The sequence below is a fragment of the Mesorhizobium oxytropidicola genome (assembly GCF_056174625.1).
On the sequence record NZ_JBWBWK010000002.1, the window covers coordinates 115,343 to 346,028 of the forward strand.

At 60.0% G+C, this 230,686-nt stretch carries 167 protein-coding genes and 59 pseudogenes (2 of these 226 cut by a window edge); 107 read left to right on the plus strand and 119 right to left on the minus strand.

Going from position 1 to position 230,686, the window contains the following annotated elements; genetic code table 11:
• The 3 genes from AC0V8S_RS35920 to AC0V8S_RS35930 form a co-directional block, all read left to right on the plus strand.
• A protein-coding gene (locus tag AC0V8S_RS35920) for a hypothetical protein (protein ID WP_475439044.1) crosses the window boundary here: on the plus strand, nucleotides 1-158 show its 3' portion. The gene continues 79 nt to the left of window position 1, outside the view; only the last 158 of its 237 coding nucleotides appear in the window; its start codon lies off the left edge, out of view; it ends in the stop codon at nucleotides 156-158.
• Nucleotides 159-444: 286 nt separating this feature from the next.
• On the plus strand, nucleotides 445-780 hold the full coding sequence (locus tag AC0V8S_RS35925) for a helix-turn-helix domain-containing protein (protein ID WP_475439045.1): 336 nt from the start codon (nucleotides 445-447) through the stop codon (nucleotides 778-780).
• The gene (locus AC0V8S_RS35930; protein WP_475439046.1) at nucleotides 773-2,020 is read left to right on the plus strand and encodes a type II toxin-antitoxin system HipA family toxin; all 1,248 of its coding nucleotides are present in this window, start codon (nucleotides 773-775) and stop codon (nucleotides 2,018-2,020) included. The genes AC0V8S_RS35925 and AC0V8S_RS35930 overlap by 8 nt, the downstream gene beginning before the upstream one ends.
• A gap of 313 nt (nucleotides 2,021-2,333) precedes the next feature.
• Here the strand turns inward: AC0V8S_RS35930 and AC0V8S_RS35935 are convergent, their stop codons facing one another.
• The 6 genes and pseudogenes from AC0V8S_RS35935 to AC0V8S_RS35960 form a co-directional block, all read right to left on the minus strand.
• On the minus strand, nucleotides 2,334-2,513 hold the full coding sequence (locus AC0V8S_RS35935; protein ID WP_475439047.1) for a hypothetical protein: 180 nt from the start codon (nucleotides 2,511-2,513) through the stop codon (nucleotides 2,334-2,336).
• A 775-nt stretch (nucleotides 2,514-3,288) separates the two neighbouring features.
• Entirely contained in the window at nucleotides 3,289-4,746 is a 1,458-nt protein-coding gene (locus AC0V8S_RS35940; protein ID WP_475439159.1) for an NAD-dependent succinate-semialdehyde dehydrogenase, read from the minus strand.
• Between the two features lie 477 nt (nucleotides 4,747-5,223).
• Nucleotides 5,224-6,618, minus strand: coding sequence for a M16 family metallopeptidase (locus AC0V8S_RS35945; protein ID WP_475439048.1), 1,395 nt, complete (start codon nucleotides 6,616-6,618; stop codon nucleotides 5,224-5,226).
• Between the two features lie 7 nt (nucleotides 6,619-6,625).
• The gene (locus AC0V8S_RS35950; protein WP_475439049.1) at nucleotides 6,626-7,921 is read right to left on the minus strand and encodes a M16 family metallopeptidase; all 1,296 of its coding nucleotides are present in this window, start codon (nucleotides 7,919-7,921) and stop codon (nucleotides 6,626-6,628) included.
• A 382-nt stretch (nucleotides 7,922-8,303) separates the two neighbouring features.
• Nucleotides 8,304-8,995, minus strand: a pseudogene (locus AC0V8S_RS35955) (biotin carboxylase N-terminal domain-containing protein).
• Between the two features lie 617 nt (nucleotides 8,996-9,612).
• Nucleotides 9,613-9,861, minus strand: coding sequence for a hypothetical protein (locus AC0V8S_RS35960; RefSeq protein ID WP_475439050.1), 249 nt, complete (start codon nucleotides 9,859-9,861; stop codon nucleotides 9,613-9,615).
• A 204-nt stretch (nucleotides 9,862-10,065) separates the two neighbouring features.
• Between AC0V8S_RS35960 and AC0V8S_RS35965 the strand changes: the two genes are divergently transcribed.
• A complete protein-coding gene (locus AC0V8S_RS35965) occupies nucleotides 10,066-10,278 on the plus strand; it encodes a cold-shock protein (RefSeq protein WP_120019369.1) in 213 nt (70 codons plus the stop codon).
• 250 nt (nucleotides 10,279-10,528) lie between these two features.
• Here AC0V8S_RS35965 and AC0V8S_RS35970 read toward each other — a convergent pair whose 3' ends face one another.
• Nucleotides 10,529-10,999 (minus strand): Ros/MucR family transcriptional regulator, encoded by a 471-nt coding sequence (locus AC0V8S_RS35970; protein ID WP_183455479.1) that lies wholly within the window; start codon nucleotides 10,997-10,999, stop codon nucleotides 10,529-10,531.
• A gap of 591 nt (nucleotides 11,000-11,590) precedes the next feature.
• On the opposite strand from AC0V8S_RS35970, the pseudogene AC0V8S_RS35975 reads away from it, so the two are divergent.
• The 3 genes and pseudogenes from AC0V8S_RS35975 (at nucleotide 11,591) to AC0V8S_RS35985 (ending at nucleotide 14,010) form a co-directional block, all read left to right on the plus strand.
• A pseudogene (locus AC0V8S_RS35975) lies at nucleotides 11,591-12,648 on the plus strand (cytochrome-c peroxidase).
• 452 nt (nucleotides 12,649-13,100) lie between these two features.
• Nucleotides 13,101-13,457, plus strand: coding sequence for a hypothetical protein (locus AC0V8S_RS35980; RefSeq protein WP_475439051.1), 357 nt, complete (start codon nucleotides 13,101-13,103; stop codon nucleotides 13,455-13,457).
• A 379-nt stretch (nucleotides 13,458-13,836) separates the two neighbouring features.
• Nucleotides 13,837-14,010, plus strand: coding sequence for a hypothetical protein (locus AC0V8S_RS35985; RefSeq protein WP_475439052.1), 174 nt, complete (start codon nucleotides 13,837-13,839; stop codon nucleotides 14,008-14,010).
• A gap of 9 nt (nucleotides 14,011-14,019) precedes the next feature.
• Here the strand turns inward: AC0V8S_RS35985 and AC0V8S_RS35990 are convergent, their stop codons facing one another.
• From AC0V8S_RS35990 to AC0V8S_RS36020, 7 genes and pseudogenes are all read right to left on the minus strand, one after another.
• Nucleotides 14,020-14,205: a hypothetical protein gene (locus AC0V8S_RS35990; RefSeq protein WP_475439193.1), complete on the minus strand. Its 186-nt coding sequence runs from the start codon at nucleotides 14,203-14,205 to the stop codon at nucleotides 14,020-14,022.
• Nucleotides 14,206-14,268: 63 nt separating this feature from the next.
• Nucleotides 14,269-14,454, minus strand: a pseudogene (locus AC0V8S_RS35995) (DUF234 domain-containing protein); the annotation flags it as partial.
• 418 nt (nucleotides 14,455-14,872) lie between these two features.
• Nucleotides 14,873-15,418 (minus strand): annotated as a pseudogene (locus AC0V8S_RS36000) (AAA family ATPase); the annotation flags it as partial.
• Nucleotides 15,419-15,591: 173 nt separating this feature from the next.
• Nucleotides 15,592-15,753, minus strand: coding sequence for an HWE histidine kinase domain-containing protein (locus tag AC0V8S_RS36005; RefSeq protein ID WP_475439053.1), 162 nt, complete (start codon nucleotides 15,751-15,753; stop codon nucleotides 15,592-15,594).
• Nucleotides 15,735-16,196 carry a PAS domain-containing protein gene (locus AC0V8S_RS36010; RefSeq protein ID WP_475439054.1) on the minus strand — a complete coding sequence of 154 codons (462 nt, stop codon included), beginning with the start codon at nucleotides 16,194-16,196 and terminating at the stop codon, nucleotides 15,735-15,737. Before AC0V8S_RS36010 ends, AC0V8S_RS36005 begins: the two co-directional genes overlap by 19 nt.
• An 81-nt stretch (nucleotides 16,197-16,277) precedes the next feature.
• Nucleotides 16,278-16,529, minus strand: coding sequence for a hypothetical protein (locus tag AC0V8S_RS36015; RefSeq protein WP_244662144.1), 252 nt, complete (start codon nucleotides 16,527-16,529; stop codon nucleotides 16,278-16,280).
• Between the two features lie 174 nt (nucleotides 16,530-16,703).
• Nucleotides 16,704-16,856 (minus strand): annotated as a pseudogene (locus AC0V8S_RS36020) (ATP-binding protein); the annotation flags it as partial.
• Nucleotides 16,857-17,261: 405 nt separating this feature from the next.
• Here AC0V8S_RS36020 and AC0V8S_RS36025 point away from each other — a divergent pair.
• Nucleotides 17,262-17,921: pseudogene (locus AC0V8S_RS36025) on the plus strand (hydrogenase small subunit); the annotation flags it as partial.
• A 29-nt stretch (nucleotides 17,922-17,950) separates the two neighbouring features.
• Entirely contained in the window at nucleotides 17,951-18,631 is a 681-nt protein-coding gene (locus tag AC0V8S_RS36030; protein ID WP_475439055.1) for a DUF418 domain-containing protein, read from the plus strand.
• A gap of 106 nt (nucleotides 18,632-18,737) precedes the next feature.
• Here the strand turns inward: AC0V8S_RS36030 and AC0V8S_RS36035 are convergent, their stop codons facing one another.
• Complete coding sequence (locus AC0V8S_RS36035) at nucleotides 18,738-23,531, minus strand: Ulp1 family isopeptidase (protein ID WP_475439056.1); 4,794 nt, start codon at nucleotides 23,529-23,531, stop codon at nucleotides 18,738-18,740.
• Nucleotides 23,532-23,960: 429 nt separating this feature from the next.
• Here AC0V8S_RS36035 and AC0V8S_RS36040 point away from each other — a divergent pair, with 429 nt between their 5' ends.
• Entirely contained in the window at nucleotides 23,961-25,880 is a 1,920-nt protein-coding gene (locus AC0V8S_RS36040; protein ID WP_475439057.1) for a potassium transporter Kup, read from the plus strand.
• 1,114 nt (nucleotides 25,881-26,994) lie between these two features.
• Here AC0V8S_RS36040 and AC0V8S_RS36045 read toward each other — a convergent pair.
• Nucleotides 26,995-27,255: pseudogene (locus tag AC0V8S_RS36045) on the minus strand (DDE-type integrase/transposase/recombinase); the annotation flags it as partial.
• Between AC0V8S_RS36045 and AC0V8S_RS36050 the strand changes: the two are divergent.
• Together AC0V8S_RS36050 and AC0V8S_RS36055 are read left to right on the plus strand one after the other, a co-directional pair.
• Nucleotides 27,190-27,366, plus strand: a complete 177-nt coding sequence (locus tag AC0V8S_RS36050; RefSeq protein ID WP_475439194.1) for a hypothetical protein — start codon at nucleotides 27,190-27,192, stop codon at nucleotides 27,364-27,366. The pseudogene AC0V8S_RS36045 and the gene AC0V8S_RS36050 sit on opposite strands and share 66 nt — an antisense overlap.
• A 151-nt stretch (nucleotides 27,367-27,517) precedes the next feature.
• A pseudogene (locus AC0V8S_RS36055) lies at nucleotides 27,518-27,990 on the plus strand (transposase); the annotation flags it as partial.
• On the opposite strand, the pseudogene AC0V8S_RS36060 reads toward AC0V8S_RS36055, so the two are convergent.
• Nucleotides 27,988-28,291 (minus strand): annotated as a pseudogene (locus AC0V8S_RS36060) (IS6 family transposase); the annotation flags it as partial. The pseudogenes AC0V8S_RS36055 and AC0V8S_RS36060 sit on opposite strands and share 3 nt — an antisense overlap.
• Before the next feature lie 97 nt (nucleotides 28,292-28,388).
• Here AC0V8S_RS36060 and AC0V8S_RS36065 point away from each other — a divergent pair.
• Nucleotides 28,389-28,499, plus strand: a pseudogene (locus AC0V8S_RS36065) (DDE-type integrase/transposase/recombinase); the annotation flags it as partial.
• A 23-nt stretch (nucleotides 28,500-28,522) separates the two neighbouring features.
• Here AC0V8S_RS36065 and AC0V8S_RS36070 read toward each other — a convergent pair.
• The 3 genes from AC0V8S_RS36070 to AC0V8S_RS36080 all read right to left on the minus strand — a co-directional run bounded on the left by AC0V8S_RS36070 (nucleotide 28,523) and on the right by AC0V8S_RS36080 (nucleotide 31,724).
• Nucleotides 28,523-28,726: a hypothetical protein gene (locus tag AC0V8S_RS36070; protein ID WP_475439058.1), complete on the minus strand. Its 204-nt coding sequence runs from the start codon at nucleotides 28,724-28,726 to the stop codon at nucleotides 28,523-28,525.
• 60 nt (nucleotides 28,727-28,786) lie between these two features.
• On the minus strand, nucleotides 28,787-29,821 hold the full coding sequence (locus AC0V8S_RS36075; protein WP_475439059.1) for a sensor domain-containing diguanylate cyclase: 1,035 nt from the start codon (nucleotides 29,819-29,821) through the stop codon (nucleotides 28,787-28,789).
• A gap of 112 nt (nucleotides 29,822-29,933) precedes the next feature.
• Entirely contained in the window at nucleotides 29,934-31,724 is a 1,791-nt protein-coding gene (locus AC0V8S_RS36080; RefSeq protein ID WP_475439160.1) for a sensor domain-containing phosphodiesterase, read from the minus strand.
• Between the two features lie 263 nt (nucleotides 31,725-31,987).
• Here AC0V8S_RS36080 and AC0V8S_RS36085 point away from each other — a divergent pair.
• Nucleotides 31,988-33,090, plus strand: a protein-coding gene (locus tag AC0V8S_RS36085; protein ID WP_258598730.1) for an IS3 family transposase whose coding sequence is annotated in 2 segments (ribosomal slippage) — nucleotides 31,988-32,249 and nucleotides 32,249-33,090 — 1,104 coding nt in all. Because the reading frame shifts where the segments join, the coding sequence is not laid out codon by codon here.
• Between the two features lie 182 nt (nucleotides 33,091-33,272).
• Here the strand turns inward: AC0V8S_RS36085 and AC0V8S_RS36090 are convergent.
• The 4 genes from AC0V8S_RS36090 to AC0V8S_RS36105 all read right to left on the minus strand — a co-directional run bounded on the left by AC0V8S_RS36090 (nucleotide 33,273) and on the right by AC0V8S_RS36105 (nucleotide 36,252).
• A complete protein-coding gene (locus AC0V8S_RS36090; RefSeq protein ID WP_475439060.1) occupies nucleotides 33,273-34,643 on the minus strand; it encodes a ThiF family adenylyltransferase in 1,371 nt (456 codons plus the stop codon).
• Complete coding sequence (locus AC0V8S_RS36095; RefSeq protein ID WP_475439061.1) at nucleotides 34,640-35,110, minus strand: Mov34/MPN/PAD-1 family protein; 471 nt, start codon at nucleotides 35,108-35,110, stop codon at nucleotides 34,640-34,642. The genes AC0V8S_RS36090 and AC0V8S_RS36095 overlap by 4 nt, the downstream gene beginning before the upstream one ends.
• A complete protein-coding gene (locus tag AC0V8S_RS36100) occupies nucleotides 35,107-35,244 on the minus strand; it encodes a hypothetical protein (RefSeq protein WP_475439161.1) in 138 nt (45 codons plus the stop codon). The genes AC0V8S_RS36095 and AC0V8S_RS36100 overlap by 4 nt, the downstream gene beginning before the upstream one ends.
• Nucleotides 35,245-35,535: 291 nt before the next feature.
• The gene (locus AC0V8S_RS36105; protein ID WP_475439062.1) at nucleotides 35,536-36,252 is read right to left on the minus strand and encodes a multiubiquitin domain-containing protein; all 717 of its coding nucleotides are present in this window, start codon (nucleotides 36,250-36,252) and stop codon (nucleotides 35,536-35,538) included.
• 147 nt (nucleotides 36,253-36,399) lie between these two features.
• On the opposite strand from AC0V8S_RS36105, the gene AC0V8S_RS36110 reads away from it, so the two are divergent.
• From AC0V8S_RS36110 to trxA, 10 genes and pseudogenes are all read left to right on the plus strand, one after another.
• A complete protein-coding gene (locus tag AC0V8S_RS36110; RefSeq protein ID WP_224681314.1) occupies nucleotides 36,400-36,786 on the plus strand; it encodes an MbcA/ParS/Xre antitoxin family protein in 387 nt (128 codons plus the stop codon).
• On the plus strand, nucleotides 36,767-37,456 hold the full coding sequence (locus AC0V8S_RS36115) for an RES family NAD+ phosphorylase (RefSeq protein WP_475439063.1): 690 nt from the start codon (nucleotides 36,767-36,769) through the stop codon (nucleotides 37,454-37,456). The genes AC0V8S_RS36110 and AC0V8S_RS36115 overlap by 20 nt, the downstream gene beginning before the upstream one ends.
• Before the next feature lie 770 nt (nucleotides 37,457-38,226).
• The gene (gene tnpA / locus AC0V8S_RS36120) at nucleotides 38,227-38,691 is read left to right on the plus strand and encodes an IS66-like element accessory protein TnpA (protein ID WP_475439162.1); all 465 of its coding nucleotides are present in this window, start codon (nucleotides 38,227-38,229) and stop codon (nucleotides 38,689-38,691) included.
• Nucleotides 38,657-39,025 (plus strand): IS66 family insertion sequence element accessory protein TnpB, encoded by a 369-nt coding sequence (gene tnpB, locus AC0V8S_RS36125; RefSeq protein ID WP_475439064.1) that lies wholly within the window; start codon nucleotides 38,657-38,659, stop codon nucleotides 39,023-39,025. Before tnpA ends, tnpB begins: the two co-directional genes overlap by 35 nt.
• A gap of 54 nt (nucleotides 39,026-39,079) precedes the next feature.
• Nucleotides 39,080-40,651: an IS66 family transposase gene (gene tnpC, locus AC0V8S_RS36130; RefSeq protein WP_475439065.1), complete on the plus strand. Its 1,572-nt coding sequence runs from the start codon at nucleotides 39,080-39,082 to the stop codon at nucleotides 40,649-40,651.
• A gap of 828 nt (nucleotides 40,652-41,479) precedes the next feature.
• Entirely contained in the window at nucleotides 41,480-42,319 is an 840-nt protein-coding gene (locus tag AC0V8S_RS36135; protein ID WP_475439066.1) for a hypothetical protein, read from the plus strand.
• Nucleotides 42,316-43,031 (plus strand): annotated as a pseudogene (locus AC0V8S_RS36140) (IS6 family transposase). Before AC0V8S_RS36135 ends, AC0V8S_RS36140 begins: the two are co-directional and overlap by 4 nt.
• 53 nt (nucleotides 43,032-43,084) lie before the next feature.
• A pseudogene (locus AC0V8S_RS36145) lies at nucleotides 43,085-43,612 on the plus strand (ISKra4 family transposase); the annotation flags it as partial.
• A gap of 265 nt (nucleotides 43,613-43,877) precedes the next feature.
• Nucleotides 43,878-44,824 (plus strand): IS630 family transposase gene (locus AC0V8S_RS36150; protein ID WP_464615147.1). Its coding sequence is split into 2 segments (ribosomal slippage): nucleotides 43,878-44,226 and nucleotides 44,226-44,824, totalling 948 coding nucleotides; the frame shifts between segments, so codons are not numbered across the junction.
• A 226-nt stretch (nucleotides 44,825-45,050) separates the two neighbouring features.
• On the plus strand, nucleotides 45,051-45,374 hold the full coding sequence (gene trxA, locus AC0V8S_RS36155; protein WP_258598711.1) for a thioredoxin: 324 nt from the start codon (nucleotides 45,051-45,053) through the stop codon (nucleotides 45,372-45,374).
• A 29-nt stretch (nucleotides 45,375-45,403) separates the two neighbouring features.
• Here trxA and AC0V8S_RS36160 read toward each other — a convergent pair whose 3' ends face one another.
• Nucleotides 45,404-46,636, minus strand: coding sequence for an IS66 family transposase (locus AC0V8S_RS36160; RefSeq protein WP_475439067.1), 1,233 nt, complete (start codon nucleotides 46,634-46,636; stop codon nucleotides 45,404-45,406).
• A gap of 281 nt (nucleotides 46,637-46,917) precedes the next feature.
• On the opposite strand from AC0V8S_RS36160, the gene AC0V8S_RS36165 reads away from it, so the two are divergent.
• Both AC0V8S_RS36165 and AC0V8S_RS36170 read left to right on the plus strand, forming a co-directional pair.
• On the plus strand, nucleotides 46,918-47,802 hold the full coding sequence (locus AC0V8S_RS36165; protein ID WP_475439068.1) for an aldose 1-epimerase family protein: 885 nt from the start codon (nucleotides 46,918-46,920) through the stop codon (nucleotides 47,800-47,802).
• 700 nt (nucleotides 47,803-48,502) lie between these two features.
• On the plus strand, nucleotides 48,503-48,661 hold the full coding sequence (locus tag AC0V8S_RS36170; protein WP_475439069.1) for a hypothetical protein: 159 nt from the start codon (nucleotides 48,503-48,505) through the stop codon (nucleotides 48,659-48,661).
• A gap of 627 nt (nucleotides 48,662-49,288) precedes the next feature.
• On the opposite strand, the gene AC0V8S_RS36175 is transcribed toward AC0V8S_RS36170, so the two are convergent.
• Nucleotides 49,289-50,410: a DUF418 domain-containing protein gene (locus AC0V8S_RS36175; RefSeq protein WP_475439070.1), complete on the minus strand. Its 1,122-nt coding sequence runs from the start codon at nucleotides 50,408-50,410 to the stop codon at nucleotides 49,289-49,291.
• An 806-nt stretch (nucleotides 50,411-51,216) separates the two neighbouring features.
• Between AC0V8S_RS36175 and AC0V8S_RS36180 the strand changes: the two are divergent.
• Nucleotides 51,217-51,380, plus strand: a pseudogene (locus AC0V8S_RS36180) (response regulator); the annotation flags it as partial.
• Nucleotides 51,381-51,640: 260 nt separating this feature from the next.
• Here the strand turns inward: AC0V8S_RS36180 and AC0V8S_RS36185 are convergent.
• Nucleotides 51,641-51,784 (minus strand): annotated as a pseudogene (locus tag AC0V8S_RS36185) (transposase); the annotation flags it as partial.
• Nucleotides 51,785-52,051: 267 nt separating this feature from the next.
• On the opposite strand from AC0V8S_RS36185, the pseudogene AC0V8S_RS36190 reads away from it, so the two are divergent.
• Nucleotides 52,052-52,555, plus strand: a pseudogene (locus tag AC0V8S_RS36190) (IS6 family transposase); the annotation flags it as partial.
• A 276-nt stretch (nucleotides 52,556-52,831) separates the two neighbouring features.
• Here the strand turns inward: AC0V8S_RS36190 and AC0V8S_RS36195 are convergent.
• Nucleotides 52,832-54,064: an IS110 family RNA-guided transposase gene (locus AC0V8S_RS36195; protein WP_475439163.1), complete on the minus strand. Its 1,233-nt coding sequence runs from the start codon at nucleotides 54,062-54,064 to the stop codon at nucleotides 52,832-52,834.
• Between the two features lie 251 nt (nucleotides 54,065-54,315).
• Between AC0V8S_RS36195 and AC0V8S_RS36200 the strand changes: the two are divergent.
• A pseudogene (locus tag AC0V8S_RS36200) lies at nucleotides 54,316-54,510 on the plus strand (DDE-type integrase/transposase/recombinase); the annotation flags it as partial.
• Nucleotides 54,511-54,560: 50 nt separating this feature from the next.
• Here AC0V8S_RS36200 and AC0V8S_RS36205 read toward each other — a convergent pair.
• Nucleotides 54,561-54,842, minus strand: a pseudogene (locus AC0V8S_RS36205) (IS21 family transposase); the annotation flags it as partial.
• 788 nt (nucleotides 54,843-55,630) lie between these two features.
• Between AC0V8S_RS36205 and AC0V8S_RS36210 the strand changes: the two are divergent.
• From AC0V8S_RS36210 to AC0V8S_RS36230, 5 genes and pseudogenes are all read left to right on the plus strand, one after another.
• A complete protein-coding gene (locus tag AC0V8S_RS36210) occupies nucleotides 55,631-56,773 on the plus strand; it encodes a phosphoribosyltransferase domain-containing protein (RefSeq protein WP_258598715.1) in 1,143 nt (380 codons plus the stop codon).
• Nucleotides 56,774-56,867: 94 nt separating this feature from the next.
• On the plus strand, nucleotides 56,868-57,947 hold the full coding sequence (locus AC0V8S_RS36215) for a cysteine protease StiP domain-containing protein (protein WP_258599062.1): 1,080 nt from the start codon (nucleotides 56,868-56,870) through the stop codon (nucleotides 57,945-57,947).
• 432 nt (nucleotides 57,948-58,379) lie between these two features.
• Complete coding sequence (locus AC0V8S_RS36220; RefSeq protein ID WP_475439071.1) at nucleotides 58,380-59,018, plus strand: HAD family hydrolase; 639 nt, start codon at nucleotides 58,380-58,382, stop codon at nucleotides 59,016-59,018.
• A gap of 116 nt (nucleotides 59,019-59,134) precedes the next feature.
• A pseudogene (locus AC0V8S_RS36225) lies at nucleotides 59,135-59,224 on the plus strand (IS6 family transposase); the annotation flags it as partial.
• An 85-nt stretch (nucleotides 59,225-59,309) separates the two neighbouring features.
• The gene (locus tag AC0V8S_RS36230) at nucleotides 59,310-60,299 is read left to right on the plus strand and encodes an IS5 family transposase (RefSeq protein WP_475439072.1); all 990 of its coding nucleotides are present in this window, start codon (nucleotides 59,310-59,312) and stop codon (nucleotides 60,297-60,299) included.
• A gap of 237 nt (nucleotides 60,300-60,536) precedes the next feature.
• Here the strand turns inward: AC0V8S_RS36230 and AC0V8S_RS36235 are convergent, their stop codons facing one another.
• Nucleotides 60,537-61,568 (minus strand): LacI family DNA-binding transcriptional regulator, encoded by a 1,032-nt coding sequence (locus AC0V8S_RS36235; protein WP_475439073.1) that lies wholly within the window; start codon nucleotides 61,566-61,568, stop codon nucleotides 60,537-60,539.
• Between the two features lie 232 nt (nucleotides 61,569-61,800).
• On the opposite strand from AC0V8S_RS36235, the pseudogene AC0V8S_RS36240 reads away from it, so the two are divergent.
• The 5 genes and pseudogenes from AC0V8S_RS36240 to AC0V8S_RS36260 form a co-directional block, all read left to right on the plus strand.
• Nucleotides 61,801-62,029, plus strand: a pseudogene (locus tag AC0V8S_RS36240) (fatty acid desaturase); the annotation flags it as partial.
• A gap of 113 nt (nucleotides 62,030-62,142) precedes the next feature.
• Nucleotides 62,143-62,298, plus strand: a pseudogene (locus tag AC0V8S_RS36245) (ferredoxin reductase); the annotation flags it as partial.
• A 25-nt stretch (nucleotides 62,299-62,323) separates the two neighbouring features.
• Nucleotides 62,324-62,710 carry a hypothetical protein gene (locus tag AC0V8S_RS36250; RefSeq protein WP_258598621.1) on the plus strand — a complete coding sequence of 129 codons (387 nt, stop codon included), beginning with the start codon at nucleotides 62,324-62,326 and terminating at the stop codon, nucleotides 62,708-62,710.
• An 8-nt stretch (nucleotides 62,711-62,718) separates the two neighbouring features.
• Nucleotides 62,719-63,630, plus strand: coding sequence for a LysR family transcriptional regulator (locus AC0V8S_RS36255; protein ID WP_183455323.1), 912 nt, complete (start codon nucleotides 62,719-62,721; stop codon nucleotides 63,628-63,630).
• Nucleotides 63,631-63,748: 118 nt separating this feature from the next.
• Nucleotides 63,749-63,919 (plus strand): hypothetical protein, encoded by a 171-nt coding sequence (locus AC0V8S_RS36260; protein ID WP_258580832.1) that lies wholly within the window; start codon nucleotides 63,749-63,751, stop codon nucleotides 63,917-63,919.
• A gap of 416 nt (nucleotides 63,920-64,335) precedes the next feature.
• On the opposite strand, the gene AC0V8S_RS36265 is transcribed toward AC0V8S_RS36260, so the two are convergent.
• The 5 genes and pseudogenes from AC0V8S_RS36265 to AC0V8S_RS36285 all read right to left on the minus strand — a co-directional run.
• On the minus strand, nucleotides 64,336-64,680 hold the full coding sequence (locus tag AC0V8S_RS36265) for a sensor histidine kinase (protein WP_475439074.1): 345 nt from the start codon (nucleotides 64,678-64,680) through the stop codon (nucleotides 64,336-64,338).
• A 194-nt stretch (nucleotides 64,681-64,874) separates the two neighbouring features.
• Nucleotides 64,875-65,228 (minus strand): annotated as a pseudogene (locus AC0V8S_RS36270) (HAMP domain-containing protein); the annotation flags it as partial.
• Between the two features lie 44 nt (nucleotides 65,229-65,272).
• Nucleotides 65,273-65,590, minus strand: coding sequence for a hypothetical protein (locus AC0V8S_RS36275; protein WP_475439195.1), 318 nt, complete (start codon nucleotides 65,588-65,590; stop codon nucleotides 65,273-65,275).
• Between the two features lie 3 nt (nucleotides 65,591-65,593).
• Nucleotides 65,594-66,282: pseudogene (locus AC0V8S_RS36280) on the minus strand (response regulator).
• A gap of 70 nt (nucleotides 66,283-66,352) precedes the next feature.
• Nucleotides 66,353-66,571, minus strand: a pseudogene (locus AC0V8S_RS36285) (Spy/CpxP family protein refolding chaperone); the annotation flags it as partial.
• Between the two features lie 76 nt (nucleotides 66,572-66,647).
• Between AC0V8S_RS36285 and AC0V8S_RS36290 the strand changes: the two are divergent.
• A pseudogene (locus tag AC0V8S_RS36290) lies at nucleotides 66,648-67,637 on the plus strand (IS5 family transposase).
• Here the strand turns inward: AC0V8S_RS36290 and AC0V8S_RS36295 are convergent.
• The 4 genes from AC0V8S_RS36295 to AC0V8S_RS36310 form a co-directional block, all read right to left on the minus strand.
• On the minus strand, nucleotides 67,541-68,113 hold the full coding sequence (locus AC0V8S_RS36295) for a 3'-5' exonuclease (protein ID WP_475439075.1): 573 nt from the start codon (nucleotides 68,111-68,113) through the stop codon (nucleotides 67,541-67,543). The pseudogene AC0V8S_RS36290 and the gene AC0V8S_RS36295 overlap by 97 nt on opposite strands.
• Complete coding sequence (locus tag AC0V8S_RS36300; RefSeq protein WP_475439076.1) at nucleotides 68,074-69,249, minus strand: UvrD-helicase domain-containing protein; 1,176 nt, start codon at nucleotides 69,247-69,249, stop codon at nucleotides 68,074-68,076. The genes AC0V8S_RS36295 and AC0V8S_RS36300 overlap by 40 nt, the downstream gene beginning before the upstream one ends.
• Before the next feature lie 914 nt (nucleotides 69,250-70,163).
• On the minus strand, nucleotides 70,164-70,457 hold the full coding sequence (locus AC0V8S_RS36305) for a type II toxin-antitoxin system RelE/ParE family toxin (protein ID WP_183455318.1): 294 nt from the start codon (nucleotides 70,455-70,457) through the stop codon (nucleotides 70,164-70,166).
• Nucleotides 70,454-70,699, minus strand: a complete 246-nt coding sequence (locus AC0V8S_RS36310) for a CopG family ribbon-helix-helix protein (protein WP_111545633.1) — start codon at nucleotides 70,697-70,699, stop codon at nucleotides 70,454-70,456. The genes AC0V8S_RS36305 and AC0V8S_RS36310 overlap by 4 nt, the downstream gene beginning before the upstream one ends.
• A 522-nt stretch (nucleotides 70,700-71,221) precedes the next feature.
• On the opposite strand from AC0V8S_RS36310, the gene AC0V8S_RS36315 reads away from it, so the two are divergent.
• The 5 genes and pseudogenes from AC0V8S_RS36315 to pmtA (AC0V8S_RS36335) all read left to right on the plus strand — a co-directional run bounded on the left by AC0V8S_RS36315 (nucleotide 71,222) and on the right by pmtA (AC0V8S_RS36335) (nucleotide 74,122).
• A complete protein-coding gene (locus AC0V8S_RS36315) occupies nucleotides 71,222-71,932 on the plus strand; it encodes a competence protein CoiA family protein (protein ID WP_183455317.1) in 711 nt (236 codons plus the stop codon).
• Nucleotides 71,933-72,064: 132 nt separating this feature from the next.
• A pseudogene (locus tag AC0V8S_RS36320) lies at nucleotides 72,065-72,302 on the plus strand (transposase); the annotation flags it as partial.
• 45 nt (nucleotides 72,303-72,347) lie between these two features.
• Nucleotides 72,348-72,563: pseudogene (locus tag AC0V8S_RS36325) on the plus strand (3-methyl-2-oxobutanoate hydroxymethyltransferase); the annotation flags it as partial.
• Nucleotides 72,560-73,450 carry a pantoate--beta-alanine ligase gene (gene panC / locus AC0V8S_RS36330; RefSeq protein ID WP_183455316.1) on the plus strand — a complete coding sequence of 297 codons (891 nt, stop codon included), beginning with the start codon at nucleotides 72,560-72,562 and terminating at the stop codon, nucleotides 73,448-73,450. The pseudogene AC0V8S_RS36325 and the gene panC, both read left to right, overlap by 4 nt.
• A gap of 75 nt (nucleotides 73,451-73,525) precedes the next feature.
• Nucleotides 73,526-74,122, plus strand: a pseudogene (pmtA, locus tag AC0V8S_RS36335) (phospholipid N-methyltransferase PmtA).
• Between the two features lie 631 nt (nucleotides 74,123-74,753).
• Here the strand turns inward: pmtA (AC0V8S_RS36335) and AC0V8S_RS36340 are convergent.
• The 3 genes from AC0V8S_RS36340 to AC0V8S_RS36350 form a co-directional block, all read right to left on the minus strand.
• The gene (locus tag AC0V8S_RS36340; protein ID WP_475439077.1) at nucleotides 74,754-75,083 is read right to left on the minus strand and encodes a bifunctional hydroxymethylpyrimidine kinase/phosphomethylpyrimidine kinase; all 330 of its coding nucleotides are present in this window, start codon (nucleotides 75,081-75,083) and stop codon (nucleotides 74,754-74,756) included.
• A gap of 152 nt (nucleotides 75,084-75,235) precedes the next feature.
• Nucleotides 75,236-75,484: a DUF982 domain-containing protein gene (locus AC0V8S_RS36345; protein WP_183455314.1), complete on the minus strand. Its 249-nt coding sequence runs from the start codon at nucleotides 75,482-75,484 to the stop codon at nucleotides 75,236-75,238.
• Nucleotides 75,485-75,523: 39 nt separating this feature from the next.
• Nucleotides 75,524-77,173 carry an MFS transporter gene (locus AC0V8S_RS36350; protein ID WP_183455313.1) on the minus strand — a complete coding sequence of 550 codons (1,650 nt, stop codon included), beginning with the start codon at nucleotides 77,171-77,173 and terminating at the stop codon, nucleotides 75,524-75,526.
• Nucleotides 77,174-77,705: 532 nt separating this feature from the next.
• Here AC0V8S_RS36350 and AC0V8S_RS36355 point away from each other — a divergent pair.
• The gene (locus tag AC0V8S_RS36355; protein WP_183465759.1) at nucleotides 77,706-80,126 is read left to right on the plus strand and encodes a bifunctional diguanylate cyclase/phosphodiesterase; all 2,421 of its coding nucleotides are present in this window, start codon (nucleotides 77,706-77,708) and stop codon (nucleotides 80,124-80,126) included.
• 12 nt (nucleotides 80,127-80,138) lie between these two features.
• Here the strand turns inward: AC0V8S_RS36355 and AC0V8S_RS36360 are convergent.
• Nucleotides 80,139-81,085, minus strand: a protein-coding gene (locus AC0V8S_RS36360) for an IS630 family transposase (protein WP_464615147.1) whose coding sequence is annotated in 2 segments (ribosomal slippage) — nucleotides 80,139-80,737 and nucleotides 80,737-81,085 — 948 coding nt in all. Because the reading frame shifts where the segments join, the coding sequence is not laid out codon by codon here.
• Between the two features lie 696 nt (nucleotides 81,086-81,781).
• Between AC0V8S_RS36360 and AC0V8S_RS36365 the strand changes: the two genes are divergently transcribed.
• The 5 genes from AC0V8S_RS36365 to AC0V8S_RS36385 all read left to right on the plus strand — a co-directional run bounded on the left by AC0V8S_RS36365 (nucleotide 81,782) and on the right by AC0V8S_RS36385 (nucleotide 87,633).
• Complete coding sequence (locus AC0V8S_RS36365; protein ID WP_244662175.1) at nucleotides 81,782-83,410, plus strand: putative bifunctional diguanylate cyclase/phosphodiesterase; 1,629 nt, start codon at nucleotides 81,782-81,784, stop codon at nucleotides 83,408-83,410.
• 435 nt (nucleotides 83,411-83,845) lie between these two features.
• Nucleotides 83,846-84,442: a phospholipid N-methyltransferase PmtA gene (gene pmtA, locus AC0V8S_RS36370; protein ID WP_183455309.1), complete on the plus strand. Its 597-nt coding sequence runs from the start codon at nucleotides 83,846-83,848 to the stop codon at nucleotides 84,440-84,442.
• 1,397 nt (nucleotides 84,443-85,839) lie between these two features.
• Nucleotides 85,840-86,511: a cold-shock protein gene (locus tag AC0V8S_RS36375; RefSeq protein WP_475439078.1), complete on the plus strand. Its 672-nt coding sequence runs from the start codon at nucleotides 85,840-85,842 to the stop codon at nucleotides 86,509-86,511.
• Between the two features lie 170 nt (nucleotides 86,512-86,681).
• The gene (locus AC0V8S_RS36380) at nucleotides 86,682-87,068 is read left to right on the plus strand and encodes a hypothetical protein (protein ID WP_183455455.1); all 387 of its coding nucleotides are present in this window, start codon (nucleotides 86,682-86,684) and stop codon (nucleotides 87,066-87,068) included.
• Between the two features lie 427 nt (nucleotides 87,069-87,495).
• On the plus strand, nucleotides 87,496-87,633 hold the full coding sequence (locus AC0V8S_RS36385; RefSeq protein WP_475439079.1) for a DUF309 domain-containing protein: 138 nt from the start codon (nucleotides 87,496-87,498) through the stop codon (nucleotides 87,631-87,633).
• 359 nt (nucleotides 87,634-87,992) lie between these two features.
• Here the strand turns inward: AC0V8S_RS36385 and AC0V8S_RS36390 are convergent, their stop codons facing one another.
• A complete protein-coding gene (locus AC0V8S_RS36390; RefSeq protein WP_475439080.1) occupies nucleotides 87,993-88,418 on the minus strand; it encodes a hypothetical protein in 426 nt (141 codons plus the stop codon).
• A 366-nt stretch (nucleotides 88,419-88,784) separates the two neighbouring features.
• Between AC0V8S_RS36390 and AC0V8S_RS36395 the strand changes: the two genes are divergently transcribed.
• A complete protein-coding gene (locus AC0V8S_RS36395) occupies nucleotides 88,785-90,143 on the plus strand; it encodes a dicarboxylate/amino acid:cation symporter (RefSeq protein ID WP_475439081.1) in 1,359 nt (452 codons plus the stop codon).
• A 225-nt stretch (nucleotides 90,144-90,368) separates the two neighbouring features.
• Here the strand turns inward: AC0V8S_RS36395 and AC0V8S_RS36400 are convergent, their stop codons facing one another.
• Complete coding sequence (locus tag AC0V8S_RS36400) at nucleotides 90,369-91,073, minus strand: IS6 family transposase (protein WP_475439082.1); 705 nt, start codon at nucleotides 91,071-91,073, stop codon at nucleotides 90,369-90,371.
• A gap of 498 nt (nucleotides 91,074-91,571) precedes the next feature.
• Between AC0V8S_RS36400 and AC0V8S_RS36405 the strand changes: the two genes are divergently transcribed.
• A complete protein-coding gene (locus AC0V8S_RS36405; RefSeq protein ID WP_475439083.1) occupies nucleotides 91,572-92,795 on the plus strand; it encodes an IS110 family RNA-guided transposase in 1,224 nt (407 codons plus the stop codon).
• Between the two features lie 276 nt (nucleotides 92,796-93,071).
• Here AC0V8S_RS36405 and AC0V8S_RS36410 read toward each other — a convergent pair.
• From AC0V8S_RS36410 to cysQ, 3 genes and pseudogenes are all read right to left on the minus strand, one after another.
• A pseudogene (locus AC0V8S_RS36410) lies at nucleotides 93,072-93,575 on the minus strand (IS6 family transposase); the annotation flags it as partial.
• Nucleotides 93,576-93,972: 397 nt separating this feature from the next.
• On the minus strand, nucleotides 93,973-94,857 hold the full coding sequence (locus AC0V8S_RS36415; protein WP_475439084.1) for an aldose 1-epimerase family protein: 885 nt from the start codon (nucleotides 94,855-94,857) through the stop codon (nucleotides 93,973-93,975).
• Between the two features lie 288 nt (nucleotides 94,858-95,145).
• Nucleotides 95,146-95,802 carry a 3'(2'),5'-bisphosphate nucleotidase CysQ gene (gene cysQ, locus AC0V8S_RS36420; RefSeq protein ID WP_348524815.1) on the minus strand — a complete coding sequence of 219 codons (657 nt, stop codon included), beginning with the start codon at nucleotides 95,800-95,802 and terminating at the stop codon, nucleotides 95,146-95,148.
• An 85-nt stretch (nucleotides 95,803-95,887) separates the two neighbouring features.
• Here cysQ and AC0V8S_RS36425 point away from each other — a divergent pair.
• Nucleotides 95,888-96,280 (plus strand): annotated as a pseudogene (locus tag AC0V8S_RS36425) (IS6 family transposase); the annotation flags it as partial.
• Entirely contained in the window at nucleotides 96,252-96,575 is a 324-nt protein-coding gene (locus tag AC0V8S_RS36430; protein WP_244662109.1) for a DDE-type integrase/transposase/recombinase, read from the plus strand. The pseudogene AC0V8S_RS36425 and the gene AC0V8S_RS36430, both read left to right, overlap by 29 nt.
• A 57-nt stretch (nucleotides 96,576-96,632) precedes the next feature.
• Here AC0V8S_RS36430 and AC0V8S_RS36435 read toward each other — a convergent pair.
• Nucleotides 96,633-97,614: pseudogene (locus AC0V8S_RS36435) on the minus strand (fumarate reductase/succinate dehydrogenase flavoprotein subunit); the annotation flags it as partial.
• A 35-nt stretch (nucleotides 97,615-97,649) separates the two neighbouring features.
• Here AC0V8S_RS36435 and AC0V8S_RS36440 point away from each other — a divergent pair.
• A pseudogene (locus AC0V8S_RS36440) lies at nucleotides 97,650-98,117 on the plus strand (IS6 family transposase); the annotation flags it as partial.
• A gap of 32 nt (nucleotides 98,118-98,149) precedes the next feature.
• Here AC0V8S_RS36440 and AC0V8S_RS36445 read toward each other — a convergent pair.
• Complete coding sequence (locus tag AC0V8S_RS36445; protein WP_183455496.1) at nucleotides 98,150-98,320, minus strand: hypothetical protein; 171 nt, start codon at nucleotides 98,318-98,320, stop codon at nucleotides 98,150-98,152.
• On the opposite strand from AC0V8S_RS36445, the pseudogene AC0V8S_RS36450 reads away from it, so the two are divergent.
• Both AC0V8S_RS36450 and AC0V8S_RS36455 read left to right on the plus strand, forming a co-directional pair.
• Nucleotides 98,265-98,393 (plus strand): annotated as a pseudogene (locus AC0V8S_RS36450) (transposase); the annotation flags it as partial. The gene AC0V8S_RS36445 and the pseudogene AC0V8S_RS36450 overlap by 56 nt on opposite strands.
• Before the next feature lie 122 nt (nucleotides 98,394-98,515).
• Nucleotides 98,516-98,668 carry a hypothetical protein gene (locus AC0V8S_RS36455; protein ID WP_244662219.1) on the plus strand — a complete coding sequence of 51 codons (153 nt, stop codon included), beginning with the start codon at nucleotides 98,516-98,518 and terminating at the stop codon, nucleotides 98,666-98,668.
• Nucleotides 98,669-99,069: 401 nt separating this feature from the next.
• Here AC0V8S_RS36455 and AC0V8S_RS36460 read toward each other — a convergent pair.
• Nucleotides 99,070-99,270 (minus strand): annotated as a pseudogene (locus AC0V8S_RS36460) (hypothetical protein); the annotation flags it as partial.
• 1 nt (nucleotide 99,271) lies between these two features.
• On the opposite strand from AC0V8S_RS36460, the pseudogene AC0V8S_RS36465 reads away from it, so the two are divergent.
• From AC0V8S_RS36465 to AC0V8S_RS36485, 5 genes and pseudogenes are all read left to right on the plus strand, one after another.
• A pseudogene (locus AC0V8S_RS36465) lies at nucleotides 99,272-99,822 on the plus strand (oxygen-independent coproporphyrinogen III oxidase); the annotation flags it as partial.
• Between the two features lie 105 nt (nucleotides 99,823-99,927).
• Nucleotides 99,928-100,131 (plus strand): PepSY domain-containing protein, encoded by a 204-nt coding sequence (locus AC0V8S_RS36470; RefSeq protein ID WP_183455302.1) that lies wholly within the window; start codon nucleotides 99,928-99,930, stop codon nucleotides 100,129-100,131.
• Nucleotides 100,132-100,134: 3 nt separating this feature from the next.
• A complete protein-coding gene (locus tag AC0V8S_RS36475) occupies nucleotides 100,135-101,091 on the plus strand; it encodes an omptin family outer membrane protease (RefSeq protein ID WP_475439085.1) in 957 nt (318 codons plus the stop codon).
• A 130-nt stretch (nucleotides 101,092-101,221) separates the two neighbouring features.
• The gene (locus AC0V8S_RS36480) at nucleotides 101,222-102,253 is read left to right on the plus strand and encodes a LacI family DNA-binding transcriptional regulator (protein WP_183455300.1); all 1,032 of its coding nucleotides are present in this window, start codon (nucleotides 101,222-101,224) and stop codon (nucleotides 102,251-102,253) included.
• Nucleotides 102,254-102,419: 166 nt separating this feature from the next.
• Complete coding sequence (locus AC0V8S_RS36485; RefSeq protein ID WP_183455299.1) at nucleotides 102,420-103,223, plus strand: TIM barrel protein; 804 nt, start codon at nucleotides 102,420-102,422, stop codon at nucleotides 103,221-103,223.
• On the opposite strand, the gene AC0V8S_RS36490 is transcribed toward AC0V8S_RS36485, so the two are convergent.
• Both AC0V8S_RS36490 and AC0V8S_RS36495 read right to left on the minus strand, forming a co-directional pair.
• The gene (locus AC0V8S_RS36490) at nucleotides 103,220-104,191 is read right to left on the minus strand and encodes a LysR family transcriptional regulator (RefSeq protein WP_183465748.1); all 972 of its coding nucleotides are present in this window, start codon (nucleotides 104,189-104,191) and stop codon (nucleotides 103,220-103,222) included. The two genes, AC0V8S_RS36485 and AC0V8S_RS36490, sit on opposite strands and share 4 nt — an antisense overlap.
• A 527-nt stretch (nucleotides 104,192-104,718) precedes the next feature.
• Nucleotides 104,719-105,636: a LysR family transcriptional regulator gene (locus AC0V8S_RS36495; RefSeq protein ID WP_475439086.1), complete on the minus strand. Its 918-nt coding sequence runs from the start codon at nucleotides 105,634-105,636 to the stop codon at nucleotides 104,719-104,721.
• A 651-nt stretch (nucleotides 105,637-106,287) separates the two neighbouring features.
• Here AC0V8S_RS36495 and nifA (AC0V8S_RS36500) point away from each other — a divergent pair.
• Entirely contained in the window at nucleotides 106,288-108,108 is a 1,821-nt protein-coding gene (gene nifA / locus AC0V8S_RS36500; RefSeq protein ID WP_475439087.1) for a nif-specific transcriptional activator NifA, read from the plus strand.
• Between the two features lie 141 nt (nucleotides 108,109-108,249).
• Here nifA (AC0V8S_RS36500) and AC0V8S_RS36505 read toward each other — a convergent pair whose 3' ends face one another.
• The 17 genes from AC0V8S_RS36505 to AC0V8S_RS36585 all read right to left on the minus strand — a co-directional run bounded on the left by AC0V8S_RS36505 (nucleotide 108,250) and on the right by AC0V8S_RS36585 (nucleotide 125,412).
• Complete coding sequence (locus tag AC0V8S_RS36505) at nucleotides 108,250-110,154, minus strand: ABC transporter ATP-binding protein (protein WP_475439088.1); 1,905 nt, start codon at nucleotides 110,152-110,154, stop codon at nucleotides 108,250-108,252.
• Entirely contained in the window at nucleotides 110,154-112,022 is a 1,869-nt protein-coding gene (locus AC0V8S_RS36510) for an ABC transporter ATP-binding protein (protein WP_183455294.1), read from the minus strand. Before AC0V8S_RS36510 ends, AC0V8S_RS36505 begins: the two co-directional genes overlap by 1 nt.
• Nucleotides 112,023-112,090: 68 nt before the next feature.
• Nucleotides 112,091-113,002: an SIR2 family NAD-dependent protein deacylase gene (locus tag AC0V8S_RS36515; protein WP_183455293.1), complete on the minus strand. Its 912-nt coding sequence runs from the start codon at nucleotides 113,000-113,002 to the stop codon at nucleotides 112,091-112,093.
• A 35-nt stretch (nucleotides 113,003-113,037) separates the two neighbouring features.
• Nucleotides 113,038-113,250: a putative nitrogen fixation protein NifT gene (nifT, locus tag AC0V8S_RS36520; protein ID WP_183455292.1), complete on the minus strand. Its 213-nt coding sequence runs from the start codon at nucleotides 113,248-113,250 to the stop codon at nucleotides 113,038-113,040.
• Nucleotides 113,247-113,567, minus strand: a complete 321-nt coding sequence (locus tag AC0V8S_RS36525; protein WP_183455454.1) for a nitrogen fixation protein NifZ — start codon at nucleotides 113,565-113,567, stop codon at nucleotides 113,247-113,249. The genes nifT and AC0V8S_RS36525 overlap by 4 nt, the downstream gene beginning before the upstream one ends.
• Before the next feature lie 65 nt (nucleotides 113,568-113,632).
• Nucleotides 113,633-113,827 (minus strand): 4Fe-4S binding protein, encoded by a 195-nt coding sequence (locus AC0V8S_RS36530; RefSeq protein WP_475439089.1) that lies wholly within the window; start codon nucleotides 113,825-113,827, stop codon nucleotides 113,633-113,635.
• 30 nt (nucleotides 113,828-113,857) lie between these two features.
• Nucleotides 113,858-115,339: a nitrogenase cofactor biosynthesis protein NifB gene (nifB, locus tag AC0V8S_RS36535; protein WP_258598573.1), complete on the minus strand. Its 1,482-nt coding sequence runs from the start codon at nucleotides 115,337-115,339 to the stop codon at nucleotides 113,858-113,860.
• Nucleotides 115,340-115,578: 239 nt separating this feature from the next.
• The gene (gene nifA / locus AC0V8S_RS36540; protein ID WP_183455290.1) at nucleotides 115,579-117,318 is read right to left on the minus strand and encodes a nif-specific transcriptional activator NifA; all 1,740 of its coding nucleotides are present in this window, start codon (nucleotides 117,316-117,318) and stop codon (nucleotides 115,579-115,581) included.
• 167 nt (nucleotides 117,319-117,485) lie between these two features.
• Complete coding sequence (locus tag AC0V8S_RS36545; RefSeq protein ID WP_183455289.1) at nucleotides 117,486-117,785, minus strand: ferredoxin family protein; 300 nt, start codon at nucleotides 117,783-117,785, stop codon at nucleotides 117,486-117,488.
• 11 nt (nucleotides 117,786-117,796) lie between these two features.
• On the minus strand, nucleotides 117,797-119,104 hold the full coding sequence (locus tag AC0V8S_RS36550) for an FAD-dependent oxidoreductase (protein WP_183455288.1): 1,308 nt from the start codon (nucleotides 119,102-119,104) through the stop codon (nucleotides 117,797-117,799).
• 10 nt (nucleotides 119,105-119,114) lie between these two features.
• Complete coding sequence (locus AC0V8S_RS36555) at nucleotides 119,115-120,224, minus strand: electron transfer flavoprotein subunit alpha/FixB family protein (protein ID WP_183455287.1); 1,110 nt, start codon at nucleotides 120,222-120,224, stop codon at nucleotides 119,115-119,117.
• Between the two features lie 16 nt (nucleotides 120,225-120,240).
• The gene (locus AC0V8S_RS36560; protein WP_183465743.1) at nucleotides 120,241-121,092 is read right to left on the minus strand and encodes an electron transfer flavoprotein subunit beta/FixA family protein; all 852 of its coding nucleotides are present in this window, start codon (nucleotides 121,090-121,092) and stop codon (nucleotides 120,241-120,243) included.
• Between the two features lie 184 nt (nucleotides 121,093-121,276).
• Nucleotides 121,277-121,657, minus strand: a complete 381-nt coding sequence (gene nifW / locus AC0V8S_RS36565) for a nitrogenase stabilizing/protective protein NifW (protein ID WP_475439164.1) — start codon at nucleotides 121,655-121,657, stop codon at nucleotides 121,277-121,279.
• Between the two features lie 31 nt (nucleotides 121,658-121,688).
• Nucleotides 121,689-121,964: a hypothetical protein gene (locus AC0V8S_RS36570; protein ID WP_183455284.1), complete on the minus strand. Its 276-nt coding sequence runs from the start codon at nucleotides 121,962-121,964 to the stop codon at nucleotides 121,689-121,691.
• Nucleotides 121,965-121,970: 6 nt separating this feature from the next.
• Nucleotides 121,971-123,122 carry a homocitrate synthase gene (nifV, locus tag AC0V8S_RS36575; protein ID WP_183455283.1) on the minus strand — a complete coding sequence of 384 codons (1,152 nt, stop codon included), beginning with the start codon at nucleotides 123,120-123,122 and terminating at the stop codon, nucleotides 121,971-121,973.
• Complete coding sequence (gene nifS, locus AC0V8S_RS36580; RefSeq protein ID WP_475439090.1) at nucleotides 123,119-124,336, minus strand: cysteine desulfurase NifS; 1,218 nt, start codon at nucleotides 124,334-124,336, stop codon at nucleotides 123,119-123,121. Before nifS ends, nifV begins: the two co-directional genes overlap by 4 nt.
• A gap of 755 nt (nucleotides 124,337-125,091) precedes the next feature.
• Entirely contained in the window at nucleotides 125,092-125,412 is a 321-nt protein-coding gene (locus AC0V8S_RS36585) for an iron-sulfur cluster assembly accessory protein (RefSeq protein ID WP_183455281.1), read from the minus strand.
• Nucleotides 125,413-126,113: 701 nt separating this feature from the next.
• Between AC0V8S_RS36585 and AC0V8S_RS36590 the strand changes: the two genes are divergently transcribed.
• Complete coding sequence (locus tag AC0V8S_RS36590) at nucleotides 126,114-127,181, plus strand: hemin-degrading factor (RefSeq protein ID WP_475439091.1); 1,068 nt, start codon at nucleotides 126,114-126,116, stop codon at nucleotides 127,179-127,181.
• Between the two features lie 1,056 nt (nucleotides 127,182-128,237).
• On the opposite strand, the gene AC0V8S_RS36595 is transcribed toward AC0V8S_RS36590, so the two are convergent.
• The gene (locus AC0V8S_RS36595; RefSeq protein WP_475439092.1) at nucleotides 128,238-129,455 is read right to left on the minus strand and encodes an MFS transporter; all 1,218 of its coding nucleotides are present in this window, start codon (nucleotides 129,453-129,455) and stop codon (nucleotides 128,238-128,240) included.
• On the minus strand, nucleotides 129,452-129,670 hold the full coding sequence (locus tag AC0V8S_RS36600; protein WP_475439093.1) for a hypothetical protein: 219 nt from the start codon (nucleotides 129,668-129,670) through the stop codon (nucleotides 129,452-129,454). The genes AC0V8S_RS36595 and AC0V8S_RS36600 overlap by 4 nt, the downstream gene beginning before the upstream one ends.
• 494 nt (nucleotides 129,671-130,164) lie before the next feature.
• Between AC0V8S_RS36600 and AC0V8S_RS36605 the strand changes: the two genes are divergently transcribed.
• The 9 genes and pseudogenes from AC0V8S_RS36605 (at nucleotide 130,165) to AC0V8S_RS36645 (ending at nucleotide 138,737) form a co-directional block, all read left to right on the plus strand.
• Nucleotides 130,165-130,425 carry a hypothetical protein gene (locus AC0V8S_RS36605; RefSeq protein WP_183455452.1) on the plus strand — a complete coding sequence of 87 codons (261 nt, stop codon included), beginning with the start codon at nucleotides 130,165-130,167 and terminating at the stop codon, nucleotides 130,423-130,425.
• Nucleotides 130,426-130,436: 11 nt separating this feature from the next.
• A complete protein-coding gene (locus AC0V8S_RS36610) occupies nucleotides 130,437-130,997 on the plus strand; it encodes a type II toxin-antitoxin system VapC family toxin (RefSeq protein WP_183455278.1) in 561 nt (186 codons plus the stop codon).
• Nucleotides 130,998-131,911: 914 nt separating this feature from the next.
• Nucleotides 131,912-133,129: a cytochrome P450 gene (locus tag AC0V8S_RS36615; RefSeq protein WP_475439094.1), complete on the plus strand. Its 1,218-nt coding sequence runs from the start codon at nucleotides 131,912-131,914 to the stop codon at nucleotides 133,127-133,129.
• Nucleotides 133,130-133,172: 43 nt separating this feature from the next.
• Nucleotides 133,173-133,418 carry a ferredoxin gene (locus AC0V8S_RS36620; protein ID WP_183465736.1) on the plus strand — a complete coding sequence of 82 codons (246 nt, stop codon included), beginning with the start codon at nucleotides 133,173-133,175 and terminating at the stop codon, nucleotides 133,416-133,418.
• A 167-nt stretch (nucleotides 133,419-133,585) separates the two neighbouring features.
• On the plus strand, nucleotides 133,586-134,191 hold the full coding sequence (locus tag AC0V8S_RS36625; RefSeq protein WP_183465735.1) for a nuclear transport factor 2 family protein: 606 nt from the start codon (nucleotides 133,586-133,588) through the stop codon (nucleotides 134,189-134,191).
• Nucleotides 134,192-134,526: 335 nt separating this feature from the next.
• Nucleotides 134,527-136,125 carry an SDR family oxidoreductase gene (locus tag AC0V8S_RS36630; RefSeq protein WP_475439095.1) on the plus strand — a complete coding sequence of 533 codons (1,599 nt, stop codon included), beginning with the start codon at nucleotides 134,527-134,529 and terminating at the stop codon, nucleotides 136,123-136,125.
• Between the two features lie 323 nt (nucleotides 136,126-136,448).
• Nucleotides 136,449-137,501: an LLM class flavin-dependent oxidoreductase gene (locus tag AC0V8S_RS36635; RefSeq protein ID WP_475439096.1), complete on the plus strand. Its 1,053-nt coding sequence runs from the start codon at nucleotides 136,449-136,451 to the stop codon at nucleotides 137,499-137,501.
• A gap of 297 nt (nucleotides 137,502-137,798) precedes the next feature.
• Nucleotides 137,799-138,095: pseudogene (fdxB, locus tag AC0V8S_RS36640) on the plus strand (ferredoxin III, nif-specific); the annotation flags it as partial.
• A gap of 21 nt (nucleotides 138,096-138,116) precedes the next feature.
• The gene (locus tag AC0V8S_RS36645; RefSeq protein ID WP_183455451.1) at nucleotides 138,117-138,737 is read left to right on the plus strand and encodes a nitrogen fixation protein NifQ; all 621 of its coding nucleotides are present in this window, start codon (nucleotides 138,117-138,119) and stop codon (nucleotides 138,735-138,737) included.
• 31 nt (nucleotides 138,738-138,768) lie between these two features.
• On the opposite strand, the gene AC0V8S_RS36650 is transcribed toward AC0V8S_RS36645, so the two are convergent.
• The 3 genes from AC0V8S_RS36650 to AC0V8S_RS36660 all read right to left on the minus strand — a co-directional run bounded on the left by AC0V8S_RS36650 (nucleotide 138,769) and on the right by AC0V8S_RS36660 (nucleotide 141,878).
• Nucleotides 138,769-139,717 (minus strand): IS630 family transposase gene (locus tag AC0V8S_RS36650; protein ID WP_475439165.1). Its coding sequence is split into 2 segments (ribosomal slippage): nucleotides 138,769-139,380 and nucleotides 139,382-139,717, totalling 948 coding nucleotides; the frame shifts between segments, so codons are not numbered across the junction.
• Nucleotides 139,718-139,807: 90 nt separating this feature from the next.
• Nucleotides 139,808-141,271 (minus strand): RNA polymerase factor sigma-54, encoded by a 1,464-nt coding sequence (gene rpoN / locus AC0V8S_RS36655; RefSeq protein WP_183455272.1) that lies wholly within the window; start codon nucleotides 141,269-141,271, stop codon nucleotides 139,808-139,810.
• A 73-nt stretch (nucleotides 141,272-141,344) separates the two neighbouring features.
• Nucleotides 141,345-141,878 carry a peroxiredoxin gene (locus tag AC0V8S_RS36660; protein ID WP_183455271.1) on the minus strand — a complete coding sequence of 178 codons (534 nt, stop codon included), beginning with the start codon at nucleotides 141,876-141,878 and terminating at the stop codon, nucleotides 141,345-141,347.
• 182 nt (nucleotides 141,879-142,060) lie between these two features.
• Here AC0V8S_RS36660 and AC0V8S_RS36665 point away from each other — a divergent pair, with 182 nt between their 5' ends.
• Nucleotides 142,061-142,186 (plus strand): hypothetical protein, encoded by a 126-nt coding sequence (locus AC0V8S_RS36665; RefSeq protein ID WP_258598557.1) that lies wholly within the window; start codon nucleotides 142,061-142,063, stop codon nucleotides 142,184-142,186.
• Nucleotides 142,187-144,302: 2,116 nt separating this feature from the next.
• The gene (locus AC0V8S_RS36670) at nucleotides 144,303-145,055 is read left to right on the plus strand and encodes a carbonic anhydrase (protein ID WP_475439097.1); all 753 of its coding nucleotides are present in this window, start codon (nucleotides 144,303-144,305) and stop codon (nucleotides 145,053-145,055) included.
• A gap of 230 nt (nucleotides 145,056-145,285) precedes the next feature.
• Here AC0V8S_RS36670 and AC0V8S_RS36675 read toward each other — a convergent pair whose 3' ends face one another.
• Nucleotides 145,286-145,693: a hypothetical protein gene (locus AC0V8S_RS36675; protein WP_475439098.1), complete on the minus strand. Its 408-nt coding sequence runs from the start codon at nucleotides 145,691-145,693 to the stop codon at nucleotides 145,286-145,288.
• Between the two features lie 350 nt (nucleotides 145,694-146,043).
• Between AC0V8S_RS36675 and AC0V8S_RS36680 the strand changes: the two genes are divergently transcribed.
• Complete coding sequence (locus AC0V8S_RS36680; protein WP_475439099.1) at nucleotides 146,044-147,348, plus strand: lysine N(6)-hydroxylase/L-ornithine N(5)-oxygenase family protein; 1,305 nt, start codon at nucleotides 146,044-146,046, stop codon at nucleotides 147,346-147,348.
• Nucleotides 147,349-147,508: 160 nt separating this feature from the next.
• On the opposite strand, the pseudogene AC0V8S_RS36685 reads toward AC0V8S_RS36680, so the two are convergent.
• The 3 genes and pseudogenes from AC0V8S_RS36685 to AC0V8S_RS36695 form a co-directional block, all read right to left on the minus strand.
• Nucleotides 147,509-148,320, minus strand: a pseudogene (locus AC0V8S_RS36685) (DPP IV N-terminal domain-containing protein); the annotation flags it as partial.
• Nucleotides 148,321-148,452: 132 nt separating this feature from the next.
• Nucleotides 148,453-149,148, minus strand: a complete 696-nt coding sequence (locus AC0V8S_RS36690; protein ID WP_475439166.1) for an OmpW/AlkL family protein — start codon at nucleotides 149,146-149,148, stop codon at nucleotides 148,453-148,455.
• Between the two features lie 188 nt (nucleotides 149,149-149,336).
• A complete protein-coding gene (locus tag AC0V8S_RS36695; protein ID WP_475439100.1) occupies nucleotides 149,337-151,427 on the minus strand; it encodes a prolyl oligopeptidase family serine peptidase in 2,091 nt (696 codons plus the stop codon).
• 581 nt (nucleotides 151,428-152,008) lie between these two features.
• Between AC0V8S_RS36695 and AC0V8S_RS36700 the strand changes: the two are divergent.
• Nucleotides 152,009-152,185, plus strand: a pseudogene (locus AC0V8S_RS36700) (conjugal transfer protein TraH); the annotation flags it as partial.
• Between the two features lie 661 nt (nucleotides 152,186-152,846).
• On the opposite strand, the pseudogene AC0V8S_RS36705 reads toward AC0V8S_RS36700, so the two are convergent.
• The 5 genes and pseudogenes from AC0V8S_RS36705 to AC0V8S_RS36725 form a co-directional block, all read right to left on the minus strand.
• Nucleotides 152,847-153,836 (minus strand): annotated as a pseudogene (locus AC0V8S_RS36705) (adenosine kinase); the annotation flags it as partial.
• A gap of 106 nt (nucleotides 153,837-153,942) precedes the next feature.
• The gene (gene metK / locus AC0V8S_RS36710; protein WP_475439101.1) at nucleotides 153,943-155,118 is read right to left on the minus strand and encodes a methionine adenosyltransferase; all 1,176 of its coding nucleotides are present in this window, start codon (nucleotides 155,116-155,118) and stop codon (nucleotides 153,943-153,945) included.
• Nucleotides 155,119-155,173: 55 nt separating this feature from the next.
• Nucleotides 155,174-156,513, minus strand: a pseudogene (locus AC0V8S_RS36715) (serine hydroxymethyltransferase).
• 1,148 nt (nucleotides 156,514-157,661) lie between these two features.
• Entirely contained in the window at nucleotides 157,662-159,803 is a 2,142-nt protein-coding gene (locus AC0V8S_RS36720; RefSeq protein WP_183465878.1) for a peptidase domain-containing ABC transporter, read from the minus strand.
• A 29-nt stretch (nucleotides 159,804-159,832) separates the two neighbouring features.
• The gene (locus AC0V8S_RS36725; RefSeq protein ID WP_258598551.1) at nucleotides 159,833-160,918 is read right to left on the minus strand and encodes an HlyD family secretion protein; all 1,086 of its coding nucleotides are present in this window, start codon (nucleotides 160,916-160,918) and stop codon (nucleotides 159,833-159,835) included.
• Nucleotides 160,919-162,179: 1,261 nt separating this feature from the next.
• Here AC0V8S_RS36725 and istA (AC0V8S_RS36730) point away from each other — a divergent pair.
• Together istA (AC0V8S_RS36730) and istB (AC0V8S_RS36735) are read left to right on the plus strand one after the other, a co-directional pair.
• Nucleotides 162,180-163,720: pseudogene (gene istA, locus AC0V8S_RS36730) on the plus strand (IS21 family transposase).
• A 15-nt stretch (nucleotides 163,721-163,735) separates the two neighbouring features.
• Complete coding sequence (gene istB, locus AC0V8S_RS36735; protein ID WP_475434929.1) at nucleotides 163,736-164,497, plus strand: IS21-like element helper ATPase IstB; 762 nt, start codon at nucleotides 163,736-163,738, stop codon at nucleotides 164,495-164,497.
• Nucleotides 164,498-165,325: 828 nt separating this feature from the next.
• Here istB (AC0V8S_RS36735) and AC0V8S_RS36740 read toward each other — a convergent pair.
• From AC0V8S_RS36740 to AC0V8S_RS36760, 5 genes and pseudogenes are all read right to left on the minus strand, one after another.
• Nucleotides 165,326-165,527: pseudogene (locus AC0V8S_RS36740) on the minus strand (IS6 family transposase); the annotation flags it as partial.
• A gap of 122 nt (nucleotides 165,528-165,649) precedes the next feature.
• Nucleotides 165,650-166,180 (minus strand): tetratricopeptide repeat protein, encoded by a 531-nt coding sequence (locus tag AC0V8S_RS36745; RefSeq protein WP_183465580.1) that lies wholly within the window; start codon nucleotides 166,178-166,180, stop codon nucleotides 165,650-165,652.
• A gap of 15 nt (nucleotides 166,181-166,195) precedes the next feature.
• Nucleotides 166,196-168,301 (minus strand): type III secretion system export apparatus subunit SctV, encoded by a 2,106-nt coding sequence (sctV, locus tag AC0V8S_RS36750; protein WP_475439102.1) that lies wholly within the window; start codon nucleotides 168,299-168,301, stop codon nucleotides 166,196-166,198.
• Nucleotides 168,302-168,720: 419 nt separating this feature from the next.
• A complete protein-coding gene (locus tag AC0V8S_RS36755) occupies nucleotides 168,721-169,611 on the minus strand; it encodes a SctD/MshK family protein (RefSeq protein ID WP_475439103.1) in 891 nt (296 codons plus the stop codon).
• A gap of 404 nt (nucleotides 169,612-170,015) precedes the next feature.
• The gene (locus AC0V8S_RS36760) at nucleotides 170,016-170,297 is read right to left on the minus strand and encodes a nodulation protein NopC (protein WP_475439104.1); all 282 of its coding nucleotides are present in this window, start codon (nucleotides 170,295-170,297) and stop codon (nucleotides 170,016-170,018) included.
• Between the two features lie 2,648 nt (nucleotides 170,298-172,945).
• Here AC0V8S_RS36760 and AC0V8S_RS36765 point away from each other — a divergent pair.
• Together AC0V8S_RS36765 and AC0V8S_RS36770 are read left to right on the plus strand one after the other, a co-directional pair.
• Nucleotides 172,946-174,727: a hypothetical protein gene (locus AC0V8S_RS36765; protein WP_475439105.1), complete on the plus strand. Its 1,782-nt coding sequence runs from the start codon at nucleotides 172,946-172,948 to the stop codon at nucleotides 174,725-174,727.
• A 268-nt stretch (nucleotides 174,728-174,995) separates the two neighbouring features.
• Nucleotides 174,996-178,519 (plus strand): annotated as a pseudogene (locus tag AC0V8S_RS36770) (indolepyruvate ferredoxin oxidoreductase family protein).
• 23 nt (nucleotides 178,520-178,542) lie between these two features.
• On the opposite strand, the pseudogene AC0V8S_RS36775 reads toward AC0V8S_RS36770, so the two are convergent.
• Nucleotides 178,543-178,966 (minus strand): annotated as a pseudogene (locus tag AC0V8S_RS36775) (IS66 family transposase); the annotation flags it as partial.
• Nucleotides 178,967-179,291: 325 nt separating this feature from the next.
• On the opposite strand from AC0V8S_RS36775, the pseudogene AC0V8S_RS36780 reads away from it, so the two are divergent.
• Nucleotides 179,292-179,468, plus strand: a pseudogene (locus AC0V8S_RS36780) (IS630 family transposase); the annotation flags it as partial.
• A 126-nt stretch (nucleotides 179,469-179,594) separates the two neighbouring features.
• Here the strand turns inward: AC0V8S_RS36780 and istB (AC0V8S_RS36785) are convergent.
• Together istB (AC0V8S_RS36785) and istA (AC0V8S_RS36790) are read right to left on the minus strand one after the other, a co-directional pair.
• A pseudogene (istB, locus tag AC0V8S_RS36785) lies at nucleotides 179,595-180,409 on the minus strand (IS21-like element helper ATPase IstB).
• Nucleotides 180,406-181,920 (minus strand): IS21 family transposase, encoded by a 1,515-nt coding sequence (gene istA, locus AC0V8S_RS36790; protein WP_475437506.1) that lies wholly within the window; start codon nucleotides 181,918-181,920, stop codon nucleotides 180,406-180,408. The pseudogene istB (AC0V8S_RS36785) and the gene istA (AC0V8S_RS36790) overlap by 4 nt, the downstream one beginning before the upstream one ends.
• Before the next feature lie 174 nt (nucleotides 181,921-182,094).
• On the opposite strand from istA (AC0V8S_RS36790), the pseudogene AC0V8S_RS36795 reads away from it, so the two are divergent.
• From AC0V8S_RS36795 to AC0V8S_RS36805, 3 pseudogenes are all read left to right on the plus strand, one after another.
• A pseudogene (locus AC0V8S_RS36795) lies at nucleotides 182,095-182,804 on the plus strand (IS630 family transposase); the annotation flags it as partial.
• Nucleotides 182,805-182,919: 115 nt separating this feature from the next.
• Nucleotides 182,920-184,170 (plus strand): annotated as a pseudogene (locus tag AC0V8S_RS36800) (IS256 family transposase).
• A gap of 84 nt (nucleotides 184,171-184,254) precedes the next feature.
• A pseudogene (locus AC0V8S_RS36805) lies at nucleotides 184,255-184,440 on the plus strand (IS630 family transposase); the annotation flags it as partial.
• 229 nt (nucleotides 184,441-184,669) lie between these two features.
• Here the strand turns inward: AC0V8S_RS36805 and AC0V8S_RS36810 are convergent.
• From AC0V8S_RS36810 to AC0V8S_RS36860, 11 genes are all read right to left on the minus strand, one after another.
• Nucleotides 184,670-185,707: an EscU/YscU/HrcU family type III secretion system export apparatus switch protein gene (locus AC0V8S_RS36810; RefSeq protein ID WP_183465587.1), complete on the minus strand. Its 1,038-nt coding sequence runs from the start codon at nucleotides 185,705-185,707 to the stop codon at nucleotides 184,670-184,672.
• Entirely contained in the window at nucleotides 185,704-186,522 is an 819-nt protein-coding gene (gene sctT, locus AC0V8S_RS36815) for a type III secretion system export apparatus subunit SctT (RefSeq protein ID WP_475439106.1), read from the minus strand. Before sctT ends, AC0V8S_RS36810 begins: the two co-directional genes overlap by 4 nt.
• A gap of 8 nt (nucleotides 186,523-186,530) precedes the next feature.
• On the minus strand, nucleotides 186,531-186,779 hold the full coding sequence (locus AC0V8S_RS36820) for an EscS/YscS/HrcS family type III secretion system export apparatus protein (RefSeq protein WP_413776932.1): 249 nt from the start codon (nucleotides 186,777-186,779) through the stop codon (nucleotides 186,531-186,533).
• Between the two features lie 29 nt (nucleotides 186,780-186,808).
• Nucleotides 186,809-187,474: a type III secretion system export apparatus subunit SctR gene (sctR, locus tag AC0V8S_RS36825; protein WP_475439107.1), complete on the minus strand. Its 666-nt coding sequence runs from the start codon at nucleotides 187,472-187,474 to the stop codon at nucleotides 186,809-186,811.
• Complete coding sequence (sctQ, locus tag AC0V8S_RS36830) at nucleotides 187,467-188,309, minus strand: type III secretion system cytoplasmic ring protein SctQ (RefSeq protein ID WP_475439108.1); 843 nt, start codon at nucleotides 188,307-188,309, stop codon at nucleotides 187,467-187,469. The genes sctR and sctQ overlap by 8 nt, the downstream gene beginning before the upstream one ends.
• Nucleotides 188,310-188,569: 260 nt before the next feature.
• Nucleotides 188,570-189,106, minus strand: coding sequence for a hypothetical protein (locus AC0V8S_RS36835; RefSeq protein ID WP_475439109.1), 537 nt, complete (start codon nucleotides 189,104-189,106; stop codon nucleotides 188,570-188,572).
• Entirely contained in the window at nucleotides 189,082-190,440 is a 1,359-nt protein-coding gene (sctN, locus tag AC0V8S_RS36840; protein WP_475439110.1) for a type III secretion system ATPase SctN, read from the minus strand. Before sctN ends, AC0V8S_RS36835 begins: the two co-directional genes overlap by 25 nt.
• On the minus strand, nucleotides 190,437-191,060 hold the full coding sequence (sctL, locus tag AC0V8S_RS36845) for a type III secretion system stator protein SctL (RefSeq protein WP_183455251.1): 624 nt from the start codon (nucleotides 191,058-191,060) through the stop codon (nucleotides 190,437-190,439). The genes sctN and sctL overlap by 4 nt, the downstream gene beginning before the upstream one ends.
• On the minus strand, nucleotides 191,057-191,689 hold the full coding sequence (locus tag AC0V8S_RS36850; RefSeq protein WP_475439111.1) for a nodulation protein NolU: 633 nt from the start codon (nucleotides 191,687-191,689) through the stop codon (nucleotides 191,057-191,059). The genes sctL and AC0V8S_RS36850 overlap by 4 nt, the downstream gene beginning before the upstream one ends.
• Before the next feature lie 12 nt (nucleotides 191,690-191,701).
• Nucleotides 191,702-192,568: a type III secretion system inner membrane ring lipoprotein SctJ gene (sctJ, locus tag AC0V8S_RS36855; RefSeq protein ID WP_475439112.1), complete on the minus strand. Its 867-nt coding sequence runs from the start codon at nucleotides 192,566-192,568 to the stop codon at nucleotides 191,702-191,704.
• 9 nt (nucleotides 192,569-192,577) lie between these two features.
• Nucleotides 192,578-193,123 (minus strand): nodulation protein NolB, encoded by a 546-nt coding sequence (locus AC0V8S_RS36860; RefSeq protein ID WP_475439113.1) that lies wholly within the window; start codon nucleotides 193,121-193,123, stop codon nucleotides 192,578-192,580.
• A 134-nt stretch (nucleotides 193,124-193,257) separates the two neighbouring features.
• Here AC0V8S_RS36860 and AC0V8S_RS36865 point away from each other — a divergent pair, with 134 nt between their 5' ends.
• On the plus strand, nucleotides 193,258-193,962 hold the full coding sequence (locus AC0V8S_RS36865; protein WP_475439114.1) for a secretin N-terminal domain-containing protein: 705 nt from the start codon (nucleotides 193,258-193,260) through the stop codon (nucleotides 193,960-193,962).
• 292 nt (nucleotides 193,963-194,254) lie between these two features.
• Nucleotides 194,255-196,093 carry an HrpF/NolX family T3SS translocon protein gene (locus tag AC0V8S_RS36870; RefSeq protein WP_475439115.1) on the plus strand — a complete coding sequence of 613 codons (1,839 nt, stop codon included), beginning with the start codon at nucleotides 194,255-194,257 and terminating at the stop codon, nucleotides 196,091-196,093.
• 851 nt (nucleotides 196,094-196,944) lie between these two features.
• On the opposite strand, the gene AC0V8S_RS36875 is transcribed toward AC0V8S_RS36870, so the two are convergent.
• From AC0V8S_RS36875 to AC0V8S_RS36885, 3 genes and pseudogenes are all read right to left on the minus strand, one after another.
• Nucleotides 196,945-197,508 carry a CpaD family pilus assembly lipoprotein gene (locus AC0V8S_RS36875; protein ID WP_258598530.1) on the minus strand — a complete coding sequence of 188 codons (564 nt, stop codon included), beginning with the start codon at nucleotides 197,506-197,508 and terminating at the stop codon, nucleotides 196,945-196,947.
• Nucleotides 197,509-197,518: 10 nt separating this feature from the next.
• Nucleotides 197,519-198,981: pseudogene (locus tag AC0V8S_RS36880) on the minus strand (type II and III secretion system protein family protein).
• A gap of 27 nt (nucleotides 198,982-199,008) precedes the next feature.
• Nucleotides 199,009-199,698 carry a response regulator gene (locus AC0V8S_RS36885; protein WP_183455245.1) on the minus strand — a complete coding sequence of 230 codons (690 nt, stop codon included), beginning with the start codon at nucleotides 199,696-199,698 and terminating at the stop codon, nucleotides 199,009-199,011.
• Nucleotides 199,699-200,318: 620 nt separating this feature from the next.
• On the opposite strand from AC0V8S_RS36885, the pseudogene AC0V8S_RS36890 reads away from it, so the two are divergent.
• Nucleotides 200,319-200,668, plus strand: a pseudogene (locus tag AC0V8S_RS36890) (radical SAM protein); the annotation flags it as partial.
• Nucleotides 200,669-201,572: 904 nt separating this feature from the next.
• Here the strand turns inward: AC0V8S_RS36890 and AC0V8S_RS36895 are convergent.
• A pseudogene (locus tag AC0V8S_RS36895) lies at nucleotides 201,573-202,728 on the minus strand (porin).
• Nucleotides 202,729-204,000: 1,272 nt separating this feature from the next.
• On the opposite strand from AC0V8S_RS36895, the gene hemN reads away from it, so the two are divergent.
• Complete coding sequence (gene hemN, locus AC0V8S_RS36900) at nucleotides 204,001-205,359, plus strand: oxygen-independent coproporphyrinogen III oxidase (protein ID WP_475439116.1); 1,359 nt, start codon at nucleotides 204,001-204,003, stop codon at nucleotides 205,357-205,359.
• Between the two features lie 575 nt (nucleotides 205,360-205,934).
• On the opposite strand, the pseudogene AC0V8S_RS36905 reads toward hemN, so the two are convergent.
• Nucleotides 205,935-206,230 (minus strand): annotated as a pseudogene (locus AC0V8S_RS36905) (MFS transporter); the annotation flags it as partial.
• On the opposite strand from AC0V8S_RS36905, the pseudogene AC0V8S_RS36910 reads away from it, so the two are divergent.
• A pseudogene (locus AC0V8S_RS36910) lies at nucleotides 206,118-206,348 on the plus strand (hypothetical protein); the annotation flags it as partial. The pseudogenes AC0V8S_RS36905 and AC0V8S_RS36910 sit on opposite strands and share 113 nt — an antisense overlap.
• 153 nt (nucleotides 206,349-206,501) lie before the next feature.
• Here the strand turns inward: AC0V8S_RS36910 and AC0V8S_RS36915 are convergent.
• The 9 genes and pseudogenes from AC0V8S_RS36915 to AC0V8S_RS36955 all read right to left on the minus strand — a co-directional run bounded on the left by AC0V8S_RS36915 (nucleotide 206,502) and on the right by AC0V8S_RS36955 (nucleotide 216,147).
• Nucleotides 206,502-207,485: a beta-ketoacyl-ACP synthase III gene (locus AC0V8S_RS36915; RefSeq protein ID WP_475439117.1), complete on the minus strand. Its 984-nt coding sequence runs from the start codon at nucleotides 207,483-207,485 to the stop codon at nucleotides 206,502-206,504.
• Nucleotides 207,482-208,747, minus strand: a complete 1,266-nt coding sequence (locus AC0V8S_RS36920; RefSeq protein ID WP_475439118.1) for an adenosylmethionine--8-amino-7-oxononanoate transaminase — start codon at nucleotides 208,745-208,747, stop codon at nucleotides 207,482-207,484. Before AC0V8S_RS36920 ends, AC0V8S_RS36915 begins: the two co-directional genes overlap by 4 nt.
• Nucleotides 208,747-209,382: a dethiobiotin synthase gene (gene bioD, locus AC0V8S_RS36925; RefSeq protein ID WP_475439119.1), complete on the minus strand. Its 636-nt coding sequence runs from the start codon at nucleotides 209,380-209,382 to the stop codon at nucleotides 208,747-208,749. Before bioD ends, AC0V8S_RS36920 begins: the two co-directional genes overlap by 1 nt.
• 10 nt (nucleotides 209,383-209,392) lie before the next feature.
• Nucleotides 209,393-210,532 (minus strand): 8-amino-7-oxononanoate synthase, encoded by a 1,140-nt coding sequence (locus AC0V8S_RS36930; protein ID WP_475439120.1) that lies wholly within the window; start codon nucleotides 210,530-210,532, stop codon nucleotides 209,393-209,395.
• Entirely contained in the window at nucleotides 210,529-211,539 is a 1,011-nt protein-coding gene (gene bioB / locus AC0V8S_RS36935; protein WP_475439121.1) for a biotin synthase BioB, read from the minus strand. The genes AC0V8S_RS36930 and bioB overlap by 4 nt, the downstream gene beginning before the upstream one ends.
• 190 nt (nucleotides 211,540-211,729) lie before the next feature.
• On the minus strand, nucleotides 211,730-212,611 hold the full coding sequence (gene nadC, locus AC0V8S_RS36940; RefSeq protein WP_183455240.1) for a carboxylating nicotinate-nucleotide diphosphorylase: 882 nt from the start codon (nucleotides 212,609-212,611) through the stop codon (nucleotides 211,730-211,732).
• Nucleotide 212,612: 1 nt separating this feature from the next.
• Complete coding sequence (locus tag AC0V8S_RS36945; RefSeq protein WP_475439122.1) at nucleotides 212,613-214,154, minus strand: L-aspartate oxidase; 1,542 nt, start codon at nucleotides 214,152-214,154, stop codon at nucleotides 212,613-212,615.
• Nucleotides 214,151-215,124 (minus strand): annotated as a pseudogene (gene nadA, locus AC0V8S_RS36950) (quinolinate synthase NadA). Before nadA ends, AC0V8S_RS36945 begins: the two are co-directional and overlap by 4 nt.
• 63 nt (nucleotides 215,125-215,187) lie before the next feature.
• The gene (locus tag AC0V8S_RS36955) at nucleotides 215,188-216,147 is read right to left on the minus strand and encodes an NUDIX hydrolase (protein ID WP_258598514.1); all 960 of its coding nucleotides are present in this window, start codon (nucleotides 216,145-216,147) and stop codon (nucleotides 215,188-215,190) included.
• A gap of 195 nt (nucleotides 216,148-216,342) precedes the next feature.
• Between AC0V8S_RS36955 and AC0V8S_RS36960 the strand changes: the two are divergent.
• The 6 genes and pseudogenes from AC0V8S_RS36960 to AC0V8S_RS36985 form a co-directional block, all read left to right on the plus strand.
• Nucleotides 216,343-216,801: pseudogene (locus AC0V8S_RS36960) on the plus strand (pantoate--beta-alanine ligase); the annotation flags it as partial.
• A gap of 166 nt (nucleotides 216,802-216,967) precedes the next feature.
• Complete coding sequence (locus tag AC0V8S_RS36965) at nucleotides 216,968-217,285, plus strand: autoinducer binding domain-containing protein (protein ID WP_475439167.1); 318 nt, start codon at nucleotides 216,968-216,970, stop codon at nucleotides 217,283-217,285.
• Nucleotides 217,286-217,448: 163 nt separating this feature from the next.
• On the plus strand, nucleotides 217,449-217,601 hold the full coding sequence (locus AC0V8S_RS36970; protein WP_475439123.1) for a LuxR C-terminal-related transcriptional regulator: 153 nt from the start codon (nucleotides 217,449-217,451) through the stop codon (nucleotides 217,599-217,601).
• A 483-nt stretch (nucleotides 217,602-218,084) separates the two neighbouring features.
• Nucleotides 218,085-219,956, plus strand: coding sequence for an acyltransferase family protein (locus AC0V8S_RS36975; RefSeq protein WP_475439124.1), 1,872 nt, complete (start codon nucleotides 218,085-218,087; stop codon nucleotides 219,954-219,956).
• Between the two features lie 169 nt (nucleotides 219,957-220,125).
• Nucleotides 220,126-221,298: pseudogene (locus tag AC0V8S_RS36980) on the plus strand (IS701 family transposase); the annotation flags it as partial.
• Nucleotides 221,299-221,595: 297 nt separating this feature from the next.
• Entirely contained in the window at nucleotides 221,596-221,820 is a 225-nt protein-coding gene (locus tag AC0V8S_RS36985; RefSeq protein WP_475439168.1) for a transposase, read from the plus strand.
• Here the strand turns inward: AC0V8S_RS36985 and AC0V8S_RS36990 are convergent.
• Nucleotides 221,768-222,144: pseudogene (locus AC0V8S_RS36990) on the minus strand (helix-turn-helix domain-containing protein); the annotation flags it as partial. The gene AC0V8S_RS36985 and the pseudogene AC0V8S_RS36990 sit on opposite strands and share 53 nt — an antisense overlap.
• Before the next feature lie 305 nt (nucleotides 222,145-222,449).
• On the opposite strand from AC0V8S_RS36990, the gene AC0V8S_RS36995 reads away from it, so the two are divergent.
• The 5 genes from AC0V8S_RS36995 (at nucleotide 222,450) to fabG (ending at nucleotide 225,818) form a co-directional block, all read left to right on the plus strand.
• A complete protein-coding gene (locus tag AC0V8S_RS36995; protein ID WP_183455235.1) occupies nucleotides 222,450-223,040 on the plus strand; it encodes a NodA family N-acyltransferase in 591 nt (196 codons plus the stop codon).
• Nucleotides 223,041-223,058: 18 nt separating this feature from the next.
• Nucleotides 223,059-223,217: a polysaccharide deacetylase family protein gene (locus tag AC0V8S_RS37000; protein WP_475439125.1), complete on the plus strand. Its 159-nt coding sequence runs from the start codon at nucleotides 223,059-223,061 to the stop codon at nucleotides 223,215-223,217.
• A gap of 95 nt (nucleotides 223,218-223,312) precedes the next feature.
• Nucleotides 223,313-223,594 (plus strand): acyl carrier protein, encoded by a 282-nt coding sequence (locus tag AC0V8S_RS37005; RefSeq protein ID WP_183465610.1) that lies wholly within the window; start codon nucleotides 223,313-223,315, stop codon nucleotides 223,592-223,594.
• On the plus strand, nucleotides 223,595-224,803 hold the full coding sequence (locus AC0V8S_RS37010; RefSeq protein ID WP_183465611.1) for a beta-ketoacyl-[acyl-carrier-protein] synthase family protein: 1,209 nt from the start codon (nucleotides 223,595-223,597) through the stop codon (nucleotides 224,801-224,803).
• A gap of 277 nt (nucleotides 224,804-225,080) precedes the next feature.
• The gene (fabG, locus tag AC0V8S_RS37015) at nucleotides 225,081-225,818 is read left to right on the plus strand and encodes a 3-oxoacyl-[acyl-carrier-protein] reductase (RefSeq protein WP_475439126.1); all 738 of its coding nucleotides are present in this window, start codon (nucleotides 225,081-225,083) and stop codon (nucleotides 225,816-225,818) included.
• A 485-nt stretch (nucleotides 225,819-226,303) separates the two neighbouring features.
• On the opposite strand, the pseudogene AC0V8S_RS37020 reads toward fabG, so the two are convergent.
• Nucleotides 226,304-226,493 (minus strand): annotated as a pseudogene (locus AC0V8S_RS37020) (IS630 family transposase); the annotation flags it as partial.
• Between the two features lie 196 nt (nucleotides 226,494-226,689).
• Here AC0V8S_RS37020 and AC0V8S_RS37025 point away from each other — a divergent pair.
• The 5 genes and pseudogenes from AC0V8S_RS37025 to AC0V8S_RS37045 form a co-directional block, all read left to right on the plus strand.
• Nucleotides 226,690-227,055 (plus strand): hypothetical protein, encoded by a 366-nt coding sequence (locus AC0V8S_RS37025; RefSeq protein WP_475439127.1) that lies wholly within the window; start codon nucleotides 226,690-226,692, stop codon nucleotides 227,053-227,055.
• Nucleotides 227,052-227,708 (plus strand): chitooligosaccharide deacetylase NodB, encoded by a 657-nt coding sequence (nodB, locus tag AC0V8S_RS37030; RefSeq protein ID WP_475439128.1) that lies wholly within the window; start codon nucleotides 227,052-227,054, stop codon nucleotides 227,706-227,708. Before AC0V8S_RS37025 ends, nodB begins: the two co-directional genes overlap by 4 nt.
• A gap of 14 nt (nucleotides 227,709-227,722) precedes the next feature.
• Nucleotides 227,723-229,075 carry a chitooligosaccharide synthase NodC gene (gene nodC / locus AC0V8S_RS37035; protein ID WP_258598495.1) on the plus strand — a complete coding sequence of 451 codons (1,353 nt, stop codon included), beginning with the start codon at nucleotides 227,723-227,725 and terminating at the stop codon, nucleotides 229,073-229,075.
• A 231-nt stretch (nucleotides 229,076-229,306) separates the two neighbouring features.
• Nucleotides 229,307-230,222, plus strand: a pseudogene (nodI, locus tag AC0V8S_RS37040) (nodulation factor ABC transporter ATP-binding protein NodI).
• Nucleotides 230,223-230,225: 3 nt separating this feature from the next.
• Nucleotides 230,226-230,686, plus strand: partial view of an ABC transporter permease gene (locus AC0V8S_RS37045; protein ID WP_475439129.1) — the 5' portion only. 328 nt of this gene lie beyond the right edge of the window; the window shows 461 of its 789 coding nt (coding positions 1-461); its start codon is at nucleotides 230,226-230,228; the stop codon falls past the right edge of the window.

The window sequence follows — 230,686 nt, forward strand, 5'->3', positions numbered from 1 at the left end:
AACGGAGCCGACGTCTGTTCGCCGGGATGATCGCGTCGGCGCCGTCCGTGAGCTGCCGCGAGATCTCCATGTCCATCACCGCATCAACAGATCCGCGACGACAACTCCAGCGCCCAATCAGACGCGACGCTAGGCTGCTATTTGTCCGTCGCTGCTGAGATACCCCGCTCGGATCGAAGGGGTGCCTTCATCACCGAATTCCCGACCGATCGAATCCTGAGGCAGATGGCCCCTTCACTCAAATTGATATTTGTCCCAGCGAGCACGCTGACGTGAAAAACTGCTGTCGCCGCGATCGCTGACGTTCGGAATCTCCCGGTCGATGCCGTCGCGACCGCGGTAAGATCAAACCGTCGCTTCCTGCTGGGCGGCGCCCTTGACGGGCTAGAAAATTGTAATCTTCGTGCTACATATTCGGCCGTTTTGTAGTGCGAAGGTGTCAAAATGCCAACCCCACACAACCCTCCTGCTGCCGTGCGGCGCGCGCTGCGTAACCTTGGGGCGGACATTCACGATGCGCGTCGACGGCGACGGCTGCCGATGGCGGTCGTGGCCGAGCGCGCCTTCACGTCTCGCTCGACACTCCAAAGGGTCGAAGCCGGGGACAACAACGTCAGCATCGGCATTTATGCCGGCGTCCTGCAGGCGCTCGGCCTGCTAGAGGGCCTGAGTCAAGTCGCCGACATCAGAAACGACAGCGTCGGACAGGCGCTGGCCAGCGCCGATCTGCCTAAGCACGTCCATCTCAGGCGGCCAGCCGGATCATCGCGCGATGACTGACTTCGGGGTGCATATCGATCTGAACGGTCGCATACGCCCGATCGGAATGGCGAGGAGCAAACGCGTCCGAGGCACGGAGACCATCCTTTTCGAGTATGACGGCGCATGGCTTGAGGACCCGGACCGCTTCTCGCTCGAGCCAGCTCTTGCTCTGACCCGCGGCGCCTTCGCTCCTTCCGCCGGTTTTGCGACTTTCGGATCCATCAGCGACTCGGCGCCAGATACCTGGGGTCGTCGCCTTATGCAGCGCGCCGAGCGCCGCCTGGCGGAACGCGAAGGACGCGCCGTTCGCACCCTCACGGAAAGAGACTATCTGCTTGGCGTCGCCGACGAGACCCGCCTTGGCGCACTCCGCTTCCGCTGGGTTGGCGACGAGGTTTTTCAGGCACCGATCCGCGATAGCGTTCCCGCCCTGATCGAGCTTGGCCGGCTGCTCCAAATCACCGAGCGAATTCTTCGTGACGAGGAAACGGACGAAGACATGCAGCTCATCTTTGCCCCTGGCTCCTCCCTCGGCGGTGCCCGGCCAAAGGCGTCGATCATCGATCAAAATGGGCGCCTCTCCATCGCCAAGTTTTCGAAGGAGACCGACGACTACAGCATGGAGACCTGGGAGGAGATCGCGCTGCGGCTGGCCGGTCAGGCAGGTATCGCCACGCCCTTGCACGAGCTGATCGATGTCGCCGGAAAGGCGGTCATGCTGTCGCGGCGTTTCGACCGTGATGGTGCGATCCGCATCCCGTTCCTATCGGCGATGGCGATGATGGGCGCCAAGGATGGCGAGCGTGGCAGCTATCCGGAGATCGTCGATGCCCTTGCGCAACACGGCGCACAGGGAAAGACGGACGCCCATGCCCTCTATCGGCGTGTCGTCTTCAACGTGCTGATCTCCAATGTCGACGATCACCTGCGCAATCACGGCTTCCTGTGGCTGGGAAAGGCGGGATGGTCGCTTTCACCGGCATACGACCTCAACCCCATCCCGACCGATCTCAAGGCGCGGGTGCTCTCGACCAATATTGATCTCGACGAGGGCACCTGTTCGCTCGATCTGCTGGAGGCCGCGTCGGAGTTTTTTGCGCTCACGCTGGCGCAAGCCCGGGCGATTATCAAAGGAGTCGCGGCCGTGACCGCGACATGGCGGGACGCCGCCAAGGCAGTCGGCGCCCGCTCGGCCGAGATAAACCGCATGGCCAGCGCCTTCGAGCACGACGACCTCAAGCGGGCGCGGGCGCTGTGACAAGGACATTCCTTTTTCGATCCAGCAGCGCCAGTCCCGGCGGCCCCGCGTCGCATGAAATACGACACAGATAAACGAAAGGAACATACAGACAGTGATTGCCCGAGGGGTGATCCGGATCGCTCCCAAGGGGACGATGGGCAAGGCGATCTCGTTGGCAGTCTAGATCCTGGATGGACCATCCCAAGGTCGTTCAACAGATTGAGAGGCCTCGCTCTCCTACCCCATCATGCGGCCGGCCCGGTGCAGACCGCGAAGAGAAGCGAGTGACCAACGGGGGCGACATCATTCGGAAAAGACGGGAAAGCTGACCTCACCGACGCCAATCGGAGAACTCCAGCCTCGCCAGCGCCTCCGCGTTCTCCAGCAGGGCCTGCACCGCCTGCGCCGCGCCCTTGGCATCTAGGATCTTGAGGATATCGTCCTTGCTGAGTTTCTGGCCCCCGAGCTCGAGTTTCCCCAGCGGCTCCGCATTGTCCACAAAGGCCTTCAAACTAAGCGATCCCACCTGTTGCGGTGGAAGCGATGATATCCTTGCACGACAGAGCCAAAGGTTCATCGGCCAGTATTGCTGTGGACAAACCTCCCGGAGCGGGGCACGCAACGTATCTGGGACTGCGGCCTTGGGATCGCAATCCGTTCATCATCCAGGAGTTTGCTTCGCGCCAGATGTTCCCCACATCCAACCGCGGGTCTCGACCATAATGTCCGATCGCTGCCTCCTATTCCACGCGCAGACCCCAAGGATCGCCCGATGCCGATCTGAGCTGATGTCGCGCAAGCATCGTCAAGTACCGTTCGCCCTGCCGGACGCAGGCGAGCCACGCGATGCCGTAGGCTACCGGCAAGCGTCTGCGTATCAAGATTCAGGCCGCCCGCAGAAGCTTCAGTCGATCGAGCAGTGGCTCGCTGCCATGGGCGGAACCGATGAAGCTGCTGATCTACCGGCCCACGCGGCGCGCCACTGCAACAAGCCCGATGTAGAGACCTTGTTCGGGCCACTTGCCGAACTGCAACTCGAAACATTCGAAGCCTTCTCGGCGAGAACCGCCTGGTCGCTCGCAAGCTTGTCGCCCGCCACATGCGACCCCTCTTCGCCGACAACCTGGCGCTTATCGCGTCGAGAGAATATCCCGCCAGTACTTCAGAATTGCCTCCACGGGTTGCCGAGCCCCACGCCGGCACCCATCGAGCAGCAATGATTCGATTCCCGTATTCGGAGATCGCTCGCGCGATTGCCGGATCTGCGAACCGTGCAAGCAGATGCTTCAGATCCCGCCCATGCAGAGATATTTCATTTCGAGGTAGTCCTCGAGGCCATGGCGGGAACCCTCACGCCCGATGCCGGACTGCTTGATCCCGCCGAAGGGTGCCGCTTCCGAGGACATGCGTCCAGTGTTGATACCGACCATGCCATATTCCAGGGCCTCGGCCACACGCCAGACACGCTTCAGGTTTGAGGCATAGAAGTAGGCGGCGAGGCCGTAGATCGTGTCGTTGGCCTCACGCACGACCTGATCCGCATCGTCGAAGCGAATGATCGGCGCCAGCGGCCCGAAAGTCTCTTCCTGGGCAACCGCCATCACGCTGGAAATCTCGGTGAGGACCGTTGGTTCGAAAAACGTGCCATCCTTGCCGATGCGATTGCCCCCGCATCGAATTGTACCGCCTTTTTCGACCGCATCCGCAATATGGGATTCGATCTTGGCCAGAGCATGCTTGTCTATGAGCGGTCCGATATCCACCCCGGGAGCGAAGCCGTCGCCGACCGATAAGCGGCGGACTTTCTCCACGAATTTCTCGACGAACTCATCGTGAACTTTCGATTGAACGTAAAGGCGGTTCGCCGACACGCAAGTCTGGCCGGCATTGCGGAACTTCGCCTGGATCGCACCGTCGACCGCAGCGTCGATTTCGGCATCGTCGAAGACGATGAAAGGTGCATTGCCGCCGAGCTCGAGGCTGACCTTCTTGATCTGGTCCGAGCATTGGCGCATCAGCAGCCGGCCAACCTCGGTCGATCCGGTGAAGCTGATCTTGCGGACCTTGGGATTGGCGCAGAGTTCGCGACCGACCGCGTCGCCTTCGGACGCATAGACCAGGTTGACCACGCCTTCGGGGAAGCCAGCGTGGTGCGCAAGTGCGAACATGGCACCAGCCACGAGCGGCGTCTGTTCAGCGGGCTTGAGGATGATCGTGCAGCCTGCGGCCAAGGCTGGCGAGATCTTGCGCGCGACCATCGAGGCTGGGAAATTCCAGGGTGTTATCGTGCCGACGACGCCGATCGGTTGCTTGATCACCAGCATCCGACGGTCCGTCGATGGTGCGGAGATCGTCTCGCCATAGATGCGATTGGCCTCCTCGGCGTACCATTGCAGGTACGCCGCAGCATGCGACATCTCCGATTTGGCTTCGGCAAGCGGCTTGCCCATCTCCGCTGTGAGTATAGCGGCGAGATCGTCGGCGTGGTCGATGATCAACTGATGCCAACGCCACAGAACGTCGCTGCGCTCACGTGCGGTCAATCCTGCCCATCCAGGCTGGGCGACATAGGCCTTGTCGATCGCAGCGCATGTTTCCTCGACACCCATGTCGGGAAGCTCTGCCAGCACTTCGCCGGTCGACGGGTTGAGGACCTCGAATGTTCGCTTGCTAATGCGCGTGCCAAGTGCCGGCAGGCGATCAATGGGTCCAAACAGGTCGGGGGATTTCAGGTGACGGATCATCGGCAGGCACAGGGGCAATACCGGATTCCTCCTCGACGCAGCGGGTATATTAGCAGGGTCCGGCGTGTATTGCGCGACGCCGGGGTTGCTTATAGGGCCTCGGCCGGACAGCTGGTAGTCCAATGTACGCAACTGGAAAGGGAGCTACTTTGAGAGTTTTCTAACGATGGTCGCGGTTCTCGTTCGGCGAAAAAATCGGAAGTCGGCTTCGCCATCCGCACGCAGTGCATGCAGGGGGCCTGCGCCTTTCAATCTGCGGACCATGATCGGGGTCCTCTACCACCCGAAGAGAAGCTGGCGTGAGGGGGAGCGTGCCACAATCAGGCGAGTAGGCCGCCTGAACCGGCAGATGCCTCGCAAGGGCCCCCAAAACCGCTCGGCGGGCTTTTAAAAAACCCCACTAGCCAGCCGAACCGGACCACACTCCCCGTGAAAAAGCTCACAAGGGGAGAGGGAAGTCGAAACGGGCTCCTGTATTCATCCTTTGCCCCCCAGCGGCGGGCCAACGACCATAATGGCGGGCTCGGCCGAAAGCAGCTTCTTCGCCGCAGCCTTGACCTGGTCGAGCGTCACCTGATCGATGAGGGCGGCGCGGCGCTGGATGTAGTCGGTGCCGAGATTGTCGAGCTGCAATCCGACGAGCGTGGCTGCAATCGAGCTGGAGGAATCCAGATGGTTGATGGCATAGGCGCCGATCAGATGCTTCTTGCTCGCCTCGAGCTCGGCCTCCGTCGGCCCTTGCTGTGCCATCTGCTTCACCACCTGATGCACAATGCTCAGCGTCTCGGCGGCGCGGTTCGAGCGTGTCGCCGTCCTAACCAGCAGCGCATGAGAATGCTCGTAACCGGCCAGATAAGAGCCGACGCCATAGGCAAGGCCGCGCTTTTCTCGCACCTCCTCCCACAGGCGCGACGTGGAGGGCGAGCCGCCGAGGATATCGTTCATCAGCAGTGCGGCGAAGAAATCCGGCTCACTGCGTCCGACGCCAGGAAAAGCCAATTGCAGCGAGGTCTGCGGAAGCTCGTAGTTCACCTCCACCTGCTGTCCGAGTTTCGCGGCGACATCGGCAACGGGGGAGAGCGTCTGCTTCTCGTGCAAATCGCCGAACAGCTGGTCGAGCTTTTCGCTCAGCCTCTTGCCGTCGATGTCGCCAACCACGACAACATGGAGCCCGTCGCGTGCGAAAATGGCCTTGCGGAAGGCGCCGAGATCGGCCGGCGTTATGCCGGCGAGGCTCACCTTGGTCCCTTCGTCCGGCCTCGAATACGGATGCGTGCCGTAGATCGCGCGTAGCCATTTGCGCTGAGCGATCGCATCGGGGTCGGGCTCATTGGCAATGATGCCGGAGAGCACCTGGGCGCGGATGCGGTCGACCGGCTCCTGGTCGAAGCGCGGCCTGTTGACCGCGAGCCTGAGCAGATCGAAAGCGGCTTCCTGTTGTTCCGAAAGCATGCGCATCGAGCCTTGGATGCCGTCGCGTTGCGCGTCGAAGCTCATCTCGGCGCCGGCATCATCGAGCTTCACCTGGAAGGCATCGCTGTCGAGATCGCCGGCGCCCTCGTCGAACAGGCGGGTCATCAGATGAATGAGCCCCTCCTTGCCGACCGGGTCCTGCGTGGTGCCGCCCTTGAAGACGAAGCGGACCGAGATAATCGGCACCGTATGGTCCTCGACCAGCCAGGCGTTGATTCCCTTTTCAGATTTCACCTCCTGGATGTTCATCGCCGCATGGGCCCTGAGCGCAGGCAGGATGAGGAAGAGGATGGCGAGGAGGAGGATGGCCAGCGCAGTGGCGAGGCGTGCGACGCTGTCTTCTGCCGCTGAAAGCGGAAATGGCAGGGCTTGTGCATAGGCGGCTCGGCGTTGGTTCATCGTCACATCAATTCTCCGTCTTGGGCAAGAGATAGCCGGTGGTCGAATGGTCGGACACGAGATAGCGGGCGGCGACGGCCTTCACCTGATCGGCGGTGACCTTGCGGATGCGGTCCGGCCATTCCTGTACATCTTTTACGGTACCGCCAGTGGCAAGCGTCGAGCCATACATGTTGGCGAGGTAGTCCTGCTCGTCTTGGGCGAAGATCACCGAGCGGACATAGCGGTCTTTGGCCTTTTCCAGCTCTTCATCTGTCACACCGTCCTTGGCGATGCGGGCGACTTCGGCATCGGCCGCGGCTTCCAGGTCGGCAAGCCTTGCACCGCCGCGCGGCGAGCCGTAGATGGCGAAGTTGGTGGCATCCAGCATGGTGCCGTGGAAATTGGCACTGGCCTCGGTGGCTATTCCCTGTTTCACCACCAACTGCTGGTAGAGCCGGCTGCGGGTGCCGCCGCCGAGGATCTCGGCCAGGAGGTCGAGCGCCTCGGCCTCGCCAGGTTCGGCCGTATGATAGGACGGCACCACCCATTGCGTCGAAAAGCTCGGGACCGACACGCGCGCGTCGGTGAGCGTCACCGTGCGCTTAGTGTTCTGCTCCGGCTCGACCGGCCGGACTCGCGGTAGCTGCTCCGGTCCGCGCGAGAGCTTACCATACGTCTTCTCGGCCAGCGCCTTCACCGTCTCCGGGTCGACATCGGCCGCCACCACCACAACGGCGTTGTTGGGGTTATAATATTTGTTGTAGAAGGCGACGGCGTCGACGCGGTTCAGCTGCTCCATCTCTTGCATCCAGCCGATGATCGAGATGCGGTAGGGGTGGTTCTGCCAGAGTGTGGCGTCGACCTCCTCTTCCAGAACCGCCCGCGGATTGTTGTCGATACGCCAACGGCGCTCCTCCAGGATCACGTCGCGCTCGGTCTTGATGACATCGTCGGCGAGGATGAGGTTGCGCATACGGTCGGCCTCGAAGCCCATCATCTGCTCCAACGCCGAGGGCGCCACTCTCTGGTAGAAGGCGGTATAGTCGTAAGAGGTGAAGGCATTGTGCGAGCCGCCGATCTCGGCCACCGCGCGGTTCAGCTCGCCGGCGACGTGATTGGCCGTGGCCTTGAACATCAAATGCTCGAAGAAATGCGCGATCCCGGATTTGCCCGGCGGCTCGTCGGCGCTGCCGACCTTGTACCACACCATATGGGTGACGATCGGCGCGCGGTGATCGGGGACGACCACCTCCATGCCGTTGTCGAGCATGAAATCCGTCACCTTGCCGTCGTCGGTGGCGGCCAGAACCGGAGCAGTCATCGCGAAAACCAAGGCGGTCTCAATGAATGCCCTGCGCAGCCACCGTGACGGAAGTTTGGTGGATGGCTCCCGTTGTGGTGGCCGGACGATCGGCAAGGTTCGTGGCAAAGTGATTTCCTTAATTTGAAGGCGCTGCGTCCCCGTCTCCCCGTGTGGGAGAAAGTGGACCGGTAGGCAGCGCCGATCCACCCGAGCCGTCTGCATGTTGCCAGGCCTTGCTCGAGCCTCATCTTTGGATGCGTCCGGGAGACGTGCGGCGTTATTTTTTGGTGAGGTGATCATGGGACGGCTTCTCCTTGGTCCGTGACGCGTTTGCGGATGACCGCGCACGTGCCGTGCCAAATGAGAAAACCGTTTCGGCAATGTGATAAATCGGGCTCTGCTATGTTGCGTATCCGACATTGTCGGACATCGGACGGCGCAGAACGCGAAGCGCTTGCGGCTTGGGACGATATCTTGCTCGTGCGGAAGACGATTGAGCGTGCTGCCGCGGCGAGGGATAAAATGCGCCTCGAACGGCCGCGGCACTGAGAGGGTTGGAATGGAGATGATGTGGTGGTCGACGCAGAACGCTGTTCTCGACAGGCAGGCCAGGGTCGACGCTGAACGAACAGAGGAGTCGGGAGCCTGGCCGGTTAGGAAGGAAGGTGGCCGCCAGGCTCGCAGTGGAGGTGGCGGAGAGGCGAGGGGGAGCTCGGCAGGCCGACGTCAAGGAGGCCCGCTCAAGGGCACCTGGCGAGAGCGTGGCATTGCCGGGTCTGGCCTCGGCAGCGTGCAACACCTTGCGAGCAAATTCCGCATTCTCCGACAAAAATCCATAGCCCGGGTGAATCGCCCCAGCGTTCACCTCGTGGGCGGCAGCGATGATTTGAGCGGTATCGAGATAGGCCGCGACCGGTGTGCGACCCTTATGGGAACTGCCACGTCGACCACTGAGACGGCTGGCGTCCCCGCATCGAGATCGTGGTAGACATTTGCAGAGCGCAGCTCCAGCTCGCGCAGCGTCTTGATGATTCGTATGGCGATCTCGCCTCTATTGGCGATCAGAACTGTATCAAAGGATAATTTTGGCATTATCCTATTTTCCAGGAACACGGCTGGGGTTAGTATTGTCGTTATTCGCAGTTTAGGTGGCCGACTACTTCACGGCGGGTAAATCATCCAAGATAGATTTTCCATTCGAGAGCCTAAATCGCACGTTGTTCGCATAGCCATTTTCAGCTACGGAAATGGACTTCGCTCATTACAGCCTGGCGCAGCCAGGATCGGGCGCAGCCCCGATTGGAAGGCAGAACATCTGATGCTTCGCCATCTGCGAAAGTGCCGAAACACACTTTGCAGTTTGGGCAGTTTGGATCAGAATTTTTTCTCTTCTCCGTTCAGTCGTCGGAACAATAGAAACCGTAACAATTTCCGCCGATCGGGTTCTTCGGTGCTGGGTGGTTAAGTGGGCGACAAAGAGGGGCCTTTTGCGTGGGCGCCATACCGAGTGCACTATTCACTGAAGTCCGTGTGGCATTGAACGTTTCCTTTTCCGATCGGAGCGGCAATGCTGGAAAGGTGAGCAGTTGCAGCCGCCGCTGGCTGAGGGGGCGACGGAATTTTGCACACGCCATGCAGGCAGTTTTTGCGCGCTGGTGAGCCGACGAACAGATCGATGCCTTCTAACTGGACCGGCTCTAAGCTCAAGGCTATGATGCCATCAACAGCCTGACCCTGGTCAATTTCAGATGTGCCAACCGCCGCGCCGGATAATGGAACATCTCTTGGGTGCTTTCTATAACAAACACCAGGGTCATCAGATCAAGCAGGAAGTCGTCGATCGCTTGGGCGATTGTTTGCGACTTATCATCCAACTGATCCAGCAAAACGCGCGCCCTATCGATCGCATCCGCGCTGGCCGCATCGATTAACGCCTCGATCCTTTCGAAACAATCCAATTCCGAACTCCTTCAAGCCTCGCCAGGGTTATGCACCAAGGTGGCGACGTGAACCACCGGCCGTTGACCCAATGGCGCGAGCCACCATCAGCAGATCGAGCCGGGCCCCGCAATTTTTCGTTTTTGCTTTGCCTAAAGTCTCGGCTATGTATCGGACTGGCCTAACGGCCTGCCCACGTTGCAATTGTACAAAGGAATACGCATATGGCGACCGGAACAGTGAAGTGGTTTAACAGCAGCAAGGGATTTGGATTTATCCAGCCCGACAATGGCGGTCAGGATGTTTTCGTCCACATTTCCGCTGTCGAGCGCGCGGGCCTCTCAACCCTCACTGACGGCCAGAAGATCAACTATGAGATCGAACAGGACCGCCGCACTGGCAAGTCATCCGCTGGCAGCCTCAGCAAAGCTGGCTGATTTTTCGGCTGCGTCCCGCAAGAGCCGGAAGCACGCGGCACGTCCCGGATGGGCTGCCCCGCTTGACAAGAGTGGGCGAGAACATGGCTTGACCGGAGAATCGGTCAGCAGATTGCTGCAAGCCGTCGCGAATTCCTGAAACCAGGCTGTCTGCAAAGACAAGGCGGGGTTGCTCCCCCGCCTTTTCATATTACGCGCAGATCATGCCAATGGCAGCAGCACACTCCAAAACGAATCTCGGTTGCCGGAATTAAGCCGTGACCTTCTTGCGGGTCCGCTTCGCCGGCGCCGGCGCCGGCGTTTCCGGCTCCTTCGGTTTGCGGCCGAGCCCCATCGTCTTGGCCAATGCTGAGCGCGCCGCGGCGTAATTCGGCGCGACCATGGGATAATCCGCCGGCAGGCCCCATTTGGCGCGATATTCGTCCGGCGTCAGCCCGTAGTGGGTCGACAGATGGCGCTTTAGCGATTTGAATTTCTTCCCGTCCTCAAGGGAGATCATGTAGTCCGGTGTCACCGACTTCTTGATTGGGACTGCAGGCTTAAGGACCGCCGGCTCTTCTGCGGAGACACTTCCGGCCGTGCCTTTCAGAGCCGCATGCACTTGGCCTATCAGAGCAGGGAGGTCCCCTACCGGAACCGGATTGTTGGAGACATAGGCTGAGACCACATCGGCTGTGAGCTCGATGAGGGTGTCGATGTTTTTGTCGGCTTCTTCTGTCATGTAAATCTCCGGGCGGCTTGGAACATAGTCGGCGAAGCGTCGCTTCATAGTGGGGGTTGCCGCTGAACGCAACAATTGTCTCGACAGGATCATTGCGATGCTCATCCAGCATCGAGGTCTATAGCGCCGCATCCCACCGTCATGCACGTTGATCCGCTCGGTGTTGGCTGTCCCGTAACTGGGTCGGAGTTTGCTTTGAAGCTCGATCCCCTCCGTTTGAATTTTGCAGAATGAAAAAGCCGAAGGTGTTTCGCGCCGCTGAAGGTTTCGTACGTCATCGGATACACGGCTTCGACCTTCATGGTCTTCCAATGATGCTTTCCGCCTTGGCATTGTTATGGTGATCGTCGCCACGCCCCAAGGAACCAACCAGGCAGTCAGCGCGAGCAAATTGCGATGGCGCCGGCCACGTGTTGGGATCCACGGTCGGAGCGATGGACACAGCCTGGTGGCGGCTTCCGCCATTCGATGGCAGGCCCGATCGAAGTCTGGCCGTCAGGCCCGGTCCTCTCCCGCCGTTGATCTAGCGCAGGGCTTTCACGAACCGCATATCCCACAATGGCTTCCGTGCACAACGCTCGGAGATCATTTATGAAAATGCTATTCATGACGATGGCTGTCGCCTTGCCGGCAGCCATCGCTTTTGCTGCGGAACCGATCCCCGCCGACCTCAGAGAAACGGCACTGGCCACTTTCGAGGCTTTGCCATCCACCACGCCGGCAGTCGCCAACAACCCGATCACACCGGAAAAGGTCGCGCTCGGCAAGGCATTGTTCTTCGATCCCCGTGTCTCGGCGTCAGGTGTCTTCTCGTGCAACTCGTGCCACAACTTGGCCACCGGGGGCGACGACAATCTTGAAACCTCGATCGGCCATGGTTGGCAGAAGGGACCGCGCAACGCGCCGACGGTACTGAACGCTGTCTTTAACATCGCGCAGTTCTGGGATGGTCGCGCCGAAGATCTGAAGGCTCAGGCCAAAGGACCGATCCAAGCCGATGTCGAAATGGCCAACACTCCGGGTCAAGTCATCGCGACGCTCAAGTCGATGCCGCAATATGTCGATTGGTTCAATGCAGCTTTCCCCGGTGAGGCCGATCGCGTCACCTTCGACAACTTAGCCAAGGCAGTTGAAGCCTTTGAGGCGACACTGGTCACGCCGGCGCCCTTCGATGCTTTCGTCAATGGCGATGACGCCGCCATGACTTCCGAACAGAAACAGGGGCTGGCGCTTTTCATGGACAAAGGCTGCTCGTCCTGCCATGCCGGCATCAACGTTGGCGGGGAGGCCTATTACGCATTCGGCCTTATTGAACAGCCCAGCGCCGAGGTACGGCCGGAAAACGACAAGGGCCGCTTTGCCGTCACCAATGCAGCCGACGATTCCTTTGTTTTCCGCGTGGCGCCGCTGCGCAACGTGGCACTCTCACCGCGCCCTATTTTCATTCGGGCAAGGTTTGGGATCTGAAACAGGCCGTGGCTATTATGGGCACCACCCAGCTCGGCGAAGAGTTGAAGGCCGAAGAAGTCGACCTGCTCGTTGCCTTCCTTAACTCGCTGACCGGAAAGGTACCCGAGGTCGTCTTGCCTATCTTGCCCGCCGAAACGGCGACAACGCCTCGACCTGCATCGCAGATCTTAGGGAAATAAATGGCCGGGGCTGGCTACGGAAAGTGGCAATCAAGAATGAATGCGACCATTACTGGGACGAGACGGATCGCGACCTCTTTGAGAAGGCAATGCCTGGCATGATCCCAAACTGCAGACAATGCTTCCGTCGCCAGCTCGTTGCGATGGCATCATGTTAGGTATCTGGCGCGAGTCAGACCAAGGGGGCTTCGAAAAGTTGCAGGATTGTCGCAGATACTACAACAAGGAGCGCCCATATGGGACGATAGGGCACATGGCCCCCGATCGCCGGTCTCAGTCTGTGCCAAATTCAACGGCGTTTCACCGCCCAGTTCCGCTAATTCCCCGCACAACCACCTGTTCGCTTTGCCAGAAGCTCTCTTGACTAATTGGCGGCGATGTACAGGGATTTCCCGAGAGCTTAGCCTCACACTGTGCAAAGACCTGCTACGACTGAGGGAGGGGAGGGACGTTTGGACGAGCACGATCCGAAGGAAGAGCTGATCGAGACGATTTTCCGCAATGGCACAATCACTGTCGTGGGCATCCTGCTTGCCTTTTCGCTCGGCTTCGTCACGCATTGGGCGGCAAACCCCGTGCCATGGCGGTTCTACGACCTATTCGCCGTTGTGCCGATCCTGATCGGCATCGCGTTGCAGATGCGGGCGCTGTCCAAGCTGCTCGACATGAGTTCGCTGCGCCGACCCATCTACGAACGCGCCAACCGCATCTTCATGGCCGGCCTCATCCTGACCGCGTGCGGCGTCGGGCTGGCCATCCTGCTCGATGTCTTCGAGATGTCGGCGAAGGGCACGCTGCCCGGCGCTTAACGGCCTGTCACTGCGCTTTGGCGCTGCCGCTCATCGCTGTCAGTCGATTCTTGCATCCGTCGCCGGTCCGGCATCTTGGCAGTGTCGCACCATTTGACGCCGATTCTTACCGCTGGCCTTGGTTTCGGCGGCCGCCGGCACCACGTGATCGTGGGCGCGCAGCGACACATCGCAAACCGCCGAACCCATCACGCGATTTGCGGTTGTCGATGCACGCGCCAAGCTCTGGGAACGACTTGGGTCAGCCTCAGCAGCGCCGCGGCCGGCTGCCCATGGCCGAAAGCGTCAGGCAACTCGACAAGGTCATCGGCGAGACAAACAAGCGCAAGATGACTCTCGACATTCTGCGGACCGCCAAGCGTCCGATGTCGACCGCCGAATGCGCACAGGAGTTCGCAACGAGGCACGGGTGTCCGGGGACGATCCGCGCGCCGTCACCATCATCGGCAAGCGCCAGTCTCCGATCCTTAGCACCCTCGAGAAAGCCGGACGCGTCGGACTGAACCGCGAGGGTGACTGGGCCGAGGACCGCATCGACCGTCGCCCGATTTGACTGAGGATTTCAGAGGGCGAGCATGGTGTCGGGCGTCAGCAACACAATTCGCCCGTCCTCCTTGGCACGCTCTTGGACACCTGCCTTGAAACCGGTGCGCGCGTATAGGACGAAGTGGCGATCTTCTACGCCACGACCATAGTCGGTTCTTCCGGCGCGCTCGATCAGTGTCGCGAGGACATCCGCCCCGATCATTCCGCGGCGCCACTTGCACTCGCCGTATAGCATCGATCCGTCCAGCAAGCGTCCGGCTACGTCAATGTCATATTCGGCACCCCAGATTTGACCGATCTCCTGGGCCGGAGACGGAAGAGCCTCCTGCGCATGGCGGCGGGCGTGCCCTCGGCAGATTTCCTCGAACGCGCCGCCCATATACTCGTCCAGCCGCGGCGCCACTTGGTGCCGCCAAATCTCGGGACCGAAGCCCTGCATCACACTTGACATGTTCGGCCGAACGAACCGATGCCAGAAGGCAACAAGCGGATTCGTCCACGAAGTAACGCGTGTCCCGTGACTTGGGGTTGGCGTCGAAGGAATGTACGGTCCGAACCAGCCGCATGCGCTCGAGCCGCTTCATGTAGGGGCTCAGCGAAACGGAATCCTTGATGTCCCGGAGACGGCCGCCGATTTCCCCGAGTTTGGTGCAGCCGTCCGCGATCGCCGCCAGGATCCTGGCGTAGCGTTGGGTCTCCCGAAGTTCCGATTGGAGCAGGAGGTTCGGCTCGTCTACCAGCGCCCCCGTATCGGCGAGCAGCAAATTGGTGACGTTCTCCTCGAGACTTGCGCTCGGATCGCAGAGCCTTAGGTAAAAGGGGATACCACCGAAGATGGCATAGGCAAGGATACGATCCACAGCAGGGTAATCCGGGAAGAACCCGGCCGCGTCCCGCAGCGGCAGCGCCTTGACTTCCAGGGGTAGGGTTTGGCGCCCGTAGAGTGGGCTCCTCTCGGCCAACAGATCCTCCATCTGGGCAATCATCGACCCGCAGAGCACCAAGTTCAGCTTGCCCTCGGCGGCGACGACCGCGTCCCAGAATTTTTGGATGATCGATGGCAGGGCCTCATCGCCCTCGACAAGGTAGGGGAATTCGTCCAGGACGACGATCAGCCCAAGTGTTCCCTCGGCCTTACGCGCGAGGTATGTCAGCACGCTCAGCCAATCGCCGAGGCCGTCCAACAGGGGATCGGCGCCGAGCGAGCGGGCGATTTCCGCTTTGAAGCCCTCCAGATTCAGAGTTGGGGTTACACGCGTCGCTTGATAGAGAACGTGGGGACGGTCCTTGGCAGCTTCCTTGAGCAGCGCGGACTTCCCGATCCGGCGCCGTCCATATACCACGAGCAAAGAGGGCCTAGCGAGGGAGAATTCCTTGCGGAGGCGGGAGAGCTCTTGAGCGCGACCTACGAACATTAGTGTAATCCTGATTACGGTAATCAAGGTTACACTAATGCCAAAGCAAGGGCGGTCAGGCAGCTTGGTAAGTAAAAAGCACCAAAGCCGGGACAGGCCACTGGAAAGACACCGCTTTCAAAGCACCAAAATCCCGGCCGCTGGGTCCGCCGGGCCTGGTTGGTCGAGGAGGACTACGGCCAGAAAAGCAGATCGCCTTCTGGCCGATCCAGCAGGGACTTGGCCGTTTCGCGGATCGCCCGCGGATCGGAATTGGCTCGCGATGCCTGCCAGACGATCGACTGCACCGTTGCCAGCGTGTTCTTCACCCGGTGGTTCAATTCTTCGATGAGCATTTTGGATTGCGCCTGCTCCTCCTTGTGCTTGGCAGATCGACGAAGGAGGCAAAATACTGGACGACGGCGCCGCTCTTGTCCTGGACAGGGCTGGCGAAAAGGCCGCCCCAGAATTCGCTGCCATCCTTGCGCCTGTAGAGGATTTCCGTACCCGCCTCCGCATTGGCTTCGAACTCGAGCTTGATGCGTTTCAGCGCCCCGGCGTCAGTGGCGTCCGCCATCAGGAAATTGAACGGCTGACCGAGGACCTCTTCCCTGGCGTATCCGGTCATGCCGAGGAAGGCGTCATTGGCAAAAATGATGGGATTGCCGGGTTCTTTTGCGTCGGTGAAAACCATGTGTTGTCTCGGCGGCAACGACGAACGGCCCAGGTCGTCCTGAAAGCCCTCGACTTCGGCTTCGGCGTCCTTCTGCTCTTCGGACTTGGCGACTACGCTGGACATATTGACTAGATCCCGCGCCTTGGCGCGATCCAACCGGATGGCGGACCGGCGCCCACGGCTCCCGCCACCGGATGGATCATGCTACGCCGCCTGCGACACGCGCGAGGTGAACGTTGCCCTTGTCATCGACACGCTGGTGCCGTTCTTGTCGCTGATGACCTCGATGTTGGCCTCCAGCTGCTTGACCAGCGCCTCGACAATGGCGGTTCCCAGGCCCGTACTGGCGACGATGCTGGCGGGCTTGCCGGCGCCATTGTCTTGCCGTGATGCACGTAACCCCTGGCTTCTGCCGCAGTCGCACGGGTGCCGTTCTGGTCGCGGCCTTGAATGCATCGCGGCACGGCACGTTCGACGCTGAACCGGCCGTGAGGGCGAGGGGGCCACAAACGCAAGACGGTTCGCGGCGAGATACAACGGCAGTCGGCGCGTTGTGTTGATGTTGGGCTAGCAATTGCGAGCGAAGAATTCCGGCATTCGGCAGCAAGGGTATCCGGCACCGTACCTGCTCTACCGCCAAAGTACCGAAAGCGGTGCCGCATGGAGGCGCTCTCCGAATGGGACAATCTTATCGTGGTCTTATAGCACCACTCCAGAGACAAAACGGTCTCCGCATGCGTCTGCCAGCATTCGCAAGCCCTTGAAATCTGAGCTTGTGACTGTGGTTCGGGTGCAGACAGGCCCTTCGCGCCTGCTGTCGACTTCCAATGCTTGGCCAAGGTTCCTCGAACTATCTCGCATCCAGGGCTCCTCGGAAAGGCGTGAGCCGAGGCGTATGCCCTAATTCATCTTGAGCTTTCGCCACTGGGGCTTAGGGCCGCCTGGGGTAACCCCTCAAGGGTGCAGCTATTGGCTTCCGTTTGAATCGTGACTACGCGAGCTGGCGCTGCGACCCGGTAGCGGACCCTCCAACGTCCGCAGTGGGGTCGGAAACAGCATTATCCCAGACCGGGTGATTATCCCTCTGACCCCTACTAAATTGGTCCGCTTCTTGCAGCAAGCATTTCTGGCAGAACCCGGCGTCTATCCGGGTGATGGGATGGGGGATGAAATTGCTGGAGGAGCAACATGGCAGCTGCCCAAACCTTATATGACGTCATTCGTCGCCAGGGGATCACCCGGCGCAGTTTCACCAAGTTCTGCAGCCTGACGGCCGCGAGCCTCGGTTTCGGCCCGGGTGCCGCGACAGCGATGGCTGAAGCACTTGAGACCAAGGAACGCGTTCCGGTCATCTGGATGCATGGGCTCGAATGCACCTGCTGTTCGGAGAGCTTCATCCGCTCGGCCCATCCGCTCGTCAAAGACGTCGTGCTGTCGATGATCTCGCTCGACTACGACGATACGATCATGGCGGCCGCCGGCCATCAAGCGGAGGCGATTCTCAAAGAGACGAAGGACAAGTACAAAGGCAAGTACATCCTCGCCGTCGAGGGCAATCCGCCGCTCAACGAGGACGGCATGTTCTGCATCGACGGCGGCAAACCCTTCGTTGAGAAGCTGAAGTGGATGGCCGAGGATGCCATGGCGATTATCGCCTGGGGCGCCTGCGCCTCTTGGGGCTGCGTCCAGGCGGCCAAGCCAAACCCGACCCGGGCGACAGCGATCGACAAGGTCATCCTCGACAAGCCGATCATTAAGGTACCAGGCTGTCCCCCGATCGCGGAGGTGATGACCGGGGTCGTCACCTTCATCACGACCTTCGGCGCGCTGCCGGAACTCGACCGGCAGGTCTCCCGCAAGTGGAGTTCCTCCTTCGGTTGTTTGTCCCCGAGGGCTTGAACCCGAACCCGGTGTTCGAGCTCATGGTCAGCGGCTACTATCCCGCGATGACCTGGGTTCCTTTCGTGATCGCAGGCATGGCCATCGCGCGCTTTAGCCTTAATACGCAAGCAATGCATTGGCGCCTTGGTCTAGCGGGGGTCGCGCTGGCCGTGTTGGGCTATGGGGGATCCTGGCTCGCGCTGCGTTTGCTGCCTGGCGTAAGCGCCGAATTGGCCGATTTGCGGGAACTTGGCCAGACTCCCGTCCTCTGGTGGATGAACGCGGACGCTCCCTACACAGCGAGTTGGCTATGGGTTGCCGCACCTCACAGCGAGACGACGTTCTCGATCCTGGGCAACACCGGTTGCGCAATGATTGTCATTGCGGCTTGTTGGCTCGCTATGGATGCGCTCCCGCATCTGCGAAAGCTGGTCTGGCCAATAATCGCGGTCGGCTCGATGCCTTTGACGGCCTATGTGCTGCACATTGTGGGAATAATAGCCTATTTTAAACATAAGGGGATAAATCTGGTTGGCAGAGACGGGAGCCTGTCCATACTCTTTGGCTTCGTCGTGGTTATCAGCACTTTCGCGGTGCTTTGGCGGCGCGTCTTCCAGCGAGGACCGATAGAAATGCTGATGGTTAGGATCGCAGATCTCGCGCGTCACATCCGCTGAGCACCGCAGCGCCCCGGCCTCACGATCACATTACGGACAGAAAAAGCTGGGGAGGCCAATCAAAGCCGAGCATGCGAACCAGGACGCGCATGGTCGCGGTTAATAGTTATCTTTTGCGTTCAGGGAGCCACGGCGCCTGGGTCGGCTGATGAACACCGTCCGTTCGCGCATGTGAGGTCAAACTAATTGGCGGCGAAGGGGAGGCAGGCTCATCATCCAACAGTCGCCAGATTTCCGCTGGCTCGAATGCCAACAGCGGCCGGAGCTCCGGCGGCAAGCTCAGCCGGTCTTGCAGCGCCTGCCGATCGGCGACGAGGTTGTCGAGGTGCAGCGGCTCGTGGTCCGGCCGCTGCCCGTCCACCAGTCGTTGAACCAGCGCCCGCGTGCCGTCCACCACAAAGACGCCGCAATCATAACGGTTCGGCTGTCTGGCCATGCGGGCTGGCGCCAAGGTGGCGTTCAGCAGCCCTGCGAGCTGTCTTGCAGGCGCGTCGTTGTATCCCTCTCGCTGGAGGGAGTCGTAGTGATAGGCGACCGGCCTTTCCCGGTTGCTGCGATCAACCAGCAGCAGCGACCAATGGGTGCCGAGGCTATGCTCAGTGGCATTGTTCACGGGCAGGAACAGGAAATCGGCTGTGTCGTTGCCATCCTGATCATAGACAATGCGGTGCAATGCGTATTCCCTATCGATTTCGCTGAAACCGCGCAAGCGCAGGGGACCATTGGCTATGAGAGGATCCACCAACTGCGTCTGGCCGGCGAGCCTCGGATCGATCCCCCGCAGCCGCTCCTCCAGCAAATCGTAATCCCTCTGGATATGGTCGGTGCTCAGCCACTCGTCGGCGCCAAGCACCGACCCCACGGGGACATTGGAAGAGGCTGTCGGATGCGACGCCCCGATCTGGGCATCGGAGGAGGTGGTGGTTGGCCTCGTCAGATCAACCACTGGAAGACCGCGGTAGGCTTCTGGCAGCCTAGCGGTTGCTGGCGAGGCGGGTTGGGTAGTTCTTGCCGGTGGCGCTGCCGCTGGCGCAGCTTCACTCATCGGCGAAAGTTGCCCGCGATGGATGAGCTGAACGTCATCGGGCCCTCCCGGCCTGAAGACGGCGGCGGACCCTGTCCCTTGCATCATGGGCTGCCACTCCGTCTCGCGGAGCATCTGCCGCCGCTCCAACTCCTCGCTCAACCACGCCATAGCTTCGTCGTCCGAGGAGGCCGGCAGCGGAGAAAGCGCCAGCGGCGAGCCGGGCTGTCGAGCGCCCTGGTGATGACCCGGTACTGGCCCGGGCGGATTGGGATTAACCGCTGCCTCAAAATCGCCGTAGGCGTCTGAGCGAGCCCTGACATAGTGCACTGGCGCTGCTTCCGACGCTGGCCACATACTCCAATCAATGTTGAGCGGCATCTGCAGCGACCAGGTTGACGTGGACCTGGCAGGTTCCTGCCGTCCAGCTTGGATTATGTCCTGCGCCAGCTCAGGGGGAACCCCGGACCATGGTGGGCCGTCTTCAACCATCAGATCCTGATCGTAACCTTCCGGGCGGACCAATGGCCAAGTAGCAGGTCCCTGCTGCGCAGCGGCGTCCCCGACGGCCGTCGCGACCGCATGCGGCGCCGCGGCGTCTTCGTACCCGCTCCCCTGCATCATCGGCCGTGCCTCCCATGGCGATGCACCCAGTTGATGGGTGGGGCCCGGCGTCAGCAGGCGACCGCCTGAATTAGCGATCCCGTTCAGCTGCGGCTCTGCAGCAAGGCCTTGCGGAACGTCCAGGGTCCTCTGCCTCTTCGCTGGCCTCAACCCAGCTGTGTCATGCTCATCGTCGATGAAGGCCTCCTCGCTTGGCAGGAGGTTGCTCCAGGCAGGTGCACCCATCAGCTCGTTCCGGGACCGCTGGTGATTGGACTCTCCGGGATTCGGTGCCTGGTCATGGCGCGCGGCGGGCTCTAGAAATGACGACGGGCCAGGTGCGTCCATCAGCCCCAAACGCATATCCTGATCGTGCGCTTTCGCAGGGAGCTCTTTTGCCAAACTGCCAGCCCGGTGCGACGCGCTGTGCCGCGCAGCGGCGTCGCCGACCCGCCTCCGCTCCATCGGTGCCGCGTTTTCGGAGTTGATGAGCGTCACGTTCTGGGGGGGAGGATTCAGCTTAGCGCGGCCTGCGATCGGCACGACGCCCGTCGACCGCAAGGTCCGGAGATGACCTATTGCCGCAACGAGTTTCCTGGGATCACCCTTTCCGATGAACTCGAGCACCTCACCGCCATCGCTCAGCGACTTGCTGTCGAGCCGAGCAACAAGGCTCGGTTTGTGATTTGCGAAGAGCCAGCCACCAAACCGGCGAAGAATACTTACATTATTCTTGACGGTGAGTTCGGCGACACCACCATTGATGAGAGCCTGCTCAAGGCCCAAAATAAGAGAAGCATCCTGGGGATAGAGAGGCGGCTGCGGCCGAGGCTGCTGCTTCCTGCGAAGCCGAGCTGACTGAGCCGGCTGCGGTGCCGAAGACGACAGCCCGGGTTCGTCCATCAGCTCCAAACGCACATCCTGATCGTGGGCTGCCGCAGCAACCTCCTTTGGCCAACTGAAAGCTTCCTGCGACGCGCTGCGCAGCGCAGCGGCGTCGCAAACCCGCGTCGGCTCGATCAATCCCGCGTTCTCGGGATCAGGAACGAGAGGAATGTGGCGCTCGCGCTCAATCGCTTTAGCGCCGGTGTCCGATTGTCGCAGATAATTCAGTGCGGAACCGATCCTTGGATCACCACCGGCGTCCTTCCTATAGCTCTTGACATCTCCATTCAACGCCTTGCCGGAAAGCCGACCAGCAATGCCCTTCTTATTGTTTTGACGCAGGTAGTCACTGAAGCTCCTGAGAGCAGTTGCATTCCTTTTGCCGGTCTGTATCGCTGCTTTGTCTCTGTACTCTTTGATGAGAGCGGCGATGAGAGCCGCGTCCTCCGGATGCGGAGTCAACTCAGCGCGGCCTGCGATCGGCGCGATTCCGCCCGTCGACTGCGAGGTCCGGAGATGATTTATTGCCGGAAGGAGTGTCTTGGGATTACGCTTTCCGATGAACTCGCGCGCATCCTCGGTCAGCGACCCGTGGTCGAGCCGATCCTTAATGGGATCTTTGTTGTTTGCGAAGAGCCAGCGGCCAAAGCTGAGAAGAGAACCTACATAGTCGTTGGCGGTGTGCTCGGAGGCGTTGCCCTTGATGAGGGCTTCCCTGAGGCCCGAAATAAGCGGAGCATCCTGGGGATAAAGAGGCTGGTTCCTTCGAAGCCGAGCTGACTTAGCCGGCTGCGGCCCCGAAGACGACGGGCCCTGTTCGTCCCTCAGCCCCAAACGCACATCCTCATCGTGGGCTGCCGCAGCACGCTCATTTGGCCAACTGCCAGCTTCCTGCGACGCGCTGTGCTGCGCAATCGCCTCGCCGACCCGCCTCGGCTCCATCAGTGCCGCGTCCTCGGGATCAGGAACGAGGGGAATGTGGCGCTCGCGCTCCATCGCTTTAACGCCGGCCTCCGATTTTCGGAGATGATCCAGTGCGGCATCGATGATCCGATCACCATCGGCGTCCTCCTTATAGCCCTTGACATCTCCATCCAACGCCCCGCCGAAAAGCCGACCAGCAATGCCTTTCTTGTTGTTTTGACGCAGGTAGTCACTGAAGCTCCTAAGAGCAGTCGCATTCCTTTTGCCGGTCTGTATCGCTGCTTCGTCTCTGTACTTCCTGATGAGAGCCGCGTCCTCCGGATAAGGAGTCAACTCAGCGCGGCCTGGGATCGGCACGATTCCGCCCGTCGACTGCGCGGTCCGGAGATGACCTATCGCCGTAAGGAGTCTCGCGGGATCGCCCTTTCCGATGAACTCGCGCGCATCATCGGTCAGCGACCCGTGGTCGAGCCGATCCTCAATGGGATCTTTGTTGTTTGCGAAGACCCAGCGGCCAAAGCTGAGAAGAGAACGTACAGTATTCTTGGCGGTGTGCTTGGAGGCGTTGCCCTTGAGTAGGGCGTCCTTAAGCCCAAAAACAAGCGGAGCATCCTGAGGATAAAGAGGCTGGTTCCGAAGCCGAGTTGACTGAGCCGGCCGCAGCGCTGAGGACGACGGGCCCTGTTCGTCCATCAGCTCCAAAGGCACATCCTGATCGTGGGCTGCCGCAGCAAGCCAACTGCCAGCTTCCTGCGACGCGCTGTGCTGCGCAATCGCCTCGCCGATCCGCCTCGGGTCCATCAGTGCCGCGTCCTCGGGATCAGGAACGAGGGGAATATGGCGCTCGAGATTCATCGCTTTAACGCCGGCGTCCGATTTTCGAAGATGAGCCAGTGCGGAACTGATGGTCTGATCACCGGCGTCCTCCTTATAGCCCTTGACATCTCCATCCAAGGCCCCGCCGAAAAGCCGACCAGCAATGCCCTTCTTGTTGTTTTGACGCAGGTAGTCACTGAAGCTCCTAAGAGCAGTTGCATGCCTCCTGCCGCTATGTGTCGGGGTTGGGTTTCTATACTCTTCGATGAGAGCCGCGTCCTGAAGATACGGAGTCAACTTAACGCGGCCTGGGATCGGCACGACGCCCCCCGTCGACTGCGAGGTCCGGAGATGACCTATTGCCGTAAGGAGTCTCGCGGGATCGCCCTTTCCGATGAACTCGCGCGCATCCTCGGTCAGCGACTGCTTGTCGAGCCGATCCTTAATGGGATCTTTGTTGTTTGCGAAGAGCCAGCGGCCAAAGCTGAGAAGAGAACGTACATAGACATTGACGGTGCACCCGGAGGCTTTGCTCTTGATGAGGGCTTCCCTGAGCCCCAAAATAGGCGGAGCATCCTGGGGATAAGGAGACTGGTTGCTGCCAAGCCCCGTTGACTGAGCCGGCGGCGGCGCCGAGCCGGCCGGCATTGCTCCACCACCTCCATCTGAATTGGCGATCGCGCTCAGTTGCCGCTCAAACGTCGCCGCACCTGCGGACGGAGCCGCACGTGAGCTCTCTTGCAGGCCGGCCCTGTTCGATTGTCCGCGCACCCGCTTGGTCGAGGTGAAATCCATCCGTTCTCACTTTCAGCAATACAAGCCCGTTTGAAGCTGGGCTTGGATCTGACATAGGGAAGCTGTCGAGAACCTGACGACAACGTGCCCGCCAAGACAGCATGGTGAGCGCGTCCTAGCCGCAGCTTTAGTATGGTCTCACAATGATCTCACTCTCTCTTCGAGGTTGATGAGTCTGCCGAGCGGAAGACTGGCAATGCCAGAACGGAGTCATTACGCGACGGCACTTGATATTGCAGTGCAGCAAGCGTAGAGGACCGCGCGCTTATCGGAGTGTCGTCCATGGCCCTTACCAATACTGGTAGTGAGGCAGAACCCGTCGAACAATCGAGCCATTCGGAAGTCGAGCAGCACAGCACCAAGGTTCTGATGCTGGGCGCGCTCGGTGTCGTCTATGGGGATATCGGTACCAGCCCGATCTACGCCTTTCGCGAGGCGCTGGTGGCGTCGTCGGGCGGCAATGTCGCCCAGCGCGGCGATATTCTCGGCGTTCTGTCGCTGATCATCTGGTCTCTGACGATCATCGTCACCATCAAATATATCATGTTCGTGCTGCGCGCCGACAACCGCGGCGAGGGCGGCGTGCTGTCGCTGATGGCGCTGGCGCAGGGCAGTTTTCCGAAGCGCTCGGCGCTGATGCTCGGCATCGGCATCGTCGGGGCATCGCTGTTTTTCGGTGACGCCGTCATCACGCCGGCGATTTCGGTGCTGTCGGCGGTCGAGGGCATGAATGTCGTCACGCCGACCTTCCAGCCTTATGTCGTGCCGCTGACGCTGGTCATCCTTGCCATGGTGTTTGCGGTGCAGCGCTTTGGCACCGGTGGGGTGGGCCTGGTATTCGGCCCGGTGACCGCAGTTTGGTTCCTGGCCATCGGCCTTTCCGGTCTCAACCACATCATCGCCGATCCGGAAATCCTGTGGGCGATCAGCCCGCACTACATCGTCGCCTTTCTGATCAATTCGCCCGACGTCGCTTTCGTCACCATCGGCGCTATCTTCCTCGCAGTCACCGGCGCCGAAGCGCTCTATGCCGATCTCGGCCATTTCGGCCGCAAGCCGATTGTGCTGGCCTGGCTGGCGATCGTGTTCCCTTGCCTGCTGCTCAACTATGCCGGACAGGGCGCATTCGTGCTGGCGCAAAATGGCGTGGTCGGCCACCCGTTCTTCGAGATGAACGAGGGCTGGACGCTGATCCCGATGGTCGTGCTGGCAACGGCCGCGACGGTGATCGCCAGCCAGGCGGTCATCTCTGGCGCCTTTTCGCTGACCAGGCAGGCGGTGCAGCTCAACATGCTGCCGCGCCTGGAAATCCTGCACACATCGGAAAGGCAGTCCGGCCAGATCTATATGCCGCGCGTCAACCTCTTGCTGGCGCTGGTGGTGATGATGCTGGTCGTCGGTTTCGGTGAGTCCAGCAAGCTGGCGTCGGCCTATGGTATTTCGGTGACCGGCAACATGCTGGTGACGACCGTGCTGCTCTATGTCGTCATGACGCGCATCTGGAAATGGCAGCTGTGGCTGGCAGTCTCGCTGACGGCGCTGTTCGGCTTCATCGATGTCGGCTTCTTTGCCTCCAACATCGTCAAGGTGTTCGAGGGCGGCTGGGCTTCGCTGGCCGCGGCCTTCACCATTGTGCTGGCTATGTGGACGTGGTTGAGGGGCAGCCGCTATCTGTTTGACAAGACCCGTCGCAACGAGATCCCGCTCGATTTCCTTGCCGGCAATCTCTTGAAGAAGAAGCCGCAGCTGGTGTCCGGCACCGCCGTGTTCCTGACCAGCGACCCGCTCAGTGCACCGACCGCGCTGATGCACAGCCTGAAGCACTACAAGGCGCTGCATGAGCAGAACGTCATCCTTTCGGTGGTGACGGCACCTCAGCCTGTCGTGCCCGACAGCGAGCGCGTCAAGATGGAAACGGTCAACGAGCTGTTCATGCGAGTGACGTTGACGTTCGGCTACATGGAGCAGCCCAACATCCCGCGCGCGCTGGCGATCTGCCGCAAGCAGGGCTGGAAGTTCGACATCATGACGACATCGTTCTTCCTGTCGCGGCGCTCGCTCAAGGCTTCGCCCAATTCCGGCATGCCGGTTTGGCAGGACAAGCTGTTCATCGGACTGGCGCGCACGGCGGCCGACGCAACGGAGTATTTTCAGATCCCGACCGGACGTGTCGTCGAGATCGGGTCGCAGGTGACGATTTAGGGCATGCTGCGGTTGAGCAGAATCAAATTGGAATTCACGAGGGTGTAAATGCTGGCGGGCGGAGGCCAGCATCGGATAGCGACACCTTATTCAAGATGATGGAATGGTGAGCGACTCAGACGAGGGATGGCCACCCTCCTGAACGGTCAGTGTCGGTGCCCATCATCAAGATTTTGATATCAACGTTAGCAGCACCCGAGCCGGGATTGGCCCCTGATGGTCCGAAATAGCGGAGGAGGCCTACAGCGCCAATGCCCTCTTGAGATCATCACGCATCAAGGCGCGCTCGCCTCGGGTTCATCTACCGATCGGGCGGCCACCGCCTTGGCAACATCGCGCCAGATCGCAGTCACGTGGCGACATCCTTGATGATCGTTGGCGCCTACGCGAGTGTGAGCGCGAAGAACTCGGACGCGCAAGAATTGGATCGTCACATCGCCGCACATATTCGGTCGGAGCGGGCAATGGCTTTGATATGCTCCGGTAGCTCGGCATTCCGGTCTATCAAGACTCGCCGCCAAGGGCGCAGGCTTCAAGAAGGCGAAGATCGCGGTGGCGTGCAAGCTCGCCGTTATCCTCCACGCCATGTGGAAGACGAACGAGCCGTTCCTCCACTCTGCTGCTGCAGCCTGAGGAGGAGCTTTCGATTCCCTAACAACTCCAATTCCCGAGATGCGTCCTTGCCGGGACGCTGCACGGATGAGGTCGCTCCCACGCATGCGGTCCAACGGAACCGCGAACACCACTTCGACCCACCCGTTCCAACGCAAACATGCGTCGATCCTTGCGATCGACCCCGGAGAGAACCCTGAGCCCGGCACGCGCTGCATCAACGAGGAGAAAGGAGCCCGTTGACAAAGGCGATTAGAGAACCTGATGGGACACGACCCGAGATGGAGTAGCCTGCCTGCTCATAGGGACCGGTCTGTTCAGGGTGTGTGTCGTCAGCAGGCTTGCTCGGGCGGTCGGATCCATATAGCTCGGGGCGACAGAGGTAGCGCCAGACGTTCAACCGTCGTCCGCCGCGACTTCCTGCGCAATTCGTGTCTAACAAGGAAGAAAGGCGTTGTCACGTTGTTTGAAATGTGGCCGCGTGAGGCCGATACCGCGCTTTTCAGGCAGGCCGTGCACTCACGGCTTCCCACGCGGCCATGGCTTGGCGTCGATGGATTCGAATTTGTGCTGCGGAGCGGTTGGTCTGGGATGGGACGAAGAGATTTCGGACGGCGGAGAAGATCGACACGAAATGCTGCAATGAGCCGACCGACCGGAAACCCTGTCGCGTTCGTTCCCGTTTTCGGAACGGCAGATGAGAATTCTCCGCCCGGTTGTTCAAGCCTTTATGCGAGCGGTGTTCCACGTTCGGCATGAGCTGAAGGATTTCGACGCATTGAGCGATCGATGCGGGATCCCTGGTGGCCACGAAGTGGAAGAAGCTGCGGATCGCGGCAAGCCGGCATTGGCGGGTCCTCTGTTGGTCGATTGACCCGCAGAGGTACCAAGAAAGAGGATTATCGGAATCCGGCGTTGGCCGTAGCTGCATGATTGAGGTGCAGAACGAAACAGCCTGACGTCGGTAAAGGGGGTGTGAGAAGGCGACGACCCGAATGGGCGCAACGATCGAACAGATCTGGATCTTGCCCGAGCTGGTCCGGGAAGAGTGTCGGGACCTCATCGACCAGATTGCCCAGAAGACGGAACGGATCGAGGCCAAGACGGGCCAGCTCAAGAAGCTGGCGTCACAGACCGGTACGGCGCGACGGCTGCAGACAATGCCGGGAGTCGGCCCGCTGACGGCGCTGGCGACCGAGAATTTTCGGACCCGATATGGCAAGCTTCAAACGTGGCCGTGACTTCGCAGCCTGGCTGGGCTTAGTCCCGCGGCAACATTCCTCAGGGGGCAAGGAGAGGCTCGGACGGGTTTCGAAGGAAGGACAAGCCGACATTCGCCAGTTGCTTCATCATCGGGGCGATGTCACGGCTGAACTGGCTAGGGCGCAAGTCGATCTCCAAGGGATCCTGGCTGGGGCAGATGCTGGCAAGGAAGCCACGTATGCTGGTGGCGATCGCCCTGGCGAACAAGATGGCCAGGACGATTTGGGCTATGCTCGGTGATCATACGCTTTGGCGGCAGACCCTGCTTCTTCAGAAGTCGCGTCAGCAGGCGCTTCATCCAGATGCCAGACATCATCTTTCGTTGGTGCCTTGCGGCGTATGCGGCGCGCATAATCAGGGCCGTGCTTTCGGCACCATCGGCGGATGGTCTCGTAGGAAACGACGATCCCGCGATCGAGCAGCATTTCCTCGACATCGCGCAGGCTCAGATTGAAGCGGAAGTAGAGCCAGACAGCACGGGCCACGATTTCGATCGGATAGCGGTGGTTCTTGTAGGTCGATGCACTCACGGTCATGGACGCGCTGCTACCTCAATTTCCTTACCCCTCAATCAATGTGACAGCACCCACGCGATGGATCGCCTGCAAGCCCGGCTTCTTCCTGCCGGTCCGAGTCGTGGTGCGCATCAACGGTCAGAAATGCTGGTTGTGGAGAGCGGTTGATCAGGACGGATATGTGCTCGACGAGATTGTCCAGACGCGTCGCAACACCAAGGCCGCCAGGCATCGGGATCAAGCGGCGGCTTTTTAGCACCGCGACGAAGCCGAATTCGGTCGCGGGTCGCGGGTCGCGATGTCGCTGCGCATCTGCATCCACAGACGAATCCCAAGCGCTTCGAGGAAACGGGGCCGCTGATCGTTGCGCGCGGCGAGGGCATCCGCGTGTTCGACGATGCGGGCAAGCCGCACATCGATGCCATGGCCGGCCTGTGGTGCGTTCGCTGGCTTCAACAACCGGCGGCCGCGAGAGATGGCGGGCGAACACGAACTCCCATCGATGCGCTCCTTTGATCAGGCCGCGTCGGGACCTTCCGATGCGAGGAGCAGTGCGACTTCGACGCGGTTTCGGCCTTTATGCTTGGCCTTGTAAAGGGCGGTGTCGGCGGCGAGAAGCAGGCCTTCCGGCATCCTGATCGTCCCGCCCGATCGTGACAGTGCGGTTGCTGAACCAATGCTGACGGTGACGCGTCCGCCGCCGTCCGGATTGTCGCCATGAGGCAGGCCGAGGTTTTCGATTGCGAGCCTCAGCCGTTCCGCTATTTCAAGTGCTTCCTCGCCATCGGTATCAGGCAAGATGACGGCGAGTTCTTCCCCTCCGTATCGCGACGCCAGATCCCCGGGACGATGAAGCACGTCTCTTATAGCGGCAGCGACGGCACGAAGACAATCATCGCCTACCTGATGACCGTATCTGTCGTTAAAGCCTTTGAATCGATCGATATCGAGCAACAGCAAGGACATCTGTCCAGCGCTGCCAACGGTGCGTCGCCATTCCCTGTCCAAGGTCTCGTCGAAGGCTCGGCGGTTGCCCAGACCGGTCAGTCCGTCCGTCATCGCGAGCGAGCGGAGCTGTTCTTCTAGCCGTTTGCGTTCTGTTATATCTCTCATGATCAGGACGAAGTCGCCTGGAACGCCAGTTACCGGATCACGGACGATGCGCGCCTTGCTCTCCACCCAGACAGTTTCCCCATCCTTGCGCCGGATCTCGATCGCAAGCGGCTCGCCTTCATCTGCTCCGGCAAGCAAGAGCGCGGCTGCCGCAGCGATGTTTTGAAGATGCTCGGGCGGGACGAACTCCTCCGGACCATGCCCCACCATTTCCTCCGGCAGCCATCCCAGAAGTCGGGTGCATGACGGTGAAACGTAGCGTGCCTTCGTGTCCGGTCCGAGTTGCATGATGACGTCACCGCTGTTCTCGGCGAGCATCCGGAAATTCGTTTCTTCCGGAAGAATGTCCGAACGGATTGCCAAGCCTGCCGGTGATTGCCCGGACCCGACGCGACCAAAAGCCTTGCGAATAAACTGTGACGCAGATGGCAGGCGCATATTTGTTTCCTTTCCGGACTCTTTTCGCGGGGTGCCGCAGCGTTCTTTATCGGCTGATCAAGCCACCCCCAAGGAAGGGATTTCCGTCAGGCGATCAGATCGATTGGGTTCGCTATCCCGCTCGCAATCCTAGTCTCCCCAGCAGGTGGTTGCCGAACTGCTTCAAAAGGCCTTTCGCTATCTGACGTGGTACCGCTTGCGAAAACAGATACCCCTGACCCAACTGGCACCCGATCTCTGCAAGTAAAACGGCCTGGGCTTCGTTCTCGATGCCTTCGGCGATGACCTGGATGTCGAGCTTGCGAGCGATGCCGACCAAGCCCTCGACGATGGCCAGGCTCGGATCTCCCTGGACAAGGCGATCAATGAAGGATTTGTCGATCTTGACGATATCGACCGGCACCGTCAGCAGATGCGTGAGCGAAGCGAAGCCGGTTCCGAAATCATCGAGTGCGACACGCAGGCCATGGGCTCGCAACGCCTTGATCTCCCGAGCGACGACCGGATCGCGCTGGCCGAGATAGACCGACTCCGTTACCTCCAAAATGATATGCTTCAACGGAACGTTCTCGCGGCCGAAGGCGGCTTCGAGACGCGCGTAAAGCGTGCCGCTATGAAAATCGGCTGAGGTGATGTTGATGCCGATATGCTGCAACGGGATACCTTGATCCAGCCACGAGCGCGCGTCCGCCGCGACGATCGCCATCATGCGTTCCGTCAGATGCGAGGCGACGCTGACATCGGACGTCGCCTGGTGAAAAGCAGCGGCGGAAACGACCTCGCCATCCGGCTTGCGAAGGCGGCAGAGGGCCTCCATGCCGACGATCGCGCGGGTGTCGAGCCGCAGGATCGGCTGGTAGAACGCGTCGATCCGGCCTTCGCGCAAAGCCACGTCAACATCGCGGATCACCTCAATCCGGGTCTTGATTGTGCTGCCGATCCCCGGCGAGTACAGCACGAAGCCGCCTCGGGAAGTTTCCTTGGCGTGGTAGAGCGCGAAATCGGCGTTTTGGCGCACGCTTTTCGCATCGATGTCCCCCGCCGACAGCACTGCGCCGCCGATGGTAGCCTGTGCCAGGATCATGTGCCCGTCGCAATCGGCGGGCACAGCCAGAGTGTCGAGAATATGACGCGCCGTGCTCTCGATGCCAGCGGGCGCTCCGGCTCGCTGAAGGATTACGACAAACTCGTCGCCGCCCATGCGGAACACACGGTCAGGCGCTAGGCTTTCGGCGAGACGTGACGCCACCGCCTGTAGCAAAGCGTCGCCGGCGGCATGGCCGAAGGTGTCGTTGATGGTCTTCAGGTTGTCGAGGTCGATGATCAGGACCGCCCAGGCGCTCGGTTGGCCAAAGGACAGCCGCTCCAGGGCGACGTCCAAACTCGCCCGGTTCGGCAGGTTGGTGAGGGCATCGACATAGGCGCCGTGCTCTCGCTCGACGACCCGCCGGTGACGCTCAAGCGCGATGGCGCACAGGGAGGTACACGACGCGACAACCTTCTCCTCGCGCGGGGTGGGGCCGCGTTTCTCCAGAAAGTACAGGGCAAAGGTGCCGAGCACAGCGCCCTCTGCGTCGCAGATCGGGCTCGACCAGCAGGCCTGCAGGCCCAGCGCCAGGACGGGCTCCTTGAAATTGATCCAGCGCGGGTCGGTCGCGATGTCCTTCACGGCCACGGCTTTTCCGAGATAGGCCGCACTGCCGCAGGAGGCCACCAGCGGGCCGATCATCAGGCCTTCGAGACGAGCCATAAATTCATTCGGCAAGCTGGAACCTGGGAGGGGATGCAACAAGCCATTACCGTCAACGCGCAGAACGGAACACCTGACGCCCGGCAACAGTTTCTCGATCTGGTGGCAAAGACGGTCCGTCGTCGCTTCGAGCGTTTCGCCCCTGGCGATCATTTCGAGAATATTGTTCTGGAGATGCAGCACGTTAACCGCCAATACGTGTGCCTAAATACCCTGTAGCATTCCTGGTGAAATCACCCTGATAAGGCGCAGCGCACAAGATGACAGTGTCAGGTAATTCTTTATAAGTGTTATCTTTCGCCACTAACAAACCGCCAGGAACCATTGATCAGAAGCTGCTCTGATCCCTGAAAACTGGATCGTTCGAAAGTGGAGTTTCCGCGGTAACATCCCTTGGCTGGGAGGAGCGGAAGACGATGAAGGCATCGAAGTTCTCGGACGCGCAGAAGGCGTTCATTCTGAAGCAGGGGGCGGACGGAATCCCCGTCGCGGAGATCTGTCGGCGGGCGGGGATCAGCCAGGCGACGTACTTCAACTGGAAGAAGAAATACGACGGACTGCTGCCGACCGAGATGAAGCGGCTGAAGCAGCTTGAGGACGAGAACGGCAAGCTCAGGAAGCTGGTGGCCGATCTCTCCTTGGACAAGGAGATGCTGCAGGACGTCATTCGCCGAAAACTGTGAGGCCTGGTCGCAAACGCGAGCTGGTGGCGGAGACGTGTGATGAGTGGAACGTGTCGATCCGACGGGCATGCCGGGTTCTGGAGTTCGACACGTCGACCTATCACTACAAGTCCCGCCGCCGCGATCAGGCCGGCATAGAAGCTCGGATCAAGGACATCTGCGCCACCCGTGTCCGCTACGGCTACCGGCGCGTGCACGTAATGCTCACGCGCGAGGGCTGGGACATCAACATGAAGCGAACCTATCGAATTTACAGGGACTTGGGCCTGCAGCTCAGGAACAAGACGCCGAAGCGGCGTGTGAAGGCGAAGCTGCGGGAAGGCCGGGAGGAAGCCGTCGGCCCGAACGACGTCTGGGCGATGGACTTCGTCCACGATCAGCTCGCGACGGGCAAGAAGATCCGTGTGCTGACGGTCGTCGACACGTTCTCCCGCTATGTGCCTGTGCTCGACCCGCGGTTCAGCTATCGGGCGGAGGATGTGGTCAGGGCACTGGAACAGGTCTGCCCGAAGATCGGCTATCCGAAGACGATCCGCGTCGACCAAGGCTCCGAGTTCGTCTCCCGCGACCTCGACCTATGGGCGTACGCGAAAGGCGTGACGCTCGACTTCAGCAGGCCGGGAAAGCCCACTGACAACGCCTACATTGAAGCCTTCAACGGCCGCTTCAGGGCGGAGTGCCTGAACGCCCACTGGTTCCTGACCCTTGCCGACGCCGCCGAAAAGTTGGAGGATTGGCGCAGATACTACAACGAGGTGCGCCCGCATGGGGCGATCGGGCACAAGGTCCCGATCTCGTTGCTCAATCACGATGGCGCCGCCAGCCCGCCATCGTGAGAAAGCCGGGAAACTCCACCTTCCGGCGGTCCAGAGAATGGTATCGGAGCAATGCAGCTCCGGACTCTCCGTTGAACTGGAGGGAACAACGGTCTCAGGTCACCTTCTAGGGGAGATTCTCCAGTCTCGCTCATTGGTACCTAGGCTGTGCAACGCGCAGGTAGCCACAATGGCAAAACGACCTAGCGCGCTTCAGCCCGTTCCCCCCAAAGCTTCCGAATAACCGGCTCGTACTCCGGCCTTGAACAGAATTGGCAGTCGGGGTGCCGCGGGCGCAGCGTTCGTCCCCGTGCGATTGGCAAGTTCCATGGATCGATCGACCAATAGTTTGTGGTGGCTAAGCCTGCAAACGACCTGAGCATCTCAACTGCCATCAGTACGCCGGCCCAGGCGGAGACGAACGCAAACGGTGCCAGCACCTGCCGGCCTTCGGGTGTCGCAAGCGCCTGCTCGGCACAGATCTGGCGAAACAAGCTGTCGAACGCGATGCCGACGAGTTCCGCCGCGTTGAATGAGGGATGCGTTCTCACTATCCGATGCGCGATGTCCTGGGTAATCAGACCGACACGGACATCGGCGATATCGACCCCAAGACCCTCCGCGATTGACCGTTCGCGCGCAAACTCTTCTGGGACATGCCGGTAGATGCAGGCCAGGCATGCGTGATCTGTCGGCAGGACGTTCGAGTGAACCACCACACCGCGCACATCGGTGGTAGAGGCGTCGATAATGCGGTGAGGCACTTCGAGTTGGATTGACCGACGCACGAGCCGACTGTCGACAGTCACGAAGGCCGTTTGCGGGGAACGACCAAGATGGCGGACAAGCGCCTTGAAGTCGGTCACGTGCGGGCGAAGTGCCAAGTCGGGGAAGTCGGACTGGGCACGCTCAGCCAGCGCCACGGCCTTGTCCCTCCCTACGTCCTCGTCTCGAAGGTACATGCAGCGGTTCAAAATGCCGCCCTGTACCACTTTTGGGTCGACGATCGCCAACTCGCCACGGACGTTCAGATGCCGCGCGGCGCGAAGGAAACCGTGCGCTACGGCACCAGCACCGGCCATCACAGCGTCGTTCAGTTCGATTGCCCCGAACAGCACCCCCTGTGGGATCCCGAGCTGCGCGTAGTCGAGGCGCATGGGTAGCCGTACTGAGGGTAGCGCGGTATCATCGATAACGACATACACAGCAGCCGCGGCAGCGGCGCAGGCAGCAGCTGCGGCATGGAGACCATGTGGCTTATCGAAATGCCGCCCCGTGGGCGCAAGGGAGATGGATGCATCGATTGCGCCGAGGTCCGCGTAAAGGCGCCTGGCTTCCGTGCGGGGAGCGCTAGAGCCTATGACAAACTCCAAATCGGGCGCCGTATCATCGAGATCGAACTTGGCCTCGACCGTGCGCCCAAGAAGCTGACCGACCTCGAAAGCCCAAGCCGACTTCCACCCAGGTTCGGCGGTTACGAGTACAGTACGCTTCAGGCGCTCGCTGGCTTCGGCCTCGTTGACACCTAGCTGGGCGGCCAACATCAGTGCGTTCTGCTGAGCGGCGGTGCTCATGTCGTTACCGTCAGACGAGCATCGAGGCCCGAGTTCGAGCAGTGGTCCCAACCTCCGGCCGGCGAGTACTCGTACGTCATGACTTCTGTCAGGAAGTTCTCCGGGGTGGTCGTCGCGGCAAAGTGGGGGAGCACGAGCGAAAGCGCACCCACGTGCCGGATGATCGCCCACTCGGCGTCGACTTCGGAATGGTAGGCGCGACCTGGATGGGTGTGGATCTGCGCTACGATTCGTCGCCGAGTAGACCTGAGATGATCCATGAGGGCCTGCATAGAGGCCGGCGGCAGTTTGAAGTAGTCGATCTCCGTAATCTGCTCGGGTTCATATACCTCGATGATCGAAGCCGGCGTGCGCACGGCAGCGGTCGATAGCCACAGTACAACTCGCTCATGGCGGCGTTCTCCGCCGCGCCTGAGAATGGCGATGGTCGTACGCAACATCTCGCGCGTGCATATTACGGCGGTCATCCGACGCTCCTCTTCCATGCCCGCCAGAGCTGGAGCACGATGCCGCCGAGGTCCATTCCGGACACGCCGCGGTAGTTGTCCCAGAGGTCGGTCGTGTGGCTGGAGTGCACGTGATACTCGCGCGCACCCCGCATGCAAACAAATGGCCGCCCGGTATTTGGATGTGGGCCTCCGTTGAATACGCCACCACCGTTCGGCGGTGCCGTTTCCAAGTGCCTTCCCGCGCTGTCGAGAAGCTCGATTGCGGGGGAAGCTCATCCCATTCGGTACAGTTCAGGCGGAGCCTCAGCGGCACGGCTGTGGTGTGGTCAAAAAGAACGTCCAGGATTGGGAAACTCGACTCAAGAATCGACCAGCGGTACATTTGGGCGGATCGTGGATTGATGCGTCCTATGTCGCGGTCGAACGCCGCACGGGAAAGCGCTTCAAGCACCGCCGCCTCCCTCGCGCGCACCCCATTCAAGCGCGACCTGTCCGACCAAACCAGCCTCCGCGAGGGTCTGCGTCGGGCTTACGTCGCGACCAGCGACTGTGACGATCCAACCCTCAGTGCCGGTGAGATGAAGTTTGCGCGCCGCGTCGGCGAGCACCTGGGTGATCGGGGTTGAGGCCGGGTAGCGCTTGGCTCCCTCGGCGGGGAAGGTACCCGCGGTGGTGACTACTGTGACGAGCACTTTGTCGGGATGCACGTCTTCGCGCGAGACGACATCCTCGACCCCATTTTCACCGAACGACAGCAACCCGCCGGGGCGAAGTACCGTGTCCAGCTCTTCCTCGCGCTCGAGAACCCAATGGTGCCCGTTGCGGGGGGGCCAGATCGACAGGAATTCGTCAACCTCCATATCGTCGGTGCCCCATACCTGACCAACCTCGTCGACGGTGAAGCCAAAGTTGCGGTCCGATAGGAAGGCGCGCAGGATGCCGCCCTTTTCCTTCTTAAGGTCGATGTCGTCGTCGGTGCCGATCAGATGGGTTCGGCGATCGCGGACCAAGATGAGTTGGTGCTCGCTCGCGGGCACGTTGCCCGAACGCGTCAGTGCTTCGCGACCGGTAATGACGTTGTCCGAGAACTCCACGTCGATCCCATTGACCGGGTAGCTAACGCCGCGAGTGCGGCCTTCCATTTCCACTACTTCATTCATCGCTGTTCTCCATATTGCCCGGCTCTTGCAGCCAGACTCTTGACGTCAGACCTGTTTGGACTATTCTTTGATTCGAGTCCCGATGTGGACTGGTCTATATCGGGACCGGTATGCCAGTCAAGTCCATTTTTAGACAGGAGGAGTTTGATGCATGTTGAAGCACCCGACGCCCGGCAGGGCGCCGGGCAACCTACGATTCCGGTCGAGTTAGAGGCGTTCTTCGCCGTCGCAGAGAAGTGGCACCTTTCGACCGAAGAACAGATCGTTTTACTCGGGTCGCCGGGGAGATCGACGTTCTTCAAGTGGAAGAAGGAGGGCGGAACGCCGCCCACCGACACCCGGGAGCGGGTCTCCCACATGCTCGGGATTTGGAAATCTTTGCGCATACTTTTTACGCAGGACGAGCGTGGTGAGGCTTGGGTGCGTGCAAAGAACCGGTACTTTGACGGCGCTAGCGCGCTCGACGTCATGCTGGAGGGCATGTCGGGCATCATTCGCGTAAGGAGATACCTCGATGCCCAGCGCGGCGCTTGAGAACGCTCCCTTGGTGAAGTGGTCCAGAGACGCGTTCCGGCTCATCCCGTCCCGCTTTCCTCCAGTCAACGTCTATGAGGGGTTGATCAACAGTGATCGGCAGGATGAGATCATTGCTCTTGAAAACCTCACCAACCCCAGACTCCGCTCCCTCGGCCGCCTGCAGCAGACGGCACAGGGGGACGCCAGTGCGGACCCGAGGCTCCAGAATTGGAACCTCGCGCCGTTCGCATACGGTAACCCCGATGGCACTACGTTCTTTGGGGAGGGCCGGCCGTGCCTTGAGGTCGCATTTGAGCGGCAAACGGCCTTGGCGGTATCCGTTGCAAAGCGGGAGTCCTTCCTGAAGGCGACTGAGGAGACCTCAATCGGGCTCGACATGCGGATGCTGTGCACCCCGGTTAACGGCACCTTCTGGGATCTTCGCGATATTGAAGGGTTGCCTGCGGGGCTGGACGAGAAGCGGCGTCGCGAGATCGGGGCCAAGATGCCGGAGGGCGCCCAGGGTATTCTCTTCCGTCCCGTCGAACGGCCGGCCGGCATTTGCCTCGCCATAGTGACGGGAGACGTCTTGGAGCGATCTCAGCAGACGGTGCACTTTCGCTACGTGTGGGACGGAAAGCGCATCTCGATTCTTTATGCCTTCGATAAGGAGGGAGTTCGTATCTGAGGCGTCGGCGCTGGCAGGCGAAGACGACGTTCTCGCCGCGGCCTAAGCAATCGTCACAGAGCGCCTGCCGACCAGCCTTTGAGCCGTACGAAATCGTGGAAGCTGCAACCAGGAGCCAGGCACACGACACTCGGCAACACCCTTCCATCCGCAGCAATCGAGTGTCTGCGCAGTGACACTCCATGACCGTTCGAACAGGTGAGCTCTGCTTTGAAGGTAGCGCGCGTCCGCGCGTTACATGCCTTCCACATAAGAGGGGGCGGCTGCCCAGCATTCTTCCAACACTCTAATCCGATGACCGGCCGCCACCCGCCCCGAGGTTCCATTGGTTCGGACTTCGACAGTCCGAGCATCCTGAGAAGAACATTGATCGCGCCTTTGAATGATATCACTGGCGTCTTCCTACCCGATGCGCTGCCAAACGCTCCATATTCGTGAACCGTGGCAGAGTTTCCGCTAAGACCTATTCGGCCTCCAGAATGCCGGTACGCCTCTGGCTTAGCCCACGTCAACTGCCTCAAGACCGCAGAGGCGGTTCAATGTGCTGGAGGGTTTGCCCGGCTCAGCTCGTCCAACTGCCAGCAGCGGGTGTCTTTGCCGCGTTTAGCGACTGGTTGTGCACGCTCTATCTCCTGGTCGGAGTCGCTCGGTTGAAACAGTGAATGCATCCACTCATGCACGATCAGGGTAAGCGCGAATTTCTCCGCACCTTTTTCCATTGAGCGTGTTTTGGCATGAAGTGTCCACTTAACGGAGGTGGACACCAAGTGATTGAGGACGATGAACAGAAACTGCTGGTGAGGCGGATTTTGCGCAACGGCCGCAGGCGGTACGACCCGGCGTCGAAAGAGCGGCTAGTTGCGGCCTGCCTTGAGCCTGGCGTGTCGGTATCGCGACTTGCGCTTGAACATGGGATCAATGCCAACCTTCTTCGGAAATGGATAAAGACGACCAAAGACGCCGGTGCTTTGCCGCCACCTGCACCGTCTGTGTTCATTCCAGTTCAAGTCACCGCTGCGGACCACAGCCTGCCTATGCAGAGCAATTCGGTGGACAGGCCTGCTGCGCGTGGTGAAGAGCGGCTGTCGAAGCAGGAAAGCATGGGCTCATCGCCACTCGCAGCCAAGGTGAGCGCGTCTTTACCGAACGGCGTGAAGCTGGTGCTGGAATGCGGTGATGTAGACGCGTTGACGGCGATCATTGGAGCTCTGGGCCATGTTCAGACTGGGCGCTGATCTCAACGTCTACCTGCACCGCGAGCCGATCGATTTTAGGGCCGGCATCAACAGCCTTGCGGTCCTGGTTCAGGAGGTGATGGAGCTTGACCCATTTGCGCCTGCGGTCTTTGCATTTTGCAATCGCCGTCGCGACCGGATGAAACTCTTGTTCTTTGACCGGTCCGGCTTCGTGCTGGTTCTAAAGCGGCTGACCGAGGACAAGTTCCGGTGGCCGCGCCGGGAGACGGCGGTGGTTACGCTGACGACCGAGCAGCTCCATTGGATTCTCGACGGCATCGACATCGACGCAATGGTGCGCCATCCGGTGCGGCAATATCAGGTTGCGGGCTGACGGCTCCCGAATTGTGCGGTTGACGCGTCGGTGCGGTTCAGATTCAAAACTACGATGAATCGACCTGGTGAACCGACTGTTGAGGAGTTGATGGCGCGCATTGCTGCGCTGCAGGCGCAGAACCGCCAGCTCGCAGAACGCGTGGCCAAGCTCGAGGAAGAGTTGGCGCTAGCGCGGCTGCATCGTTTTGCGCCGAAGAGCGAAAAGCACGTTGATCGCCTCTTCAATGAAGCCGAACAGATTGCCGATGAAGACGACGCCGGCAGCGAAGATGGCAATGTCGTCGACCTGCCGGACACCGGCTTTCCGTCCACCGAAAAGCCGGAGGGAAAGAAGCGTGGCCGCAAGCCTCTGCCGGAACACCTGCCGCGCGAGCGCGTCGAGTATGACCTTGCCGACGGTCAGAAGGCCTGTCCTTGCTGCCGCCACCAGATGCATCGCATGGGTGAGGCCGTCACCGAGCAGCTCCATATCGAGGTGAAGGCGAAGGTCCTGCAGAATGTGCGGTTCAAGTATGCATGCCGCCATTGCGACCGGACCGGCATCAATACGCCTGTTGTCATTGCCCCGATGCCCGCGCAGCCCTTGCCGGGCAGCATCGCCACGGCCTCGACGCTGGCCTTTGCGCTCGTCCACAAATATGTCGATGGCACGCCGCTCTACCGTCTGGCCCAGGCCTTCGAGCGTGCCGGCGTTCCCGTCAGCCGCGGCGCTCTGGGCCATTGGGTGATCGGATCGAGCGAGAGGCATCTCTCCCGCATCTATGATGCCCTGAAGCTACGGCTTCGGTCACAACCGCTCATCCATGGTGACGAGACGACGGTCCAGGTCCTGAAGGAAAAGGACAGGGAAGCCACCAGCACATCCTTCATGTGGGCGTATCGGAGTGGAGAGGACAGCGACGAACCGATCGTGCTGCTCGACTATCAGCCCGGCCGCGGCCAGATCTATCCGCAGGCCTTCCTCGGTGATTACCGCGGCATCCTGATGAGCGATGGCTATACCGCCTGGCGCACGCTGGCAGGAGCGACCCATCTGGGGTGCATGGCCCATGCCAGACGTCGCTTCGTCGATGCACTGAAGACCAGAAAGAAAGGCGGCGGCCCGCCGGAGCAGGCGCTGAAGTTCTTCGAACAGCTCTACCGGATTGAAAGCCAGACGCGCAACGAAAAGCCGGACAAGGGCGAAACGCGACATCAATGCATCCGCCGTTTCCGCCAGCAACACAGCGTTCCCATCCTCAATGCTCTCAAGGCATGGCTCGACGACATAGCCCCGAAGGTCCTGCCCGACAGCAAGATCGGCGACGCCGTGTCCTACACCCTGAACCAGTGGGAGTACCTGACGCGCTACACCGAAGACGGCAGGATGCCGATCGACAACAACCTGCTTGAGCGCGACATCAGGATTTTTGCCACTGGAAGAAAAAGTTGGCTGTTCAGCGACACTGTGGACGGAGCCAGGGCCAGTGCCGTCGTCTACAGCCTCATGCTGACATGCCGAGCTTGCGGCATCGAGCCCTTGGCCTACTTGCGCCACGTCCTCAGCGAATTGCCGCAGCGCGCCACAGACGCCGACATCACCGACCTGCTGCCCTTCAACTTCGCCAAAACCGCCGCTGCATGATCCGATGCAGCCGTCTGACAGCGACCCCGTCAAACGGGCCGCGTCAACGCGCATGGAAATGAGCGCTTACCGATCAGGTGGATGCCCAAGTGTGAAAAAAATCAAGAGTTTGCGTCTCGAGGTCCCTGATCTCGATTGAGGGCTCCTGACACGGAATTCCCGCGCAATGAAATCCGACCGCAACGCTGCCACACACTGGATTGATTGACCCTTTGCGGCGAGACTATGATGCCATGATCGCCATGATTTTCGGATCCTTCCCGAATTTCGATTTGGTGATTCGAATCGTCCAACGGCCGGAAATCCTGTTCATCACGCCAGAAGGCTGACATCTCCCCTCCCGCGCGTTCTCCATTTGTGCCTCAAAAGTCGCATAAATGGCAGTGTGGTGTGACGTCCGGAATTATTTGGCATTTCACGGGGTTTACCAGTCCGGAATTACGGGTCGCTTGTGGGTGGCCTATGCGATTGAAAACAGGAGTGTTTTCGGCTGAGGGTAGGGGTTTCCGATCCAAAGATCGGGTTTACCAATGGCCTCAATGACAGTTAATTCTGGATCGACATTAAGTGATTGGATTTGCGTAGAATAGCCGCCCTTATTGGTAAACCCGCTGACGGTCGACAACGGATTGGTCAACCTCAAGACGACAGGATTGGTAAACCGGAGCAGCCCTTTCGACCAAGGTCCAGCAGTGCGCCTTCAGGCGCGCCTTCGCAGGCTGCGTGGCGATGCAAGGCGTGATTGTCACGACAGATATAACTCCAGCTGTTACTCGGTGGTCCTGTTCTGCCGCTAGGAAATAGCGCACGATGTCGAGGAAAGAGTTCGTGCCACTCAACCTGCTCGCCAAGTTGGCAGGAATCTCTCGGCAGGCAATTTGGAAGGCCTGCCTGCGTGGCAACTGGCGAGGGCACTCCCTAGAGGTGCGCGTCATTCAGGGTAAGGGCGGCAACGCGGGCAACCAGTATCTTGTCAGTTTGACTTCCCTCCCACCGGAGTTGCGACTCCGGTTAAGGCCCATTCAAACGCCGGTCCAAAACCCTTCGAAGCAGATCGCAACCCGAGGCCGACACGGCCGAGCGGACAAAGGCAAGAAACGTGTTGTCATCAGTCGGCAGTGGGATGCTCTGGTACCGTTCGACGTTCTAACCAAGGCCAAGATTGCAGAGGATCTAAAACAGGAAATCCGAGGCCTTCTGGCGGCCGGCGCAGCTTGGGGACACGTCAAGGTCTTGGCCCGCAACTTCTTGGTAGAGACCTCCAGGTCGTGGGGATTCTGCCCCAGCGATGCAGCGAGTTTTGAGCAAGCCTGTTCGATCCCGTGGACGCTCGTTTCGGAGGAGCTTCATTATCGGAAGGTCCACCAGTTTCGAGCGAACCGCAAAGCATACGAGGACAGCCGCCCCCGGGGGAGGCGCTCCATCGAAGGCATGCGCCCGATGGAATTGGTCGTCGGAGATGTGCACCCCATCGATATCCACCTGACGCGGGCGGACGGCTCTATTTGTACTGCGAAGCTGATCGGGTTCCTTGATTGGGCGACTGGTCGCGTCTGGTGTGACTTGATCGCATTCGACACGCGGGGCGGCGTCAACAACCGCGATGTCATCGAAGGGCACCGTAACGTTAACCGGGCATCGATCAAAATGTGGGATCTGGCGGCATGACCAGATTTTCCCGTGATCCTCTTTATCGTCGCCACCGATTTCCGGCGCAGGTGATTGCCCATGCCGTTTGGCTCTATTTCCGGTTTCCGCTCAGCCTGCGGATGGTCGAGGATATGCTGGCAGCTCGTGGCGTCATCGTCTCTCACCAGACCGTGCGACTTTGGGCTGAGAAATTTGGCAGACACTTTGCCAAGATATCCGGAAGCGATCGGCCGGCAAGCTCGGCGACAAATGGTATCTCGATGAGGTTGTCATCACCATCGGTGGAAAGAAACACTGGCTTTGGCGCGCCGTTGATCAGGACGGGTTTGTTCTCGACGTGTTGGTGCAAAGCCGTCGCAATGCCAAGGCGGCAAAGCGCTTGATGCGAAAGCTTCTGAAAGGGCAAGGCCGTTCGCCGCGTGTGATGATCACCGACAAGCTTCGATCCTACGGTGCGGCGAAGCGGGAGATCATGCCAGGCGTCGAGCATCGCTCGCACAAGGGCCTGAACAATCGGGCGGAGAACTCTCATCAACCCGTCCGACGGCGGGAGAGGATCATGAAGCGCTTCAAGTCAGCGCGACATCTTCAGCGTTTCGTTTCCGTCCACGACCCGATCGCCAACCTCTTTAACGTTCCCCGCCACGATATTCCATCCACCCACCATCGAGAACTGCGAGCAACTGCCATGCAAGCATGGCGCCAAATCGCGCGACTTCACGCCGAATGAACCAAAGCCTCACTCCCAGATCTTGTTTTCACAGCGTTAAGTTTACGGTGCCCCTCGACTGGTTCCACATCACCATGCGCATCACGGTCCTGCGCCAATTCGGCCAGGGTGTCGAAAACCATAATGAGCGGGCCGGGCAGGCCATCCTTGAAACCCTCCGCAGGATCAAATGGCATCTCTGGCATGGCAATGCGTACCGTGCCCGTGAGGAAATCGACGACCTGCAATTCGATGCGGAAGCGCTCGAAACGGATTACCCGAACATGCGCAAATTCCTGACGGCCATCGGCGAGTTCCGATCTTACATCGCTTCCAACAGCGCAAGCCTGATCAACTACGGCGAACGCTACCGGTCCGGTGAGCGGATATCCTCGGCCTTCGTCGAGGCAACCGTCAATGCCGTCATCAGCAAGCGGTTCGCGAAAAAGCAGCAGATGCAGTGGAGCAGGATCGGCGCGCATCTTCTGCTGCAAACCCGCACGCAGACCCTCGACGGCTCCCTGCGCTCGACCTTCCAGCAATGGTATCCCGGTATGGCGAACGACAATCACGAACCAGACGAAACAGCTCTCGCCGCATAACCGCCCCACAGTTCCTCATGCTCCCCCTGTGGGGACGCGACCTGAGCAGCATACGAATCAGGTGTGCCGAGCTTCCAGCTCGAAGGGAAGACTCTAGCCTGGTCGACAGGAACTTACACCACGCAGGATCACCGTCGCGCAAATCGCCGGTAGCTTTCAGGCTGCTGTCAGCTAGAGCATTTTCCGTGAACGCCGAGTCAGATTTGGGATTCACGCGGTGGCGGAAGTCTGTTTCATTTTCCCTGTGATTCGCAGGGAGATGACGATGACACGCAGCTTGAGTGCGGACCTTCGCGGTCGGGTGATTTTGGCGATATCGGAGGGTGTTTCGACGCGAGAGGCAGCACGCCGGTTCCGGATCGGGATTGCTACGGCGGGGAACTGGTATCGCCGCTATCGCGAGACAGGCGAGATGGCGGCCCGCAAGCAGGGCCAACCGTCGTGCTCGAAGCTTGATCCTCACGAAGCCTTCATCCTCGGCCTGATCGAGGAGACGCCCGACATCACTCTGGCGGAGATTGCCGAGAGGCTGGCGGCCGGGCATGGCGTGGGCGTGGTTCCTTCGACGATCTGGATGTTTCTCGACAGGCGCTGCGTCACGTTTAAAAAAAGACGGCGCATGCCAGCGAACAACAGCGCCCCGACGTCAAGGCGCGCCGTCGCGCCTGGTTCGACGGCCAGCTCGATCTCGACCCCGAGAAGCTGATCTTCATTGATGAGACTGCCGCCTCCACCAAGATGGCGCGGCTGCGCGGGCGGGCCAAACGTGGCGAACGCTGCCGTGCGCCGGTTCCTCATGGTCATTGGAAGACCACGACCTTCACCGCTGGACTGCGGCTGAACGGCCTGACCGCACCGATGCTGCTCGACGGGCCGATGAACGGCGCCGCCTTCCTGGCCTATGCCGAACAGGTGCTCGCACCTGAACTTTCTCCCGGCGACATCGTCGTCATGGACAACCTGCCGGCTCACAAGATCACCGGCGTTCGCGAGGCCATCCAAAGGACCGGCGCACGGCTTCTGTTGCTGCCGCCCTATTCGCCCGACTTCAATCCGATCGAGATGGCGTTCTCGAAGCTCAAGGCCCTACTCAGAAAAGCAGCTGCCCGCTCCATCGATCAACTCTGGTCCGTCATCGCCGACTGCCTCGACGCCTTCAAACCGGCCGAATGCCGAAACTACTTCGAGGCAGCCGGATATGACCCGGTGTAAGTCGAATCTGCTCTAGGGCTGGCAGAAGGGTTGTTATTGGAACAACCAATCAGGAGACCTTATAAAATGAGAACTCGGCCCAACTCGGCCAAGCTGGCACGAGTCTTGAAACCCTTAGTGCAAGGCGGCGAGAGCTGCCTTCATGGCGCGGGCAGCCGCGAATGGAACAAGAGAAGGAAAGCTACATGTCAGGCGGTGCGACATTCCACACCGAAAGGATTTCATCATGGCTAGCGTGAAGGTCGACAAGAACAGTTTTCAGGCTGAGGTACTCGAAGCTTCCGAACCCGTTGTCGTGGATTTCTGGGCCGAGTGGTGCGGCCCCTGCAAGACGATCGGGCCGTTACTTGAGGAAATCTCGACGGAAATGGCCGGCAAGGTGAAGATCACCAAGCTCAACACCGACGAGAATCCCGAAATCGCGGCGCAGTTCGGCGTGCAGAGCATTCCAACCCTGATATTCTTCAAGGGCGGCGAAGTCGCCGACATCAAGGTCGGTGCGCTGTCCAAGACCGCGCTGTCGCACTGGATCGGCGGCAACGTCGCCTGATCGTCCAACCGGGGCAGATTACCGGGCAGTCAGGCTTGAGCGGCTTGCCTAACGAGATCCGGGAGCGGCGGAATCGACTCTTGTGTTGGTATGCCGAGGCGGTCGCCGAGATAGCGGAAGAATGAGACGTCGAGCTTGATGCAGGTCTTCATCAGGCCGAGCAGGACGTCGCGGGCGTTCTTGCCTGCCTCGCTGACGGTTCCGCCGGAGATCTTGCGCTTGGTGACGAAGGTGCGGATGTCGTTTTCCGAACCATTGGTGTGGAGTGGGATCTCGGGACGATCGAGAACGCGCAGGAGTTCATGCTTGCGGCGATGCAGCCTGGCAAGAAGCCGGTCGAGCATGACGTAGCCGGTTCGTCGTTTGAACAGGCGCTCGAAGCGGGCGCGCAGGGCCGCCGCGTGGCGCGGACAAGGAGCACGCTGGTAGCTCTTGAGGTCGCGATAGAACCACCAGATCAACTGGCGCATGATGTCGACGGCCTGACGTTGATCCGGGGTCACGGGTATCAATTTGTGGACGAGCCGCTCGGCGTGGACCCAGCACAGAGCATGGTCGCCGATGCGGAACTGGCCGGCATCATCGGACACGACCACGGTATCGCCAAGAAAGCCGTGGTGGCGGATCGCTCCCCACATCGCCCCTTCGGTGGCGATCCTGACTGGGTTGGGCTCAACCGCGAGCTGGTCGAGGCCGAGTGCGGCCAGATGCGCCTGCCATGCGGCGCTGTCGGCAAATGCCTTGTGCGGCGCAGCCGCCAGCCGCGCGATCACCGGACCGGCGAGGTTGCGGCCGCGCATATAGGCCAGGGCCTCTTCATTGATGAAGTAATCGCTGTGCCCGGCACGCAGCGTCGCCAGGAACGCCTCCCGTGACTTCGATCGCCCGGTGCGGAACGCGGTGAAGCGGCGATCGCCGATCTGGGTGGTGTAGCCGTCCTGGTGGGCGTGGCGCGCCGACGTATCATCGACGGTGATCCAGGGCGCCGTAGCCAGCCCGGCGCGCAGCACGTCACGGTCCTCCGCCGCGAAGGCCTCCAGGCCCTCCGAAATCAGCCGCACCACCTGGCGCTTCGAAATGTCGACCCCGATCCCGGTCAACAACGCCGTCAACCGCTCCGTCGTCACCTGGCCTTGAATGTGACAGGCCAGAATGAAGCGGCGCAGGTTCGCGCCCCAGCCGCCGATGATCCCCGCCGGCAAGGGCGCCACCATCGTTTCGCCGGTCGGTGTCACCCAGCGCTCGCGGCGATAGCGCACCACGTCACCGGCTGCGATTGATCAAAGTTCGCACTCTGGAGAATAACTCAACCGATTGGTCGGAGTGGAACAGACGCTCGTCACTTCATCAACATCTGCCAGTTGCTGCTGAATTTCACTGGCGAGCGTGAGCAGCGACTGTCCGTTGTGCGGCGATAGCGAGGTAACCGGAGAGATCCTCCGGCCACGATTTGTTCTCGCAAAACCCGGCCACACCTTGAGTCGCCAAGAGCTTTTGCTAGTCTGCCACAGCACCGGCCTTCAACAGCGGCCCGCGAGGATATGTGCCACAAGACAGTCAAACCCTTCATGGCGACGGCATCTCGGCTGTTATAGTCGGCCAGGGCGCCGAACTGGTGTCGCTGCAGGATGCGCAAGGATTTGAGTTTCTCTGGCAGGCCGGTCCGGCCTGGCGGCGCCATTCTCCGTTGCTGTTTCCGATTGTCGGCCGGCTGAAGGGCGATCAACTGCGTCACCGCGGCCAGACCTATACGATGAAGCAGCACGGCTTCGCGCGCGACAAGCCTTTTGTGTGGGCGGACAGGGGACCTCGATCCTGCACGCTGGTTCTTACCGACGACGCCGACAGCCGCGCGCACTACCCCTTCGCGTTTCGCCTGGCCGTGACTTACACGCTGGAACGCCACCAACTCGGGGTGACCTTCGAGGTCACCAACACAGGCGACGAGCTGTTGCCGGCCTCAATCGGCGCGCACCCGGCGTTCAATTGGCCGTTGCTGTCGGAGTTACCTAAGGAGGCCTACCACCTGACATTTGCCGATGATGAGCCGGCGCCAGTTCCTCGCCTTAGCGATGGCCTCCTGCTCGCAGCACCGCGGCCGACGCCCATCGAAGGCAGGACGCTTGCACTATCCGAACGGCTGTTCGATGACGACGCCGTCATCCTGGATCGTCCCGCAAGCACCAGCGTGCGCTACGCGGCCGAGCGTGGTCCGGCGATCGAAGTATCATGGCAGGGATTTTCAGAACTGGGCATCTGGTCAAAGCCGGGCGGCGCCCCGTTCCTGTGCATCGAACCCTGGCATGGCATAGCAAGCCCTGTGGACTTCGATGGCAACTTCATCGATAAGCCGGGCCTGATGCTGGTCGCACCGGGGGCGAAGCGGTCGCTTAATTACGGGATCAGGCTGGAGCAGGGGCCATGGTGATCCCCGGACCTTCCGGAGAAGCAACGCTCGTGGGGTACCCAATCAAACTTGGCTTCGTCGGCAGCCATGCGCTTACTTCGCCATTGTTATCGGCTGAAATCCCATCAAGGGCGATCCGGTATCGATCTTGTTGTCGCCTTCCAACGAAGAGATCGCGGCAAACGCGCTTCGCGCTATCCGAATGTGGGGGTTGCCGCAGACAACCAGGCTGTGCTCGAAGAACGCGACACTATCACGCTGGCGGTCCGGCCGCAGATTGCCCCCAGCTGTTGTCCGAATTGCGGTTTCGGCGCGACCACCACTTTATCAGCCTGATCGCCACGCTATCGCAGGCGGCGCCGATGTGACCCTCTGTCCAGCCATTCGAGATCGTCCTGCGAAAGCGCGATGCATGACCGCACCCGCGAGCCGCGTGACGCAAGCGCTTCCCATGCCGATGTTCGCGCACCGACTGGGGGAGACGATCATTCAGCCACCCGATCCGGACGTGACGGCGTTGCTGGGCGGACTTGGGGACGGTGATCGAGGTCGAGAATTCGAGCGAGTTCGACGCGCTGAGCGTCGCTACCGGAACATATGCCACTTACTTCAAATACCTCGAAACGATCCATGACTGGCTCAAAGCACATGGCATTGCAGAAAGGGGCGCGATTATATCGCCGCGTCTTCAAGGCACTTCGAACACGCTCCGGATGCCTGAGTGGACTTCACGCATCTGGCGCAGGATGGTGCGACCGTGGCAGCATCAATGATGCAGGTTCTGAACGAACTCATGCCCGCAACGTCTGATTCGCGGAAAGATGGCGGCATCGGCGCATTTCGGCGGCTGGCGCCACGTAATAGGCAAGCCTTGCGATGACGTTATGCTTACTCATCGTCGACTACTAGGCAGCCAATCGAACAGCGGAACTCAATCGTTAGGTGTCGTGGACAAATGGCAGCCATAGTTTGATTGAGGCAATCGCCACGAAGCCAAAATAGGGTTCCTTGGTCTTGTCGTAGCGTGTGGCAACACGGCGCGAGGTCTTCAGCTTGTTAAACAGGCGACGCTCGACGAGGCTACGCCAACGGTATTTCTCGCGATCATACGGGGTGGGTCGCGGGCGGCGGTTGATTTTGGCGGGATGACCGCCTCGACGCCGGCTTTGGCGATCTCTTCGCGCATGGCGTCAGAGTCATGCCTTAAGGCGGGCCACATCCGAAAGACGAAGCGAGTGCCAAGGGACCGAAATCAGCGTGTTTGATTTCCCGAAAGGGTCATGTCCCGTTGCGTGTTGTAGGAGCGCCGACCTTCGGAGCGGTCCGAGGCTGATCAGGCGGCCACTGCGGGCAACCTGATGGAGGGTTGTCGGCCGGCGCGAAGGCAGGTCGGGATGAGGAGATGGTCGCCAATCAGCCGAACAAGGAGATTAGGAATGGACCAGGTGCAGGCTCGACAATCATCGCCCCCCACAAGTGTAGATCGGAGGCCGGCGCGACTTGGTGCTTAGCGGATGTGACGCGCGAGATCTGCGATCCTACCCATCAGCGCTTCCATCGGTCCTCGCTGGAAGACACGCAGCCAAAGCACCGCGAAAGTGCTTATAACCACGACGAAGCCAAAGAGCATGGACTGGCTCCCGTCTTCTACAAGCAAATCTATTCCCATAATGTGCTTGAAATAGGCTATTCCGACAACGTGCAGGACATAGGCCGTCAAAGGCATCGAGCCGACCGCGATTATTGGCCAGACCAGCTTTCGCAGATGCGGGAGCGCATTCATAGCGAGCGAGCAAGCCGCCAAGACAATCATTGCGCAACCTGTGTTGCCCAGGATCGAGAACGTCATCTGGCTATGAGGTGAGGCAACGAATGGCGACCAGGGAAGGTCGCCAACGTCCGACCACCATCGGGCGGATTCCTGCAAAGCGGCGGGTACACCGGGCAGCAAACGTAGCGCGAGCCAGGATCCCCCATGGCCCAACACGGCCAGCGCGACCCCGGCTAGACCAAGGCGCCAATGCATTGCTTGCGTATTAAGGCTAAGGCGCGCGATGGCCATGCCTGCGATCACGAAAGGAACCCAGGTCATTGCGGGATAGGGGCCGCTGACCATGAGCTCGAACACCGGGTCGTGTGAGCTCTCGAAGTCCTCAAGGAGGAAGCGCACTTGCGGGAGAACTAATGCGGCCGCCGCAGCGAGCAAGCCGAGCTGCTGTGCGCTGAGCCTATAGAGCGGCAGGACCAACAAGAAGCAGACACCGTAGTATGCCAGGATGACCTGTACCTCCGTACCGAGGCAGGTCAGGATTGCGCCAAGCGCGAGCAAAACAAGAGCACGAATTGCGACTCTGGCAATGGCCTGTCTACCGGCTACCCCCGACTTGGGCGCCTCGCGACCGGTAATCAGGATGATCAAAAAACCGGTCAATACGGCAAACAGGGCGGACGAGCGCCCATGGGTTAGTTCCATCAGATTCCCGACTAGTCCTCCTTCGTCGGGGATGGGACCACCGACATGGACGACACACATGCCGAAGACAGCCAGGCCGCGAGCAAGGTCGATTGAGCCCAGCCGATCCACGGCCGACCCATCGCTCGCGTCCGCAATCGCCGCGTTCATCGCCATGGTAGATTCCTTCGTTGGTTGTGTCATCGCGGGGACCCGCGAGAGGAGAGCCGGTCGGCTGCTGCCGTCGTCTCACCCTGAAGGCTTCAAAGATCGTGCCAATCTGGCGGATCGAGCCGGCGACAGAAGGTTATGCTTGCTGTTCAGCTCTTTAGCCTGCGGCAAAACAAAAGATCGGCTCACCAAGCCTGTGGCGCGGACCTGACAAAAGGTGTCGCGGATCCGCCATTTGGGATGGCGGGCCAGGGAGATCCACTGAACCAGCGGCGAGAGGCTCAGCGACAGCGGATGATCCGATCAGCACTACGCGGCACCGCCGGTGACGGTCACCCCGCGGTGTCAAGGCCAGGGCTTGAACCCTGCGATAATCTGTGGTGGTGCGCCTAACCGGGATTCGGCGACGTCGGCGGCGGTATCTTTTGTGAGGTATCATCGTACGTCTGCTTCTTGATTCGTCGCGTGGTTCACCATTCGGCGATCAGGCATGTCATCTCTCTCCTGACCGGTTGTTCCAATGGCAGCCCTAGCTGACAGCAGCCTGAAAAAGCCTTCCGATATTTGCGCCGCGGCGGTTCAGCGTAGCGTCAGGTTTTGGCCGTAAGGTAAGAATCTTGCCCTCGAACCGGAGCTCGGCACACCGGATGCGAATACTGGTCATCGAAGACGACAAGGCCATTGGCAGTGCTGTTCGCGAACACGAGATGGCTGATGGCCACGCGGCCGACTGGGCCGACTGGGCCGAGACCCTGTCCACAGCGCGGGATTACGCAAGCTGGGGTGCCCTACGGGCATATCCTGCTCGAATGCGCAAACGGCTGGATTCGACACCGGTCATCATCCTGACGGCTCACGATCGGATTGAGGATCGCATGAGGGGCTCAACGCAGGAGCCGACGATTATCTGGACAAGCAGTTCGATCTCGGCGAACTTTCCGTCACCTCATCCATCGTCCGCGAGGGACAATCGTCCGACCGGCAAGTGGTGACTTATCGTCTGGCTTCCTTCCGGCTTTTAAATTTCCTCCTTCATCAATTCCCCTATCCGGTTCGACCCTGCGGCCATCTTCGCGTCCCGACCTTCTGCGGCTGGCCGCCTTGCGCAGTGGTCGTCAAGCGTGGGAGGGGGCCATCGCGTAGTGACTTGGGCCCCTTGACGAGCGCGAGCACGGCGGCAGGCTACGCTAGGTTCGGCATGAGTTCCTTCATCGCCCGGGCCTTCAGCCAGGATCATTTCGTCACACGCGTCAGCAGGGTGCGCGGCTTGGTAGAGCAAGGTTCACATCATGCCGTTGCCGCATACGATATCCCGCCCACCCGGCGGCTTTCGCCCGATTCATGGAGCGCCGGCGTCAGGCCCAAAATCGGCCCGACCGCCTAGAAGCGGGAACAACAGAGATTGAGGCCCCTACCCCAGAGAAGCCGATTGCCGTTTCCGTGCTGCATCGTTAAGGGAACAGCAACCATAGCCATCCCTCAACCTCGCTTTTGTCAGGCCCGATCAAGCAATCCCTTCCCAATGCCAGCTTTGGTCGGGCCGCACCTTCTTTCGGTTCATTGTGGCAGTTGCCGCCGTGGATGTGTCGCAAACTTTTCGGTAACTTGACTGGGGCATGACAGCTCTTCGATTTTCGGGAGCGCTCAATGTTCAAAGGCAGGCACTTCGATCGATCCGTGATCCTTCAGTGCGTGCGGTGGTATCTGGCCTACAATCTGAGCTTGCGTGATCTGGAAGAGATGATGGCCGAGCGAGGCCTGAACGTCGACCACTCCACCGTGCATCGTTGGGTCGTCCACTTCTCGCCCCAGCTTCTGGAGCGTTTCAACAAACGCAAGCGGACCGTCACCGGCAAGTGGCATATGGACGAGACCTATATCAAGGTTCGCGGCCGTTGGATGTACCTTTACCGCGCCATCGACAGCGTCGGCGACACGGTCGAATTCTTCTTCAGCGAACACCGTGATCTTCCGGCGGCCAAACGCTTCCTGCGCAAGGCGCTTGCACACCATGGACGCCCGAACCGCATCGTCGTCGACGGCAGTCAGACCAATCGTGAGGCAATCATTTCCTGCGATACTGAAAGCCGTCTGCGGGAGCGATCACACAAACCACCGATCCATATCCGCAAGAGCCAATACCTCACGGATGTATTTGACAAGGGCCGTTCTGCTCTGATGTCCTGGAAGTGTGCTCTCAGGGCGTTCTGTCCCGGCAGACGGTCGAGACCGCGGCGCGCGCAGCAAAGTCAGGGCTGGCCGGCAGGCCAGCGAGCAGTATGCACGACTTGGCCTTGACGGAGCGAGCACGTCGCTATCGTTCGCCGGCTGCGGGATGGATCGGCGAAGCTGTTTTTGTTATTCTGTCGCGGCTCGGGTGACCGGGTGGCGAAGAACAGGGTCGAGGTTGCAACCCTGTCGCGCACCCTATGATCGTCGCACCTCATGTGCGGCGCCCGAGCGCCCCTTCGGCGATTGCTGTTTCCATGTAGCGACGAAGCGACGGTAGACTTCCTCGGCGTTGCCGATCGTCTCGCGCTCGCTCTCGCGTACCGACTTGTTGCTGTAGTCGGCAGCAGATTCCTTTGCCCTGCCGCCGCGATGAGATGGATAGCCGGCGGTCAATTCCAGCTTTCGGAGCTTCCAATCCAGCAGCGCCGAGCGGCTCCAGATGTAGTTTTCGTCCTTGGTCAGCATGTGCCAGACGATGACCGCCAGCTTGCGCGCAGTCGCGACCGCGGCAACGTGCTTACCTCGCTTGTCGCGGATGCGCATGAAGAAGGCCCGCAGCGGGCCAGGCACGCCGGAAATGACCCACGCCGCCTCGACCAGCATCGACCGCGCGTGGGCTCGGCCTTGTTTGGTGATGCGGCCGTGATAGGCCGGCTTGTCGCCGGACTGCCGGACCCGCGGGTTGAGCCCAAAATAGCTGACAAGCTTTTCCGGTGATGAGAACCGTTCGACATCGCCAATGGCCGCCACGATACTCAGCGCGACCGTGACGTTCACGCCGGTGATCGTCATCAGTCGCTTGACCCGAGGCTCCTGGAGGGCCGTCTGCGCGAGACTCTTGTCTACTTGTGCAAGCTCACCACCAAGGCGATCGAGTTCACCGGCATGGCGAAGGACGACACGGCGCTGATCCTCGGCGAGCGGCTGAGCCTCCAGCCAAGCCCTGCCCCGCTTTGAGAACAGGGTGCCCTTGTAGGGCGGGATCAGGTTGGCGTGCAGAACGGAATGGATTCGGTTTTTGAGACGGGTCATCTGGGAGACGAGCTGCGTTCGTTCGGCCACCACGCGACGACGCGTCTCGGTTTCCTCGTCCGGCATCCAGACTTCAGGCAGAAAGCCACTCGCATGAAGCTTCGCCAGCACTGCCGCGTCGATCTTGTCGGTCTTGACCTTGGCCCAGGCGATGGCCCGGACCAGGATCGGATTGGCTATAACCACGCGGCCCACAAAAGGCGACAATAGTCGCACGATCGCACTTGTATTGCCTGTTGCCTCGATGACGATCTCGTCATCCGGCTTGAGCTTCATGGCGAACTGCAACAGGCGGCTGCGTTCAAGATCGATCCTCCCCGCATCCCGGATTTTGCCTTTCTCCAAGATCGCCATTTGGGCGAATGATCGGTGAACATCAAGGGCAATGATTCTCATTCCCGGCTCCTTTCCAGGGTCAGCAACCATGGGAGCCGGCGGGCTACACGACAACTACGGATCCGCGCTCGCAGCGCAACCGGGCAAGTCGAAGGGGGCGGCCAGATAACAACTCGAACTCTCAGTTCATCAGGTACTTCGGCCTGCCCGCCATGCGTGCTCCCGACACCCCAATCCCGGTAGGTGGACGGTAGTCGATCCATCCGTGCAAGAAAATACGGATTGGCGCGTCGCGCCTATTCATGCCTGATAACAATCGGATCGAGCAGGACCATCGGCGCATCAAGCGCCGGGTCCGGCCGATGCTCGGCTTCAAATCGACGGCCACCGCAGCCACCATCCTGACCGGCATCGAAATGATCCACATGATGCGCAAGCGACAGGCGAGGTACGCCTTCAATCCGAATCCGTCCTTGGCCAAGCAGTTCGAAATCCTCGCCGGCTGATGGACCTCGCATCAGGCCTCTCTGCGCCCCTATTCAGCCGTTGCAACAAAACCAGTGAAACCGCACTCGTCACGAAGCCGGTCGAACACCCGCTTGGCCGTATGGCGCTGCTTGCGCGGCACATTCACGTCCTCATCAAGCCAATGATCGATCGTCGAAACAAACACATCCAGCTTCGGACGCCGGATCGGCGACCGGCGCTGATAGCCAGGCGGCGTCGAGTAGGACAGCATCTTGGCCACGCTGTCGCGCGATATGTTGAAATGCTTTGCAGCATGACGCCGGCTCATCCCTTCCGAGCAAGCCAGTCGAACCTTCAGATATAATTCCACGGTGTAGATCCCCAGGCCCTCCTGCATTCGTCGCAGAAGGGAAATAGGTGGCCGGCTTTTACGCCGCCCGAAGCGGGACGATCCCGCCGCTACCGTGGACTATTTTTGCACCGCCGCTCTCACTTTACGGCGCCGTTTCGATCCTATGCAAACAACACTGTCGCTATTGACCCAAACTGTCGACTATCGAACAGGGCGCACCATAGCGAAACGTGTTGCATTTCGTGCGCAGCCCTCAACGCGAAAAGAAGGAAAGAAGGAAGAGCGCGACGTGAAGGTGCGCCGGCCCAACTTTAGTATCAGCGCGCAGCTACGTCCTCAGGATGGCACCTCTCTTGCACATCAACCTTGGGAAGCCGCTGTAACAGTTTTGCCCCCAACCAACGGAGATGACATGGCAATTGGCCCAGTAGTACGGAATTGCCTTTCGCAGCGACTCGTAAGAATTCTCGGCTCTGTTGTTGATGCCGTGCGCGCGGGTGCTCGACATTCGGCATGACCTGCCGTAGCCGCTCCACGGAAAACGCTGCTTGTCGGTGATGATGCTTTGGTGTCAGGCCCTCTTGCACATGGTTAGCAGGCGCCTGTCGGCATTTCGCGGCGGCTCTGGAAGATACGCCGAGAACGTGTCTATCCTGATCAACAGTATAAAGCCCTACCGCATGGGGACAATCTCGGCGGTAGAGCGCTGGCGTTTGTAGCTGGTGTGCATGAACCAGCGTCTACTCACCTCCTCACGAGAAGTTACCCGTGACAACGCCCCAAATCAAAGACCCGGGTGGGACATTTTGGACAACGCACTTAAAAAATATCTTTCTGCCGAACTCGCCCGCGGAACCATATCGGTTGAAATCGATCGCAGCCTAATGCCCCCCGATGCAACGTTCGGGTTCGCGGAGCGCATCAATCCCAAACGGTCTTTCCTGTTCGCTTCCAAGCTGCTTGGCCGTCACAGTCCCGTTCGGCCTTCGCTGATGCGAAAGACGTACAAACTTCTGGCCGACCAAATTTCACCCGATCTCGAAGGGCCAATCCTGTTCATAGGCATGGCCGAAACTGCTGTCGGGCTGGGAGCGGGCGTGCACCAGCAATATTCAGAACAATATGACCGGCACGACACCGTTTACATTTGCACCACCAGACACGCACTAGGTTTGCCCCTAATCTGTGAATTCCAGGAGGAGCACAGTCACGCCCCAGAACATCTCGTACACTGGCCGCTCGTGCCAGTCCTGGTCTCGATGGTCAAGAACGCCCGGACGCTTGTGTTAATTGACGATGAAGCGTCGACCGGAAAAACATTCGGTAATCTGTTCGCAGCTCTGCCTGCCAGCATCAGGTCGAACCTTCGAAATACGGTTCTCGTTACCCTTACGGATTGGTCAGATGGTGCTGTCGAACAGATAATCGCAGCCAACGTGAAGCGCGCGTCAATCCTTTCCGGGAGGTATCGCTGGGATGCAAACGGTTTGAACATCGACGCGCCGGAAGTGCCATCTGTTGAGAAAAACAGGGGTAAAGTCATTTCGCCTGACAGGGATATCAACTTGGCTCGGTTGGGTGTCTCCCGGCACCATCTTCAACTGGATGGTGAGGCGGCATCGTCGGGCGCTACGCTGGTCCTTGGTACAGGAGAAAACATTTGGCAGCCGTTCCTGCTTGCGGAAAAATTGGAGCTGGAAGGAGCTAACGTCCACTACTCATCGGTTACCCGATCACCGATTTCAGTGGGTCACGCGATTGTAACGAAACTCGCATTTGAAGACAATTACGGCGGGCATGTGTTTAATTATCTGTACAATGTCGTCCCGTCAGAATACGTCAAAATCCTCCTGTGCTCCGAGACGAGTGAAGCGAATATAAGTTCTAAACTCATGCACTTCTTGGAAAGGGTATCATTAGTACGGCCTAAGAGAGTACCTCCTCATTAATCATTATCATCATACCAACATTCACATCGTTCCAGCCGCACACCATAGCTTGAAGTTACGGCAAGTGGCTGCAGAAGGAATTACATTGTTGACGATGACGAGTAAAATACTTTCTGGTACGTATCGTAGTACGGACGTCACTTTTCTTTTGAAGCTCGTAACTTTGGAGCCAATCGACGACGCGTCGAAGGAAACGGCGATACAGTCCGGCCTACGCCATTATTCGGAAATGATTTCTTTCGAAAGCGCGCCCGAAGCCGGCTACATGGCGATATTCTACGAAGCGATGTCAGTTGGCGCTGCGAGAATGGGACGCGAGGTAGCAGCTCTCGCGCGGTCTATCTCAAATCAAATTAAAGGCCCGATCACGTTGGCGAGCCTCGTTCGGGCCGGGGTGCCTTTGGGTGTTCTCCTCAAGCGTGCGTTGTCGCGCATGGGAAAGGACGTGCAACACTTTGGCATTTCGGTCATACGGGACCGCGGAATTGACAGTAATGCAATGCGCCACATCATCGAGCGGCGCCCCATTGAAGGTCTACTGTTTGTTGATGGCTGGACCGGCAAAGGCGCCATCTCCACCGAGCTGGAACGGAGCTTCCATTCGTTTTCTGCACAGCCGCCCAAGCTGGTGGTTCTGTCTGACCCCTGTGGCCGGGCATGGCTTGCGGCGTCGGCCGAGGACTGGCTCATTCCATCGGGAATACTCGGGAGCACCGTGTCCGGGCTGATCAGCCGTTCGATACTGAACGAGGACGTCATAGGTCCGGAAGATTTTCACGGTACAGTCCTATGGGATCACTTGGTGTCTCATGATATCTCAGCTGCTTTCGTGGATAATGTATGGGCACATGCCGTCACCGCGTTAGACCAAACTAATGATCTCGCGCAGCGGATGGACAACGACCGCTCAAGCCATCAGAGACGATCGCGGGAGGCAATCAATCGAGTTGCTGCACAGTTCGCCGTCGAGAATATTAATCGGATCAAGCCAGGAATTGCGGAAGCCACGCGAGCAATTCTGCGCCGCAAGCCTCAAGTTGTACTCCTGTCTTCCGTTGAGGACGCTGACCTGGCAGCGCTACGGCATTTGATCCGGGAGAGGAAAGTCCCCTTCCAAGTCGTCCCGAAAAATATCCAGCCATATCGCGCCATTACTTTGATAAAAAAGGTTTAGAACTTTGATTCTATCGCATTTTGGTCAAACTTCCAAACCGCTCAACCAGGATCGAGCGTGGGCCAAGCGTTTCGATTCATCCGGCTTGCTGATAGGCGGTCGTGAGTGCAACTCTTGATTAGCGGACAGAATGTCATTTTTGCGATTATAACAGGGCTGGCCGTCGTTTCGAGGGGGGCGGTTGGCATAAATGTGAACGCAAAACCAAAGTGATCTGCCCGGGATCTTTCCGAGTCGACGAAAACGGATTCCAAACATGGATGACGGATCGAGTGCATTGCCTGATCAACCCATCAAATCCGCAGATCACGCCATGCAGCCAATCGTCTTTGCCGATCTGGATGACACATTGTTCCAAACGCGTGCAAAGTGCCGAAAGGCAGCCAGCATAAACTGGCGCTAGCTGCGATCTCCTCGAACGGACATCATTCCATGACGACGCCGCGCCAGGTTGCGATGATCGATTGGCTGCTGGGTACGTCACAAGTCATTCCCGTCACGGCACGTGGCACGACGGCCTACGGGAACGTCAAGATCGCGTTCAACAGCTATGCAATTGTTGCCAACGGCGCTGTCATCCTTAAGCCGGACGGTGCGCATCTGAAGGAATGGCACGATGTCATTTCTAAGGAACTGATTCCTCACAGGGGGGCACTGAACAAGGTACTTGAAATAGGTCGGCAAGGAGCCGCAGCTGGCAAAATGTCTGTTCGTTCGTGGATCGTTGAAGAAAGCGAGATGGCCACATACGCCGTTTTCAAAGAAAATAATGGTGATGGCAAGAGGCTGGCGGAACTGAAATTTGAGTTCGACGATGCGGGTTGGATACGGCATCACAACGGAAACAACTTCGCGCTCATTCCCCCGCCGGTTTCAAAGCGCCGGGCAGTAGAGTTCCTCTTGAAGAAACTCCGGTCGGAGTCTGAAGATAGGCCAGCGATCGGATTCGGTGACAGTGCAAGCGATCTCGGCTATCTCAATTTGTGCGACTGGTGGGGTGCGCCATCGCGCTCGCAGATTTCGGCGATGCTGAACGAGCCAACGAAGACGTTTTTTGCGGGCATTGCTTGAAGAGAAAACCATGTCCACCGCATGGCCGCGCGCCGCACGATTCGCCTTGACGCAACTGTTCTGTCGGCGTTATCAACTTAACTCGCGGTCAGGGATTTGCGGCATAACGCGACGGCATGAACGCCGCAACCGTCAGCTACAAGCGCCATCGTTTCGCGCCGCAGATCATCGCCCATGCAGTCTGGCTCTACTACAGGTTCCCCTTGAGGTGCTGTCAGGCGTTGGTGCACGGATCTTTTATTGGTGTGGGTTTAGGCAAGCGGTAACCGCAATAGGCTTTGTAGCGTAGCCATGCCTTTCAAACACAATGCCAGCCGCCGCCATCATATTGAGAAGATGAAGTTCAGGGTGACGAACTGGCCAGAATATGAGGCAGGACTTCGTCATCGCGGCAGTTTGACCCTGTGGGTGACGCCGGAAGCCCTGTCCAGGTGGCAAGCGCCAAGACGCAAGACACGTGGCGGCCAGCACCGCTATTCTGATCTGGCGATCGAGGCCACCCTGACGCTGGGCCTTGTGTTTGGCCTGCGGCTGCGCCAGGCAGAAGACTTGCTGGAATCGGTGCTGCAACTGATGGGGCTGGCGCTCGCTGTCCCCGATCATACCACCCTGAGCCGTCGGGCGCGGACATGGCAATCGCCCAACAAACGGCATGATCGCCAGGTTCCGCCGGAGGGACCAGTGCATGTTCTTGTCGACAGCACCGGCCTGCAGGTCTACGGCGCGGGTCAGTGGCTGGAGGAGAAGCACGGCGCCAGATCCCGTCGCAGTTGGCGCAAGCTGCATCTGGCACTGGATGCCGACAGCGGCGAGATCATTGCCCATACCCTGACTGATCAGGACACTGGCGATGTGTCTCAAGTTGAGCCACTACTCGACCAGATTGGCGGTCCGATCGGACAGTTTACTGCTGACGGCGCCTATGACGGAAAACCGACTTACGACGCAGTCATCGATCACAGCGCTGCCGCCGCAATCGTCATTCCGCCTCGTGCCAACGCGGTCGAATCATTCGACGATAGACCTCCCGGCCAAAGCGACCAGCATAATCGCCGCAATCGGCAGAGACGGCCGGATGAAATGGCAGGTCTCCAACGGTATGGCAAACGCTCGCTGGTCGAGACCGCCATAGGGCGATACAAGTCCACCATCGGGCGGCGTTTGCGGGCACGGTCGCTTCCCGTTCAGCAGACCGAAGTCGCCATCGGCTGCGCCGTCCTCAACCGCATGCTTGCCTGCGCACGCCCGAAATCCGCCCCCCGCAAGGCGGCCACGGCATAGTCTGCCGCTTCAAAGATCGACATCCGCTCAAGTCCGGACCCATGCACCAACGCCGTTCAGCAGACCGAAGTCGCCATCGGCTGCGCCGTCCTCAACCGCATGCTTGCCTGCGCACGCCCGAAATCCGCCCGCCGCAAGGCGGCCACGGCATAGTCTGCCGCTTCAAAGATCGACATCCGCTCAAGTCCGGACCCATGCACCAACGCCCATCTATGATAGATTTTATCGCAGAGACGCTTAGATATTCTCCGGCAGGTAGATGTCGAAGGGCAGGAAGGTCAGTCCCGGCGCGTTGGCGGCGCCGTCCTTGATGGTATGCGCCATGAGATCGACGAGATCGCTGCTCAGCCGCGCCAGCGGCGTTGCGAGCACCATGGTGACGATGTTGTTGGCGAGTGCAGCGCGCGACTCAGGCGTTATCTCGTTGCAGATCATGACCGGAGGCTGGGCAGGCATGGCCATTCTCACCGCCGTGATAGCTCCCTCCATGCCGCCCCCGGCGATGTAGCACCCGACGAGATCGGGATGCCTCTCGAGCAGGTCGAGCATTGCATCGTGAGTCAAATCGGCCGTCTCGAGATTGACCAGCGTCTCAAGTACTATGAAGTCCGGTGCGTGTTCCCGGAAGTAGGCGCGCACGCCGATCTCGCGCAACTCTTGGCCGTGAAAGCGGTGGCTGCCGACAAACACCGCGACCTTGCCGGGCCGCCTGGCGCACTTCGCGATCATCCACGCGGCGGTGCGTCCTACCTTGCGGTTGTCGAGGCCCACATAGCCCTCCCGTACGCCGGAGGCGCAATCGGACAGGAGCGAAAACACCGGAATACCGCGGGCCTTCAAGCTCTCCACGGCGACCGTGACCGTTGGATGATCGGGGCTGACCAATGCGACGGCGTTCGTCTTCGCTGCCAGTTTCTCCAGATGGACGACGATGTCCTCGGGAGCCTGGCTCGACCAGAAATCAATGACCGCAACGCCGCGGAACCGCGACGCATGGGTCGTCGCGGCCTCCAACTCGCGCGCGAACTCCTGATAGAAATGCTGCTCGGGCTTCTGCAGAAGAAAGCCGAGCCGGTATTCCGGGAGATCCTGGCGGATCCGCTGCTTGATCAGGGGCGCGGCGTGGTAGCCGATGACGGTCGCCGCCTCGTAGACCCGCTGCGCCGTCTCCTCGCGCACCGGAAGGCGGCTGTTCAAAACCCTGTCGACCGTCGCCACGCTGACCCCGGATGCCCGAGCCAAATCCGAAACCGTTGGTCGCTTGGCCAAGGCTAGCCTCCTTTTGAGGTTTCGAAGGAATGATAGTGGATGATAGAAAAATTGCAAGATCTGTTGAGGTAAATGATTGAATATGGTAGTTCTGTTGCATGACGGTTTGTCAGCCTTGGTCCTAGCCTGAAAAAGGAAGATCGTGATGAACGCAACTGCCGCAGCCGACGACTATAGGCAGACGAAACGCGACTACAGTCTGATAGGGCGCTACGCGCAGCGCGCCGTCGAGCATATCAAGCCCCACAGGTTCCCGATGGTGCCGTACCACGCGCTGCTGAAGCTGAACGGTTTGGTCAAGCACGACCAGCCGTCGCCGTCGATCGCCGGCAACCGGCGAAATGATCCCGACCTTCCTGCGCCAGTTGCGCAACGAGGACTACTTCGTCAAGCGCGAGCTGCCGCCAACGGCGCGGCCGTATCGCGAAGAGTTCCACGCCGAAACCAAGGTTGCCGCGGAACAACAGCCTCCCAAGGCTACGGAGGCGGCGGCCCGCCGCCGCCTCCGACTTCGATCAGACAAGATCCACGGAGATGAAAGTGACGGATTGGATCGAGGCCTGCGGCGCCGGCCGCGGACAGACATCTGCTTTTGGCGAGCGGCATCGGTCCCGGCAACGCCGTGGCCCGCACATTCGCCTGGCCGACATGCTGATCGCGAGGCGGCGCGGCCTGACCCTCGGAACTGATGTCGCCCGACGTGAAACTCAAGACGTTGCTGGCGTCATGATCGCGCAAAATGTGAGGTGCAGCCGATGAGCAGGAAGAGACCCACGGTAGCGGATATCCGCGCCTTGAAAGACAAGTATCAGTTCACGATGATCCGCGTGGAGACGCTGGACGAGTTGGAGGCTGCCGAGAGGGCCGGCGTCGACATGGTTTCGGTGCCGCCTGAGATCATGGTTCTTCCGCATTTCCGCGAGGTTGCGCCAAGCCTGTTTGCGGTGCCGGGCGTCAATTTCTTCGAGGTCGGCATGGCGGACGATTTTGTGCGCTGGGCTTTCGCGCTCTACAAGGCGAGCGCCGACGCCGTCTATTGCAGCGCCAGTCTGGCGACCGTGGAGCGGCTCTCCGACGAGGCCATTCCGGTGATCGGCCATGTCGGGTTGATCCCATCGCGGGCCACCTGGACGGATGGATAGCCGCAGACATGCGTTTCAAAGGGCTTGATCTGAACCTTCTCGTCGTGCTCGACGCCCTGCTGGCCGAGCGCAATCTCTCGGCGGCGGCACGCCGCATCAACCTCAGTCAGCCGGCCATGAGTGCGGCCGTCGCCCGGCTGCGCGATTTTTTCGGCGATGAACTGTTCAGCATGAGCGGCCGAGAACGTATTCTGACATCACGTGCGGCAGCACTTGGCCCCGCAGTCCGCGAGACTCTCCTAAACATCCAGTCCTCGATTATGTCGTCGGATCCGTTTGACCCTGCTCGATCCGATCGCCGCTTCAGGATCATTATTTCCGATTTCGCCGCGCTCGTGTTTTTTGAAACGGTCGTGGAGCGTGTTGCCCGGGAAGCCCCCGCCGTCAGCTTCGAATTGATGCCTCTCGACGGCAGCCCCGATGAGGTCCTCCGGCGTGGTGAGGTCGATTTTTTGATCACTCCGGATGTGTTCATGTCGAACGCGCATCCAAGAGTGGCGCTTTTCCACGAGAGGCTCGTATGCGTAGGCTGTCCCACGAACAAGCAGCTGCCACGGCACCTTACATTCGAGAGATACATGTCGATGAGGCACGTCTGCGTCAGGTTCCGACGTTTGCTGAAGCCCTCCATCGAGGAAGGGTTCTTGCTTGAGCATGGTCTTAAAAGACGTGTCGAAGTCGTCGTGCAGAGCTTCAGCATGATCCCGCCCATGGTGTCCGGCACAGCTCGTATAGCGACCGTGCCCCTCCGGCTGGTCAGGCATTTCGAAAACACGTTTCCCCTTCAGGTTGTCGAACTTCCGCTGCCGCTTCCCGGTTTCACCGAAGCCGCCCAGTGGCCGGCTCTCCACAATAGCGATCCGGCAAGCATCTGGATGCGAGAGATAATGATGCAGGAGGCATCTCGGCCAGAGCTATGACGGAATTTGGGTGACTGGGTTGATCAAGCGGCGCTTTGCGGCGTTGGTGCATGGGTCCGGACGGTGGTGTCACATTGATTGAGCCGTAAGGAAATTGAGGTAGCAGCGCGGGGCAGAAATGCTGCGGGATCAGCTCCGTCTGATCGAAGGGGGCAATCCCGCCGCGGCAGGCGGGACATCGATCCCGAAGGCCGCAACCGTGCACGAAGCAGAAAAGACGCGATGCCAGTCGCCACTGCCGACGAAAATACAGAGCCTCGTCGTCGGCGAGGCAAAAGGGGAATACTGAATCCAGGTCGAACGGTTGCGCTTGGCCCTTTCGCGCAGTGGCAGCAAGAGCGGTGGCAGAGCCCGACCAGCCATTGCCACCGCCAAGATTGTTTCCCGCGAAACGCCTGTCTGGCGGCCGAGCAGAGTTTTCGTCGAGGGCTTCGAGAGGCCTTTTGGTGAGGTGATCATTGTACGTTTTCCCTTTGGTTCCTCACGTCCTATTACTGCCCATGTGAGCTTCGACAGCTTGTTCGCGACGTGCTGGGAACGGCGGAGCGACCAGCGTTATTCAGCCGCGGTCAGCCTCGCCAAGGCCTGCTCCCGCCGACGGACGGCCGGATCGTTCATTAAATCCGTCCTCCTTCGAGGTTCGCTGCCCTCCGCGCCTGCTGATCTTTTCGCGGAACCAGTACCCGTCGGGAATTCGTGCGTTAATCATACCTCTCCTTCCGCCCTGCTTTCACAAGGATATGCGCCCGCCGTATCAAGATATTGCCGAAAACGTGACGACAAAGCAGGCGCCGCCGTCGGATGGTGATTCGTGGTGCACGGTTGCGCCGTCACGCAAGGCGATCTTGCGCACCAGCGACAGGCACCGAGGCCCCAGCCGGCGGCCGTCTCGCTGCGGCCCTGTGGCCGGAAGAAGGGCTCGAAGACGCGCTCACCGGTTCCTTCCGGCAGGCCCGGCCCGTGATCGCACACCTTGAGCACCACCGAGCCGCCTTCGATCCCCACATGCGCGCTAACTGGCGGGCAGCCATGTCTCTGCGCGTTCTGCATGAGATTGCGAACCACCGCGTGAGCAGCTTCGGGTCGCCCGACACGACGCCAGGTTCGCCTGAGACGTCGACGCCGGACCGTGCGCCTTCCTCGGCCGTGAGCGCCAGCAGATCCACCGGCTCCAGCTTCTCGATATGGTCGAGCCGGCCGGCAAGCAGGATTTCCTCCACCAGCGCATCGAGTTCGGCGAGGTTGCGCACGATCTCGTCGCGCATCGGGCCGCTTTGTTCGTTGGCGATGAGGTCGATCGCCATGCGCAGCCGCGGAAGCGGCGAGCGCAACTCGTGGCTGGCATTGGCAAGCAGCGAGCTATTCGCGGCAAGCAGCCGCTCGAACTGCTCGGCGGCGCGGTTGAAGCTCGCCGCCACCGCCGCCACCTCGTCGCTGCCGCGCACGGCGACGCGCTTGTCGAGAGCGCCTGCGCCCCAGCGATCGACGCCCTGGCGCATTGCTTCAAGGCGGTGTGTGAGATGACGCACGACTGGAAAGGCGGCAAGCCCTATCACCGCGGCGATCAGCGCGAGAAAGCCTGCCTGGCCGAGCGGCATTCTCAGCCGCGCCGCGATCACACTTCCGTCCAACTGCCGGCTGATCAGCAGGTGATGCCCGCCGGGGAGGATCCTGCGCGGGGATCCGAACTTTTGCGGGGAGATCGGCCGGCCGATCTCTGCAACCAGCCCCCCTTGCGGGCCGAAGACGGAGATGTCGGCATTGAAGGCCGCCGAACCCGCTCGGCCGTCGCCTGCAGCAGAGCGGGGTCGGAGTCCGCCGGCGGCATCGCCGCGAAGGCGTCGCACGCGGCATGGTCGCGTTCCCGGCTCATGTGCAGGAAGGTCGCGCTGGCGATCACCACTGCAGCGAAGCTGACGAGCACGGTGAGATAGATCTTGACGAAAAGGCTGTTGCGCATGGCTTATCTGTCACCGTCCTGGAAACGGGCAAAGAAATAGCCCGCGCCGCGTACCGTATTGATGCGGCGAGGATCTTTCGGATCGGTCTCGATCGCGGCGCGGATGCGCGAGACATGCACGTCGATCGACCGGTCGAACGCCAGTTCTTCGCCCTTGACCATGTCCATGAGCTGCACGCGCGACAGCGTACGCCCGGCATTTTCGGCGAGCACCACCAGCAGGTTGAACTGGTAGCTGGTCATCGGGCAGTCGCGCCCGTCGACGCGGGCCGAGCGCGACGAAGGGTCAATCTCCAGCCGTCCGAAGCGCAGGATGCGCGGGGAGCCGGCGTTGCGGCGGCGAAGGATCGCCTTCAACCGCGCCAGCAATTCGCGCGAATTGAAAGGCTTCGGCAGATAATCGTCGGCGCCTATTTCCAGCCCCACGATGCGGTCAGTCTCGTCGCCTCGCGCCGTCAGCATCAGAACCGGCACGTCGGAGTTCGCGCGGATGCGCTTGAGCGCCTCGAAGCCGTCCATGTCGGGCAGCATGACATCGAGAATCACGGCATCGGGCGACAGCCGCGCGATATCGGCAATGCCTGCGCCCGCTGTATCCGCCGTTCGCACACGAAACCGTTGCCCGTCAGATATTCCGCGAGCATGGCGGACAGGCGCCTGTCGTCGTCGACGATGAGAACCTGGTCCGCCATGCTCGTTTGTCTACTCCGATTCGAACCTGTGCCGGTACAGAGCTTACCAGCGTCGGTGCCAGCTGCGATCCTAGAAAAGTTCGACCAGCTCCGCCCGCTGCTCGGCCGTCAGCACCGCGGCGGCGTCGAGCAGCGCCGTCGTCAGCTTGCGCGAGACCTCGTCGACCGCCGCGATACGCTCGGCGCGCAGCTTCTCCACTGCCTCGCGGTCGAAGGTTGCGGCGCCGAGCAGCTTGGCGACATCGTCTCGCGTATCGCGGAAGCCGCACTTGATCGGGCGGACATCGTCGCGGCGTTGGTGCACGGATCTTTTATTGGTGTGGGTTTAGGCAAGCGGTAACCGCAATAGGCTTTGTAGCGTAGCCATGCCTTTCAAACACAATGCCAGCCGCCGCCATCATATTGAGAAGATGAAGTTCAGGGTGACGAACTGGCCAGAATATGAGGCAGGACTTCGTCATCGCGGCAGTTTGACCCTGTGGGTGACGCCGGAAGCCCTGTCCAGGTGGCAAGCGCCAAGACGCAAGACACGTGGCGGCCAGCACCGCTATTCTGATCTGGCGATCGAGACCACCTTGACGCTGGGCCTTGTGTTTGGCCTGCGGCTGCGCCAGGCAGAAGGCTTGCTGGAATCGGTGCTGCAACTGATGGGGCTGGCGCTCGCTGTCCCCGATCATACCACCCTGAGCCGTCGGGCGCGGACATGGCAATCGCCCAACAAACGGCATGATCGCCAGGTTCCGCCGGAGGGACCAGTGCATGTTCTTGTCGACAGCACCGGCCTGCAGGTCTACGGCGCGGGTCAGTGGCTGGAGGAGAAGCACGGCGCCAGATCCCGTCGCAGTTGGCGCAAGCTGCATCTGGCCCTGGATGCCGACAGCGGCGAGATCATTGCCCATACCCTGACTGATCAGGACACTGGCGATGTCTCTCAAGTTGAGCCACTGCTCGACCAGATTGGCGGTCCGATCGGACAGTTTACTGCTGACGGCGCCTATGACGGAAAACCGACTTACGACGCAGTCATCGATCACAGCGCTGCCGCCGCAATCGTCATTCCGCCTCGCGTCAACGCGGTCGAACCATTCGACGATAGACCTGCCGGCCAAAGGGACCAGCATATCGCCGCAATCGGCAGAGACGGCCGGATGAAATGGCAGGTCTCCAACGGTTATGGCAAACGCTCGCTGGTCGAGACCGCCATAGGGCGATAAAAGTCCACCATCGGGCGGCGTTTGCGGGCACGGTCGCTTCCCGTTCAGCAGACCGAAGTCGCCATCGGCTGCGCCGTCCTCAACCGCATGCTTGCCTGCGCACGCCCGAAATCCGCCCGCCGCAAGGCGGCCACGGCATAGTCTGCCGCTTCAAAGATCGACATCCCCTCAAGTCCGGACCCATGCACCAACGCCTCCTGCCAGTCAACCGGTGGCGCGACAGCGGTCTTAGCCGGCGCCTGCTCCTCATACTTTGCTAGGAGTGCCGAAGCTGGAGGCGGCTCACCCTTGCTGCCCATGATCGGTATCTCGATCGCCTCCTTCGCGCGTGTAACGGCGACGTAGAAAAGCCTTAGTTCCGCAGCGTCCTCCTGCTCTTGTTTGGCCTTTTCCGCGGGAGTCCGTGCTTCGCGGGTCTTCAGGAAGTCGTCCATCAGTCGAACATTTTTCCATTCCCGACCCTTGGCCTTGTGTGCTGTGGAGATGATGATCTCAGACTGCTCCTCGCTGACGGATTGGTTGATTGCCCACAGCAGGCGCTTCTCGCCCTTGCTCTGCACCAGGTTGACGAACATGGTCAGGTGCTCGCCCTCGGTGGTCTTGGAGAAGTCGACCACCGACTCCCAACTGGTGAAACCGAAGAAATCGGCGACATCGGTGGACGCCCCTCCTTCAAGTCCCGCACTCCCCACAGCAGCTCCTTGAGGTCCCTGTTGTCGCCAACGAGATGCGGCTTGCGACCCTCATCGAGGCACTGGATTAGCGCCGTCATGACGTTCGCATTGGTCCTGGCAAGGATGGCATTGGGGTTGCAGCTACCGACCCGGCTCCGCATAGCGGGATTGCCGGTCAGCGGAACGCTCTCACCGAGCCGCTGCAGGATGCGGGATGCTTCGCCGGCGATCTCGGGACCGAACCGGAACGACTGGGTCAGGCTAACGATGGCATCAGTCTTGATCGCATCCATCGCGTTCACCGCGCCACGCCATTCGTATATCTGCTGGTAGCGGTCGCCAACGTAGACAAGCTGGGCGTTTTGCCGCCGCAGCACCTCGAGTACGACGGGATTGGTGTCCTGCGCTTCATCTAGAAGGATGTAGTCGGCTGCGATCTGCGGCTTGGATAGCCCCCAAAGCTTCAAGAACCCGTCAAAACCCAGCGGGATCGCATCCTTTGGGTCGCACATGCGGTGCCATACGTGCCTGGCATTGTTGCACGCAAACTCTTTCACTGCCTTGAGAGTATCTTCGCTGGCCGTAAGCAGCGATCCGTGCCGAGGCACGTGCGCGTCAGAGATTTCCTCGTCGCCGCTTTGAGCGAACCGTCTAACTGTTTGCTGGATCAAATAAGCTTGTGACACTGGCTGTAGAGAATGGTCACGGTCAACTCGCCAGGTCTTCTTGAATCCAAGTATCTCAGCGAGTTGCTTCGTGCCGACCTTGCCGGCGAACTTGTCCTTGGTTTTTTTGTAGTCTGAGTGCAGCGATTTCAGCGCTAGGCTGTGGGTGGTGGAGCAATTTACCGTCGGAGGAAATTTCTCACGGGCGTCTCCGACAATCGCCTTGTTAAAGGCGATGTACTGGCCGCGGCTGCGAGTGCCGTGGGCAAGGAACTGCAGCGTCGAGGTCTTGCCGGTGCCCGCATAAGCATTGATGCGGAGCGAGCCACCGGACAGGAAAGCGTCAATTGCCTGTTGCTGCTCCGTCGTGGGTTTACGACCCACGGGCTTCGCCGCCGCTTTCTTGTGCACCACGGCGGCCGCTTCCTAGACGTCTGGGCGCTTCGGTCGAAGAGGTCCGCTTGCTTGACGTTCAATGCGGATTTGGCGCGGACCAGAAGCCTCCCGGCCCGAGCTGTGGTCCTCACTGCAGCTTCACGCGCGATGACTTTGACAGCCTTGGTATCACCACTTGCCGTGGCTTTATCCAGTATCGCCTCAAGCTGGTCGATGCTCAACGAACTATAGGGTCGCTTCATTCCATTTCCCCCCACCCGGCGTGTAGTGCGGCAGACCCGGTCGCAGAAGCTATTGGGCTAGACTAAGAGAATCAGGTCTGGCAGCAGCAGAACCCCATGCGGCGAGGGTGGCGAAGAGAACCTGAACACGCCACCACTCCGGCTGGCCGACCGGTTCGCCGCCTTGAGAGGCGGCCGCCGGAGCGGCGAAGCCGCAACGGCCGTTCGTATTACTGCCGGCCGTAACGGGGGAGGGCATATGGCATTGCCTGAATCTGCTATTTTTGGTCCCCTTTGCAAACGGCATTCCCTCGCCCATACTGAACCGGCGACATTTCCAATGTCCCGTTTCCGCTCCTTGTAGCGATCCCCCGGCACCCGCCTTCCGGCGTGACGGAGGGCCGACACAGGAGAATCCTCAATGTCTATTTCGTCTACCCCCGATAATCTCGACCTCTCCGGCCGCACGGACCTCGCCGCCATGCCGGACGGGCCGAAGGTCGGGACGACCTCTACCTCTTCGGTGGCACGGGCCTTATCGCTCTGCCCGACGGCTTGGATGTCGGCGGACAGATCGTCCGCGACTGATTACGATAAGCCCCCGGTTCACGCCAGGGGCTTATCGTTGCGTAATTCAAGAATGGCGGAAGCGCCCCAAAATCATCAATACGATTCTGGCGTGACGGCCGGAAATTTGCTGGTGCAGCGACTTTACAGGGCCTGCGGCCACTGTTGGGCGGCGTGCATGACAGTCAGGATTTCGACGGTCTCGCCATTGACGTGATAGGGGATGATATAGGGTATATCAGCCAAAACGAGCTCCCGCGTCGTCTTGATGCGTCCGATGCGACCCATGGCCGGTTGCTCGGCCAGGTGCTCGGCCGCTGACACAATGCGCGCTACGACACGGCCGGCGGCATCGGAGCTGTCTTTCTCGATGTGGGCGCCGATTTCGTCAAGCCGCCGCAACGCCCGCTGGGTCCAGCGGATTCTTTTACGGCTCATGATTGGCGGGCGGACTTGACGTATTTTCCGACCACGGCAGCTACATCATGGTCACTTGCGAATTCGCCGCGCTGGGCCTCGGCCAACCCGGCCTCTATTTCAGCCAGCTGCCACTCTTCCCGGGCCACGAAGTCCTCAATGGCCTGTGCGGCCACATAGGAGCGTGAGCGGTCAAGCTTTTCGGCGAGTTGGTCCAGCCTGTCTGCGGTTTCGTCCGGCACACGGACGGTGAAGGCGGTCATGGGGGTATAACTTTCGTTGGTTCACTATGATTATTGTTGAACCAAGCTGGTTCGTCAAGTCTGTGATTAGCTTGAATCTCGAACGATAATCAATTCCGTTGGCCTGCATCGAGCCCTTGGTATCGACGTGAAAACTGCCCGCATGTCGGTTTCCGGACCACCTCGGCGTGGGACGGCTTGTCGACTACTTAGCGAGCAGCATTTCCAAGCTGCTTGAGCCTTGAGACAAAAAAGCGCCCCTGCGCAACAAGACGATTCTCGGGGGACGAAACGCTTTCACACGGTAGGGGTCGTTCGAATCCTGTACCGCCCACCATATTTTTCAATAATTTACGCAATCCAATCTCGTTAAATTTCTTTCATGTAACTTTCATGTAGCCGAGACACGCCAGTCTACCAAAGTCGGTTGATCTACCGCGCCGCAGGGGCTTTGGTGGTGGTAGTATAAAGACTCAACGATATGATTATGTGAGAGGGTTCGGGTAATTGGGGCAGATCGCGTACAACGCGGCGATAGGGGACATGACCGAAGCGTTCTCGGCCTCGGATGCCGCTTGGCTGAGTATTTGCAATGCGCCGCTCGGGACATGGCGAATGCCGCGCACGGCCTGGCCGGCGGTGCCCAAAACGTCAATCCGGGGTCTACGATTCTTCGCGCACGCACCTGGATTTACAGGTCAGCTTCCTGGCCCGGAGAGCTACGCACACACCCGCCTGAAGATTGATGTGGTCAAGGCTGCGCGGGCAATGGGCTTTCGGGCGGAGCTTGAGGCCTGGGGGACAGACGGAGCAGGCGCCGAATGGATAGCAGACGTGCTGGTGTTTCTGGCTGACGGCAGGCGGGTCGCATTCGAGGTTCAACTCTCAAGCCAGCACTTGGACGATTTCCTAACCAGGACGGAGCGCTATCGGCGCTCTGGTGTCACGTGTTGTTGGATCATGTCTGAGAGGCCCGTCGCGTGGCGTCTGACAAAGGCCCTCAGTTACAAAAATAGCCAGTACCGCCGGGAGACTGGCGAGGTCTTATGCGATTGCGAGGAGTTAGTGCCATTTGCAATAGAACTCGCGGGAAAGGACGCTTACCCCGATGTTTTGCCACCGGTCAGATTCGGCAGAGGCCGGCACATAAAGCGGATGGCGCTGACGGAGGCCGTCGCCGGCATGCTGCACGGATTTCCTAGCTGGCAGCTGCCTGACTGGCATTGGAAAGCGTCTCAAGTATCGGTTGATTGATGCTCGGTCCATACCGAGGGACCTAGCCCGAAAAATTCAGGGTGGTTGGCGGATGTGGCGCAAGCCGTTGAAATGACGTAGGATTTGGTTGCTAAAGCCGATCCGAATCATTTCCCGGAGACGACACCCGCCATGAATGATCTACCTGCCGCTGAGCGGTTTGTCATCAGTGGGCGGCAAATCCGTCATCGCTCGTTTTGACGGCGGCATGCTGTCGTCGAACAGCGGTGTTCTGGCTCTGGCCGAGGTGGAAAAACGACTGCGGGTGGCCGACCGTCTGGCGCGTTGCATCGATGATCCGCGCTGCCCGGACCAGGTCGTCCACAGCCTGGCGGACATGATCGGCTTTCGCATGAAGATGATCGCCGCCATCACCGCAGAGGTGGCGATCCCGACGATCGGTATCGGCGCCTCGGCAGCCTGTGACGGACAGATTCTCGTCGTCGACGACATGTTGGGCACCTTCGGCGACTTCCGGCCCAAATTCGTCAAGCGCTGTGCCGAACTCGGTGAGATCGCCGGGGAGGCGATCGCGGCCTATGCGCAGGAAGTGCGCGACCGCCGCTTTCCGGGATCCGACCATGTCTTCGGCGATGCGCCAAGGTCCGTGAATGGAGAAGAAGCCGGATGATCATTCCGATCGCACGAACCGTCGCCGAGTTGCGCATGGCTGTGGCCGGATGGCGTCAGAAGGGCCTGAAGGTCGCTGTCGTGCCGACTATAGGTGCCTTGCATGAAGGCCATCTGAGCTTGGTGCGAACCGCGCTCGCCAAGGCCGACCGGGTTATCGTGACGCTCTTCGTCAACCCGAAACAGTTTAACAGCGCGGCCGATCTCGCGGCCTATCCGCGCACTGAGCATGACGATGCCGCCAAGCTTGCGCCGCTTGGCGCTCATCTGCTCTACGCGCCAAATGCAGCGGACGTGTATCCGGAAGGTTTCGCCACTACGATCTCGGTGAGTGGGGTGAGCAGGGGCCTGTGCGGCGCGTTCCGTCCCGGCCATTTCGACGGCGTGGCAACCGTCGTCGCCAAGCTCTTTCTCCAGACGCGTGCTGATCTCGCCTTCTTCGGCGAGAAGGATTTCCAGCAACTGCACGTGGTTCGCCGGCTCGTCCGCGATCTCGAGATTCCGATCGAGATTGTAGCATGTCCAACGGTACGTGAAGCCGACGGCTTGGCGATGTCGTCGCGCAATGTCAGGCTCTCGGCCGAACAGCGCTTGGCAGCGCCAAGGCTCGCCGAAGTCCTCTCCACCTCGGCCGGGCGATTGTCGGCGGGAGCGCCGGCGGAGCTTGTGCTTGCCGAGGCCAGGCAAGCGATCCGCGCTGCCGGTTACGACGAAGTCGAGTATCTCGAGCTGAGAGCAGACCAGGACCTGTCGCCGCTTTCCGCCGCGGACCGACCGGCCCGCCTGATCGTCGCCGCCTGGCTCGGCGGGACGCGGCTTATCGATAACGTCGGCGTTCTGCCCGGGCAGCGCAAAGGCGAGCTGCTCGCGGCAGCTAATGCCGCATGATTGAGCAGCCGCAAGGCTTGGACAAACGTGCGTCGTCAAAATGACCCAGACAAATAGCAGGAGCAGGGAGCAGATATGGTCTTTCGATTGAAGGAGCTCCTCGCCAGGAAGTTCGAAGAAGAAGTGCAATTCTTCAAGGGCTGGCAGAAGGACAGGAAACGAGTGGGCGCGCTGATGCCAACGTCCGTTCATGCCGCGCGTCGTATGGCAAGCGTTATCAATCCGGCATCCGGATTGCCGGTTCTTGAGCTGGGCGCAGGAACTGGCGTCATCACCAAGGCAATCCTGGAAAGGGGCATCAAGCCGCATCAGCTGGTTTCGGTCGAATAATCCAAGGATTTCTATCATCGTCTCACACGACGCTTTCCAGGGGTGGATTTTCGATTGGGCGATGCGTTCGCGCTGGAGGAAGTGCTGGCCGAGCGGCGCGGGGAGCAATTCGACTGTGTGATAAGTGCGGTGCCGTTGCTGAGTTTTCCGATGGAACAGCGCATTGCATTGCTTGAGGATTTGCTTGCCCGAATTCCTCGCGGGAGACCTGTCATTCAGATCACCTACGGACCTTTGTCGCCGGTGATCAAAATGCCCGACCGCTACGTCGTGTCTCACTATGATTTCGTCGTCCGCAACATCCCGCCCGCACAGCTCTGGACTTACCGACGAGCAGTCTGAGCCGCAGCACGCGCGGAAAGTGGCGGCATTCTGCAAAATCCTGCTGAAGGACACGACGGTGATCGTCACGAAATTAGCATCGATTGCGCTTTTGTAGCCGCCTCCGCTTGCGGAGGCGGCTATGCCTTTTAGCGCATACTCATTTGCTGCGGATTTCGCCCTGCGGACAATTGACAGCGAAGCCACCGCGGCCGCGAAAATCTCGCGACGGCGCTTCGATGCCGGGACCGGCCTGCCATTTTTGAGAGGTGATCCGTGCAGGTGCCTGACGCAAACCATGCAATCCCGTCCCTGACCATATCATAGCCATCGCCCTCTTTCAGCTGCCCAGGCCTCCTGACAGCCGGATCAATGATGACGATCCCCCTGGAGAATATTCTTCTTTGAAGAGCGGACGGTCTGCGCCGTCCTATGCCTCAGCTTGTACGATGGCCTCCTGGCCTTCCGTGCCACGCCAGTGAGGTTCGGTCACTCTACCGTGCAATGGCGTTCGGAAATACGACAGGCGAACCACAATAATCATGTTTAGGCTGAAGACTTCTCAGCGGACCGTGAAAAAAGGAAACGCGAGTTCTTCCGCTCCTTCAGAGGCCCCTCGAACTCGCTTTCTTTGGAGAAGGGAGATCGCTCGTCAGACGCTCCCATGTGGTGGTCGGCAAACCGCCGCAAAACGGTCACTCGCTGTTTTCGGCTGCATGTTTCCGGAGCTTCTCGAACACGAACAGCTTGCCAGCTTGCCTTCGCGCACGCTATCTTGAAGCGATCTCGCATTGGCCAGATGCGCCGCAATCGCGCTGGCAAGCATGCAACCCGTCCCGCGCATCGATGAGATCAGGCGCGGTGTGTCGAAGCGGATTGGTTCTTGATCGAAGCGCAACAGAACATCGGTTGATCGATGTCCCGATGCGTGGCCGCCCTTGATCAGCAGGACCTGCGGCCCGGCGGCCAGCGGCGCGTTCACCCTGGAGATCGGATACCACCTGATTTCGGGCGAAGACTTTACGCTGCTTGCCGGCGTTGCTGAAGACGTAGACCGGTGCATTCTTGTCAGCCAAAGCGGCTCTTTACATATTTTCTCGCCGCTTCGGTCAGCGTCGAACGATTTTTGACCTGTCAATCGCCGCGTAGGATATTTGCTTCGCGCGCGGCCGCGACGAAGGCTCTTCGGGCGGCGGGTGGATGAGCCTTACCCCGTAGTGCCTTCAAACAGGCGTCCATCGCTGCCCTGCGCTTCTCCGTCTGACGACCAGAAACCTGCAGCAAGATGGCGGCCGCATCATTGACATCGAATACGGCACGTTCTGGGCTGTGGCGGCCAATCTGGACCACGACTTGCCTCTCAAATCTCACCAAACCGGTCATCTCGCTGTCCCCCAAGCTCTACCAACCCAAAGCCGGCGATCACAGCCGGAAGAAAAATCGCGTCGACTGATCCCGCCTGCGGGTTGCCACGGTCGGTCGTTCAATCGAGAGCTTGGTACGAGGCGGATTTGCCATGTTCAATTCGAGCAGATGTTGGTCCAACGCTTTGTCCGCCGCCGTGAGGCGATGGTTCAGGCGCAGATAGTCCATCCAGGTCGGCGTGCGGAAGGTTTCTGTCCAAAGCGAAGGATCTTGAAGATCGCGTTGGAGATTCCAGTGCCGAGCACCGACACGGCTTTGCACTCGCCGTCGTTCCTGCATCCGGTCCAGGAAAGCTTCGACGTTCGCCTCCGGTATTGAGTACTCGATCTTGACGACGATTGGCCCGCTTCTCGGCTTCAGGTCGAGAGCGAGCTGTGGCGTTTCGAAGCCAAAAGGATCCTGATCAGAGTCTTGCCATTGACGGATAGGCATCAGGAAGCCGGTGGCCGCGACCACTACGAGCGCGCCAGCGGAAACCTCGAGGGCTAAGGTAAGCGAATAGTTCTCAGCCACTGTGCCCCACAGCCAACTGCCGGCTGCGATACCGCCCGACGAAAGGGCATAGTAGATCGAGAGCGTGCGACCAACGACCCACCTTGGGCTTGCCAATTGGACACTCACGTCAAGCCCCGTCCAGGTGACGACCCAGCCCCCTCCGCCGAGCGCCAGCGCAATAGCCGCCACCGCCACTGAAGTAGTGAGAGCAAGAGATAGACAGCACGCCGCACAGGCAATGCATGCCAGTGTTGTAAGCCGCTCCTGGGATAGCGACCGCCTCAAGACATTGTTGCAAATGCCGACGCACAAGGCGCCCGTCCCGAAGCCGGCCATCAGGATACCATAAACGATTGGTCCTCCCCCTAGTTGATCGCGGGCAACGAGAGGCAGCAGCGCGAGTATGGAGATGCTGGTCAGGCCAAAAAGCGCTCCACGCGCGATTGCCGCCTTGATCTCCGCCGACAGGGCCGTGAAGCGCGCTCCGTCATGGATGGCGGTGGTCAAAGGCTCGCGCGGGAGAGGTGAGGTGCGAACATCCCATTTGCGGCGCCCTAGGGTCCACAGCAGCGCTACATAGGTCAGTGTCGCCACAGCGAAAGCTGTCAGAGGTCCAAAGGAGGCAACGACGATGCCACCGAGCGCCGGGCCGACGCTTCGAATGGCGTTGTATCCAACCGAGATGAGCGTGACCGCGGCTGGGACTTCGCGTTTTCGTAAGATATCGCCCACCGACGCGTGCCAAGCAGGATCGGTGAAAGCGGCACCCGCTCCGGCCAAACAGCTGAATGCGAGAACCATCCATGGAATGAAAATCCCGAGGGCCGCAAGAACAGTCAGCATCGCCGAGGATAACGCTATCATGCACCAGCCAGCGAACATGAGATTGCGGCGGCTGTAATTGTCCGCCAGGGCCCCGGCGATGATCGACAGGACGAATATGGGGAGTGTCGTCGAAGCCTGAACCAAGGCGACCATCACGTCCGAAGTCGAGATGGTCGCCATCAGCCAACTGATGGCGACAGTTTGAATTAGCCAGCCAAGGCTGGCGACCTGGGTGCCAAGCCAGATCGATCGAAAGGTCGCATTCTCGAGCGGCGCAAATGTCGCCGACGAAGCTGGACTCGCATCTGCGCGCGGCACCCTGCTCATTGGGTTGAGCCCTCCCTCGGTCTATCGGTCGTTTTAGAGGTGCCCTCCCGGCGCACGTGCCCATGGAGGAATGGCACCATGAGCGCATTTTGTCGGGGCAGCGCAAGATATTTCTTTACCGCTGGCACTCTGGCGCAAGCGATTACTTCATCTGGAATTGCCACCAACGCGCTTTCATGATTGCTGGGTCTATGTCACGTCCTCGCGAAAAGAATTTCCCGGACTACGCATACCTGCCTGGCAAACATCCACATCCGGTTCGCGACCCCTTGGGTCACAGTTATCAAAGCGACCCGGTGACCGTTGTTGCGGTCGAGGAATCACTCGTAAGTCTTGGCCCTAAGCCTACAATCAGGCGTTCCCATATATGGCGCGACCGGCCCGCCCCATTCTGCAGCGAGCCAGGGCCATAGGGTTCTTTCACGACCTTCGGTAACGATGATCAAAGCGGATTTTCCGCTTAAGCGCTTTATTCAAGTTTTGGCCGTAGATTTCTCCCCAAGCGGGTGATCGTCCTGCGTGGGGGAAGAGCATGTTGAAAGTCTACACTTGCATTGCGACGCAGCATGATCTGCGTCTGGTCGCGCTAGCGGCCTTGATCTGCGCCCTGGCCTCCTTCACGGCCGTGAACCTCCTCCACCATGTCGGGCGCAGTGAAAGCGAAATGCGACGGATCTGGCTAGCCGTCGCCGCGGTCGCCACCGGCTTCGGCATCTGGGCGACGCATTTCATAGCCATGTTGGCCTTCCAGCCCGCCGTACCGAGCGGCTACAACATCGCTTTGACGATCATGTCGTTGCTGGCCGCGATCGCTTTGACCGGGACGGGTCTCACGATCAGTACCTCGCCACGCGTTCCACATGGACGCTGGATCGGCGGTGCGATCGTGGGAGGCGGCATCGCGGTGATGCACTACACTGGCATGGCCGCATTCGAGATCGCGGGCCGCGTCGTCTGGGATGTGCCGCTCGTCGCCGCCTCAATCATTCTTGGTGGGCTGTTCGGCGCGGCCGCATTGCCGGTTGCCCTTCACGCCAACACGGTCAAGTGGAAGGCGCTCGGCGCCCTCGTGCTGACGGTAGCGATTTGCAGCCACCATTTCACGGCGATGGGCGCGGCCGCAATCATGCCAGACCCGCGCATTGTCATTTCCGCAACGGCGTTGCCCGCGGACTGGATGGCCGCTGGCGTAGCCCTCGTTTCGATCGTCATCATCCTTTTGGCCATCATCGGCCTCGCCCTCGATGTGCGCGATCTCCGTCGCGCCGGCGAAGCAGCGCGCATGCAGGAGCTGGCCGACGCGGCCGTCGAGGGGCTGATCGTGTGCAACGAAACCGAGATCGTGGCAGCCAATCGCAGTTTCGCCGCGCTTGCCTGCGTCGACGGCTCTCAGCCGGCCGGCCGCCCGCTCGCGTCCTTCTTTCCCACGGTTTCCCAAGGCGAGCTCTCGGGCACTACGCAAACGCCGCTGGAGGTGGGACTATGCGCGACGGACGGCAGCACGGTCCCGGTTGAGCTGATCCGGCACAGCATCCTCTATGCCGGCAAGCAACACCAGGTTCTTGCCGTGCGCGATATCCGCGGGCGCAAGCGGGCGGAGGAAGAGATTCATTTCCTTGCCCACCACGATCCCTTGACCAAGCTTCCAAACCGCACGAGCTTTAACGAAAAGCTGGAGGCCGAGTTTACGACGCATCGCGGCGCTGAGCGGTGCCTTGCCGTCCTCTTCCTCGACCTCGACCGCTTCAAGGAGATCAACGACCTCTTCGGCCATCTCGTCGGAGACGCCGTGCTGCAGTGTGTGGCCGAGAAGATCAGGGGCGTCCTTAAGCCAGGGCAGATGGTTGCGCGCTTGGGCGGCGACGAGTTCGCTGTGATTGTTCCCGGTCTGCCGAGCGCGGGCTATGCGACGCGCACTGCTGAAGCCATCCTGGACGCACTCAACGACACAGGCGCTAACCTGCCCGCCGGTGTCACCATCGGCACCAGCATAGGCATCGCTGTATTCCCGAACGATGCACCCGATCGGGAGACCCTTCTGAGCCATGCCGACGCTGCGCTTTATGAGGCCAAGATGCAGGGCCGTGGCCTTTATTGCGTTTTCGAGCCGTCCATGGGTGAGCACCTGCGCGATCGCCGCCAGTTCGAGCACGACATCCGTCACGCGATCTCGCGCAAGGAACTCCGCCTCGTCTATCAACCGCAGGCGGAACTCCTGTCCAACAAGGTCTTCGGTTTCGAAGCGCTGCTCCGGTGGGATCATCCGGAACGCGGCGCCGTTCCGCCGGCCGTGTTCATCCCGATCGCGGAAGAGTGTGGCGCCATTCTGAAGATCGGTGAATGGGTGCTGCGGACCGCCTGCGCCGAAGCGGCAAGCTGGCAACAACCGCTAGCAATCAGCGTCAACGTTTCGGCCATGCAACTCCACGGCGGGAATTTGCCCGAGCTGGTCGGGGCAGTGCTGAAAGAAACCGGTCTCGATCCGTTCCGCCTCGAGCTGGAGATTACCGAAACTTGCCTGATCAAGGATATCGGGCGGGCGCTCTCTGCCCTGCGTCAGCTCAAAAGCCTTGGGGTTCAAATCGCCATGGATGATTTTGGCACCGGATACTCGTCGCTATCGAATCTGCGGGCATTCCCGTTTGATAAGATCAAAGTCGACCAGTCTCTAGTCCGGGCGGTGGATACCAGTGATGAGGCGGCTGCCGTCATGCGTGCGGTCTTTGGCCTCGCTCGGGGCCTCAAGCTCCCGGTCCTGGCAGAGGGCGTCGAAACGGACGCGGAGCTGACCTTCCTGCGGCAAGAAGCCTGCGATGCGATCCAGGGTTACCTACTTGGCCGACCCTGCCCGATTTCCGACTTCGCTCAGCATACGAGCGGCAAAGGCCTGACGCCCGCTTCCCGACGGCTGAGCAACCACGAACTGCGCGTGGTCAAGAACAGCGCGGCCTAGAGCAGATTCGACTTACACCGGGTCATATCCGGCTGCCTCGAAGTAGTTTCGGCATTCGGCCGGTTTGAAGGCGTCGAGGCAGTCGGCGATGACGGACCAGAGTTGATCGATGGAGCGGGCAGCTGCTTTTCTGAGTAGGGCCTTGAGCTTCGAGAACGCCATCTCGATCGGATTGAAGTCGGGCGAATAGGGCGGCAGCAACAGAAGCCGTGCGCCGGTCCTTTGGATGGCCTCGCGAACGCCGGTGATCTTGTGAGCCGGCAGGTTGTCCATGACGACGATGTCGCCGGGAGAAAGTTCAGGTGCGAGCACCTGTTCGGCATAGGCCAGGAAGGCGGCGCCGTTCATCGGCCCGTCGAGCAGCATCGGTGCGGTCAGGCCGTTCAGCCGCAGTCCAGCGGTGAAGGTCGTGGTCTTCCAATGACCATGAGGAACCGGCGCACGGCAGCGTTCGCCACGTTTGGCCCGCCCGCGCAGCCGCGCCATCTTGGTGGAGGCGGCAGTCTCATCAATGAAGATCAGCTTCTCGGGGTCGAGATCGAGCTGGCCGTCGAACCAGGCGCGACGGCGCGCCTTGACGTCGGGGCGCTGTTGTTCGCTGGCATGCGCCGTCTTTTTTTAAACGTGACGCAGCGCCTGTCGAGAAACATCCAGATCGTCGAAGGAACCACGCCCACGCCATGCCCGGCCGCCAGCCTCTCGGCAATCTCCGCCAGAGTGATGTCGGGCGTCTCCTCGATCAGGCCGAGGATGAAGGCTTCGTGAGGATCAAGCTTCGAGCACGACGGTTGGCCCTGCTTGCGGGCCGCCATCTCGCCTGTCTCGCGATAGCGGCGATACCAGTTCCCCGCCGTAGCAATCCCGATCCGGAACCGGCGTGCTGCCTCTCGCGTCGAAACACCCTCCGATATCGCCAAAATCACCCGACCGCGAAGGTCCGCACTCAAGCTGCGTGTCATCGTCATCTCCCTGCGAATCACAGGGAAAATGAAACAGACTTCCGCCACCGCGTGAATCCCAAATCTGACTCGGCGTTCACGGAAAATGCTCTAGTGCGGAAGCGGGTCGCACGTTCGTGGTAATACTCGCGAGCGTTCGTAGATGGTGCAGTGTTACGCAGGTCAACCGCTATGCCGAGATGGCGGCGCAATACGGCAGCGAGGTCCTAAGGGAGCATCGCGTTTCGCTATCTTCGAATTAGGGAGCCCTTGGCTTCCCAACTGAGCTGTCCAAATTTTGCGGTTGAAATTTACTTTTTTCCGAATTGTTCTGTGCTAGGGAACAAACACGCAGCTACTACTCTAGGGCGGGGGAGTGAAAGAGTGAGGCAGCGTCTCTCTGCCGCAAGGTTCGGTGACCTTCTGGCGGGAGACCTGCGAGTTTTTGGCGGGCCCTCGACAATCGAACCCCTTGCCAGCCGAATCAGGGCGGAGCAGGTCAGTCTCGTTCTTCGCAACACGCCTCTTGGCATGGTTGCGAACATACTCAATGCGGCCACTTTTGTTATGGCGCTTTGGGGCTCGCCCGACCAAACGAATGCCGTCCTCTGGGCGAGTGTTATCATCGTAGCCTCAGCTGTCGTAGGCTTAAGAGCGAGATCATCGTTTCAGTCAGTCAAACCAAGGTCAGTGTCTCGCCGGACAACGCAAAACCTGGTGCGCAACGCCTTCTTGTTCGGCACTTGGTGGGGAGCACTTCCCGTTCTGTTCTTCAGCGGGGCAACAAGCGCAGCCCAGGTCGTCATTACCTGCCTGAGTGCGGGGATGATCGCAGGCGGTGCCGCTTCTTTTTCCACAATTCCTATTGCGGCCGTCGCGTATACGCTACCGATCTTCGTCGGTTCGGCGGTGGCGATTGTGTGGGTGGGAGACGCCGTCAATCTGCCCGTCGCAATCCTGATAGTAAGCTACGCCATCACGCTATTTCGTGCAGTGCTTGCTCACGCGTTCGAATTTACCCAACGCTTCATTCTGCAAGCGGAAAGCGAAAATGCCATTCGCAGGGACATTCTAACGAGTTTGCCAAACCGGTTCAGCTTCAATGAGCGGCTGGACAGCGCGTTGGTGGACGCAAGGCAGTTTGACCAGCACTTTGCGCTACTTTTGTTCGATCTTAACAATTTCGACGAGGTGAACGATCGTTTTGGCCGAGCAATAGCGGATGTCCTTTTGGTCGAAGTGGCTGCGAGACTTCGGAAATCGACACGGGAGAGCGACGGCATTGCGAGATTGGAGGGCGACGAATTTGCAATAATCGCTACGCGCGATATCAGGCCAGATCAAATCGGGTCTTTAGCCAAACAGATCATAGATGCCGTGCGCGCGCCTTTCTTGATCGAAGGGCGCGAAATATATTGCAGGGCCTCTATTGGTATCGCTTTGGCGCCCACGGACGGTTTGGATGCCAACCAACTCTTGCGGTGCGTCGACACCGCGCTGTACAGGGCTAAGACGCTGGGGGCGGGCTCCATCCAGTTTTTCAGCGGAAGCGACGATGAAGCTGCTGCAAGGCGCCATGCCCTTGAACGCGATCTGGCATCTGCGCTGGCCAATGGCCAGCTTTCGCTCGCATTTCAACCCTTTCTCGACCTCAGCAGCGATCGCATCCGAGGTTTTGAAGCGCTTCTGCGGTGGCACCATCCGACCCTTGGCGCGATCCCACCGTCGGAGTTCATATCTATCGCTGAAGAAACGGGTTTGATTCACTCCATCGGACACTGGGTCGTCAAAACGGCTTGTTTGGCGGCTGCCCGTTGGCCGCACGACTTGCGGGTCTCCGTCAACTTGTCGGTAGTACAGCTTAAGAATAAAGCCTTACTGGATGGAATTGTGGTGGCCTTGGCTGAAGCCGGTTTGGAGCCCCGAAGACTGGAGGTCGAGATCACAGAAACTGTGCTGATTTCGAATTTTGAAGAAACGATTTCATTATTACAATCGTTAGGTTCTCTATCCGTAACAGTTGCTCTTGACGATTTTGGCACCGGCTATTCATCACTCACTTATCTTCGTAAATTGCCTCTTTCGCGGCTCAAGATCGACCGATCTTTCGTCCAGGATATGCTCACCGATGCGGACTGCGCCGCGATTGTAAGATCATTGGTTGAGTTGGCGCATGAGCTTCGAATTGAGGTAACGGCCGAAGGCGTAGAAACTCCCGAACAGCTCGACTATCTGCGCCGCGTCAGATGCGATGAAGCTCAAGGCTATTTAATCGGGAAACCTGTCGGGATCGGCGACATTCCTGGCATTGCTGCGAAGCAGTTTGGTCAGGAGCTAGGTGTTTGAATAGCAGAACCGGCACTTTGGGGGCGATGGTCTGGTTGTCTCGTATTCCGACGGTGACGGCCGCCTTCCTGGGGTATGCTGAAGGCTGCAAGTCCTAGTGCAAGCACTGGGAGTAGCCCTGTGACGAAGCATCTGATCGAGGTGATCACGTCGGTCGAGCAGCGCCGAAGCTGGTCTCGGGAGGAGAGGGGGGCGGCTGGTCGCAGCAACGTTGAGGCCGGGGCCAGTGTTTGGTCGCGCGATCGACCGGCATTCATATGAGCCAGCTTTTGCGGAGAGGGCAGAGCCGCGGAGTCTATGCCAACAGGCAGCTCATTAGAGAAATTGCCGCTCTCAGGAGAGGGAATCCCTCGTACCCGGGCTTGAAAATGCCGCAACGCTTGTACAAACGTGCGTCGTCACGACCCAGACAAATAGTGGTAGCAGGGAGTGGATATGGTCTTTCGATTGAAGGAGCGGCTCGGCAGGAAGTTTGAAGAGGAAGTGCAATTCTTCAAGGGCTGGCAGAAGGACAAGAAACGAGTGGGCGCGCTCATGCCAACGTCCGTGCATGCCGCGCGCCGTATGGCAAGCGTAATTAACCCAGCATCCGGATTGCCGGTTCTGGAACTTGGTGCCGGAACTGGCGTCATCACCAAGGCTATCCTGGAAAGGGGCATCAAGCCGCATCAGCTGATTTCGGTCGAATATTCGAAAGATTTCTATCATCGCTTGACGCGAGGCTTTCCAGGCGTGGACTTTCGATTGGGCGATGCGTTCGCGCTGGGGGAAGTGCTTGCCGAGCGGAGCGGGGAGCAATTCGACTGTGTCATAAGTGCGGTGCCGATGTTGAGCTTTCCGATGGAACAGCGCATTGCCTTGCTCGAGGATTTGCTAGCCCGCATTCCTGCTGGCAGACCTGTGATTCAGATCACCTACGGACCTTTGTCCCCGGTGATCAAAATGCCCGACCGCTACGTCGTGTCTCACTATGATTTCGTGGTCCGCAATATCCCGCCCGCACAGCTCTGGACATATCGACGAGCAGTCTGACGGCGCCCGACGCGCGGGAGACCGCGGGCCTTCGCAAAATCATGCCGAAGGACAGGACGGTGGTCGTCATAGCTTCGCATCAAGGGCGCCTTTGTCACTGCCACCTGTTTTGAGGAGGCCCTATGCCCTTTAGCGGGGAGGTGCTCACTCCCGAAGAAATCGCGCTCCTCGGGCGCGTATTTGATCAAACTGGCGTTTCGAACGAAACCGAGGCGGATCGCGAGCAGCATGCATCCGAAATCATCTATCACTAGGGGGTTCGGCGTCACGGATCAGGGGGAGCTCGACAAGCTCGCTCGCAAGACGGTGGTCGCCGCACTACGCTTTCGGCATCGCTGCCAAACTCGGCAACCTCAGCCGATGTCTCTTATAGAGCATGCACAGTTCGGTCGCATTGAGTCTCCGGGAGGTCCTCATCGGCTGCGCTTCGCCCTGCGGGCGACAGACAGCCACCCCGGCCGCGAAAATCCCGCGACGGTGCCCGGACCGGCCCCCATTTTTGGGAGGTGATCCGCGCAGGTACCTGGCGGAAACAATGCGATTCCGTTCCTGACCATATCATAGCCATCGCCCTCTTTCAGCCGTCCGAGCCTTCCGACAGCCGGATCAATGATGACAATCCCCTGGCGAATATTCTTGCTTGAAGAGCGTGACGGTCTACGCCGTCTTGCCATGCTTGGCATGGCATTCTGCCATTCCCTGCCCGCGCTCGCGGCGAAGCGCCGTCACTCTACCGTGCGATGGCCTTGGGAAATACGACAGGCGAACCACAATAGTCGTGTTTGAAGACTTTCCGCGGACCGCGAAAAAAGGAAACGGGAGCCCTTCCGGTTCTTGCAAAGCGCTTGAACTCGCTTTCGTTGGCGAAGGGAGGTCGCCAGCCCAGCCGTTGCGAGTGATCGGCAAACCACTGCAAAACGGTCATTCGCTGCCATATGGCTGCTTCGGGAGCTTCTCGAATACAAACAGCTTGGCTTCGCGCATGGCGCAACGCGCCGGCAACCTCTCCGAATTTGAAGGCCCTGCCAGTTCGCCCGCGCCGCCATCATCGCACGCGCACTCCAGCACAGCCTATGCGAGTCAATAAATCGACTCGCCGGCACTATTGTTTCAGGTGAAATGAATCTAGTTTCAAAGGGTTCGACCGATAGGCTGGGCACAGCTGCGGCCATCACGGCCATTTGACATAAACGCGTCGCCCGATTGAGATTGTCTTGACGGTAGCGTAGTTCGCCATCCATGCCAGTCGAGATGATCATGGGCAATTATCGAGACCATCGCGAGCCCCGCGGGCACCGCCATGACGATGACCCCGTTTCCTTTTCGGAACGGACCTCCGAGCCAAGCTACTTTCAGCGCCCGGCGACCGTGACCGTCCACCCGTCGACGCCGAGGTATTGTGGTTCACAGTCAGCAAGGGTTTTGGCTTCGTCAAACTGTCGGACGGCACGGAGGCCTATCTGCACGTCCGAGTGTTGGAGGCGGCCGGAAGCCGAGATGTTGCCGAGGGCACGCTTCTGAAGGTCACGGTCGAAAAAAGTCCAAAAGGTCATCAAGTCGCGCAGGTGCTGGAGATCGGCGATGAGATCGCGAACACTCCGTCACATACGCGCGTCGCCGGAGGGACCATGGTCGAGACGGGTGCGCAGCTAGAGAGCGGGGGCACGGTCAAGTGGTACAAACCCGAAAAGGGTTTCGGCTTCCAAGCCCCTGACAACGGTGAGAAGGACGTCTTCGTTCATGCCAGCACCCTGACCCGCTCAGGGCTCAGCGTGCTGGTGGAGGGACAAAAGGTGTTTGTCGAATGCGGGCAAGGCAAGAAAGGCTTGGAAGTCCGGAGCATTCGCCCTAGACGGCGCATTGCCACGGCCCGTACGAAGATATTGCAATACACAATTTACGGGTTGGTCTCGACGCCAGACGCCCGCGAGCTGGTCGCAAAATCGCTCGAGGATGTGTCGCGCTGTGTTTCCAGATGTCCGCGGGCACCAATCTGCCTGTTGCCGATCCGAGAGACTGAGCTTCCGCGATCGCGCGCAGTGTCGCGACGGGATTGTCGTGGGCCCTGACCCATTTCGAGCACGTCGAGCGGTTATTGCCCTCGGTCGCCGGCAAGACGGTGCTTACGCGGAGGCGCGCCTGTTGTTGACTATAAAAAAGGCCGGGTAGGCGGCTGGTGTGTGGATAATCAGCGTTGGCGTCTTGCCGATTGCGCCAGCCGGCGCGCACTCTCGCAGCCATGGTGGCGGAGCATGTTGAATTGGCCCTGTTTGAGCAGTCACTCGGGAATATCGAGGGCCTCAATCGACCCTTCTGTGATCGTGTGGCTGACGCCGCAGAAAAAACCGCAGGGTCGGTTCTGTTCGATGTTCGCGTCGACGGCGATACCTGGGTCCAGCGGATGGCTGCGATTGGCTATGGCGAAACCGGCACGGCGATAATAGTGATGGAGAAGAACGGACACCTTAGATGCGCATCGATAAACGGAGACACCGCACTTCTGGTAGCAGAATTGGCCGCCTGGAATGCGTCTCCGCTGAGTGAGCAAGCGAGGCTTGATCACTCCGGAACGGCCAGCATCCTGCTAGCGAAGCTTCGTCGCTCAGGTCACTTCGGCCGTCTCTAGCCGGCCCGGCGCTGCTCTTACCTGGCGGCCAAATTCCTGCTCGACTCCTATAGGGCGCGATGGAGGTATATCGACCAAACTGCGACTTGATCTCCACGTGCGTGCCGCAAGTTTTTCGTGCTCGCTGACCATGTCACCGCTTCGATCTCGCAGCTTAAGCGCCAGGAGGGGGCGCCGCGGGAGATACGTCCTGTGGAACGGGCGTGCGCAGCTATCCCATCAGATTCCATGTGAATTGCCATCCACGTGGCTTTCATGATTGCTGGGTCTAGGTCACGTTCTCGCTTGCTGCCCGAAAAGAATTTCCCGAGCTACGCATACCTGCCTGGCAAACATCCGCATCCTGTGCGCGACCCGTTGGGTCACAGTACGACAGCGACCCGGTGACCGTCGCCGTTGACGAAGCACTCAGCTCAAACGAGTTTCGATGGGGTATCGACCTTTTCAACGACGGTATTACTGGGAAGCTCACGAGGCTTGGGAGCCCATTTGGCACGCTGCGAAAAAAAGCGCTCAGCATCGCCTGCTCTTCAAGGGATTGATTCTGTTAGCGCGGCCGGGGTGAAAATCCGCGAGGCAAAGCGGGTCGCTGCCGCGCGCCATGCGGCAAGGGCTGCAGCGCTTTTTCGCCAGGTGATTGATTTGCCGAACCGGGACTTTGAGGCCGCACTCAGAATGAAACCTGCCGCGCTTGCAGTATATGCCGAAGCGGCCATAACTTCCCCGGCTGTTTTGCGGGAGTCGATGCCTTGGCCAGCCTGAGCCAGTTTTCGATTTCATTCTCGCACCAAAATCCCAGAGCGGCTGATAGGCAAACCCCTTCCGTACCCCTTCAAGCCCTTCCTTATTTCATTGTAGCACTCGCGGCCTGTCATAGGCAGTTCGATAAAGGCAGCTTCAATCCTGACGCAGTCGATCCTGGCGCTAACGCCGGCGCTGGCGTAGCACCCATGGTAGGCGCCGCTTCCATCGTTCACCTCGCGGCAAAGGCACATCGTCCTGCGACCGCTTCTTCCTGCGGGTCTGTCTGTCTCCACCCGGTGCATTCGATGCCTCTGGAACCGGCGCTTCCTCAACCGTTGGCGGCTCGGGAAGCGCCGCGTCGGGCGTGATCACGTGCTTAACGTCGCTTTCTGCTTCACCGATGGCGAGCATGGGCTCAGAACGAACATCTTCACCAGGGAAAATCGGCTGCGGCGTCGCTTCAGCGATCGCATCTTCCGTCTTCGCTTCCGCGACTTCGCTCGAGATGGTGGCCAGGTCGATGCCGCCCCAGATCGACTGTGGCCGCTTCACGAGCCCACGCTTCTGTTTGATCTCGACGACAAAGGGTCGCTTCTGCTGCCTCATAGTGTTCTCGCGGATTTCAGGGAGTTGCGAACGTCGTCTAGGCCGATCGCTACGCCCTTGTCCACCCGCCGCCACGCATTTTCCAACGGTTTCGGAGACGTTTCCGCCGTCCAAGCCACGACTCAAGCGGGTCACCGCCGGCGCCCGGGCCCGACTCCCGATCTCTTGACCGGCTCTCAGCAAGATCGACGACGATCACACATCCAACTGCTGGCAAAACCGCAAGCCTGAGGGGCGTCTGGCGAAGGTTTTCATTTGGCACGGCACTTGCGACCGAGATGGCAGCAGCGCTGGACCGGGGCGCCGCGTGGGAGAAGCCTGGGAAGGGAGGAAGCGCCCGCCCCGACCCGGTCAGGGAGAGAGACAGTGTTAGCTCCAGAGATCCGCAGCGCGAACGCAGGCCCTCATAAACCCCATTTTGCGCGGCTTTACGTGCAGGTGCTTGCCGCAATCGCGCTTGGCGTCGCACTTGGCTATTTCTATCCGGAGATCGGCGAAAGCGTGAAGCCGCTCGGAGATGCATTCATCAAGCTCGTCAAGATGGTCATCGCGCCTGTCATCTTCCTGACAATTGCGACCGGCATCGCCGGCATGAACGATCTTCAGAAGTTGGGCCGGGTCGCCGGGAAGGCGATGTTCTATTTCCTAACCTTCTCGACGCTGGCACTGATCGTCGGCCTCATAGTTGCCAATGTCGTTCAACCCGGGGCCGGCCTCAACATCGATCCGGCCTCGCTCGATGCCCAGGCGGTGAGCACCTATGCCGCAAAGGCGCACCAGCAGTCGGGGATCGGCTTCCTGATGAACATCATCCCGTCAACGGTCGTCGGTGCCTTCGCGGAGGGCGACATCCTGCAGGTCCTGTTCTTCTCGGTTCTGTTCGGCATCGCCCTGGCAAAGGGTGGAGAGACGGGGAAGCCTGTGCTTTCTCTGCTCCAGGCGCTCATCGCGCCGGTGTTCAAGCTGGTCGGCATTCTGATGAAGGCCGCACCGATCGGGGCTTTCGGCGCGATGGCCTTCACCATCGGCAAATATGGAATCGGTTCGATGGTCAACCTCGCCATGCTGGTGGCGACGTTCTATCTCACCGCGTTCCTATTCGTGTTCGGGGTGCTCGGCGCGGTCTGCCGTTACAACGGCTTCTCCATCTTTTCTCTCATTCGCTACATCAAGGAAGAGCTGCTGCTTGTTCTGGCAACGTCCTCTTCGGAGGCCGCGCTCCCCTCGCTCATGGAGAAGATTGAGCGGGCTGGCGCCAAACGTTCTGTCGTGGGTCTCGTCATCCCGGCAGGATATTCATTCAATTTGGACGGCACCAATATTTATATGACGCTGGCCGCCCTCTTCATAGCACAAGCGACGAACACGGATCTGTCGATCGTCGATCAGGTGCTCCTGCTGCTCGTTGCGATGCTTTCCTCAAAGGGTTCTGCAGGCGTAACAGGTGCGGGCTTCATCACGCTTGCTGCTACGCTCGCCGTAGTACCCAGTGTCCCCGTCGCTGGCCTCGCTCTTATCCTTGGCGTCGACCGCTTTATGTCGGAGTGCCGAGCGCTGACGAACTTGGTCGGCAACGCGGTGGCAGCGCTCGTCATCGCCCGCTGGGAGGGCGAATTGGACAAAGCGCAGTTGGAAGCCGCCTTCTCCGGTCATCAGCTTGCGGAGACATTAAACCGGCCGATCGATCGTGCGCCCAGCGCGCCTGCTAAGTGGCCGGGCCCGTGACTAGATCTAACGATCGCCTCGCTGGCCTGAAAAAGCGCTTGGCCGCTAAATGCCATCAGGAGCGTTAAAAGCGGTGAGTGCATATTATAAGTGGCCTAAGCAAACCGAATCGTATTCTGATACGCGCTCGCAGTGCTGTCCACGATAATGATGTCGACCACGGGCATGCCTCGGGCGTTGTCACGTTGTTTGAAATGTGGCCGCGTGAGGCCGACACCGCGCTTTTCAGGCAGGCCGTGCACTCACGGCTTCCCACGCGGCCATGGCTTGGCGTCGATGGGTTCGAATTTGTGCTGCCGAGCGGTTGGTCTGGGAGGGGACGAAGAGATTTCGGACGGCGGAGAAGATCGACACGAAATGCTGCAATGAGCCGACCGACCGGAAACCCTGTCGCGTTCGTTCCCGTTTTCGGAACGGCAGGTGAGAATTCTCCGCCCGGTTGTTCAAGCCTTTATGCGAGCGGTGTTCCACGTTCGGCATGAGCTGGCGTTTGGCCGCCCCGTAGGAGCGCAATTTGTCGGTGATCATACGCTTTGGCGGCAGACCCTGCTTCTTCAGAAGTCGCGTCAGCAGGCGCCTGGCGCCCTTGGTGTTGCGACGCGTCTGGACAATCTCGTCGAGCACATATCCGTCCTGATCAACCGCTCTCCACAACCAGCATTTCTGACCGTTGATGCGCACCACGACTTCATCCAGATGCCAGACATCGTCTTTCGTCGGCGACTTGCGGCGTATGCGGCGCGCATAATCAGGGCCGTGCTTTCGGCACCATCGGCGGATGGTCTCGTAGGAAACGACGATCCCGCGATCGAGCAGCATTTCCTCGACATCGCGCAGGCTCAGATTGAAGCGGAAGTAGAGCCAGACAGCACGGGCCACGATTTCGATCGGATAGCGGTGGTTCTTGTAGGTCGGTGCACTCACGGTCATGGGCGCGCTGCTACCTCAATTTCCTTACCCCTCAATCAATGTGACAGCACCGGGCCTCCTCAAACCCCGAAATAAGCAGAGCATCCTCGGGATGAAGAGGGCGCTTGTTGAGCCTTCTGGATCGAGTTGACTGAGCCGTCTGCGGCGCCGAGCCGGCCGGCATTGCTCCACCACCTCCACCTGAATTGGCGATCTCGCTCAGTTGCCGCTCAAATGCCGCCGCACCTGCGGACGGAGCCGCACGTGAGCTCTCTTGCAGGCCGTTCCTGTTCGATTGTCCGCGCACCCGCTTGGTCGAGGTGAAATCCATCCGTTCTCACTTTCAGCAATATAAGCCAGCTTGAAGCTGGGCTTGGATCTGACATAGGGAAGCTGTCGAGAACCTGACGACAACGTGCCCGCCAGACAGTTTGGTGGTAAGCGCGAATTTCCCCGCACCTTTTGGTGTTGAGTGCTCTGATGCATGAGGTGTCCACCAAAATAGGTGGACACCTTGTGATGGAAGAAGATGATCAGAAACTGCTGGTAAGGCTTGTTGGTCGGAACGGGCGACGCCGATACGACCCTGCATCAAAGGACCGTCTTGTCTCGGCCTGCCTTGAGCCTAGCGTGTCGGTGTCGAGGCTTGCACTCGAACATGGGGTCAATGCGAACCTTCTTCGGAAGTGGATAAAGAAGGGCACGGAGACCCAGTCCCGGTTGGTTATAGCCAATCCGATCCTGGTCCGGGCCATCGCCTGGGCCAAGGTCAAGACCGACAAGATCGACGCGGCAGTGCTGGCGAAGCTTCATGCGAGTGGCTTTCTGCCTGAAGTCTGGATGCCGGACGAGGAAACCGAGACGCGTCGTCGCGTGGTGGCCGAACGAACGCAGCTCGTCTCCCAGATGACCCGTCTCAAAAACCGAATCCATTCCGTTCTGCACGCCAACCTGATCCCGCCCTACAAGGGCACCCTGTTCTCAAAGCGGGGCAGGGCTTGGCTGGAGGCTCAGCCGCTCGCCGAGGATCAGCGCCGTGTCGTCCTTCGCCATGCCGGTGAACTCGATCGCCTTGGTGGTGAGCTTGCACAAGTAGACAAGAGTCTCGCGCAGACGGCCCTCCAGGAGCCTCGGGTCAAGCGACTGATGACGATCACCGGCGTGAACGTCACGGTCGCGCTGAGTATCGTGGCGGCCATTGGCGATGTCGAACGGTTCTCATCACCGGAAAAGCTTGTCAGCTATTTTGGGCTCAACCCGCGGGTCCGGCAGTCCGGCGACAAGCCGGCCTATCACGGCCGCATCACCAAACAAGGCCGAGCCCACGCGCGGTCGATGCTGGTCGAGGCGGCGTGGGTCATTTCCGGCGTGCCTGGCCCGCTGCGGGCCTTCTTCATGCGCATCCGCGACAAGCGAGGTAAGCACGTTGCCGCGGTCGCGACTGCGCGCAAGCTGGCGGTCATCGTCTGGCACATGCTGACCAAGGACGAAAACTACATCTGGAGCCGCTCGGCGCTGCTGGATTGGAAGCTCCGAAAGCTGGAATTGACCGCCGGCTATCCATCTCATCGCGGCGGCAGGGCAAAGGAATCTGCTGCCGACTACAGCAACAAGTCGGTACGCGAGAGCGAGCGCGAGACGATCGGCAACGCCGAGGAAGTCTACCGTCGCTTCGTCGCTACATGGAAACAGCAATCGCCGAAGGGGCGCTCGGGCGCCGCACATGAGGTGCGACGATCATAGGGTGCGCGACAGGGTTGCAACCTCGACCCTGTTCTTCGCCACCCGGTCACCCGAGCCGCGACAGAATAACAAAAACAGCTTCGCCGATCCATCCCGCAGCCGGCGAACGATAGCGACGTGCTCGCTCCGTCAAGGCCAAGTCGTGCATACTGCTCGCTGGCCTGCCGGCCAGCCCTGACTTTGCTGCGCGCGCCGCGGTCTCGACCGTCTGCCGGGACAGAACGCCCTGAGAGCACACTTCCAGGACATCAGAGCAGAACGGCCCTTGTCAAATACATCCGTGAGGTATTGGCTCTTGCGGATATGGATCGGTGGTTTGTGTGATCGCTCCCGCAGACGGCTTTCAGTATCGCAGGAAATGATTGCCTCACGATTGGTCTGACTGCCGTCGACGACGATGCGGTTCGGGCGTCCATGGTGTGCAAGCGCCTTGCGCAGGAAGCGTTTGGCCGCCGGAAGATCACGGTGTTCGCTGAAGAAGAATTCGACCGTGTCGCCGACGCTGTCGATGGCGCGGTAAAGGTACATCCAACGGCCGCGAACCTTGATATAGGTCTCGTCCATATGCCACTTGCCGGTGACGGTCCGCTTGCGTTTGTTGAAACGCTCCAGAAGCTGGGGCGAGAAGTGGACGACCCAACGATGCACGGTGGAGTGGTCGACGTTCAGGCCTCGCTCGGCCATCATCTCTTCCAGATCACGCAAGCTCAGATTGTAGGCCAGATACCACCGCACGCACTGAAGGATCACGGATCGATCGAAGTGCCTGCCTTTGAACATTGGGCGCTCCCGAAAATCGAAGAGCTGTCATGCCCCAGTCAAGTTACCGAAAAGTTTGCGACACATCCCGATAGCGTGGCGATCAGGCTGATAAAGTGGTGGTCGCGCCGAAACCGCAATTCGGACAACAGCTGGGGGCAATCTGCGGCCGGACCGTCAGCGTGATAGTGTCGCGTTCTTCGAGCACAGCCTGGTTGTCTGCGGCAACCCCCACATTCGGATAGCGCGAAGCGAGTTTGCCGCGATCTCTTCGTTGGAAGGCGACAACAAGATCGATACCGGATCGCCCTTGATGGGATTTCAGCCGATAACAATGGCGAAGTAAGCGCATGGCTGCCGACGAAGCCAAGTTTGATTGGGTACCCCACGAGCGTTGCTTCTCCGGATGGTCCGGGGATCACCATGGCCCCTGCTCCAGTCTGATCTCGTAATTAAGCGACCGCTTCGCCCCCGGTGCGACCAGCATCAGGCCCGGCTTATCGATGAAGTTGCCATCGAAGTCCACAGGGCTTGCTATGCCATGCCAGGGTTCGATGCACAGGAACGGGGCGCCGCCCGGCTTTGACCAGATGCCCAGTTCTGAAAATCCCTGCCATGATACTTCGATCGCCGGACCACGCTCGGCCGCGTAGCGCACGCTGGTGCTTGCGGGACGATCCAGGATGACGGCGTCGTCATCGAACAGCCGTTCGGATAGTGCAAGCGTCCTGCCTTCGATGGGCGTCGGCCGCGGTGCTGCGAGCAGGAGGCCATCGCTAAGGCGAGGAACTGGCGCCGGCTCATCATCGGCAAATGTCAGGTGGTAGGCCTCCTTAGGTAACTCCGACAGCAACGGCCAATTGAACGCCGGGTGCGCGCCGATTGAGGCCGGCAACAGCTCGTCGCCTATGTTGGTGACCTCGAAGGTCACCCCGAGTTGCTGGCGTTCCAGCGTGTAAGTCACGGCCAGGCGAAACGCGAAGGGGTAGTGCGCGCGGCTGTCGGCGTCGTCGGTAAGAACCAGCGTGCAGGATCGAGGTCCCCTGTCCGCCCACACAAAAGGCTTGTCGCGCGCGAAGCCGTGCTGCTTCATCGTATAGGTCTGGCCGCGGTGACGCAGTTGATCGCCCTTCAGCCGGCCGACAATCGGAAACAGCAACGGAGAATGGCGCCGCCAGGCCGGACCGGCCTGCCAGAGGAACTCAAATCCTTGCGCATCCTGCAGCGACACCAGTTCGGCGCCCTGGCCGACTATAACAGCCGAGATGCCGTCGCCATGAAGGGTTTGACTGTCTTGTGGCACATATCCTCGCGGGCCGCTGTTGAAGGCCGGTGCTGTGGCAGACTAGCAAAAGCTCTTGGCGACTCAAGGTGTGGCCGGGTTTTGCGAGAACAAATTGTGGCCGGAGGATCTCTCCGGTTACCTCGCTATCGCCGCACAACGGACAGTCGCTGCTCACGCTCCCCAGTGAAATTCAGCAGCAACTGGCAGATGTTGATGAAGTGACGAGCGTCTGTTCCACTCCGACCAATCGGTTGAGTTATTCTCCAGAGTGCGAACTTTGATCAATCGCAGCCGGTGACGTGTCTGCTATGAACAGGAATTGGCGAAATCCGCCTCGTCCTGTTGCCCCAGTTTGCCGTAGCGAAGCGGGCCGCCTTCGAGAAGCGTTGTTCGTCCACCAGCCGCCCGCAGCACGGCATCGCCGGCCGCAGTATCCCATTCCATACTACGACCGAAGCGCGGATAAAGATCAGCCGCTCCGCTCGCCAAAAGGCAGAACTTCAACGAAGAGCCCACAGAGACGATCTCCGCGCCCGGGAACCTGGCGATGAATTCGTCGGTCTCGGGCGTGCGGTGGGGGCGGCTCGCGACGATGGTGAGCCGCTTGGCTGCCCTTCGTACGGATATCTTGCGGCGGGCCGCCGGCTGGAAATCCGGCGCAATTGATACCTCGGTCGCTTCGCCCGGACGGCCGGAGTACAACACACCCTTTGCCGGAGCATAAACTACGCCTAATTCCGGAACGCCTTGGCGGACAAGCGCGATATTCACCGTGAAGTCGCTGTTGCGGTTGATGAATCCCTTGGTGCCGTCGAGCGGATCGATCAGCAGGATCGCATCGCCTTCGAGCACCGGCACCACGCCGGCGGCGATTTCCTCTTCCGCCACACAAGTTACGCCGGCCAGCGCCTCGCGCAGCCCTTCAAGGATCACCCGCTCAGCCGCACGGTCCGCCTCGGTCACCGACGAGGCATCCGCCTGGATGTGTCGCAAACTTTTCGGTAACTTGACTGGGGCATGACAGCTCTTCGATTTTCGGGAGCGCTCAATGTTCAAAGGCAGGCACTTCGATCGATCCGTGATCCTTCAGTGCGTGCGGTGGTATCTGGCCTACAATCTGAGCTTGCGTGATCTGGAAGAGATGATGGCCGAGCGAGGCCTGAACGTCGACCACTCCACCGTGCATCGTTGGGTCGTCCACTTCTCGCCCCAGCTTCTGGAGCGTTTCAACAAACGCAAGCGGACCGTCACCGGCAAGTGGCATATGGACGAGACCTATATCAAGGTTCGCGGCCGTTGGATGTACCTTTACCGCGCCATCGACAGCGTCGGCGACACGGTCGAATTCTTCTTCAGCGAACACCGTGATCTTCCGGCGGCCAAACGCTTCCTGCGCAAGGCGCTTGCACACCATGGACGCCCGAACCGCATCGTCGTCGACGGCAGTCAGACCAATCGTGAGGCAATCATTTCCTGCGATACTGAAAGCCGTCTGCGGGAGCGATCACACAAACCACCGATCCATATCCGCAAGAGCCAATACCTCACGGATCGAACAGGATCACCGGCGCATCAAGCGCCGCGTTCGATCCATGCTCGGCTTCAAGTCTATGGAGAATGCCCAGATCACCCTCTCCGGCATCGAGCTGGTCCACATGATGCGAAAGCGACAGGCGAGGTTCGCCTACAATCCGAGTCCGTCAATTGCCGAGCAATTCGAAATGCTCACCGCCTGATCAATGCTCCCAGGCGACGCTCTTCCCGTCCACATCCCGGAATTGCGACAGAGCCCCGCCGCGCGACGGGCGCTCGACCTTGTGCAGGATCTCTTCGATCTCGCCGACCGTGTCGGCATGAAGGTGGTTGAGCTTCAGGAACACTGGCCCCTTGCCGGACTGTAGTTCGTTGTAGAATTCCTGCATCATCTGTCCCGACCAGTAGTCGCTTTCGATGAAGCGATTGCCTTCACTGTTGGCGGTATAGGCTCCGAACGGACCGGCCACGTAAGCGCAAGCCGGGCCGTTATAGTCCTTGATCAGCGGATTGATCTGATAGCATTCGAGACGAGCGCGGCACCCGCATGGTAGGCCATGGCATAGCCGTCCCCGGAATTGGTCGGATTCTCATAGGTTCCGAAGAGATAGCCGGAATGCGGCAATCCGAGCCGGCCCGCCGCGCCCATGCACAGGATCACGGTCTTGGCACGCAGCACGAGGAATTCAGCCGTGCGCGTGTTCACAGCAGTGGCGCCCGCGATCCTGCCGTCGTTGGCGGTCAACAGGCGCGTTGCCATGAAGCGGTTGGAGACCAATATCCTTTCGCGCTTGATCTGCCGGTAGAGCGCCTTCTTGACGGTATCGCCATTCGGCATAGGCAGCACATAGGTTCCCAGATGGTGGACCTTCTTCAGGTCGAAATCGCCATTGGCGTTCTTCTGGAAACGGATGCCGAAACGGTCAAGTTCCTGGATGATGTCATAGCAGCGCGAGGCATATTTGAAGACCGGCGCCTGATCGACGATGCCGTCATTGGCGATGGTGATCTCCTTGGTGTATTGCTCGGGCGTCGCATATCCCGGGACGACGGCGCTGTTCAGCCCGTCCATGCCCATGCAGATAGCTCCCGAACGCTTCACATTGGCCTTTCGAGCAGGACGACATTCAGAGCGGGATTTTTCTGCTTTGCCTTGAGCGCCGCCATCGGTCCGGCTGTGCCGCCGCCGATCACCAGCACATCGCAGGTGACTTCCGACAGCCCTTCGACAAAATTATCCATTCTCGTTCCTCAAGCCTCAGAATCGGCGATTTGGCGATGAAGTCGTGGTGCGCATCAACGGTCAGAAGTGCTGGTTGTGGAGAGCGGTTGATCAGGACGGATATGTGCTCGACGAGATTGTCCAGACGCGTCGCAACACCAAGGGCGCCAGGCGCCTGCTGACGCGACTTCTGAAGAAGCAGGGTCTGCCGCCAAAGCGTATGATCACCGACAAATTGCGCTCCTACGGGGCGGCCAAACGCCAGCTCATGCCGAACGTGGAACACCGCTCGCATAAAGGCTTGAACAACCGGGCGGAGAATTCTCACCTGCCGTTCCGAAAACGGGAACGAACGCGACAGGGTTTCCGGTCGGTCGGCTCATTGCAGCATTTCGTGTCGATCTTCTCCGCCGTCCGAAATCTCTTCGTCCCCTCCCAGACCAACCGCTCGGCAGCACAAATTCGAACCCATCGACGCCAAGCCATGGCCGCGTGGGAAGCCGTGAGTGCACGGCCTGCCTGAAAAGCGCGGTGTCGGCCTCACGCGGCCACATTTCAAACAACGTGACAACGCCCGAGGAACAGATACTCAGCCTGCTCCCAGAATGGGACCAGCGCCCGGTCGTTGATGCCTTGCAGGCAATGCGGCATCGCGCTGATCAATGCCGTGGTGCTGGTCGCGGAGGTCGGCGACTTCACACGCTTCTCAAGCCCACGCCAGCTCATGGCCTATTTCGGCCTGGTCCCTGGTGAGCAATTGAGTGGCGAGACCGTCTGGCGCGGCGGCATCACCAAGACCGGCAACACCCATGCCCGGCGCGCGCTGGTCGAAGGCGCCTGGGCTTACCGGATGAGGGCACGCATCGGCCGGCACAAGGTCGACCGGATCGAGGCGTTGCCAAAAGTCGTTCGCGACATCGGATGGAAAGCGCAGGTTCGGCTGTGCACCCGATACCGTCGGCTGAGTGCGCGCGGCAGAACGCCAACGTCGTCACCGTCGCCATCGCACGCGAGATGGTGGGCTTCATCTGGTCGATCGCCTGCACGGTTCAAGCCGCGCCAAAGGCGGCGTGACCGCTATTTGACAGACAGCCAGCAGAGGAGATGCAAACCCCAAGATCAGCCTCGGCGCGATATGCGGCGCTGGAGGTGGGACAATGCCGGGGAGCCCTCGTCTCCACTATGAGCCTCGACGCTCGCCACCTAGACAGAGGCAGCCCCAAACGAAACCAGGTCATGGGGCCCGACCCGCGGATGAGAGATTGTTGACCGACGTTCAAGTCCCGCCTCTTGCACCTCATATCCGCCGTACATGGGCCTCGACCGCCGATCGGATCGGCTGGCCGCAGCTTATCAAAGGCCATTGTCAGCAATCATGAGAGTGGATTGATCGAGACAAAAGAGTCCGGCGGGGATTCCATCCTGGAGCGTGGCATGCGAGGCTGCCGGGATGCGCACAGGTATCGGCATCGACGTTACGGCATCGGACAGGACGCGGCTTGAGGCGATCGTTTTGGCGCGAAGTTCGCGCGCCTGACGGCGGCGATGATTTCGTCGGGATCGGCCTTCCAGATGAAGGGCCTCGGCTCTTGGTTGTGCTCCGTGATGAAGCGGTTGATGGCGGCCTGGAGATCGACGACGGGGTGGAAGACGCCGTGTTTCAGGCGCCGGCGCGTCCGAGAGATAGGGCTCGACCATTTCGCCTTGCCAGACGACGAACTCACCCTAGCGCAGACTGCCGGGCGCCTGCGGCGTAATCGCTGGGTTACTCGGCCGACACCTGCAAAACCCTGATCGGTTTCGGCGCGTCGGCTATCGGGCGTGTCGGCGAGGGTTACGTCCAAAACGATGTTACACGCGATTCGTACACCCACCACATCGCAGCTGGCCGTCTGGCGACGTCGAAGGGCTACCGTCTCGCTGACGAAGACCGCGTGCGAGCCGCAATCATCGAGCGGCTGATGTGCAATCTCGCGGTCGATGTGCCGGCAATCTGTGCCGCCCACGGATTTGATCCGATGCGTCTTCTCTTTCCAGCTGAACGCTTGGCGATGCTGGCCGAGGACGGGATCGTGGACATCGAAAGCGGTTTCATCCGCGTGCCGCAGGAGCATCGCTTTGTAATTCGCGCTGTTGCTGCCGCATTCGATGCATTTCTCGATCGGGTTGCCCGGTCCAAGCAGCGTATTCGGATCGGCTTCAACCGGTGCCCGGAGCGCACAACCTGACGCAGGGTGAACCGACGTCGCGCAAACATCGCCGAAGCTTTCAGGTTGCTGTCAGCTACGGCTGCCAGAAGGTTGTAATCTGAACAACCAAAGAAGGGACCCCAGATGGAGATCTCAGCACTTTTTCTGAACGTGACCGCCGTCGGCCCCGCACTGGCCGGCGGGAAATGGGACGTGCCGATCGCCAAATCGCAATCGCGCGAAGCGCTGCAGACCAAGCCTGAAGCTGACGGACGGCAGATCCGTTCGATCAAGGATCAGGAAGACGGCTGCCACACGGCTTATGCCGTCGGCTCGAAGGAGGGGTAATTCGTGAATCGCTGCACTTCATTCCCAATTTTGACTTTTGGCGCTTTCTGCGCCACGTCGGCCGTCGCCACGGCGGCGGATCAAACCATCTATGCTGCGCCAGACAGGAGCGTCGTGTTTGTTGGTGGCGTCGGCTACACCTGGCTAAAAGGTAACGAGCTTTTCTACGATGACGAGGGCAATGTTGTCAGCAAATTGATCTGGGAAACCGACGCGCCGGTTCTGACCACCAGCCTCAAGGCGGAGGTCTGGAACAACTGGACAATTTCAGCTAACGCCGTCTTCGGTTTCTCCGGCAACAGCCATATGAAAGACTATGATTGGTCCGACCTTGCGCCGAGCTTTGCTGAAGGGGATTGGTCGCATCGCTCGATCCACCCCGACACCGACCTTGTCCACTACATCAATTTTGATATCGCAGCAGGCCGAGACTTCGCGATCAACGATGCCACGACCATCAACCTTCATGGTGGCTTCAAATACACCAACGTGAAGTGGAACGCCTTTGGTGGCCCGTACACTTATAGTAAGTATGCCTTCCGGGACAGTGTCGGCAACTTCCCCGATCGCCAACTCGGCAGCAGCTACGAGCAGCGCTATCCTGGCCTTTTCCTTGGCGCGGAAGCGGCCACGACGCTCGGCAACTGGACGCTCTCGGGCCTGCTCCGCAGCGGCTTCACCGTTGATGCAAGCGATGTTGACCATCACTGGGTCCGTGGCCTGCGATTTGAGGCAGACCTCGACACGGTGCCGTTCATCTCGGTCGGCGCCAAGACCGGTTATCAGATGACCGATCGCGCCAGCTTCTTCCTGGCCGGCAATTTCGATAAGTATTTCCACGAGAAAGGCGATAGGGCGGTGTACGATATAGCGACCGGCAAACGAGGAACCGAAGAGTTTGTCGCCGGCATCGACTTCTATGCCCTTACCCTGTCGGCCAGCTTCAAGCTGACCTTCTAAAGCCGTGGAGCCACGGAAACGGCGGCCCAGCGTCAGCCACATGGAGAAATGCCTTCACTTGCAGTCTGGGATCACCGCCCAGGCTGCTCGATCATAGAGCCACGCCGCTCATAACCACTCAGATTTGATAATGGCCAAACGTCCCACAATTGTCGATCTTGCCCGCGAAGCCGGGGTCAGTGTTGCAACGGTCGATCGGGTTCTGAACGCCCGCCTTCCTGTGCGCGAGGAGACTGCGCGGCGCGTCCACGAAGCAGCCCACGCGATCGGCTATCATAATGCCGGTCTCATCAAGCACCGCTTGAAGCGGCACCTGCCGCACTACCGGCTGGGCTTCATCTTGAGAAAACCGGCCCAGCATTTCTACCAAGAGTTCGCGCGCGAGGTCGAGGCCTCGGTAAGTTTGTCCCAATCCTTCCTCGGCATTCCGCTCATCGAATTTGCTCCGTCACATTTGCCCGGGGATCTGATCCCGCTCCTTAAGAGCCTTGGGAACCGCTGCGATGCGATCGCCATGGTGGCGCCGGACCACCCGAAGATCACGGCAGCGGTCGAGGAGCTCAAGGCGAAAGGCATCCCGGTGTTCTCGCTGCTTTCTGACTTCGCCTGCGGGGTGCGCGAGGGTTACATCGGTCTTAATAATCGCAAAGTCGGGCGGACGGCCGCTTGGATGTTTTCCAAGGCCGCCAAACGGCCTGGGAAGGTGGCCGTGTTTGTTGGCAGCCACCGTTTCCAGGGGCATGAGCTCCGGGAGGTCGCCTTTCGTTCCTATTTCCGTGAGAACGCACCTACCTTCGAAGTGCTCGATACGCTCGTGAACCTGGAAGAGCGGCAGATCACTTACGAAGCCATGCTGGATCTCATTCAGCGGGAACCTGAGCTCGTGGGCTTCTATATGGCCGGCGGGGGCATGGAGGGCGCTATCTCCGCGCTGCGCGAAGAGGGCAAAGGTGTGGATCTTGTCGCGATCGTGAATGAAATCACGCCCGAGTCGCGGGCAGCGCTCGCAGATGAAATCGTCACCATGGCCGTCGCCACTCCACTGCGTCGGCTTTGCCAGGAGCTGATGTTACTCATAGACCGAGGCATCAAGACCGGCACCGCGGAAATGCCGGGCGAGACATTTCTGCCGTTCGACATCTATGTCCCGGAAAACATCTGACATTGATGTGTTTCTATCACGGAGCCCAAATTCCTTTCATAAATGCAAGGAACGCTCGATTGACTGGCTTGCTTCAATCAGGCTTGTGCATCGGCCTGCGCTGGGGGGCGCGGCATAAGCCAGACAGGCAAACTGGCGGCCGCACTTCTGAAAGGAAAGCCAAGCCATGCGCCAGGTATCTCCCCGCTTTGCGGTCAACCACATGGCAGCGCCCCCTCTTGACGTCAGTGCATTTTTCGCGCTTGCGCGTGACCAGGGCCTAACCGATGTTCAAATCCGTGACCTTCATTTCAGCAATCCTGTTGCATGCGCCATTCCTGCTGCGGACGTCCGGTCTGCCGCCACCGAAGCTGGCGTAACCATAATCTCGGTCAACGCCTTGCAGCGCTTCAACGACTGGACTCCCACGCGTCAGTCGGCGGCGATCAAGCTCGCCGACTATGCGGCGGCGTGCGGGGCCAAGACGGTCGTGCTGGAACCGGTCAACGACGGCTCGTGGGCGTGCAATGGCGAGCGCCATGACAGTCTGCGCGTCGCTCTCAACGCGCTCAAGCCGATCCTCCAGCCGCGCGGTCTGATAGGTCTCATCGAGCCGCTGGGCTTTCGCACCTGCTCGCTTCGATCAAAGAAGCAAGCGGCCGAGGCCATTGCCGCGGTTGACGGCCAGTCAGTGTTCCGCCTCGTGCACGACACGTTCCACCACACCCTGGCCGGGGAGACGTTCTTGTTCTCCGAGCTTACCGGCCTGGTGCACATTTCAGGTGTGAATGACCCGACGTTCTGGATTTACCCGGATCGCTTCCTTGGAGGTTCCGACAATGGCAGCCAGATCCAGGCGCTGCTTGATGGCGGCTATGAGGGACCCTTCTCGTTCGAGCTGATCGAGGTGGTCCGCACGCTGGACGATCTTGCAGGCGCACTTGCTGCCAGCATTGACTTCATTCAGCGCCGGCTATTGACGCCAGATTAAGGAGTGGCAGGGGTACCAAATGTAAGTTCGCCTGGAAGCCTCCCGTGGTTTGACAGCGGAGGAGCCATCCGAGATGCCTCCTGCATCATAATCTCCCGCATCCAGATGCTTGCCGGATCGCTGTTGTGGAGTGACGGCCAACAGAGGGTCTCGGTGAATGCGGGAAGCGGCAGCGGAAGTTCGACGATCTGCAGGGGGAACGATTTTTCGAAATGCCTGACCAGCCGGGAGGGGATGGTCGCGATACGGGCCGTGCCGGACACCATCGGCGGGACCATGCTGAAGCCCTGCACGGCGACCTCGACACGTCTCTTGAGGCCATGTTCAAGCAAGAACCATTCCTCGATGGAGGGCTTCATTAGACGCCCGAACCTGACCGAGACGTGCCTCATAGACATGTATCTCTCGAACGTAAGCTGCCGTGGCAACTGCTTGTTGGTGCGACAGCCTACGCACACGAGTCTCTCCTCAAACAGTGCCACGCTTGAGTGCGCGCTCGACGTGAACAAATCCGGAAGAATTAGAAAATCGACGTCACCGCGCTGGAGAAGCTCATCGGGGCCGTCGTCGACAGGCAGCAATTCGAAGCTGACGCCGGGGGCTTCGCGCGCAACACGCTCAACGACTTTCTCAAAAAACACGAGCGTGGCGAAATCGGAAAGAATGATCCTGAAACGGCGGTCGGATTGAGCTGGGTGAAACGTATCCGAGGAAATAATCGAGCACTGGATCTGCAGGAGAGCGTCGCGAACCGCGGGGGCAAGTGCTGCCGCACGCGGGGTCAGAAAACGTTCGCGGCCGCTCGTCGTAAACAGTTCATCGCCGAAATAATCGCGCAGCCGGGCGACGGCCGCACTCATGGCCGGCTGGCTGAGGTTGATGCGGCGGGCCGCCGCCGAGAGATTGCGCTCCCCCAGCAGCGCGTCGAGCACAACGAGGAGATTTAGGTCAAGCCCTTTGAAACGCATGTCTTTAGCTATCCATAGCGTGGATGCCGTTGATCGAAACAAACCATTTTATCACTTTTCCGAAATCTCGCATGGACAAAACACCTGACGCACCGATCACCCGCTGCTCTATCGCGTGACCTGTGCCTTATGACCAGCTCGAAAGAGAAAAATTTTCTATTTACTGCGAAGTGGGGTGGGGTTGTGCGGGGAGAATGGCTTGCAACTGGCTAAGCATGTCGAATCCGCCCTTTTCCAAAAAGCCTGCGCAGCGCGAGCGCGGAGGTTCACGCAATTGGCAGCGACTCACGTCCCTCATCATCGGAGCCTCCGCCGTAGCCCGGCCGGAACTCACTGCGGCTTCTACGATTGCTGGGCTCGGTCCGTCGGACAAGCTTGAGGCGAATTCTCGCGACGCGACGGTCTTCAGGAAAGGGGCGCTCCGACCCGCGGATCAGAGTCCGTCGTCTCTTCACTCCTGACAACGACGTGAGAGTGGGTGGCGTGACGCTGAGTAAATCCAGGAGCGCCTGGAGCCTCCCTTGGTTTCACAGCGGAGCAGCCATCCGAGATGCCTCCTGCATCATGATCTCCCGCATCCAGATGCTTGCCGGATCGCTGCTGTGGTGAGCCGGCCATTGGACGGCTTCGGTGAACGCGGGAAGCGGCAGCGGAAGTTCGACGATCCGCAAGGGGAACGTTTTTTTGAAATGCCTGACCAGCCGCAAGGGCATGGTCGCGATACGGGCCGTGCCGGACACCATCGGCGGGATCATGCTGAAGCCATGCACGACGACCTCGACACGTCTTTTAATACCATGCTCAAGCAAAAACCATTCCTCAAAAGCCGGCTTCAGCATACGCCCGAACCTGACCGAGACGTGCCTCATCGACATGTATCTCTCGAATGTAAGCTGCCGTGGCAACTGCTTGTTGGTGGGACAGCCTACGCATACGAGTGTCTCATCGAACAGCGCCACGCTTGGATGGGGGCTCGACATGAAGAAATCCGGAAGAATTAGAAAGTCCACGTCACCGCGCTGGAGAAGCTCGTCGGGGTTGTCGTCGAGAGGTAGCAATTCGAAGCTGACGGCGGGGGCTTCGCGTGCAACACGCTCCACGACTTTTTCTAAAAACACGAGCGTGGCGAAATCGGAAATAATGATCCTGAAGCGGCGATCGGATTGAGCTGGGTTAAACGGATCCGAGGAGATAATCGAGCAATGGATGTGCAGGAGAGCGTCGCGGACGGCGGGGGCAAGTGCTGTCGCACGCGGGGTCAGAAAACGTTCGCGGCCGCTTGTCGTAAACAGTTCATCGCCGAAATAATCGCGGAGCCGGGCGACGGCCGCACTCATGGCCGGCTGACTGAGGTTGATGCGGCGGGCCGCCGCCGTGAGGCCGCGCTCCGCCAGCAGCGCGTCGAGCACAACGAGGAGATTTAGGTCAAGCCCTTTGAAACGCATGTCTTCCGTTATCCACATGGCGGATATATTTCGGCGAAACAATCACAGTTTTGCAGAACGTCGCAAGCGCAACTTTCAAAAGCGCCCTAAACAAAACTTGATGTCTGCGTTGGCTGCGAGCACATTTATCTGACGTATGCCTTCCGGTTTAGGCCGAACAGCCGGATCGCACGTCGGTTCCTGCTAAGCCCCTCGCTGATCTGCGCAAGCTACATCGCGTCAGCTCGATGTGTGCTTAGGCGCCTACTCAAGGAAATACGAAAAGTTACGAGGTCTTTCCATGCGCAGGGAGTGCGGTGGACGTTGTGCTTATCGTCAGCCTGCGCCTTCTACGAAGCCATTCGAAGCGGCCGTAGTGGGCCCGCGCGAGGCCGCAGGTCCGTAGCCTTGGCAGCGACGAGCACGGCCGTTACATCCACCTGCCCGAAAATTACATGATGGGATTCCCTCATGGGCGTCGAGTTTGCTTTCACAAATAAAAGAAAGCTCGGTTGACTAGCCTCCCTCCTTCCCGTCTGTAGACCAAAGTATGGTTGCGCTCGGGAGGAGCCTGAAACGCGCCACGCCACTTGACGGGAGCGTCTACGCGCTGCGGCGTCGCAGGCTCATATTGCGCGAGTGTTGCTTTCGCCGCCCGAGATCGAGGATGACATGCTAGACCTGAAAAATAATCGGGAATCCGAACCGACTGCTGAGCAGACGCCGATATGCTGCACATCGCTGGGCGCGAAAACGGACGACTCCAAATCCGCGACGATCAACGCGGTCGCTGTGGTGCCGTCGCAAGAGAGCGCGCTTTCGGGCATCTCCGAAATATCGCAAGCACTCACCGCCGACTCTCGGCTCGAAGTCGCGTTGGCCAAGGTCGTAGGTCTCCTGCGGTCGTTTGTGCAGATGCGGCACGGCATGATCTCTCTCTTCGACGGTGATGGCGAACTGGAAACCACCGTTGGCGCCAGCTGCAACGAGAGCTGCAATGAGCGCGGCCGGATGTACATGCCGCGGAAGGCAATCGACCAGATTCTGACGACGGCTATGCCCCTGATGGCCGAGAACATTGCGGTTCATTCGGCCTTCACCACCGCCGACTTGGATGCGCTCGGGGTCTCGGACAATATACCAGTGTCGTTCATCGGCGTTCCCATTCGCGTCGATGCAAATGTCGTGGGTACGCTGACCATTGACCGCGTAGTGGACAGTGGCTCTAGATTTTGGCTCGATTACAACCTCCATCTGCTCCCCCTAATCGCCAACCTAGTGGGACAAGCAGTGAAGTTGCATCGCTCCTACTTGGGCGACCGCGTGCATCCGATCTCAGAGAAGGACCGGCAGCAAAAGGGGTTCTCCGAGCTCCAGCACCCGGCGCGGGAGCCTAACCAGATTCACGTCAAGGGGATGATTGGCGACAGTTCGGCGCTGCGCGGTCTGCGTCAGAAGGTCACGGTCGTAGCCAAGGCAAAGATTACGGTTCTGTTGCGGGGCGAATCCGGTACCGGGAAGGAGCTGGTCGCCAAGGCCATTCACGAGTTGTCGCCGCGTGCCAAGCGGCCCTTCATCAAGCTCAATTGCGCGGCGCTGTCCGAGACAGTCCTGGAGTCCGAATTGTTTGGTCATGAGAAGGGTGCATTCACAAGCGCTTTCAATTCGCGCAAGGGGCGTTTTGAGCTCGCCGACAAGGGGACGTTGTTCCTGGACGAGATCGGCGAGATCTCGGCCTCGTTCCAGGCAAAGCTCTTGCGCGTGCTGCAGGAGCAGGAATTTGAGCGCGTCGGCGGCAACCAGACCATTAAAGTTGATGTTCGCGTGATCGCAGCCACGAACAAGGACCTGGAAGAGGCAGTTGCAAGAAACGAGTTCCGCGCCGACCTCTATTACCGCCTCAGTGTGGTTCCCTTACTGGTGCCGGCGCTACGCGAAAGGCGCAGTGATATTCCGCTCCTCGCGGCTGAGTTTCTCAAGAATTTTAACGATGAGAACGGCCGCATGCTGACCTTCGATCCGAGTGCGATAGAGGTACTGATAAACTGCGATTTTCCCGGCAACATTCGCGAGCTCGAAAACTGCGTGTATCGGACAGCGGTCCTGGCGGCGGGACCATCAATCGGAAGAGACGACTTTGCCTGCCGCCAGGGCCAATGCTTCGCTGCGGCGCTGCGTAAATCCAGATCTGGCAACGTCGCGATGCAACCCGGGCCGATCGTGCCGCTGCTGGTGATTCCGGCGATACCGCCGGCTGCGGCCGCTAGTTCTGCCGCCGTCGCAGTCCCACCTGAAACCATAGGGCAGCCGCTGCGAGGGCCTGCCGGCGCAGTCCACTTCAATGGTACGACAATGACCGATGCCGAGCGTGTCATTGCGGCCATGGAAACATGTGGCTGGGTCCAGGCAAAGGCGGCACGCCTGCTTGGACTGTCGCCACGCCAGATCGGCTACGTGCTGAGGAAATACGGCATCGAGATCAAGCGTCTGTGAAAGGACGGCTAAGCCAATAACCAAGACAATTCATGCGCTGGTGTTTCAGTGGGGGCCATGCGCCAAATGGAAGAGGCAGGCGCCAACTAGACCAGGAAATTCGCTTGGAGATCAATTGGCGTCACAGCGCAGAAGTTTGCATTAGGTCGAAGAGGAGGCTTGCACCCCGGTATCGGATTTCTTTTCGGGAATGTCGTCGAAGGATGAGTAGTTGAGATTGTATAGCTTGGAATAGAGCCCACCCAGGGCCGTTAGTTGGTCGTGGTTTCCGGTCTCAAGGACTTGGCCGTTCTGAAGCACGATGATGCGATCGGCACTGCGGATCGTGGCGAGCCGGTGGGCGATGATGAGGCCAGTGCGGCCTTTAAGCAGTTTTGAAAGAGCCTTCTGGATCAGCATTTCCGTGTAGCTGTCGATATTGGCGGTGGCCTCGTCAAGAACGAGAATCTTGGCGTCCGCAACGAGAGCACGCGCGAAACTGACGAGCTGGCGCTGGCCGAGAGAAAGGTTGCCGCCGCGTTCGCCGAGCTGGGTATCGTATCCGTCTGCAAGGCTCATAATGAAGTCATGGGCGCCGACTGCCTTGGCGGCCTCGATCACGTTGTGCCACGTGGCCTCCTTCTTGTGGTAGCGAATGTTTTCGAAGACCGTCCCGGTGAACAGGAACGGCTCCTGCAGCACCATGGCGACCTCTCGGCCGAGCGATTCCTGGGTGAGATCTCGCACATCGTATCCGCCGACCAGCACTTGGCCCTGCTGAACATCATAGAAGCGGTGGACGAGGGCCATCGCGCTCGATTTACCAGAACCGGTCGGCCCGACCAAAGCGACCGTCTCGCTAGGCATGACCCTGAAGGAAACGTTTTTCAGCACCGGATGGCCGGATTTGTAGCCGAACGTGACGTTCCTGAACTCGACCGAGCCATCCATTTCCGGCGAAAGCACTCTGGCATTCGGTTTGTCCTGAACCTCGATCCTAACGTCCAGCACATCGGTCAGCCGCTTGCCGGATGCCATGGCGCGCTGCATGACCGAATACTGGAGGGTAAGGAAGCGAATTGGGTCAAAGAAGCGCTGGATATAGAATAGGTAGGCGACCAAAACGCCCACGTCGATGCGACCATTCATGATCATGGAGCCGCCGGCCACGATGACGATAGCCATGGCGAGCCCGGTGAGGCCATCGACGATCGGCACCATCACCTGTGCATACTTGGCAGCGGTCAGGTGAGCACTGAGGTCGGCATGCGCCTTGTCGTCATAAAGCATGAAATTTATCTGCTGGCGGTCCATGCACTGGACGGTGCGCACGCCGTGAATGGCTTCCGCCAGCGCGCCATTGACGACCGAATTGGTTTCGTGTGCCGCCATGAAGGCTTCGCGGGCACGCGGCAGCCATACGATGCGGATGATCAACAGGGCCGGCAAGACCGAGAGTGTCAGGAAGCCGAGGCGGAAGTCGAGGCACAGCATCACGAAAACGATGCCGAAGAGAAGAGCAATGTCTCCTACGGAATAGACTGAGGTCTCGACGAATTCGTGGATCGAGCTAACGTCGCCTTGAAGGCGGGACATCAGGCGTCCCACCTCGGTCTTGTCCATGAAGGAGAGCGAAACTTTCTGCAGATGGGCAAACATTGCGCGGCGGATATCGAAGAGGACGTTGTCAGCCATTTTTCCGACTACGGTTTCCTGCGCGTAGGCGGCGCCGAAATTAACCAGAATAGCGAGCGCAAACGCGCCGGCGCCCCTGAGCAGGGCGGAGCGATCAACGCCTGCCGGAGTTATGGCGTGATCGATCGCGCGGCGGATGATCAGGGGGATGAGAAGCTGCGTGCCGACGAAGATCAGCAATGCGGCACTCGAGATGACTACCCTAGCACGGTAGGGACGAACGAAAGCCCAGATGCGTCGAACGATGCTCTTGTCGAAAGCCCTGCCGAACATCTCCTCCTTGATGCGGTGGGAGCCGACCACCGCGTGCGGGGGGCGTCCGCCGCCGTCATTAGGTTCGATTTCAAGTTCGGCGGCGTGCCCCTTGGTCATCAGGGCGCGCCTCTGTGCGTGATCGCACTGTCATCTTCCGGGCGCAACTGGAGATCATAAAGGGCCTTATAGCGTCCTCGCTTAGCCAACAGCTCTTGATGGGTGCCGCGTTCCACGATCTCGCCATTGTCAATAAACAGGATCCGGTCGGCGTGCCTGAGCGAACTCAGCCGGTGGGCAATGATGATCGTCACCCTATCCTTGGCGAATCGCCGTATCGCCGCGCGGATGCGCTGCTCAGTGGCGGCGTCGATCGCGGCCGTTGAGTCGTCGAAAATGACGATTGATGGGCGCAGCATCATTGTGCGAGCTATCGTGAGACGCTGGCGCTGGCCGCCCGAGAGGGAGGCGCCGCGTTCGCCAACGACCGTCTTGTAGCCTGCGGGGAGGCTGAGGATGTAATCGTGCAACTGGGCGGATTCGCTGGCGCGCTTGATTCGCTGTTCTTTCGCCCAGGGATCGCCATAAGCGATGTTGTTCTCGATCGTGGTAGTGAACAGGAATGCATCCTGCTGTACGACTGCGACTTCCTTGCGAAGTGTGGCAAGGGTGACCGCGCGGATGTCCTGCCCGTCAAGCGTGATGGTGCCCCCGGTGACGTCATAAAAGCGGGCGATCAGGTGAGCGATTGTCGATTTGCCCGAACCCGGCGGACCGACGATAGCGATCGTTTCGCCTCTACGGGCGCAAAAGCTGATATTCTTCAGAATGGGGCGGTTTCCGGTGCCGGGATATACAAACGAGACATTATGGAAGCTCAGAGTGCCTTCACTGATCTCGAGCGGTTTGGCGCCGGAAGCATCCCTTATCGTGATGTCCTGGTCGAGCAGACCGAAGAGGCGCGAGCCGCAAGTGTAAGCGCGGGCGAAGCCATTGACCATTAGGCCGATCTGCCGGACGGGCATTTGCAGAATGGTCATAAACGCAAGGAACGTGGCGAGCGTTCCGACGCTGATTTGGCCCGCGATGAGCTTGTTGCAACCGATCCAGAGGACCAACCCCATGGCCAAAAAGAATGACAGCGTCATCGCCGACGTGTTGGGCACGTAGACGTCAACCTGCTCGTGGGCGAGGGCGAGCGCGTTCTTCGAGGCGCGGTCGAACTTCACCATCTCATAGGCCTGTGCCGAAAACGCGCGGACAACGCGGATGCCTGCGAGATTCTCCTCCATCACGCGGCCTAGAACCGAAAGCCGCTCCTGCAGGTCGAGCCAGGTGGCGCGTAGCTTTAGCTGTGTGACCGACGAGCGCCAGGCTACGAAAGGGACGAAACTCAGCGCGATCACCCCGAGCATCGGGTCGGTTGATATCATCGTGTAGGCGCCGATGCCCATCAGCATGGTGAGCAGAAGCATACGAACCAGGGCGGTGGAAAAATACATCCGCACGCCGTCGAGATCGAGCATGCCGAGGGTGATTAGATCGCCTGAATGAACCCGGTCGTGAAAAGAAAAGCTGAGACGTTGGATCTTGTCGTAGCAAGCAAGTCGCAGTTCGTACGCGACGTGATGCCCGACGGCCTCCGCAAAATAGTTCTGCGCCATCGTGAACAGGCCGCGTAGCGTACTCGCGGCGAGCAGCAGGAGAGCCGAAGTCCAGAGCGCTTGTTGTGCGGCGATCGCCGCAATACCGCCCCCAATCGCTATCTGAGTCAGGTCGACAGCCCGGCCGAGAAGCTGGGGAATGAGCAGCTGGAGGATTGCCGCTACGATCGTCGATCCGAAAGCGAAGGCGACCTGCCACCGGTTCCGCAAATTCATGCGGGTAATGCGCAGCAGCGTGCTGAAGCCACGGCCCCACCCGGCCGCTTGCTCATGCTTGGACGAATTCAGAGGCTTCGTCGCGCCGCCAATTGCATCAGTACCCACGTGTATGTTCCAGACTGAATTCCGACGCTTCCTGAGGCAAGCGAGAGACCCACAACTAACGACGCCCGTTAACGAAAATCTTGGCCACCATCTACAGCAGTGCCCGATCCGACGAGGCGAGCAGCGGCTTCACCTAAGGGCATATCGATGACCGTAATTGCGCTTGCAGCAAGGAAACGGCGTTCGTTCTTGGTCAGTATTGCCGCGTCCATCACCGCATAGTGTGGACCTTTGGAGCGCTTCATTATCTGTCGGGCGAAGGTGCGCAGCATCTGATCGTTGAAACGGCAACCGACGAAGAAAAGGCCTCGATAGGTGCGCCGTTCCTTCACCACATCAGGAATCGGCGTCTGGAGATCGATCTCGGTGAGCACTTCGACATAATCGGAATCCGCGACCAGAAAGTTTGCGGCCGGCCTAATGCTGCCGTGAGGCGTATAGAGAACCGTCTTTGCGGCTGATCCGGGTTCGAGTTCGGTCCCAGACAAGTCGTAGGCTTTCGTCCAAATGTCACCGAATTCGTTCGCCCGCGTGACGCCTTGTATCTCAACGACGTCCGTTCGGCCGGCCTCTGCGAGGGTCGTGCGCATGGCACTGTCGTACCAGCTATCGATGATCAGGGAGAGCGGCAGCCTCGCGAGCCAGGTGTGGAGAACAGTCGGCGCCGCCGGCGCTGCGAATATCTCGGCCATCCATGCCTGAAGCGTCCGGCGATGCCGGCGCTGTTCGATGAACTGCGCGACGGACCACATATTGGTGCGAATCTTTGAAGGGGCTGGCGCCCGGCTATTTAGCGCCGCGGCGACGGCTTCCGGCGTGCACGGTACCGACGGTTCAGCGGAACTGAGGCGGAGAAGGCCCGGACCGAGATATGGGATCATCTCATCGGCCCCGAGCGCGTTGCGCGCTAGGTCAAGCAGCTTTTCGGCAAAACTGCCCTGGATGACGACGAGGTGGCCCAAGTTCAGGATCGTGTTCATGCTCATTCCTCTCGCACCCTCTTCCACCCGCAACATCAGTCCTCGTCGGAGATCTTTCTTGCCTCGACGGTGATCGGCAAACGCGTATCGGGCGGAAGGTCGGGTAGGACGAACTGCCAGCCGTTCCTGAGTGTTATGGCCCCGCCCCACAAATGTTCGTTCTCCAGCTTGATGATGGCCTCTTCGCAATCCTTCTTTGGGAGATACGCCGACAAGCCAGCACCGGTCCTGCGGATCATGACTTTCATCGAGCCGTTCCTTCACGGGCACTGCTTTCGGCACTGCAAGGAGCCTCCGCTTTGTCGAGGCTCATCAGTTCACGCGCTCGCATGCCGACCACCGTGCCGCGATCGATCCATTCGACCGCATAGATGAAGAACTGCTGGAGAAAGGTGCCAATGTCGCGCACATAACCTTCGTCGCCCTTCCGCACGAGGTTTTCGCCGATCTCCCTGCCAGGATAGGTGCCGTCATTCTTTATGTGTCGTGTGGCACGCACCCGCTCACCCGGCGTAAATCGCGGCGGCTTGCGGATTTCGATGTCCTGTTCGCGTCCGAGCCACATGCGATTCATTCCTTTCGAGTTAGAGCCTTCTGAGGCGACGCGGTCGCGGCGAAGCCGAAACGGAGTCAAGCAGGAACGCAGGTCTTCGGCACCGGACATACCGATACGCATTGCTGCGTATCGGCGGCCTCCTTGCATTCGGTGCACTTGTCGGGATCGATCACATAGGCCTCGCCCTTGAATTTGATCGCTACAGAGGGACATTCGAACTCGCAGGCGCCGCATTGGGTGCATTGGGACGCGATGATCTTGAAAGCCATTTTATCTCCTGGTGGATTGGAATGAGACGGCTAGGCCGTTGCAGCCAGTGGTCCGATCGCAAACGCGGTGGCGTAAACTGCGCTAATTGCGGTTTCGATGTAGTCATGACCATAAGCGTCCGTTGCTCGGATTCCCGCTTCCGCGAGCTGATCCTTCGGGCAATTTCCGATCTTGGCGCAGAGCACGATGTCTATGCCTTCCAGCGCAGCGATGACGCCGTCGAGGGTGGCTTTTTCGCCCCAGCCGCCGACGCAATACTGCTCGACCTTGCGATGCCCAACAATTCTGATCCCTTTCGGCGAGGCTTCAAAAAGTTGGAATTCCCTTGCATGGCCGAAGTGTTCATTGACACGGCCACCCCCCTTAGTCGCCACCGCGACGAGAAGGGACTTGCCGGAGCCTGCTGCCTTGACCATTCCGATCGCCGCGCTCCTGGCCGCCACATGATCACGGCGCTCGTGCGCGACCACCTGTCGATAGGCCTCGCGCTTGCTGGAGTCGTAGGTGTCCTTGCCGGCAATCCGGTCGAGCGTGAATTCCTGGCCACGATCCCCGCCGAGCAGGCCGACGGCATCGGCCCGGCACTGCCGGCAGTGGCGCATCAACTTGGCGCCGCCGTCGAGACGATCCTGAAGCGCCTTCAACTCTGTTGCATTTGGACCGCGCTGCCCAGTCAGGCCGTAGTGCGTACCGTGCGCCGGGTCGGAAATCAGCGGCATGACGTTATGCAGGAACGCGCCACGCTCCTTGACCAATTTGTTCACGTCGATCAGATGCTCGTCGTTGACGCCGGGAATCATCACCGAATTGATTTTCGTGAGGATGCCGCGCGCGGTGAGCATCTCCAGGCCCAACATCTGCCGCTCGTGCAGGATTCGGGCGGCCTCGATGCCGGCGTAGCGCCGATGATCGTAAAAGATCCAAGGATAGATCTTTGCGCCGACTTCCGGGTCGACCATGTTGATGGTGATAGTCACGTGATCGACGTTCATGTCGGCGAGCTCGGCGACATGGTCAGGCAGCGCGAGCCCATTGGTTGAGACGCAAAGCTTGATGTCGGGGATCTCTCTGGCGACGCTTTCGAAGGTTGCCCTTGTCTTTTTCCAGTCGTAACAGGCATCGCCCGGTCCGGCGATCCCGAGTACGGAAAGCTGCGGCACCTCGTTGGCGACCGCGATCACCTTGCGCAGCGCCTGGTCGGGTGTCAGTTTTTCCGAAACGACGCCAGGCCGACTTTCGTTGGCGCAGTCATATTTGCGATTGCAGTAGTTGCACTGGACATTGCAGGCCGGTGCGACCGCGACGTGCATGCGCGCGAAAAAGTGATGCGCTTCTTCCGAAAAGCACGGGTGATCCTTGATCTTGTCCCAGACAGCCGGATCCATGTCCTCCGGCTTTCCCGCCACGCCGCAGGTTGAAGATGCGCAGCCACCGGATCTCGCGGTCGCCAGCAACTCGTCGAAGCCTGTCGTGCTGGTCAGGCCCTCAAGCGAAATTGTCGGTGCGGACATCAAACGGCTCCGTTGCTGGTAACGTCGCAGTTCAAGGCGCAAGAGTTATGCCGGCTCAAAGAGCGGTTCTAGTTCCCGATTGGCTCTGAGTGTCGCATTCTGTCGGTTTGCTCCGGCACAATTTTGTCCGGCTTGTGACAGTGCACAAGCCAATCGGGTCGAGGAGGCACCGCGTCCTGGGCACGCACAGCGTGAGGAAGACACTCCGAACTGACGTTTGAAGTCGCCAGCACGCCTGGCTAGAATTTCTTCACCTCGATACCATACCGGCGCAGAGCGTAGCCGACCTGCCGCGGCGTGAGGCCCAGGACACGAGCCGCCTTGGCCTGAACCCAACCGGCCTTCTGCATCGCGTCGGTCAGCCGCTCGCGTTCCGTCAGGTGCCGGCCCTTTGCTGGGCAAGCGGGATCATTGGGATCGCAGGCCTTCACGGGCGAGAACCCTTCCGGGGCCTCGATGCGCCGGATCGGCATCTTCGAGAGCTCGTCCGTGGCATTGCCGCCATGCGAAGGGCCGGCACCTTTCCAGAGAAGCGAAGAAAGGCATTGGTTGTTCTGGCAAGCGAAATCCGATGGAGTGATCGTCGTCGAACGCGCAAGTGTAGCTGTCCTTTGAACGCAGTTTTCCAACTCGCGGACATTGCCAGGGAAATAGCATTGCGAGATCAGGTCAAGCGCCAGCGGCGCGAAGGCGAGCTCGCGATGGTTTTCCTTGTTGAACCGCTCGAGGAACGCGTTCGCAAGGCGTGGAATATCGCCGGCGCGCTCTCTGAGCGGGGGTAGAATGATTGGCACGACATTGATGCGGTAATAAAGGTCGGCCCTGAACTCCCCATTTAAGACAGCCGTCTCAAGATCCTTGTTGGTGGCGCATATGAGCCGGACATCGACCTGAAGCGTTCTCGTGCCGCCGACTCGCTCTAGTTCGCCTTCCTGCAGGACGCGCAACAGCTTGGCTTGAAAGGCAGGCGAAATCTCGCCGATTTCATCAAGTAGCAGCGTTCCGCCATTTGCCAGTTCGAAGCGGCCGGCGCGCTGCGAGATAGCCCCGGTGAAGGAGCCCTTTTCGTGCCCAAATAACTCTGATTCCAGAACGCTTTCAGACAGTGCTGCGCAGTTTAATTTGACGAAAGCCTTCTTCCCCCGGGCTGAAAGCTTGTGGATGGCTTGGGCAAAGAATTCCTTGCCAGTGCCGCTTTCGCCCCGCAGAAGCACTGTGGAATTGGTTCTCGCCACGACCGAGACGGTTTCGAGTACCCGCTTGAGTGCGAGACTTTCCCCGATGATCCCGTCGATTTTGATATGCCGATGCCGGGCTGCGTCGGCCCTGTTCTCGTCGAACGACTTCTCCGGTCGCCCTTGCTCCTCAATGTATCGCTGACCATCCATACTCAGCATACGATGGAGACGAATGGTGCGGCCGACAAGGTTGGCCACCATGGTCAGGAACCGTACGTCCTCGTCGCCGGAAGAGATGCTCTCGCCCTCACCGACGCGGTCGATCGACAATGTTCCAAGGATCTCGTGCTCAGCTACTAGCGGGATTCCGATGAAGGTAATTGGGATCGTGCCGCCACTCGAAGACGGCTGAACCTCAGCCTGAAATAGTTCGGACTTACCAACGTCCTGTATTATGAGCGGCGCCTCCGTAGCGACGATCCGGTCTATCGCGGCTTGCGGTATGACGCGGCCAATTTCTGATTGAGATGGGTGGGAACTGCCGACGATTGCGGTAATCCCCGGCGCTGCTTCGGCGTCCAGGACGACGATGGCTCCATGGCGCAATTGCACAAATGAAGAAAGGGTATTCACGACATTGGCGATCGTAATCTCAAGCCGGGTGGGGGCAGTCAGGACCTGCGATATTTCGTAGAATCCCCTGGGGGAGATGTCCGGTTCGTGGATGGAGTTGATCCGTGGTTCAGGCAGGGTGTTCGAAGGTCCTTCTTCTTCGAGCCTATCGCTCGGCATGAGAGCCATGGAAACACCTCAGGGGTCTTCCAGAGTGCTCCTTCCATGCGCCATTTTGGATTCTGAAATTCGAAAGCACAGAATTCATGAGCTCCTCTCAAACTGCGAGATCGGTCTAAAAAATGGTTTGGCGTTTGCTTGCATTTCAGGTGCAGCCGAAACGGTGCGATCGCCGATCACCCGAATTTGAAGAGGACACCGAAGCCGCCGCGCGGGTAGTTCCACTCGATCTCGCCATTGCTCTCGCACAATATCCGGCAAGTGCCGCACTCCATGCAGCCGTCGGCGGTGATCTCCACTTGACCCTTGTCGTTCAACTCATAGCATTTCGCCGGGCAGATGTGGGTAAGCGCGCGCAAGTTCGCGCTCGGGCTCTCGTGCGGTCGCACTTTGATATGCGGCCGGCCAGGATCGACCAGATAGCGGTTCTGGTAAAGCTTGTCCTCGACGCGTAAATTCGTCACTGCGATCGTCATCCTGTCTTCCTTCAGCGCCAGGCCAATGCCAGGCGGACCGCGTCGCTGACCAGCCCCCAGCGAGAACGCACGTTGATAAAGGCGCGCGTGGTGGCCTTTTCCTTTTCAATCTTCGGTGTGCCGTCGACACGCATCAAGTTCTGCGCGGCCAGGGATATCAAGCGCGGATAGGTCGTGAAGAAGTTGCTGGAATTCGTGTGGATCAAGGCCGGCATGTCTTTGTATTTCCGAAGGTCTTTGACCACGAAGGAGTTGTCCAGCATGGTCTTGTAGATGGTGAGGTTTCGTCTGGTCATCGGATTGTTGCGGCGCTTGACCCCGACGATTGCCTCAGCCGCGATCCGGCCGGAGGTCATGGCGAGGTTCGAACCTTCGCGGTGAATCGCGTTGTTTAATTGGGCGGCATCACCGACCACGACCCAGCCGTCGCCAAAGAGCTGCGGAATCGCCTTGTGGCCGCCTTCGGGAATGAGATGCGCGGCATATTCCTTCACCTCAGAGCCGGCGATCAGCGGCCGGATCGATGGGTGGTTTTTGAACGCATCGAGAAGGACGTAAGGGCTCTCCATCGTCGCGGCGAAATCGGAGACGAGGCAGCCTATGCCCAATGAGATTGACTCCTTGTTGGTGTAGAGGAAGCCGAGCCCAGCCATGCTGCGGGAGATCGTCCCCACCGCCTCGATGACACAGCCTTCATCGCCCTTGACGCCGAACCGCTGCTCAATGACCTCTTCGGGCAGGAAATGCATTTCCTTTACGGCGAGCGCCACGGTTTCTGGTTTCGGCATCTTGCGCAGGCCGGCGCGCGTGCCAAGCAGTCCCGAGACACCTTCTGCGAGAACGACCACGTCCGCGAAGATCGGCCCGCCGGCCCGGTCCGTGCGGACGCCGACCACCTTGTCCTGGGCATCACGGACGAGTTCCGTTACGGTCGTCTCGCACAGAACCGTCGCCCCGGCCTCGCGCACCTTGCGCGAAAACCATTTGTCGAACTGGGCGCGTATGATCGTGTAGCGGTTGGGCTTTACCTCGTTGAAGTCATCCGACCGATAGTGAATCCCGGTGTGGGAGGTCTCGTCCATCACCCAAAGCCGCTGTTCAACCAGATGCCGCTCAAGAGGCGCATCATCCCGGAAATCGGGGATGATCTTCTCCAGCATGTTCGCGTACATGATGGCGCCCTGAACGTTCTTGGAGCCCGGATATTCACCGCGCTCCAATTGCAGCACGTTCAGGCCGTTGCTTGCCATGATGTAAGCAGCTGCGTTCCCGGACATGCCGGCCCCGACGACGATGGCGTCGAATTTCTCCTCGATCATATCCTCTTCCTTAGCTTGCAAGCTTGTCGCGACTGTGCGGAGACAGCCGCCGGGTAAAGGCTTCCGTAAGTGCGGGCAGGAAGCGGATGGCATCGGTCACGATCCCGAGGTGGGCAAAATCGAAAATCGGCGCGGTCGGGTCGGTGTTGATGGCCACGATGAGATCGGCGCCCTCAACTCCAACCCGGTGCTGAATGGCGCCGGAAATCCCCGCCGCAATGTAAAGCTTCGGCCGGATGGTCTTGCCAGTTTGGCCGATCTGTCGATCAGCCGGCATCCAGCCTTTCTGGACCAGCGGGCGCGAACAGCCATGTTCGGCGCCAATTGCTCGAGCGAGATTCTTCACAAGCTGCAGGTTCTCCGCCGCGCCGAGGCCAAGGCCTCCCGCAACCACGACGTCGGCATAGGCGAGATTTGCCTTTGCCGACTGGCTATCAGGCAGGAAGCCGAGGACTTTGGTCACGATCTCGTCCTCGGCCAGAGATACCTTGTGCTGGATGATACGCCCGACGGGCTTATCCGTGCGCTGCGGCATGGGCATGACCCTCGCTCGCACTGTCGCCATCTGCGGCCGGTAGTTGAGCGTGTAGATCGTGCATAACAAGGAACCGCCGAAAGTCGGACGGGTAGCCGCGAGCGAACCGTCGGTATCCACGTCAAGTTCGGTGCAGTCGGCCGTGAGCCCGGTCTGCAAGGTCGTCGCCACGGACCCGGCAAGATCCCTGCCGAGCGTGGTCGCTCCGAGAAGAAGGATCTCGGGTTTGTGGGTATCGACCAGATCCGTCATCACCTTGGTAAACGGCTCATTTCGATAATCGGCGAGCAGCGGTGCCTCGGCGATGTAGACAAGGTCGGCGCCATAAGCGAACGCCTCGGCAACGGCATACCAGGTGGCTTCTCCTGGCGGTCCGAGCACGACGCCCGCAAGCTGGACGCCAAGCTTGTCGGCCAGCTTGCGGCCTTCGCCGAGCAGTTCGAAAGACACGGGATGGACTTGGCCACGTTCGAGTTCGATGAAGACCCAGACGTGCCGGTAGTCCTTGAAACGGTCAGGCAGTTCTTTCTTTATGCCGGCACGGCCGGCGGCAGGGCGAGCGGGTTCTCGATTCGCTGTCGACATTGTCTACTCCTGGCCGTCACGCGCCGTTGTTGAAGGCGAGTTCATGTTCCAGCGGCGGCTGACGGGTGAAGATTGCGGCGATGAGTTCGTCAGCGGCATCGCGCAAGGTCTTCTCCGCGGTCTCGATTTGCTCCGCTTTTTCCGCCCGCGCAGTCGGGGCAAAAACGCGCTTGACGACCGTCGGCGAGCCGCGCAGCCCACATCTGGTAAGGTCCTCAATGCCAGCGGCGACCGCAGTCCACTTGACGATCTGACTGCGCGCGGCGCACAGCGCGTCCTCGAACGAGCCCCGCCGGATCTCGTTTGTGCCTTCCAGCACGGTGATGAGGCAAGGCAGCCTGCTCTTCAGCATCTGCGTGCCGCCTTCGCAGCGGCGCTCGACCTCGATCTCGCGGGCAGCAAGATCAATGGAGCCGATTTTCGCGACGTAGGTGAGTTGTTGGAGGTCGAGGCGTTTGGCTATGCCAGGCCCGACCTGGGCGGTGTCGCCATCGATCGTCTGCTTGCCGGTGAACACGATGTCGGGCGGGCCAAACGTTTCGCCAACCTTCGCTATTGCTTGGGAAAGAGCGAAGGAGGTCGCCAGCGTGTCCGAGCCGGCAAAATAACGGTCGGTCAAGAGCACCGCCCGATCGGCTCCGTAACCGAGCGCCTTGCGTAGCGAGTCCTCTGCCATGGGCGGACCCATGCTGAGCACGGTGACCTCGCCACCATAAGCGTCGCGCAGTCTGAGTGCTTCTTCCAGGGCAAACAAGTCATAAGGGTTGATGATGGTCGGAACACCCTGGCGCATGATCGTGTTCGTCACCGGATGGACCCGTATTTGTGCCGAGTCCGGCACCTGCTTGATGCAGATTACGATGTGCATTGGCGGTTTCTCTAGGCTCCTATCGGGATACGGACTTGGCAGTTCATCTTCTCCCCCGCATCATTCGTGCCAATTGTTTTGCGTGCCTATATTCCTGGAAGTTCGGTTGGTTGCGCTGAGGGCGGCGTCATGATGACCGGATTTGTCGGCTTCTCGACAATGTCGCGTCGCAATCGTGTCGCGCTCATTCCTTTTCGAACCGCTTCAATGCGGCGTCGAACGGGACGAAGGTGCGGCCCGGCATGGCAGGTTTGTTCGGATCGTGGTCCTTAAGCACCTTAAAGACACGGTGCGTGAGCGGCGAGGAAGCAGCGAAGTCCTCGTAGGCGCGTTCCAGCTTGGTGCGCACCCGCGCGGCGATCACCTGGTCAGGCAGACCGGAGAAATCTTCTTCGGCAAGGTATTCCCCCACGCGCTTCATAATATGGAGCCGTGAGACGTCGAGCACCTTCGGGTCATAGGAAGCGCCAAGGACCGAGAAGAACTCCTCCGCAGCCGAAAGGCCCTTCAGTCGCGCGAGAATGTCCGTCACGTCGACGGTATGGCCATCAGCAGAACAAGTCATTGCACTCTCCATTGGGTCGGAAACCGTGGTGTCAGGTGCGTTCGTCGCACCGGCTAATCTGCAGTCGCGAATGGGATGCCGTCATCGGGCAGGTGACGTCGAGATCGAAGCGGCCATTCAGGAACGCCGCAACGCCGACCAGCGTCACGCGAGGCGGGACGTTCTCCATCAGCGCATGGGCGCCGACCCGGCGGTCGCGCGCCTTCACATCGGCAATGACCTTATGGACCATCAGGGCGAGCCGAGCGGCTTTACGCCGCCCCGCGCGGCTACCAATCCGGAGGAAATGGTCGAGGATAAATGACATCGCCACCTACTCCTTTCCAAGGTCTCGGCCGGCTGCCTCGCTGCGCAGTGTGTCGTAGAGCTCGACCAGTTGAGTTGCGGTGACGGTGGATTTGGTCTCGGTCGCCTTGCGGCGGACGCGGGCAACCATCGCGGCTGCCAGATCCGGGTCGAGATCGCGGCCACTATCGCCCAGCACATAGGCGATCGCAGTCGCACCGGAATGCTTGCCAATGACGATTCGCCGGCAACGGCCCACGAGAGCCGGATCGAGCCCCTGATAGGTACGCGGGTCCTTCAGCAGCCCCGCGACGTGAATGCCGGACTCGTGGCTGAAAACATCGGCGCCGACGATCGGCTTCATGGCCGCGGTCTGCCGGCAGGCGGCCCAAGCCACCTGGGCCGCGAGGTCCGGCAATGCGGTCAGCTCGATGCCTGTATCCGCGCCGTCGAGAACGGCCATCGCGGTGGCCACCTCTTCCAGCGCGGCATTGCCCGCCCGCTCTCCGAGCCCCAGGACGGTGACGGAGGCATGGCGGGCGCCGGCGCGGATTGCTGCCAGCGTGTTGGCGACCGCAAGGCCGAGATCGTTGTGTGCATGGAATTCGAGGTCGATGGGAGACAGCGCCGCGAGCTGAGCGACAATCTCGAAGGTCGAAAAAGGGTCGAGAACGCCGACCGTATCGGCCAGCCTGACGCGGCTTGCGCCGGCTCGCGCGGCCGTCTCAATGACGCGGGCCAGATGATCCCGATCGGCTCGCGAGGCATCCTCGCAGCCGACGGCAACGAAAAAGCCGTGGGCGGCTGCGCGCCCGACCATCTGCGCGATGATCTGGAGCGCTGCCCCCTGATCGAGGCCGAGTTTGGCGGCCAATTGGATGTCCGATGCAGGCAGCGACAGATTGACGGCGGTGACGCCGCTCTCGATCGCCGCCTCGAGATCCCGCGACGTCATCCGGCACCAGGCCGTGAGCCGCACCGGGAGACTCCTGGCGACCGCGGCGCGAATTGTTTCGATCTCGTCGCCGCCCATGCTCGGCGTGCCGATCTCGATCTCTGGGATGCCGGCTGCCGCGAGAGACTCGGCGAGCTCCAGCTTTTCCGCAATGGTGAAGGAAACGCCGGGTGCCTGCTCGCCATCGCGCAAGGTGGTATCGTTGAGGAAGACACCACGGTTCATGAAAGGAAGTCTATTCTGCTGCCGCTCTGGCCTAGACCCGATTGATGATCTTCATTACCTCGCCTCGCCGGACCAGGACTGGGTAAGCCACGCACCTTCTCCACGATCGGCGGCAAGACCTCGAGCACTCGGTCGATGTCCGCTTCGCCGTTGTCGCGCGCGAGGGAGAAGCGGACTGCGCCGTGCGGCGTTTTCATCGCCCTCAGAACGTGGCTCGATTCCAATGAGCCGGAGGTGCATGCGGAGCCGGAGGAACACGCAATTCCGGCGCGGCTGAGGAGAAGTGGGATTCCATCGCCTTCGACATGTGCAAAGCCAATGTTTGCGGTGTTTGGCAACCGCTCCAGCGGATCGCCATTGACGAAGGTGTTTGGGACGCGCTCGAGTATCCCGTCTTCAAGGCGGTCGCGCAGCGACTTTACCCGTGTGGTCGCGTCGTCCACGAATTTCAAGGCGAGTTGGGCCGCCATGCCCAGCCCGGCTATGCCAGGCGTATTCTCGGTGCCCCCACGCCGATCGTGCTCTTGGTGCCCGCCTTTGATCATCGAGCGGAAGGGCACGCCACGTTTTACAAAAAGCGCTCCAATCCCTTTCGGGCCATGCAGCTTGTGGCCGGACAGCGACAGCATGTCGATTGCGGTCGATTTCAGGTCCATCGGAACTTTGCCGACCGCCTGCACAGCATCAGTATGGAAGAGGGCGCCGGCTTCCTTGGCCAACTCAGCAAGCTCGCCAACAGGGAAGATCGTGCCGGTCTCGTTGTTTGCCCACATGATCGAGACGATTGCCACGCGTGGGCTCAGGGCGGCCCTGTAGGCGTCGAGGTCGAGCCGGCCCTGGCGATCCACCGGGATCCTGTGCACCGTGACGGCCCGCGTCTTCTCAAGATGCGTGCAGAGTGTCAGCACCGCAGGATGCTCGACCGCCGAAATCAGGATCTCTGTCCGGCTGGGCAACACCTCCAGCGCCGAAAGAATCGCTGCATTGTCGCTTTCCGTCCCGCCCGATGTGAAGATGATCTCATGGTCGAGCTCGGCGCCGATCAGCGCTTGCAGCTGCAGGCGCGCCTTTTTCACCGCCGCAAAGGCCGAGGCGCCGAAATCATGCGTCGACGAAGGGTTGCCGAATCGATCCGTAAAGAACGGCAACATCGTTTGAACGACCTCAGGATCGACCCGTGTCGTGGCGTTGTTGTCGAGATAGACAGGTCTCATGCTGTGATCCGTCAGTTGACCAGAACGAAGCGACGCGGGAGATCGGTCGCATGGAGCTCTGGCGCAGGCCCTTGGTGGGTGGTGGAGACTGGCGGCCGGTGCAGGCGTCCGAAAGTCTGACGTCGACATGGTCGCCGTCGATATCGTCAAGTTCGCCTCCCCGGCGAGGGCCTCCGGTTAACGCCCGACAGCGTCTACTATCAGTCGAGTTTGCTGCAGCGCCGTCACTGGGCGGCCGGCAACTTCGGGCCCTCCAGGAGCTGAACTGTTTCGGGCGGGGACGTTCCGCGCATCCCACCTGAAGCGATCGCCGGTCCCGAGACGGGCTTCGACCTTGCCTCCTTATTGAGGGCGCGGGCGTCTGTTTTGGCGGGCGTCTAGACCTGCTCTGCCGCAATAGACCCCGCCGCGGGCATTTCTCCCTGGACCAGTACAAGCACTTCCACGATGGCTGCGAGGCAGTCGCGGGCAGCCTTTGTGTAGCAACTGATCTGCTCCATGGCGGTTTGCCGATGGTGAGTTCGATAGCCGCCGACAATGAGGCGACCGCGGCGCGGCCGCTGAAGGTCCGGCGCTCGGCGGCAGTGATCCTTGACGTCCCCCGGTCGATGCCGATGAGAGATTCAAACATGTCGCCGTAGCGGATGGTCCCGAGCTTACCTCCTGAATTGGCTGTTTCCAGAACGTCGGCATGCGTCCGGCTGAAGTGTTCCTTGGCCTTCCCGCTAAAGTTCCACATGCGGCTTCTCGGGCGATCAGCCGAAGGACTTGCCGCAAGCGCACTTCTCCCGCGCGTTGGGATTATCGAAGACGAAGCCGGAGGACTCCAACCCCGTGACAAAGTCGACGGTCATGCCTGCTACATGGGGCTGAGACCCTACGTCCACGAATACCTTGACCCCATCTGCCTCAATGATCGCATCGCCCTCGCGCAAGACGCTCTCGGGGCCCATCGAGTATTTGAAGCCGGCGCAGCCGCCGGTCTGGACCATGATACGAAAGCCTTCCGCCGGCTCGCTGGCGCGGGAAAGGACGGTCTTGACGGCAGCAACTGCGGTGTGGGTGAGCGTAATCATGGCTCGAATTTCTCCTCAATCCGTTACGCATTTGCGGACGACAGTGCACGTGCCATGCCAAAGTAAACCGGTTTTAAAACAAAAGCTTGGCCCTTCAGCCCTGTGTCGGATGTGCGACATTGTCGGAAGTGCGCACGTCGCTCGTCACGTGAATTGCGCCGTAGCAATCCCGTCCTCGTTCCTGGAAGACGGCTGGGCGACACAACCCGCGACACAGTGGTCTCGGCGTGGGTCGTGCCACTCCTGCCTAAACCCTTGACCCGTATGCGAACGTCTTTCCGAGGTCGCTTCTGCGCAATTGGCACGAGTTTTGAAGCCCCGCTTTGGAAGGCGGCACAACTGCCGACCGACACTGATTCGCGGGTGGCCTCGCGATCAGTGGAACGATGTAAGGGAAGCAAGATGTCAGGTTTTGACCAGATCCGCTTTCTGAAGGAAAGCAGCCCCGCCCGTCCACCCCCAAACGCGGGATCGGTCGGTTGGCGTCGACCTCTACAATCGCTCGCTACCGGCCAGTCGCCGGCGACCGCTTGATGGGAGACCGACATCTCACTGTCAGTCTCGTTGCGCCGTCGTAGAGCAGCCAGCGCCTTTCGAGCCGGTGGTCCTGGCCGAGCAAGAGATCGGCATCGAGCACACGGGCGGGCTCGATTGGAACAGGACCGCTGATCCTCAACAATTATGTGGAAGCAGGGTAAGACATGGACCAGCGCGAGAAACCCTCTCCGGACCAAATCCGGCGGGCACAGGAAGACAGTCCGAAAATCCGCGAGCATGATCTCGCCGCCAAATTGAGCATTTCGGAAGCGGAGCTGGTCGCGGCGCATTGCGGTTCCGGCGCGGCGCGCATCGAGCCGCGCGTCAATGATCTGCTGATAGGCCTCGAAGCCGTGGGCGAGGTGAGGGCGGTGACCCGAAATCAAAGTGCCGTGCACGAGAAGATTGGCTTGTACAACAAGGTCGTAACCGGCAACCACCATGCCATGGTTCTCGGCGACGCCATCAACCTGCGCATCTTCCCGAAGGGTTGGGCGCATGGCTTTGCCGTTGAAAAGCGCGACGACGGCAACATCCGCCGCAGCCTGCAATTCTTCGACGCTGCCGGCGCAGCAGTGCATCAGGTGGATGTCAGGCCGGCCTCCAACCTCGACGCCTATCAAAAGCTGGTGGCGGAGCTCGCATCCTCGAACCAGGAGCCGATCTTGTGGGTCAAGGCAAACGGAGCCGACTCTGACGCAGAGGTTCCGGACCAAGCCGCCATGGTCACGGAGCTGCGCGAGCACTGGAGCCGGCTGACCGACGTGCATCAGTTCTTCGACATGCTGAAGACGCTGAAGCTCAGTCGCTGCCGGGCGCTGCGCATGGTTGGCCAGGATTACGCCTGGCAACTCGACAATGCCGCCGTTGGCGCCATGTTCCAATGCGCGAGCGAAGACGAGATGCCGATCATGTGCTTCGTCGGCAATCGTGGCTGCATCCAGATCCATTCCGGCCCGATCAAGTCGGTCAAGCCCATCGGGCCGCGGATCAATGTGCTGGACGAAACCTTCCGCCTGCATCTCACAACCCACCACATCCGCGAGGTTTGGGCCGTGCGCAAGCCGACCAGGGACGGTCACCTCACCTCACTCGAAGCCTATGGCGCCGACGGCAGAATGATCATCCAGTTCTTCGGCGAACGCCCCGAAGGCGAATGCGAGCGCGGCGACTGGCGGCTCCTGGCCGAGACCCTGCCGCGTATTCCAACCCCGACGGACCGCGTGAGGTAAGACCGATGCATGGTGATTTCCGTTTTCGCTCGGTGCCCGCGCCGGTAATGTGGGTTCTGCTGGCTACCGCTCTGCCTGCCGCTGCCACCGAGGGCGCAGCTGTCTTTCGGATCCGCCGCGGATCGCCTCGATTGGAGGTTCCATCGCCGAGATTGCCTATGCCGTTGGAGAGTATGGTCATCATAGCTCCCGTTTCGACGACCCGAACGCCGCGCTGAAGCTATGGCTCAGCTGCCCCGCGCAGGGGGGTCTGTCGCTCCAGGGTCCAACATTCTGGCCTTGCTCGACGGAGGGCAAGTGATGGACGTGAAATCGATTGGTCCCATTATCACTGTGCCAGAGCACGGCCTCCACAAAGGCAACTCGAAAGATCCGCGTCGCCGGCAAGGCGCGGTCGACGCCAGGGCCAGGAAGTCCGGTGCCGACAGGGCATAGGCCGAAAAGCAGATGGCCTCGATCAAAGGACGCGGAAAGGCCGCGAACGCTTGGTCTATGCAGCCGCACGCAAGGTATTCATTGCGCCATTCCTTGCTTGTGACCTGTACAACCTCTGGAGGCGCAACATCTAGCTACGGACAAAATCCAGTGTTTTCAGCATTGATGGTAGTGCTGGATGTACAGCAGGTCGGCATGCCTTGGACGGCCGGGCCAGTTGCCGGATAGAGGCCCGGGGTTGGCGGGACCAGATGAGCTGGAGGCGATCAAGCCGTCCGAAACTGGCAACCAGAATAACGCGATCCGGGGAGACGTCGCTCCTCGAGCGTGTCGCCGCCATTGCGAGAGACCGGAAACGGGTCGACGCTTCTAGAACCGCGCCTGGTCACCATCAGCTGTCAAGCGCGATCCGCGCTCGCCCGGGCTGCGTAACCCTGACCAAGTCCGCCCGGGCGAACGCTGACCGCTCCCCGTAGGCGCGGAGGTGGGCCGGTGAGGGCGCTGGCGCTTGTCCATGCCCGATCTGAAGCCGACGTTGAAGTGACAGTAGCCGCGATCCAGGCGGCTGATGCGATTGCATCTCTCAGCGCGCTGAGCTGAAGGCATTGCCTGTCGGGCGGTCTAGGTTGCGCGCTTCGGGCCAAGCAGGAAAACTGTGAGGGCGGCGAGGAACGTGGCAACCGCGCTGTAGGCAAAGACACTGTGAACGCCGGCATATTTCACCAGTAGTCCGCCGAAAATCGCGCCGGCCGCGATGGCCACTTGGAACGTTGCGGCCATCAGCACACCAGCGCTTTCGGCCTGCCCGGGAACGGCGCGCAGCACCATCCACGTCTGTAATCCCACCGGCACCGCACCGAAGGCAAAGCTCCATACGGCAATTGCTACCACCGAGGCGGAGGCCGATGCTCCCACCATCAGCAGCGAGGTAGCGGCTATTGCTATGAGCAAGGGTGGCAGGGCCGCGACTGCCTTGAGGCTATGTTTGGCCAGGAATGCGCCGGTTAAATTCCCGAAGAAGCCGCCTATGCCGGAAGCGAGCAATACCAGCGGGATTGTCTTGCTATCGAGCGCGGGAATCCTCTCAAGGAAGGCGCGGATGTAGGTGAAGCTGGCGAAGTGCCCAGAAGCGACCAGCAGGACGACCAAAAGCGCCATCTTGATCATCGGCTTATTGGCCAAATCCAGCAGACTGCGGAATCCAGCTATTTCCACCGGAGGCAGCATCGGGATCGTTACGAATTGCACCAGCAGTGTAACGGCATTAACGACTGCCGCGATCGTGAAGGCGGCTCGCCATCCCCAGATGTCGCCGACATAGGCGCCCATTGGAGGCGCGCAAACGATAGCGACGGAAACGCCGGTGAGGATGATTGACATGGCACGCGGCAGGAGGTGATTTGGAACGAGCCGCATTGCCACCGATGCCGAAATCGACCAGAAGCCTCCGAGCGCGATGCCGAGCACGACGCGCGCCGCCAGGAAAACCGGCAGCGACCACGCGACTTCCGCTAGAACGTTGGACAGGATCTGCAGCAGCATCATCGCCCACAGTACGATCCTGCGGTCCAGGCGCTTTGTGATGATGGCCATCGTCGGCGCCGAGATCGCCCCAGCAATCGCGGTCGCTGTCATCGTCTGTCCAGCCGCACCCTCGGTGATACCGAGATCGTGCGCGAGCAGCGTCAGCACGCTGGCCGGCAGAAACTCTGCCGTCACCAGCCCGAAGGTGCCCAAGGCAAGCGAAATGACCGCACCCCATGCGGGACGCGACCGTTCATCTGGCTTTTTTGGGTCGTGCGGAACAGCCTCCAGGAAGCCTGTCGCGGATTCGGTCATCGATAAGCTCGCCAGTTTGGATGCTGCACAATGGATTGGCTGCGTTGACGCATTAAAGCCAGAAGCGCCGCTGTTCCCGGCGTTTGACGGAAGATGTTCATCGCTGCCGGACATGTTGTGATAGTGCCGCGTGCAATATCGGTGCCGGCTTCTCTGAGCTGGACGAGGGTGTCATTGTCGGAAGGCACCGCATCGGGCGATTCTATGGCGACCATCACCTTCGGTCTCGGGCCGGCCATGCGCAAAGCAGCTAGCGAGGACGGAAGTCTGAAGGAAACGATGTCCCGCGGCGGGAACGGGGGCATGCTCTCCTCAGCGCTCCTACAGAGCTTCGCGTCTCGGCCATGGTTCTGCTTGTAGCTTTCTTCGTGCCATGATGGGCTTTAACGATGAGAGCAAGCGCCATACCGTTTTACTTGGAGGCACCCGATCGATTTTTTGCAGCCTTTGCTGGAGCCCTTCGCCGAGACCGAGCACGCCGCACATTTGCCGGAACGAATGACTGCTCAGCAATCTGAGCGAGCTTCCGAGTGACAAAGCAGCTCCCACCTGTTATGTTCGACAAAACACACGCCTTGGCTAACAGCATCGGAGATGGCGATATGACGAAGACGCTGGGAATGCGGTCGTTATCGACTGCTCCGCAACAGCGCCTCGTTGCGAAAAGAAGCGCAAGCGGAGTCTGATCCGTAAGGACGCCAACAAGGACATGCCGGGCGAGCAGAAGTTTGTCGTTCGGCAGACGCTTCGTGCTGCCATTCGCAAAGGCCTGATCGGCTCTAAAGACGAGCGGATCACAGCACGTTTGAGCCATGCCCTCATTGAGCAGGCTAAGCGCCAGACGGGCATTAAGGGTGACACCGAGCTGCTTGAATTCGCTCTTGCGAATGTCGCGCTCGAGGACAATTTCCCCGCGACCATGGACAAGCTTGCGGGAACCATCGATCCAGACATCAAGCTCGGCTTCTGATTGAGGTTTGAGTGTCAGAATTTGATGTTGAAGCAGCCCTTCGCTCGCTTCGTGGCTTTCCAACCAAAACACTTGCTCGCCGACCTGATGATCAGCTGCCCTTCGTGAACGAGGGCGAGCTCGGCGGGCAAGCGCTATTGCTCGACACCTGTGTGTACATCGACAGGCTCCAAGGCAAAGCGCCTGCGTTGGTGAAGCAGATTATGGACGGTCGGCATAACAACCATTCAGCCATCTGCATCCAGGAGTTGGCCCACACGCTTGGTGTCCTGAAGCCCGACGATCCCCGCACCGGGGGCGTGCATAAGGCTGTGTCCGAGGTAATCCGATCCATGCCCGGACACCGGATCCTAACGCCCGATGCCGACGTCCTCGGCCGCGCTGCTGTTCTGAACGGCGTGCTCTGTCGCCTGCAGGGCTACCAGGATGACCAGAAGCTGCGCTGCCTGCATGACTGCACTCTGTATCTGCAGGCATCGAAATCGGGGCTTGTCCTGTTGACTCGGAACATCGCCGACTACGACTTCTGCCGACAACTCATTCCTGGGGGCAAAGTGCTTTTCTACAGGTAGCGCCACTTCAATGGGATTGAAGAGGAAGGTTTATTCTTTGACACCGACATGCCTATCAAAACAATCCGCACGTCGGGAAGCACGTCTTAGACAGCACCAAAATCGGTCGGTGGCGACGGTTCAGACATGCCGCAGCTGTTCCGCACGGCTGCGTCAAGCCTCCGTCCGCCACCCTCGGAGACGTTGAAAATAGTCACTCGCTATCAACGGGTTGAATAATGATCGGTGGCTTTTGCTACCTCATGCCGCACATTCGCTTGGTCACCCGGACCGAGCAATGGTGCTGTATGGTTAGGCTAAATCTGCACTTCCGCACCGGCTCGGGAAAGAGGTAAGCCGTTCCGGACGGGCCGGCCGATGCATTGTCGCACACTGGCTGGCACTGTGTGTCGACCGCGTAAGGAGCGCTGTCTCTAGATCCAGCGCGTTCTTGTGTGCGCAGTCACGGCGGTCTGCGAATACACGCTGTGGCAGCATCCACGACGCGCACTGTTGCTATTCCCGCTCTGTCGAGGGGGCTTTGACATCCTCCAGCTCTCAGCAAGCGCGCCACTCGGGAAGTGGTGAGGACCAAATTCGGCTCGGGTCGCGGCGTTCGCATGCTTGAGGGTCCTTTCATTTGCTCCTTCGTGTGTCCGAAGCTGAACAAGAATGTCGCAATCCGACCAAAAGGCCGCCAAGACCGGGCCACCGGTTCGGGCCAACTGGTGCAACGCAAACGGTGCGCTAATCGGCACGCAACTTGCCCCGACAAGTTTAGTCAGGGGACGTCAGCACTGCTTGATGGAGTTCAGCGGTGACGGCCAATCTTTACGGCGCCTGAGCCAGGACGTGCCGAACGCTGGCAATCGACGTGTGACCGGCCGTGGGATCCCGATCGAGCGCCAGAACGCCTGACATTGAGGAGAAGCCAAATGGCGATTAACTGGGTTCCAGATCACATCCCGCCCGAAATGGTGAGGGACTTCAGCCTGTTTACGTCGCCAGGCATGCTGCCGGCGCCCAACGGGGACCCGCACGCAGCGGTCGCTTGCGTCCATGCCGGGCCGCCGATCTTCTATTCTCCCTACAACACGCGCGATGGCCGCGGCACCTGGGTCATCACTCGCGCCAGCGACCAGCGCCGGGTGCTGCAGGACGCTGAAACCTTTTCTAGCCATCGCAGCATCTTCGCATCCGCGCTGGGCGAAAACTGGCCGATGATCCCGCTCGAACTTGACCCACCGGCCCATGGCGTTTTTCGCTCACTGCTCAATCCGCTGCTTTCGCCAAAGCGGGCCATGGTATTGGAGCCGGCTATCCGCGAGCGAGCGGTCGCGCTGATCGATAGGATTGCCGCAGCGGGCACAAGCTGCGACGTCATGAAGGAGTTCGCCTTTCCTTTCACGGTCAACATCTTCCTTCGCTTTCTAGGGTTGCCGGATCACCGGCTCGATACATTTGTCGGCTGGGCGAAAGATCTCATCCACGGCGACCATCTGAAACGACCGGCCGCTGCCCAGACAATTGTTGCCTTTATCGACGAACTTGCGACCAAGCGCCGTAAGGACCCGGTCGACGATTTTATGACCTTCATCCTGCAGGCACAGGTTGAGGGCCGCCAGCTAAGCGACGTGGAAGTCCGTGGCATCGGCGTGCTTGTGTTCGTCGCGGGGCTCGACACGGTGGCAGCTGCCATAGGCTTTGACTTGGCGTATCTCGCCCGCAACCTCAAAGATCAGGAACTGCTGCGGAGCGAACCGGACCGGATCGCGCTCGCAGTTGAAGAATTGCTGCGCGCCTATCCGACCGTTCAGATGATCCGAGTGGCAACCAAGGACATCGACTTCGAAGGAGTGCCGATCCGTAAGGGGGATTACGTTTCCTGCGCCACGATGATTGCCAATCGTGACCCGGCAGAATTCGAATGCCCCAACACGATCGATCTGGCGCGAGAGAACAACCGCCACGCCGCCTTTGGCTATGGTCCCCACCGCTGTCTTGGCTCACACCTTGCCCGGCGAGAGATTGTCATTGGCCTGGAGGAGTGGCTGGCGCGCATTCCGGCCTTCCGGATCAAGAAAGGTACGGCACCCATCACCTCTGGCGGCCATGTATTCGGGATCAAAAATCTGATCCTGCACTGGTCCTGATGAAGCCCAGCCCCGAGCGGGCACGGAAATTGAAGGTAGCGGTATGCGCATCATCGTCCATAAACCCAAATGCCAGGGCCACGCGCGATGCTCGGCGCAAGCGCCCGATATCTTCAAGCTCGATGAGGAGGGCTACATCCTGCCTGGTGACATTGAGGTTGCGGAGGGGAAGCACCTACTTGCGTCACGAGGCACGCGATCTTGCCCCGAACGTGCACTGGAACTCGACGCTACACCCGCTGCGCGGGCTGAATCGGATGTCATTCAACCGAGAGGCCGGCGGGTTTAATTGCGGGTCGACCATGTGGCCGCACACTGGAAAGAACGGCATGCGGCGCGCCGCCGTCCTGGGCCAACGGTGCAGGGGCATTTCCGGAAACGAGGTGCTCCCATGGTGTGAAAAAACTTGGGCGGCTTAGCGAACCTCTTCCGATCACAGGATTTGCGACAAAGACGATGGACCAGGGAAAAATTACCGAACTACTCGACCGTGAAGCGATCCGCGACTGCCTCTATCGGTACTGCCGCGGGATAGATCGCGCGGACGAGGCGGCGTTGCGCAGCGCGTACTGGCTCGATGCGCATGACAATCACGGCGCCTATTGCGGCTCGGCAGAGGGCTTCATCCGGTTTGCGCTCGGGGTCTTCCAGACCGGGCATCGCAACATCCATCAGATCACGAACATCCTGATCGAATTCATCACCCCGACAGAAGCCGCGGTCGAGAGCTATTTCACCGCGCTGCAACGCGGACCGGACAAACACGGAGAAGTACGCCAGACGCTCCTCTGCGGGCGCTACTGCGATCTGTTTCAGAAAAGGGAAGGGGAGTGGCGGATTGCCGAACGGACGGTGGTCTACGATTGGCTCGAGGAGCAGATCCCAGCAGCGATCCCTGAGGCAGAACGGTTCGGGTCGCGGCAGCCTATCGGCGCACCTCATCCGGATGACCCAGTCTACGCGCTTGAGAAGCATCGCATCCTCCTCGCCATCAGGCCTGCTGAGGTTCCGAACGGAGACAAAAGCTATGATGATTTTGCAATGGCACAGCGATCCCGGTGAGAGCCTGCCCGGTAAAGACGTAGCCGAGAGGATTGTCTTTCTGTCCCGTAGCGGCGTGACCGCAACAGCGGTCTGCTCTGTCGCTGATAAATTTGCTGACGCAAGAACGGGACTCTGTTGCGCGGCAGTCTCCGACCCCCAAGCTCAGACCGGAGGACCGGTTCGCAGAGGCAAGTGGCTTACATGGATCCAGATCGGCTCTCATCAAAGGGTCCGTCGCCAGCTTCGCCGGCCAACTGGCCATCACCAGGACGTGCTGCTTTGCCGCAACGGATCATTTGGCCGCCCAATATTGATGGGGTGACATCGCTGAGGCTCGGCGCGGAGAAGTTCTTATGAAGCGGGAAGGACGCATCGTCATCATTACAGGCGCCGCGGGCGGGATCGGCCGGGCCCTGGTCGATATCCTTGCTGGGGGTGGAGACACTGTTGTTGCGGTGGACCTTCCGGGCAGCGGCGTGGTTGAACTGGCCCGTGGCCTCGGCGACCCGCATCTTGGCCTCGAATGCGACGTCTCGCGAGACGTGGAAGTCCTCGCCCTTTATGGCCGGGTCGAAGCGCAGTTCGCTCAGATCGACGTTCTCATCAACAACGCGGCCATCGGACCGACCATGACTGCGACTGTCGACACGGCAGCCGATGCCTTCCGGCGCGGCTTGGCAGTAAACCTGATTGGGCCGTTTGTCATGGCCCGCGAAGCGGCGAGGCGGATGAAGCTGGACGGCGCCATCGTCAACGTCGCTTCGCTGGCGGGGATGGTCGGCAGTCCCAGGCGCAATGCCTACGCAGCCTCGAAAGCGGGCCTGATCTCGTTGACGAAGTCGCTTGCATGCGAATGGGCTTCGCGCGGCATACGCGTGACGGCGGTTGCGCCAGGCTATGTGCGCACGCCGATGGTCGCAGAACTGGAACGCGCGGGTAAAATGGACCTTGCGGCGGTACGCCGCCGCGTGCCGATGGGCCGCATGGCGCGGCCCGACGAGATCGCCCGGGCCGTGCGTTTTCTGACCAGAGTTGAGGCGCGCTACATCACCGGATCGGTGCTGGTGGTCGACGGCGGCTGGACGTCATTCAACCAGCCGGGGGACGCGCACCCGGCGGTGGAAGGGACGCCCAGATCCGAACTCTCTTCTGAGAGCGAACGAACCGATGCGCGAATCGTGCTCGTCACGGGTGGCGCGAACGGCATAGGCGCCGCCATAGTTCGCCGTTTTGCAACGACCGGCGATACCGTCGTGATTGCTGATAAAGATCGCGCTGCCGCTACTGTACTCGCTGGATCGCTCGGCGGAAAGAACCTGGCGAAATTCGTGGATGTGGCCATCGAGAGCGAGGTGGTGGCGCTGTTCGAGGAGATGAGGGGACGCTTCGGGCGCATCGACATCCTCGTCAACGGTGCTTCTATTGCCGACACCTTTGTGGCGGGCATCGAACAAATGCCGGCAGAAATCGACCAGGTCCTGGATGTCAATCTCACCGGCGCCTTCACTTGCGCGCGTGAGGCGGCCAAAGCGATGCGCCCCGGCGGCGTGATCCTCAATCTCGGATCGATCAACAGCTTTCTGCCCTTTGCGCCGCGCCATGCCTACGGCGCCTCGAAAGCGGGGATGGACATGCTGACCCGATGCATGGCGGCCGAACTCGGGCCGATCGGCATTCGGACAGCCACCGTCGCTCCCGGTTACATCCGCACGCCTGCACTTGCTCAGTTGAAGGCCGGCCGCATCGACTCAACAGCGATCGCACGACGAATTCCGATGGGCATGATGGGACGGCCGGAAGACGTCGCAGACGCGGCGTTTTTCCTCGCTTCGTCTGACGCCTCATACATCAACGGCTCGATCCTCTATGTGGACGGCGGCTGGACCTCGTTCGGCGACGCGGGAAACGCCAGCGAATTCTATGACGAATATTTTGCGGAGGACGCTGGTTGATTATCGCCATTCGCCATTCGCCATTCGCCAGGCGACGGCTGCGGCTCGTCGAAGCCGACGACATCCAAGGCTTCAAGCTCCGCCCGCGCCGCGCCCGCAGCGCTGTCTAGGATCGAAGATTTTCGGCGGCGACGAACACGTCCCCATCGCGGTCGAAGCAGTTCCAACCGCTCGCGGGCGCGCGTGCAACCGCAGAATGCGAGCGGTTTGCCGCAAGACTATGCCGCCGCCAAGCATCGGATCCACACCGTGGCCAAAGCCTTCTGCGCGCATGCCGATCGCATCCCCTGATCTACCAATTCCCTCTGGAGACATGAAAGACCATGGAATTCGCAACCTTCATCCTGGCCGCCCAGCGCGGCTATCATCAATCCTCCGACAGCGTCATCCGCAACTCAATCGAACAAGCCGTTCTTTCGGAGCAGGCTGGCTTCAACACCGCCTGGTTCGCCGAGCACCACTTCAACAATTACAGCCTTGTTCCGTCGCCCTTGATGATGGTGGCGCACTGCGCCGGCCTGACAAGCACCATTCGCCTCGGCACTGCCGTCTGCGTGTTGCCGCTCTATCACCCGCAGCGACTGCTTTCCGAGATCGGCTTCGCCGACGTCGTGGCGAACGGCCGTCTCGAGCTCGGAGTCGGCGTGGGATACCAGCAATTCGAGTTCGAACGCTTCGGCGTCAACATCGATGAGGCGCCAGCGATCTTTTCGGAATATCTGGACATCCTTCTGAAGGGCCTCAACCAAAATATCTTCGAGCACGATGGCCGGTATGAGAAGATACCCCCGACGGCGATTTCGGTGCCCACCGTCCAGAAGCCGACCCCGCCGATCTGGATCGCCGGCGGTCCCCTGCGCATGAGCCGGGCCTATCGCGAGGGACACAATTTCTTTGTCACAGCATTCCACAACGGCTTAGAGACTTTGAGCACGCTGCGCGAATCGATCGAGGAGGCGGCGGCTTCCGAAGGTAAGAATGTCACGGACGCCAAGATATCGCTGCTGCGTTGCTGCTATGCCAGCGACGACCAGGCAGAGATAAACAGCTATCTCGACAATGCCCGCTTCCAGCGCCGGCTGTCTGAAGCACTGCATCAGCGCCGCCAGCAGAGCCTGGACGGCTATTTGCTGCAGGAAACGCCGACGCAGCAGGATCTGTCATTGGAGACTATGCGCGAGAACCTGCCGATCGGCAGCGTGAATCGCGTGATTGATCGCCTACTGGAAGAGATGGATATCCTGAAACCGGACCAGATCGCAATTCAGACCCAATTGGGGGATTTCGACCAAAAGACAATGCTGCGCCAGATCGAGCTCTGGGGAGACAAGATCATCCCGGCGGTCAACAAGTCCCTCCCTCAGGCGAGGGTTTGAAATCCGCAACGGCTTGAGCTTCCACCTCATCTGCTTGTCGTCTCGAAAGGGCAGAAGCGCGCGGACAAGGTAGGACGGAATCTCCAGGTCGCTTGTCGCGATGGGGTTGGGGGTAACCTATGTCGAGGATCAGTCAAACCAGTGCCTTGCCAGGCTATCCATCGCTGTGGCTCTGGTCTGCGGCCCGGAAGCGGTGTCACTATGCCGCTCGCATAGTGAGGATGCAGCTTCCGCATGTCCGCGGTACCCCGGGCGCTCAGCAGCTGCAAGAAAGCTCCATGCATTGGGGAACTCCCGATGAGCGCTTTCGTCACCCGCGACGCCTCCAGATGGGTGCCGCGATATCTGACCACTCTCGACGGCACGACCTGCATCGGCTTCGGCCGCTGCTTCAAGGTCTGCTCGCGCGCGCGGTGCACCTCCATAGCGTCGATCAGCGAGTGAATCCTCGGCGCCGGCGAGGGCGAACACCTCGACGCCGAGCTCAACCGCATGATCATGCTCGTCGACCAGGCCGGCCGCTGCATTGGCTGCGGAGCCCGCATTTACCCAAAGAACTGCCAGACGCATGTTGCGGCCGACAAGGTCGCGGCAGACGACCAGGAGAACGGCACCATGTTCGCTCATCACTATGGTTGGCTCTGCGCCCGCCAATGGCCGCGGATCGAGTTGAAGAGGGGGTTCGATCAGCATGTGCTTGCCTGTGTGCTTTCGTGTGCGCTCGAGGAGGTCGAGGCCGGCGAGGCGACGGCGACGGAGTCGACCGGCCTTTCGCGCGCAGAGCTGCGCGACGTGCTGACCCACAGTTTCCCCGCTACCGCGATAAACGCCTTCGCCTTGGACGAGCTATGCGACCCCAAGCCGGAAATGGAAGAAGAACTTCTGCACAGCCTGCTGCTGGCGCATGCCCGGCCGGGCGATCCGGCGAGCGCCTGCTTCGCTAAGATCGTCGCCCGGCGTGCCATGCGCAACAACCATCTCTGGCAGGATCTTGGCCTTCTCAATCGGGCCGAGCTCAGCCGCCTGCTTGCCACGCATTTTCCGACCTTGGCAGCCGGCAACACCCAAAACATGAAATGGAAGAAGTACTTCTACCGCAAACTCTGCGAGGCCGAAGGTTTTTCGCTATGCACCGCGCCCACTTGCCGGGAATGCAATGATTTCGAAAGCTGCTTCGGCCCCGAGCAAGGCGAAAGCCGCCTCGCACACATCAAGAACGGGATCGCTTTGGATTAAGCGCCGCTTTCGTCAGCGCTGCTAGAGCCTTTCACGTTTTGACGGAAGCGTACCCGGCGTTTACGAAGTAGTTCTTACATTCGGCTGGCTCGATGGTTTCGACGAGGTGGCCGATGTGGCGCCAAGTTTCCTCGACGGTGCGTTTCTGAGCCTGGCGCATCCAGTGTTTGATTTTGGCGAAGGCCTGCTCGATCGGATTGAGGTCCGGAGAATAGGGCGGCAGGTACCAAAGCCTGGCGCCAGCAGCCTTGATCATCTGCCTGATGGCCGCCGACTTATGACTTCCCAGGTTGTCCATGACGACGATATCGCCGGGCTTCAGCACGGTGATGAGCTGCTGCTCGACATAAGCGCGGAAGCATTGGCCGTTGATTGGCCCGTCGAAGACACAAGGTGCCGCGAGCCGATCCCAGCGCAGCGCTCCAAGGAAGGTCAGCGTGCGCCAATGGCCGTGCGGAGCCAAGCCGCGAAGCCGCTTGCCTCTCGGCCCCCAGCCTCGCAACGGAGCCATGTTGGTCTTGATCCAGGTCTCATCGATGAAGACCAGGCACTGCGGATCGAGACCGGTCTGCCAGGATCGCCATCGCTGACGCCTGCGGGCAATATCGGCGCGCGCCTGCTCAAGGGCGAACAGCGTTTTTTTTGAAGCTCAGGCCCTCGCGGCGCAAGAACAGCCACACCGCGTTGTGCGAGACCTTGACCCCGCGACCAGCCAACTCATCCTTCAGACCGTGCAGCGTCAGATGCGGCATCTCACGTATACGCGCCTCGATGAAGGCACGGTGCGGCTCCAGTAGCCTCTTGCGATGCCCACCCATCTTGCCCGGTGCTACCGAGCCGGTCGTCCCATGGCGCTGCAACAGCTTCACCGCGGCCGAAGCCGAAATGCCGAACCGTCTGGCGGCAGACCGGCGGCTTTCACCACTCAAAACCGCCGCCACAACCCGCTCGCGAAGGTCATTGGAAAGAGGTCGGGTCATCAGATGCTGGCCTCCACTCCAGCCAGCATCTTGAATCACAAAACCGACAAATCGGGAATCCCCTTCGATTCCATCAAGGCGTGAACCGCTCTAGGCCGCGGAGCCTTGATCGCCCTCTAGCCATAAGCGCTTTTCCCGTCGCCGTTGCACAGAGGAGGGGATGTTCATCGCTTCGCGATATTTTGTGACGGTGCGGCGTGCAACATCGATGCCGGTTTCCTTGAGCCGGACAGCGATATCATCGTCGGAAAGCACGTCAGCAAGCGATTCTCCGGCGATTATCGCTTTGATCCGATGGCGCACAGCTTCGGCGGAGTGCGCGTCGCCCCCTTCGCAGGAGGCGATCGCGACAGTGAAAAAGTACTTCAGCTCGAAAACACCGCGTGGGGTAAGCATGTACTTGTTGGATGTCACCCGGCTTACCGTCGACTCGTGCACGTTGATCGCTTCAGCGACAGTCCTGAGATTGAGAGGCTTCAGGTGGGAGACGCCATGTTCCAAAAAGGCCTCCTGCTGGCGCACGATTTCAGTCGCAACCTTAAGAATCGTGTTGGCGCGCTGATCGAGGCTGCGGATTAACCAGTTCGCGTTTTGCAAGCATTCGTGGAGAAATGCTTGATCTTTCGAATTTTGGACGGCCGCGCGCGAGACTTCGGCGAAGTAGGTATGGTTGATCAGCAGCTTGGGTAGCGTGTTCGGATCAAGTTCGATTTGCCACCCACCGCCAGGCGAGGGCATGACCCAGACTTCAGGCATGACGCATTCCGGCCCTCCGGTGTGGAACTGATTTCCAGGCTTGGGGTCGAGAGCACGGATTTCATGCAACATGTCGAGAAGGTCTTCTTCATCGACGCCGCAATGCTGCTTCAATGCCTGAAAATCGCGTCGCGCAAGCATCTCAAGGTTGGCAACCAACGCTGCCATCGCCGGGTCGAACCGGTCTCGTTGGCGCAACTGGATCTCAAGGCATTCGCTGAGAGTTCGCGCAAAAAGTCCCGGTGGATCAAAGTGCTGCAAGATTCCGAGCACCCGTTCCACATCGTCCGCCCGGACGTTTAGGCTGCTGGCCAGTTCCACAAGGCTTACCTGAAGATAGCCAGTATCTTCCAGGTGAGCGGCAAGCTGGCCAGCAATCAGCCTCTCCTGCGATGTGAACGCAGTGAGGGCGATCTGACGCGCGACGTGGTCGTGCAATGTTTCGGCGGAGACGGAAAAATTGTCGACTGCATTGCCCGCGCCCGGCGGGGCGTTGGCTGTGTTGCCGGTCGATTTCGATTGCATGAACCTTTCCGGGGCCTCGGCACTGGTCGGCTTGTCAAAGTCCTTTTCACGTGCGCCGATGTCGGGATCCTCTCCCGGAATCGACCAATCATCTCCAGACGGCCCTTCCTCGCTTGGCGCCAACTCCAAAAGCGGGTTCTTTGCGATTTCCTGCCCCACGTACTGATGCAGCTCGGTATGCGCCAGTTGCAGCAATCGGATCGACTCAATCAGTTGAGGCGACGCAATCATAGATTGCTTCTGACGCTGAAGCAGGCTTGCTGAGGATTGCATGGTGGGCGCGACTCCTGTCGAGCGTGGCTCTGGCGGTGGCCAATGGGATCTGCGAGGCTTTGACGCCGCTAGGTCATGCGGCAGCCTTGAGGGTTTCAAGAACGTTCTGCGGGGATGATACGCCATAGGGGTCGGCCTCGCAGTTGTCGGAGAAACCATCCTCCTCAAACCACTGCTCCACCACGCCATTGTTGATAAGGGCGGCGTAGCGCCAAGAGCGCATACCGAAGCCGAGATTGTCCTTGGCAACCAGCATGCCCATTTTGCGCGTAAACTCGCCCGATCCATCCGGGATGAGCCGCACCTTCTGCAGGCCCAAGGATTTCCCCCACGCATTCATGACGAAGGCATCGTTGACGGAAAGGCAGTAGATGGCTTCAATTCCCTCCTTCTCAAACTCGTCATAGAGGGCTTCGAATTTGGGCAGTTGGTAGGTCGAGCAGGTCGGCGTGAAGGCGCCAGGTAGCGAGAACAGGATGACGCGCTTGCCGGCAAAGTAGTCGTCGGATGTCTTTTCTTCCCAGCGATATGGATTGGGCCCCTGAACTGACTCATCGCGCACACGCGTGAGAAAGGTGACGAAGGGAACCCTCTTGTGGACCGTCATCAGCTTGCTCCTTTAAATGAAAACTTGTGCACGCCTTCTGGGCGTGCCGACATTTGTCGGCCTCGGCGCCCCAGGCACGAGATAAGGTCTTGCGGTTCCCGACCCGCTTTGATTCTCGTGGGATGGGAGCATCTTGGCTTCTGGTCTTCATCACCCGAACGACGTCGACATAGGTGATCTTGGTGGCATCGGGCGGCGCCGACAGCCTTTTGCGGCGATCGCCTGAAGGGGACATCGACGACCCGCTGCTCGTCATCGAGGAAACAGGCGTGGTGATCAGAAGGGGCAGTTTCGAAATAGGGCTGTGACGCGCCAACTGTTGGGTTGCGAGAGAGCCCCGATTTCGGAGTACCGAAGGTGGTTGGCAGTGACGCGCCGACGTCAGCTTGGGCATCCCTTTTTGGGAGTTCTTTGACACTCACACATTGATCAGGACCGGCCAGCAATTGGGGGAGCGCCATGAATTGGCGCGTCGGTCCCAGAACAGCCATGCGCAAGACAGCTACCGAGCACGGAGGTCTGGAAGGGATGATACGTCGATGTATAGCCGGAATGGGCATAGTTTCCTCAGGCGCTTGCATGCAGCTTCGCGTGTAGGCCATGTTCGTTCGTGGCTTTCATATGTGCTGGATGCGTTCTAGGGACTACATCGCAAGCGCCATGCCATTTGACTTGAAGCAGGGGTTCACTGCTTCGCAGGCAACCGTTCGGCGCGAGCAGGAGCGGGGCGCGCCTTTAGTCGCTTACTCGCCCCTCAGCAAAGGTACTGAGCTCGACCAGGTCACCGTATCAGCGTTCCCTGGATCGAAGTGGTATCGATCGGCGATGTCGTAAAGCTCGGAAATCCGCGGGCTCGCAAGACAGGCAGTTTGCGGTGGGCGTCCAATCACACCCCGAAGGTCGCACTACGGGCGCGTACTGTCAGGCGGTCACAACTTCCGCTCTGGCTCAGGTGGCTGCCGCGTTCGTTCAGGGCAGGTCGGTCCGTTTGCGCGACTGAGGTGGGGTGAGGTGAGGTATCCACCAGCAAACCATGTTGTGTCTGAGACTGCACGAGAATGTCGAAAGCCCGACGAAATCGTGACCTGGCCGGGCCGCGCGCACGGAGAAGTGGTGCAGCATCATCGGCGCAAGTCCGGCACGCAACTTGCTTCGATAATTCTGCCTGTCGGCCGTGCGTCGCGGAGGGCCCAAGCTGCTTGAATTCGCGACCGATCTCATCCGCGCTCGTGGCGGGTGGACTGCCCCCGCAACAGCCGCCTCCGGCGGGACTGTACAACTACTGGTAACCGCGACTGTGTGATCAGCAGTGCGATCTCAATCCGGTGCATGAACACTGACCTCCGAGATAAACCAGATGGCGACCAGACCGGTTTCAGACCATGTTGGGTTCGAAGTAGCGATGGACCCCAACCTGTTTATGTCGCCCGGCATGCCACAGACGCGCAGGAACGCAACTGGTCGCCGGCGTCCCTGCCCGCCGCCGCCCGTCGCCTTTTTTGTTCGCCGTATAACACGCGATAACACGCGCCATGGTCGGGGTGACTAGATCATCACTTGCTCCAAAGAGACCGCGCGGGGTGCTGCAGAACACCGAAACCCATCTTCGCCTCCGCATCCGCCGGATCCTCGCTGCTCATCCGCCGCTGCCGGGGCATTGGTAAGCAGAAAGGCGAACGCGACATCAAGATATCCATCCCGTAAATGTGCGCCATCCAACCAATCGATTTTCCAAAGCTCCGCTGAGAAATATATGAAGGCGCTTGGTTTTGGTGGGCCGTATCACAAGTAGTATTTGGGATAACAATGGGTATTCGGGTAGCTCAAGTTCCCGAAACCCTCGGCAGCGAGGGTCACGACGTGCTCTTGGATTTCAAGGCAATGTCTGGAACGACGTTAGTCGAGGCGATGACGCCACCTTGGCTTGCGAGGGCAAGGATCAATCGGTCGCGAACAAGGCTGGGACGCACTCTCCCGTGACAACGGCCGCGACAAACCGCGTAGTTTCTGTGAGGAGAATGAGAAGTTCTACGATCCCGGCGAAAAAGTCCCCTACGCTGGTGACGGCTGCCGTGGGCGCTGTGTTCCAGTTCCACGATCGAATGTCGAAGCACTTTTGCCTCTGCCGCCGCGAATAGCGAGAACAATTCGCAAGATTGTACGCAACCCTAGATGCGGTACCGCCGCGAGTGTTATTGGTGTGCCACCACGTTCAGGTCTGCTCAATGTCAACCTGTAATCAGTTAGCCTAAAATCAGCGCGGTTGCGGAGTCGAAGCCGCCAGTCTGCTTCATGGACGGAAGCCAAGGCTTGCGCCAGGCGTCGCCCCGCACTTGACCACATGCGTCGCCCTATTGGCGATCAGGGGCCTGCTAGGACAGCGGCAATCGGAAACATCAGTTCGCATTAAGGAGCAAAAACAATATGCATCGTCGTAATCTGATTAAAGGGTTCGTCGCACTCGGAGCATGCCTGGTTTGCGTTCAAGCCGCGCATGCGGTCAGCACTCATTGGGGATATACAGGCCCGGACGGACCGGAGCACTGGGCCGATTTGGACAAGAAAAATTTCGCCTGCTCGGCAGGCACGCAGCAATCACCGATCAATATCAAGAGCGCAGTCAAGGCCGAGATTCCACATATCGCCATCGGTTGGGGAAAAGGCGGCGGCAACATGGTGAACAACGGTCACACCATCCAAATCAATATGCCGGAAGGCAGCACGCTGACTCGCGGGGATCGTGTCTACGAACTGGTACAGTTCCATTTTCATGCGCCGAGCGAACACCAGGTGGCGGGCAAGACCTTCCCGATGGAAGCGCATTTCGTTCATAAGGACACACAGAGCGGTGGTCTGGGTGTGCTGGGCGTCTTTTTGAGGCCGGGCGCGACAAATGTCAGCTTTGCCGGCCTTGCCGCGGCCTTTCCCGGAAAGTCAGGCGAGGAGATCGCGGTCGACGAGGTCGATCCCAACGGGCTCCTGCCGGCGTCGCTTGGCTACTGGACCTACGAGGGGTCATTGACGACACCGCCATGCACCGAAAACGTCGAGTGGATGGTGGCAATGGAGCCGGTCGACGTCGACCCCGCAGACATCGAGCGATTTACCTCACTCTACCCGTTGAACGCGCGGCCTATCCATTCACCTAATCGGCGCTTCATTCTGGGCCTCGGTTGAGTCGGCTCTGTTGCGGTTCCATCCAGCAAAGCTCAGCAAATGGCACGAGCTTTGAAACTTAAGTGCGAGTCGGCGAGAGCTGCCGACCCGCATCACTTCCAACCAGGAGAACGGCCTTGCCCTTTGGAACTTTTTATCGCGTCTGACGCGTCACTGGTCCTATGCAGTAACGCTCTAATTGTCTCGTCCAGCATTCCATCCGCAACAGTCTGCACAACGCTGCGGTTGTCTCAGTTTGCAATTTGAATGGCGGCAGTTTCGGGCGGCGCATATTCAGCTGGTCGTTTAGCCAGCCTTTCACCGTTCACGATTATGACCGCACCCTCAAACTGGCAGGCTTCAATAGTCGCTTTCTCGATTGACCGGATATCGTGAACGTGAGGCAAAATCTCTTTTGCTGTGAGATCGGCCCGGCGGGCAACACTAATGATCTGCTTATCGGGGAATCGTTCTCTAAACATTTTGGCCGTTGCAACTTGGTCTGAGTCTGCCGTGAGCAGATACCCGACCCGATCACAAACCTGCTGCCCGTTGGTTTGACATAATTTCCTTCTGGCACGTTCGATGCAGGGACATTCAGAACGCCCCAGCGGATGTCCTCCTCTGATCAGCCTCATCGAAAAATACTGTCGCTGCATTCAACACCGCAGCCTTGACGGTCACCAAGCCGGTCGAAGGTCGGCGCATCATGGCCAAGGCGGGCGACTGCGCCGATTAAATACGGGAGGCTTGGAAGCATGTCGCTGACGGCGACGTGGCGGACATACGACAATCCGCCCAATCGCCACATGTCGCCGGCATGAGTTGTTGATCTTATCACTGGGCTGGATCCACGGGCTTCACACCCGACAACACGAACGCGAGGACAAACTGCTGCAAATCCAGCGGCACCAAGGTCGAGAATCACTGCTGGAGGGTAAGCCCAACAGCTATGGCCGATACTTGCCGCGAACATCCCTTATTGGGAAACGCTATAGGAGCAAGACAAGTGGAGCACTCTTGCATTGGGGTCGGTGCTGGCCCGTCTAATTTGAGCCTTGCGTGTCAGTTACACGAGGAAATCGGGCAAGGGGCACTGTTCCTGGATCGGCAAGTCGACTTCCGCTGGCATCCAGGCAGCGCATTCGATTCCTCGGAGCTCCAGGTCAGCCACTTCAAGGATCTGGTCACGCTGGTGAATCCGCGATCGGCCTACACTTTCGTAAACTACCTGCACGAGAACGGGCGTCTGTACCACTTCCTGAACGCACAGTTCGAGGCCGTGCTCAGAGCTGAGTTCGAGCAGTACCTGAACTGGGCTTTCCAAAAAAATCCGCTTGTCCGCGGCGGAGAGACGGTGCGCGAAATCCGCTTTGACGGCGAGTTTCAGGTGCGGACGGACGACGCGGTTCTTGGCGCCAGAAACGTGGTGGTCGGAATTGGCAAGCAGGCGCAAATTCCGCCTCAGTTTCAGGGCTGGACTGGGGCCAACCTGTTCCACTCATCTGATGTACTGCACATCCATCCAGAAGTGCGGAAAAAGGATGTCTGCGTGGTTGGCGGGGGACAGTCGGGAGCCGAGGTGCTGTTGCATCTTGTCAGCCGGCCGAACGAACAGCGGCCTGCCTCGATCACTTGGGTCTCACAGCGCGAAAACTACCTGCCCATCGACAACAGCCCGTTCACAAACGAGTTGTTCATGCCCTGCTTTTCGGATCGTTTCGCGGCGATGAGCGAGTCGCAGCGCAAGCTCTTCCTTCGGCGTTTTGTGCTTGCCTCGGACGGCATTTCGGAAAGCACGCTGCGCGCTGTGTATCAGGCGCTGTACCGCCACGAATTTCTCGAGCCAAACCAATGCGACATCGCACTGTGGCCGGGTTGCAACGTCTCGCGCTGCATCAACGCCGGCGCGGGTCACAGGCTGACCCTGCAGCGCGGCATTGACGATATCGAAGAAGTCACGGCCGACATCGTCATCCTGGCCACCGGTTACGAGAACGCGGTGCCAGGCTTCTTGGAACCGATCGCGGACCGGCTGGAACAGATCGACAAAGAGATGGTTATTGGCGAGGACTTTTCGGTGTCCTGGGACGGACCGCGTGACAGACGCATCTTCGTACAGAACGCGAACCTCGGGCAGCGCGGGCTGGCCGATCCGAATCTTAGGCTGCTGGCCTGGCGAGCACGTCGCATCCTCAACAGCCTTCTTGGGCGCTCGCCATACGCGAACCCCGAGCATCCTGGATTCATCAGCCGTACCTCCCTCGAGAGCTGGTGCGACACCGCAGGCGAAGAAATGGGCAGCGGGATATGACGCGTCGACTCTTGGTCATTGGCGGTGGCATCCAAGGAATGATGTCCGCCGCCGTTGCGGCCAAGGCCGGCACCTGCTCAAAAATGACCGTGACGGAACGAGGCCTTGGACCCATCGGCGCATCGCACTGTTCCGGGAGGGTGTATTTCTCGCGGGTTCAACCGCTCGCCTCGAACCGGATCTGGCGCTTGACCGAATCGACATGGTTTACCCCCCGGACCACGTACTCACCTCGGGTGATCTGGCTCTTGAGCGCGCCCGTCCGTCCGGCGAACAGGTACAGGTGCTCGTGCCCGTCGCGCTCGGACACCCAGATGATCTCCTTCCCGTCATCGACATCGTGACGAAAGGTTTTTCCGGTACCTTCCTGATCCCGCCGCCAGCGGCCGGTAATCGACGGAGGTCTCACTGGTTTCATCGATCAGGCAGCGCGCGCGGCAGTGGCGGCGTCTACCTCGACGAGCCTATAGAGCTGATGCCCGCGCTGGTTATATTCGAAAGTGAAGCTGCGGCCCGTCCTCCCACCATTGGAGAGAGGAAAGTTCGAAGGGATTCGAGAACAGGGCGTTGTCAATCGCGACCTGGCGCCGGCTGGCAATGTCGAACAGGTCCGGCTGGGGCAGCGGAAGGACATGTCCGGCTTGGGATAGACCATCGTTGAATATTCGCGCTGCAACTGGTCCGTCGACGAATTGAGGTAGGGGATCTCCCGCTTGTAGCCGGGGCGAACGCGGTAAGCCGCGAGGTGGCGCGAGTCCGGCGACCAGCTCAGTGTCGAAAAGACGTAGTAATTGCCCTCGGATCCGTCCCGGCTCAGCGCAACATCCTGCAATCGATAGAGGCGATCCATTTGCCGTCGGGCGAGACGCTCCTCTGGTCGGGGTTATTCTCAGCCGGCGGCGTGTAGTCATGGCTGAGCTGCGTGTCCGGGGCCTCCACATCCCACGTTGTGCTGGTGCAGGCATAGGTCGCATATCCGACAGCTCGGACAACCTGGGTTGACGTCTGGTTGACAAAAGTGGACCGGCGGGCCGACGGCAAAAGGGCGCACGAGGCGCCCTTAATGTCAGATCGGCTGTCGGAGAGCCACCTTCGCCTTCCGTATCAGAAGCGGTAAGTGACACCTGCGCCTATCAACCAGGGATCGAGCGCCGCTTTTCCAGTCAGTTTTGCCCCGGCCACCGTGACGTCGAAGTCTGGCTTGAGGAAAAGCTTCTTCACGTCGAAGTTGACGCCCCAGTGTTGATCCACCATGTAGTCGAACCCGACCTGCAGCGCCGTGCCGAACGTGTTCTTAACCTTGAGATCATCGGCGCTGCCGGCATGCTGGTTATAGAAGATCGTGTAGTTCACGCCGGCACCGACATAGGGCTTGAAGGCGCCGAAATCGGTAAAATGATACTGCACTGTGAGCGTAGGCGGCAGCAGCCAAACCTTGCCGATATTGCCCAGCCCGCCGAGCGTTCCTTGGCCGTCGATGTTGGCATAGGTGGTGCCGAGTATGAGTTCGGCGGCGATGTTGTCCGTGAAGAAATACGAGATATCGAGTTCCGGGATCACGGTGTCCGAATAGGAAAGCCCGGAGCCGGGCACTCCGTTGACGTATCCCGAATCCTCAGTGATGCCCCCCAACCCACGCAGGCGGATCTGCCAAGGGCTTGGCGCTTCCGTGAGCGAGACCCCTGCCTGCGGCACGCTTGCGGCTACCGGAGGCTCCGCCGCGACGGCCTGCTGTCCCACCATCATCAGACCGACGGCCGCTGTTACTCCCCGCGCCACGCCCATTCGCTTTCTCATCATGTTATTCTCTCCTTTACCTTCAGAAATGATGAACTTCACTGCTAAGAATCTCCTCTGATGAATGTATATTGAAGCAATCTCTCATGCTAACTTGCACGAGACTGCACCGACTTTATTCGCGGCTTCGCGCAATCACCGATCTGTGCTCACTTTTGTTTGACGTTGCCTTGTTCGGGTTGCGCGCCCACCTATCGAACGCCATCGGCTTGCCAGCCGATGGCACTGCGAAGGAAATTGTTCCCCAGGGCAATGAATGCTGCCCGCTCCCGGTTGTCCTTGCCGTGGCTGTGCCCGCCCGCGCTGGGCTCGTAGAAGTAGGCGGGATAGCCAAGAGCCTGCAGCTTTGCGGCCATCTTACGCGCGTGGCCCGGGTGGACGCGGTCGTCCCGCTTCGTGGTGGCGAGCAGGATCGGCGGATAGGGCTGCCCTGCCGTCGCGGCGTGATAGGCGGAGATTTCCTTGAGGAAAGTCCAATCCTCCGGCTTGTCGGGATCGCCATATTCGTCAATCCCGCTTGCGCCCAAAAGCCTGGTGTAGCGGCGCATGTCGATAAGCGGGACTGTGCAGAACAGCGCGCCGAAACGCTCAGGATAGCGGGTAAGCATGTTGGCGATCAGGAGGCCGCCATTTGAGCCGCCCTCGGCGGCAATCCGCCTCGGCAGCGTAATGCCCCTTCGCACGAGGTCGGCCGCAACGGCGGCGAAATCGTCATGGGCGAGACGCTTGCCCTGTCTGCGCCCGGCGTCGTGCCAACGGGTGCCGAACTCGCCGCCCCCACGGATGTTCGCCACCACGCACGTGCCGCCGCGTTCGAGCCACAGCTTGCCCAGCGCGGAGTTGTAGGAGGGCAGGAGCGATATGCCGAACCCGCCATAGGCGGTGAGATGAACCGGGGCATCGCCGTTCCCGTCCGCCCGACCGACCTGCGTATAGGGGATCATCTCACCATCGATCGAGACTGCCTCGTGGCGCGTGACCGTCAGTCGGGATGCGTCGAAATTCTCCGGGTTGCGCTTCAGGATCACTGGCTTACCGAGAGGCGGCGCGTCATTGAGATCCAATAGGAGCAGCTGCGGTGGCGTGATCGGGTCCTGAGCCGAAACGAGGATCTCTCCATTGGTCTCGTGATCTTCCGCATCGAGGGACCACAGGTGGACAGTCCCTTCGGCGGGCACCGTGTCCAGGGCTCGGCGCGTCCATTCCTGCCGGCCCGGAGTGAACGTCTCGAAACGCGGAACGAGGTTCGCCAGGTAGGAGATGATGAGCTCCCCGTTATTCCAGAAAAATGACTGCAGGGAGCGCCTCTCGCCTGGCTCAAACAGGGTGACAAAGCCGCGCTCGCCGGCGATGAAAGAGGAAAGCGAGATGCCGATCAGTACGTCGGAGGCATAGGTCGTCCCTCCCACCGTCCAGGGTTTGCCCGGCTTTACCGCCAGCCAATCGCCGAAGACACCCCACCAGGCGTCCCGAGGAAAGTCGATTTCAATCTTCGGCCCGCTCTTGTCGCCGGTTCGGACTATCTGCTCGAAGAAGCCAGTATTCTCGATGAACCAAAGGCGCTCGCTCTCGGCGGTGCGGTCCACATGACCAGACACGCCTAGGGATCCGGAACAGCCGGTCTCGAAGATTGCCGGCGCGGTGAGGGGATCCGCGCCCCGCTTCCACAACCGCACGGTACGCGCGAAGCCGGAGCGGGTGGCCATGCCATCACCAAGCGCACTGGAAAGCAGAAGCGTGTCAGGGTCGAGCCAATCAATGCCGCCCTTGGCCTCCGGGAGATTGAAACCGTCAGCGACAATGCTCCGAGACCTCAGGTCGAATTCGCGATGTACGACCGCGTCGCTGCCGCCGCGCGACAGGCGCAGAATGGCTTTTTCCCGTCTCTGCGGCTCGATCGACGCGCCGCCCCAGATCCAGTCCTCTCCGTCGCTAGCCGCGAGGGCATCCTGATCGAGCAGTAGCTCCCACTGGGGATCCGCCTTCATGTAGGTGGCAAGGGTGGTCCGGCGCCACAATCCGCGCGGATTTCCGGCATCTCGCCAGAAATTGTAGAGGTACTGACCGCGGCGAGCAATCGCGGGAATCCTGTCGAAACGGTCGAAAATCATCGTCAGGGCCGCGCGGTCGCGCTCGAACCGCGTTCCCCCGCAGTGCTTCAGCGTCCTTGCCGACTGGCTGGCGGTCCAGTCAAGCGACCGTTCGCCTTCCACATCTTCGAGCCAAAGGTAGGGATCGTCGTCGGGAGCATTCAGCGTTGGGCGGAAATCGAATGCGGTCATGTCCGGACAACCTGAAGAATGAAAGCGCAAAGGCTTCCGTCGGCTCGGGAACGCTCAGTGTTCGCGGCGGCGACCGCATACTTGAAAAGCGTGATCATGGGATGAGTTCTTCTCAGTCGGTGCGGCGCGGCAGTGCGTTTGCGGATAGGACTGCATGTGTCGTGCCAACTGGGAAAATCGTTTCAGAACAAGCGATCACGCTGATAGCGTTGTGTCTCATGTCCGACATCGTCGGAAATCCGACAACGAGTGGGTAACGCCTGATCGGTCTCCTGCGCGAGCTCGTTGGGCATTGCGGAAGACTCAAGCAGTAAGGCTCATCGTCAACTGCATTGCCCACGCCGTCATCCCCGCCGGCATGGCTGGTGGACCGCTGACACCGCCAGCGTACCATCCAGAACTCCAGCACGATCGCCTGGCGCGGCTCGTCGGCTGCCGCTCCTGTCTCAAACCTTGATTATGAGCTACCTATGCTCTGCGCTGCCCTATTCAGCCGCACGGCGATCCAGGTTTGGCGCCGGAGATCGTCGCGAGTTCATTGAGCCCGATCCGCTTGCCATTACCTTTGATCCGGCAATCGGGTCATGCTGGTTCCCCCCGGACAACCACACCTTGATCAAGCCATCGCTTTGTCCGGGCAGTATATCGGCACGGCCGTCATGCGCGTCCCTGCCACGCGGTATTCGGATGGGGTAGGTGCTTCCTTGGAGCTGAAGCCCGACCTGGCGGACGCCTGCGCCAACATCCGTATGGCATAGAGCTTTCGGCAAGGCTACGGCATCAACACAGATGGTACGGCAATACTATCGATGAGGCCTCGACGGGAAAAGACGGCGGAGGGAGCAACGAGACGATGATAGGCAGCCGTTGCGGTCGACATGCGCGGCGAATTCTTGAAGGGGGCGCCGAGATCTGTCTCGTACGATCCGCTTATGAGGGAGTCATGCGCAGCACTTGCCCATTTGAGACCCGCGGCCGAGAAGGCGCAAAGGGCTAAGGCGGGCTAGCTGAAGGGCGTAGCGCCGAGACGCAGCTATCTCGCGAACTGCCATGTGTCGGTCCTAACTATTCAAAAAGGAAGAACAGGTCGACCGCGAGGGATCGGTGCGCGATTTCTGCGGGTGTTTTAAACCACCCGGCCAGAATCTGGCACGGCGGTGCCAAAGGAGAACTGAAGCACGGCTCCGGCGCCAAGGTTTCGCTTTGCCCAGCAGCAACTCTCTGCCTAAATCCGATTGAGACGAGGCTTGGCTCTGCCGCCGCGAAGACAAGATGGAACCCAGATATTATCCCTCTGCTGATCTGGACGCAGACGGAAAGCCGCCGCCTATCGGGGATCGTGGGGTTTCAATTTACCCGCGGTCCCTGGACAGCCTTCTCAACGGGAAGGCGAGAGCCAGCGATTGGAACGTGCGGATGGACGAGTCCCGCCTGCTCGGCTTCGCGACGCAGGTTCTGGCGCGGGCGCGGGCCGATCTGCTGGATCACCAATCCGGCCGCCAGTGAGCCAAGATCGCCGCAGGTCTTGAGGTCGCGGCCTTGCGTGTAGCCATGCAGGAAACCGGCGGCATAGAGGTCGCCGGCGCCTGTCGTGTCGACCAGTTCCTTGATCGCCGTCGCCTGGATGACCACGGTCTCGTCGCCGCGCACGATGACCGAGCCCTTTTCCGAGCGGGTGACGGCGGCGATCTTGCAATCCTTGCGGATCTGCGCCAGCGCCTCGTCGAAGGAGGTGGTCTGGTAGAGCGACTTGATCTCGTGGCTGTTGGCAAAGACGATATCGACGGTGCCCGAGCGCATCAGGTCGAGAAATTCGTCGCGGTAGCGGTCGACGCAGAACGAATCCGAAAGCGTCATCGACACCTCGCGGCCCGCTGCGTGCGCCAGCTTCGCCGTCTGCCGGATCGCTTCCTTGGCACGCGGAGGATCCCACAGATAGCCCTCGAAATAGGTGACCTTGGCGCCGGAAGCCTTGTCGGCCTCGACATCTTCCGGCCCTAGCTCGACGCAGGCGCCGAGATAGGTGTTCATCGAGCGTTCGCCGTCGGGGGTGACGAAGATCATCGAGCGCGCCGTCGGCGGCAGGCCCTTGAGCGGCCTGGTGTCGAAGGCGACGCCCTGGGCATGGATGTCGTGGATATAGATTTCGCCGAGCGGATCATTCGACACCTTGCCGAAGAAGGCGGCGCGACCGCCGAAGCTGGCGACACCGGCCGCCGTGTTGCCGGCGCTGCCGCCGGAGGCCTCGATCGCCGGGCCCATGCGGCTGTAGAGCAATTCGGCGCGCTGGGTGTCGATGAGGTTCATCGCGCCCTTGATGATGCCGTTGGTCTCGAGGAATTCCTCGTCGCACTGGGCGATGATGTCGACAATGGCATTGCCGATGCAAAGCACGTCATATTCCGGCATCAAAGTCTCCGCTCAACGGTCCGCTGGCCTTCTGCCATGCCGGCCGGGCGCGGGTCTCGGGAGTTGGAATGGGTTGCCGCATGTAGCTGGATCCAACATCGGCGCCTCACGCAGCTGCCGGTCCTGCCTCACGCAGCAAGTCGTCAGCTCTGTCCGTCTTCTCCCATGTGAACTCAGGCTCTTCACGGCCGAAGTGCCCGTATGTCGCGGTCTTGCGGTAAATCGGGCGCAAGAGATCAAGCATCTTGATGATGCCTTTCGGTCGGAGATCGAAAAGATCGAGAATAAGGCGCTCGATCTTTTTTTCCTCGATCTTTGCGGTCCCGAAAGTGTTGACGAGGATAGACACCGGGGCAGCCACGCCGATTGCGTAGGCAAGCTGAACCTCGCAGACCTCCGCAAGGCCGCTGGCAACGACATTCTTTGCGACGTACCGCGCGGCATAGGCGGCCGAGCGGTCAACCTTGGATGGGTCCTTGCCCGAGAAGGCGCCGCCGCCGTGACGACCCATCCCACCGTAGGAATCGACGATGATCTTGCGTCCGGTGAGCCCGCAGTCGCCGCGTGGCCCACCGACCACGAACCGGCCGGTTGGATTGACCAGGAACCTGATCCCCGTCGTGTCCAAGTTGGCAGGCAGGACCGGCTTTATGATCTCCTCGATGACGCCTTCGCGGACTGTTTCTTGTGAGACTTCCTCCGCATGCTGCGTCGACAGGACTATGGTATCCAGCGCCACCGGGCGCAAACCTTCATAGCGGACGGACACTTGAGATTTTACGTCCGGGCGCAGCCAGCCAAGCTGTCCCGCCTTCCGCACCTCCGCCTGCCTTTTCGTCAGACTGTGGGCGAGTTGGATCGGCAAAGGCATGAGTGTATCGGTCTCGCTGCATGCGAAGCCAAACATGAGGCCCTGGTCCCCCGCTCCCTGGTCGAGATCCTGCCCTCGTCCCTCGTCAACGCCCTGGCTAATGTCGGGCGACTGCTCGGTGAGAGCCAGAACGACGGCGCAACGGCGACCATCAAAGCCGATGGCATCGTCATCGTATCCAATATCGAGTATCGTCTCGCGGGCAACTTGGCTGTAATCGACCTGCGCATCGCTAGTGATCTCGCCAGCCAGAACGACCATCCCTGTTTTCACCAACGCTTCGCACGCGACGCGCGCCTTCGGATCGGTGCGGAGGATCGCATCCAGGATGGCATCCGAGATGTTGTCGGCCATCTTATCCGGGTGTCCCGCGCCGACGGATTCGGAAGAGAATACGAACTGCCTAGTCATTGAATGTCCTCGCTTCAGATGTTGGAGTTAGGTGGCAACCTTCGATTTGCCCGCCTTACCTGTCGGTGATGCCAGGGACCTCGAACGCAGCGCAGAAGTCGGCGACCTCTCTCCGCACGCAGGCATGGACATCCGGATCATTGGGCTGGCGGCAGACCAGGTCGATGAAGGCGGCAATCTGCACCATTTCCGCCTCGCGCATGCCCATGGACGTCACTGCTGGCGACCCCAGGCGAATTCCGCTTGTGACCGCCGGATGGCGCGGGTCGCCCGGCACCATGTTAAAATTCGTAATGATGCCTGCCTTTGCCAATCGCTCCGCATAGGCTTTGCCTGACAGTGGTCGATCGCGCATATCCAGGATCAGCATGTGATTGTCAGTCCCCCCGGTGACCAGGTCATACCCTCGCTCCAGAAGCGCCTGGGCCAGCGCCTTGGCATTCTTGACGATCTGCTGACCGTAGACACGGAAGGACGGGGTCGCGGCTTCCTGCAAAGTGACAGCTAGAGCGGCGATGATATTCATATGCGGTCCGCCCTGCAGGAGAGGGAACACCGCACGGTCTATACGTTTGGCGAGATTGTGTTTGCTTTTCGGATGATAGAGCGCCTGGTAGCGATCTTCATTCCTTGACAAAATGAAGCCCCCGGCGGGGGACCGCGGATTGACTTGTGAGACGTGCTGCTGACGACGTCGCAATGGCCGACGGGGTTCGGGTGCGCTCCTGCGACAATCAGGCCACTGATGTGTGCGATGTCGGCCACCAGATAGGAGTTCACCTCCGAAGCGATTTCGGCCATTGCCGCATAGTCAAAAACACGCGGATAAGCCGTTCCGCCGACCCAAATGAGTTTCGGCCGTTCCCGCTTGGCCGTCTCGCGCAAGCGGTGATAGTCAATCTGCTGCGTCTTTTCGTGCAGCCCATAGGGGACGCGTTTGTAATCAGCGCCGGAGAAGTTGACGGCCCATCCATGTGTCAGATGACCCCCACCGGGGAGAGACAAGCCCATCACCTTGTCTCCCGGGCTCAAAAGCGCGCGATAGACAGCCTGATTGGCCGGCGAGCCGGAATAAGGCTGGACGTTGGCGTGTTCGCTGCCAAATAGTGTTTTCAAGCGCTCAATGGCGAGGTTCTCAAGCTCATCGACGATCTCGTTTCCCGCGTAGTAGCGCGCACCGGGGTATCCCTCGGCGTACTTGTTCGTGAAAATCGAGCCGGTCGCTTCCAGCACGGCCGAAGAGGCGAAGTTCTCAGAAGCGATCAGTTTGAGCGTCGTGCGCTCCTGCCGCTCCTGTCTTATAAGCAGTTCGTGAACGCGGCAATCGACCGCGGCCAAGGGAGACCGTCCGTAGGTGTCGGGCTGCGCGATGGCGCCGTCGGCGGAGTTGTCCATGATAGTTTCGCGCTCCGCTTTTTTGGGTTGGTCTGTCTCGACGATTAAGCAGGAGGTCCCCTTCGCCCGATCGTCTTGCATCGTCGCTTCGAGGCGTTGGAGGTCTCGTTTATGATGGCCATCGTTGGGGGGCAGGAGATCGACCAAGAATTGAACCAGCCCGCCGTCCTTGCCTCCTGCTTTCAGATAGTAGGACCGACGTTGATCGTCGCACCAAAGAAAATCGGCTCTGGCGAGCAGCCTAAGGTGTCGCAGAACGTGCTCGCGACGCAGACCCATAATCTCGGCCAGCTCGCAGACAGTTAGGTCTGCATGCGCGCAAAGGCCCAGGATTCGAAGGCGATCAAGATGCGCTGCCGTCCGCAGACGTCTGACCAGTGTCATCATCGGTCAGCACCAATCCGGGTAGCATAAGCAAACATTCTCACTCCATCTCCTTCAACCAGGATGAGATCTCTTCTTGGCATTCGCTCAATCGAAGACTAAATGCTGCGCGGCGGCCGGACATATGAAACAAGTCAGGGTTTTGCCGTCAGGGACTTGGATGTTGTGGCGAGCGTATCATTGCCGACAATTTTTTGCGCTAAGTCTCTGTGAATTTCGTTGAAGGATATATTTCAACCCCAGAAAATGGACATTGCGATATGCTGGTCAGGCAGTGAGGCCGGCGAACTGCTTGGCCAGGCAGGTATGCGGACTCAAACGTCTACCTCGTCTGTCGTTTTTGCACGACTGGATCAGTGTTTTTGGAAGCGCCGGCCGGTAAACCTTTCGACGCCGTCCTTAGCCCGGCCAGTAGGGGGCGCCGCGCTGTTTGCGAAACGTCCTGTCACGTTGAGGGAGTGTCTGTTGGGATTGGTGACAATGTGACACGGTTTCGCCACAATTTAGCCGCGCCGATGCCCCAATGTTTGACGAGATACGTGGCGTTGCCTGAGACGGTTCGGTTCGGCACCGGCTCGTAGCCCCCGCCCACGGGTCAGCGTCGGATCGAACCTCGGCTTTCCTGGAACATGTATCTGTGCATATCTTGAAGGCCCTCATCCGGGGCCGACCGAGCGGCCGCAGGCGTGACGGCTAGCGCCGCTAACTATTCGTCGAGACGGCGCGAAATGCAAGGCCGATGCGGCTCCAGGAGGAGAATGCGCTCAAGCTCGCCACAGGCGAGCGTAGGCGCCTTCAGCTGTCAGCAGATCAGCATGTGTTCCCTCCGCAACAACCCGCCCCTTGTCCAAGACCACGATCTTGTCGGCCCCACAGATGGTGCTGAGCCGATGAGAGATGACGATGATAGTCTTGCCGGCTCGACGCAGTTCTTCAACCAGCTTTAGCACAAACGCTTCTGCCAAAGAGTCGAGAGAGGAGGTCGCCTCGTCGAGGATGAGGATCTCCGGATCCCGGTACAGAGCCCGAGCCAACGCAAGACGCTGCCTTTCCCCGCCGGATAGGCGTAGGCCGTTCTCGCCCAGATTGGCGTGGAAGCCACCGGGCCAGCGCTCGATCGACTCCCGCAGCCCTATTTGATCGCAGATTCGAATGATTTTCTCGATGTCCGGCTCGAACTCGCCGAGGGCGATATTCTCGATCACCGAGCCCGAGAACACGTCGATCGATTGCGGCACCGCAGCGACAACCTTGCGCAGGGATACGGTCGAGAGGTCCTGGAGGGCAAAACGGCCTATCCGGATGTGTCCACCCTCGAGCTGGTAGACATTCTGCAGCAGCGCCGCAAGGGTGCTCTTGCCCGAGCCGCTTTCCCCCACCACCGCGGTCATTTCCCCCCGGCGGAAGGTGACGCTAAGATCCTGGAAAAGCTCGATCTGGCTACCATAGCGGAACGTGACCTTCTCCAGGTGGATGTCGCCAATGTCGGATTTGGTGGCATCGATGCCGCCGCCGCTTGCCGGCTCCAAGTCGAAGATGTCGAACAGGCGATCCGCCGCGATCAGTGCATCCTGAACGATCCGGTTGGTCTGGATCAGGCTGTCAACTGGCCGGGTGACATAGCCGAGCAGCGTATAACAGGACAGTAATTCACCGGGCGTAATGGATTGATCGAGGGTGAGCGACGTTCCGAACCACATCAGCACAATGGTGAATAGGGCAGCGAGGAAGGTCGAGGCACTGTCTCCGAAGATCGAAATGAGACCGGAACTGTAGACGGAGTGGAGCATCTTGATGAAGCGGGCCTCCACCTTTAAGCTGGCGAAGCTCTCTAGGCCGGACGTCTTGATCGTGGAGACAGTTCCGAGTGATTCCACCAGTTGCGCCTCCAGATCGGCGGCATTCTCCATAATGGCGCGCTGGCGCTTTCTATTCAGCCGGTTGATGATCCAATAGACCGAGAGGTACAAGGGGATGGAGACCGCCACGACCAAGGCGATCTTCCAAGAATAGATGAACATCATCCCTAGCGAGGACAGGATCATTAGGGCGTCGACGAACATATTGATCGAGACGTCGTTCAGGAAGTTCCTGATCTTCACCGCGTCGTTCATGCGGGATATAATTTCGCCCAAGCGCATGCTGTCGAAGAAGTTCTGGGGAAGGCTTAGGATATGATTATAGTAGCCGAGGATTAACTGGACATCAATCTTCTGCCCGGTTTGCAAGACGAGCCGGTTTCTGAGGAGATTGATCAGGACCTGCACAACCAAGATCAGCAGCATGGCGACGCTCATCAGGTTGAGCAGGTTGCGGTTGCCAGCTGTAATCACATGATCGACGATCTTCTGGACGTAAATGGCCGTCGAGAGGCCGAGGATCGTCGTCACCAGCGCCCCGACAAGAGCCTGCGCCATCACCGCCCTGTGTGGCGCAAGCAGACGCGCGAAGCGAGCTAGGGGTGAGGTGGTCTCGTCGCGGGGCTTGAAGGCGTCTGCCGGAACCAGGAGCACCAGGACGCCAGTCCATTGGGTTTTGAATTCCTCGTGCGACAGCTTGCGGACTTCGCCATAGGCTGGGTCCATGACGGTGACCCACCTAGCGTCGACCGCCTGGATTACGACGAAGTGGTGCAGGACGTCCTTGACGATTACGTGGGCGATAGCGGGCTTGGGGATCTTGTATAGGCTGTCGAAGCCACCCTTCACCCCCTTGGCAATAAAGCCCAGCTTGCGGGCCGCTTCCATGAGGCCCAGCACAGTGGTGCCGGAGCGGTCGGTCGAGGCATACTGGCGGATCCGCGACAATGGCAGCTTGTGGCCATAGAAGGCCGCGACAGAGGCAAGGCTGGCGGCCCCGCAATCGGTGATGTCGCGCTGTTTGAAGTTGATGATCTTGCTCGACATCGGCTCGCTGACTGTTTGGAAAATGAGGATCAGTGGCCCGCCAGGAGCGGATTTAGCCAACCGTCGGCCTCATTGTAGAGGAGTTGCAGGAGAGTTCGCTCCCCCAGGAGGAAGCGGGCCGTCACGGTCATGCCTTTCTTCAGGTGACCGATGACCCCGTTCTCGAGCGCGAGACGGCTACGAAGGAGCGCGCAGCGGACCTTGAAGACCGGGCTCCGGTCATGGAGAGTGAAGTCCTGCGCGACGTCGAGCACTGTCGCGTCAATGACACCCCATTGATTGTAGTTGAAGGCATCCACTTGCAGACGAACCGACTGGCCCGGTCGCACAAAGCCGATATCGCTGGGGGAAACGTAGATTTCCGCCACCAGTTCGGCGTCCGGCGAGACCCAAGCCACGGTTTGCCCGGCCTGGACGTAGCTGCCGGGGGTGAGGCCTGAGAATTGCTCGAGAGAGCCTGATACGGGGGCTCGAATGCGGGTCAGATCCCGTTCGTTCTCGAGCTCATGCAAGGTGGCCGTGAGTTCGCTGAGGCGCAGCTTAACGTCTAAGAGCTGCTGGTTCCATTCGGCGGATTTGCGCCGGGCGAGAATATCACCCTGAACCTCAATTGTCTGGAGGGCGAAAGCCCTTTCCTCAACTGCCGTTTCGGGCGCTGCAGCAGCGGAGAACAGTCGCTTAGCGCGGTCGAGTTCCGCGGCGGCATTACGGCGGGCATATCGGTTCTCCCGCAGCAGGTTGAGGAAATGCGCCCGCTCGGCCGTAGCGGACTCGGTCAAGAGGTGGATCGGGTCCTTGGCTTGCGTGCCGGAGGAGATTAGGGTTTCGAGGTCACGGGCAAGATCGCTCTTTACGCGAATATCGCCTGTAAGCGCCCTGAGCTTTTCCTCAACCACCTCATCATCCAGGGCGAGGACCTCCTGCCGCTCGGCAACCAGATCGTTCTCAACGGCGAGGATGCGGGAGATGCGTCCGGAGACGGGCGCGACCAGGGGCGTCTTCTCGACGGTGGGGCGAATGATACCGGCACTTTGGACAGACACGGATATGGTGATGAGTGGCAGCGACACCAATGCCGCAACCACAGAGAGCACAACCACCTTGTAGATGACCAAAGCTCGCCCTGATCGCCGGGCGAGGATGCTCTCTGCGGTGTAGCAGGCTATTTCAGGTGGAAGTAAGATATTGTTCACGAATTGGCTAGTTATCGCCTTATTACTTATGATTCCTCATGGCGTCTGCAAGAAAAATACTCGCAGTTATTATTATCCCCGATAGTCCGGCAGCAACAGCGCCTAAAACTAGCCAAAAACACCACCCTCCGGAGGTTGCAGATGCTTCTTCACGGGTTATCTCGGTCACACCATAAGCTGACATATCCGCCTTCATTGTTGTCTCCTTTCCTACAGCTCAAATAAAACGATAAATCCATGATGCCGGTCGGCGGCGTGTGCCGCCGCAAAACGAGAACCTCAAGAGTCATGCCACTCGCGCGAAGCGCCTCAGAACAACCGTTCCGCATGTTTAAGCTTAACTGAGGTAAGGCGGCACGACGACCGAACATCACCTTGTTTGGAACGCGACAACTATAGATGACGAAAGATCTCCTGATCGTTGCGAGAGGTGCTCGCTGCGGTGGAGCTGTCTGTTTCAGGAAAAAAGGACCTTCGGATACATACAGTATGAAGCGTATTTAAATTGTTCTATCCGTGTCTATCACGCACTGCCCCTTCCGCTATCGTGGCAGCTACAAACGCTAGGACCGTAACAGCTGCCCAAACTACTCCCCAGAATAGCCCTCCCGAAATTGCAGAGGCTTGTTCTGGAGATAATTCGGTCAAACCGTAAGCTGACATATCCGCCCTCATTGTTGTCTCCTTTCTAGAGCTCAAATAGGACGATGAATCCGTGATGCCGGTCCGCGGCAGGTGCCGCCGCACAATGAGAACCTCAAGAGTCATGCCAACCCGCGCAGGAAGCGCCTCAGAACAACCGTTCCGAATGTCTATTCAATGGCTTAACTGAGAGTGCGGCGGCACGCCGACTGAAACATCACCCTGTTTGGGACGCGACAAACCCGACAACACGGAGCGCGAGGTGCGCGAGAACCGCAACGAGTAAATTGTGCAATCGGGCGAGCCGCTGACGCTTGTGCTGAACCGCGCGGCCCGCGAACTCAGTCTGTCGTCCGGATGCTCGACTGCGTATTTCAGTCGATCGTGAGCACGGATTTCACCGCATCGTGAGCGCGCATTTCGCGGGATCGTGAGCAGCGATTTCAGACGATCGTGAGCAGCCTCCTCGAAGGTTGTGGACGCTTCGGCCGACATCTCAACCGGGCTACAGGTTGCCTCGTCAATGCAACGAGGAAGCCTGATGCCAACCCAGAGATTGTCGATGCGCCGGATCAGAGAAGTTTTACGTCTAAGGCATGTCCAGGGCCTGACCGAACGCGTCATCGCGCGCACGCTCGGGGTGAGCAATGGCGTCGTGCATGGTTACCTGCGGCGTGCCCGTCTTGCGGGGCTGAGCTGGCCGTTGCCTGAAGGGATGGATGACGAAGGCCTTGAGCTGCTTCTCTTTCCGGCACCGAAGGCGGCGTCGCAAAGCCCTCGGCGGTCCGTTCCCGACTGGAACTATGTGGAGAAGGAGTTGCGCCGCCGCAGCGTCACGCGGGTGCTGCTGTGGGAAGAGTATCGTGCCGCCAATCCAGACGGCTTTGGCTATACCTGGTTTTGCACGACCTTCGAGGCCTGGAAAGGGCGCGCGCGCCCGACGATGCGCCAGACGCACCTGGGCGGCGAGAAGGTGTTTGTCGATTTCGCTGGCGATACCATCGACATCTTCGACCCCATCACCGGCGAAGCGCGTCCCATGAAGCTGTTCGTCGCAGCGATGGGCGCCTCGAACTATACCTACGCCGAGGCGTGCCCGAGCGAGAGCCTGCCCGACTGGATCGGCCTTCACACCAACCTGTTCCGGTTTCTAGATGGCGTGCCGAAGTTCGTGGTCTGCGATAATCTCAGGGCCGCCGTCACCAACCCCGACCGCTACGACCCCGGTCTCAACCGGACCTATGCGGAGATGGCGAGCCATTACGGCACCGCAGTTCTCGCAGCCAGGCCGAGACGCCCGAAGGATAAGGCAAAGGTCGAGGTCGCCGTGCAAATTGCCCAGCGCTGGGTCCTAGCGCGGCTGCGCAACCAGCGCTTCTTTTCCCTGGCGGAGCTGAACGCAGCCATCCGCCTGCTCGTCGCCGAACTCAACGCCCGCCAGATGCGCGGCTTCGGCTCCAGCCGCGCCGAGCTCTTCGCCGAGATCGACAGGCCGAAGCTGGGAGAACTGCCGGACCAGCCATACGTCTTTGCGCGCTGGAAGCGTTGCCGCGTCGCGCCCGACTATCACGTCGAGGTCGACGGGCACTGGTATTCCACGCCCTACCGCCTCATCCGCGAGCTCGTCGATGTGCGCATCGCCGACAACACCGTCGAGATATTCCACAAGGGGCAGCGCATCGCCAGCCACGCCCGTGCGCCCAACCGGCGCGGCCACACCACCGTTGCCGATCACATGCCGAGCGCGCATCGCCGCTACGGCAAGTGGACGCCGGGGGACTGATCGCGGCCGGCGAGAAGATCGGTCCCGCCACCGCCGCCTTCTTCCAGGCTGTCATCGCTGACCGGCCGCATCCCGAACAGGGCTTTCGCACCTGTCTCGGCATTCTGGCACTGACCAAGAGCTACGGCAACACGCGCGTCGATGCAGCCTGCCAACGCGGCGTCCTAATCAAGGCACGCTCCGTCGCCTCGATCCGTTCGATCCTCAAGAACGGCCTTGATCGGGCCTTCCTCGACGAGACGCCCGACCACCAACCCCTGCGCCACGGCAACATCCGCGGTCAGGGCTATTTCCACTGAACCATGGAGTTCTCAATGCTCGCCCATCCCACCCATGAACGGCTGATCGCACTCGGCTTGACCGGAATGGCCAAGGCCTTCGAGGAGCAGCGACGATCACCGGATCTCGATGCCCTGTCGTTCGAGGAGCGCATCGGGCTTCTTGTCGATCGCGAAGCCGCCGAGCGCGACACCAAACGGCTCACCACACGCCTCAAATTCGCCGCGCTGCGCCAGAGCGCGTGCGTGGAAGATGTCGATTTGCGCACCCCGCGCGGCATCGACCGCGCCGTCTTCGCCCGGCTCGTCGCCGGCGACTGGATCGATCGCCATGAGAATCTGCTGGTCACGGGCGCAACCGGCTTGGGAAAGAGTTGGATTGCCTGCGCGCTCGGCCACAAAGCCTGCCGCGACAATCGATCGGTGCTCTATCATCGCGTCCCGCGCCTCTTCGAGGCGCTCGCGCTGGCTCGAGGTGACGGACGCTATGGTCGCCTGCTCAAGACGCTCGGGCGCGTTCAACTCCTCCTTCTCGACGACTGGGGCCTGTCTGTTCTCAACGCGTCCGAACGGCGCGACCTCCTGGAGATCCTCGACGATCGCCACGGCCGAGCATCGACCATCGTCACGAGCCAAATTCCCGTGGAACTCTGGCACGACGTCATAGGCGATCCCACCCTCGGTGACGCGATTCTGGATCGCCTCGTTCACAACGCTCACCGCCTTCAACTCACCGGAGAAAGCATGCGGAAACACAGTGCCCGCGCCCGCCCTCTTGACGGCGCCTCAAACACCTGAATCAATGAACACGTCGGTCGAAACGGCAGCTCATGATCGCGCGAAATACCTGCTCACGATCAAATGAAACGAGCGCTCACCATCGCCTGAAACGGCTGCTCACAATCAGCGAAATGCGCAGCTCGACCGCAGTTGCCCCCGCCCAGAGGGCCAAATCACCGCGGCCCTCATCGGCCTTCGACGGCCTTCGACTCGTCGGCTTCTCGAAAGCGCCAGTTGTCAGAGCAATGAGGAAATTCCGGCTGTGAGTCCTGCCGGAACGCACACGCCAGACAGTGACCCACGCAGGGCTGCCGGATACGCTCCCCCGGAGTGCGCCACCGAACCGGTGGATCTCGGTTCCGGCGGCGACAGGCGTGCCGATCTCGACGGCCGCCACCTCGTTGGCCTCAAGCCCCCCATCTGACCTGCTCCCACCACGTGACAAGCGCCCCCGCCATGAAAGAGATCGTCTCGACATCAGGTGCAGTTCCGGCATCCCGCTCGAGCACATGCGGTGCTCGCCTCAGCGCCATCGCTTCTCGCGTGCACGCCTCGTGAGGCTAGCAAAGGGGATGGAATGTGCCCGACGGCTCGGCCGCAGCATGCAGGATCAGGAACGACCATGGCCGCCGCGCCCGCGATCGTGCCAGTGCACTCCGCTCGAACTTCCCGGAGTGCAACGTCTCTGTTTCGAGAGCTTGCCAAGATAGCGCTTGTGCCGCGCCATGTCGCATCATAGATGCGCGCCGCATAACCACCAGGGCGGGGACGCCGCAGCAGATTGCCGCTTCGCTGCAAGAGCCGCCGCCCCGCGCTGCAATACCGTCTCAAGTACTTTGTCGATCATCGCCTGCTCAGTCGTCGAATGTACTCGATCCGGAACTTCCTGACCCAACGACAGATTGTCTCGTAGGGGACCACAATGCCGCGCTCCAGCAGCATTTCGTCAACCAGACCCAAGCTCAGCGGAAATCGGAATAAAGCCGGACCGCGTGAGCAATGACCTCGGGCGGCCGTGGCGATTGTAGCTAACGGGCGAACGGTTCATACCGTCGCCCTATGCTCCAAAAGCTGACCGCCAGTTAACGTAACACCGCCTGCATACCTGCTGTGTCTGCTTGTGTAGGTCCAATGCCGTCACAGCTCGCGTAAAGCGCTCCCGCTATGCCTCTATCGCGATGGTGCCAACGCACTCCGTTTGGACTTCCCGTCAAACGCTAGCGACAGGTTGAGATTATGGTGCAACATCTGATTCTCTGGCTCTGCTTCGAGAGCTTGGCGGTATAGCGCTTGTGCCGCGTCATGCCGCCCCTCGTTATCCAAGACAACTCCCTTCGCATTCAATGCACGCAAATTTCCTGGGACGGCAACTAAGACGCTGTCGAGTACCTGAAGCGCCTCATGCGCGCGTTCCTGCGCCAGCAAGGCCTTCGTAAGACGGATTGCCGCATCGACATTGTCTGGATGCTGCTTCAGATCATCCCGCAAAGCCTGCACTTGAGAATCCTGACTGACTGCGCGCCAAATGCGTTCGCGCATAGCCGGATCGATGTTATTGGCGCCCAGCAACTCTGGTGGCGATGTCTCCTTCACTGAAAGACCCGGCTTATTCCAGCTAGTGCAACCCGCGAGAGGCAGAATGGCGAGCACAGCGAAGAGAACTGAGTACGGCGCAGCGACTGCATTCTCATGTGAATTCATGCTTGGTTTTCCCTATCATCGAGCGCTTTGGCTTTCAGTTGGCGGCAACGCCGATATTGCGCGGTTTCCGTGACGTTCCAATATTGGTTCCAGTCGGAGCTTGATCGATCCGGCGGGCTGAATCGTGAAGTCGGAGGCGAGGTCCTGATAAGACAGAACAGCAAGATCGATCCCGTGTCGGCTTAGAAAACCGCGGACGAAACGTCGGACATCCATTGAAGTCAATACGACAGGGAGGGTCTGACCCGGTGCTGCGCTGGAAAGGATCTGACGCATCTGTGACAGCAGCGCTTCGCTTTGCCGATCCTCTAACACGAGATATGGGCCTGCAGCCGAATCCCGAACGGCGCTGCGCATGAAATCCTCAGTCTCACGTTCGATAACGAAGGCGGGCACGATTCCGTGTGTGGCATAGCGGTGACAGATCTGCCGCTTCATGCCAGAACGAACGTATTCCGTGAGCAGTGCGACGTTTTGCTCACGTTCGCTCCATTCGGCCAATGCCTCCAAGACGAGTCGGGTATTGCGGATGGGGATACCTTCATCCAGCAGGCGGCGCAGCACATCGGCAATCCGAGGGATCGGCGTGGTGCGCAGCACCTCCTTCACCAGATCAGCGTATTCCTGCTCCATGCGACCCAGCAAATGGCGGGTTTCTTGGATGCCCACCAAGCGCGGTGCATAGCGGGTCAAGGTCGCATGGATACGCAACGCGAGGCGTTCGCTGGGACGGTGATGCCCGATGCCGGCGGCATTGAGAGCCGGCGCATGGCTTTGTTCGACCCAGATTTTGTCCATTTCTGGATCATGCCGAAATGGGATGCCGCTCGATTCAATGCTCGCCAGATCGTCGGTGAGGGTGAGCTGTGTCGGATTAATCAAATCCTGTTCGACTGGCACGCCCTCGACATCTATCCTGAATTGCGACTCGGGCAGCTGCTGGTCGACCGCGACCGGGATGCGCGGAACGACAATGCCGAGATCGGCTGAGACTAGTTGCGATACGCGTGCAATGTGCTGTTGCAATTCAACTTGGTCGATCGCATGCGTAAGGCTCGGCGCAAGGAAGAAGGCGATCGGACATGCCTCTGCAGGGACGGTTTCCTTCTCTACTGGCGCTGCAGTTGCAGCATCGACCTTGCCGGCGCCCGGCACATCACCCTTGACAATGCTTGCCACGGCGAAGACTGCGGCCAAGATCAGAAAGACGGGCAGGGGGAAACCAGGAACGAACCCCATCACAACCAAGACGCAGGCCGCCAGCCGCAATGCTCGCTTACTGGCGGTGAGTTGCTTGACTATGTCCGTACCAAGGTTGGAACTTGCAGCCCCAGTTACGCGAGTGACGATGGTCGCCGCCGTAATTGAGAGCAGCAGGGCCGGAATCTGCGAGATCAACGCATCACCTATCGTCAGCAGAGTATAGTGATGCAGCACCTCGCCGAACGACATGCCCTTCGAGAGCAGGCCGATCGAAATCCCACCCAGCATGTTGATGAAGATAACCACCAGCCCGGCAATGGCGTCGCCCTTCACAAATTTCATCGCGCCATCCATCGCGCCATAAAGTTGGCTTTCCCTCTCCAATGTGGCGCGCCGCCTGCGCGATTCGTTGGCATCGATGTGGCCGTTGCGTAACTCTGCGTCGACCGCCATTTGCTTGCCCGGCAGAGCGTCGAGCGTGAAGCGCGCCGCCACTTCTGCGACACGTTCGGCGCCCTTCGCGAGGACCATGAATTGCACCATGGTCACGACCAGAAATATGACAAAACCTACGACGATATTGCCTGAGATTACGAAATCGCCGAAGGTGTGGATGATGCTACCTGCCTCCCCCTCGGCCAGGATCAGTCGCGTCGTTGCGATGGTGAGCGCCAGACGGAATACCGTGGATATCAAAATGACGCCGGGCAACGACGAAAAATCGAGTGGCGTGCTGACATACAGGGCGACCAATAGCAGCAGTATGGCCAATCCCATATTGAATCCGATCAGCGTGTCGATCACCATGATCGGGATTGGCATGACCATCATAGCTACGGCTAGAAGCAGCATCAACGCGACCATTAAGTCCGGGTTGGCCGGCGCACGCTCGATGAAGTTACGCAAAACGTTGGCCATCCGAGGCCCCTCTATGATGGTTTGAGAATTGCTCTGCTGCTACGCAGCTTTCGAAGACCCATCAGAGGGCATCGCTTGCGCTTGAGAACGAGAGGCAGGCGCGAGGACGTGCTTGCCAGGAGGTACCCAGTCTGTCCAGAACCGTAAGGGCCTCACCGCTGATGACCTTCGAGATGAACGCATACGCGAAAAGCCGCAGCAGCTGTATATCCCGAAAACTACCGTGGGCAGCGAGCCGCAACCGGAGCAGCTAGCCTTTGATCAAGCTGCTCCGGTTCTGCCGGAGCAGCACAATTCGCCGTAACTCGTCCCGCGGGACGACGATGCCTTCACGCACCGCACGATAGCGAGGCGACAGGATAGATGGGGCAGCTTGACCATGGCGTTCTCCTTAATATGGCCTGCGAACTTGGAAATCATTAAAACGAGAGAGCAGCAAGGCGGCCATTTCGGCTGAGCAGCACACGACGGTCCTCGATCCGATCGACCATCCACCCATCATCCAAAATGGCGCCGACAAAATACTTCTCACCAGCGATTACGACATACGGCAGGGGCCCGCGCCAAACAGCTTCAACGGCGATTGCGGATGGCGCCTTCTCCTCTTTGATGACCACTCCATTGACCAGTGTTAGAGCGCCCTTCGTGCGATGATCGAACCACTGCTGAACCTTCTGCCAACCGATGACCGATGCAGACGTGACGGTCCCTTCAGCGGTCACAACACCCTTGGCGGAGCCGATCTTAATATTGAGCAGGCCCGCTTTGTCGACTTCCTGTTGCAGGTCTTTGGCCGCTGCCACGTTAGTCTGATCGTCAGCGCGGTTATTGCTCAGCTTGGACTCAAGGTCGGCACCAGGTGAATTGGCGCTCGATGCCCCAGCGTTGCCGTAGTAGGAGAAAATGGCCGAGAGCGCGCCGATCCCGAGAGAGCCGAGTAACACCAAGGCAAGCACGGAGATGGAAAGACGTGGTATGCCGATCCCACTGGCTGGCGCAGCATCCTGCACTGACCAGAGAATGGACATCGCGCCTGCATGAATGACGACCGGAAGGGGCACCACAACGCACTCCCCTGCCGCAATATTCCTGTTGTCTTCCATCCTGAGGCCGGCTGCAAGCGCCTCGACCTCGATCGAATTGCCAAGAAGAGTCATACGAAAATGATGCGGCGCGAGTCCTTGCTCGACGAAGATTATATCCGCATCGAGGCCACTGCCGATCAAGCCCGTTTCTAGAGCCGCCTTACCGGTCAGTCCGCAATAGAGCCCCGACAGAACTTCGAAATGAAGGGAAACGGCGTCATTCAAGGATGATCTCCCGAACAAGAAGATAAGCCGCACGGCAATTGCCATGCGGCTTATCTTGGTTCCACATCGCGCCACTTGGGGACACGTTCGGGGCTACTCTAGAGCCCCGCTTCCGACACTACTGAACGCGCTCGTCGGCCGCCTTCTTGATTGTGTTGAGGTTGGTCGTAAGAGTGCGCAGCTGTATACTCCTAGCCGTAGCCTCCAAGCTAACCGCCGTTAGCTCCGCGAGTTGCGCCTGGAACGCGGTAGCCCCAGCAGCTTTGGTAGCTACGTCTACAGCACCTGAGGCGGCAGTACCAGCCGCACTAGTAGCAGTACCTACTTTACTCATGTTGTTTTCCTTTCTGTTCAAACTGTGCCGTCACCAACAGCACGCACGTCCTGACGCGGACCATCCAACGTCAGGCATCCTCTTCAGTTTCTGCCATAGCATCCTCCGCTTCATCCATGGCATCGCTCGCAATTTGCAGCGCAATCGCACGAAGAGTGCTTTCGAACTCGCTTTGAACTGCAGCTTGGTCAGAAATGGTTGGACGATCCGCCGGTTCGCTCCCGCCAACCGGCCTGTTCTGAGCAGAAGACCCGGAGGATCCTTGATGCGGCTGTCCATTCGAATGTCCATGGCCCTTTTGGGCCAAGGAAACACCGATGTTGCCACCTCCACTACCAATTGCTGCGACCATCAGTTACTCCGGCATCTGTTTCCATTGGCGGCGACGCGTAACAAGCTCAATCTCCTCAAGCTATGAGCGTGAGCTTTCGAGAAGCTGACGAGTCTCAACAAAATGCCGCGCTACCGCAAAATAAATGGTCGTGCACGATCTGGCCTTCGTGCGCGGCAAGGTCATGATGTGGACAGTCGGTTCTAGCGCGGCAGTTGTAGTGACGCGAATGATGTCGCCTTAAGAACGCGCAAAGAAAGCCAGGACATGTCAGGCCGTGACTGAGCGCCCACCGTCGGTGCGGTCCTCTTCACAGGTGACGCCGGTTGCCGCCTGCCATCAGCTGTGCTGTGGCCGTACTCCTGCTCTCCGCTCCCTCTTAGTCACCGATTGCACGCACGCGACGCCTGTTTGTGCCAATATTAAACGTCTGCGATCCGTGCGTCGGCCGCCCAACCTACGGTGCTACTGCGTGCGCATCACCTGGATATCCATTCGGTCGTCCTACGCTTCCGGCGCGTCAGGCTGCGCCACTGCGCTATCAATAGCCGCTGCCGGTCAGTGACCCGCCGGCCTGAGCGCGTTTGTGCTCCCCGCCTTCGATGCGAAGTTTTTTCAGCGGGCCACCAAAGCAGCTTCGGGGAACTAAACGCGGTGTCCACTGGATCATTGCCATCCTTCTTGCGCGAGAGCGTTGACATCAAGCAGGGCGCCACGCCGGAATCGACGTGGCACGAAGAGAAGCGGCGGTTGCGTTCATTTGGGCCAGGCAGCGCTCGACGACCAAGCGTCTGAGGATCACCGACAACGCTGAACGTATCTCCCCTGAATCGGAGCTAGACCATGACTGGTATTGGCCGAACCGGGAAATCGCCCATTTGGGAACCTGCAGCCGACCGCATCAGGGGAGGGCACGGCTCTCGCGCTGATCTTGTGAGGAGGCGCTGGGGTAGACGCACGTTCATGGGTTGTGGCGGGCTGTCGAGCAAGACTGATATGTTCTCGACGGGAACGTCCAGGATCGCCGCAGTACCAAGGGCGCTAGGCGCCTGCTCATCGTCTGCTGAAGAACAGGCCTGGCACCAACGCGCATCATTACCGACAACTGCGTTCCTACAGAGCGACGAAACGGCAGGTCATCCCGGATGTCGAGCACCGCGCGCACAGGGGCCCTAACATTGGGCCAAGAATTCCCACGAGCCGCTGCGAAAGCGCACGAGCAAGGCTTCCGTTCGCTGGAAAACCTGCAGCACTTCTTCGATCTTCTCGACCTTCCGTAATCTGTTCGCGCAGCCGGCTCAAAGCGCTCCATCGCGTCAACGCTATCGCGGAATGGAAGTTATGGCCCGAGCCCTCGCCTGACATTTCCGTCGCGCTCCCTTCACGTCCAACTAAGATACCCCAATCGCTAACGCATGAGCCAGGTCGGTTTTTGCGTCCCGAGGAGCCCTTCGTCAGCTAATCGTCAGCTAGGCGGTCTAGACCTGCCACGCCAAGCCAGCCTGAACTCAATGCGAAACATAGGAGTGCGAATCGTCATGTATGGTCAATTGGTGGCTCGTCCGATGTGCACTACCCCCACTTTGGCTAAGCTGACCTTGGTAACCGCCCGGCGATCGGACGCAGAAGCCAAAGGTTTGCAGACATGGCTGCCCGGATGCGCTTAGCCGGAGCAGGTTCCAGCGGCAGCTCATTTTCGGCGTAAGTGGGCGAACAACCGTGCCGGTGAAGGCAGCAAGCAAGCCCACACTAGTCTCTGCTGAGGACAAAGAGCAGTGGTACAGGGCGCACCAAGCTCCCGCAGGTCAGGGGCCAGATCCACTACGGCTGAGCGACATCAGACCCAACACAATGGGCGCATTCTTGCCAATATCGGAGACATAATATGACGGGCATTGGTCGATCTGGCAGATCGCGCATAGGGAATGCTGGAGCCGACAGCACGTTGGGGGCGAGCAGTTCGCGCTCGCAATCCAGTGTTGCTCCTGGGGAAGGCAGTCAATTGTTCGGATCCGTTGTCGAGCGGATCCGCTCTGGGGCTCAAGATAGAGGGACATCCTCCGCGCGCGGTGCCGATGATGCCCTGGGCGACGGGTCTTCCGGCCACTCCGTTGGCGAACATCGAACCCTGACTGCTGCGCCACGTGAAGCCGCTGCGCCACCTGCAGCGATTGCGCGGCAACGCGATTTTCCCTCAGTCTCGGAGGGCGGAGCCACGGCGTCCGAGGGCGGAGCTACGGCGCCGGTCGCCAGCCAGCCTGCAAGTTCGAGTGTGGCAGTTCCCATTTCTTTGACAGGCGAAGAAATCAACGCGGCAAAGCTACGAATGCTCGGCCTGCTTAACGAGCTTGACGGTTGCCGTGATGCGGCCCTGCGCGGACACAACTCGTGGGAGGAGGCGCAAGATCAGATGGATCGGCTCATCAATGCAGGCTCGACAGTTCTGAACTACTACGCAAGCCTGCCCCGGCAGTGGCGCGTAGCATTCTGTCCGACGATCGGGCGCGTGAATTCCGCGACGAAACGCTCAATCGGGCGAAGCACTGCAACATGTTGGCCACCAATATACTCTACGCCTTGCGCGAAAAAGGGAGGCTGCGGACGCGGTACTCCACAAGTTGCGCGCATCCAACACTCCCCGCGACCCGCTGAGCCGAGCAGTTTCCAGTGTGGCGAAGCACTATGTGGCCCTCATGGAGTGGTGGGAAAAGAAGCTGCGGCGCTGCGAACGGATGCGGTCCGTCTGCGCCGCCACTGCCAACTTACCGAGCGCAACGGCCGAGATGCGAGAGGGCGAACAGGCCGCACTGCGCCTGCACACCGGCTGGGCAGCGAATTTGAAGGTCATGGTGCTGCAATCGCGGGTCGCTCTCGCGCAGCTCAAGATTGAGCCGCTGGCGAGCACATTCGAAGCAGCCGTGAGGGAAATCCTCATAGGTGAGGACCGGAAGGTGCGTCTGCTGGGGACCTTCGTCAGCGACGTTGTTCCGGCATTCCACTCGACCCGCGACGCTGTGATGTCCAGCGAAGGGCGCCCACTCGACGCAGAGCACTGCGCCGTGCTGGAAGGAGTCATGGAGCGGCTTTCGGAATTTGGATTGGCGTTGCACGACATGCTTGCCAAGTTAGGCGATGACCGAACAGGTGCCGGCCTCCCATTGGAACTGTTGGGCCAGATCGTGGACGATGCATGGATCACTGCGCACGAGGTCATGCACTTCCTGGAACTGCAGCCGAAGTCGCCAGCCATCATTGCATCGCCGGCAGCCGCTGGTGCTGCAAAACCGGCCGGCACTGCCGGCACGGCTACAATCGCCGAAACCTTGGCACAACAACTGCAGACCAAAGCCATCATTGCACCGCCGGCCGACGCTCGCGCTGCGATACCGGCCGACACTGCCAGCGAGGCTGCAGGGGCCCAAGGCACCGCAGTGGGCAAGAAACGGAAAGCGAACGGGAAAGGGAAAGACAAGCAGGCCGCCGGTGCTAGCTCTTCGGCCGCCGGCCAGCCGAAGCCGCAAGTCGCTGCAAACGACGGCGACCCGGCGCCAGCAGCCAAGGTTCTCGTGCTTTCCGATCTAGGTACGAAAAAGCTCGTGAGTGCGGAGGAGGCGCCGGATGCGAGTGCGTCGTCGGCGGCGGCACGCTTGGCGATCTGGCAGGCCCCGGCTTCGGAGCAGATGCTGGCACGGTTGGCCGAACTCCTGAAGTTCGATCTGGCTGGTCAGCAAAAGGCCGTCTCGCAAGCGCGCCAGATGAAACCCGAGAACGCCGAACACGTCGTGGACACCGTGGTCGAGCGTCTGCAGACCCAGGCCGCCGAGATGCAGGCCTGTCTGGCCGCGTTTAAGCAGCATGATAGTCTCCTCCGACTCTCGCCTTCGCAAGTACCCAAAGTGCACGAAGACACACAACAGCTCAAGAGAATGCTGGGCCAGGCGCAGGGACTGGCCAAGGCTTTGAAAGAGCAAAAGGCCACGATTACGATCGAATGCATGAAGACCTACGCATTTCCGTCGCAGAAGTACCTTGAACACTTGCGGCAGGCCAAGGAGTTGACGCCTGCGGATCCACCGGAGCCGTTGAGGGGGGAGCCAGGGACGCTGTTCGAGATCCGGCTGCAGCCCAAGGCGCTGCGCAATGGTGCAATGCCGAAACCGATGTGGGTGCACATCCATACGAAGGAGTCGGTACATGCGGGGCAGTTGGCGACGCTGAATGACGCCGACTTCGTCGCTTGCCACGTCAAATCCAATGAACAGCGCGGCCACAATCGCCAGTGGCAGGACGCCCGGGCTGCGATCGGTCACGAGAACGTCGTAATCCACCGCGGCAAGCTCACCCCTGCGTTCTGCAAGTCCCTGTTGACCGGAGGGCTCAGCGGCTACCCACGCCATCCGCTTGCCGCGGTGGAGCACCGGTCGACACCGGCTGCTCGACACGCGATATAGTCGGGGGCTCGCAGTAAAGTGCCGCTTGTGGTGACACCATGAGTCATACCTCCGAAATCTGGAGGCCAGAGGGTCGTTGGTCCAGATGCTGGCAGTTGAGCCTCTCTGGTCTTGAGCCAAACAGCGTATGCCGCGAACTGCACGGGTTGCCGGCCCCGCACCTCAACTATCGCAAAGAGGGCGAGCGGCGCTGGTGCGCGGAACACTCCGGCCAAAACTTGCCTGAAGCGGACGCCCGATTTGAGCTGTCGCGTCGAAGGAATTGCAGATGACGCTTCATGACATTGCGCTCGACGACAAATTCGACCTTTCCAAGGAGCGCATCTTCCTGTCGGGCGCGCAGGCGGTCGTGCGTATGCTCCTCATGCAGCGCGAGCGCGATCGCCGCGCGGGGCTTAACACCGCCGGCTTCGTTTCGGGCTATCGCGGCTCGCCGCTCGGCGGTCTCGACCTCCAGCTCTGGAAAGCCAAACGGCAGCTTGCCGACGCCAGCATCGTTTTCCAGCCCGGGCTGAACGAGGAACTGGCCGCTACGGCCTGCTGGGGTACGCAGCAGACGGAACTGCTCGGCGAAGGCAAATATGACGGCGTTTTTTCGATCTGGTACGGCAAGGGTCCGGGCGTCGACCGCTCCGGCGACGTTTTTCGCCACGCCAATCTCGCCGGATCGTCCAGGTATGGCGGTGTGCTCGCCCTGATGGGCGACGACCACATGGCGGAATCATCCAGCAACGCGCACGCCACCGAGTTCGTGTTCGTCGATACCATGATCCCAATCCTCAATCCGGCGGGCGTGCAGGAACTGATCGAATACGGCCTTTACGGCTACGCCATGTCGCGCTTCGCCGGCACCTGGGCGGCGATCAAATGCGTCAAGGACAATATCGAATCGACGGCTTCGGTGGATGCGTCGCTCGACCGGCTGAACATCATCATCCCCGAGTTCGACATGCCGCCCAGCGGTTTGAATATCCGCCACGAGCTCGACCAGCTCGGCCAGGAAGCGCGTCTGCACGAACACAAGCGTGCCGCAGCGGCGGCCTTCATCAAGGCCAATGATCTCAATCGAATCGTCTATTCGGGCGGCCGAAATCCGAAGATCGGCATCATCACCATCGGCAAGAGCTATCTTGACGTACGCCAGGCGCTGGAGGATATCGGCGTCGACGAAGCCCGCGCCAACCAGCTCGGCGTGCGGGTGTTCAAGATAGGCTGCCCGTGGCCGCTCGACTTCGAGCACATTGCGGATTTCGTGCGTGGCCTGGAGAAGGTGATCGTCGTCGAGGAGAAGCGCTCGCTGATCGAAGTCCAGCTGCGCGAGAGCCTCTACAACACGGCCATGCAACCCATGGTGATTGGCAAGAAGGACGAGCGCGGCGGCTGGCTTTTCCCGGCCAAGGGTTCCCTCGACCCTAATGATATCGCGATCGCGCTCGGCGAGCGCATCGTCGAGACGATCGGACCGTCGGAGGAGATTTCTGCACGGGTCGCTCGGCTAAAGCAGTTCCAGGCGATGCTTGCCGACAAGAAGGACATTGGCGCGCGCACGCCATTCTTCTGCTCCGGCTGCCCGCACAATTCCTCGACCAAAGTGCCGGAAGGCTCGATCGCCGCAGCCGGCATCGGCTGCCACTTCATGGCGCTGTGGATGGACCGCTCCACGGTCGGCTTCACCGCGATGGGCGGCGAGGGCGCGCAATGGGTCGGCCAGGCGCCGTTCTCGACGCGCGAGCACATCTTCCAGAACCTCGGCGACGGCACCTACAACCATTCCGGCACGCTGGCGATCCGCTTCGCGCTGTCGACCGAGGCCAACATCACCTACAAGATTCTCTACAACGACGCCGTCGCTATGACTGGTGGCCAGCCGCTCGAAGGCAATCTGACCGTCGACATGATCGCGAGCCAGGTGCACGCCGAGGGCGTCGAGCGCATCGCCATCGTCACCGACGAACCCGCAAGTATGCCGCCGCCGGGATAGGGTTTCCCGCCGGTTCCACCATCCACCATCGCGATGATCTCGACCTGGTGCAGCGGCAGTTGCGCGAGGTGAAGGGCGTGTCCGTGCTGCTTTATGACCAGACCTGCGCGGCCGAAAAGCGCCGCCGCCGCAAGCGCGGAACCTTTCCGGACCCCGACAAGCGCGTCATCATCAATGAGCTCGTCTGCGAAGGCTGCGGCGATTGCGGCGTCCAATCCAACTGCGCCTCGATCCAACCCGTCGAAACTGAGTTCGGCCGCAAGCGCCGCATTGACCAGTCGAGCTGCAATAAGGATTTCTCCTGCGTCAACGGCTTTTGCCCATCCTTCGTCACCGTGCATGGCGCGAAGATTCGCAAGGCCGAAGGCATGGCAGGAAAATCCGATCCGCTCGAAGGCGTGCTGGAGCCACAGCTTTTTGCGCTCAACGGCGACGGCTGGTCGTCGATCATCGACGGCGTCGGCGGCACCGGCGTCGTCACAGTCGGCGCCATCCTCGGCATGGCGGCGCATCTGGAGGGCAAGGGCTGCGGCATGATCGACATGGCGGGCCTGGCGCAGAAGGGCGGGGCGGTCTTTTCACATGTCCGCATCGCAAAAACCCCTGAGGATATCCACGCCATCCGCGTCTCGGCGGGCAAGGCGGACCTCGTTCTCGGCTGCGACCTGGTCGTGTCGGGCAACAAGAAGGTGCTGGCGGCGGTGCGCGAGGGCCATACGATCTTCGTCGCCAACACCGCCGAGATCATGCCGGGCGACTTCGCGCGCTCGGCCGATTTTTCGCTGCCCGTGGAGCAGTTGAAGGAGGCCATTCGCGAGGCTGCCGGCGAAAAGGCGCATTTCTTCGACGCCACGCGCACTGCGTCGGCGCTGTTCGGCAATTCGCTCGGGGCCAACATGTTCATGCTGGGCTTTGCCTACCAGCATGGCGGGCTGCCGCTGCCGGCGGAGGCGATCGAACGCGCCATCGAACTCAATGGCGAGTCGGTCGCCATGAATATCGCAGCTTTCCGCTGGGGACGGCGCGCGGCGCATCAGCCGGATTTCGTCAAAGGAATGCTCGGCCGGCCTGGCCAGGCGGCGGAGCCCGGTATCGCAAAGACGCTTGACGAGATCGTCGCGCGTCGAGTGGAGTTCCTGACCGCCTATCAGAACGCCGCCTATGCGAAGCGTTACGCCGATCGTGTCGCGGCCGTCCGCAATGCCGAGCAGGCAGTCTTGCCGGGCTCCGCCCCGGTCGCCGAGGCCGTGGCGAAAAACCTCTTCAAACTGATGGCTATCAAGGACGAGTATGAAGTCGCCCGCCTCTACACGGACGGATCGTTCCAGCGCCAACTGGCGGCGCAATTCCAAGAATACGACCGGCTGGAATTCCACCTCGCGCCCCCGATCATGGGACGGCGCGGCGCGGACGGAAAGCCAAAGAAATCAAGTTTCGGGCCGGGGATGATGAAGGCATTCAGCCTGCTTGCGTCGCTGAAGGGCCTGCGCGGATCAGCGCTCGATCTGTTCGGCTATTCCGCCGAGCGGCGGACGGAGCGCGGCCTGCTCGCAAGCTACGAGGCCGATGTCGACCGCATCGCCCGCATCCTGACGCCAGCGAAGTTAGAGGCGGCTGCTGCCTTGGCGTCAGTCCCGGCTCTCATTCGCGGCTACGGCCACGTCAAGCAGGCCAGCGTGGAAAAGGCTGCGGGAGAGCGGGCCCGGCTTCTGGCGCGCCTTGAAAGCGCAGAGGCGAAACCGGAGCCGGGACGGCGGAACAAGCCGCTTTCTGTGGCAAGTATATCCCTGTACAATCCGACCTTAACGTAAAGATTGCCCTGGTACGCTTATGGTCCTCTTTTAGGCGATTGTGGCAAAGCTTGGCTCCCGGCGAGCTCGAACAATTTGCGCGCGCATGCGCCCTGCTTCGAGTAGCGGCGGGGCGTAGCGTTCGCCATAGCCGCCATAGGCGTCGGCCTGCAGGATCGCGGACCAGGTGCCAAGATGGGCCCGTGGATGTTCGGCACGCCGGTAGCGCGAATAATGAAACAGCCCGGCGGGCGGATCGACACCGCCGAACGCGGACATAGACCCGCAGCCTGCCAGTATCGGTCTTGCCCTTGGCGAGGACCGGCACGTTTGTATCGCCGCCGTGCCATCGGTCGGCGAGGAGGACATGAGGCTCGATCGACGATGGATGGGCACGAACGCGAATGTGGCCGCGCCAACCTGGTCGGCGAGCGTCGGCAGGCTCAGCGGCACTCCTTCACGCGCAAAACACCCGGTCCTGGCGGTCTAATGGCTAAGGCCTCTCAAGTCGCCGCGATCGAGGTCGATCCGGTGATACGCCCTCCTGCATCCGTCTGCCCGGTGACACTACGCGTGCAGGGATATCGGACGAGCTACCAATTCGACCATACGAGGCGGTCGCCTACTAGGCCGGCTTCGGCTAAAAGGCGAAAGCCTTCGCGAGGATTGCCGCATCCTTGGGCTCAAGCCCATCCGCATCAAACTTATACCAAGTTTCACTGAGGCTGACTCTAGAGGGGTTGCCAGCAGCGGCTTGAATTGATTCAACATGGCAACCGGACCGGAGTTCGCCATGCCCATCGCGCTTCGCACAGATTTTGACGCCGCCACGGTGAGAGCAGCCGCGCGTAGATCAAAGGCTGGAGCACAGGCTCGGCGTCTGCTCGCGTTGGCGGCGATCTATGAGGGTGCGAGCCGGACGGAGGCAGCGCGGATCGGCGGAGTAACGCTGCAGATCATCCGGGACTATAGCGCGACAATCTGGGAGAGAAGCGCGCGACAATCTGGATGAGAATCTGGTATCGCGGCGCTGGTGATGATCGCGGCATTGATTGTCGCGCGCAAGAGGTTTTATCGGTTTGATTGTCGCGGCGCGTCAATCAGGAGCGACGTTCGCGGGCGTCGCATATGACGGCGGCCTGCCTGGCCCTCGCTTTCGCTCCATGGCCTCGCGGCGCCTGTAGCTCTCGACATTCAGTTCGAAGATTGTCGCGTGGTGGACAAGGCGGTCGACCGCGGCGAGCGTCATGGCGGGATCCGGGAAAACTCCCCCCATTCGCCGAAGGGCTGGTTGGCGGTGATGAGCATGGAGCGCCGCTCGTAGCGGGCGCTGATGAGCTCGAACAGCACGCTGGTCTCGGCCTGGTCCTTGGTGACATAGGCAAGGTCGTCGAGAATCAGCAGGTGGAAGCGGTCGAGCCGATTGATGGCGGCTTCGAGACCGAGCTCCCGGCGCGCGACCTGAAGCTTCTGAACGAGATCGGTGGTGCGAGTGAACATGACCCGCCACCCGTTCTCGATGAGGGCGAGGCCGATGGCCGAGGCGAGATGACTCTTCCCGCCGCCGGGCGGGCCGAACAGAAGCAGGTTCGCTCCCTTCTCGAGCCAGCTGTCGCCGGCGGTGATCGCCATCACCTGCGCCTTTGAGATCATCGGCACCGCCTCGAACTCGAAAGCATCGAGGGTCTTTCCCGGCAACAGGCGGGCTTCGGCGAGATGCCGCTCGATGCGGCGTCGATCGCGTTCGGCCATCTCGTGCTCGGTGATCGCGGCGAGAAAGCGGGCGGCGGGCCAGCCTTCCTTGTCGGCCTGTTCGGCAAACAGCGGCCACATAACCTTGATGGCCGGCAGGCGCAGTTCGTTGAGGAGCAAGCTCACCCTGGCGGAATCGACAGCGGGGTTCGTCTTCATGCCGCATCTCCTGTCAGGTTGGGGCCAAGCAGGGCTTCATAGGCGTTGAGCGGAGCAAGACGCACGACGACACTCGGCAGCCGGGCGGGATCCGGCGCGAACCGTTCCCGCAAAGCAGCCATGTTGGGCAATCGCCGTGCCTGTAGCGAGGCGGTCAGTTGATCAGCCAGTTCGCTCTCGCAGCCGCGCTCGTGCGCCATTGCGAGAAGCTCGACCATGGTGCGGCAGGCCTGCCGCTCAGGCAGTCGCTCTATGAGCACGTCGAAGGTTCGCCGGTAGGCCTCGCGGGGGAAGAGCTGGTCACGATAGACGAGGTTGAGCAGCGCCATCGGCTTGCGGCGCAGCGAATGGATGACATGCCGATAATTGACGACCTGGTCGTGCTTGCCGTTTGAAGAGGCGCGCCCGCGCGGCAGCGTCATGAGCTGCGTGCCGCCGATGAAGATATCCAGCCGATCATCGAAAAGCCGCACTCTGAGGCGGTGGCCGATCAGGCGTGAGGGCACGGTGTAGAACACCTTGCGCAGCGTGAACCCGCCCGATGACGTGATGCGCACGGTGACCTCCTCGTAGTCGGAAGTGCGCCGGACGGGCAGTTCCTGGAGTTCGGCCCGCTCGACGTCGATGCGCTTGGAGTTGCGAGCATTCACGCGGCTGACGATCTCGTCGACAAAGCGACGATAGGCTGCCAGGTCGTCGAAATCGCTCGATCCCCGCATCAGCAGCGCGTCATTGATCGCCCGCTTGAGATGGCCGTGCGGGCCTTCGACGGAGCCGTTCTCATGCGCGATGCCGCGATTGTTGCGGGAAGGGGTCATGCCGTAGTGGCCGCACAGTTCGTCGTAGCGGCGCGTCAGGTCCTCCCGGGCGTCCTTATCCAGGTTGCGGAACGCCGCCGACAGGCTGTCGCTGCGATGCTCGCGGGGAGCTCCGCCGAGCGACCACAGCGCGTTCTGCAGGCCTTCCGCCAGAGCGACGAAACTCTCGCCGCCGAGCACGACATGCGCATGCTCGAAGCCGGAATAGGCGAGCCGGAAATGGTAGAGCCGGTGATCGAGTGGCTGGCCCACGATCGTGACGCCGGCGGCGGCCATGTCGGTGAAATCCGACAATCCCATGCGCCCGGGTACGTGAACCTGCCGGAAAATGACCTCCTGTTCCTCGCCATGGACGGCGCGCCAGGCTCGGACCCGGCGCTCGATCGTGCGGCGAATGCCGGCTCCAAGCTCGGGATGACGCCGGATCATCTCGTCGAAGATGGCGATCGCCCGAATGCCCGGAGCTGCCCTCAGCATGGGTACGACCTCGGCTTCGAAAATATCGGCGAGAGGGTCGGCACGGCGCCGTTGCCGCGGCGCCTTCTTCTGTGAGGGCAGTCTCGAATCCTTCTCGATGCGATAGGCCGTGGCGATACTGATCGACGCCTTCGCCGCCGCGACTGCCGTCGTATTGGTCTGCCGGAACTTCATGAAAAGCCTCATCTGGTGATCGGTTACATGGCGGCCGGGCACAAAGTGATTCCTCCAAATCGGAAAAACCACCGGCATACCCGGTCGACCGTGATCACCAGACGAACGCCCCCGATAAGGAGCGCGCCGCCGGCGGATTGAAACTCCGGTCGGGCTACGCCCTCCCTGCGTTCCAATCCGCCGGCATTCTCATCCTGATTGACGCTGCGCTCTCACGTTGATTGCCGCGCCGCACGGGACTGGGTAGTGAAGTTCAACGCGACCGGACCTGACGGATTGATCGACCGGAAGGCGCCAGGGCAGCCGTCGCTGCTGAATGCGACACATCGCGCGGCTCTGGTCGATGCGATCGAGAGGGGCCCGACACCGGCCGTTCACGGGGTCGTGCGCTGGCGGATCATCGACCTGGCGCAAATGCTCTGGGACGAATTCTCGCTGTCGGTTTCGAGGTCGACGCTGAGCCGCGAGCTGCGAGTGCTCGGCTACCGCAAGCTTTCAGCGCGGCCCAAGCATCATGCTCAGGATCCAGACGCGATCGAGGCCTTCAAAAAGGGGGCTTTGCCGCCGAGTTGGACAAGGTCAGAGCGTCCCTCCCGCGCGGCACGCCGATAGAAGTTTGGTTCCAGGACGAAGCCCGGATTGGGCAAAAGAACAAGATCACGAGGCGTTGGGCGAAGCGAGGAACGCGGCCATCCGCACCGCATGATCAACGCACCAAGTCCGCCTATATCTTCGGGGCGATATGCCCGCAGGAGGGCAAGGCTGCCGGCCTCGTTCTGCCACACTGCAATACCGACACCATGAACCTTCACCTGGCAGAGATCTCACTGACCGTCGCGCCCGGCGCCCACGCCGTGCTGCTTATGGATCAGGCTGGTTGGCACCTGACGCCAAAGCTCGAACTGCCAACCAACATCTCCATCATGGTGCCGTCGCAGGAGTGGTTGGAATTGTGAGTTGGCGTAGTCTCCGGGGTGTCAAACCTCGAATCATCCGGCGTTAGAGCGCCGGACAGGAGACTACGCCATGACAAGGACTACCATGAATGCGGAAGCCGTTCATCCTGGGGATGAGGCGACGAGCTATCTTTTCGACAACTGGTTTGATCCGATCGAAGCTGGCCTGCGCGAGCGGGTGCGCGGCTTCATCGAGACGATGCTCGAGACCGAGCTGGACGCGGTGCTTGCCCGTCCCCGTTATGGCCGGCAGCCGGCGGCGCGCAGTGAGGAGACCACCGGTGTCGCCGGCCACCGCCACGGCAGCCGGACGCGCACGCTGACGGGGACCTTCGGCACCACCGAGATCACGGTTCCGCGGGCGCGCCTCGATGCCGGCAAGGACAAGACGGTGGAATGGAAGAGCAAGGCCTTGCGCGCCTATCAGCGGCGCACGATGGCCGCCGACGCGCTGATCGCGTCGAGCTACCTGGCGGGCACGAACACCAGGCGCGTGCGGCGTGCGCTCGCCGCGCTGTTCGGCGGCGCGATCGGCAAGGACGTCGTCAGCCGCACCTGGCGCAAGGTGAAGACGGACTGGGACGCCTGGAATGCCCGCTCTCTGGCCGACGAGCCGATGGTGCGCCTCATCCTCGACGGGACGGTGGTTCGTGTCAGGCTCGACCGCAAAGCGACCTCGATCTCGCTGCTCGTGGTCATCGGTGTGCGCGCGGACGGCCAGAAGATCCTGCTCGCGGTCAAGAATATGGGTGGCGAGACGACGGAGGCCTGGCGGGCCATTCTCGACGATCTCGTCGGGCGCGGCCTGCGCCGACCTGAGTTTCTCATCGTCGATGGCGCACCTGGCTTGGACAGGGCGATCGCCGCGCTGTGGACGGGGTGCCGGTGCAGAGATGCACGGTTCACAAGCACAGGAATCTGCTTGCCCATGCTCCCGAGCGGCTGCACGAGGAGATCAGCGCCGATTACACCGACATGATCTACGCGGCCACGCCGGAGGAGATCGAGAGCCGCCGCAAGGCGTTCCTGCGCAAATGGCGGCTCAAGTGCCGGGCGGTGGCCGACAGCCTGGAGGAGGCCGGCGAGCGTCTCTTCGCCTTCACCCGGCTGCCGCCGAGCCAATGGAAAAGCGCCAGAACAACAAACGCGATTGAGCGTCTGCATGAGGAGTTCAAGCGGCGCATCAAGACCCAGACCGTTCTGCCTTCGGCCGAAAACCGCGGCAATGTTGTTCTGGGCGTTGATGGCGTCCGGTCAAATCTCGATGCGAAAGATCGACGGCTGGCAGACGCTTCCTACGAAGCCACTCGATCAGCAGATTGACCTCGCCGCATGAGCCGTTAATCTTAACCTACCGGAGGCTGCTCCGCCGAATTCCAACACGACCCGCTACGGCACCTCCATCATCGCGATCCCCTCTAAATGCCCGGAGCTCAACCCGCAGGAAAACATCTGGCAATTCATGCGCGACAACTGGTTATCGAACCGGGTGTTCGGCTCCTACGACGAAATTGTCGATCACTGTTGCGACGCATGGAACAAGCTCGTCGAGCAACCATGGCGGATCATGTCTATCGGCCTGCGAGATTGGGCTCAGGAGTTCTGATCAGTGAATCTTGGTATTACACGCCAAGACCAACGCAAGGCCGGGCGCTTCATTAAGCGTGGTCTTGGGGAATAGGCCTATGCCGTCCCATGCCCGACTTCCCATGATCGCGCCGTCGAGCTGCCTGCCTGGCTTAATGGCTAGAATAGTGGAACAGACCGCAGCCTAATCCCACAACGCCAATCAGCAGACTCGGCCTCACCGAGGACAGCCTGTTGAGGCGCCACATCTAGGCTAAGCCTGCGGCGAAGAGTGCTCTCGCGACGGGCTCGAAATGTTGCCTGGGAACGGCGTTGCCCAGTTTCGTTGCGCTGATGAGCTGATGCGCTAGGACATGATCATCGACAATAGTGAGATGTAGCGCCTGCGCCTCATAGAACATGTGCGAAGCGGCCTCGCCCTCGGCGCGGCAAACTAGGACCGGCACCCCGGTCTCACCACGAATGTAGCGAAGACCGACCAGTATCGCCTTTCCTCTGAAGATCAACGTGGCGCGATTCAACCCAAGCGGAGGCTCGCCAGCCGTCTCGTCGCGGATGCGACGCCGTTCACTCTTCAACTCTGGCGTCCCCTGCTGTTCCTTCAACTCGCGCGTCACTTCGGTCTTGGTCATGCGCATTTCGCGCAGAAACAACGAGCGCTGCAACAGGAGATCGATCAGCCCGCCCACCAGAAGTGCACCGGCGCCAATCCCCATCAGCAGTTTCGCCTCCGTAAAGACCAAGCCGAGACAGCCCATGCCGCAGACTGGCAGATAGATCACCGTCTTCCACATGCCGAAAAGCAAGATAAGAAAGGTGGTGCTGAGGACCACTACCTTAAACAGTGTCTTCCCAAGCTCGACTGCTGAACGCGCAGACACCATGCGTTTCAGCCCTTGAAAAGGGTCAATCTTCTCAAACTTGGGCTTCATAGGCTCGAGAGAGAAGACAAATCCACCATTGGCTATCAATCCCGCCAAAATTACCGCGGCGACGAGAGCTCCAAGCAGCGGGCCAACGGCCCCCAGGGTGAGTTCGATCAGCAGGACCAATGCCTGCCGGACCGCGATATCGAAAGGAAGGTTCTGCAGCTTGTCGACCAATAATAGCGCTTCCTGGCATTTGTCTTCGATCACGCTCCCTCTCAGCCAAAGGTAGCCGAACCCAGCGCAAGTGCCGGCCGCGCGGACGAAATCGGCGCTGCGCGGTATCTGCCCGTTTTTGCGCGCTTCCCTTAGCTTCGTCGGGGTGGCGGCGTGATTCTTTTCTTCACTCGTGTCGCTCATTTCAGCAACTTGCCGAACCACTCAAGCGCGCCATTCGCTTGTGCAATCTCCAGTTTCATGCCCTCGACCAGATAGGCGGTGTAGGTGACCATGATAATCGGAAAGCCGATATTCTTGAGCGTCGGGGACAGTTGGCTCGACTTGAATTGCGGCGCAAAGCGACGGAGTATCATCATTGATACATCCACCAGCAGCAGGAAGATCACTACAGGGCCGGAGACCAATAATGTCGTGCGCATAATGTGGTCGAGGAGCCCTAATAGCTCCATTGCTCCTTGCGGGCTCAATGTGGGGTGAAACCGAAAAACGGGCCAGATCAGGTAGCTGCCATAAAGAGCACTGATGACAGCCTCCATACCTCCTGATGCGACGAAGATCGTGATTGCAGTGATCCCGAGAAAAACGCCCATAGCGGAAGCCTGGCTGTTCGTCGCGGGGTCGGTCGGAGCGGACGGGCTGGTGATGCCACGTTGGTTATCGATAAACTCACCAGCCGCCTGAAGGCCCCATAGGGGGATGCCGAGCAAGGTGCCAAGTAGCACGCCGACAAAAACCTCCTTCAAACCGAGCAGAGTTACATGGATTAGAACCGTTTCAGGATCCAGCGCGTGCAGCCCGTCGCTCACCTGTGCCAAGCACGGCAGTCCGAAGGCAACAGCCAGGCAGCTGCGGATCAGCCCACCGACCTGAGATCGTGTAAATACAGGAAGTACCAGCATAATGCCTATCGCGCGGGCTGCGCCAAGACTGGCCGCAACGACGAGCTCGAGAGCCGCATGGATCAGGATTTGAATCTCGCCCGATGACGCATACATGGCGGAGGCTAGTAGCTTGGTGTCATTGCGGGAAACTCAGTAAAGATCTGGTCGGCTAGCTCTATGAGCGGGGCGCTGAGCACAGGGGCAAACAGGCCAATTACCGCGACAACGACCAGAAGCTTCACCGTGAGCGGCAAGCTTTCATCCTGAATCTGCGTTGCCGCCTGGATGATGCCAATGCCCAGGCCAACAACCACCGATGCAATGAGCGGCGGCAGAACCCAGATCATGAAAACCATCAAAGATTGGCTCATAAGTGTGACAATAGTCGATTCAGTGATAGTTAACCTCCCGGTATCGTGTAACTCAACACAAGTCCGTGCATCAATCTCGACCAGCCATCAATAGCGACAAACAAAAATAGTTTGAAAGGTACAGATATAACCGTCGGGGATACCATTGACATGCCCATCGCCATCAAGATTGTCGTTACGATAAGATCGATGACGATAAAGGGCAGATAAAGTAGAAAGCCGATTTCGAATGCACGCTTGAGTTCTGAAATTAGAAAAGATGGTACGAGAATGGCAAAATCATCAGGTGTGGCTTTGGCGCGCATTTCCTCTGGCCAGACTTTTTCAGTCGAGGAAAGGAAAAATCGCCGCTGCTCTTCGTTCGTGAACTTCTTGAGATGATCGCGCAAGGGTTCACTTCCTTCGTGGGCGGCGCTTATCCAGTCATCGATCGTCTGATAACGCAGTTTCGGATCTGTGAGGCGATCATAGGTCTGTTCAATAACAGGCGCGCTAACGAACATGGTGAGGATCAATGCCGCGGCGTATAGTACCACGTTCGGTGGTATCGTCTGGGTCCCGAGCGCATTGCGGACGAGGAATAGAACAACCGATACCTTTACGAACGCCGTGGTCGTGGCGACTGCTAAAACCAGCAGCCCAAGTCCGGCGGTAACCGCAAGAAGCGTCAGGACGGCCGGCTGAATCTCAGTCATTGCATGCCAATCTGCCGCAGAGTCTGATGCCCAGCTCATCTCCGATGCGCACAATGTCGCCACGCCCGATACGCCGACCATTAGCAACTATGTCGACTGGACCATCGATCGGCCGACCAAGTTCGAAAACATGCCCTTCGCCGGCACTCCTCAATTCTCCTAGAGGGATAGGCCAGCGGCCGCATTCAAAGACAAGCACGATCTCGATTTCGTCGAGATCGGCTTCCGACGGCCCTAGTTGAGATTCGGGTTGTTTCATATGCGCATTCTCCAACGGGCACGATCGCGGGCGGAAAGGCGCCCGCAGGATTAGGTGGTCGCCCTCATGATCTGCCTCGGTCCATAACTGACCCACTGATAGGGTGATCTGGCCACGGCCGAACGGCGCTATGTCTGGTATCAGAGCATCACCGGCACATGCTCTTCGAAGAAGCGCCGCCGGAACGCGAAGCGTGCCGATCTCTCCTGCAACTATGACCGGAAGCTCTGTGGAAAGCCCGCGCGGCTGTCGCGGCAACTGCCCAATCAGTCCGCCCAAAGCGCGGAACGCAGTCGGCACCAAGCCATCAAGAGGCGAGAACAGGCACAGACGACCCTTGCCACTGACGGGACCGAAGACGATATCCAGATCGAGATAAGGTGCCGGTGTCATGGCTTCACGCACGCAAAGGAGGTGCACGCTCCGCTGTGTCCTATGCTCCAGGCGAGCTATCAGCGGCTCGAGTGCAAGTTCGAGAATGAGCGAAGCAGTTGGCTCGGAAGGGAAAGCAAGGTCACTCTGCACTGTCGAGACGAGCGCCTCTACAAGCGGTCGGGACAGCGACAAGACGACCATTTCACCTCCCACCCGCCAAATGCAGTCAAGCATCGGAATGGCAGTAGGTTCCTGCTGCCACACAACTCCGCCCATCCGCAGCGATAGCGACTTGTCGCCGATCCGGCTCTGAAACGGCGTGCGGGAAGTCGCTATATCATTGAGCCACGAGGCGACCTCGTGGGACAGTGTTAGCGCTGGTTCGAGTATAGCGGGTCTGACCACAGTGGTTACCAAAGCGGCTCTAAACTGCACGAGCGCGTCATTCACAGAACCTGCGGTTATCGGATCTGGTTGCGCGACATCTGGGCGAGAGAAACCCTCCCATACCGAAGCAACATTTCATCGTCGGCCTCTATCTCGCCTGCGACATCCGACTGAATATCGACGGCGCGCCTGACGTCATCGTCGATTTGTTGCCATTTGTGCGTTGCCGCCGAACATCTGACCCATAGCTCCCTCTTCTCAGATGCCGCTATCTCGGCCTTTTCTTGAGCAAGGCGTGCATCATCAAGCATCTGGCGTTTGAAAGCGATCTCAGCCGCAAGCCGGTCAATACAAAGGTCGTGACGGTCGAGTGCTGCGCTGGACAAGCTGTCGAGCGTCATCAGCTCTTGGTAGAGCGCTGCTTCGGCCGAAGCGCAATGTTGCTGTGCGATTGCAAGCCCCTGCGAGGCATTGTGTACGGCTAAGGTGGCCATATGGCGCTCGGTTTCCTTCCTGGACAGCTCCCTACGGGCACCACGCTCTTGCATTTCCTTCAGGAGCCGTAACCTCGAGGCCTGAACACGATTCACGCGGTCAGACGCGACATCCATGCGACCGTCTCCTCGAAATGCGACGCCTCGCCTTCGGTCTGGCACAAAAATTCCCTCAGCTCGCCAATCGACGCGACAGCCCGGTCAGTTAGGGGGTCGCCGCCTTGCTTGTATTCGCCGACATTGATCAAAAACTCGTTCTCGGCATAGCGCGACAGGAGATCGCGGAAGAAGGATGCTGCCTTGCGATGTGTCCCAGAAACGACCGCATCCATCACGCGGCTGCGACTCTGCAGCACATCGATAGCGGGGAAATGCGATCGCGCCGCGATAGCGCGTGAGAGGACGACATGGCCATCGAGAATGCCGCGCGATTCCTCGGCGATTGGATCACCTGTGCCATCACCTTCGACAAGCACAGTGTAGAAGGCCGTGATCGAGCCGCGCTCACCCATGCCGGCCCGCTCCAGCAGGCCTGGCAGCATGCCAAACACGGAAGGAGGAAAGCCCCGTCGGGTCGGCGGCTCACCAGCAGCGAGGCCTATTTCTCGCATGGCGCGGCAGAAGCGCGTCAGCGAGTCCATCATCAGAGCGACGCGTAGTCCCTGTTCGCGAAAATATTCGGCGAGCGCAGTCGCCATAGGAGCACATTGCGCCCGCTCCACTGCTGAGCGGTCGGACGTTTCAACGACAACGACCGTACGGCGCAGGCCGGCCTCCCCAAGATGCCGCTCGATGAATTCACGAACTTCACGTCCGCGTTCGCCTATGAGGGCGACAATGACAACGTCAGCGGCGGCACCTTTTACGATCTGCGACAATAACGTCGACTTGCCACAACCAGGCTCGCCATAGATCCCGATTCGCTGGCCCTCGCCGCATGTCAGGAGACCATCCAGGGCACGGACTCCGAGCGGGAATGGCCGCTCAACAATGCGCCTTGTCATCGGATTGGGTGCCCTGCCGCGCAGCGGACGAGTTTCGGCCGTTTTAACTTCGCCTTTGCCGTCAAGTGGACGGCAACGGCTGTCAATCACGCGGCCGAGCAAATCGGGGCCGACTGGCACTTCACGCATTCGTCCGGTGGCCACGACTTCTGTGCGGCTGGACAGGCCGACCAAGTCGCCGATCGGCGTAAGCAACACCCCATCATCCAACAGGCCGATCACCTCGGCTTCCAGCGACAGGCCGGTTCGCGGATCCTGTAGGAGACAAATTTCCCCAATACGAGTGTCCGGCAAGACAGCATGGACCAGTGTACCGATAGCCCGTGTGATCCGTCCGCGCACCACACGCGTGTCGATTTGCTTTGCTGCAGACCTCAAAGACGAGATCGCCGGATCGGGAGCCCGGATGCCAGCGAAATTACTATGCTCTGGTACCGGTGTGGTCACGGTTCGCCTTCCTCAGACAGCAACCCGAAGCCGAGACGCAGCGCGCGCATCTGTGCGTCAAGTCCCAGATCGACATTGCCATACTCGCTCCACAGCACGCACTGTTGAAGCGACAACGTCGGATCCGGATCGATCCGAACCCTCGGCCGACCCTCCCTTCCGTCGCATCCAGCAAACTCGCGCGCGAGCATATCGACTTGCATGGGGCATACATGAAGGCAAACTTCCGCGCCGCTGTATTTGCGCTCAATGGCGTGACGAACAGCCCTCACCAACAGCTCACCCGGGTCGAAAGCGCCCAGAATATCGCTTAGGACCTCCATCACGAGCTGTGGCAGTTCCTGCTCCAGAACCGCCTTTCGTTGCGCCACTTCGGAGACTGTCCCCGCAATCAGCCGTGCCAATTCCTCCGCGCCTGCATTCAAACCCTCGATTTGGCCGCGCGCCCGCTCACGCTGATAAGCGGCGCGTGCCCAACTGCGAACCCGCTGCTGATGCCGTTCTGCCGCAGCGCGCGCTTCTGCGGCGCACTGCCAGATTTCGAGCTCACTTGCCGGTATCAGTGGCCCAACTGGGCGCATTTGCGGTGCGACGGGCGCCGCGGAAACATCGGCTGTCATAGCGCCGGGATCTCCGTCTCAAAATGGGCTAGCACGAGCGAAAACAACTGGCCTGAGGCATTGCCGTGCTCGGGCGCTGGATTCTCGGCGGCTGTCCCGAGGGGCAACCGTAGAAGCACGCGGTTACGCTCAAGCACTGGACTCTGATCGAGCCAAGCACCAAGGCAGGCATGTCCATCGTGTTCAATTTGGAGCGCGAGTTTTTTCGGATCAGCGATCAAACTGCCTGTGATCGCATACGCCAGATGTCGGATGCCAAAAGCGTGCGCATCAGCGCCGATATGTTCAACTAGCACCGTGAGGTGACGTTGTGAAACAAGCTTCAGCAGCGAACGAGCATGCCAAACACTGCCCGCAAAGAGGGCAGCCCGACGCGGGTCATGCCCCTGCAGAAGATCCGGCCCCCAGCCGCATCCGTTCGAATCCGTGTCATTGTCAAGCAGCAATTCTGCCAATTTTGGCTGCAGCCTGGCACAGGTCTGCAGCAGCACCACTGTCGCAGCCGATAACGTCGGATCCAGACAGGCGGCAATACGAGTCGGATGGGCCGAAGCAGCAAGCTTGCTCCAGTACACGGAACGTAATTGCGACGAATGATCGCGATCGCTAGTCTGCATCGAAATGGGCATTGAGAATATCACCTATGCCGCACGGCCAATGATTTTTTTTCGAATGGCCTCGACAACGGAAACACCCGAGCGGCCCCCGATCTTGGATAATTCGCCCGATGATTGTCTGCGCCGATGCCGAAGAACACTTGCTAAGAGATAGCACGCCACAGCGAATACAGCTGCGGCAACACCCATCACGATCGCCAGAAGTGGCGCAGGAAAGGATTTAGACGCTTGGGCCAACGCAGTCGCCGGTACGGAGGGTTGCTCATGTACGGACCGTTCCACTGGCACCAAAACCACTTCGACCTTTTCGTAGGACAAGCCTTCGATGCTGTCGGCGACGAGCATCTTTATTTTCGGCAGCAGAACGGAAATATTTGCTTTGGCGTCGTGCCGGATAAAGACCGAGGCCGAGGATGGCGTGCCGCCCGCTCGTAACAGGTCGTTATTCGGCAGAACGACATGAACACGTACTGAGAAGACGCCATCAATATCGCTGATCGTGCGCGACAACTCTTCGCTCAGAGCATAAACGTAACGGGCGCGCTCCTCGGTCGGCGAGGCAATCAGTCCTGATCCTTGGAATATCTCGCCGATGTTCTTGAAAGACTGGCGCGGCAGCCCCTTGGCATTCAAGAGGTTGATTGAGAAGGCAAGCCGCTTTTCGTCAACCTGGATCGTGCTGGTCCCGTCCTTAGCGGCAACCCGGACCGCGTCAACTCCGTTGTCTATCAGAAGCGCGAGCATCTCATTCGCCTCGCGCTCCTGCAATTGCGCGTAGAGATCGACCTTGCAACCACTCAAGGCGAAGAGAAGTGGCAGCACGACAAAATGAAGCGATCGCCGACCAGACGGGCGACTACGCATGATTTCGCCATGGGCTAAGCCAATCATTCGCGCCGTTCATCCTTCTTTTATTAGTTTGTTCACCGATGAGGTGATGCCGCTGACACCTTTGGAAACAAGCGCAACCTGGGTGACGCCGTTGTAGAGATCCCGCAGACCAGCAACCATCGCTTCGAAGTCACCCCCTGCTCGCGGAACGTCCGACGTCCCCGTTGCCCCACCTTCGACCGGAAGCCTCTCAGCCGCACCCGGTAGAGCGCCCTTCGTTAGGGCTACCTGATGGTCGGGCGCGGCAGAAGTAACTGCATTGTCCCCGTGCATCGAAGAAATCGCCTGCATTACGCGGTGTCCCAGTGGACTTGTCTGCGCAGTCGCGCGTTGAACATCCAAGGGCGGAGGAACAGGCGCCGCCGCAGCGGTATCGTTCTTCATCGAGGCAGCCGCCTGGGCTAGAGCGTGGTCAAACTGGGCCTGCTCGCCGAATGACGGTGAGCCAACCCTGGAGAGACTGTCAGTAACACTGGCAGGGATCGACGTGACAGGCATCATCATACAAGGACTCGATTGCTTCTCTTTAACGTGTGACGAGTCCAGCCGGTTCATCACCCGCTGTTGAGTCAATCCCTTAGGGAGGCGAGCTGACGACAAGCTGACGGGAGCGTCGGTTGGTCATTTAAAGTCACTTTGACGACTTTGGTGACTTGTGAAAATTCCATCCTTTGGTTTATCAGGGCGAGATGCCAAGAACGCTCATACGATCCACCATCCTGCACAGCTTGAAAAGACTTCTCTGTGTCGGGTTTTTTCTCTCCGCCGGCATCCAAACAACTGTCGGCGCCCCCCTATCGCTTCCCTCGACACCCTATAGGTATACGGTTCTAGACCAGGATCTCACTGCCGCGTTGCAGGAATTCGGCAACAACCTGAACATCAGGGTCAATATCAGCACCGAGGTGAAGGGGCGGATTCGCGGGCGTATGCCGGATTTGCCACCGCGCGAGTTCCTGGACCGCTTGACCAACCTGTACCATCTCCAATGGTACTATGATGGGCTTGTGCTCTATGTGTCCGCTGCAAAAGAAGCCCAAACTCGGATGCTTGTGCTCACTTCGGTTCGTTTCGATGCCTTCAACGGCGCCCTCGATAGGCTTGGCATCTCCGATGACCGCTATGTAGTGAGACCCACGCCCGGAAATGGCCTCGTCCTGGTTTCCGGTCCACCGCGCTTCATCGCGCTCGTGGATCAGACGTTCAACGGCCTAGTGGCCGAGGCGCAGGCGCAGCCTCACGTCGCTGAGACGCCGCCAAGGGAATCGGTACTGATATTGTTTCGGGGTTCCTCCACCACGGTCGTCCGTAACGGACAACCGGAAGTCTCTTATTCTTCTGACGTGCCGCAACCGGATAGCGTTGCAGGGAAGCCTGAGCTGAGCCAGAGATGACATCTAAGGAGACGCCGCAGCTTCTGGAGAAATCATCACGTCGGCCGCTCCTGATTGTGAATTCTTCTGAAATTCGTCAGTTTCTCGAAAGCTAAGCCGCTCATGATGGGAATCGGAAGCCCCATGTCGCTGGCTTTTGGCTGGAATTGACCTTGGGGCTAACAACGAGCGGAGCAATTAAAGGCACTGCTAGGGGCCATTTTGGCGACCGGCCAACGCTCGGAACGTTCGTGAAACATTGGCTTACATGAGGCCTTTGTTGGGATTTCAACGTCACGTCTGAGGATGCACAATGTCGGCCAGCAACCTTTCATCATCCATCACCTCGAATCTCCCACAGCCCGTACAGGCCTGGTCGGGCCTGAAGCCTTCTGCCGCGGTATTGCAGACTCAGCAAAGCGCATCGTCCTTCGAGGCAATGCTGTCCACCTACTTGCTCGGAGACATGACCAATCCTGGCGCGCTCCGGGGTCCGCTGGCGCCGGATGTCGAATCGACGTTGGAAGATTTGCGGCAGCACCCATTGGACCTGCTGCCGTCGCATATGAAGGCGGCAATCGAATCGATGGATCAGGCCCCGCAGCCTCCTGCGATCGCCTCCGATTTCATATCGCCGGCTCCCGTGCCAAGCTCGAGAATCACGTGGAACGGCGGCTCGCTAACCAAGGCCGAGTTGCAGATCGTGGCAGTGCTGAACCGTCACAAGGACCAATGTCCACTCAGTTGGGAGTCGCTTGGCGATAAAGCCAATGATCCCTCTACGCCGCCGGATCTGAAAGCGGCGATCGAAGGACTGCAGCAGGATCCCGAACTCTTTTACGCGATCGGATCGCAGGGCGATGGTCGCTGTGGAGGCAAGATCACGGCGAAGGATTTGTCTGGATTTTCCCACCATCACTCACAAGTTGCCGAATTTCAGGACCGGCAGGCGCAAAGCTACCAGCAGAACTACATTCCATCCGACAGCGCCGGAAATGCTCAGCCCTCGGTCATGACCTTGAGCGATGCATTGCGCGAGCTTTACCGGTACTCCGACGACCTGCCTAAGGATCTAAGCCTGGCTGATTTCAAGCGGATCGTCGACGGCCAAGCGAAAACCGGCAAATGTCCGCCTCAGGTCATTGCGGCTGCTCAACACTTCCTAAATCACCCGGATGCCTGGAAGCAGCTGTGCGGTGGTTCAGATACGGTCCATAAAGACGAGTTCCTCAAAGCCGCTACATCGTCAATGAGCCTCACGCAAACCGAGCTGAACACGCTCAAGATGATTAACAGCAATCAGCGCGCCTTCTTTGGGAGCGGTGACCTAACTCGTGACAAGCTGGCGAGCATGGCAGACGACAAGAGCCTCGATCCGAAGGTACGCCAAACGGCCTCGCAGTTACTCTCCGATCCGCTTTTGTTCGGTTTGCTGAATAATTCAATTACGGGCTATAAGCCCCACAATGAGTTCTTCGACTTCGGCGGCGGGCATACGGTCGATTCCGGTAACATCAGCAAAAAAGACTTCGCGCAATTCCATGACAACATGTCTGTTGCGAACAGCACCGTTCAGAAAACGAAAACCCATGTGCCTGAAGCCGCTGCAGAGCAGGAGGCCGTCGCGGACATGATGATGGGTGCGGCGGACCAGCCCGATATCAAGTCTTCCAAAAAGAACGGCGGGGCCTTCATCCACACAGTCGGCGACGTGCTCAAGGTGTACTCGACAGTGGTTGATTGGACTGCGACGGCGGTTGGTCTACTCAGCTTCATTCCGGCCGTGGGCCAAGTGGCCGATCTCGCATCGATGGCGCTTGCGTGCGAGGCGCAAGCGTTAAATGTTGTCCGTACAGCTATTACCGGAGGCAATATGAAGCAGGCGCTGCTAGAAGCTGGCCTCGGTGTCGCAGCGCAGGCGGTCAGTCTTGTCGCCGGCCCCCAGGTCAAACTCGCGATTCGCAACGGGCTCATCAGGAAGGCATTGGAAGAGGCTGCGACGGCCGGCATCAATCTGCCGCTTTCAACGGCGCAAACCTATGCAGAAGAGTATTTGAACAATCTGCAGGCACGCCTGAATGCGGAACCGATCCCCGCCGCAGGTATTCCTAGCCCGATCGGCACGCCGCAATTATCTCAGAACGTGGCCTGATAAACGGATTGCGCTTCCTCGGCGCGATCCCCCATCCTGCCAATCAGCGGCCGCGTAAACTTTGCTGCCGCGGCGCTATCGATCTGACCGGCGCGCCTGGAAGATCGCCATCTATTCCAAAGTGTCTAGAGCAGGTCCGGCTTGATCCGGCTGACCTGCGCCTTTGAAGTGGTGTCACACCGGGCGGGTGAGAAGGAGAGCTCGACAAAAGAACCCGGCAGAGGGGATTGTGCGCGCCAAAGCAGAGCGATCATCAAGGCCCAATGCGACTTGGGTTTGACGACGCGTTCTCGATTGCGGCAGAAAATTAAGCGTGGCGCCAGCCAGCTCGGTCGCGCCGACGCACGGCGCCATCAAGCTGAGGCGCGCAGCGCCCGCTGAAGAAAGTGATCCTCCGGCGGCCATGGGGCACCGCCGGCCCCGCAACACTCGCCGCCTGGAGCGCGGCGCCGCGCCATCTTGTTCGACACGAACCGGCCAATATTTGGGCGCCTGGCCATTGATCCAAGCGGTGGCACTTCAGGTACGCGAAGCTTAAAACGCCAACAAAGGGTCCGCTCAGTGCGCATGCCATCGTCTTGCCCTCAAAAGGTGCCTTGGAGCGGATCCTCTCAACTCCGTTCACACCATCAGCGTGACAGTAACGGCTGTCTCACCAAGGAAAGTCGCGAGCCTGCAGCGTCCACTCAAGTGCGCCCTAGTGTGGTGAGGGAGCAGCTATTATCCATCTGGATCGTCGCAGGTCAACGACCTCGATGAGGCGATGATCGTGCGCCAAATCCGATGGGTCCGCGCGTTAGGTGCTGGAGCAGCTGCCGGGGTGTACCAGGTAGAGACGAGGCGACTTGACATCAGCCGTCTTTGTCCTTCGCGAAGGTCCTGTATCTGGCTACTGGTACAGCCGCACGATCACCATCGCTTGGTTTGACAGCCTTGTTGTCGAGCAAATCGCGCGGATCGCTGACCATTGCCGCCAGGTTATGGCGTATCGAACAGCCAAGCGTCTGGTCGAAGGACTTGTCATTGAGTAAAGGGCCGGAATACGAAGGACAGACAGGAGGGCGGGCACGATAGACAATCGCCTCTATTCGCACTGCGCCGCCGTTGGTTTGGTCGAGCAAATGGATGTTGTAGGCGCCGATGCCCATCTGCCTGGCCTCATGGACGGCCTCTGCGCTGAGCCCGAACGCCCCGCTGATAAGGAGGTGAAGGGCATCGCGCCGGCCGTGACTTGCCGTTTCAAGGAAAACGCGCAAACGCCGCCGTTCGGAAGCGCGAAGGCTGTGTAACGTTAGTACGGTGGTCTCCTGCCCGATAAGGATCGGTGCCAATGGCTCGACAATCGGCGCGGTGCTTGTGCAGCCACTTACGCTTACCGTCAGAGTGATCACCAGACTTATGATCCGCAACGTCATTCGTAGACCGCTATTCAATGATAAAGCCGAGGCCGCCCTTGGCGCCTGACGCACCAGTGCGGGACTAGGGCGCTGGTCTCCTAGCGGACTTGCCAACGAATTCGTCAGAGTGGCCCCCTGGTCCAAAGGCGCCCCCATCCGGTCCGTCGGTGCGCTCATCTGGTTGGGGTTCGATCCTGGCCTCACGATGTAAGGCGTCACCAGAATAACCAGTTCCGTCTCTTGCTTTTGAAATGAGGACGAACGAAACAGGGCGCCAAGGACCGGCAACTCGCCCAGCCAAGGAAAAACACTGATATCAGTGTTGACGCTCCGCCTGATGAGGCCACCAATCGCGAAGCTCTGCCCGCTGGCGAGTTCGACGACCGTGTCGGCGCGGCGGGTGGAAATTGCCGGCACGGAGATGCCGTTGATTTGAACAGCCCCTTGAGACGATAGTTCGCTGACTTCCGGCTTTACGCGAATATTGATTTGGTCGTTGTTGAGAACGGTTGGCACGAATTCTAGGCTGACGCCGAAGTGACGGAATTCAACCGAGACTTGCCCCTTTTCCTGCAAGACAGGGATGGGAAATTCGCCACCGGCCAGGAAGCTGGCAGTTTCACCTGACATAGCGGTGAGGTTTGGCTCGGCCAACACGGAAGCGATGTGCTCCTCGGCGAGCGCATCGAGAACCGCGCCGACGTTCACAGCACCATTGTCGAATCCGATTTCTGCTGTACCGCCCCCATTCGCCGCACCAGCGCCAGCACCTTTGCCGCTTAATAAACCCACTTTGAAATTGCCGACTTGACCGAAGGCGGACAGGTTAATGCCGAGTGCCTTCATCGCGCTACGGGAGACCTCCGCTACGCGGACACTGAGGTTAACCTGCAAGGATCCAGCGACCTTGATGTTATTGACGACCTGCGCACCGTCCCCGAGAAATTGCTCAGTAACTCTTTTCGCCGTGTCGACGGTCTCGGCATCGGGCGCTGTACCGCTTAAGATGGCACCGCGCGGCGTATAGCTGACTCGGATCGGATAGTCGCCGACCTGGTCCCTCAACATGGCGCGCAGTTCCCCGATCGGTTGCGTGACGACGATACGAAACTCAGCGAGAGCCTCGCCGTTTTCGTCCAGGGCGAATAGGCTCGTTTGCCCGGATTTCTTGCCAAATACGAAGATGGTTGTACTTGAGGGTGCCTGATAATCGGCGATCGCCGGGTCGGCAACAAAGATAGTCGCGGCTGCCGCGGGCAAATGAACTGTCTTGCCGAGCGAAGAGGAAAGGTTCAGCGTGGCGTTGATGCTGTTGGAAGCGGCACGCGGTGCCGCTTGAACCTGCTTGTTCTGGGCAGCGGCGGGAAGAGGAGAAAACAAAGTGAGCGCGCAGAGGACATGGCTCAAGTAGCGCGAAACAATAGGTCTCGGGCCGACGATGAGCGGCGGCCGCGGATCAGTGCCCGCATGACCAGTTGGAATGATTTTCAAGGCAGTCTTTTCTTTCAATTCGACCAACTATGCGGATGTCGCGCTAGTCGGACATTCGAGAATGTAACCAATGCCACGCACGGTCTTGATCCGTGGCGTTGCACCTGACCTATTGAGATGTCCGCGCAAGCGATAGATTCCGACTTCAAGCGCGTTGGCAGATACTTCATCGTTGAACGAATAGAGGTGATCTTCCAAGTGCGCACGCGGCACGATGCGGCCTGCACGGTTGAGCAGATGCTCTAGAATACATAGTTCACGGCGTGCGGCCATCAGCGGATGACCAGCAACGGAAACCTGACGGCCGATCGGATCGAAGTGGAGATTGCCAAATACGATGATCGGGTCGGTCATCTGTGTCGACCGGCGCAGAACAGCTCGCATTCTGGCGATGAGTTCGTCAGTAAACACCGGCTTGACCAGAAAGTCGTCCGCGCCACCATTGAAAACCGCAATTCGCTGCTCAAGATGGTCGATGTTGCTCATCACGACGGCAGGAACTGAATGTCCGTCGCTCCTTAGCTGCCTCAGCCAATCCAGACCATCGCCATCCGGCAGAACCAATTCCAGCAGAAGAATTTCATAGCTCGCGCAACAAAATGCACTCGACGCCTGTTCCAGTGTACCAACGACGTCAACGGCGAAACCGCTATCGCCGAGCGCAACTCGCACGGCGCGCGTAAGATCCGCATGATGGTCAACGAGCAGCGTTCGCATTTCATCTCCTATCAAGGTAGGACAGGTGACCGACCGCTATGGGATGGTGCGACAGCAGACGTCGCGCAACTCGTCGCAGTATTCGTAACCCTCTCTCCGACGGGTAATCGCAGGAGCGTGCAAGCCGCACTCCTGCAATAGGCGGGGACGGAACATGTGAAGACGAGTTGACGGGCCGAAATGCCGCTTGGTCAACCCAAAATGCCACAACTCCGCCTGCAATTTCTCTGCGCATCGTCCACCTACGTGCGGCCCCTGCATTCGTTAGGCCGAGGTCGCCCTCGAGAACCCCATGATTCCGTGGCTACGAAGGGTTAGCTTTCGAGAAGTGACTTGAACAATCGAATGTTCGGATTGTAGGTATACACATAATGGATGCATTCGCATTTCAGCCAGGCGCGGCGAGTCGCACGCTGCCCTGCCGGTGGCATGATGTGTTCGCACCGAAGGGCGGGCCCGATCAAGCCCGTCTAGGGTGAAACGCCGCGGCCAGAGGCTGATGCTCGTGCCGCGGCCGGGAGCTTGCGCTCGGGTCATCAGAGCGTCGAGAGCGGCGATCACTGACCAGGCTGCCGCCCCATCTGAGCGCGGAGAAACCGGGTGGTTTCAAGGCGACCTCGGTGACCGTTCTGACCAAATATCGAGAGGCCCGCCTGCCTTGGTACACCATCTATTCGACTGTGCCAGAGTTCTCCGCGGCGGTCAGTGCCAGGGCTCATGGTGAATGGCTGAGGGACCTGCCGGCTCAGTGTCGCTCTATCTCCACATTCCGTTCTGCCGATCGGTGTGCTGGTATTGCGGCTTCCCTACCACCATCACCCGCCAAGATGCGGCGGTGGTGCGTGACGAGACCCGTTTGGCCTCGGAGCAAACACCGCAGCCGCTGCCCGTGAGCGACGTCCATTTCGGCGGCGGAACGCCGACCCTCATCGGGCCAGCGGAGTTCTTGGCTATCCATGTAGTGGTGAGGTCTGCAACAGTTACCGTCCCCTGCTGATAACTGTCATCCTTGCCGCTGCGCCCCCCCTGTGTCTTTGCGCGTTCCGCTTTGGCCGCGGAAACTGTATGTTTCGACGGCCCATCAGGCGGGTGGCCCCGCATGGCCCAGCAGCGGAACGCTCGTGATTGCGGCCTCTTTGTGGTGGCCGGCACGCGGGCGCTGGTTCGGCGATTGCAGAGCAGGCAGCCAGACCTGCTGAACCTCCACAACCTGGTCGTCAATCATTCGCACGAGAGACAATGATAGAACGGCGCCTTCCTCATTACCTTCCCCAAGATGGCTGCTGCTCGTAGACCGCAGCGACCGGGAAAGGCCGGTTGCTTATCATTGCGACTCAAACGGGGGATACAATGACAAGCCTGCAGCAGAGCTCGCAGCAAGGCGGGCGCCGCCTGGCGCTATGGCTGCCGCGGCGACTAAGATCCGTAGCACTGGCATCGTTCACTGGCACGAACAGGACCTCGGCTGTGTCGTTACCGTCTGATTATGGGCGATGCGCTGGAATGCGCGAGCGGCTTCTCTGGCCAACCGATTGTCTCCTACGGCGCGCTGTGCTGCGCAGCGGCGTCCCGAACGGGACGGGCCTCCACGCCGACCGCGTCTTCCGGTTGAGCAGCAAGGGCAAATTCTCGCCTGAGTATCGCGCGCAGCAGGAACTTCTGAATGAATCAGTACAGCACCGGTCGTCAAGATCGTGCTGTAAAGCAACCAGAGCAACACGGGGTTTTAGAATTCCTGGGACTGAGCTGTCGCACTATCGGCTGAGATCCAGCAATTTCGAGTTCCTCATGACCCTGCTAACACTCGCTTTCGCTCACACAGACGCGGCAATAGGTCCGCTCAATAGGACACCGAGATGCAGCTTTTCAGTCCGTTAGAATGAGTATTGGAAACGGACGATGCCGCCGACGCTGTTCTTTTTGTCGGCGTTAGTCCAATTCACGTTGGAAGGGTCGACCATGCCGACGCCGAAATTGCCGTAGTGATAATGGTCGACTTCGACCGTCGCTGTAAAACCTGGCACGACCGTATAGGCGACGTTGGCAGCCAGACCATAGTTCTTGAACTGATCGCCCGATAGTCGAAGGTTCAACGACGTCTTCTCGTTTAGCAAATAGGCGCCGCCGACCCAGAAGGCCCAATTGCCCCCCCCACTGCTTGTAGAAACCACGACCGTGGGCGTCGATGAGGTTAGTGGAGTCATCGTTGAGCGTGCCGTTGGAACCGTAGCCGACCATTCCGAATAGTGAAAGTTCGCTGGTGACATTCACGTCAAGGCGGACCTTGCTGGCCACCGAACCGTAATTGCTATCATAAGCGACAACGCCAGTGATCGCGCCCCAGCCTTGCGTATACCTCATGCCGCCGACGACGTGCGGAACATAGCTGTCGATAGTACCGACTGCGCTCGAGCCTTCCTCGAGTGAAACTAAAGTCGAAAGGCCATTGCCGGCGTCGAAGTAGTACTGAATTGCGTTGGTGTCAGCGTCGCCGTAAGGAGCAAGCTTGCCATTGAGAACGTTGCCGGCGTGGCCAATAAAGGTGTCGAAGGCCGACCAGTCCTTACCAACTCGCAGGCCACCAAGCTGAACCCAGGCGAAAGTCAACATGACGTCACTGTTGAAGGCATAGTTCTGAGGACTATCCGGACCCGGATAAATGTTGCGGTTGCCGAAGTTGAAATGGGTTTCGGAATAGGTCTTAAAAGTGCCGAGTTCGGTCTCCTGGCCCGTCCAGGTTTTTAATGCCAAGCGCGTGTTGTTCCACCATGTTCCCCGATCCTCGCCAGTTCTCACAGCTGAAATTCTTGCGCCGTCATTCGAGCCGAGGTCGCCGGCGCCGATGTCATAACGAACATAGCCGCCAATGCGCAGGCAGGTCTCGGTGCCGGGAATGTAGAAGTAGCCAGCGCCGTAGACGTCGCAGATCTTGACGTGTTCAGCGGGTTCCAGCTCGGCGGCGGCGCCGCGCGCACCGGAAATTGCGGTCAGGGCCGCAGCGGAGCCGAGAAGAAGGCTATTGATATTCATTCTTGATCTCCATTCAAAGATTAAAAGGGGGCGGGCGACCAAGAATGAGCCCTTCACCAGTCCCATGATCGAAGGAGAATGGCATAGCGCTGCTTCTCCGCCATATCCGTCACACTGATCTGGGTCGGCGCCCTGCGCTCGACGCTACTCGTCAGCCTAAATCGTCAGTTGGCCCGTGGAATCGCATTTCTGAGCCATGGCCTGGCCATAGTCATCTCCGCTATTGTCGGCAGACCGTCACAACCGCTTTCGGAGTCGATTGTGCAAGTCTCGTGCCACGCTGAAGACGTGAGCTGCGCGCTGACCGTCAAATTGGCCAGTCTCATTCGCGTCGCGTTTCTTGTTTTTGGGCGTCAGGCTGAGCACGAAGGGCAAATGTTTGGAATCTGGTTTGTTTGTTCGATATGCGACAGTTTCGTTCAATGGTGACAGCATTTGTCCGCCTTGGAACCTCGGGAGACATCATTGGGCGGAACCGCTCGATGATCAGACGAGACCCCAACGGACCCTGACACAATCCACGAGCAAGGTCGGGCACGCGATTGTCGAAGGACGACCGGGCCGGTTGGGCGGAGGGCCGCGCCTAGCCGGTATGAAGCCGGCCATGATCGCGTGGAAACCAGTCCGGACAAGGTGATTTCGCAGGTCTGGGAAGACCGACGCGAACCGTTGTAAACCGCCTCTGGATCGCTGGCCGGGATGGCCCGTTCGGTTTTTGCAGCAGCATGCGAATTCTCGGTGCGATTGTTCAGACCGTGTGAGAACGATGTTCGACTTGCGGCACCACCTGGCGCTTTGCCGATGCATCGATCATCGTGCGCCTTGGGCGCGGTCCTGCTATCGGCATCAGGTAAGCAGGTGCGTGGCAGTTTCGGCATTGCGGCGGCCTCGATAATCCCGTCGCATTCCCGTCCTGATCAACGCGCGACCAGGAGCTCATCGAGATGTCAGACGGTCTTTATAAGCCTCAACCAGCAGCCGGCGAGCAAAGTCTCGTACGTCGTCAGGATTCGGCAATGCCGCGCTCCACCAACGTTTCATCTAGGCGCCCGGCTGAAAATGAGAGCGGAAGTAGAGCCGAACGGTGTGGGCGATGGTCTCGGGGGAAGCGATAGCGCCGTAGCTAACCGGCTAGGTGTTCATACCATCCCAACGGAGACTCATCGGCGGTGGCATCGCCCCGTGAGCATTGACACTGGCAAAAGGCAAATTGCGGCGAAAAGCGGAACGGACTGACATAGCGCAAAGACACAGGAGAGCGCAGCGGTAAGGATGACCGTTATCAGCATGGGACGGTACCTGTTGCAGACTTCGTTTCTGGCCAAATATCGCGAGGCCCGCCTGCCTTGGTACACCATCTATCCGACTGTGCCGGAGTTCTCCGCGGCGGTCGGTGCAGAGGCTTATGCGGAATGGCTCAGGGACCTACCGGCTGACGATCCGGTGTCACTCTATCTCCACATTCCATTCTGCCGATCGACGTGCTGGTATTGCGGCTTCCCTACTACCATCACCCGCCAAGATGCTCCGATCCTCAAGTATCTGGCGGTGGTGCGTGACGAGATCCGTTTGGTCTCGGAGCAACCGCCGCAGCCGCTGCCCGTGAGCGACGTCCATTTCGGCGGCGGAACGCCAACCCTCATCGGGCCAGCGGAGTTCTTGGCCATCATGGAGTGCCTACGCCGCCGCTTCGCGTTCAGGAAGACGACCGCCGTTGCAGTCGAGATCGATCCGCGCACGTTCACGGCCGAGATGGCCGAAGCCTTAGCAGCAGCCGGCGTGAACCGCGCCAGCCTCGGCGTGCAGAGCTTCGATGCCATTGTTCAAAAAGCGATCAACCGGGTCCAGAGTGAGGCGCAGACGGCGGCTGCCGTCGAAATGCTGCGCCGGCATGGAGTATGCCGCATCAACTTCGACCTGATCTTCGGTCTCCCGCATCAGACGGTGCGGTCCTGCGTCGAGACCGCGACGGCGGCGGTCGCCATGCGCCCCAACCGGTTTGCGGTGTTCGGCTACGCGCACATTCCATCCGCTATAAAGAATCAGCGCCTGATCGAGGAGACAGCGCTGCCGGACAGTGCTGCCCGGGCCGAACAGGCTGCGGCCGTGGCCGAGACGCTGGTTGCCGCCGGCTACCGAGAGATCGGGCTCGACCATTTCGCCTTGCCCGACGACGAACTCGCGCTGGCGCAGAAAACCGGGCGCCTGCGGCGCAACTCACTGGGTTACTCGGCCGATACCTGCAAAACCCTGATCGGTTTCGGCGCGTCGGCTATCGGGCGCGTCGGCGAGGGTTACGTCCAGAACGAGGTCACACGGGATTGCTACAGCCGTCATATCGCAGTTGGCCGTCTGGCGACGTCACAGGGCTATCGTCTCACCGACGAAGACCGCGTGCGAGCCGCAATCATCGAGCGGCTGATGTGCGATTTGGAGGCCGATGTGCGGGCAATCTGTGCCGCCCACGAATTTGATCCGATCCGTTTTCCCGATTCCGCCGAACGCTTGGCGATGCTGGTCAAGGACGGGATCGTCGACATCGAAGATGGTATCGTCCGCGTGCGGCAGGAACATCGCTTTGTGATTCGCGCTGTTGCTGCCGCCTTCGATGCCTTTCTCGCAAATCGCTGAGCGAAGGCCAAGCGGGAGGCCGAGCAGGGAAAAGGCCCGCAGGTTCGCACTCCAGAGGCCATTGGTCTTCAGCGACACGCACCGAGGTGCGGCTGACAAACCGTCGAGCTCACCCGCGTCGCGGCGCGGCCACGACAACAGCCTTGGCGCCCATCTCGGCCACAGAAGGAGGGCGCCTCTAAGCGCAATATGGTGGGAGTCTGTGGATTGACATTCCACACTGCACCTACGGGACTTTTGGCCATAGGTCAGTCTCAGCAAAGCTGACAGGCCATCATAACCCTCACCTGGCCAATCGACATTTCACGATTCAAATCTGCGTTGAGATTCGATCTGGAGCGAGGGATGGCCCGGCGATATGAACTGAGCAGCGAGCAATGCCAGCGCCTCGAAAGCCTGCACACTTCAGGCGCGGTAAGGCCGGTATGGGAACGGATATTCGCTGACCTGATCGGGATCGTCAGAATTACCAAGTGATGCTCGACAGCCCATTGGTTCGTGCCAACCAGCAGGCGCCGACCGGGAAGAAGGGCCATAACCAGCCTTCGATTACCAAGATCCGAATGTCGGTAGACGGCCAGGGGCGCCAGATCACTCACCGCAGCCAAAGCGAAAGCGGCCAGCCGTCCAAGGAAGGAATGCCAGGATTACGCCGCCAAAAGCCGGACCAACGCTGCGCACAATATTGTATCCGACAGACATAAGCGGTGATGGCAACCATTTCAGCGTCCGATTTGATGGTTGCGCTCGTGCAGGCCGCATCCACATTGCCAGTATTCTTCCTCTCAACCCTTGCCCAACTGATGGCAACCGTTTGCACGAGCCACCCGAGGCTGGATATTTGTGTGGCCGTCCAGATCGGGCGAAACACCTGGTTTCGAAATGGAGCGAGCGTCGTTGAAACGGGCATATGGAGATTTTTTTTCGCACTGGTTCGGTCACCTCCACGCCGGCAGCCATCGCCAGGCAGTCCTCGCCCAGTCAGGTAGCCTTGCCGCTCGTCGTGCTCGAGAAAAAGTCGTCGGCACGGTGATTGGCTCTCGCGTCAGGGAACCAGAGCCATGGAGCTTGCAGGCGACTATTTTCGCATTGGGCCATCCTAGCTTCATTCATGACAGTCCTGTGCGTGGCCGAGCGTTCCGCTAAGTTCCAACGATGAGGGCCCCGCCGCTGAGACCCGCACCCGCTGCCGCCAGAAGGATCTTCTCGCCCGGCCGGAACGGCTGCGCTTGGTTGGCCAGCGACAGCGACAGCGGGATCGTCGCGGCGGAAGAGTTGCCGTAGTCGACGATCGTCTTGACGATCGCATGATCTGCTATGCCGAGGTTTCTCCCAACGGCATCGAAAATGCGGGCATTGGCCTGATGCGGCACGAACCGGTCGATGTCCTGCGGCCGCATTCGGGCAGCAGTGAGCGCGTCCTGCGAGCAGGCAGTCATCATCTCCACGGCCTTGGCGAACACTTCACGGCCGTCGGTGATCGTCATTCGAGTCTGCTCGAGGTCGAGGTCGCCGTGGAACGGCTTGTTGCTTCCTCCAGCAGGAATCTGGATCAGCCCGTAGCGCGAGCCATCGGAATCCACCGAGGCACCGAGAATGCCGCGATCGGGGTCCTCGCAGGGGCCAATCACCAGGGCGCCGGCGGCATCGGCAAACAGCACGGCGCTGGCACGCTCGGCCGGGTTGGTGCGGCGGCTGAGGATGTTGGCGGCGATGATCAGCGCTGGTTTGCCGTGCAAGCGGGTGAATCCGTCCGCGAACATCAGCGCATAGATGAAGCCGGCGCAGGCACCGGTCAGATCGACCGCGCCTGCGCGGCCAAGGCCGAGCTTGTGCGCGACCAGGGGTGCACTGGGCGGCAGAAGGTGGTCGGGCGTCGAGGTGGCAAGCAACAACAGCCCGATGTCGCTGCGACCGATACCGGCGTTCGCCAGCGCCATGTCGCCAGCCTGCGTGGCAAGACCAGACAGCGTATCTTCGTCCGCTGCCCAGAAGCGCGACCGTATCCCGGTGCGCCTTTCGATCCAGCCCGGCTCGAGGCCGAGATTGTCCTCGATCTCGGCATTCGCCACTTTGCGCTGAGGCGCGTGATGGCCAAACCCGAGAATGCGCGACGACCTGCTCATGGCCTGGACCCGAAGCGTTCGCCGGCCTCCTCGATGGCGTCATAGAGCCCCTCCAACTCGTCGCCGGTGATGCAATAGGGTGGGAGAAGATAGAGGACATTGCCGAGCGGGCGCACAAGCAGGCCGCGCTCGAGGAAGAACGCGCGCAGCTTTGGCCCGATCTCGGCCAGATAGCCGGCAGAGCCGGTGCGCAGATCGAGGGCCGCGATCGTGCCGGTCGCCCGGCTGTCGGCGAAGTAGGGATTGTGGCGAAAGCGTTGAAGTCCGGCGGCCTGCCTCGCGCTCAGGGCCGCGATACGCTCGGCCACCGGCTCGTCGCGCCAGATCTCGACATTGGCGAGTGCAGCCGCACAGGCAATCGGATTGGCGGTGTAGGAACTCGAATGAAAGAAGGTTTTCTTACGGTCTTCGGAATAGTGAGCCTGGAAGATGGCATCGGTCGCAAGCGTGGCGGCCAGTGGGACAGCACCACCGGTCAAGCCCTTCGACGTGCACAGGATGTCCGGAGAAATGGACGCCTGCTCGCAAGCGAACATGCTTCCGGTACGTCCCCAGCCGGTCATCACTTCGTCGGCGATCAACAGCGTGCCGGAGGTTTCCGCGATCTTCTTCAACTCGGCCAGAACCCAGGCCGGATACATCAGCATGCCGCCCGCGCCAAGCACCAGCGGCTCGACGATCAGCGCGGCGGCGTGCCGGTCGCGGCTGACAGCCTCGAAACGATCCAACGTCTCCTGCTCTCGCCCGGCGGTCGGGAAGGGGATGGTGTCGACCTCGAACAGCAGCGGCTCGTAGGCGGCATTGAACACGCCGCGGGCGCCGACGCTCATCGTGCCGATGGTATCGCCATGATAACTGTGCTCCATGACGACGATGCGCGAGCGCGGCGCGCCGATGTTGCGGAAATAGCCCAGCGCCATCTTCAGCGCGACCTCGACGCAGGTTGAGCCGCTGTCGGAATAGAACACCCAATCGAGTCCGCCGGGAACGAGGCCGACAAGCGCCTTGGCCAAGCGCTCTGCCGGCTCGTGCGTGAAGCCTGCGAAGATGATCTGGTCGAGGCTCGACGCGGTTGTCTCGATAGCCTTCATGATGCGCGGATGGCGGTGGCCATGCGTGACGACCCACCAGGAGGAGATGGCGTCCAGGATGCGCGCGCCGTCGGCCTTGTGGAGATAGGCGCCTTCGGTCATGACGATTTCAGGAATCGCCGGCTCGAGCGCATGCTGGGTGAAGGGGTGCCAGACATGGGACTGCGACATCAGTCACCTCCCGCAATCGAGGCGAAGGCGAAGCCGGCAATCATTGCGTCTCGCAGCGTTTTGTCCGTCAGCGGATCGAGATAGGGCAGCCTGCCGAGCTGCGGCACCCCGCCCATTTCCACGATTGTCCGTTGCGTATCGGCCATCTCATCGCCGATGAAAGCGATGCCGGCCAGCGGGATGGAGCGGGCCCGCAGAGCCTCGATCGACAGCAGCGTGTGGTTGATGGTGCCGAGCGTGGTGCGGGCACACAAAATAACTGGCAGCCGCCACTCAGCGAAGATGTCGATGAACCTTGTGCGCCGGTTGAGCGGCACCATCAGCCCGCCCGCGCCCTCGATGACGAGCGGCGTCGGCAGGACGGGAAAAGCAAGATCGGCAGCCTTGATCGCGACGCCGTCGATCTCGGCCGAACGATGCGGCGACAGCGGGCTCTTCAAGCGGTAGGCTTCCGGCAGCACGCGCTGTGAGGGCAAGCCGGCAAGCCGCGCAACCACCTCGCTGTCGGTCTCGCCGTCGAGGCCCGATTGCAGCGGCTTCCAGTAGAAGCCGTCGAGCAAACCGGCGAGCCCAGCCGCAAACACGGTCTTGCCAATTCCGGTGTCGGTTCCGGTGATGACGATGCGTTGGGTCATGCCGCTCCGGTCATGTTTGGGCCAACACCTCAACGAGCGCCTCGACCATGGCCGAGATGGCAGCTTCGTCGACGTTGAGCGTCAGCGAAATGCGCAGGCGCGATGTGCCCTCTGGCACGGTCGGCGGGCGGATGCCGCGGATGTCGAAGCCGCGGGCCTGCAGTTCCGCCGCCACCACCATGGTGCGCCCGACATCGCCGATGGCAAAGGGCTGGATCTGCGAGCCGCTCGGCTTCACGCCGCAGCGCTCGGCCAATTGACGGCCGCCGAAGGCAACGCGATCCTGCAGCTGAACGCGGCGCATGGGCTCGTCGGACAGCATGGCGAGCGCTTCGCGCACTGCCACCGCCATCAGCGGCGATGGCGCGGTGGCGTAGATGAATGGCCGGCACCGATTGATGAGATAGTCGCACAGCGTTCGCGGTCCGGTGACCAGTGCGCCCGACGCGCCGAGCGCCTTGCCGCATGTGTGGAGCGCGACGATGTTGTCGCGGCCCTTGAATGCGGCGGCCAGCCCCCGGCCATCCGGTCCCCAGACACCGGTGGCATGCGCTTCGTCGACGACAAGGAATGCCTCGTGCCTATCGGCAAGCGCGACAAGACTTTTTAGCGGCGCGCGGTCGCCATCCATGCTGTAGAGGCTTTCGATCGCGATCCAGACGCGTCCCATGCCGCCTTCGGCGCGCCAGCGCGTGATCGCGTCCTCGGCAGCATCGACGTCGTTGTGCGCAACCAGCTTCAACTCGGCGCGTCCTGCCCGCGCCCCCTCATGCATGCTGGCATGGGCGAGTTCGTCGAGGACCAGCAGGTCGCCCTTCTGTGGCAGCGCGGTCAGAAGGGCGAAGTTGGCGATGTAGCCGCTGCCAAAGAACAGCGCGCGTTCGGTGCCGAAGAACGCCGCCGCGTCTGCCTCCAGTTGCTCATGCTCCGGCGCGTTGCCGCGCAACAGCCGCGACCCGGTTGCGCCAACCGGCGTACCCTGCGCAATGGCAGCCGCAACCGCCTCGCCAAGTCTCCTGGAGGCGGCCAGCCCGAGATAGTCGTTCGACGAGAAGTCGAGCCCGGCGCGTGGCGCAAGTGTGCGCAACCGGTCCCTGCGCGCCAGTCCCTGCAAGGTTGCCTCATAGCGGGCAAGCGGTGCCCCGTTCATTGCGCCTCGACTGCCATTGGCTCGATGCCAAGGCGCCGGAAGAGCAAAAGATCCTTGTCCTCGCCGGGATTTTCTGCCGTCAGCAGCGTGTCCCCAACGAATATGGAATTGGCGCCGGCGAAAAAGCACAGTGCCTGCATTTCGTCGCTCATCGCCGTCCTGCCGGCGGACAGCCTTATAAAGGACTTGGGCATCATGACGCGAGCGAGCGCAATTGTACGCACGAAGTCGATCGGGTCGAGGGGGCCGGCCTCGGCAAGCGGCGTGCCCTTGATGGGGATCAGAAGGTTGATCGGCACGCTTTCGGGCGGCTCAGGCAGGTTGGCTAGCGTGACCAGCATGTCGATGCGGTCGGCCTTTTCCTCGCCCATCCCGAAAATGCCACCGCAGCAGACCTTTATGCCAGCCTCGCGCACGTGGCCAAGCGTTTGCAGCCGGTCGGCAAAGGTGTGGGTCGAGACAACCTCTGGGTAGTAGCGCTCGGAGGTGTCGATGTTGTGGTTATAGTAGTCGAGGCCGGCCGCCTTCAAGCGTTGCGCCTGGCCAAGTTCGAGCATGCCGAGCGTCATGCAGGTCTCCATGCCGAGTGCCTTTATGCCCTCGACCATGGCGATCAGGGCGTTCATGTCACGCTCCTTCGGGTGGCGCCAGGCCGCGCCCATGCAATAGCGGGTGGCGCCGGCGTCACGCGCCTTGGTCGCCTCAGTGATGACCCGTTCGACCTCCATCAGCTTCGCGGCCATCAAGCCGGTCTCGTGATGTGCAGACTGGCTGCAATAACCGCAATCCTCCGGGCATCCGCCGGTCTTGATGCTGAGCAGCCGCGACAGCTGCACCCGGTTGCGATCGAAGTTCTGGCGGTGAACCGTCTGAGCCAGGAAGAGCAGGTCATTGAACGGCATGGCGTGGATCGCCTCCGCCTCCTTGCTGCTCCATCGGGGTAGCGCTACGTCGATGGTGTCCACAACCTGGTTCACATCGGTTTCCGCGTTCATTTCAATCGTCATCTTCAAAAGGCCTTTGTTGCTGGTCGGCGAGCGCGTGCAGGGGTCAATCGACCGGCGGAGCTCGCAGCGCTATGACCGTCGTCAGCGCAATGCGCCTCGAATCTCACGTCGTTGAACGGTAACAGGCTCGCTTCGAGCACCTTTTCGCTGCGTGCAGGTCCGAGGGGTACTGCTCTTCATTTCGTCTCCATCAGTTCAAGCGGGTGCCGATGTTTCCCAGGGCTGGCATGTCCAGGCCGATATCGAGGATCGGCGCGCTGTGGGTCAGCCAGCCCATGGAAATGAGATCGACACCGGTGGCTGCGATTGCGGGAGCCGTTTTCGGTGTCACCCGACCTGAGGCCTCGGTGATTGTGCGGCCGCCGACCGTTGCCACGGCGCGGGCAAGGTCCTCGACTGACATATTGTCCAGCAGCACCGCGTCGACTCCAACTGTGAGCGCGATATCCAGCTGTTCCAGCGTGTCGACCTCAACCTCGATCTTCACCATGTGGCCTGCGGCGGCGCGCGCCCGCTCTATAGCTGTGCGGATGTCACCGGCGATCGCTATGTGGTTGTCCTTGATAAGCACGCCGTCGTCGAGCCCGAAGCGGTGATTGGCGCCGCCGCCGACGCGCACGGCGTATTTCTCCAGCGCGCGCAGGCCGGGAGTCGTCTTTCGAGTGCATACGATCCTCGCCTTGTGGCCACGCACGGACTCCACCATCGCCGCTGTGGCTGTGGCAATGCCGCTCAGGCGACACAGGAAATTGAGCGCTGTGCGCTCGGCTGCGAGCAGGCCGCGCGCCGGTCCGCACAGCTTCGCGATGGTTTCGCCCGCCCCGACATCACTGCCGTCAGGACGCCAAATGTGAATGTCGATCGCGGGCTCCACGAGCAGGAAGGCGTACGCGACCAGATCGAGCCCGGCAACGATGCCCGCCTGTCGCGATTTGAGCACCAAGGTGGCAATGCAATCGTGGGGGATCACTGCATCGCTGGTCAGGTCGCCGCATCTGCCAAGGTCTTCGAGAAGGGCACCGCGCACGATCGGTTCGATCAGTGTCGAGGGGAGGGGTGAGAATGAAACCATATCACGTGCTCCGTATCGGTGCCCGGCAACTGAGCGCGGCGGCGGCCTGCATTGCGCTGTTCAGCGTCAGACGTGACGTACAAGCGTCTGCATCGCGCCGGGGGAAATCGGATCGACAGTGCGCGCCGCGGCTCTCTTCTCGCCGTAGGGCTGCAACGGCCAGCATCAGTGAGACCAAAGCCGGGCCGGACTTGGGGCCGTCGTGACCTGCCATCGGCAGCAGGGTCGCCACCGCTTCGCGCATCGTCTGGCCATCGCGGATGATGCCGAGTGCGGCGGAGACGACCGCCCTGATGCCTGAAGCGTCTGGCCGTGGAGGCACCAACGTGGAACATACACGCCGTCGCCGGGTATACGATGCGCCGGCAACGCTTTCAGCAACCCAGCTCGCGGTGACCGCCGCTTCGGTGAGCGAGTTGCTTGCGAGACGATTGGCGCCGTGCAGGCCAGTACAAGCAACCTCGCCGCACGCCCACAATCCCTCGACGGAGCTGCGGCCGGCGGCGTCTACGGCAACGCCGCCCATGTGATAATGTGCCGCTGGGCGCACCGGAATCGGGTCGGTCGCAGGATCTACGCCTGCCTCGCGGCACAAACCGGCAATGCCTGGGAAGCGCTTTTCAAAACTAGGGCCGAGACATCGCCGCGCGTCCAGGAACACGCGGCCCCCGGCAGCAAGCTGATGCCAAACGGCGCGCGCCACCACGTCGCGAGGCGCAAGCTCGCCGCCAGGCGTTTCAGCGAGGAAGCGCTCTCCTCGCTCGTCAATGAGCATCGCGCCTTCGCCGCGCACTGCTTCGCTCACCAGCGGCATCGGCCGACCCGGGGTGTCGAGGGCGGTCGGATGGAACTGCACGAATTCCAGGTCGGCGAGCTCTGCCCCGGCCCAGGCAGCGAGTGCCAGCCCGTGTCCCCATGAGCCAGGCGGGTTTGTCGTGTCGAAAAACAGGCCGCCGATGCCGCCGGTTGCCAGCACCGCGCGGCGCGTGGGCAAAGCGACCGCACCCGCGTACCCGACCGCGACCACGGCGATGACCGACCCGTCTTCCACGATCAGGCGGCGGACCTCCACGTTTTCGAGAATAGTGATCGAGGCTGTCCGGCGCGCTGCGGCGATGAGTGCGCGGACCAGCTCCCGACCCGTGGCGTCGCCGCCGGCATGCACGATCCGCCGTTGCGAATGTGCTGCCTCAAGCCCGAGCCGCAAAGCGCCTTCAGGGTAGCGGTCGAAGGCGACGCCGAAGCGGTCAAGGGTCTTGATCGCATTGGTTGCAGCCCGGACCACTCGCCGCACCGTCGCCTCGTCGCAGAGGCCGTCGCCGGCTGCAATTGTGTCGCAAAGATGAAGTTCGGGGTCGTCGTCGCCGCCGAGACTTGCCGCAAGACCACCCTGAGCGAGCTCGCTGCAGACTCCGGTTCCAAGCGGCGCATTGGACAGAAGCACGACCGGTTCCGGCGCTAGATGAAGCGCCGTCATCAGGCCGGCAATGCCGGCGCCGATGACGACCGGCGCTCCGGCGATGTCGAGGACATCAAGGTTCATATTGAAAGCATGCGCTCGACCGCGCGGCGGGCGGGGTCGGCTATCCCGGGATCGATCCGGATCTCGTACCGGTTCTCCTCGAGCGCGGCGCGAATGTTGGCGAGCGTGATGCGCTTCATGTGTGGGCAAAGATTGCAGGGGCGAACGAACTCGACGTCGGGATGCGCGACCGCGACGTTGTCGCTCATCGAACATTCCGTCATCAACACGACCCGTGCCGGTTTCTCCCGCTCGACATAATCCGACATGGCGGCCGTCGACCCGAGAAATCCGCCTCTCTGACAACGTCGGGCGGACATTCGGGATGGGCGAGCACGACCACGCCCGCGTGTGCAGCGCGGAGCTCGCGGATATCGGCCGGGGTGAAGCGCTCATGCACCTCGCAATGACCCTTCCAGGCGATGATCTCGACCTTCGTCTGGGCGGCGATGTTCTTCGCAAGAAATTCATCGGGCAGCATGATCACACGCGGCACGCCGAGCGATTCCACTACCGCCTTGGCGTTGCCCGAGGTGCAGCAGATGTCGGATTGGGCCTTCACGGCGGCGGACGTATTGACATAGGTGACAACCGGGACCTCCGGATAGCGCTGCCGCATCAGCTGCACATCTTGTGCCGTGATCGAATCCGCCAGTGAGCAACCGGCGCCCATGTCCGGGATGAGCACGGTCGTGTTCGGATTTAGCAGCTTTGCGGTCTCGGCCATGAAATGCACGCCGGCAACCACGATGATGTCGGCATCCACCGCCATTGCTTTACGGGCCAGTGCGAGGCTGTCGCCGACGACGTCTGCGACGCAATGGAAGATCTCAGGCGTCTGATAATTGTGCGCCAGGATGATGGCGTTGCGCTCCCGCTTCAGCGCGAGGATGGCATCAATGTCGTTTGCAAAGGCCGACCATTCGACTGGCGGGACCACGCGCCGGACGCGCTCGTACAACGACGCGGCAGTAGGTAACGCCCCAGTCATCAGCGCCTCCGATTATATTCGATCTGATAATAAGGGGATATGTCTACCTTGACTATAAGGTTGTCAAGCCCGCGTCAGCGGCAATTTCGTGCCCGCGACCGCCCTTTCATCGAGGACCCCACGGCGGAAACGATAGAGCTTTGCTGGTCGCCCCCCCGTATCAACGGAAGTCTCGCCAGTTTCCTCGACCAGCTCCTGCTGCTCAACAAGCCTGCGGAAGTTCGGCTTGTTGATGAGCCTGCCAGCTAAGGCTTCCACCGTTCGCTGCAGCTGCAGCAGTGTGAAAGTCGGCTGCATAAGCTCGAAGACGACCGGCCGGTATTTGATTTTGGAGCGCAGCCGCGCAATGCCGGTCGCCACGATGCGGCGATGATCGGCGACCATGGACTCGCTGGGCACCAGGGGAAGCGGGGTCGCGTCCGTTCCGCTTCCGGCCTCCTGAACCAGGCCTGCTTCGTAAAGCAACTCATAGCGTTGAAGCGCGAGTTCCTCGTTCCAATGGCGATCATCGAAGCCGAACGCTATCGCCGACCGCTGACGGCGTTCGCGTCGCGTGGCTGCGTCGCTTGCGCCATCCGCCCACTCGATCAAGCGCGGTCGCACAAAATCCAGCATCACCGGCGGCGTGCCGGAGCGGTGATCCTCCCATGGAAAATATTCGTACCAACTTCGCCAGCCGCACTCGGTCGAGCTCTGTTCCTTGCGGGTCAGTGCGAGATAGCTGATGGAGATGGCGCGCTCGCGCTCGGCGCCGATGCGGTCCCGATCCGCGAACGTGTAGAGTTGCTCGGTGTACCCAAGCGGATGGCCGGTCTGATGCTCGACCCACCCCCTCAGGCCGGATTGCAGCGATCGGTGCTCGAGCGCAAACGGTCCGGAGGGAAGGGTGTTCATCCGGCCGATTGTTAGGACACAGGGTTCACTGTCATTGACGGCGACGACAACGGCGATCAAATCGACTTTGACTTGGCCGGCCTTGATGGCGGCTCTGTCTTTCCTGGTTCCTGTTTTCTTGTGGTCCATGTCCGCGAAGTGGTTGGCCCAGAGCTAGGGGCGCCTTAATCGATTTAGTGTAAGCGTGGAGGTTTGCGCGTCAACACCGCAGATCCGCAAGTCCGCTTTTTTAGCTCTTCGCATTTGCACAAAAATATGCCAAACGCGACACCCGCAGCGGGTAACGCAAGGGAAGGAGGCGCGGGTTGAGCGCAGCTGGCTGTCGATGGTGTGGCGACGGTCGTGGCCAAGCTCTTTCCGCAGACCAGCGCTGACTTCGCGTTTTTTGGCGAGAAGGATTTCCAGCAGCTTCAGACTGTCAGACGCATGGTGAGGGACCTTGATATTGCGCAACGTCCGGCTCTCGCCAGTGGAACGCGTCATCGCCCCAAAGCTGGCATCGGTCCTCTTCGATACGCCCGAGCGGCTTGAGCGCGGCTCTCCCGTCAGCCAACGCTTGATGAAGCGCGTGCAACAATTCTGGCCGCCGGCTATCGCGAGGTCGAATACCTGGAACTTCGCGGGGAAACATATCTGCGAGCTTTGGCAAGCCTTGACCGACCGGCACGGCTGCTTGTCGCGGCTTGGCTGGGCGACACACGGCTCATCGACAATGTGTCTACGTCACCGCCTGGCAATTGGTCAGGTTCGCGGCGTTGTCTTCAAGCAGAAGCAGGAAAGTAATGGGAGCGACGATGGGGACGAGATCCTGCGCGTCGCTTCGATTCGCGATCGTTTAGCCCATCGAGGAACATCCGCGGAGTTTACGGAAAACCAGATGCATCGGCTATTTGAAAAATTCATCGAGCAACTTTCAGCAAGCGTCGATGCTGCGGATCTCCACGAGGCAATGGCCTCGGCCGCCGGCTTGGAATTTCCGCTCTTCGCTTACTTCACTTACCCGCCAGCCTTCAGCGACACGCCGTTAGTGATCTCGAATTATCCTTCTTCCTGGACCTCCAATTATCTGCGACTGCGCTACCACAGCGTCGATCCGGTGATCCTGCGCGGGCTGCGAGGCTTGAATACTTTCCACTGGGGGCTGGATCGAGATCATCGGTATTTGCCAGCCTCGCAGCAAGAAGTTTTGGAAAACGCAGCTCAGTTTGGCATTCGGTGCGGCTTGACCATGTCCATGCATGATCATCGCGGCCGCTTTGCTGGCTGACCTTCGCTTCAGATGAGGCGCGTCCGCCTGTCTTGCGGTCGCTGGAATGCTACGAAAAAGCCTTGCAGTTGGTAGCGATCAACTTCCACATTCATGTCCGGCGCAGGCTCGCCGGCAATTGCGTGGTGGATGGCGCAAAGACGCGGGAGTTCGAAGCTCTGAAATGGGCGGCGCGGCGTGGGATATCAGCCAGATCCTCGGCCTCTCGAAACGCACCGTGACCTTCCATCTGGAAAACGCCAAGGCAAAGCTTGGCGTGCAAACCATCAATCAGGCTGTAGCAAGGATGGCCGCTTCCGGGCACGCCACAGCCTGATCGTCTCGTTCGCCTCTATCTGAACCGAGCATCGTCCGCCCCAGTCTCCTTAATTCCGGCAGTGAAGGCGCCCGGGGGGCATGCATCCATCAATTGGATGGGGCCGCATAAACAAAATCGATTTGCTCAATAGCGCGAGGAGACGTTAGTCCGCCGTCGACTGAGTTTTGGTGCCGATTTTTGGAACCGACTACGCAGCATCGCAATGGATCCTCATGCTTGGAAATCACGTCAGGACACCTGGCACAGGATGTTTCTTGGTTCGGCGGGTCAATAGCAGAGAACGCCTTAACCCGAATGCCTTCCCCGAAAATGTCATTGTCCCAGCGAAGGAGGCTGGCGTCGATGACATGGTCGTACACGTCCGGAGAGCTTTGCGGGCGACCGGAAGGGGAGTGGCCGCCAAGGGCTGCGGGTACCGACGCCAGCCCAAACTGTGTGCTGCCGACACTCGCCGTGGCCTGTGAACAGAGGACTAATTTAATGACATACAGGCGTGATATCGATGGCCTTCGGGCCCTTGCGGTGTTGCCGGTCGTACTGTTCCATTTCGGAATCTCGGCAATTCCCGGCGGTTTTACCGGTGTGGACATCTTCTTCGTCATATCTGGCTACCTGATCACCGGAAGCCTTCTGGAAGACCTTGAACGCGGCGAGTTTTCGATCGTCAGCTTCTACTGGCGCCGTGCCCGACGCATTCTGCCGGCCCTGATCTTTGTCACGCTCCTCACCAGCATCGCGGCATTGTTCATTCTTCTTCCGTCAGATCTGCACGAATTCAGTCTCAGCGTCATAGCGGCATCGACTTTCTGGTCAAACATCTATTTTTGGAAAACGTCAAATTACTTCTCCATCGATGCCGAGCTCCGACCGCTGTTGCACACGTGGTCGCTTTCGGTCGAGGAGCAGTACTATATCTTTGCCCCAATCCTGATGTTCCTGATCTATCGCTATTTTGCGAAGCGCTGGCTGACAGCACTCCTACCGATCATTCTTGGCAGCTTCGTGCTCGCGGTCATGGCGACATGGCTGGCGCCAAGCGCTGGATTCTACCTGCTGCCGACACGAGTCTGGGAACTCATGCTGGGCGCCGTGCTCATGCTGAAACGGCCCCCGCCGTTGAACAATCAATTTCTTATGGAAATGGTAGGGCTGGCCGGATTTGGCCTTCTCGCCATCGGGTTCTTCGCGATTTCGGAGAGCGATCCGTTCCCGGGCTACAACGCGCTGTATCCGTGCCTCGGAACGGCCCTCCTTATCTATGTCGGCCAAAATAGCCCCTCGACGATTGCTAGCCGCATACTCGAAGTCCGGCCACTGGTCTTGATCGGCCTCATCTCCTATTCGCTGTATCTTGTTCACTGGCCGATCAATGCGTTCGCGCACTATCTTTCGTTACAAAATCTCGACCCGTCGATAATCATTGCGATGACGGTTGCAAGCTTCGCATTGGCTGCATTCTCCTGGAAGTATATCGAGCAGCCGTTTCGGCAGAAAAGGTCCTTCACCGCCCCGTTGCCGATCTTCGCCTTTTCAGCGGGTGCGATCGCTCTTGTTTGCGTTGGCGGGGCGGCCGGGGCGATCGGCAACGGCTTTCCGCAACGGTTCCCGGAGTATGCCCAGCAGCGGATTCCTGCCGGGGACTGGCTCGAGGGGACCTGTTTCAACGAGGGCTCGAGCCGGATCGAAAGCTGGAACATCGAGGACTGCACACGCACTCGCGGCTTCGCTACGACCGTTTTGTTGTGGGGCGACTCCTTCGCCGCCCACTATGTTTCAGGGCTGGAGGCCAACAAAAAGAAAATTCAAGCCAACGTCGTGGAATATACTTACGCAGGCTGTCCACCGATTCTCTCTTACTTCTCGTATGCACGCCCGGATTGCATACGGTTCAATCAGAAGGCCCTGGAGATCATCCGGGACGCAGGCATCAAGACGGTTGTCCTCAGCGGGCGGTGGACCGACTACGAGGCGAGAAGTTTCGACGGTCTCCAGCAAACGATCGATACGCTTCGTGGCCGGGGTGTGCGCGTGTTCGTCATCGGCCAGTCTCCGCAATTCATAACCGACGTTCGGAAAATCGCATTCTTCGCAAAGCGCAGAAATTCGGATGATACATACTGGCCAATGGCCATGGATCCCGACGTCAACAATCGTGTGCGCTCATTTACCAAAGGCGCCACCTTTATCGATCCGCTGAAATTCCTCTGTAGCGCAGGACGCTGCCCCTACGCCGACGCAGGCGAGTTTCTCTATTTCGACTACGGTCATTTTTCTTCCGTCGGCGCCATTCTGGCAATTTCGAAATACTGGCCGGTTTTAGCCACAGACAATGCCCTTGCTGTGACGAAATAAGCCCGCGGGCGGCTGGCAAAGCACGAGTGCGAGGCGCACTCGCGCGCGTAGCAAAACTCACACATGTGTTGGGGCAAGTTTGGAGACACTGAGTCTATTAGCTTAGCATTACAGTTGCATATTTATCTACGGTCTGAATCTATGGGTCTCCATGATTCGGAGGTCATGGATGACAGGTGCATCAATCGAGACGACGCTTGAGCTTTGGGCATCATCGCTGCGTGACGTGAAGGCTCGCATGCGCGGACTGTTTACGCAGGAGCGAGTTTCAGCCTCTGCGAACCTCTTCCTGGACGGCCTGCTGGGTGACGAGCGGCGTAAGACAGGTTGGATGCGCGCTGAGGCGGCCGGTGACCCCGGCCCGTGGCGGCAACAAGCCGTTCTGGGTCGCGGGCGTTGGGACGCGGACGCACTTCGCGACATCGTGCGAGAGTATGTTGTAGAAAACCTCGCCACGGATGATGCGGTCCTGGTCATCGACGAGACGGGCTTCCTCAAGCAGGGCAAGACATCGTGCGGTGTTGCGCGTCAATATACAGGTTCGGCAGGCAAGATAACGAACTGCCAGATCGGTGTGTTCGCCGCCTATGTGTCCGCTCGCGGTCATGCCTTTATCGACCGGGCCTTGTACTTGCCCAAAAGCTGGACCGGAGATCGGGCAAGGCTTGCAGCAACCCATGTTCCTGAGGCTATAGCCTTCGCTACCAAGCCAGGCTTGGCTGTCGATATGATACGGCGTGCGCTAGCAGCCGATGTGCCATTTTCATGGGTGGCCGCAGATGCGGTGTATAGCGTCGGGGACGTCGAAGGAACCCTGCGCCGAGCCTGCAAAGGCTACGTTCTTGGGGTCAAATCGGACCACCATTTCGGCTCCTGGTCAGGTAAGCCTCCGGTCGCCGGCACAGCTCAGGAGATCGCCCGTGATCTTGATCCAACTGCATGGCAGCGTCTTTCCGCCGGTGAGGGCACCAAAGGCGCGCGGCTTCATGACTGGGCCTACTGCGAACTCGCCGATCTCGATGCCGACGAATATAACGAGACGAAATCGGGGCTTTGGACCCGTGGCCTCCTAATCCGGCGCAATATCAGCGACGGTGATCTCGCATTCTTCACCACATGGTGCCCGGCCGGGACGGGCATCCAGACGCTCGTTTCCGTTGAAGGCCATCGCTGGGCGATCGAAGACAGCTTCGAGACCGCCAAGAACGAGCTCGGACTCGATCACAACGAAACCCGGTCATGGCATGGCTGGCATCGCCACGTCTCCCTCGTCATGCTGGCCTTCGCCATGATGGCGGTGATCCGATACCGCGCCAATGACGTGACGCCCCAAAAAAACCGCGGATGCCGACCATCAGGATTTGATCCGCTGGTCTATCCAGGAAGTCCGGCGCATCGCCATCAGACTCGCCCAGCGTCGCATAAACCCCGCCTACGTCATCGCATGGTCATGCTGGAGGCGCGCCCATCAGGCGGCCGCTCGACGAGCTCATCTGAAATCTAAAACGCAACTGTAATGTTAGGCTTCGTGGACAAAGCTTGACGCTAGACTCGGTCGCTGATTCAAGGCTGTCTTTTGGAGGCAGCGTTGGGCGCGCGGATTGGGGTATCGGACGAGGAATGGGCACTGATCGGGCCGTTGCTGCCAGCACAGCGGGGTCGAGGGTGCCGTCCGGCGCAGGATAATCGGCGCTATTTCGAAGGCATGATATGTATGGCCCGAACCGGGGCGCAATGGCGTCATCTGCCTGATGAATATGGCAAATGGAACAGTGTCTTCCGCCGATGCCGACGATGGGTCGCGACGGGGGTTCAAGCAAGAACCATTCCTCGATGGAGGGCTTCAGAATACGCCCGAACCTGACCGAGACGTGCCTCATCGACATGTATCTCTCGAACGTAAGCTGCCGGACAGCTGCTTGTGGTGGACAGCCATAATCGAGCACTGGATGTGCAGAGATCGTCGCGAACCGCGGGGGCAAGTGCTGCCGCACGCGGGGTCACAAAACGTTCGCGGCCGCTCGTCGTAAACAGTTCATCGCCGAAAAAATCGCGCAGCGGGGGCGACGGCCGCACTCATGGCCGGCTGACTGAGGTTGATGGGGCGGGCCGCCGCCGAGAGGCTGCGCTCCACCAGCAGCGCGTCGAGCACAACGAGGAGATTTAGGTCAATCCCTTTGAAACGCATGTCTTTAGCTATCCATAGCGTGGATGCCGTCAATCGAAACAAACGATTTTACCGATTCTGGAGAACGTCGCATAGGGAGAATTCAAAGAAGCCCTAAAGGAAAATCGTCGATGTTTGCGTTAGCTCCGAGGAGCATCTTCTGGTGTACGCCTTCCGGCATACGCCGAAACATCAATCAACTCGCATGTCGGTTGCGGCTTGGTTCTTCGGTGATCCGCGCAAGGTCCATCGCGTCAGCTCGACGCGACAAGCTCTCCATGCGTAGGCGCTTATCTCAAAAACAGCAATCAAGATGAGGTATTTCCATGGGCTCTGACGTACGGTGGAAGTTGTGCTGGGAAAATGAGTTGCAACTGGCCGACCATGTCGAACTCTCCGATTTCTTTCTAAAGACTTATGGACGGCATGGGGCCTTCCTCGCAAAGCCATTCGAAGGCGGCCGTAGCTGGGCCGGTGCAAGGCCGGAATTCCGCGCAATCGGTTACGACGCGCACGGCATAGCGGCTCATATTGGCATACTGCGCCGCTTCATCAAAGTTGGCGAGGTCGATCTACTGGTGGCCGAAATTGGCTTATACGGGGTCCGTCCGGATCTTGAGGGACTCGGAATCAGCTTTTCACTGAGCGTTGTGTACCCATTGCTGCAGCGGATGGGGGTTCCATTTGTGTTCGGCACGGTTCGGCAGGCAATGCGGAACCACGTTGAGAGGTTCTGCCGCGGCGGTCTGGCGAGCATTGTGTCGGGGGTTGAGGTACGGTCCACCCTCGCAAATATACATCCCTACATGCCACCTACCCGCGTCGAGGACGTGATCGTCTTCGTTGCGCCAATTGGACGCTCGATGGACGAGTGGCCGCCCGGCACCCTGATCGACCGAAACGGTCCAGAATTGTAAGCAGGACTACACATGTGAGTGCCGGGTGATGCGCTGACGCCGACCTTTGAGGACTGGCCTAACCCACATTGCATACCGCAGATCCGTCGTGTGCTGGCGCCACATCGGGTGCCGGCGACCTTCTTCGTCATCAGAGCCTACGCCGCCGATCGGCCGGAACTCAGCCCGCCCTTATGAGCATGAGCTTTGTCGGTGGCTATTTTCGCAACGCGGCCCGCAGGAGTTGAGCCGCGCCCACGTCAAACCAGCTGAAATCGAAAGGAACAGACAGAATGGCTGATCAACTCGCGACGGAAATCATTACCATAATCAAGAAACGCGTCGAATCTGAGAACTTTGCGGGAGCGTTTCGACCCATCGTCGGCGAAATAACGACGGAGACGGAAGTGACCGCGCTCGGCATCGATTCGCTGGGACTGGCGGACGTGCTCTGGGACCTCGAGCAAGCCTATGGCATTAAGATCGAAATGAACACATCGGAGGCGTGGTCGGATCTGCAGAATGTTGGCGACATCGTGAAAGCCATCCGCAGCTTGCTTGCTGAGGCAGCTTGAATGGACAGGCGGGTCGTCATCACCGGAATAGGCGGGCTGTGCGGGCTGGGCACTGATGCCCCCTCCATCTGGAAAGAGATGCGCGAAGGTCGCTCAGCAATCGGCCCGATTGTCACTTCAGAGCTTCATGGGTTGACCGGCACGATCGGTGCCGAGATCAAGACGCTCCCTGAGCACGACATCGACCGCAAGCAGCTCGTCACCATGGACCGCTTCAGCCTGCTTGCCGTGCTTGCAGCGCGGGAAGCCATGCGACAGGCCGGACTTTCCTGCGATGAACGAAATGCCTATCGCTTCGGTGCGATAGTGGGCGTCGGCGGCAGCGGCTGGGAAGCGATCGAGGCAAGCTACCGCGCTCTCCTTTTGAACGGCGCGCGCCGTGCTGGCGTCATGGACGTACCCAAGGCGATGCCGAGTGCCGCTGCCGGCCAGGTCAGCATGAGCCTCGGCCTGCGCGGGCCGGTCTTCGGCGTCACCTCCGCCTGCGCCTCTGCCAACCATGCGATTGCCTCAGCCGTAGACCAGATCAGGTGCGGCCGGGCCGACGTGATGCTTGCCGGAGGCAGCGACGCGCCATTCGTATTTTGTGTGGTGAAAGCGTGGGAAGCAATGCGCGTGATTGCGCCAGATACCTGCAGGCCCTTCTCCTCCGACAGGAGGGGCTTGGTGCTGGGCGAGGGTGCGGGGATGGCAGTGCTGGAAAGCTATGAACATGCCACTGCTCGCGGCGCAACGATTATTGCCGAGATCGCCGGCATCGGCCTTTCCGCTGATGCCTTCAACCTCGTCGCGCCGGCTGTCGAGGGGCCGGAGGCGGCGATGCGCGCCTGCCTTGCCGATGCCGGGCTGAATGCCCAGGATGTCGACTACATCAATGCGCACGGCACGGGCACCAAGGCCAATGATCGGATGGAGACGGAGGCGATCAAGCGAGTCTTCGGTGGCCACGCCAACTCGATGTCCATCTCTTCCACCAAGTCCATGCACGCGCATTGCCTCGGCGCCGCGAGCGCGCTTGAAATGATCGCCTGCGTGATGGCAATCCAAGAGGGTGTCGTGCCGCCGACCGCCAATTATCGCGAGCCAGACCCCGATTGCGATCTCGATGTCACGCCCAACGTCGCGCGCGAGCGCAAGGTCCGCGTGGCACTGAGCAACGCCTTCGCCATGGCCGGCATGAACGCAGTTCTGGCATTCAGGCAGGTGTAGGACGACATGCCGGCAAGGTCACCTTCCGTATCCCGATGTTTGCGGAATCCCCGATCGGTCCGTAGCGGCCTCCTTGTTCAGGTGGGCTGAAGGGTTGGAGTGCAAGTACTTGCAGTAGCCCAGGGAAGCAGCAGATTGAGGTGATCACGTCGGTCATCCGGCGCCTGGAATTATCGTGGCCGAGACCTCTGCGCTGCGCGAGTTCGCGGCGAGGAAGCTGCCACGAACCGAGACTTCTGGCGCGGCGATGCTGCAGCATTTGAAAAGAGCATAATAAATGTTGGAACTGACTGGCCGCAAGGCGCTCGTCACCGGCGCATCCGGGGGCATCGGCGAGGCGATCGCCAGGGTGCTGCATGCGCAAGGCGCCGTCGTCGGCCTGCACGGCACCCGCGTCGAGAAGCTGGAGACGCTGGCCGCCGAGCTTGGCGACCGGGTCAAGCTGTTCCCGGCCAATCTGTCGAACCGCGACGAGGTCAAGGCGCTCGGCCAGAAGGCGGAGGCCGATCTCGAAGGTGTCGACATCCTGGTCAACAACGCCGGCATCACCAAGGACGGCCTGTTCGTGCGCATGTCTGACGCCGACTGGGACACCGTGCTCGAAGTCAATCTGACCGCCGTGTTCAGGCTGACGCGCGAACTCACCCATCCAATGATGCGCCGCCGCCACGGCCGCATCATCAACATCACCTCGGTGGTCGGCGTCACCGGCAATCCCGGCCAGACCAACTACTGCGCCTCCAAGGCCGGCATGATCGGTTTTTCCAAGTCGCTGGCGCAGGAGATCGCCACCCGCAACATCACCGTCAACTGCGTCGCTCCGGGCTTCATCGAATCGGCGATGACCGGCAAGCTCAACGACAAGCAGAAGGAGGCGATTATGGCGGCGATCCCGACGCGCCGCATGGGCACCAGCGCTGAAGTCGCGTCCGCCGTTGCCTATCTCGCCTCCAACGAAGCCGCCTACGTCACCGGCCAGACCATCCATGTGAATGGCGGCATGGCGATGATCTGAGCACGGGCTTGACCGGAGCTTACCTGTTCCAAAACGCCCTTGCGTCACGGTCCGCGACCTGCGCAACCAGCTATCTGCCACGAAGATCTGGGATTCATCCAGCATCACCGAAGGGGCAGCAATATGCGTGATTGAGCAGATAGCCCAGCAGAGCAGCGTGATCACCCTTGGCCGTCGGCCGCCCTGATGGCCAAGAGCCGCAGGTAGTGGCGGCCGAGATTACGCGGGAGATGAGCCACAGTGCGGGTAGGCATCACGCGAGAGGTCTCCACTCTAACGAACTTAGGGGGCGAGTGCTTCCGCACGCGGTAGAATACGTTCGCGGCTGTTCATGGCAATATTTCATCGTTGAAAGAATCGTGCAGCCGCGCGACGACATGGCCGCTTGGCTTAGAGCATTTTGATAGAAGCATGCCCACGAGCGTTTGCGAGGTGGTTTGCGCATTCGGTGGATGTGGTTGTGTGGATGAGCTGGCCCATCTTCCCCCCTCGCGCGTGAGAAACTGCCAAACCGCATTACGGGACACTAAGATACCGCGTGCGGCCAGCTTCTGCCGATGCAGCGTCAGATTCGAGGTCTGCTCGATCCGCTCGATGATGATGGACGCCGATGCTCCAGAACGCTGCGGCGATGGCCACCCCAGGCCGAGCGCTACCCGTAGCTCGATAGCGCTGGACCACCCAATGCGACGCCAAAGCGCGCCGCAAGCTGGCGGGCTAGTCACGATGATTGTTCGAAAGGGCTCGTGTCATCCGATGCTTCGGCTTGCCGCGGCAGTGAGGCCGCGCCCGCCGAGCGCGCGTCGTCCACCACGAGGAGATTTACATCGAGCCGTTTGAAAACGCATGTCATCAGCTATCCAAAGCGTGGATGCGTCTGATCGAAACAAACGATTTTACCGATTTTGCAGAACGTCGCATAGGGAGAATTCAAGTAAGTCCTAAAGGAACGTTGTCGATGTTTGCCTTAGCTCCGAGGAGCACTTTCGGCTCCGAGGAGCATTTTCTGGTGTACGCCTTCCGGCATACGCCCAACATCAATCAAGTCGCATGTCGATTGCGGCTTGGTTCTTCGGTGACCCGTGCAAGGTCCATCGCGTCGACACGACGCGACAACCTCTCCATTCCATCCGACACGGTTTGGCAGGCGATGCCGAACCATGTTGCGCCAATTCGATGCTCGATGGGCGAGTGGCCGCCCGGCACCCTGATCGATCGGAGCGTTCCAAACCTATGAAAAATGTGGACTACATGTGCGAAGTGCCCAGTGACTGCGCTGACGGCACTCAAGATCGCAGCGTCTATTTGACGTTTGACGACGGGCCCAATCCAGTTTGCACACCGCAGATCCTCGATTTGTTGGCGCAACATCGGGTGCCGGCGACGTTCTTCGTCATCGGTGCCCACGCAGCAGACCAGCCGGAACTCATCCGACGAATGATTGCAGAAGGGCACGAGGTAGCCAATCACACGATGACTCATCCGGACCTGTCCAGATGCGAACCCGGCGAAGTCGAACGTGAAATAGTCGAGGCAAGCAACGCCATCAGGATGGCGTGTCCCCAGGCTACGGTGCGGCGCATGCGCGCGCCGTATGGGGTCTGGACCGAGGACGTGCTCACTACGTCGGCGCGCGCTGGATTGGCATGCGTCCATTGGTCAGTTGACCCGCGAGACTGGGCTCGCCCTGGCGTCGACGCGATTGTCGATGAGGTGCTCGCCGGTGTTGGGCCGGGCGCAATTGTGCTCTTGCACGACGGGTGGCCCGAGGAGTTGAAATCGGCCACTTACGCCAGTCTGCGTGACCAGACTGTCACGGCGCTATCCCGCCTGATTCCAGCGCTGCATCACCGCGGTTTTGTAATCCGCCCGCTCCCTCAACATCGCTGAACATACGAGATCCCATGGACCTGCTTACCACGACCAGTACTGTCGCCGTCGCGTGCTATGCACTGCTCTCGACTGTTTATAAGGGCATGCAGGCGGTTTATTCCCTGCCGCCAACCGTTGCACCGGCGTCGGAAGACCTGGTCGGCTCCGACCTCTGGCCGAGCGTGGATGTCATCATCCCCTGCTACAACGAAGGCCCGCTTACGCTCTCGGCGTGCCTAGATTCCATTGCAAACCAGGAATACGCCGGAAAGCTACGTGTCTACGTGGTTGATGACGGTTCTGGAAATCGCGACGCCGTCATTCCCGTTCACGACAATTACGCCGGCGACCCGCGATTCGACTTCATTCTGCTCCCAGAGAATGTCGGCAAGCGCAAAGCGCAGATCGCCGCGATACGTCGCTCATCTGGAGATTTGGTGCTCAACGTCGACTCGGACACGACACTTGCGTCCGACGTCATCAGGAAGCTTGCACGGAAGATGCAGGATCCAGCAATCGGCGCTGCCATGGGCCAGTTGACGGCAAGCAACCGGAGCGACACTTGGCTGACCCGATTGATCGATATGGAGTACTGGCTGGCCTGCAACGAGGAGAGAGCGGCGCAAGCCCGCTTCGGTGCTGTCATGTGCTGTTGCGGCCCATGTGCTATGTACCGCCGATCTTCGCTGCTTTCGCTGCTAGACCAGTACGAGACGCAGATGTTTCGGGGCAAGCCAAGCGACTTCGGTGAGGATCGCCATCTTACGATCCTCATGCTGGAGGCAGGCTTTCGAACCGAGTACGTTCCGGACGCTATTGCTGTAACGGTGGTCCCCGATAGGTTAGGACCTTATCTGCGCCAACAACTTCGCTGGGCACGGAGCACTTTCCGGGACACGCTGCTTGCGCTGCGCCTGTTGCCCGGCCTCGATCGCTATCTTACATTGGACGTCGTCGGACAGAATCTTGGCCCGCTACTTCTTGCCCTGTCGGTAATAGCCGGGATTGCACAGTTTGCACTGACAGCCACGCTGCCTTGGACGACAATCCTGGTTATTGCAGCAATGACCATAATTCGGTGCACCGTGACAGCATGTCGAGCTCGGCAAGCTCGATTTATCGGCTTTTCTCTGCACACTTTTATCAACATCTTTCTGTTACTCCCCTTGAAAGCCTATGCTTTGTGCACCTTGAGCAATAGTGATTGGCTTTCACGCAAGACTGCCACCCTGCCCAACGCCGACAAAAAGCAGATCATCGTCGCAAACCCGATTGCCGGAGTTGGTACAGGCAGTTCGGGAAGTGCTGAGGCAATTCGAAGAACGGATCTTCCGCGCGATTCTTCAAAGCTGGTGAACGCGGACAGCGTTTGCAGCGCCGAGTGATCGAGTGCGTTGGCTGGATGGACACGTTGTGAGCTTGGGCAACATCCATCAATTGTCAGCACGGCGATCGATTGCATCTCGACGCTAATCCGTCCGGTGAGAGCGACACACGCTTGCTTCGGCTGTGACTATCCAAAGGGGCCGTCACAATGCGATGGCCGGTTCTGCCAAGAAATATTCGCAAGTAAGCTACCGGCCGGCTGATCGGCCTCTCAAGACTGAGATAGGCACATGTCCAAAGTAGCAATCGACCTTGCCGGCGTGAAGAAGTCCTTCGGCGACAAGCTTGTTGTGAACGGGCTGTCGTTCACCGTTGCGTCGGGAGAGTGCTTCGGCTTGCTGGGGCCGAACGGTGCGGGCAAGAGCACGATTGCGCGTATGCTCCTCGGCATGACAGTGCCTGATGCGGGCAAGATCACGGTTCTTGGAGAGCCAGTGGGTGCGCGGAGCCGCTTGGCACGCAAGAGCATCGGCGTGGTTCCGCAGTTCGACAACCTTGACCAGGAATTCACCGTACGAGAGAACCTGTTGGTGTTCGGGCGCTACTTCGGCATGAGCACACGCAAGATCAAAGAGGTCATCCCGTCGCTCCTCGAGTTCGCCCGTCTTGAGAGCAAGGCGGATGCACGTGTCGGCGAACTATCCGGCGGCATGAAACGGCGTTTGACACTGGCACGTGCGCTGATCAACGACCCCCAGCTACTCGTGATGGACGAGCCGACGACCGGCCTCGACCCGCACGCGCGACACCTGATTTGGGAGCGTCTGCGTTTTCTTGCTGGGGCGCGGTAAGACGATCATTTTGACTACCCATTTTATGGAAGAGGCCGAGCGTTTATGCGATCGGCTGTGCGTTCTGGAGCATGGACGCAAACTCGCCGAAGGCAGCCCTCATGCCCTGATTGAGGAACACATCGGGTGCCAGGTGATCGAGATCTTCGGCGGGAATCCCCAGGAGTTGGTTTCGCTGATCAGGCCATACGTGCAGCGCGTCGAGGTGAGCGGCGAGACGCTCTTTTGCTATACGGCCGATCCGGAGCAGGTTCGCGTACAACTGCGCGGGCGCGCGGGTCTGCGCCTTCTGGAGCGTCCACCCAGTCTGGAGGACGTTTTCTTGCGGCTGACCGGACGCGAGATGGAGAAGTGAACGATGGGTAAAGGTTTTTCGGCGGCTCTACCCGCCAACGCTTGGAACTGGATTGCGGTATGGCGCCGCAACTATCTGGCATGGACGAAGGTCGCGCTCGCGTCGATTCTCGGTAACCTCGCCGATCCTATGATCTACCTGTTCGGACTCGGCACTGGTCTCGGAATGATGGTAGGTCGCGTTGAAGACGCGTCGTACCCTGCTTTTTTGGCAGCCGGCATGGTCGCGACAAGTGCGATGACCGCGTCCACCTTCGAAACAATTTATGCGACTTTCCCTCGCATGAACGAACAGCGGACCTGGGAAGCGATCCTGCACACACAACTTACCCTGGGCGACATCGTTCTCGGTGAGTTGGTGTGGGCAACCACAAGGGCCTTTCTGGCCGGTACGGCAATTGCGATGGTGGCCGTCATAGCGGGCTACTCAGCATGGTGGTCCGTCCTCTATGTGCTACCAGTCAT

Coding starts and splice junctions, on each gene's coding strand:
- AC0V8S_RS36965 (WP_475439167.1), top strand. CDS start 216,968: ATGGCCTCGGCCGCCGGCTTGGAATTTCCGCTCTTCGCTTACTTCACT.
- AC0V8S_RS36675 (WP_475439098.1), bottom strand. CDS start 145,693: ATGCAGCGACAGTATTTTTCGATGAGGCTGATCAGAGGAGGACATCCG.
- AC0V8S_RS36590 (WP_475439091.1), top strand. CDS start 126,114: ATGGACCAGCGCGAGAAACCCTCTCCGGACCAAATCCGGCGGGCACAG.
- nifA (WP_475439087.1), top strand. CDS start 106,288: ATGCTAGACCTGAAAAATAATCGGGAATCCGAACCGACTGCTGAGCAG.
- nadC (WP_183455240.1), bottom strand. CDS start 212,611: ATGGTTTCATTCTCACCCCTCCCCTCGACACTGATCGAACCGATCGTG.
- AC0V8S_RS36110 (WP_224681314.1), top strand. CDS start 36,400: ATGCATGTTGAAGCACCCGACGCCCGGCAGGGCGCCGGGCAACCTACG.
- AC0V8S_RS36870 (WP_475439115.1), top strand. CDS start 194,255: ATGTCGGCCAGCAACCTTTCATCATCCATCACCTCGAATCTCCCACAG.
- sctQ (WP_475439108.1), bottom strand. CDS start 188,309: ATGGTCGTCTTGTCGCTGTCCCGACCGCTTGTAGAGGCGCTCGTCTCG.
- AC0V8S_RS36915 (WP_475439117.1), bottom strand. CDS start 207,485: ATGAGCAGGTCGTCGCGCATTCTCGGGTTTGGCCATCACGCGCCTCAG.
- nodC (WP_258598495.1), top strand. CDS start 227,723: ATGGACCTGCTTACCACGACCAGTACTGTCGCCGTCGCGTGCTATGCA.
- rpoN (WP_183455272.1), bottom strand. CDS start 141,271: ATGCAATCCTCAGCAAGCCTGCTTCAGCGTCAGAAGCAATCTATGATT.
- AC0V8S_RS36390 (WP_475439080.1), bottom strand. CDS start 88,418: ATGAGGCAGCAGAAGCGACCCTTTGTCGTCGAGATCAAACAGAAGCGT.
- nodB (WP_475439128.1), top strand. CDS start 227,052: ATGAAAAATGTGGACTACATGTGCGAAGTGCCCAGTGACTGCGCTGAC.
- AC0V8S_RS36560 (WP_183465743.1), bottom strand. CDS start 121,092: ATGCACATCGTAATCTGCATCAAGCAGGTGCCGGACTCGGCACAAATA.
- nifS (WP_475439090.1), bottom strand. CDS start 124,336: ATGAGACCTGTCTATCTCGACAACAACGCCACGACACGGGTCGATCCT.
- metK (WP_475439101.1), bottom strand. CDS start 155,118: ATGACTAGGCAGTTCGTATTCTCTTCCGAATCCGTCGGCGCGGGACAC.
- AC0V8S_RS36760 (WP_475439104.1), bottom strand. CDS start 170,297: ATGGTCGCAGCAATTGGTAGTGGAGGTGGCAACATCGGTGTTTCCTTG.
- AC0V8S_RS36820 (WP_413776932.1), bottom strand. CDS start 186,779: ATGAGCCAATCTTTGATGGTTTTCATGATCTGGGTTCTGCCGCCGCTC.
- AC0V8S_RS36550 (WP_183455288.1), bottom strand. CDS start 119,104: ATGATCGAGGAGAAATTCGACGCCATCGTCGTCGGGGCCGGCATGTCC.
- fabG (WP_475439126.1), top strand. CDS start 225,081: ATGTTGGAACTGACTGGCCGCAAGGCGCTCGTCACCGGCGCATCCGGG.
- AC0V8S_RS36625 (WP_183465735.1), top strand. CDS start 133,586: ATGGACCAGGGAAAAATTACCGAACTACTCGACCGTGAAGCGATCCGC.
- AC0V8S_RS36490 (WP_183465748.1), bottom strand. CDS start 104,191: ATGCGTTTCAAAGGGCTTGACCTAAATCTCCTCGTTGTGCTCGACGCG.
- AC0V8S_RS36105 (WP_475439062.1), bottom strand. CDS start 36,252: ATGAATGAAGTAGTGGAAATGGAAGGCCGCACTCGCGGCGTTAGCTAC.
- AC0V8S_RS36545 (WP_183455289.1), bottom strand. CDS start 117,785: ATGACGATCGCAGTGACGAATTTACGCGTCGAGGACAAGCTTTACCAG.
- AC0V8S_RS36585 (WP_183455281.1), bottom strand. CDS start 125,412: ATGATTACGCTCACCCACACCGCAGTTGCTGCCGTCAAGACCGTCCTT.
- AC0V8S_RS36455 (WP_244662219.1), top strand. CDS start 98,516: ATGGAAAGCGCAGGTTCGGCTGTGCACCCGATACCGTCGGCTGAGTGC.
- AC0V8S_RS36385 (WP_475439079.1), top strand. CDS start 87,496: ATGGGGTATCGACCTTTTCAACGACGGTATTACTGGGAAGCTCACGAG.
- AC0V8S_RS36015 (WP_244662144.1), bottom strand. CDS start 16,529: ATGCATTCAAGGCCGCGACCAGAACGGCACCCGTGCGACTGCGGCAGA.
- panC (WP_183455316.1), top strand. CDS start 72,560: ATGATCATTCCGATCGCACGAACCGTCGCCGAGTTGCGCATGGCTGTG.
- AC0V8S_RS36505 (WP_475439088.1), bottom strand. CDS start 110,154: ATGACCAAGGGGCACGCCGCCGAACTTGAAATCGAACCTAATGACGGC.
- AC0V8S_RS36380 (WP_183455455.1), top strand. CDS start 86,682: ATGGTGGCGGAGCATGTTGAATTGGCCCTGTTTGAGCAGTCACTCGGG.
- AC0V8S_RS36115 (WP_475439063.1), top strand. CDS start 36,767: ATGCCCAGCGCGGCGCTTGAGAACGCTCCCTTGGTGAAGTGGTCCAGA.
- AC0V8S_RS37010 (WP_183465611.1), top strand. CDS start 223,595: ATGGACAGGCGGGTCGTCATCACCGGAATAGGCGGGCTGTGCGGGCTG.
- AC0V8S_RS36035 (WP_475439056.1), bottom strand. CDS start 23,531: ATGCCGGCCGGCTCGGCGCCGCCGCCGGCTCAGTCAACGGGGCTTGGC.
- nifT (WP_183455292.1), bottom strand. CDS start 113,250: ATGAAAGTCATGATCCGCAGGACCGGTGCTGGCTTGTCGGCGTATCTC.
- AC0V8S_RS36090 (WP_475439060.1), bottom strand. CDS start 34,643: ATGAGCACCGCCGCTCAGCAGAACGCACTGATGTTGGCCGCCCAGCTA.
- AC0V8S_RS36570 (WP_183455284.1), bottom strand. CDS start 121,964: ATGTCATTTATCCTCGACCATTTCCTCCGGATTGGTAGCCGCGCGGGG.
- istB (WP_475434929.1), top strand. CDS start 163,736: ATGCTCGCCCATCCCACCCATGAACGGCTGATCGCACTCGGCTTGACC.
- AC0V8S_RS36260 (WP_258580832.1), top strand. CDS start 63,749: ATGCTGCGGGATCAGCTCCGTCTGATCGAAGGGGGCAATCCCGCCGCG.
- AC0V8S_RS36555 (WP_183455287.1), bottom strand. CDS start 120,224: ATGTCGACAGCGAATCGAGAACCCGCTCGCCCTGCCGCCGGCCGTGCC.
- AC0V8S_RS35950 (WP_475439049.1), bottom strand. CDS start 7,921: ATGACTGCTCCGGTTCTGGCCGCCACCGACGACGGCAAGGTGACGGAT.
- AC0V8S_RS36485 (WP_183455299.1), top strand. CDS start 102,420: ATGCGCCAGGTATCTCCCCGCTTTGCGGTCAACCACATGGCAGCGCCC.
- AC0V8S_RS36195 (WP_475439163.1), bottom strand. CDS start 54,064: ATGAGAATCATTGCCCTTGATGTTCACCGATCATTCGCCCAAATGGCG.
- AC0V8S_RS36400 (WP_475439082.1), bottom strand. CDS start 91,073: ATGACCGTGAGTGCACCGACCTACAAGAACCACCGCTATCCGATCGAA.
- AC0V8S_RS36690 (WP_475439166.1), bottom strand. CDS start 149,148: ATGATGAGAAAGCGAATGGGCGTGGCGCGGGGAGTAACAGCGGCCGTC.
- AC0V8S_RS35930 (WP_475439046.1), top strand. CDS start 773: ATGACTGACTTCGGGGTGCATATCGATCTGAACGGTCGCATACGCCCG.
- AC0V8S_RS36355 (WP_183465759.1), top strand. CDS start 77,706: ATGTTGAAAGTCTACACTTGCATTGCGACGCAGCATGATCTGCGTCTG.
- bioD (WP_475439119.1), bottom strand. CDS start 209,382: ATGACCCAACGCATCGTCATCACCGGAACCGACACCGGAATTGGCAAG.
- AC0V8S_RS36275 (WP_475439195.1), bottom strand. CDS start 65,590: ATGCGCAACAGCCTTTTCGTCAAGATCTATCTCACCGTGCTCGTCAGC.
- AC0V8S_RS36430 (WP_244662109.1), top strand. CDS start 96,252: ATGGACGCCCGAACCGCATCGTCGTCGACGGCAGTCAGACCAATCGTG.
- AC0V8S_RS36875 (WP_258598530.1), bottom strand. CDS start 197,508: ATGACGTTGCGGATCATAAGTCTGGTGATCACTCTGACGGTAAGCGTA.
- bioB (WP_475439121.1), bottom strand. CDS start 211,539: ATGACGATTGAAATGAACGCGGAAACCGATGTGAACCAGGTTGTGGAC.
- AC0V8S_RS36530 (WP_475439089.1), bottom strand. CDS start 113,827: ATGGCTTTCAAGATCATCGCGTCCCAATGCACCCAATGCGGCGCCTGC.
- AC0V8S_RS36930 (WP_475439120.1), bottom strand. CDS start 210,532: ATGAACGGGGCACCGCTTGCCCGCTATGAGGCAACCTTGCAGGGACTG.
- AC0V8S_RS36835 (WP_475439109.1), bottom strand. CDS start 189,106: ATGGATGTCGCGTCTGACCGCGTGAATCGTGTTCAGGCCTCGAGGTTA.
- AC0V8S_RS36315 (WP_183455317.1), top strand. CDS start 71,222: ATGACCGAAGCGTTCTCGGCCTCGGATGCCGCTTGGCTGAGTATTTGC.
- AC0V8S_RS36615 (WP_475439094.1), top strand. CDS start 131,912: ATGGCGATTAACTGGGTTCCAGATCACATCCCGCCCGAAATGGTGAGG.
- AC0V8S_RS37025 (WP_475439127.1), top strand. CDS start 226,690: ATGCGTCTGATCGAAACAAACGATTTTACCGATTTTGCAGAACGTCGC.
- AC0V8S_RS36955 (WP_258598514.1), bottom strand. CDS start 216,147: ATGGACCACAAGAAAACAGGAACCAGGAAAGACAGAGCCGCCATCAAG.
- nifV (WP_183455283.1), bottom strand. CDS start 123,122: ATGAACCGTGGTGTCTTCCTCAACGATACCACCTTGCGCGATGGCGAG.
- AC0V8S_RS36230 (WP_475439072.1), top strand. CDS start 59,310: ATGCCTTTCAAACACAATGCCAGCCGCCGCCATCATATTGAGAAGATG.
- AC0V8S_RS36670 (WP_475439097.1), top strand. CDS start 144,303: ATGCATCGTCGTAATCTGATTAAAGGGTTCGTCGCACTCGGAGCATGC.
- AC0V8S_RS36250 (WP_258598621.1), top strand. CDS start 62,324: ATGAGCAGGAAGAGACCCACGGTAGCGGATATCCGCGCCTTGAAAGAC.
- AC0V8S_RS35925 (WP_475439045.1), top strand. CDS start 445: ATGCCAACCCCACACAACCCTCCTGCTGCCGTGCGGCGCGCGCTGCGT.
- AC0V8S_RS36005 (WP_475439053.1), bottom strand. CDS start 15,753: ATGCTCATCGAAGAATTGAACCACCGGGTGAAGAACACGCTGGCAACG.
- AC0V8S_RS36620 (WP_183465736.1), top strand. CDS start 133,173: ATGCGCATCATCGTCCATAAACCCAAATGCCAGGGCCACGCGCGATGC.
- AC0V8S_RS36810 (WP_183465587.1), bottom strand. CDS start 185,707: ATGAGCGACACGAGTGAAGAAAAGAATCACGCCGCCACCCCGACGAAG.
- sctJ (WP_475439112.1), bottom strand. CDS start 192,568: ATGATTGGCTTAGCCCATGGCGAAATCATGCGTAGTCGCCCGTCTGGT.
- AC0V8S_RS36720 (WP_183465878.1), bottom strand. CDS start 159,803: ATGTCGAGCAAGATCATCAACTTCAAACAGCGCGACATCACCGATTGC.
- AC0V8S_RS36350 (WP_183455313.1), bottom strand. CDS start 77,173: ATGAGCAGGGTGCCGCGCGCAGATGCGAGTCCAGCTTCGTCGGCGACA.
- AC0V8S_RS36345 (WP_183455314.1), bottom strand. CDS start 75,484: ATGACCGGTTTGGTGAGATTTGAGAGGCAAGTCGTGGTCCAGATTGGC.
- sctV (WP_475439102.1), bottom strand. CDS start 168,301: ATGGCCAACGTTTTGCGTAACTTCATCGAGCGTGCGCCGGCCAACCCG.
- AC0V8S_RS36075 (WP_475439059.1), bottom strand. CDS start 29,821: ATGCGCCTGCCATCTGCGTCACAGTTTATTCGCAAGGCTTTTGGTCGC.
- AC0V8S_RS35945 (WP_475439048.1), bottom strand. CDS start 6,618: ATGAACCAACGCCGAGCCGCCTATGCACAAGCCCTGCCATTTCCGCTT.
- AC0V8S_RS36660 (WP_183455271.1), bottom strand. CDS start 141,878: ATGACGGTCCACAAGAGGGTTCCCTTCGTCACCTTTCTCACGCGTGTG.
- AC0V8S_RS36310 (WP_111545633.1), bottom strand. CDS start 70,699: ATGACCGCCTTCACCGTCCGTGTGCCGGACGAAACCGCAGACAGGCTG.
- AC0V8S_RS36525 (WP_183455454.1), bottom strand. CDS start 113,567: ATGTGGCTCGGACGCGAACAGGACATCGAAATCCGCAAGCCGCCGCGA.
- AC0V8S_RS36405 (WP_475439083.1), top strand. CDS start 91,572: ATGGAAGAAGATGATCAGAAACTGCTGGTAAGGCTTGTTGGTCGGAAC.
- tnpC (WP_475439065.1), top strand. CDS start 39,080: ATGAATCGACCTGGTGAACCGACTGTTGAGGAGTTGATGGCGCGCATT.
- AC0V8S_RS35965 (WP_120019369.1), top strand. CDS start 10,066: ATGGCGACCGGAACAGTGAAGTGGTTTAACAGCAGCAAGGGATTTGGA.
- pmtA (WP_183455309.1), top strand. CDS start 83,846: ATGGTCTTTCGATTGAAGGAGCGGCTCGGCAGGAAGTTTGAAGAGGAA.
- AC0V8S_RS36630 (WP_475439095.1), top strand. CDS start 134,527: ATGAAGCGGGAAGGACGCATCGTCATCATTACAGGCGCCGCGGGCGGG.
- AC0V8S_RS36470 (WP_183455302.1), top strand. CDS start 99,928: ATGGAGATCTCAGCACTTTTTCTGAACGTGACCGCCGTCGGCCCCGCA.
- nifW (WP_475439164.1), bottom strand. CDS start 121,657: ATGACTTGTTCTGCTGATGGCCATACCGTCGACGTGACGGACATTCTC.
- AC0V8S_RS36080 (WP_475439160.1), bottom strand. CDS start 31,724: ATGATCGCCAGGGGCGAAACGCTCGAAGCGACGACGGACCGTCTTTGC.
- AC0V8S_RS36645 (WP_183455451.1), top strand. CDS start 138,117: ATGTTCGCTCATCACTATGGTTGGCTCTGCGCCCGCCAATGGCCGCGG.
- AC0V8S_RS36480 (WP_183455300.1), top strand. CDS start 101,222: ATGGCCAAACGTCCCACAATTGTCGATCTTGCCCGCGAAGCCGGGGTC.
- AC0V8S_RS36970 (WP_475439123.1), top strand. CDS start 217,449: ATGGGCGGCGCGGCGTGGGATATCAGCCAGATCCTCGGCCTCTCGAAA.
- AC0V8S_RS36175 (WP_475439070.1), bottom strand. CDS start 50,410: ATGGCGATGAACGCGGCGATTGCGGACGCGAGCGATGGGTCGGCCGTG.
- AC0V8S_RS36095 (WP_475439061.1), bottom strand. CDS start 35,110: ATGACCGCCGTAATATGCACGCGCGAGATGTTGCGTACGACCATCGCC.
- AC0V8S_RS36305 (WP_183455318.1), bottom strand. CDS start 70,457: ATGAGCCGTAAAAGAATCCGCTGGACCCAGCGGGCGTTGCGGCGGCTT.
- AC0V8S_RS36945 (WP_475439122.1), bottom strand. CDS start 214,154: ATGAACCTTGATGTCCTCGACATCGCCGGAGCGCCGGTCGTCATCGGC.
- AC0V8S_RS36595 (WP_475439092.1), bottom strand. CDS start 129,455: ATGACCGAATCCGCGACAGGCTTCCTGGAGGCTGTTCCGCACGACCCA.
- AC0V8S_RS36865 (WP_475439114.1), top strand. CDS start 193,258: ATGCCAAGAACGCTCATACGATCCACCATCCTGCACAGCTTGAAAAGA.
- AC0V8S_RS36975 (WP_475439124.1), top strand. CDS start 218,085: ATGACATACAGGCGTGATATCGATGGCCTTCGGGCCCTTGCGGTGTTG.
- AC0V8S_RS36745 (WP_183465580.1), bottom strand. CDS start 166,180: ATGAATTCACATGAGAATGCAGTCGCTGCGCCGTACTCAGTTCTCTTC.
- sctT (WP_475439106.1), bottom strand. CDS start 186,522: ATGTATGCGTCATCGGGCGAGATTCAAATCCTGATCCATGCGGCTCTC.
- sctR (WP_475439107.1), bottom strand. CDS start 187,474: ATGACTGAGATTCAGCCGGCCGTCCTGACGCTTCTTGCGGTTACCGCC.
- AC0V8S_RS37005 (WP_183465610.1), top strand. CDS start 223,313: ATGGCTGATCAACTCGCGACGGAAATCATTACCATAATCAAGAAACGC.
- AC0V8S_RS36635 (WP_475439096.1), top strand. CDS start 136,449: ATGGAATTCGCAACCTTCATCCTGGCCGCCCAGCGCGGCTATCATCAA.
- AC0V8S_RS36885 (WP_183455245.1), bottom strand. CDS start 199,698: ATGCGAACGCTGCTCGTTGACCATCATGCGGATCTTACGCGCGCCGTG.
- AC0V8S_RS35970 (WP_183455479.1), bottom strand. CDS start 10,999: ATGACAGAAGAAGCCGACAAAAACATCGACACCCTCATCGAGCTCACA.
- nifA (WP_183455290.1), bottom strand. CDS start 117,318: ATGGCTCTCATGCCGAGCGATAGGCTCGAAGAAGAAGGACCTTCGAAC.
- AC0V8S_RS36215 (WP_258599062.1), top strand. CDS start 56,868: ATGACGAGTAAAATACTTTCTGGTACGTATCGTAGTACGGACGTCACT.
- AC0V8S_RS36255 (WP_183455323.1), top strand. CDS start 62,719: ATGCGTTTCAAAGGGCTTGATCTGAACCTTCTCGTCGTGCTCGACGCC.
- AC0V8S_RS36920 (WP_475439118.1), bottom strand. CDS start 208,747: ATGTCGCAGTCCCATGTCTGGCACCCCTTCACCCAGCATGCGCTCGAG.
- AC0V8S_RS36860 (WP_475439113.1), bottom strand. CDS start 193,123: ATGAACCGGCTGGACTCGTCACACGTTAAAGAGAAGCAATCGAGTCCT.
- AC0V8S_RS36495 (WP_475439086.1), bottom strand. CDS start 105,636: ATGCGTTTCAAAGGGCTTGACCTAAATCTCCTCGTTGTGCTCGACGCG.
- AC0V8S_RS36600 (WP_475439093.1), bottom strand. CDS start 129,670: ATGGTCGCCATAGAATCGCCCGATGCGGTGCCTTCCGACAATGACACC.
- trxA (WP_258598711.1), top strand. CDS start 45,051: ATGGCTAGCGTGAAGGTCGACAAGAACAGTTTTCAGGCTGAGGTACTC.
- AC0V8S_RS35985 (WP_475439052.1), top strand. CDS start 13,837: ATGCGCACAGGAGTTCGCAACGAGGCACGGGTGTCCGGGGACGATCCG.
- AC0V8S_RS35990 (WP_475439193.1), bottom strand. CDS start 14,205: ATGATCGGGGCGGATGTCCTCGCGACACTGATCGAGCGCGCCGGAAGA.
- AC0V8S_RS36100 (WP_475439161.1), bottom strand. CDS start 35,244: ATGCGGGGTGCGCGCGAGTATCACGTGCACTCCAGCCACACGACCGAC.
- sctL (WP_183455251.1), bottom strand. CDS start 191,060: ATGACAGCCGATGTTTCCGCGGCGCCCGTCGCACCGCAAATGCGCCCA.
- AC0V8S_RS36050 (WP_475439194.1), top strand. CDS start 27,190: ATGAGAATTCTCCGCCCGGTTGTTCAAGCCTTTATGCGAGCGGTGTTC.
- AC0V8S_RS36265 (WP_475439074.1), bottom strand. CDS start 64,680: ATGCAGAACGCGCAGAGACATGGCTGCCCGCCAGTTAGCGCGCATGTG.
- AC0V8S_RS36515 (WP_183455293.1), bottom strand. CDS start 113,002: ATGAACACGATCCTGAACTTGGGCCACCTCGTCGTCATCCAGGGCAGT.
- nifB (WP_258598573.1), bottom strand. CDS start 115,339: ATGTCCGCACCGACAATTTCGCTTGAGGGCCTGACCAGCACGACAGGC.
- AC0V8S_RS36220 (WP_475439071.1), top strand. CDS start 58,380: ATGACGACGCCGCGCCAGGTTGCGATGATCGATTGGCTGCTGGGTACG.
- AC0V8S_RS36605 (WP_183455452.1), top strand. CDS start 130,165: ATGCCGGGCGAGCAGAAGTTTGTCGTTCGGCAGACGCTTCGTGCTGCC.
- AC0V8S_RS35940 (WP_475439159.1), bottom strand. CDS start 4,746: ATGATCCGTCACCTGAAATCCCCCGACCTGTTTGGACCCATTGATCGC.
- AC0V8S_RS36040 (WP_475439057.1), top strand. CDS start 23,961: ATGGCCCTTACCAATACTGGTAGTGAGGCAGAACCCGTCGAACAATCG.
- hemN (WP_475439116.1), top strand. CDS start 204,001: ATGACCGTTATCAGCATGGGACGGTACCTGTTGCAGACTTCGTTTCTG.
- AC0V8S_RS36695 (WP_475439100.1), bottom strand. CDS start 151,427: ATGACCGCATTCGATTTCCGCCCAACGCTGAATGCTCCCGACGACGAT.
- AC0V8S_RS36445 (WP_183455496.1), bottom strand. CDS start 98,320: ATGAGCTGGCGTGGGCTTGAGAAGCGTGTGAAGTCGCCGACCTCCGCG.
- AC0V8S_RS36850 (WP_475439111.1), bottom strand. CDS start 191,689: ATGCCCATTTCGATGCAGACTAGCGATCGCGATCATTCGTCGCAATTA.
- AC0V8S_RS36010 (WP_475439054.1), bottom strand. CDS start 16,196: ATGTCCAGCGTAGTCGCCAAGTCCGAAGAGCAGAAGGACGCCGAAGCC.
- AC0V8S_RS36995 (WP_183455235.1), top strand. CDS start 222,450: ATGGGCTCTGACGTACGGTGGAAGTTGTGCTGGGAAAATGAGTTGCAA.